The sequence below is a fragment of the Streptomyces sp. DH10 genome, from assembly GCF_029813805.1.
In the GTDB taxonomy this organism is placed as follows: Bacteria; Actinomycetota; Actinomycetes; order Streptomycetales; family Streptomycetaceae; genus Streptomyces; species Streptomyces coeruleofuscus.
This window is the reverse complement of sequence record NZ_JARVKU010000003.1, coordinates 1-226568: the sequence shown is the minus strand read 5'-3', so window position 1 is coordinate 226568 and position 226568 is coordinate 1. Positions and strand designations below refer to the sequence as shown.

At 70.5% G+C, this 226568-nt stretch carries 219 protein-coding genes, 1 rRNA gene, 2 pseudogenes and 1 riboswitch (1 of these 223 running past the window's edge); of the genes and pseudogenes, 95 read left to right on the top strand and 127 right to left on the bottom strand.

Going from position 1 to position 226568, the window contains the following annotated elements:
* A protein-coding gene (locus tag QC385_RS07900) for an APC family permease (RefSeq protein ID WP_279540559.1) crosses the window boundary here: on the top strand, window positions 1-1112 show its 3' portion. The gene continues 145 nt to the left of window position 1, outside the view; 1112 of the gene's 1257 nt are visible here — the last part of the coding sequence; its start codon lies beyond the left edge, outside the window; it ends in the stop codon at window positions 1110-1112.
* Window positions 1113-1375: 263 nt separating this feature from the next.
* On the opposite strand, the gene QC385_RS07895 is transcribed toward QC385_RS07900, so the two are convergent.
* The 12 genes from QC385_RS07895 to QC385_RS07840 all read right to left on the bottom strand — a co-directional run bounded on the left by QC385_RS07895 (window position 1376) and on the right by QC385_RS07840 (window position 13515).
* Window positions 1376-1768: a YccF domain-containing protein gene (locus tag QC385_RS07895; protein ID WP_279540558.1), complete on the bottom strand. Its 393-nt coding sequence runs from the start codon at window positions 1766-1768 to the stop codon at window positions 1376-1378.
* Window positions 1765-2628, bottom strand: coding sequence for a zinc metalloprotease HtpX (gene htpX, locus QC385_RS07890; RefSeq protein ID WP_086852918.1), 864 nt, complete (start codon window positions 2626-2628; stop codon window positions 1765-1767). Before htpX ends, QC385_RS07895 begins: the two co-directional genes overlap by 4 nt.
* Window positions 2629-2867: 239 nt before the next feature.
* Window positions 2868-4391, bottom strand: a complete 1524-nt coding sequence (locus tag QC385_RS07885) for an NADH-quinone oxidoreductase subunit N (protein ID WP_279540557.1) — start codon at window positions 4389-4391, stop codon at window positions 2868-2870.
* Window positions 4388-5962: a complex I subunit 4 family protein gene (locus QC385_RS07880; RefSeq protein ID WP_279540556.1), complete on the bottom strand. Its 1575-nt coding sequence runs from the start codon at window positions 5960-5962 to the stop codon at window positions 4388-4390. The genes QC385_RS07885 and QC385_RS07880 overlap by 4 nt, the downstream gene beginning before the upstream one ends.
* 6 nt (window positions 5963-5968) lie before the next feature.
* On the bottom strand, window positions 5969-7963 hold the full coding sequence (locus QC385_RS07875; protein ID WP_279540555.1) for an NADH-quinone oxidoreductase subunit 5 family protein: 1995 nt from the start codon (window positions 7961-7963) through the stop codon (window positions 5969-5971).
* Window positions 7960-8358: an NADH-quinone oxidoreductase subunit NuoK gene (gene nuoK / locus QC385_RS07870; protein ID WP_059424736.1), complete on the bottom strand. Its 399-nt coding sequence runs from the start codon at window positions 8356-8358 to the stop codon at window positions 7960-7962. The genes QC385_RS07875 and nuoK (QC385_RS07870) overlap by 4 nt, the downstream gene beginning before the upstream one ends.
* The gene (locus QC385_RS07865; RefSeq protein WP_279540554.1) at window positions 8358-9032 is read right to left on the bottom strand and encodes an NADH-quinone oxidoreductase subunit J family protein; all 675 of its coding nucleotides are present in this window, start codon (window positions 9030-9032) and stop codon (window positions 8358-8360) included. The genes nuoK (QC385_RS07870) and QC385_RS07865 overlap by 1 nt, the downstream gene beginning before the upstream one ends.
* Complete coding sequence (locus QC385_RS07860; protein WP_279540553.1) at window positions 9029-9739, bottom strand: NuoI/complex I 23 kDa subunit family protein; 711 nt, start codon at window positions 9737-9739, stop codon at window positions 9029-9031. The genes QC385_RS07865 and QC385_RS07860 overlap by 4 nt, the downstream gene beginning before the upstream one ends.
* Before the next feature lie 2 nt (window positions 9740-9741).
* Window positions 9742-10710 carry a complex I subunit 1/NuoH family protein gene (locus QC385_RS07855; protein WP_279540552.1) on the bottom strand — a complete coding sequence of 323 codons (969 nt, stop codon included), beginning with the start codon at window positions 10708-10710 and terminating at the stop codon, window positions 9742-9744.
* Window positions 10707-12494, bottom strand: coding sequence for an NADH-quinone oxidoreductase subunit C (locus QC385_RS07850; RefSeq protein WP_279540551.1), 1788 nt, complete (start codon window positions 12492-12494; stop codon window positions 10707-10709). Before QC385_RS07850 ends, QC385_RS07855 begins: the two co-directional genes overlap by 4 nt.
* A complete protein-coding gene (locus tag QC385_RS07845) occupies window positions 12491-13117 on the bottom strand; it encodes an NADH-quinone oxidoreductase subunit B (protein WP_279540550.1) in 627 nt (208 codons plus the stop codon). The genes QC385_RS07850 and QC385_RS07845 overlap by 4 nt, the downstream gene beginning before the upstream one ends.
* Entirely contained in the window at window positions 13108-13515 is a 408-nt protein-coding gene (locus QC385_RS07840) for an NADH-quinone oxidoreductase subunit A (protein WP_010041427.1), read from the bottom strand. Before QC385_RS07840 ends, QC385_RS07845 begins: the two co-directional genes overlap by 10 nt.
* Window positions 13516-13758: 243 nt before the next feature.
* Here QC385_RS07840 and QC385_RS07835 point away from each other — a divergent pair, with 243 nt between their 5' ends.
* The 5 genes from QC385_RS07835 to QC385_RS07815 all read left to right on the top strand — a co-directional run bounded on the left by QC385_RS07835 (window position 13759) and on the right by QC385_RS07815 (window position 21554).
* On the top strand, window positions 13759-14979 hold the full coding sequence (locus QC385_RS07835) for a sensor histidine kinase (protein WP_279540549.1): 1221 nt from the start codon (window positions 13759-13761) through the stop codon (window positions 14977-14979).
* A gap of 928 nt (window positions 14980-15907) precedes the next feature.
* Window positions 15908-17269, top strand: coding sequence for a sensor histidine kinase (locus QC385_RS07830; RefSeq protein ID WP_279540548.1), 1362 nt, complete (start codon window positions 15908-15910; stop codon window positions 17267-17269).
* Window positions 17270-17633: 364 nt separating this feature from the next.
* Complete coding sequence (locus tag QC385_RS07825) at window positions 17634-18329, top strand: response regulator transcription factor (protein ID WP_279540547.1); 696 nt, start codon at window positions 17634-17636, stop codon at window positions 18327-18329.
* A gap of 224 nt (window positions 18330-18553) precedes the next feature.
* Window positions 18554-20482 carry a 2-oxoacid:acceptor oxidoreductase subunit alpha gene (locus QC385_RS07820; protein WP_279540546.1) on the top strand — a complete coding sequence of 643 codons (1929 nt, stop codon included), beginning with the start codon at window positions 18554-18556 and terminating at the stop codon, window positions 20480-20482.
* Window positions 20475-21554 carry a 2-oxoacid:ferredoxin oxidoreductase subunit beta gene (locus QC385_RS07815; protein ID WP_150482489.1) on the top strand — a complete coding sequence of 360 codons (1080 nt, stop codon included), beginning with the start codon at window positions 20475-20477 and terminating at the stop codon, window positions 21552-21554. Before QC385_RS07820 ends, QC385_RS07815 begins: the two co-directional genes overlap by 8 nt.
* A gap of 33 nt (window positions 21555-21587) precedes the next feature.
* Here QC385_RS07815 and QC385_RS07810 read toward each other — a convergent pair whose 3' ends face one another.
* Window positions 21588-21968 carry a winged helix-turn-helix transcriptional regulator gene (locus QC385_RS07810; protein WP_279540545.1) on the bottom strand — a complete coding sequence of 127 codons (381 nt, stop codon included), beginning with the start codon at window positions 21966-21968 and terminating at the stop codon, window positions 21588-21590.
* 90 nt (window positions 21969-22058) lie between these two features.
* On the opposite strand from QC385_RS07810, the gene QC385_RS07805 reads away from it, so the two are divergent.
* Window positions 22059-22913, top strand: coding sequence for an SDR family oxidoreductase (locus tag QC385_RS07805; protein WP_279540544.1), 855 nt, complete (start codon window positions 22059-22061; stop codon window positions 22911-22913).
* Between the two features lie 192 nt (window positions 22914-23105).
* Window positions 23106-23843, top strand: a pseudogene (gene rarD / locus QC385_RS07800) (EamA family transporter RarD); the annotation flags it as partial.
* On the opposite strand, the gene QC385_RS07795 reads toward rarD, so the two are convergent.
* Window positions 23828-25291 (bottom strand): MFS transporter, encoded by a 1464-nt coding sequence (locus QC385_RS07795; protein WP_279540543.1) that lies wholly within the window; start codon window positions 25289-25291, stop codon window positions 23828-23830. The pseudogene rarD and the gene QC385_RS07795 sit on opposite strands and share 16 nt — an antisense overlap.
* Window positions 25292-25382: 91 nt before the next feature.
* Here QC385_RS07795 and QC385_RS07790 point away from each other — a divergent pair, with 91 nt between their 5' ends.
* Window positions 25383-25838: a winged helix-turn-helix transcriptional regulator gene (locus QC385_RS07790; protein ID WP_279540542.1), complete on the top strand. Its 456-nt coding sequence runs from the start codon at window positions 25383-25385 to the stop codon at window positions 25836-25838.
* Between the two features lie 69 nt (window positions 25839-25907).
* On the opposite strand, the gene QC385_RS07785 is transcribed toward QC385_RS07790, so the two are convergent.
* Window positions 25908-26531, bottom strand: coding sequence for a CGNR zinc finger domain-containing protein (locus QC385_RS07785; protein WP_279540541.1), 624 nt, complete (start codon window positions 26529-26531; stop codon window positions 25908-25910).
* Between the two features lie 21 nt (window positions 26532-26552).
* On the opposite strand from QC385_RS07785, the gene QC385_RS07780 reads away from it, so the two are divergent.
* Window positions 26553-27026, top strand: coding sequence for a VOC family protein (locus QC385_RS07780; protein WP_279540540.1), 474 nt, complete (start codon window positions 26553-26555; stop codon window positions 27024-27026).
* Between the two features lie 159 nt (window positions 27027-27185).
* Complete coding sequence (locus QC385_RS07775) at window positions 27186-28133, top strand: M28 family metallopeptidase (RefSeq protein ID WP_279540539.1); 948 nt, start codon at window positions 27186-27188, stop codon at window positions 28131-28133.
* Window positions 28134-28139: 6 nt separating this feature from the next.
* Here QC385_RS07775 and QC385_RS07770 read toward each other — a convergent pair whose 3' ends face one another.
* Complete coding sequence (locus tag QC385_RS07770) at window positions 28140-29471, bottom strand: tetratricopeptide repeat protein (protein ID WP_279540538.1); 1332 nt, start codon at window positions 29469-29471, stop codon at window positions 28140-28142.
* A gap of 160 nt (window positions 29472-29631) precedes the next feature.
* Between QC385_RS07770 and QC385_RS07765 the strand changes: the two genes are divergently transcribed.
* From QC385_RS07765 to QC385_RS07755, 3 genes are all read left to right on the top strand, one after another.
* Window positions 29632-30135, top strand: coding sequence for a DUF6668 family protein (locus QC385_RS07765; protein ID WP_279540537.1), 504 nt, complete (start codon window positions 29632-29634; stop codon window positions 30133-30135).
* A gap of 5 nt (window positions 30136-30140) precedes the next feature.
* Window positions 30141-31313, top strand: a complete 1173-nt coding sequence (locus QC385_RS07760) for an amidase (RefSeq protein ID WP_279540536.1) — start codon at window positions 30141-30143, stop codon at window positions 31311-31313.
* A gap of 122 nt (window positions 31314-31435) precedes the next feature.
* Window positions 31436-32011 carry a flavodoxin family protein gene (locus QC385_RS07755; protein WP_279540535.1) on the top strand — a complete coding sequence of 192 codons (576 nt, stop codon included), beginning with the start codon at window positions 31436-31438 and terminating at the stop codon, window positions 32009-32011.
* A gap of 39 nt (window positions 32012-32050) precedes the next feature.
* Here QC385_RS07755 and QC385_RS07750 read toward each other — a convergent pair whose 3' ends face one another.
* From QC385_RS07750 to QC385_RS07735, 4 genes are all read right to left on the bottom strand, one after another.
* Complete coding sequence (locus QC385_RS07750; protein ID WP_279540534.1) at window positions 32051-32929, bottom strand: ABC transporter permease; 879 nt, start codon at window positions 32927-32929, stop codon at window positions 32051-32053.
* Window positions 32916-33902, bottom strand: a complete 987-nt coding sequence (locus tag QC385_RS07745) for an ABC transporter ATP-binding protein (RefSeq protein ID WP_279540533.1) — start codon at window positions 33900-33902, stop codon at window positions 32916-32918. Before QC385_RS07745 ends, QC385_RS07750 begins: the two co-directional genes overlap by 14 nt.
* Window positions 33903-33928: 26 nt before the next feature.
* On the bottom strand, window positions 33929-35179 hold the full coding sequence (locus QC385_RS07740; RefSeq protein ID WP_279540532.1) for a LolA family protein: 1251 nt from the start codon (window positions 35177-35179) through the stop codon (window positions 33929-33931).
* Between the two features lie 231 nt (window positions 35180-35410).
* Entirely contained in the window at window positions 35411-36421 is a 1011-nt protein-coding gene (locus QC385_RS07735) for a polyprenyl synthetase family protein (RefSeq protein ID WP_279540531.1), read from the bottom strand.
* A 530-nt stretch (window positions 36422-36951) separates the two neighbouring features.
* Window positions 36952-37125, top strand: a riboswitch (cyclic di-AMP (ydaO/yuaA leader).
* A 3-nt stretch (window positions 37126-37128) separates the two neighbouring features.
* Here QC385_RS07735 and QC385_RS07730 point away from each other — a divergent pair.
* Window positions 37129-37908 carry a transglycosylase SLT domain-containing protein gene (locus QC385_RS07730; RefSeq protein WP_279540530.1) on the top strand — a complete coding sequence of 260 codons (780 nt, stop codon included), beginning with the start codon at window positions 37129-37131 and terminating at the stop codon, window positions 37906-37908.
* Here the strand turns inward: QC385_RS07730 and QC385_RS07725 are convergent.
* A complete protein-coding gene (locus QC385_RS07725; protein WP_279540529.1) occupies window positions 37872-38720 on the bottom strand; it encodes an HAD family hydrolase in 849 nt (282 codons plus the stop codon). The genes QC385_RS07730 and QC385_RS07725 overlap by 37 nt on opposite strands.
* A gap of 192 nt (window positions 38721-38912) precedes the next feature.
* Here QC385_RS07725 and QC385_RS07720 point away from each other — a divergent pair, with 192 nt between their 5' ends.
* The 3 genes from QC385_RS07720 (at window position 38913) to QC385_RS07710 (ending at window position 42242) form a co-directional block, all read left to right on the top strand.
* Window positions 38913-39977, top strand: a complete 1065-nt coding sequence (locus QC385_RS07720; RefSeq protein WP_279540528.1) for a GNAT family N-acetyltransferase — start codon at window positions 38913-38915, stop codon at window positions 39975-39977.
* Between the two features lie 19 nt (window positions 39978-39996).
* Complete coding sequence (locus tag QC385_RS07715) at window positions 39997-41343, top strand: glycosyltransferase (RefSeq protein ID WP_279540527.1); 1347 nt, start codon at window positions 39997-39999, stop codon at window positions 41341-41343.
* A 143-nt stretch (window positions 41344-41486) separates the two neighbouring features.
* The gene (locus tag QC385_RS07710) at window positions 41487-42242 is read left to right on the top strand and encodes a polysaccharide deacetylase family protein (protein ID WP_279540526.1); all 756 of its coding nucleotides are present in this window, start codon (window positions 41487-41489) and stop codon (window positions 42240-42242) included.
* 12 nt (window positions 42243-42254) lie between these two features.
* Here QC385_RS07710 and QC385_RS07705 read toward each other — a convergent pair whose 3' ends face one another.
* The 5 genes from QC385_RS07705 to QC385_RS07685 all read right to left on the bottom strand — a co-directional run bounded on the left by QC385_RS07705 (window position 42255) and on the right by QC385_RS07685 (window position 49633).
* A complete protein-coding gene (locus QC385_RS07705) occupies window positions 42255-43406 on the bottom strand; it encodes a glycosyl hydrolase (RefSeq protein ID WP_279540525.1) in 1152 nt (383 codons plus the stop codon).
* Window positions 43403-43843 carry a hypothetical protein gene (locus QC385_RS07700; RefSeq protein WP_279540524.1) on the bottom strand — a complete coding sequence of 147 codons (441 nt, stop codon included), beginning with the start codon at window positions 43841-43843 and terminating at the stop codon, window positions 43403-43405. The genes QC385_RS07705 and QC385_RS07700 overlap by 4 nt, the downstream gene beginning before the upstream one ends.
* Window positions 43840-45654 (bottom strand): glycosyltransferase, encoded by a 1815-nt coding sequence (locus QC385_RS07695; RefSeq protein ID WP_279540523.1) that lies wholly within the window; start codon window positions 45652-45654, stop codon window positions 43840-43842. The genes QC385_RS07700 and QC385_RS07695 overlap by 4 nt, the downstream gene beginning before the upstream one ends.
* 390 nt (window positions 45655-46044) lie before the next feature.
* Window positions 46045-48435 (bottom strand): lipopolysaccharide biosynthesis protein, encoded by a 2391-nt coding sequence (locus QC385_RS07690; protein WP_279540522.1) that lies wholly within the window; start codon window positions 48433-48435, stop codon window positions 46045-46047.
* Entirely contained in the window at window positions 48428-49633 is a 1206-nt protein-coding gene (locus QC385_RS07685) for a DegT/DnrJ/EryC1/StrS family aminotransferase (RefSeq protein ID WP_443032867.1), read from the bottom strand. Before QC385_RS07685 ends, QC385_RS07690 begins: the two co-directional genes overlap by 8 nt.
* A gap of 379 nt (window positions 49634-50012) precedes the next feature.
* Here QC385_RS07685 and fahA point away from each other — a divergent pair, with 379 nt between their 5' ends.
* The 8 genes from fahA to QC385_RS07645 all read left to right on the top strand — a co-directional run bounded on the left by fahA (window position 50013) and on the right by QC385_RS07645 (window position 59613).
* On the top strand, window positions 50013-51224 hold the full coding sequence (gene fahA / locus QC385_RS07680) for a fumarylacetoacetase (RefSeq protein WP_279540520.1): 1212 nt from the start codon (window positions 50013-50015) through the stop codon (window positions 51222-51224).
* Window positions 51225-51538: 314 nt separating this feature from the next.
* Window positions 51539-52477, top strand: coding sequence for a M56 family metallopeptidase (locus QC385_RS07675; RefSeq protein ID WP_279540519.1), 939 nt, complete (start codon window positions 51539-51541; stop codon window positions 52475-52477).
* Between the two features lie 220 nt (window positions 52478-52697).
* Window positions 52698-53486, top strand: a complete 789-nt coding sequence (locus QC385_RS07670) for a GntR family transcriptional regulator (RefSeq protein WP_193505565.1) — start codon at window positions 52698-52700, stop codon at window positions 53484-53486.
* A 33-nt stretch (window positions 53487-53519) separates the two neighbouring features.
* A complete protein-coding gene (locus QC385_RS07665; RefSeq protein WP_279540518.1) occupies window positions 53520-53747 on the top strand; it encodes a 4Fe-4S dicluster domain-containing protein in 228 nt (75 codons plus the stop codon).
* Window positions 53748-53776: 29 nt separating this feature from the next.
* Window positions 53777-55123 (top strand): ABC transporter substrate-binding protein, encoded by a 1347-nt coding sequence (locus QC385_RS07660; protein ID WP_279540517.1) that lies wholly within the window; start codon window positions 53777-53779, stop codon window positions 55121-55123.
* A complete protein-coding gene (locus tag QC385_RS07655; protein ID WP_279540516.1) occupies window positions 55120-55998 on the top strand; it encodes an ABC transporter permease in 879 nt (292 codons plus the stop codon). Before QC385_RS07660 ends, QC385_RS07655 begins: the two co-directional genes overlap by 4 nt.
* A complete protein-coding gene (locus tag QC385_RS07650) occupies window positions 55982-56779 on the top strand; it encodes an ABC transporter ATP-binding protein (protein ID WP_279540515.1) in 798 nt (265 codons plus the stop codon). Before QC385_RS07655 ends, QC385_RS07650 begins: the two co-directional genes overlap by 17 nt.
* A gap of 11 nt (window positions 56780-56790) precedes the next feature.
* Window positions 56791-59613, top strand: coding sequence for a fumarate reductase/succinate dehydrogenase flavoprotein subunit (locus QC385_RS07645; RefSeq protein WP_279540514.1), 2823 nt, complete (start codon window positions 56791-56793; stop codon window positions 59611-59613).
* A gap of 44 nt (window positions 59614-59657) precedes the next feature.
* Here QC385_RS07645 and recQ read toward each other — a convergent pair whose 3' ends face one another.
* The gene (recQ, locus tag QC385_RS07640; protein ID WP_443032854.1) at window positions 59658-61724 is read right to left on the bottom strand and encodes a DNA helicase RecQ; all 2067 of its coding nucleotides are present in this window, start codon (window positions 61722-61724) and stop codon (window positions 59658-59660) included.
* 719 nt (window positions 61725-62443) lie between these two features.
* On the opposite strand from recQ, the gene QC385_RS07635 reads away from it, so the two are divergent.
* Complete coding sequence (locus QC385_RS07635) at window positions 62444-62668, top strand: hypothetical protein (RefSeq protein ID WP_279540513.1); 225 nt, start codon at window positions 62444-62446, stop codon at window positions 62666-62668.
* Between the two features lie 84 nt (window positions 62669-62752).
* Here QC385_RS07635 and nuoN read toward each other — a convergent pair whose 3' ends face one another.
* Genes nuoN through QC385_RS07565 form a run of 14 tightly spaced genes read right to left on the bottom strand, consistent with a single transcriptional unit; the run spans window position 62753 to window position 78785 of the window.
* Window positions 62753-64402, bottom strand: a complete 1650-nt coding sequence (gene nuoN, locus QC385_RS07630) for an NADH-quinone oxidoreductase subunit NuoN (protein WP_279540512.1) — start codon at window positions 64400-64402, stop codon at window positions 62753-62755.
* Window positions 64399-65970 (bottom strand): NADH-quinone oxidoreductase subunit M, encoded by a 1572-nt coding sequence (locus QC385_RS07625; protein WP_279540511.1) that lies wholly within the window; start codon window positions 65968-65970, stop codon window positions 64399-64401. Before QC385_RS07625 ends, nuoN begins: the two co-directional genes overlap by 4 nt.
* 5 nt (window positions 65971-65975) lie before the next feature.
* The gene (gene nuoL, locus QC385_RS07620; protein ID WP_279540510.1) at window positions 65976-67940 is read right to left on the bottom strand and encodes an NADH-quinone oxidoreductase subunit L; all 1965 of its coding nucleotides are present in this window, start codon (window positions 67938-67940) and stop codon (window positions 65976-65978) included.
* Between the two features lie 15 nt (window positions 67941-67955).
* Entirely contained in the window at window positions 67956-68255 is a 300-nt protein-coding gene (gene nuoK, locus QC385_RS07615; protein WP_003992252.1) for an NADH-quinone oxidoreductase subunit NuoK, read from the bottom strand.
* The gene (locus QC385_RS07610) at window positions 68252-69094 is read right to left on the bottom strand and encodes an NADH-quinone oxidoreductase subunit J (protein ID WP_279540509.1); all 843 of its coding nucleotides are present in this window, start codon (window positions 69092-69094) and stop codon (window positions 68252-68254) included. Before QC385_RS07610 ends, nuoK (QC385_RS07615) begins: the two co-directional genes overlap by 4 nt.
* Window positions 69091-69732 (bottom strand): NADH-quinone oxidoreductase subunit NuoI, encoded by a 642-nt coding sequence (gene nuoI, locus QC385_RS07605; RefSeq protein ID WP_184986991.1) that lies wholly within the window; start codon window positions 69730-69732, stop codon window positions 69091-69093. The genes QC385_RS07610 and nuoI overlap by 4 nt, the downstream gene beginning before the upstream one ends.
* Window positions 69725-71101, bottom strand: a complete 1377-nt coding sequence (nuoH, locus tag QC385_RS07600; protein ID WP_086840026.1) for an NADH-quinone oxidoreductase subunit NuoH — start codon at window positions 71099-71101, stop codon at window positions 69725-69727. Before nuoH ends, nuoI begins: the two co-directional genes overlap by 8 nt.
* Complete coding sequence (locus QC385_RS07595) at window positions 71098-73602, bottom strand: NADH-quinone oxidoreductase subunit G (protein ID WP_279540508.1); 2505 nt, start codon at window positions 73600-73602, stop codon at window positions 71098-71100. The genes nuoH and QC385_RS07595 overlap by 4 nt, the downstream gene beginning before the upstream one ends.
* The gene (gene nuoF / locus QC385_RS07590; RefSeq protein WP_443032853.1) at window positions 73599-74945 is read right to left on the bottom strand and encodes an NADH-quinone oxidoreductase subunit NuoF; all 1347 of its coding nucleotides are present in this window, start codon (window positions 74943-74945) and stop codon (window positions 73599-73601) included. Before nuoF ends, QC385_RS07595 begins: the two co-directional genes overlap by 4 nt.
* Complete coding sequence (nuoE, locus tag QC385_RS07585) at window positions 74945-75805, bottom strand: NADH-quinone oxidoreductase subunit NuoE (RefSeq protein WP_279540506.1); 861 nt, start codon at window positions 75803-75805, stop codon at window positions 74945-74947. The genes nuoF and nuoE overlap by 1 nt, the downstream gene beginning before the upstream one ends.
* Window positions 75802-77124, bottom strand: a complete 1323-nt coding sequence (locus QC385_RS07580; protein WP_279540505.1) for an NADH-quinone oxidoreductase subunit D — start codon at window positions 77122-77124, stop codon at window positions 75802-75804. The genes nuoE and QC385_RS07580 overlap by 4 nt, the downstream gene beginning before the upstream one ends.
* The gene (locus QC385_RS07575) at window positions 77121-77861 is read right to left on the bottom strand and encodes an NADH-quinone oxidoreductase subunit C (RefSeq protein WP_279540504.1); all 741 of its coding nucleotides are present in this window, start codon (window positions 77859-77861) and stop codon (window positions 77121-77123) included. Before QC385_RS07575 ends, QC385_RS07580 begins: the two co-directional genes overlap by 4 nt.
* The gene (locus QC385_RS07570; protein WP_018528252.1) at window positions 77858-78412 is read right to left on the bottom strand and encodes a NuoB/complex I 20 kDa subunit family protein; all 555 of its coding nucleotides are present in this window, start codon (window positions 78410-78412) and stop codon (window positions 77858-77860) included. Before QC385_RS07570 ends, QC385_RS07575 begins: the two co-directional genes overlap by 4 nt.
* A gap of 13 nt (window positions 78413-78425) precedes the next feature.
* Window positions 78426-78785, bottom strand: a complete 360-nt coding sequence (locus tag QC385_RS07565; RefSeq protein WP_003974383.1) for an NADH-quinone oxidoreductase subunit A — start codon at window positions 78783-78785, stop codon at window positions 78426-78428.
* Between the two features lie 724 nt (window positions 78786-79509).
* On the opposite strand from QC385_RS07565, the gene QC385_RS07560 reads away from it, so the two are divergent.
* Window positions 79510-80358, top strand: coding sequence for a C40 family peptidase (locus QC385_RS07560; protein ID WP_279540503.1), 849 nt, complete (start codon window positions 79510-79512; stop codon window positions 80356-80358).
* Window positions 80359-80477: 119 nt separating this feature from the next.
* Here QC385_RS07560 and QC385_RS07555 read toward each other — a convergent pair whose 3' ends face one another.
* Window positions 80478-80660, bottom strand: a complete 183-nt coding sequence (locus QC385_RS07555) for a hypothetical protein (protein ID WP_279540502.1) — start codon at window positions 80658-80660, stop codon at window positions 80478-80480.
* A 108-nt stretch (window positions 80661-80768) separates the two neighbouring features.
* On the opposite strand from QC385_RS07555, the pseudogene QC385_RS07550 reads away from it, so the two are divergent.
* A pseudogene (locus tag QC385_RS07550) lies at window positions 80769-80891 on the top strand (peptide deformylase); the annotation flags it as partial.
* Window positions 80892-80904: 13 nt separating this feature from the next.
* On the opposite strand, the gene QC385_RS07545 reads toward QC385_RS07550, so the two are convergent.
* Window positions 80905-82197: a geranylgeranyl reductase family protein gene (locus QC385_RS07545; RefSeq protein WP_279540501.1), complete on the bottom strand. Its 1293-nt coding sequence runs from the start codon at window positions 82195-82197 to the stop codon at window positions 80905-80907.
* A gap of 97 nt (window positions 82198-82294) precedes the next feature.
* Here QC385_RS07545 and QC385_RS07540 point away from each other — a divergent pair, with 97 nt between their 5' ends.
* Window positions 82295-82825: a GNAT family N-acetyltransferase gene (locus QC385_RS07540; protein ID WP_279540500.1), complete on the top strand. Its 531-nt coding sequence runs from the start codon at window positions 82295-82297 to the stop codon at window positions 82823-82825.
* A gap of 110 nt (window positions 82826-82935) precedes the next feature.
* Entirely contained in the window at window positions 82936-83247 is a 312-nt protein-coding gene (locus QC385_RS07535) for a PASTA domain-containing protein (RefSeq protein WP_279540499.1), read from the top strand.
* A 10-nt stretch (window positions 83248-83257) separates the two neighbouring features.
* Here QC385_RS07535 and QC385_RS07530 read toward each other — a convergent pair whose 3' ends face one another.
* The gene (locus QC385_RS07530; protein WP_279540498.1) at window positions 83258-83953 is read right to left on the bottom strand and encodes a demethylmenaquinone methyltransferase; all 696 of its coding nucleotides are present in this window, start codon (window positions 83951-83953) and stop codon (window positions 83258-83260) included.
* A gap of 145 nt (window positions 83954-84098) precedes the next feature.
* On the opposite strand from QC385_RS07530, the gene QC385_RS07525 reads away from it, so the two are divergent.
* Window positions 84099-85124 (top strand): chitinase, encoded by a 1026-nt coding sequence (locus QC385_RS07525; protein WP_279540497.1) that lies wholly within the window; start codon window positions 84099-84101, stop codon window positions 85122-85124.
* A gap of 34 nt (window positions 85125-85158) precedes the next feature.
* Here the strand turns inward: QC385_RS07525 and QC385_RS07520 are convergent, their stop codons facing one another.
* The 4 genes from QC385_RS07520 to QC385_RS07505 form a co-directional block, all read right to left on the bottom strand.
* A complete protein-coding gene (locus QC385_RS07520) occupies window positions 85159-85605 on the bottom strand; it encodes a hypothetical protein (RefSeq protein WP_279540496.1) in 447 nt (148 codons plus the stop codon).
* A gap of 18 nt (window positions 85606-85623) precedes the next feature.
* Entirely contained in the window at window positions 85624-86823 is a 1200-nt protein-coding gene (gene mqnC, locus QC385_RS07515) for a cyclic dehypoxanthinyl futalosine synthase (RefSeq protein ID WP_279540495.1), read from the bottom strand.
* Window positions 86824-86893: 70 nt separating this feature from the next.
* On the bottom strand, window positions 86894-87628 hold the full coding sequence (locus tag QC385_RS07510) for a prepilin peptidase (protein ID WP_279540494.1): 735 nt from the start codon (window positions 87626-87628) through the stop codon (window positions 86894-86896).
* The gene (locus tag QC385_RS07505; RefSeq protein ID WP_279540493.1) at window positions 87625-90621 is read right to left on the bottom strand and encodes a BTAD domain-containing putative transcriptional regulator; all 2997 of its coding nucleotides are present in this window, start codon (window positions 90619-90621) and stop codon (window positions 87625-87627) included. Before QC385_RS07505 ends, QC385_RS07510 begins: the two co-directional genes overlap by 4 nt.
* A gap of 317 nt (window positions 90622-90938) precedes the next feature.
* Between QC385_RS07505 and QC385_RS07500 the strand changes: the two genes are divergently transcribed.
* The 4 genes from QC385_RS07500 to QC385_RS07485 all read left to right on the top strand — a co-directional run bounded on the left by QC385_RS07500 (window position 90939) and on the right by QC385_RS07485 (window position 94178).
* The gene (locus QC385_RS07500) at window positions 90939-91598 is read left to right on the top strand and encodes a hypothetical protein (protein ID WP_279540492.1); all 660 of its coding nucleotides are present in this window, start codon (window positions 90939-90941) and stop codon (window positions 91596-91598) included.
* Complete coding sequence (locus QC385_RS07495; protein WP_279540491.1) at window positions 91595-92665, top strand: hypothetical protein; 1071 nt, start codon at window positions 91595-91597, stop codon at window positions 92663-92665. The genes QC385_RS07500 and QC385_RS07495 overlap by 4 nt, the downstream gene beginning before the upstream one ends.
* Before the next feature lie 182 nt (window positions 92666-92847).
* The gene (locus tag QC385_RS07490) at window positions 92848-93723 is read left to right on the top strand and encodes a GNAT family N-acetyltransferase (protein ID WP_279540490.1); all 876 of its coding nucleotides are present in this window, start codon (window positions 92848-92850) and stop codon (window positions 93721-93723) included.
* Between the two features lie 98 nt (window positions 93724-93821).
* Window positions 93822-94178 carry a hypothetical protein gene (locus tag QC385_RS07485; protein WP_279540489.1) on the top strand — a complete coding sequence of 119 codons (357 nt, stop codon included), beginning with the start codon at window positions 93822-93824 and terminating at the stop codon, window positions 94176-94178.
* A 64-nt stretch (window positions 94179-94242) separates the two neighbouring features.
* Here the strand turns inward: QC385_RS07485 and QC385_RS07480 are convergent, their stop codons facing one another.
* The 10 genes from QC385_RS07480 to QC385_RS07435 form a co-directional block, all read right to left on the bottom strand.
* Window positions 94243-94470 carry a hypothetical protein gene (locus tag QC385_RS07480; RefSeq protein ID WP_279540488.1) on the bottom strand — a complete coding sequence of 76 codons (228 nt, stop codon included), beginning with the start codon at window positions 94468-94470 and terminating at the stop codon, window positions 94243-94245.
* Between the two features lie 498 nt (window positions 94471-94968).
* Window positions 94969-95439 (bottom strand): TadE/TadG family type IV pilus assembly protein, encoded by a 471-nt coding sequence (locus QC385_RS07475; RefSeq protein ID WP_279540487.1) that lies wholly within the window; start codon window positions 95437-95439, stop codon window positions 94969-94971.
* On the bottom strand, window positions 95436-95870 hold the full coding sequence (locus QC385_RS07470; protein ID WP_279540486.1) for a TadE/TadG family type IV pilus assembly protein: 435 nt from the start codon (window positions 95868-95870) through the stop codon (window positions 95436-95438). Before QC385_RS07470 ends, QC385_RS07475 begins: the two co-directional genes overlap by 4 nt.
* The gene (locus QC385_RS07465) at window positions 95870-96328 is read right to left on the bottom strand and encodes a TadE family protein (protein WP_279540485.1); all 459 of its coding nucleotides are present in this window, start codon (window positions 96326-96328) and stop codon (window positions 95870-95872) included. The genes QC385_RS07470 and QC385_RS07465 overlap by 1 nt, the downstream gene beginning before the upstream one ends.
* 64 nt (window positions 96329-96392) lie before the next feature.
* Window positions 96393-96644, bottom strand: a complete 252-nt coding sequence (locus tag QC385_RS07460; RefSeq protein WP_010041603.1) for a hypothetical protein — start codon at window positions 96642-96644, stop codon at window positions 96393-96395.
* A 68-nt stretch (window positions 96645-96712) separates the two neighbouring features.
* The gene (locus tag QC385_RS07455; protein ID WP_279540484.1) at window positions 96713-97636 is read right to left on the bottom strand and encodes a type II secretion system F family protein; all 924 of its coding nucleotides are present in this window, start codon (window positions 97634-97636) and stop codon (window positions 96713-96715) included.
* Window positions 97633-98583, bottom strand: coding sequence for a type II secretion system F family protein (locus QC385_RS07450; RefSeq protein WP_279540799.1), 951 nt, complete (start codon window positions 98581-98583; stop codon window positions 97633-97635). Before QC385_RS07450 ends, QC385_RS07455 begins: the two co-directional genes overlap by 4 nt.
* Window positions 98584-98629: 46 nt before the next feature.
* The gene (locus QC385_RS07445; RefSeq protein WP_279540483.1) at window positions 98630-99937 is read right to left on the bottom strand and encodes a CpaF family protein; all 1308 of its coding nucleotides are present in this window, start codon (window positions 99935-99937) and stop codon (window positions 98630-98632) included.
* A complete protein-coding gene (locus tag QC385_RS07440) occupies window positions 99934-100836 on the bottom strand; it encodes a hypothetical protein (RefSeq protein WP_279540482.1) in 903 nt (300 codons plus the stop codon). Before QC385_RS07440 ends, QC385_RS07445 begins: the two co-directional genes overlap by 4 nt.
* Before the next feature lie 17 nt (window positions 100837-100853).
* On the bottom strand, window positions 100854-101576 hold the full coding sequence (locus QC385_RS07435) for a hypothetical protein (RefSeq protein ID WP_279540481.1): 723 nt from the start codon (window positions 101574-101576) through the stop codon (window positions 100854-100856).
* Window positions 101577-102028: 452 nt separating this feature from the next.
* On the opposite strand from QC385_RS07435, the gene QC385_RS07430 reads away from it, so the two are divergent.
* The 3 genes from QC385_RS07430 to QC385_RS07420 all read left to right on the top strand — a co-directional run bounded on the left by QC385_RS07430 (window position 102029) and on the right by QC385_RS07420 (window position 105081).
* Window positions 102029-102745: a hypothetical protein gene (locus QC385_RS07430; RefSeq protein WP_279540480.1), complete on the top strand. Its 717-nt coding sequence runs from the start codon at window positions 102029-102031 to the stop codon at window positions 102743-102745.
* Window positions 102746-102896: 151 nt separating this feature from the next.
* Entirely contained in the window at window positions 102897-104927 is a 2031-nt protein-coding gene (locus QC385_RS07425; protein ID WP_279540479.1) for a hypothetical protein, read from the top strand.
* Entirely contained in the window at window positions 104917-105081 is a 165-nt protein-coding gene (locus QC385_RS07420; RefSeq protein ID WP_279540478.1) for a hypothetical protein, read from the top strand. Before QC385_RS07425 ends, QC385_RS07420 begins: the two co-directional genes overlap by 11 nt.
* Here QC385_RS07420 and QC385_RS07415 read toward each other — a convergent pair whose 3' ends face one another.
* Together QC385_RS07415 and QC385_RS07410 are read right to left on the bottom strand one after the other, a co-directional pair.
* On the bottom strand, window positions 105082-106137 hold the full coding sequence (locus tag QC385_RS07415; protein WP_279540477.1) for an LCP family protein: 1056 nt from the start codon (window positions 106135-106137) through the stop codon (window positions 105082-105084). It lies immediately after the preceding gene.
* A gap of 361 nt (window positions 106138-106498) precedes the next feature.
* Entirely contained in the window at window positions 106499-108424 is a 1926-nt protein-coding gene (locus tag QC385_RS07410; protein ID WP_279540476.1) for a glycosyltransferase, read from the bottom strand.
* A gap of 618 nt (window positions 108425-109042) precedes the next feature.
* On the opposite strand from QC385_RS07410, the gene QC385_RS07405 reads away from it, so the two are divergent.
* Entirely contained in the window at window positions 109043-109765 is a 723-nt protein-coding gene (locus QC385_RS07405; protein ID WP_279540475.1) for a hypothetical protein, read from the top strand.
* A 14-nt stretch (window positions 109766-109779) separates the two neighbouring features.
* Here QC385_RS07405 and QC385_RS07400 read toward each other — a convergent pair whose 3' ends face one another.
* Window positions 109780-110196 carry a hypothetical protein gene (locus QC385_RS07400; RefSeq protein WP_279540474.1) on the bottom strand — a complete coding sequence of 139 codons (417 nt, stop codon included), beginning with the start codon at window positions 110194-110196 and terminating at the stop codon, window positions 109780-109782.
* Between the two features lie 11 nt (window positions 110197-110207).
* Between QC385_RS07400 and QC385_RS07395 the strand changes: the two genes are divergently transcribed.
* The 9 genes from QC385_RS07395 to QC385_RS07355 all read left to right on the top strand — a co-directional run bounded on the left by QC385_RS07395 (window position 110208) and on the right by QC385_RS07355 (window position 118067).
* Window positions 110208-110492, top strand: coding sequence for a hypothetical protein (locus QC385_RS07395; RefSeq protein ID WP_279540473.1), 285 nt, complete (start codon window positions 110208-110210; stop codon window positions 110490-110492).
* 553 nt (window positions 110493-111045) lie between these two features.
* Window positions 111046-111699 carry a hypothetical protein gene (locus QC385_RS07390; protein ID WP_279540472.1) on the top strand — a complete coding sequence of 218 codons (654 nt, stop codon included), beginning with the start codon at window positions 111046-111048 and terminating at the stop codon, window positions 111697-111699.
* A gap of 511 nt (window positions 111700-112210) precedes the next feature.
* Window positions 112211-112882 carry a hypothetical protein gene (locus QC385_RS07385; protein ID WP_279540471.1) on the top strand — a complete coding sequence of 224 codons (672 nt, stop codon included), beginning with the start codon at window positions 112211-112213 and terminating at the stop codon, window positions 112880-112882.
* A gap of 47 nt (window positions 112883-112929) precedes the next feature.
* Entirely contained in the window at window positions 112930-113964 is a 1035-nt protein-coding gene (locus QC385_RS07380) for a hypothetical protein (RefSeq protein ID WP_443032866.1), read from the top strand.
* A 48-nt stretch (window positions 113965-114012) separates the two neighbouring features.
* Entirely contained in the window at window positions 114013-114318 is a 306-nt protein-coding gene (locus QC385_RS07375; protein ID WP_279540469.1) for a hypothetical protein, read from the top strand.
* The gene (locus QC385_RS07370) at window positions 114315-115646 is read left to right on the top strand and encodes a hypothetical protein (RefSeq protein ID WP_279540468.1); all 1332 of its coding nucleotides are present in this window, start codon (window positions 114315-114317) and stop codon (window positions 115644-115646) included. The genes QC385_RS07375 and QC385_RS07370 overlap by 4 nt, the downstream gene beginning before the upstream one ends.
* Before the next feature lie 189 nt (window positions 115647-115835).
* Complete coding sequence (locus tag QC385_RS07365) at window positions 115836-116345, top strand: hypothetical protein (protein ID WP_279540467.1); 510 nt, start codon at window positions 115836-115838, stop codon at window positions 116343-116345.
* Window positions 116342-116983 carry a hypothetical protein gene (locus QC385_RS07360; protein ID WP_279540466.1) on the top strand — a complete coding sequence of 214 codons (642 nt, stop codon included), beginning with the start codon at window positions 116342-116344 and terminating at the stop codon, window positions 116981-116983. Before QC385_RS07365 ends, QC385_RS07360 begins: the two co-directional genes overlap by 4 nt.
* Before the next feature lie 472 nt (window positions 116984-117455).
* A complete protein-coding gene (locus QC385_RS07355) occupies window positions 117456-118067 on the top strand; it encodes a hypothetical protein (RefSeq protein WP_279540465.1) in 612 nt (203 codons plus the stop codon).
* 192 nt (window positions 118068-118259) lie between these two features.
* On the opposite strand, the gene QC385_RS07350 is transcribed toward QC385_RS07355, so the two are convergent.
* Genes QC385_RS07350 through QC385_RS07325 form a run of 6 tightly spaced genes read right to left on the bottom strand, consistent with a single transcriptional unit; the run spans window position 118260 to window position 122187 of the window.
* Window positions 118260-118802 carry a hypothetical protein gene (locus tag QC385_RS07350; protein ID WP_279540464.1) on the bottom strand — a complete coding sequence of 181 codons (543 nt, stop codon included), beginning with the start codon at window positions 118800-118802 and terminating at the stop codon, window positions 118260-118262.
* Complete coding sequence (locus QC385_RS07345) at window positions 118799-119377, bottom strand: hypothetical protein (RefSeq protein WP_279540463.1); 579 nt, start codon at window positions 119375-119377, stop codon at window positions 118799-118801. The genes QC385_RS07350 and QC385_RS07345 overlap by 4 nt, the downstream gene beginning before the upstream one ends.
* Window positions 119374-120042: a hypothetical protein gene (locus QC385_RS07340; RefSeq protein WP_279540462.1), complete on the bottom strand. Its 669-nt coding sequence runs from the start codon at window positions 120040-120042 to the stop codon at window positions 119374-119376. The genes QC385_RS07345 and QC385_RS07340 overlap by 4 nt, the downstream gene beginning before the upstream one ends.
* Complete coding sequence (locus tag QC385_RS07335) at window positions 120023-120619, bottom strand: hypothetical protein (RefSeq protein ID WP_279540461.1); 597 nt, start codon at window positions 120617-120619, stop codon at window positions 120023-120025. Before QC385_RS07335 ends, QC385_RS07340 begins: the two co-directional genes overlap by 20 nt.
* 33 nt (window positions 120620-120652) lie before the next feature.
* Window positions 120653-121879, bottom strand: coding sequence for a putative T7SS-secreted protein (locus QC385_RS07330; protein ID WP_279540460.1), 1227 nt, complete (start codon window positions 121877-121879; stop codon window positions 120653-120655).
* On the bottom strand, window positions 121876-122187 hold the full coding sequence (locus QC385_RS07325; RefSeq protein WP_279540459.1) for a WXG100 family type VII secretion target: 312 nt from the start codon (window positions 122185-122187) through the stop codon (window positions 121876-121878). Before QC385_RS07325 ends, QC385_RS07330 begins: the two co-directional genes overlap by 4 nt.
* Before the next feature lie 164 nt (window positions 122188-122351).
* Between QC385_RS07325 and QC385_RS07320 the strand changes: the two genes are divergently transcribed.
* Entirely contained in the window at window positions 122352-123032 is a 681-nt protein-coding gene (locus QC385_RS07320; protein ID WP_279540458.1) for a hypothetical protein, read from the top strand.
* 72 nt (window positions 123033-123104) lie between these two features.
* Here the strand turns inward: QC385_RS07320 and QC385_RS07315 are convergent, their stop codons facing one another.
* Complete coding sequence (locus tag QC385_RS07315; RefSeq protein ID WP_082319687.1) at window positions 123105-123404, bottom strand: WXG100 family type VII secretion target; 300 nt, start codon at window positions 123402-123404, stop codon at window positions 123105-123107.
* A 357-nt stretch (window positions 123405-123761) separates the two neighbouring features.
* Here QC385_RS07315 and QC385_RS07310 point away from each other — a divergent pair, with 357 nt between their 5' ends.
* Both QC385_RS07310 and QC385_RS07305 read left to right on the top strand, forming a co-directional pair.
* The gene (locus tag QC385_RS07310; protein WP_279540457.1) at window positions 123762-128399 is read left to right on the top strand and encodes an FtsK/SpoIIIE domain-containing protein; all 4638 of its coding nucleotides are present in this window, start codon (window positions 123762-123764) and stop codon (window positions 128397-128399) included.
* Between the two features lie 5 nt (window positions 128400-128404).
* Window positions 128405-129073 carry a hypothetical protein gene (locus QC385_RS07305; RefSeq protein WP_279540456.1) on the top strand — a complete coding sequence of 223 codons (669 nt, stop codon included), beginning with the start codon at window positions 128405-128407 and terminating at the stop codon, window positions 129071-129073.
* On the opposite strand, the gene QC385_RS07300 is transcribed toward QC385_RS07305, so the two are convergent.
* Together QC385_RS07300 and QC385_RS07295 are read right to left on the bottom strand one after the other, a co-directional pair.
* Complete coding sequence (locus tag QC385_RS07300) at window positions 128988-130808, bottom strand: serine/threonine-protein kinase (RefSeq protein ID WP_279540455.1); 1821 nt, start codon at window positions 130806-130808, stop codon at window positions 128988-128990. The two genes, QC385_RS07305 and QC385_RS07300, sit on opposite strands and share 86 nt — an antisense overlap.
* A gap of 89 nt (window positions 130809-130897) precedes the next feature.
* Entirely contained in the window at window positions 130898-131746 is an 849-nt protein-coding gene (locus QC385_RS07295) for a menaquinone biosynthetic enzyme MqnA/MqnD family protein (RefSeq protein ID WP_279540454.1), read from the bottom strand.
* 319 nt (window positions 131747-132065) lie between these two features.
* Between QC385_RS07295 and QC385_RS07290 the strand changes: the two genes are divergently transcribed.
* The 3 genes from QC385_RS07290 to QC385_RS07280 all read left to right on the top strand — a co-directional run bounded on the left by QC385_RS07290 (window position 132066) and on the right by QC385_RS07280 (window position 133700).
* Window positions 132066-132269: a cold-shock protein gene (locus QC385_RS07290; RefSeq protein ID WP_003992177.1), complete on the top strand. Its 204-nt coding sequence runs from the start codon at window positions 132066-132068 to the stop codon at window positions 132267-132269.
* A 161-nt stretch (window positions 132270-132430) separates the two neighbouring features.
* Window positions 132431-132682 (top strand): hypothetical protein, encoded by a 252-nt coding sequence (locus tag QC385_RS07285; protein WP_279540453.1) that lies wholly within the window; start codon window positions 132431-132433, stop codon window positions 132680-132682.
* A 358-nt stretch (window positions 132683-133040) separates the two neighbouring features.
* On the top strand, window positions 133041-133700 hold the full coding sequence (locus tag QC385_RS07280; RefSeq protein WP_279540452.1) for a class I SAM-dependent methyltransferase: 660 nt from the start codon (window positions 133041-133043) through the stop codon (window positions 133698-133700).
* 14 nt (window positions 133701-133714) lie between these two features.
* Here the strand turns inward: QC385_RS07280 and kstD are convergent, their stop codons facing one another.
* The 4 genes from kstD to QC385_RS07260 form a co-directional block, all read right to left on the bottom strand.
* The gene (kstD, locus tag QC385_RS07275; protein ID WP_279540451.1) at window positions 133715-135442 is read right to left on the bottom strand and encodes a 3-oxosteroid 1-dehydrogenase; all 1728 of its coding nucleotides are present in this window, start codon (window positions 135440-135442) and stop codon (window positions 133715-133717) included.
* A gap of 199 nt (window positions 135443-135641) precedes the next feature.
* Entirely contained in the window at window positions 135642-136793 is a 1152-nt protein-coding gene (locus tag QC385_RS07270; protein ID WP_443032852.1) for a sugar ABC transporter substrate-binding protein, read from the bottom strand.
* Window positions 136794-136873: 80 nt separating this feature from the next.
* Window positions 136874-138757 (bottom strand): AMP-dependent synthetase/ligase, encoded by a 1884-nt coding sequence (locus tag QC385_RS07265; protein ID WP_279540798.1) that lies wholly within the window; start codon window positions 138755-138757, stop codon window positions 136874-136876.
* A 267-nt stretch (window positions 138758-139024) separates the two neighbouring features.
* On the bottom strand, window positions 139025-140308 hold the full coding sequence (locus QC385_RS07260; protein WP_279540449.1) for an acetyl-CoA C-acetyltransferase: 1284 nt from the start codon (window positions 140306-140308) through the stop codon (window positions 139025-139027).
* Between the two features lie 93 nt (window positions 140309-140401).
* Between QC385_RS07260 and QC385_RS07255 the strand changes: the two genes are divergently transcribed.
* Both QC385_RS07255 and QC385_RS07250 read left to right on the top strand, forming a co-directional pair.
* On the top strand, window positions 140402-141739 hold the full coding sequence (locus tag QC385_RS07255; protein WP_279540448.1) for a 3-oxoacyl-ACP reductase: 1338 nt from the start codon (window positions 140402-140404) through the stop codon (window positions 141737-141739).
* Window positions 141739-142584 carry a MaoC family dehydratase gene (locus QC385_RS07250; protein ID WP_279540447.1) on the top strand — a complete coding sequence of 282 codons (846 nt, stop codon included), beginning with the start codon at window positions 141739-141741 and terminating at the stop codon, window positions 142582-142584. Before QC385_RS07255 ends, QC385_RS07250 begins: the two co-directional genes overlap by 1 nt.
* Here the strand turns inward: QC385_RS07250 and QC385_RS07245 are convergent.
* The 9 genes from QC385_RS07245 to QC385_RS07210 form a co-directional block, all read right to left on the bottom strand.
* On the bottom strand, window positions 142572-143261 hold the full coding sequence (locus QC385_RS07245; RefSeq protein ID WP_279540446.1) for a TetR/AcrR family transcriptional regulator: 690 nt from the start codon (window positions 143259-143261) through the stop codon (window positions 142572-142574). The two genes, QC385_RS07250 and QC385_RS07245, sit on opposite strands and share 13 nt — an antisense overlap.
* Before the next feature lie 75 nt (window positions 143262-143336).
* The gene (locus tag QC385_RS07240; RefSeq protein WP_279540445.1) at window positions 143337-144638 is read right to left on the bottom strand and encodes a dicarboxylate/amino acid:cation symporter; all 1302 of its coding nucleotides are present in this window, start codon (window positions 144636-144638) and stop codon (window positions 143337-143339) included.
* A gap of 62 nt (window positions 144639-144700) precedes the next feature.
* On the bottom strand, window positions 144701-144778 hold the full coding sequence (locus tag QC385_RS43955) for a putative leader peptide (protein ID WP_330219385.1): 78 nt from the start codon (window positions 144776-144778) through the stop codon (window positions 144701-144703).
* A 164-nt stretch (window positions 144779-144942) separates the two neighbouring features.
* The gene (locus QC385_RS07235) at window positions 144943-145248 is read right to left on the bottom strand and encodes a DUF4229 domain-containing protein (protein WP_279540444.1); all 306 of its coding nucleotides are present in this window, start codon (window positions 145246-145248) and stop codon (window positions 144943-144945) included.
* A 104-nt stretch (window positions 145249-145352) separates the two neighbouring features.
* On the bottom strand, window positions 145353-145877 hold the full coding sequence (locus QC385_RS07230) for a GNAT family N-acetyltransferase (protein ID WP_279540443.1): 525 nt from the start codon (window positions 145875-145877) through the stop codon (window positions 145353-145355).
* A gap of 16 nt (window positions 145878-145893) precedes the next feature.
* Complete coding sequence (locus QC385_RS07225) at window positions 145894-146544, bottom strand: UdgX family uracil-DNA binding protein (RefSeq protein ID WP_279540442.1); 651 nt, start codon at window positions 146542-146544, stop codon at window positions 145894-145896.
* A 69-nt stretch (window positions 146545-146613) separates the two neighbouring features.
* The gene (mqnE, locus tag QC385_RS07220) at window positions 146614-147777 is read right to left on the bottom strand and encodes an aminofutalosine synthase MqnE (RefSeq protein ID WP_279540441.1); all 1164 of its coding nucleotides are present in this window, start codon (window positions 147775-147777) and stop codon (window positions 146614-146616) included.
* A 37-nt stretch (window positions 147778-147814) separates the two neighbouring features.
* Entirely contained in the window at window positions 147815-148270 is a 456-nt protein-coding gene (locus QC385_RS07215) for an Lrp/AsnC family transcriptional regulator (protein WP_020270479.1), read from the bottom strand.
* Window positions 148271-148350: 80 nt separating this feature from the next.
* Entirely contained in the window at window positions 148351-149037 is a 687-nt protein-coding gene (locus QC385_RS07210; protein WP_279540440.1) for a UbiX family flavin prenyltransferase, read from the bottom strand.
* A gap of 91 nt (window positions 149038-149128) precedes the next feature.
* Here QC385_RS07210 and QC385_RS07205 point away from each other — a divergent pair, with 91 nt between their 5' ends.
* A complete protein-coding gene (locus QC385_RS07205; protein WP_279540439.1) occupies window positions 149129-149731 on the top strand; it encodes a rhomboid family intramembrane serine protease in 603 nt (200 codons plus the stop codon).
* Here the strand turns inward: QC385_RS07205 and mqnP are convergent.
* A complete protein-coding gene (gene mqnP / locus QC385_RS07200; RefSeq protein WP_279540438.1) occupies window positions 149721-150623 on the bottom strand; it encodes a menaquinone biosynthesis prenyltransferase MqnP in 903 nt (300 codons plus the stop codon). The genes QC385_RS07205 and mqnP overlap by 11 nt on opposite strands.
* Window positions 150620-152071 (bottom strand): menaquinone biosynthesis decarboxylase, encoded by a 1452-nt coding sequence (locus tag QC385_RS07195; protein WP_086841276.1) that lies wholly within the window; start codon window positions 152069-152071, stop codon window positions 150620-150622. Before QC385_RS07195 ends, mqnP begins: the two co-directional genes overlap by 4 nt.
* A 68-nt stretch (window positions 152072-152139) precedes the next feature.
* Between QC385_RS07195 and QC385_RS07190 the strand changes: the two genes are divergently transcribed.
* Entirely contained in the window at window positions 152140-152442 is a 303-nt protein-coding gene (locus QC385_RS07190) for a PLD nuclease N-terminal domain-containing protein (protein ID WP_279540437.1), read from the top strand.
* Window positions 152443-152498: 56 nt separating this feature from the next.
* On the opposite strand, the gene QC385_RS07185 is transcribed toward QC385_RS07190, so the two are convergent.
* A complete protein-coding gene (locus QC385_RS07185) occupies window positions 152499-152960 on the bottom strand; it encodes a MarR family winged helix-turn-helix transcriptional regulator (protein WP_279540436.1) in 462 nt (153 codons plus the stop codon).
* A 128-nt stretch (window positions 152961-153088) separates the two neighbouring features.
* Between QC385_RS07185 and QC385_RS07180 the strand changes: the two genes are divergently transcribed.
* Genes QC385_RS07180 through QC385_RS07170 form a run of 3 tightly spaced genes read left to right on the top strand, consistent with a single transcriptional unit; the run spans window position 153089 to window position 155709 of the window.
* The gene (locus QC385_RS07180; RefSeq protein WP_279540435.1) at window positions 153089-153766 is read left to right on the top strand and encodes a DJ-1/PfpI family protein; all 678 of its coding nucleotides are present in this window, start codon (window positions 153089-153091) and stop codon (window positions 153764-153766) included.
* 43 nt (window positions 153767-153809) lie between these two features.
* Window positions 153810-154634: an SDR family NAD(P)-dependent oxidoreductase gene (locus QC385_RS07175; RefSeq protein ID WP_279540434.1), complete on the top strand. Its 825-nt coding sequence runs from the start codon at window positions 153810-153812 to the stop codon at window positions 154632-154634.
* A 1-nt stretch (window position 154635) separates the two neighbouring features.
* Window positions 154636-155709: an alpha/beta hydrolase gene (locus QC385_RS07170; protein ID WP_279540433.1), complete on the top strand. Its 1074-nt coding sequence runs from the start codon at window positions 154636-154638 to the stop codon at window positions 155707-155709.
* Between the two features lies 1 nt (window position 155710).
* Here QC385_RS07170 and QC385_RS07165 read toward each other — a convergent pair whose 3' ends face one another.
* Together QC385_RS07165 and QC385_RS07160 are read right to left on the bottom strand one after the other, a co-directional pair.
* Window positions 155711-155830, bottom strand: coding sequence for a DUF397 domain-containing protein (locus tag QC385_RS07165; protein WP_279540797.1), 120 nt, complete (start codon window positions 155828-155830; stop codon window positions 155711-155713).
* A complete protein-coding gene (locus tag QC385_RS07160) occupies window positions 155778-156737 on the bottom strand; it encodes a helix-turn-helix domain-containing protein (RefSeq protein ID WP_279540432.1) in 960 nt (319 codons plus the stop codon). Before QC385_RS07160 ends, QC385_RS07165 begins: the two co-directional genes overlap by 53 nt.
* 105 nt (window positions 156738-156842) lie before the next feature.
* On the opposite strand from QC385_RS07160, the gene QC385_RS43950 reads away from it, so the two are divergent.
* Window positions 156843-157448, top strand: coding sequence for a DUF7848 domain-containing protein (locus QC385_RS43950; protein WP_336621274.1), 606 nt, complete (start codon window positions 156843-156845; stop codon window positions 157446-157448).
* A gap of 51 nt (window positions 157449-157499) precedes the next feature.
* Here QC385_RS43950 and uvrA read toward each other — a convergent pair whose 3' ends face one another.
* Window positions 157500-160004, bottom strand: coding sequence for an excinuclease ABC subunit UvrA (uvrA, locus tag QC385_RS07150; protein WP_279540431.1), 2505 nt, complete (start codon window positions 160002-160004; stop codon window positions 157500-157502).
* Between the two features lie 81 nt (window positions 160005-160085).
* On the opposite strand from uvrA, the gene QC385_RS07145 reads away from it, so the two are divergent.
* Both QC385_RS07145 and QC385_RS07140 read left to right on the top strand, forming a co-directional pair.
* Window positions 160086-160811, top strand: coding sequence for a MerR family transcriptional regulator (locus QC385_RS07145; protein WP_279540430.1), 726 nt, complete (start codon window positions 160086-160088; stop codon window positions 160809-160811).
* Window positions 160812-160879: 68 nt separating this feature from the next.
* Entirely contained in the window at window positions 160880-161038 is a 159-nt protein-coding gene (locus QC385_RS07140; RefSeq protein WP_279540816.1) for a hypothetical protein, read from the top strand.
* A 7-nt stretch (window positions 161039-161045) separates the two neighbouring features.
* Here QC385_RS07140 and ccsB read toward each other — a convergent pair whose 3' ends face one another.
* From ccsB to hemL, 7 genes are all read right to left on the bottom strand, one after another.
* On the bottom strand, window positions 161046-162128 hold the full coding sequence (gene ccsB, locus QC385_RS07135) for a c-type cytochrome biogenesis protein CcsB (protein ID WP_279540429.1): 1083 nt from the start codon (window positions 162126-162128) through the stop codon (window positions 161046-161048).
* Window positions 162125-163867: a cytochrome c biogenesis protein ResB gene (gene resB, locus QC385_RS07130; RefSeq protein WP_279540428.1), complete on the bottom strand. Its 1743-nt coding sequence runs from the start codon at window positions 163865-163867 to the stop codon at window positions 162125-162127. Before resB ends, ccsB begins: the two co-directional genes overlap by 4 nt.
* Window positions 163868-163870: 3 nt before the next feature.
* Window positions 163871-164641, bottom strand: a complete 771-nt coding sequence (locus tag QC385_RS07125; protein WP_150482384.1) for a cytochrome c biogenesis CcdA family protein — start codon at window positions 164639-164641, stop codon at window positions 163871-163873.
* A 13-nt stretch (window positions 164642-164654) separates the two neighbouring features.
* Complete coding sequence (locus tag QC385_RS07120; protein ID WP_279540427.1) at window positions 164655-165302, bottom strand: TlpA family protein disulfide reductase; 648 nt, start codon at window positions 165300-165302, stop codon at window positions 164655-164657.
* Window positions 165303-165368: 66 nt separating this feature from the next.
* Window positions 165369-166658 (bottom strand): polysaccharide deacetylase family protein, encoded by a 1290-nt coding sequence (locus QC385_RS07115; protein WP_279540426.1) that lies wholly within the window; start codon window positions 166656-166658, stop codon window positions 165369-165371.
* A 136-nt stretch (window positions 166659-166794) separates the two neighbouring features.
* Entirely contained in the window at window positions 166795-167493 is a 699-nt protein-coding gene (locus QC385_RS07110; RefSeq protein WP_279540425.1) for a histidine phosphatase family protein, read from the bottom strand.
* Entirely contained in the window at window positions 167490-168806 is a 1317-nt protein-coding gene (gene hemL / locus QC385_RS07105) for a glutamate-1-semialdehyde 2,1-aminomutase (protein WP_279540424.1), read from the bottom strand. The genes QC385_RS07110 and hemL overlap by 4 nt, the downstream gene beginning before the upstream one ends.
* Before the next feature lie 491 nt (window positions 168807-169297).
* On the opposite strand from hemL, the gene QC385_RS07100 reads away from it, so the two are divergent.
* Entirely contained in the window at window positions 169298-169735 is a 438-nt protein-coding gene (locus tag QC385_RS07100) for a hypothetical protein (RefSeq protein ID WP_003974483.1), read from the top strand.
* 106 nt (window positions 169736-169841) lie between these two features.
* Here QC385_RS07100 and QC385_RS07095 read toward each other — a convergent pair whose 3' ends face one another.
* Window positions 169842-170453, bottom strand: coding sequence for a helix-turn-helix domain-containing protein (locus QC385_RS07095; RefSeq protein WP_279540423.1), 612 nt, complete (start codon window positions 170451-170453; stop codon window positions 169842-169844).
* A 115-nt stretch (window positions 170454-170568) separates the two neighbouring features.
* Between QC385_RS07095 and QC385_RS07090 the strand changes: the two genes are divergently transcribed.
* Together QC385_RS07090 and QC385_RS07085 are read left to right on the top strand one after the other, a co-directional pair.
* Window positions 170569-171204 (top strand): class I SAM-dependent methyltransferase, encoded by a 636-nt coding sequence (locus QC385_RS07090; RefSeq protein WP_279540422.1) that lies wholly within the window; start codon window positions 170569-170571, stop codon window positions 171202-171204.
* 62 nt (window positions 171205-171266) lie between these two features.
* Complete coding sequence (locus tag QC385_RS07085) at window positions 171267-171743, top strand: tautomerase family protein (RefSeq protein WP_279540421.1); 477 nt, start codon at window positions 171267-171269, stop codon at window positions 171741-171743.
* Window positions 171744-171770: 27 nt separating this feature from the next.
* Here QC385_RS07085 and QC385_RS07080 read toward each other — a convergent pair whose 3' ends face one another.
* Window positions 171771-172355, bottom strand: a complete 585-nt coding sequence (locus QC385_RS07080; protein WP_279540420.1) for a TetR/AcrR family transcriptional regulator — start codon at window positions 172353-172355, stop codon at window positions 171771-171773.
* A gap of 120 nt (window positions 172356-172475) precedes the next feature.
* Here QC385_RS07080 and QC385_RS07075 point away from each other — a divergent pair, with 120 nt between their 5' ends.
* The 5 genes from QC385_RS07075 (at window position 172476) to QC385_RS07055 (ending at window position 177210) form a co-directional block, all read left to right on the top strand.
* Window positions 172476-172907, top strand: coding sequence for a tautomerase family protein (locus QC385_RS07075; RefSeq protein ID WP_279540419.1), 432 nt, complete (start codon window positions 172476-172478; stop codon window positions 172905-172907).
* Window positions 172900-173910, top strand: a complete 1011-nt coding sequence (locus tag QC385_RS07070) for a zinc-dependent alcohol dehydrogenase (protein WP_279540418.1) — start codon at window positions 172900-172902, stop codon at window positions 173908-173910. The genes QC385_RS07075 and QC385_RS07070 overlap by 8 nt, the downstream gene beginning before the upstream one ends.
* Window positions 173903-174607, top strand: a complete 705-nt coding sequence (locus tag QC385_RS07065) for a PaaI family thioesterase (RefSeq protein WP_279540417.1) — start codon at window positions 173903-173905, stop codon at window positions 174605-174607. Before QC385_RS07070 ends, QC385_RS07065 begins: the two co-directional genes overlap by 8 nt.
* A 26-nt stretch (window positions 174608-174633) precedes the next feature.
* Complete coding sequence (locus tag QC385_RS07060; RefSeq protein ID WP_279540416.1) at window positions 174634-175287, top strand: M15 family metallopeptidase; 654 nt, start codon at window positions 174634-174636, stop codon at window positions 175285-175287.
* A gap of 432 nt (window positions 175288-175719) precedes the next feature.
* Window positions 175720-177210 carry a SulP family inorganic anion transporter gene (locus tag QC385_RS07055; RefSeq protein ID WP_443032865.1) on the top strand — a complete coding sequence of 497 codons (1491 nt, stop codon included), beginning with the start codon at window positions 175720-175722 and terminating at the stop codon, window positions 177208-177210.
* A gap of 52 nt (window positions 177211-177262) precedes the next feature.
* Here the strand turns inward: QC385_RS07055 and QC385_RS07050 are convergent, their stop codons facing one another.
* A complete protein-coding gene (locus QC385_RS07050; RefSeq protein WP_279540414.1) occupies window positions 177263-178102 on the bottom strand; it encodes an alpha/beta fold hydrolase in 840 nt (279 codons plus the stop codon).
* A gap of 78 nt (window positions 178103-178180) precedes the next feature.
* On the opposite strand from QC385_RS07050, the gene QC385_RS07045 reads away from it, so the two are divergent.
* Together QC385_RS07045 and QC385_RS07040 are read left to right on the top strand one after the other, a co-directional pair.
* Window positions 178181-178660: a helix-turn-helix domain-containing protein gene (locus QC385_RS07045; RefSeq protein ID WP_279540413.1), complete on the top strand. Its 480-nt coding sequence runs from the start codon at window positions 178181-178183 to the stop codon at window positions 178658-178660.
* A gap of 93 nt (window positions 178661-178753) precedes the next feature.
* On the top strand, window positions 178754-179560 hold the full coding sequence (locus QC385_RS07040; protein WP_279540412.1) for a GNAT family N-acetyltransferase: 807 nt from the start codon (window positions 178754-178756) through the stop codon (window positions 179558-179560).
* A 14-nt stretch (window positions 179561-179574) separates the two neighbouring features.
* Here QC385_RS07040 and QC385_RS07035 read toward each other — a convergent pair whose 3' ends face one another.
* Window positions 179575-180633 carry a LacI family DNA-binding transcriptional regulator gene (locus QC385_RS07035; RefSeq protein WP_279540796.1) on the bottom strand — a complete coding sequence of 353 codons (1059 nt, stop codon included), beginning with the start codon at window positions 180631-180633 and terminating at the stop codon, window positions 179575-179577.
* A 124-nt stretch (window positions 180634-180757) separates the two neighbouring features.
* Between QC385_RS07035 and QC385_RS07030 the strand changes: the two genes are divergently transcribed.
* Window positions 180758-181357 carry an antibiotic biosynthesis monooxygenase family protein gene (locus QC385_RS07030; RefSeq protein ID WP_279540411.1) on the top strand — a complete coding sequence of 200 codons (600 nt, stop codon included), beginning with the start codon at window positions 180758-180760 and terminating at the stop codon, window positions 181355-181357.
* A 79-nt stretch (window positions 181358-181436) separates the two neighbouring features.
* Here QC385_RS07030 and QC385_RS07025 read toward each other — a convergent pair whose 3' ends face one another.
* The 4 genes from QC385_RS07025 to QC385_RS07010 all read right to left on the bottom strand — a co-directional run bounded on the left by QC385_RS07025 (window position 181437) and on the right by QC385_RS07010 (window position 185399).
* Complete coding sequence (locus QC385_RS07025; protein ID WP_279540410.1) at window positions 181437-182855, bottom strand: sensor histidine kinase; 1419 nt, start codon at window positions 182853-182855, stop codon at window positions 181437-181439.
* The gene (locus tag QC385_RS07020) at window positions 182856-183575 is read right to left on the bottom strand and encodes a response regulator transcription factor (RefSeq protein ID WP_078945695.1); all 720 of its coding nucleotides are present in this window, start codon (window positions 183573-183575) and stop codon (window positions 182856-182858) included.
* A gap of 117 nt (window positions 183576-183692) precedes the next feature.
* The gene (locus QC385_RS07015; RefSeq protein WP_279540409.1) at window positions 183693-184769 is read right to left on the bottom strand and encodes an LLM class flavin-dependent oxidoreductase; all 1077 of its coding nucleotides are present in this window, start codon (window positions 184767-184769) and stop codon (window positions 183693-183695) included.
* Window positions 184770-184817: 48 nt separating this feature from the next.
* Entirely contained in the window at window positions 184818-185399 is a 582-nt protein-coding gene (locus QC385_RS07010; protein WP_279540408.1) for a hypothetical protein, read from the bottom strand.
* Window positions 185400-185536: 137 nt separating this feature from the next.
* Between QC385_RS07010 and QC385_RS07005 the strand changes: the two genes are divergently transcribed.
* Complete coding sequence (locus QC385_RS07005) at window positions 185537-185872, top strand: YnfA family protein (RefSeq protein ID WP_279540407.1); 336 nt, start codon at window positions 185537-185539, stop codon at window positions 185870-185872.
* A gap of 52 nt (window positions 185873-185924) precedes the next feature.
* On the opposite strand, the gene QC385_RS07000 is transcribed toward QC385_RS07005, so the two are convergent.
* A complete protein-coding gene (locus QC385_RS07000) occupies window positions 185925-186359 on the bottom strand; it encodes an ester cyclase (protein WP_279540406.1) in 435 nt (144 codons plus the stop codon).
* A gap of 121 nt (window positions 186360-186480) precedes the next feature.
* Here QC385_RS07000 and QC385_RS06995 point away from each other — a divergent pair, with 121 nt between their 5' ends.
* From QC385_RS06995 to QC385_RS06975, 5 genes are all read left to right on the top strand, one after another.
* Window positions 186481-187257: an SDR family oxidoreductase gene (locus QC385_RS06995; protein ID WP_279540405.1), complete on the top strand. Its 777-nt coding sequence runs from the start codon at window positions 186481-186483 to the stop codon at window positions 187255-187257.
* Window positions 187257-187415 carry a hypothetical protein gene (locus tag QC385_RS06990; protein ID WP_279540404.1) on the top strand — a complete coding sequence of 53 codons (159 nt, stop codon included), beginning with the start codon at window positions 187257-187259 and terminating at the stop codon, window positions 187413-187415. The genes QC385_RS06995 and QC385_RS06990 overlap by 1 nt, the downstream gene beginning before the upstream one ends.
* 278 nt (window positions 187416-187693) lie before the next feature.
* Entirely contained in the window at window positions 187694-188389 is a 696-nt protein-coding gene (locus QC385_RS06985) for an LAGLIDADG family homing endonuclease (protein ID WP_336621273.1), read from the top strand.
* A gap of 294 nt (window positions 188390-188683) precedes the next feature.
* On the top strand, window positions 188684-189388 hold the full coding sequence (locus QC385_RS06980; RefSeq protein ID WP_279540402.1) for a DUF6082 family protein: 705 nt from the start codon (window positions 188684-188686) through the stop codon (window positions 189386-189388).
* Window positions 189389-189420: 32 nt separating this feature from the next.
* Complete coding sequence (locus QC385_RS06975; protein ID WP_279540401.1) at window positions 189421-190188, top strand: transposase; 768 nt, start codon at window positions 189421-189423, stop codon at window positions 190186-190188.
* 50 nt (window positions 190189-190238) lie between these two features.
* Here the strand turns inward: QC385_RS06975 and QC385_RS06970 are convergent, their stop codons facing one another.
* Window positions 190239-191432, bottom strand: a complete 1194-nt coding sequence (locus QC385_RS06970) for an RtcB family protein (RefSeq protein ID WP_279540400.1) — start codon at window positions 191430-191432, stop codon at window positions 190239-190241.
* A gap of 171 nt (window positions 191433-191603) precedes the next feature.
* On the opposite strand from QC385_RS06970, the gene QC385_RS06965 reads away from it, so the two are divergent.
* The 3 genes from QC385_RS06965 (at window position 191604) to QC385_RS06955 (ending at window position 194851) form a co-directional block, all read left to right on the top strand.
* The gene (locus QC385_RS06965) at window positions 191604-192458 is read left to right on the top strand and encodes a DUF3558 domain-containing protein (protein ID WP_279540399.1); all 855 of its coding nucleotides are present in this window, start codon (window positions 191604-191606) and stop codon (window positions 192456-192458) included.
* A gap of 133 nt (window positions 192459-192591) precedes the next feature.
* Window positions 192592-193482: a DUF3558 family protein gene (locus QC385_RS06960; RefSeq protein WP_279540398.1), complete on the top strand. Its 891-nt coding sequence runs from the start codon at window positions 192592-192594 to the stop codon at window positions 193480-193482.
* 112 nt (window positions 193483-193594) lie between these two features.
* Window positions 193595-194851, top strand: coding sequence for a DUF2637 domain-containing protein (locus QC385_RS06955; protein ID WP_279540397.1), 1257 nt, complete (start codon window positions 193595-193597; stop codon window positions 194849-194851).
* Between the two features lie 70 nt (window positions 194852-194921).
* On the opposite strand, the gene lysS is transcribed toward QC385_RS06955, so the two are convergent.
* A complete protein-coding gene (gene lysS / locus QC385_RS06950; RefSeq protein WP_279540396.1) occupies window positions 194922-196664 on the bottom strand; it encodes a lysine--tRNA ligase in 1743 nt (580 codons plus the stop codon).
* A gap of 149 nt (window positions 196665-196813) precedes the next feature.
* Between lysS and argS the strand changes: the two genes are divergently transcribed.
* Complete coding sequence (argS, locus tag QC385_RS06945; protein ID WP_279540395.1) at window positions 196814-198577, top strand: arginine--tRNA ligase; 1764 nt, start codon at window positions 196814-196816, stop codon at window positions 198575-198577.
* Window positions 198578-198654: 77 nt separating this feature from the next.
* Here the strand turns inward: argS and QC385_RS06940 are convergent, their stop codons facing one another.
* A complete protein-coding gene (locus tag QC385_RS06940) occupies window positions 198655-199038 on the bottom strand; it encodes a peptidase inhibitor family I36 protein (RefSeq protein WP_279540394.1) in 384 nt (127 codons plus the stop codon).
* Window positions 199039-199344: 306 nt separating this feature from the next.
* Here QC385_RS06940 and QC385_RS06935 point away from each other — a divergent pair, with 306 nt between their 5' ends.
* Window positions 199345-200280, top strand: coding sequence for a peptidoglycan-binding protein (locus tag QC385_RS06935; RefSeq protein ID WP_279540393.1), 936 nt, complete (start codon window positions 199345-199347; stop codon window positions 200278-200280).
* Entirely contained in the window at window positions 200277-201176 is a 900-nt protein-coding gene (locus QC385_RS06930; protein ID WP_279540392.1) for a DUF2690 domain-containing protein, read from the top strand. The genes QC385_RS06935 and QC385_RS06930 overlap by 4 nt, the downstream gene beginning before the upstream one ends.
* 12 nt (window positions 201177-201188) lie before the next feature.
* On the opposite strand, the gene QC385_RS06925 is transcribed toward QC385_RS06930, so the two are convergent.
* On the bottom strand, window positions 201189-201689 hold the full coding sequence (locus tag QC385_RS06925; protein ID WP_279540391.1) for a DinB family protein: 501 nt from the start codon (window positions 201687-201689) through the stop codon (window positions 201189-201191).
* A gap of 86 nt (window positions 201690-201775) precedes the next feature.
* Between QC385_RS06925 and QC385_RS06920 the strand changes: the two genes are divergently transcribed.
* A complete protein-coding gene (locus QC385_RS06920) occupies window positions 201776-202576 on the top strand; it encodes a DUF4253 domain-containing protein (protein ID WP_279540390.1) in 801 nt (266 codons plus the stop codon).
* Between the two features lie 9 nt (window positions 202577-202585).
* On the opposite strand, the gene QC385_RS06915 is transcribed toward QC385_RS06920, so the two are convergent.
* Both QC385_RS06915 and QC385_RS06910 read right to left on the bottom strand, forming a co-directional pair.
* Window positions 202586-203419: an arylamine N-acetyltransferase family protein gene (locus QC385_RS06915; RefSeq protein WP_279540389.1), complete on the bottom strand. Its 834-nt coding sequence runs from the start codon at window positions 203417-203419 to the stop codon at window positions 202586-202588.
* A 261-nt stretch (window positions 203420-203680) separates the two neighbouring features.
* A complete protein-coding gene (locus QC385_RS06910) occupies window positions 203681-204583 on the bottom strand; it encodes an SAM-dependent methyltransferase (protein WP_279540388.1) in 903 nt (300 codons plus the stop codon).
* A 77-nt stretch (window positions 204584-204660) separates the two neighbouring features.
* Between QC385_RS06910 and QC385_RS06905 the strand changes: the two genes are divergently transcribed.
* Complete coding sequence (locus tag QC385_RS06905; protein ID WP_279540387.1) at window positions 204661-204864, top strand: hypothetical protein; 204 nt, start codon at window positions 204661-204663, stop codon at window positions 204862-204864.
* 2 nt (window positions 204865-204866) lie between these two features.
* Here QC385_RS06905 and QC385_RS06900 read toward each other — a convergent pair whose 3' ends face one another.
* Complete coding sequence (locus QC385_RS06900; RefSeq protein ID WP_279540386.1) at window positions 204867-206336, bottom strand: helix-turn-helix domain-containing protein; 1470 nt, start codon at window positions 206334-206336, stop codon at window positions 204867-204869.
* A gap of 240 nt (window positions 206337-206576) precedes the next feature.
* On the opposite strand from QC385_RS06900, the gene QC385_RS06895 reads away from it, so the two are divergent.
* Window positions 206577-207284 (top strand): DUF4232 domain-containing protein, encoded by a 708-nt coding sequence (locus tag QC385_RS06895; RefSeq protein WP_279540385.1) that lies wholly within the window; start codon window positions 206577-206579, stop codon window positions 207282-207284.
* Here the strand turns inward: QC385_RS06895 and hemB are convergent.
* Window positions 207278-208276: a porphobilinogen synthase gene (gene hemB, locus QC385_RS06890; RefSeq protein ID WP_279540384.1), complete on the bottom strand. Its 999-nt coding sequence runs from the start codon at window positions 208274-208276 to the stop codon at window positions 207278-207280. The genes QC385_RS06895 and hemB overlap by 7 nt on opposite strands.
* A gap of 226 nt (window positions 208277-208502) precedes the next feature.
* Here hemB and QC385_RS06885 point away from each other — a divergent pair, with 226 nt between their 5' ends.
* Window positions 208503-209891, top strand: coding sequence for an FAD-binding oxidoreductase (locus QC385_RS06885; protein WP_279540383.1), 1389 nt, complete (start codon window positions 208503-208505; stop codon window positions 209889-209891).
* 24 nt (window positions 209892-209915) lie between these two features.
* Here the strand turns inward: QC385_RS06885 and QC385_RS06880 are convergent, their stop codons facing one another.
* From QC385_RS06880 to QC385_RS06860, 5 genes are all read right to left on the bottom strand, one after another.
* Window positions 209916-211622: a bifunctional uroporphyrinogen-III C-methyltransferase/uroporphyrinogen-III synthase gene (locus tag QC385_RS06880; RefSeq protein ID WP_279540382.1), complete on the bottom strand. Its 1707-nt coding sequence runs from the start codon at window positions 211620-211622 to the stop codon at window positions 209916-209918.
* On the bottom strand, window positions 211619-212578 hold the full coding sequence (hemC, locus tag QC385_RS06875) for a hydroxymethylbilane synthase (RefSeq protein WP_086852382.1): 960 nt from the start codon (window positions 212576-212578) through the stop codon (window positions 211619-211621). Before hemC ends, QC385_RS06880 begins: the two co-directional genes overlap by 4 nt.
* Window positions 212575-214317, bottom strand: a complete 1743-nt coding sequence (locus QC385_RS06870) for a glutamyl-tRNA reductase (protein WP_279540381.1) — start codon at window positions 214315-214317, stop codon at window positions 212575-212577. The genes hemC and QC385_RS06870 overlap by 4 nt, the downstream gene beginning before the upstream one ends.
* Window positions 214314-215078 (bottom strand): redox-sensing transcriptional repressor Rex, encoded by a 765-nt coding sequence (locus tag QC385_RS06865; protein ID WP_279540380.1) that lies wholly within the window; start codon window positions 215076-215078, stop codon window positions 214314-214316. Before QC385_RS06865 ends, QC385_RS06870 begins: the two co-directional genes overlap by 4 nt.
* A gap of 313 nt (window positions 215079-215391) precedes the next feature.
* Window positions 215392-215670 carry a glutaredoxin family protein gene (locus QC385_RS06860; protein ID WP_279540379.1) on the bottom strand — a complete coding sequence of 93 codons (279 nt, stop codon included), beginning with the start codon at window positions 215668-215670 and terminating at the stop codon, window positions 215392-215394.
* Between the two features lie 163 nt (window positions 215671-215833).
* On the opposite strand from QC385_RS06860, the gene QC385_RS06855 reads away from it, so the two are divergent.
* From QC385_RS06855 to QC385_RS06845, 3 genes are all read left to right on the top strand, one after another.
* Window positions 215834-216751 (top strand): HAD family hydrolase, encoded by a 918-nt coding sequence (locus QC385_RS06855; RefSeq protein WP_279540378.1) that lies wholly within the window; start codon window positions 215834-215836, stop codon window positions 216749-216751.
* 378 nt (window positions 216752-217129) lie between these two features.
* Entirely contained in the window at window positions 217130-217900 is a 771-nt protein-coding gene (locus QC385_RS06850; RefSeq protein WP_086852376.1) for an ECF subfamily RNA polymerase sigma factor, BldN family, read from the top strand.
* Window positions 217901-218136: 236 nt separating this feature from the next.
* Entirely contained in the window at window positions 218137-219384 is a 1248-nt protein-coding gene (locus QC385_RS06845) for a DUF5667 domain-containing protein (RefSeq protein ID WP_279540377.1), read from the top strand.
* A gap of 110 nt (window positions 219385-219494) precedes the next feature.
* Here the strand turns inward: QC385_RS06845 and QC385_RS06840 are convergent, their stop codons facing one another.
* The 9 genes from QC385_RS06840 to rrf all read right to left on the bottom strand — a co-directional run bounded on the left by QC385_RS06840 (window position 219495) and on the right by rrf (window position 226562).
* Window positions 219495-220550 carry a lysophospholipid acyltransferase family protein gene (locus QC385_RS06840; RefSeq protein WP_279540376.1) on the bottom strand — a complete coding sequence of 352 codons (1056 nt, stop codon included), beginning with the start codon at window positions 220548-220550 and terminating at the stop codon, window positions 219495-219497.
* Window positions 220551-220564: 14 nt separating this feature from the next.
* Window positions 220565-221626: an NAD-dependent epimerase/dehydratase family protein gene (locus QC385_RS06835; protein ID WP_279540375.1), complete on the bottom strand. Its 1062-nt coding sequence runs from the start codon at window positions 221624-221626 to the stop codon at window positions 220565-220567.
* A gap of 203 nt (window positions 221627-221829) precedes the next feature.
* Window positions 221830-221928, bottom strand: coding sequence for a 30S ribosomal protein bS22 (locus QC385_RS06830; protein WP_003948845.1), 99 nt, complete (start codon window positions 221926-221928; stop codon window positions 221830-221832).
* A gap of 156 nt (window positions 221929-222084) precedes the next feature.
* The gene (locus QC385_RS06825; RefSeq protein WP_004984898.1) at window positions 222085-222297 is read right to left on the bottom strand and encodes a helix-turn-helix domain-containing protein; all 213 of its coding nucleotides are present in this window, start codon (window positions 222295-222297) and stop codon (window positions 222085-222087) included.
* Between the two features lie 129 nt (window positions 222298-222426).
* Window positions 222427-223242, bottom strand: a complete 816-nt coding sequence (locus QC385_RS06820; protein ID WP_279540374.1) for a phosphatase — start codon at window positions 223240-223242, stop codon at window positions 222427-222429.
* An 84-nt stretch (window positions 223243-223326) separates the two neighbouring features.
* Entirely contained in the window at window positions 223327-224499 is a 1173-nt protein-coding gene (locus QC385_RS06815; protein WP_279540373.1) for an acetoin utilization protein AcuC, read from the bottom strand.
* Window positions 224450-225664 carry an MFS transporter gene (locus QC385_RS06810; RefSeq protein ID WP_279540372.1) on the bottom strand — a complete coding sequence of 405 codons (1215 nt, stop codon included), beginning with the start codon at window positions 225662-225664 and terminating at the stop codon, window positions 224450-224452. Before QC385_RS06810 ends, QC385_RS06815 begins: the two co-directional genes overlap by 50 nt.
* A gap of 75 nt (window positions 225665-225739) precedes the next feature.
* Complete coding sequence (locus QC385_RS06805) at window positions 225740-226384, bottom strand: HAD family hydrolase (protein WP_279540371.1); 645 nt, start codon at window positions 226382-226384, stop codon at window positions 225740-225742.
* A gap of 61 nt (window positions 226385-226445) precedes the next feature.
* Window positions 226446-226562: ribosomal RNA gene (gene rrf, locus QC385_RS06800) — 5S ribosomal RNA — on the bottom strand.
* Between the last annotated feature and the right edge of the window lie 6 nt (window positions 226563-226568).

Genomic DNA, 226568 nt, shown 5'->3' with positions numbered 1-226568 from the left:
TCGCCGTCGCCGCCGTGGTCGCGTACTGCAACGCCATGTCGTCAGCTCGCCTCGCCGCCCTGTATCCGGCCTCGGGCGGTACGTACGTGTACGGGCGTGAGCGGCTCGGGGAGTTCTGGGGGTATCTCGCGGGCTGGTCGTTCGTGGTCGGGAAGACGGCCTCCTGTGCTGCGATGGCGCTCACCGTGGGCACGTACGTCTGGCCGGGGCAGGCGCACGCGGTGGCGGTCGCGGCCGTGGTGGCGCTGACGGCGGTGAACTACGGCGGTGTCCAGAAGTCCGCGTGGCTGACGCGGGTGATCGTGGCGGTGGTCCTGGCTGTCCTCGCTGCTGTGGTGGTCGTGTGTCTGGTGTCCGGCGAGGCGGATGCCGGGCGGCTGGACATCGGGGCCTCGGACGGTGCGGGCGGCGTGCTTCAGGCGGCCGGTCTACTGTTCTTCGCGTTCGCCGGGTACGCCCGGATCGCGACCCTCGGTGAGGAGGTGCGGGACCCGGCGCGCACCATTCCGCGCGCGATCCCGCTGGCGCTGGGCATCGCGCTGGTGGTGTACGCGGGTGTGGCGGTGGCTGTGCTTTCGGTGCTGGGGTCGGACGGTCTCGGGGACGCGACGGCGCCGCTGGCCGACGCTGTTCGGGCGGCCGGGATGCCCTGGCTCGTGCCGGTGGTGCGGATCGGTGCGGCCGTCGCCGCACTGGGGTCACTGCTCGCCCTGATCCTCGGCGTCTCGCGGACGACTCTGGCCATGGCCCGGGACCGGCATCTGCCGGGCGCGCTGGCGGCCGTGCATCCGCGTTTCCAGGTGCCGCACCGGGCGGAGCTGGCCGTGGGTGCGGTGGTCGCCGTCCTGGCCGCCACGGTGGACGTCCGGGGCGCGATCGGGTTCTCCTCCTTCGGGGTGCTGGCGTACTACGCCGTGGCCAACGCGTCGGCCTGGACGCTGGATTCTGCGCCCACGGCACGGGTGGTGCCGGTGGTCGGGCTGGTCGGGTGCGCAGTGCTGGCGTTCTCGCTGCCGTGGGTTTCGGTGGTCGTGGGCGCGGGTGTGCTGGTGGTGGGTGTCGTTGCGTACGGAGTGCGGCGGGTGGTGCGGGCGAGGGCCGGGAGGGCGTAGGACTGCCCTGTTTGCCGTGGCCATGGCCTCATGGCTGCTGTCTAGGCCCGCTTCGGTTGCTGCCGGTCAGAGGTCTCGGTCCGGGTCGGAGGGCTCAGGACGTGAAGTCCGACTGCGTGGGCAGGTGTTGTGGGCCTTGCCCCTCGGTCGTGTCTGCAACTGCTCGATCGCGGTCATGGGTTCATGATGCAGGCCGCTACTGACAGCCGGGCGGGCCTGTGGATAACCCCGGGCCTGTGGACACCGGGCCGCGTTGCCCTGGGTCAGCGCACCGCGAACGGCTCGTTCGTCCGCACGATGTCGCGGCCCAGCGGGAGCAGCGAGACCGGGATGAGCTTGAAGTTGGCGACGCCGAGCGGGATGCCGATGATCGTGACGCACAGCGCGATGCCGGTGACGATGTGGCCGAGGGTCAGCCACCAGCCCGCGAGTACGAGCCACAGCACGTTTCCGAGGCAGGACGGCGCGCCCGCGTCACGGCGCTCGACCGTCGTGTACCCGAAGGGCCACAGCGCGTAGACGCCGATGCGGAAGGCCGCGACGCCGAACGGGATGCCGATGATGGTGATGCAGAGGAGCAGGCCCGCGAGCATGTAGGCGAGGAACAGCCAGAAGCCGCTGAAGACGAGCCATATGACGTTCAGGATGGTCTTCATTGATTTCCACCTGCCATCTTCTCGAGCCGGGCGATGCGGTCCGCCATCGGCGGGTGTGTGGAGAACATCTTCGAAAGGCCCTGGCCGGGCCGGAACGGGTTCGCGATCATCATGTGGCTGGCGGTCTCGATGCGGGGCTCGGGGGGGAGCGGCAGCTGCTTGGTGCCGAGTTCGAGCTTGCGCAGGGCGCTGGCCAGGGCGAGCGGGTCGCCGGTGAGCTGGGCGCCGGAGGCGTCCGCCTGGTACTCCCGGGAGCGGCTGACGGCCAGTTGGATGAGGGAGGCGGCCAGCGGGCCCAGGATCATGATCAGCAACATGCCGAGCAGGCCGGGGCCGTCGTCGTCGTCCGAGCGCCCGATCGGGATCAGCCAGGCGAAGTTGACCAGGAACATGATCACGGAGGCGAGCGCGCCGGCGACTGACGAGATGAGGATGTCGCGGTTGTAGACATGGCTGAGCTCGTGGCCGATGACGCCGCGCAGCTCGCGCTCGTCCAGGAGGCGCAGGATCCCGTCGGTGCAGCACACGGCGGCGTTGCGCGGGTTGCGGCCCGTGGCGAAGGCGTTGGGCGCCTCCGTCGGGGAGATGTACAGGCGCGGCATGGGCTGGCGGGCCTGTGTGGAGAGCTCGCGGACCATGCGGTAGAGCCCCGGGGCCTCGAACTCGCTCACCGGGCGGGCGCGCATCGCGCGGAGGGCCAGCTTGTCGCTGTTCCAGTACGCGTACGCGTTGGTGGCCAGCGCTACCAGGACGGCGATGACGAGCCCCATGCGGCCGAAGAAGCTGCCGATGACGATGATGAGTGCGGACAGTCCTCCGAGGAGGACTGCTGTCCTGAGCCCGTTGTGCCGGCGGTGCACGGTACGCCCTCCAAGTGGTGCGGCAGGGGGACCCTTGCTTGCTGATCTGCGGTGCCACTGGTGCCGTGATGTCACGTCCAGTGGACCTTCCCGTACTGGTCAACGCCAGGCGGGAGGCACTAGTTCCCTTGTGCGCGCGGCGGGGGGTGTGGACCGTCCGGGTGAACGGCGCCGGGAAAGCGGCACGCGCGCGTGGAGGGCCGGGTGCCCCACGCGCGCGTACCGAATGCGCCTGATGTTCAGAAGAGGGCTGTGTCGGTGAAGCGCAGGACCAACTGGGGTGCGCCGGACAGGGCGATGCCGAGGACGCCGGTCAGCGCGATAGCGGCCGTGAGCGGGGCGGGGACGCGGTGTTTTTCGGGTTCGCCTTCGGGAGCGCGGAAGAGCAGGGCCGTCCACTGGAGGTAGTAGAACAGCGCGATGACGACGTTGACGGCCATGATCACGGCCAGCCAGCCGAGGCCGGCGTCGACGGCCGCCGAGAAGACGGTGACCTTGGCGAAGAGGCCGATGATGCCCGGCGGCAGCCCGGCGAGGCAGAGCAGGAAGAACGCCAGGAGCAGCGCGGACAGCGGGCTGGACGCGTACAGGCCGCGGTAGTCGGAGACACGGTTGAGGGACTTCGTCCGGCCGACGAGGGCGGCCACGGCGAAGGCGCCGAGGTTCACCGCGCCGTACATCAGGGCGTAGGCGACGGTGGAGCCGATCGACTTCTCGGCGTCGCCGGAGTACGCGGCGGCCGCGATCGGGACCAGGAGGTAGCCGGCCTGGCCGACGGACGACCAGGCGAGCAGGCGTACCGCGCTGTACGCGCGCGTGGCCTGCTGGCGCAGGGCGCCGACGTTGCCCACGGTCATGGTGAGCGCGGCGAGGACCGCCAGGGCCGGGCCCCAGACGTCGGCGTACGAGGGGAGGGCGACGACCGTGACGAGGATGAGGCCGCTGAAGCCGACCGCCTTGCCGATGACCGACAGGTAGGCGGCGATGGGCAGGGGCGCCCCCACGTAGGTGTCGGGCACCCAGAAGTGGAAGGGCACGGCGGCCGTCTTGAAGGCGAAGCCGACGAGGGTGAGGACGACGCCGGTCTGGGCGAGCGTGTGGAGCTGCCCGTCGACGTCCTGGATGCGGTCGGCGACCTGGGTGAGGTAAAGGGTGCCCGTGGAGGCGTACAGGAAGCTGATGCCCATGAGGCTGACCGCGGTCGCGGTGACCGAGGACAGGAAGAACTTCAGGGCCGCTTCGGAGGACTTCCGGTCGCCGTACCTGAGGCCGACCAGCGCGAAGGCGGGCAGGGAGGCGACCTCGAGGGCGACGATCAGTGTCGCGAGGTCGCGGGAGGCGGGCAGGAGGGCTGCTCCGGCCGCGGAGGACAGCAGGAGGAACCAGTACTCCCCTTCGGGAAGCTCCTTGCGGGCGTCCTTCAGGGCGGTGACCGACAGGAGGGCGGCGAGGAGGGCGCCGCCGAGGACCAGGAACTGGATGACCAGGGTGAAGCGGTCGGCCGTGTAGCTGCACACGGTGGCGTCGCCGGTCAGGCAGAAGGTGCTGCGGTCGCCGTCCAGGAGGGGCAGCAGCATCAGCGTGGCGGCGGCCAGGCCGGCCACGGACGTCCAGCCGAACAGCGTCTTCCGGTTCTCGGTGACGAACAGGTCGGCGACGAGGACGGCGAGGCCGACGACCGCCGCGATGGTGGGCGGTGCGATCGCGAGCCAGTCGACCGACTGGACCAGCGACGCGGCCAGGGGCTGGGCCGGGGAGCTCATCGGGTGCCTCCTGCGAGGAGCTGCTGGACGGCCGGGTCGCTCAGGCCCAGGAGAGCCTTGGGCCACAGGCCCGCGACGACGGTGAGGACGACGAGCGGGGTCCAGGCCGCGAACTCGTAACTGCGGACGTCGGTGAGCGTGGGGGCGTCCGGGGGCAGGGCACCCATGCAGACGCGGCGGACCACGATCAGCAGGTACGCGGCCGTCAGCAGCGTGCCGAACGCGCCGATCGCCATGAAGGTGAGGAAGGCGGGACGGCTGAGGCCTGCCGCCGGCTGGAACGCGCCGAACAGGGCCAGCATCTCGCCCCAGAACCCGGCCAGGCCCGGCAGACCGAGCGAGGCGACCGCGGCGAAGGCGAGCAGGCCGCCGAGGCGCGGGGCCTTGCCGTAGAGCGCGGCTCCGGTCTCCTTGGCGAGGGTGTCGAGGTCGGTGGTGCCGGTGCGGTCCTTGAGCGCGCCGACCAGGAAGAAGAGCAGGCCGGTGATGAGGCCGTGCGCGATGTTGGCGAACAGGGCGCCGTTCACGCCGGTCGGGGTCATGGTGGCGATGCCGAGCAGGACGAAGCCCATGTGGCCGACGGACGAGTAGGCGATGAGGCGTTTGAGGTCGCCCTTCGCGCCCTGCTTGGCGAGAGCCAGGCAGGCCAGGGATCCGTAGATGATGCCGACGACGGCGAGCGCTGCGAGGTAGGGCGCGAACGTGCGGAAGCCGTCCGGCGCGACGGGGAGGATGATCCGGACGAACCCGTACGTACCCATCTTCAGCAGGACACCGGCCAGCAGGACCGAGCCGACGGTCGGCGCGGCGGTGTGGGCGTCGGGCAGCCAGCTGTGCAGCGGCCACATCGGCGTCTTGACCGCGAGGCCGATCCCGATCGCCAGAACGGCGATGACCTGCACAGATGTGGTCAGCGACCGGCCGTTGTCAGTGGCGAGTGCCATCATGTCGAACGTGCCCGCCTTGATCCCGATCAGGAGCAGGCCGAGCAGCATGACCACGGAGCCGAGCAGTGTGTAGAGGATGAACCGCCACGCGGCCTGGCTCCGGCCCTCGCCGCCCCAGCGGGCGATGAGGAAGTACATCGGGATGAGGACCATCTCGAAGGCGAGGAAGAACAGCAGCAGGTCGAGGACGGCGAAGGTCGCGAGCGTGCCGGACTCGAGGACGAGCAGCAGCGCGACGAAGGCCTTCGGGGTCGGCCCCGCGGGCATCTTGAAGTACGAGTAGATCGCGCAGAGGAAGGTCAGCAGCGCGGTCAGGACCAGAAGGGGGAGGGAGATGCCGTCGATGCCGAGGTGGATGCGTACGTCGAGTGCGGGGATCCAGCTGATGTCCGTGCTGGCCTGCATCTTCGACGTCTGGTCGTGGTCGAAGCCGAGCGCGAGGACGATCGCCGCGATGAGGACCGCGCCGGTGACGGTGACGCCGTGCCGGAGCACGGCCTGCTCGGGTGACTTCCCCTTCAGTCCGGGCGGGGCCGGCAGGAGAGCCGCGGCGGCGCCCAGGAGCGGCCCGACGACGACGAACGCCAGAAGGAACTGCATCACGGACTCGTTGATATCGATCACGCCTGCTCACGCTCCCGTGGCGACGAGGACGACGGCGACCGCGAGGACGACGGTGCCGGCGAGCAGCGCGCTCACATAGGTCTGGACGTTGCCGGTCTGGGCGCGCCGTACGGCGGCACCGAGCCAGCGGGGCAGCGCACCCGCGCCGCGTACGTAGGTCTCGACGACCTCCCGGTCGAGGAACCGGACGAGGCTCGCCCCGGCCTGGACCGGCCGGACGAAGAGTGCCCTGTACACGGCGTCCATGTGGAAGCCGGCGGCCGCGTGGCGGTGCAGCGGGCCGAGCAGGAGCCGTCCGGGGTCGGCGGGGTCGGGCGCGTAGGCGATGTCGCCGTAGGCCGGCTTGTGGGTGGCGATGGCCTCCGCCTCGACCTGGGCGGCGTCGCCCTCGGGGTGGGCCGCGACCGCGCCCAGCGGGACGCGTGCGGTGAGAGCGGTGGTGTGCCGCCAGGCGCCGTAGGTGACGATGCCGCCGACCAGGGCCACGCCCGTGCCGAGCACGGAGGTGGTGAGGGTCGGGCTGAGGTCGCGGCCGTCGAACCAGTCGGGCAGCAGGCGGAACGCGAATCCGCCGAGGGCCAGGGACGGGGCGGCGAGCACCCACAGCACGACGGTCATCGTCAGCGGCTGCCTGCCGTGGTCGGGGGCTTCGGCGCCCCGGCCGCGGAAGGCCAGCAGCCACAGGCGCATCGCGTAGGCGGCGGTGAGCACGGCCGTGAGCAGGCCTGCGACGAGGACGATCCAGCCCGCGGCGGCGGGGGCGTGCTCGGTGTGTCCGGTGACGACGTGTTCGGCGACGCCGAGGACGGCCTCCTTGGAGAAGAAGCCGCTGAACGGCGGGATCGCGGCGAGCGCGAGGAGCGCCACAGTCATCGTCCAGTAGGCGTCGGGGATGCGGTCGCGCAGGTTGCGCATGCGGGACATCGCGGCGAGCGAGTTGGTGCCGGCGGCGTGGATGATCACGCCGGCCGCGAGGAACAGCAGCGCCTTGAAGGCGCCGTGGGACAGGAGGTGGAAGACGGCGGCTCCGCGGTCGCCGACGGCGAGGGCACCCGACATGTAGCCGAGCTGACCGATCGTCGAGTAGGCGAGGACGCGCTTGATGTCGTCCTGGGCGAGCGCGGCGAGCGCCGAGCCGGCCATCGTGACGGCGGCCATGACGGCCAGGACGACCATCGCGGCCTGGGAGGCCTCGAACAGCGGCAGGAGACGGGCGATGAAGTAGACACCGGCGGCGACCATCGTCGCGGCGTGGATCAGCGCGGAGACGGGGGTCGGGCCCGCCATCGCGTCGGGGAGCCAGGTGTGCAGCGGGAACTGCGCGGACTTGCCCGCCACGCCCGCGAGGAGGAGCAGGGCGATCAGCGTCGGGTGGTCGAGTCCGCCGTTCGCGACAGCACCCAGGACCCGGGTGATGCGGAACGAACCGACGTCGGTGGCCAGGGCGAACAGGCCGATGAGGAAGGGGACGTCGCCGAGCTTGGTGACCAGGAAGGCCTTGAGGGAGGCGGCGCGGGCCTCCGGGGTCTCCCAGTAGTGGCCGACCAGGAAGTAGGAGCAGATGCCCATGACTTCCCAGCCGACCAGCAGCACGATCAGGTCGCCGGAGTAGACGACCAGGAGCATCGCGGAGGTGAACAGGGAGACGAGGGCGGCATACGAGGCGTAGCGCGGATCGTCGCGCAGGTAGCCCGTCGAGTAGATCTGCACACAGGAGGCGACCAGGCCGACGAGGACGGCGACAAGGGCGGCGAAGCCGTCGATGTGCAGGGCGAGTTCGATCGGGACGGAGCCGGTGGGGGTGAGTTCCGTGGCCGCGTTGACGGCCGCGTCGCCGCCCTGGCGCACGGCGACCAGCGCGGCGAGCACCAGGGAGGTGAGCGTCGGCAGGACGGCGAGCGGGCGGACGAAGCCGGGTGCCGTGCGGCCCAGGAGCAGGCCGGCGACGGCACCGAGGAACGGAAGGAGGGGGACGAGGACGGCGAGGGTGGTCGTGGTCACGCGGTGGCCTCAGCCTTCTGGGCCTCGCCGGACTGCTCGGCCGTAAGGGCGTCGTGGTCGGTGCCGTCGGGGTCGTGCCGTTCGGCGGTGTCGCGGAGCTTGTCGATGTCCGCGGTGCCGCGGTTGCGGTGGACGGCGAGGACGATGGCCAGGCCGATGCCGATCTCGGCCGCGGCGATGGCGATGGTGAACAGAGTGAGGGCCTGGCCGGAGTGCAGGGTCTCCTCGGCGGTCTTGCTGAGCCAGACGTCGAAGGCGACCAGGTTGAGGTTGACGGCGTTGAGCATCAGCTCGACCGACATCAGGACCAGGATCGCGTTGCGGCGGGCGAGGACGCCGTACAGGCCCGTGCAGAAGAGGAGGGCGGAGAGGACGGCGGGGTAGGCGAGGTGCATCAGCGGGTCTCTTCCTTCTCGCTCCGGTCCGGCTCGCTCCGGTCCGGCTCGCTCGGGGCGGCCGGGATGTCCTCGGCCGCGGGCGCCGCGGCGGCCTTCGCCTTGCGGGACAGGACGATCGCGCCCACGAGGGCGGCGAGGAGGAGGACGGAGAGGGCCTCGAAGGGGAGGACCCAGTTCTGGAAGAGGCTCGCGCCGGTGGCCTCGGTGGAGCCGGCGGCGGGGCCGTCCAGGTCGATCCAAGTGGTGCGGAAGGCGTCGACGACGACCCAGACCAGGGCGGCGGCGGCGGCGACGGCGACGGTGAGGGCGGCCCAGCGGTTGCCGGAGTCGGCGTCCGGGGAGCGGCCGATGGGGGCCCTGGTGAGCATCAGACCGAACAGGAGGAGGACGACGACGGAGCCGACGTAGATGAGGACCTGCACCCAGGCGATGAACTCGGCGGTGAGCAGGAGGTACTCGACGGCCAGGCCGCCGAGGGTGACCACGAGCCACAGTGCGGCGTGCACCAGCTGCCGGGTGGTGACGGTGACGAGCGCGGCGCCGAAGGTGACCAGGCCGACGAGGAGGAAGGCGATCTCGACGCCGGTCGGGGAGAGAAAGCCGTGGGTCTCGGCGGCGGCTCTGGTGGCCGGGCCCGTCGTGAGGAGGCCTGCGGTTGCGGCGAGGGTCATTCCCGGCCCTCCTGCCCCGGCGTCGGCTGGTCTGGCTTCGGCTGATCTGGCGTCGGTTGATCTGGCGTCGGCTGATCTGGCTTCGGCTGGTCGGTCTGCTGCTTGGAGTCGCCCTGCGGGCGGGTCGGTCGCTCGGCTGCCCGGGCCTGCTCGTCGGCGTGCGGCTCGGTGGCGGGCGGGGCCTGCCGGGCGGCCAGCTTGTCGGCGGTCTTGCGGGCGGTGGCGAGTTCCTTCGGTTCCTCCGCGCCGGGGTCAAGGGCCGGCGGGGCCGGGACGGTCCACATCCACTCGCGGAGCTTGTCGCGCTCGTGGGTGAGGTCGCGGATGTCGGTCTCGGCGTACTCGAACTCCGGGGACCAGAACAGGGCGTCGAAAGGACAGACCTCGATGCAGATACCGCAGTACATGCACAGGGAGAAGTCGATGGCGAAGCGGTCGAGGACGTTGCGGCTGCGTTCGCGGCCGCCGGGGGTCGCCGCCGGGACCGTCTCCTTGTGGGAGTCGATGTAGATGCACCAGTCCGGGCACTCGCGCGCGCACAGCATGCAGACCGTGCAGTTCTCCTCGAACAGGCCGATCACGCCGCGGGTACGGGGCGGGAGGTCGGGCTGGGCGTCGGGGTACTGCGCGGTGACGGACTTCTTCGTCATCGTGCGGAGGGTGACGGCCAGGCCCTTGGCCAGGCCGCTGCCGGGGATGGGGGCCATGGTTACTGGATCACCACCTTGACGACGCCGGTGAGGGCGATCTGGGCGAGGGAGAGGGGGACGAGGAGGGTCCAGGCGAGCTTCTGGAGCTGGTCCTCGCGCAGCCGGGGGTAGGTGACGCGCAGCCAGATGACGACGAAGGCGAGGACGGCGGTCTTCAGCAGGGTCCAGACCCAGCCGAGTCCGTCGGCACCCCAGGGGCCGTGCCAGCCGCCCAGGAAGAGGACGGTGGTCAGACCGCACAGGACGACGATTCCGGCGTACTCGGCGAGGAGGAACAGGGCGAAGCGGAGGCCGGTGTACTCGGTGTACGCGCCGAAGATGATCTCCGAGTCGGCGACGGGCATGTCGAAGGGCGGGCGCTGGAGTTCGGCGAGGCCGGCCACGAAGAAGACGATCGCGCCGACGATCTGCCAGGGCAGCCACCACCACTCGAAGGCGTCCAGGATGCCGGGGATCGAGACGGTGCCGGCCGCCATCGCCACCGAGGCGGCGGTCAGGAGCATCGGCAGTTCGTAGGCGAGGAGCTGGGCGGCGGTGCGGAGGCCGCCGAGGAGGGAGAACTTGTTCGCGGACGCCCAGCCGGCCATGAGCGAGCCGAGGACGCCGACGCCCATGACGGCCAGGACGAAGAAGACGCCCGCGTCGATGACCTGGCCGACGGCTCCCTCGCCCGGGCCGATGGGGATGGCGAGCAGGACGAGGAGGTAGGGCAGGAGGGCGACGGCGGGAGCCAGCTGGAAGATTCGGCGGTCCGCGCCCGCGGGGACGACGTCCTCCTTCTGCGCGAACTTCACACCGTCGGCGATCAGCTGGGCCCAGCCGTGGAAGCCGCCGGCGTACATGGGGCCGAGGCGGCCCTGCATGTGGGCCATCACCTTGTGTTCGGTCTGACCGATGATCAGAGGGAAGGTGAGGAAGACGACGAACACGATCAGGAGTCGCAGGATGACGTCGAGCACGTCGTTCACCGCGGGCCTCCTGCCGGGTCTTCGGGGGTTTCGGGGGTTTCGGGGCTGTCGGTGGGCTGCTGGTCGTTCGCCGGTTCCGGGGTGTCGGGGGCGTCCGAGGGCTCGGGACCGTCCGCGGGGCCGGATGTGGCAGAGGGCTCGGGAGTCTCCTGAGGCTCTGAGGTTTCCGGACTGCTCGATGTCTCCGAGCTGTCGGGCGACTTGCCGCTGTCCGGTGGCTCGGGAGTCGGCAACGGTCCGGCCTCGGGCGACGGCTCGGGAGCCGGTTCCTCGAAGGCCGGGCGGGCGTGGTGCCAGGGGGCGTCCGTGCTGCGCGGGGCTCGCGAAGCCCCGCCCGGCCGGCTGTCGCCGGGTTGGGACGCGGCACGCCGGCCGACGGAGCCCTCCGATGCGCTGCGCGCCCGGCGCGGTTCCGCCGAGGTCGTCGGGGACCCGGGCTCAGTGGCCGACGGCTCCTGCTGGGTGGACGACGACTCCGCCGAGGTGGTCGGCTCCCGCTCGGTGGACGACGCCTTCGGCTCGGTGGACGACGGCTCCGCCGAGGTGGTCAGGGACCCGGGCTCGGGGGCCGGCGGCTCCGGCTCGGTGGCCGGCGGCTGGGTACCCGTCGCGGTCGCCGCTGGTTCGGCTTCGGTCGCCTGGGATTCGGTGCCGGGGGTCATGGCTTCAGGGTCGGTGGACGTCTGGCTCGCCGAGCCCTCCGCCGCTGTGCGGGTACGGCGCGGTGCGGCCGGCGGCTCGGAGGGCGTGTCACCCGTCGGGGTCTGACTGGCCGAACCCTCCGACGCCGAGCGGTCGCGACGCGGTTTCGCCGAAGCCGGAGCAGCCGACTCCCCCGGCACGGTCTGGCTCGCCGAACCCTCCGCGGCCGTCCGGGCACGGCGTGGGGCAGCCGGAGACGGAGCACCAGCGTCGCCGGAAGGGGCCGGGCCTGCCGAGCCCTCTTCCGCAGGGCGGTCGCGGTCCGGGGCGGCCGGAGACGGAGTACCCGTGTCGCCCGCAGCGGACTGGCTCGCCGAGCCCGCCGCGGCTGAGCGGTTGCGGCGCGGGGCCGTGGGGGACGGAGTACCCGCGTCACCGGCGGCGGACTGACTGGCCGAGCCCTCCGACGCCGAACGGGTCCGCCGTACCGGGCGTTCGCCTGCGGGGCGGGCGGTGCCCCGGGCCGGGCGGTCGCCTGCCGCGCGGCCGGCGCCGCGGGCCGCGGCCGGGGGGAGTTGGCCCTTCAGGGGGCCCCACTCGTTCGGGTCGGGGACGCCGGGGGGAAGCATCTGGCGGCGCTTGGGCCCGCCGTGTTCCGACTCGCCGGGTTCCTTCGCACCGGGCCAGGCCTTGGCGACGCGTGCGGCCAGGACGAAGTCCTTGCGCAGCGGATGGCCTTCGAAGTTCTCGGGCAGGAGCAGGTGGTCCAGCGCCGGGTGGCCTTCGAAGGTGATGCCGAACATCTCGTGCGTCTCGCGTTCGTGCCAGGCGGCACCAGCGTAGACGTCGACGGCCGAGGGCAGGGCGGGGGCCTCGTGCGGGACCGTCGTACGCAGGAGGAGGCGCCGGAGCGGGGACAGCGCGGCGACGTGGGCCGTGACGCGGAAGCCCGTGCCCGGTTCGTCGACCGCGCTCAGCCAGTCGAAGTACGTGCAGCCCAGCCGGTCGCGTGCGGCCTCCAAGGCGGAGATCCAGGTCGTCGGCGGTACGTCGACCGTCAGGACCTCGTACGACTCCTCGGCCGTGGCGTCCGGGCCGAAGAGTTCCTCGGCGTCGGCGGGGAGCCAGCCGACCGCGGTCATCGTCCCTCCCCCCGCGTCGCATCGGAGGCCGGGGCGGGAGCCGGCGGCTGCACCAGACCGCTCTGCAACGCCGCTGCCGAAGGACGGGCGGCGCCGCTGCCGTACCGCTCCCCCAGCGACTCGCGGGCGATCTTCTCCTGGAGCTTGAGGATGCCCTGGAGCAGCGCCTCGGGCCGGGGCGGGCAGCCGGGGACGTAGACGTCGACGGGGATGATCTGGTCGACGCCCTTGGTGACGGAGTACGAGTCCCAGTAGGGGCCGCCGCAGTTGCTGCACGCGCCGAAGGAGATGACGTACTTGGGTTCCGGCATCTGCTCGTAGAGGCGCTTCACCGCCGGCGCCATCTTGTCCGTGACCGTGCCGGACACCACCATCAGGTCGGCCTGGCGGGGGCCCGGCGCGAAGGGGATGACTCCGAGCCGGATGAAGTCGTGGCGGGCCATCGACGCGGCGATGAACTCGATCGCGCAGCAGGCGAGGCCGAAGTTGAAGACCCAGAGCGAGTAGCGGCGGCCCCAGTTGAGGATCACCTTCATCGGCTCGGGCGCGAGACGCGCGAGGGCGCCGAGCCGCTTCGGCTCCGGAAGCAGCACGGGCTCGGGGCTGGAGGGGGTCACGTCCATGCCAGCACGCCCTTCTTGTATGCGTAGAGCAGGCCCACGGCCAGGAAGCCGAGGAAGATGAACATCTCCACCAGGGTCGTCGCGCCGTAGCCGGGGGCTGCGAACACGGTCGCCCAGGGGAACAGGAAGATCGAGTCGACGGCGAAGATCACGTACAGGAAGGCGTAGACGTAGTAGCGGACCTGGGTGTGGGCCCAGCCCTCGCCGACGGGGTCGACGCCGCACTCGTACGTCAGGAGCTTCTCAGGTGTGGGGACCACGGGCCGCAGCAGACGTCCCGCCCCGAAGGCGACGGCGACGAACAGCACGCCGACGACGGCGAGCAGCCCGACGACCGAATAGGACTGGAAGTAGTCCGCCGCGACGACGGTCGTGGTGACGACGGTCGGTTCCGGCACGTCCGTCCCTCGCTCCCTGAAACTAGGACTGGATCCTGCGACGATCGATTCCGCGACTCCGGAGTACGGCCGGGAACCACGGACGCCGCCGTTCGACGATCTGTACGCACGGGAGTCTAGGCCCTGATAAAGGCAGGGTAAGCAGCCCGTCACGCCCTGGCATGCGGGGGTGGGGTTTACCTCAGTTGATCCGGGCGGTCTGCCTCATGGCGCGGCTGCCCGCCGCCGGGCACGCTAACGCATATGACCGAACGTTTTCCGTCCTCCGGCACGAGCCCGGCCACCGCGGCGGCCGGGCAGGACGACCGTCCGCCGCCGGCCCGTCTCGCCTACGACTGGCACACCTGGAAGGAGATCGCGCACCTCCTGGCGAACCTTCCGGTCGCGCTGCTCGGATTCACCTACGTCATGACGGCGCTGTTCATGAGCTTGGGGCTGACGATCACGGTGATCGGGTTCCCGCTGCTCGCGGCCGCGCTCATGGGCGCGCGGTTGCTGGGGCGGATGGAGCGGGCGAGGGCGAGGGTGCTGCTGGGGGTGCGGGTGGACGAGCCGAGCCGGCTGCCGCTGCGCGGCGCGGGCGGTCTGCTCCAGTGGCTGTGGATGTCGCTGAAGGACCCGGTGGGCTGGCGCACGGTGCTGTACGAGTCCATCCGGCTGCCGTGGGGCGTCCTCACCTTCACCATCACACTGACCTCGCTGTTCGTGCTGTGGCCCGTGCTGCCGTTCGTGGCGCGGGGCCTGGCCAATGCCGACCGGGCCATGGTGCGCGCGTTGTTGTCCCCCTCCGACGAGCTGGAGCGGCGCATCGCCGAGCTGGAGTCGGACCGGGGGGTCGTGGTCGACACGGCGGCGGCCGACCTGCGGCGCATCGAGCGGGATCTGCACGACGGGGCGCAGGCCCGACTGGTCAACCTGGCCATGGGGCTGGGCCTGGCGAAGGAGAAGGTGCTGGAAGACCCCGACGCGGCGGCGACGATGGTCGAGGAGGCGCACGGCGAGGTGAAACTGGCGCTCCAGGAGCTGCGCGACCTGGCCCGCGGCATCCACCCGGCGGTGCTGACCGACCGTGGTCTGGACGCGGCCCTGTCCGCGGTCTCCTCGCGCTGCACGGTCCCGGTCAAGGTGACGGTCGACCTGCCGGCGCGGCCGGCCGCGGCCATCGAGGGCATCGCCTACTTCACCGTCTCGGAACTGCTCCAGAACGTCAGCAAGCACAGCGCGGCGAGGTCGGCCTCGGTGGATGTGTGGCGGACGAACGACCGGCTGCTCATCCAGGTCTGGGACGACGGCCGCGGCGGCGCGAGCCTCGACGGTGGTACGGGAATGAAGGGCCTGGCCGAGCGGCTGGACGCCGTCGACGGACTCTTCGTCCTGGAGTCGCCCGAGGGCGGCCCGACGACGGTCACGGCCGAACTCCCCTGGCGCAACCGCACGGACGCCTCCGGCGCGGACAACCGCTAGGTCCGGCCACCGACCAGGTCCTGGCGCCGACCAGACCTGTCGCCGACCAGGTCCTGTCGCCGACCGGCGCGGGGCCGGTGACCGGAGACGCGGCCGAGGGCCGCAACGCGGGACCATGCCCGCAGGTACGGGGCGAAGGCCGGGCCGGTGTACAGAGGGGCGGGGCCCTGCGCTGGGTGGAAGGTCGGAGACGCGGGATCGTGGCCACACGCGCACGGGGTGAGACAGCGGCAGGCGCGGGGCCGTGGCCGCAGCGCAGGACGCAGGCGCCGGGTGGAAGCCGGGCCGGCAGCCAGAGAGGCGGGCCCGGTGGCCGGACAGGCGGACCGAGAACCGAGGACCACAGGCACGGGTCTGGTGACCACACGCGCGGGATGCAGGCCGGGAACGCGGGCCCGGCGGCCACAGACGCACGAGGTGAAGGCCTCAGGCGCGGGACTGCGGCCGCAGCGCGGGGCGCAGGCCGCATCGCAGGACGCAGCCGCAGGCGCCGGGCGAAAGCCGGGCCGGTGACCAGAGACGCGGGCCCCGTGGCCCCACACGCGAGCCGAGGGCGCCAGGCCCGGGCCTGGTGACCAACGGTGCGAAGGCCGGAGTCGCGAGCTCAGCGGCCACACACGCACGGGCCGAAGTCCCGCAGGCGCGGAACCGGTGGCCACACACGCACGGGCCCAAGTCCGCAGGCGCGGGCCCGGTGGACACACACGCACAAAGTGACAGCCGCAGGCCCGCAACCGTGGCCGCAGCGCAGGACGAAAGCCCCAGACGCCCGGGCGAAGGCCACAGCCGCCCGGCCCGTAGGCGCACGCGCGAGGTAGGGAAAACCCCCCGTCCAAGACGCCGACGGACTCCATGGTCCGCCGACCTGCGGCGGAGCAGGGTGGAGGTACGAGGGAACAGCCGCAGGACGAGGAGAAGGACGGCGCCGATGGCCACGGAGTACGGACAGGGATACGGGCTCGACGGCAGGCCCGGGTTCCCCGGGAGCACCGAGCGGCGGCACCGGCTGCCCGCCGCGCTGCGGGCGCCGGTCGAGGGCCGCACCTGGCGCGAGCTCGGCTATGTGCTGCTCAGCCTGCCGATCAGCATCCTGCTGTTCACCTACGCGGTCACGATGGTGTCGCTGGGGGCGGGCCTGCTGGTGACGTTCCTCGGCATACCGGTGCTGGCGGCGGCGCTCGCCGGGTGCCGTGGCCTCGGGGCGCTGGAGCGGCTGCGGGCGCGGGCGCTGCTGGGCATGGACGTGGCCGAGCCGGAGCCGCTGCGGATGAAGAAGCCCGGCGCCATGGCCTGGATGGGGGCCGTCCTCAAGAGCGGCGCGTCGTGGCGGGCCCTGCTGTACGCGGCGCTGCACCTGCCGTGGGCGGTGTTCTCCTTCGTCGTCGCCGTGAACGTCTGGGCGCTGGGCTGGGCGCTGCTGACGTACCCGGTGTGGTTCTGGGTGTTCCCCATGTACGGCGGGCAGGACGGGATGCAGCTGTACGGCGACGAGACGCACCGGGTCTACCTGGACAACCCCTTCGAGATCACGGTGACCGCGCTGGTGGGTCTGCTGTTCACGATCGCCACGCCGTGGATCGTACGGGCGCTGACGATGGTGGACCGGCTGCTGGTGCACGGGCTGCTCGGGCCGTCGCGGCTGGCCTCGCGGGTGGTGGAGCTGGAGTCGGACCGGGGCGTCGTGGTCGACACGGCGGCGGCCGACCTGCGGCGCATCGAGCGGGATCTGCACGACGGCGCACAGGCGCGGCTGGTGGCACTGGCCATGGATCTGGGGATGGCGAAGGAGAAGCTCCACGAGGATCCGGAGGAGGCCGCGCGGATGGTGGACGAGGCGCACGGCGAGGTGAAGACGGCTTTGCAGGAGCTGCGGGACCTGGCCCGGGGCATCCACCCGGCGGTGCTGACGGACCGGGGGCTGGACGCGGCGCTGTCAGCGGTGGCGTCGCGGTGCACCGTGCCGGTGCAGGTCGAGGTCGACCTGGCGGAGCGGCCGGCGCCGGCCATCGAGGGGATCGCGTACTTCACGGTGTCGGAGCTGCTCCAGAACGTCAGCAAGCACGCGCGGGCCACCCAGGCCGGCGTGGAGGTGTGGCGGACGGAGAACCGGCTGATGCTCCAGGTCGTGGACAACGGCGTGGGCGGGGCCGACACATCCCGGGGGTCGGGGCTGGCAGGGCTGGCGGAGCGGCTCGACGCGGTGGACGGGATCCTGGTGGTGGACTCGCCGACGGGCGGGCCGACCCGGGTGACCGCGGAGTTGCCGTGGCGGGGCGCGCACGTGGGGTGAGCCGACCTTCGGCTTGGGGCGAGGGGTGGCAGGGGCTGAGCCCTGCCACCCCCTGCCGGTTGTGCCCGGCCTGGGTCTCTCCCCCGGACTGACGGTTGTGCCCGGCCTGGGTCTCTCCCCCGGACTCACGGTTGCGCTCGGCCGGGTCTCTCCCCCCGGCCCCTCGGCCTTGGCCCGCCCCACTACCCGCGAGCCCGCACCACCACCTGCGAACCCGCCCCACCACCCGCAAGCCTCCCCAGCCCCCGAATCGCCGGATCCGCCGGACAACAAGCCTGTCCGCCCCCATCCGGCGCCCGATCCTGAAATGCTGGACCCGTCGCACGGGTGGGCGCGGGGCCGTTGTGGGCTGCGGACGGGCGACATGGGGCTGTGGGGGCCGAACATCGTGGAGGACAGGGTGCGGGTGGTCATCGCCGAGGATTCGGTGCTGCTCAGGGAGGGCCTGACCCGGTTGCTGACCGACCGGGGGCACGACGTCGTCGCCGGTGTCGGTGACGGCGAGGCTCTGATCAAGACCATCACGGAGCTGGACGCGCAGAGCGAGCTGCCGGACGTCGTGGTCGCCGATGTGCGGATGCCGCCCACGCACACCGACGAGGGGGTGCGGGCCGCGGTGCAGCTGCGCAAGGCGCACCCGGGGCTCGGCGTGCTGGTGCTGTCCCAGTACGTTGAGGAGCGCTACGCCACGGAGCTGCTCGCGGGGTCCAGCCGGGGCGTCGGCTATCTGCTGAAGGACCGCGTGGCCGAGGTGCGTGAGTTCGTGGACGCGGTGGTGCGGGTGGCCGAGGGCGGGACGGCCCTCGACCCGGAGGTCGTCGCGCAGCTGCTGGGCCGCAGCCGTAAGCAGGACGTGCTCGCGAGGCTGACCCCGCGGGAGCGTGAGGTGCTGGAGCTGATGGCCGAGGGGCGGACGAACTCGGCGATCGCCCGGCAGCTCGTGGTCAGCGACGGGGCGGTCGAGAAGCACGTCAGCAACATCTTCCTGAAGCTGGGGCTCTCCCAGAGCGAGGGGGACCACCGCCGGGTGCTGGCCGTCCTGACGTACCTGAATTCCTGACCGGCCGACCAGTCCCCGACCGAACCACCGGGCGGGTCCGGAGCGTCTTGGAGGGCAGCAGCGGGGATCGGAAAACAGGACGAATCAGGCCGCGCGATCGTCTCAAAGTCGTGTCCAACATGCGAATGACCCGAGGAAGGCGACCCTTGCGGTCGTAGTGTTGATCCTGGGAATGCCTCCGGGAAGGCCTTCCCGGACAGCCACCTCGAGGGAGGTCCAGTTCAGTGACCAGCCAGGTCAGTAGCCCAGCGGAGCAGGCCGACGAAGCAGTCGTAGGAGAGCAGCGCAAAGCGACGGACGCGAAGGACGTTCGTCGCCTCGACCGGGTGATCATCAGGTTCGCGGGGGACTCGGGTGACGGTATGCAGCTCACCGGTGACCGTTTCACCTCGGAGACCGCGTCGTTCGGCAACGACCTGTCGACGCTGCCGAACTTCCCGGCCGAGATCCGCGCGCCCGCCGGGACCCTGCCGGGTGTGTCGTCCTTCCAGCTGCACTTCGCGGACCATGACATCCTCACGCCCGGTGACGCGCCGAACGTGCTGGTGGCGATGAACCCGGCCGCGCTGAAGGCGAACATCGGCGACCTGCCGCGCGGGGCGGAGGTGATCGTCAACACGGACGAGTTCACCAAGCGGGCGATGCAGAAGGTCGGCTACGACACCAGTCCGCTGGAGGACGGGTCACTGGACGGCTACCAGGTCCACCCCGTGCCGCTGACCACGCTCACCGTCGAGGCGCTGAAGGAGTTCGACCTCACCCGCAAGGAGGCCGAGCGCAGCAAGAACATGTTCGCGCTGGGCCTTCTGAGCTGGATGTACCACCGGCCCACCGAGGGCACGGAGAGATTCCTCCGCTCGAAGTTCGCCAAGAAACCCGACATCGCTGCGGCCAACATCGCCGCATTCCGTGCCGGCTGGAACTTCGGCGAGACCACCGAGGACTTCGCCGTCTCCTACGAGGTCGCCCCGGCGGCCACCGCGTTCCCGCCCGGTATCTACCGCAACATCTCCGGCAACCTGGCGCTGTCCTACGGCCTGATCGCCGCGTCCCGGCAGGCGGATCTGCCGCTGTACCTGGGCTCGTACCCGATCACGCCGGCGTCGGACATCCTGCACGAGCTGTCCAAGCACAAGAATTTCGGGGTGCGGACCTTCCAGGCCGAGGACGAGATCGCCGGGATCGGGGCGGCTCTGGGGGCGGCCTTCGGCGGTTCGCTGGCCGTGACCACGACCTCCGGGCCGGGTGTGGCGCTGAAGTCGGAGACCATCGGTCTGGCGGTGTCGCTGGAGCTGCCGTTGCTGGTGGTGGACATCCAGCGTGGTGGCCCGTCGACCGGTCTGCCCACCAAGACCGAGCAGGCCGACCTGTTGCAAGCGATGTTCGGGCGTAACGGTGAGGCGCCGGTGCCGATCGTCGCGCCCCGTACGCCGGCGGACTGCTTCGAGGCGGCGCTGGAGGCGGCGCGGATCGCGCTGACCTACCGGACCCCGGTGTTCCTCCTCTCCGACGGTTACCTGGCCAACGGCTCCGAGCCGTGGCGCATCCCGGATCTGGAGGAGCTGCCGGATCTGCGGGTGCAGTTCGCGCAAGGCCCCAACCACACCCTCGACGACGGCACGGAGGTGTTCTGGCCGTACAAGCGGGATCCGCAGACGCTGGCGCGGCCGTGGGCGATCCCGGGCACGCCGGGTCTGGAGCACCGGATCGGGGGCATCGAGAAGGAGGACGGCACGGGCAACATCTCCTACGCCCCGGCCAACCACGACTTCATGGTGCGCACCCGGCAGGCGAAGGTGGACGGCATCGAGGTTCCCGACCTCGACGTGGACGACCCGCACGAGGCCAGGACCCTCGTCCTCGGCTGGGGATCGACGTACGGGCCGATCACGGCCGCGGTGCGGCGGCTGCGCCGGGCCGGGGAGTCGATCGCGCAGGCCCACCTGCGCCACCTCAACCCCTTCCCGAAGAACCTGGGCGCGGTCCTCGAGCGTTACGACAAGGTGGTGATCCCCGAGATGAACCTCGGGCAGCTCGCCACGCTCATCCGGGCGAAGTACCTGGTCGACGCCCACTCGTACACCCAGGTCAACGGTATGCCGTTCAAGGCGGAGCAGCTCGCCACGGCTCTGAAGGAGGCCATCGATGGCTGAGACGTCCACACAAGGCACGGGCACCATCGAGGCGCTTTCCCTCGTCCCCAAGGCCGAGGGCAGGCAGTCGATGAAGGACTTCAAGTCCGATCAGGAGGTGCGTTGGTGCCCCGGCTGCGGTGACTACGCCATCCTCGCCGCGGTGCAGGGCTTCATGCCCGAGCTGGGACTGGCGAAGGAGAACATCGTCTTCGTCTCGGGCATCGGCTGCTCCTCCCGCTTCCCGTACTACATGAACACCTACGGGATGCACTCCATCCACGGCCGCGCCCCCGCCATCGCCACCGGCCTCGCCTCCTCGCGCCGCGACCTGTCGGTGTGGGTCGTCACGGGTGACGGCGACGCGCTGTCCATCGGCGGCAACCACCTCATCCACGCCCTGCGCCGCAACGTCAACCTCAAGATCCTGCTGTTCAACAACCGGATCTACGGCCTGACCAAGGGCCAGTACTCCCCGACCTCCGAAGTCGGCAAGATCACCAAATCGACGCCGATGGGCTCGCTGGACGCGCCCTTCAACCCCGTCTCCCTGGCGATCGGCGCGGAGGCGTCGTTCGTGGCGCGGACGGTCGACTCCGACCGCAAGCACCTGACGGAGGTGCTGCGCCAGGCCTCCGCCCACCAGGGCACGGCCCTCATCGAGATCTACCAGAACTGCAACATCTTCAACGACGGCGCCTTCGACGCCCTGAAGGACAAGCAGCAGGCCGAGGAGGCCGTGATCCGGCTGGAGCACGGCAAGCCGATCCGCTTCGGCAGCGACCTGGCCAAGGGTGTCGTCCGGGACCCGGTGACCGGTGATCTGAAGGTGGTGGCGGTGACGCCGGACAACGAGGACCAAGTGCTCGTCCACGACGCGCACGCCGAGTCCCCGACCACGGCGTTCGCGCTGTCCCGCCTCGCCGACCCGGACACCCTGCACCACACCCCGATCGGTGTGCTGCGCTCCGTCGACCGGCCCGTGTACGACACGCAGATGGCCGACCAGCTGGACAACGCGATCGAACAGCACGGCAAGGGCGACCTGGCCGCGCTGCTGGCGGGCGGCGACACCTGGACGGTCGTCGGCTGATCATCCCTTGGGACAGCGAGGCCCGGGACCGTCTCAGGACGCGGCCCGGGCCTCGTCGTATGCCCGGCGGGCCTTCTCCACGTCGTCCATGCGCCGGTCCGTCCACCGCGACAGGGCCCGCACCTGCTCGGCGGCCTCGCGGCCGAGGTCGGTGAGGGAGTAGTCGACGCGGGGCGGGATCACGGGCTTGGCGTCGCGGTGGACGAGGCCGTCGCGCTCCAGGGTCTGGAGCGTCTGCGTGAGCATCTTCTCGCTGACGCCCCGGCCCCCGTAGTCGCTGATCGCCCGGCGCAGCTCGCTGAACCGGTAGGAGCGGTCCAGCAGCTCGATCAGCACGAGCACGCCCCAGCGGCTGGTGACGTGTTCCAGCACCAGCCGGTTCGGGCACAGGGCCTCATCATCACTTACTGCCATGCCAGTACCTTACTTCAAAGTGGGTACTTTCCAAGAGTTAGCGCTCCCCCTAGGGTTAGTGCCACGCACCCCACAAGGAGAGTCATCACCATGAGCATCGTCGTCACCGGAGCCACCGGAAACCTCGGCCGTCACGTCGTGGAGCAGCTGCTGGAGAAGGTCCCGGCCGAGCAGATCACCGCGGTCGTCCGCAACACGGAGAAGGCCGCCGACTTCGCGGAGCGCGGTGTGAAGATCGCGCTGGCCGACTACAACGCGCCCGCGTCCTTCGACGGCCTCTTCTCCGCCGGTGACAAGGTGCTGCTGGTCTCGGGCAACGAGTTCGACAAGGGCCGGGTGCAGCAGCACAAGGTCGTCATCGACGCCGCCAAGGCGGCCGGTGTGGCCCTGCTCGCCTACACCAGCGCCCCGGGCACGCTGACCGCCGCACTCGCCGACGACCACCGCGGGACCGAGGAGCTGCTGCTGGACTCCGGCGTGCCCTACACCCTGCTGCGCAACGGCTGGTACCACGAGAACTACACCGAGAACCTCGCCCCGGTGCTGGAGCACAACGCGGTCGTGGCCGCCGCCGGCGAGGGCAAGGTCTCCTCCGCCGCCCGCGCCGACTACGCCGCTGCCGCCGCCGCCGTGCTGACCGGCGAGGGGCACGAGAACAAGACCTACGAGCTGGGTGGCGACACCGCGTGGAGCTTCGCCGAGTACGCGGCCGAGCTGAGCCGTCAGACCGGCAAGGAGATCACCTACAACCCGGTCTCGACCGACGTGCTCACCGGAATCCTGACCGGCGCCGGCCTGCCCGAGCCGCTGGCGCAGACGCTCGCGGGCGTGGACGCCTCCATCGAGAAGGGCGAGCTGGTCGTCTCCACCGGCGATCTGTCCCGGCTGACCGGCCGTCCGACCACCCCGTTCTCCGAGGCCATCACCGCGGCGCTCAAGGGCTGAACTCCCCCGGCGGGCCCTTGAGCCGCCCCGCCCCCGGCTGTCATGACCGTATAACGATACGGGCATGACAGCCGGGGGCGCTCGGCGTTACCGTCGTGAACGCGGAACACACGTACGGAGGAGGGGCCCGTGAGCGGCAAGCCGAGAGGTGAGCGGCACATAGGACTGCTGAACGGCTTCGCGGCCTACGGGATGTGGGGCCTCGTCCCGCTGTTCTGGCCGCTGCTGAAACCCGCCGGGGCGCTGGAGATCCTGGCCCACCGGATGGTGTGGTCGCTGGTCTTCGTGGGCGCCGCCCTGCTCGTGCTGCGCCGCTGGGCCTGGGCCGGAGAGCTGCTGCGGCAGCCGCGCAGGCTGGGCCTCGTCGCGGTCGCCGCGACCTTCATCACCATCAACTGGGGCCTGTACATCTGGTCCGTGAACTCCGGGCACGTCGTCGAGGCCTCGCTCGGGTACTTCATCAACCCGCTGGTCACCATCGCGATGGGTGTGCTGCTGCTGAAGGAGCGGCTGCGGCCGGTGCAGTGGGTGGCGGTCGGGACCGGCGGCGCGGCGGTCGTCGTGCTGACCGTCGGCTACGGCCGGCCCCCGTGGATCTCGCTCGGCCTCGCCTTCTCCTTCGCCACGTACGGGCTGGTGAAGAAGAAGCTGAACCTCGGCGGCGTGGAGTCGCTGGCCGCCGAGACCGTGGTCCAGTTCCTGCCCGCGCTCGGCTTCCTGGTGTGGCTGACCGCGCGGGGCGATTCCACGTTCACCACCGAGGGCGCGGGGCACGCGGCGCTGCTCGCCTCGGCCGGGATCGTCACCGCGCTGCCCCTGGTCTGCTTCGGCGCGGCCGCCATCCGCGTGCCCCTGTCCACGATCGGCCTGTTGCAGTACCTGACGCCGGTCTTCCAGTTCCTGCTCGGCGTCTTCTACTTCGGCGAGGCGATGCCGCCGGAGCGCTGGGCCGGGTTCGCGCTGGTCTGGCTGGCACTGTCACTGCTCACCTGGGACGCCCTGCGCACCGCCCGCCGGGCCTCCCGCGCACTCACCACCGAGAGCAGCGCGCCCAGCACCACCAGCACCACCGGCACGATCAGCGCCACCCGGAACGCCGACAGCGTGGCCTCGGGGCCGGACCCGGTGGACGCCAGACCGTAGACCGCGGTCACCGCCGCGATGCCGATCGCGGAGCCGAACTGCGTGGCGGTGGTCAGCAGCCCACCGGCCAGACCCTGCTCCGACTCGGTGACCCCGTCCGTGGCCGCGATCATCAGCGGCCCGGCGGCCAGGGCGAAGGCGAGGCCCGAGAGGAACAGGGTGGGGAACATCGCGGCGTAGGACCAGTCCATGCCGACCGGCAGGAACAGCGCGTACCCGATCACGGCCAGGACGAAGCCTCCGACGATCACCTGGGCGTTGCCGAAGCGGGCGACCAGTCTCGGGGTCAGCGTCGGGGCGAGGACGGCGTCGACGCCCATGACGATCAGGGCCACCGCCGTCATGAGGGGCGACCAGCCACGCAGCTCCTGGAGGTAGAGCGTGACGACGAACTGGAAGCCGAAGAAGGCGCCGAGGAAGAGCAGCGCTCCCAGGTCGGCGCGCACGACCGGACCCTGGCGCAGGATGCCGAGGCGGACGAGCGGATCCGGGTTGCGGCGTTCGACCACGACGAAGACACCGGCCAGGGCGAGCGACGCGAGACCGGAGACCACGGTGAGCGGCCAGTCGTGCAGGCCGTGCTCGAGGCGTATGACGGTGTAGGCGGCGAGCAGCATGGCGCCGGCGGCGGTGAACACGCCGGGCAGGTCGAACCCGCGCCGGCGCGCCGGCGGGCCGTCCTGCCGGGGCACCAGGCGTACGGCCGCGACCAGCAGCGCGGCGGCCAGCAGCACCGGCGCGAAGAACACCCAACGCCAGCCGAGCTCGGTGAGCAGACCGCCGATGACCAGGCCGAGCGAGAAGCCGGCGGCGCCCGTTCCGGCGTAGACCAGCAGCGCCTTGTTGCGTTTCGGGCCTTCCTCGTACGAGGTCGTGATCAGGGAGAGCGCGGCCGGGGTCATGAACGCGGCGGCGACGCCCGTGGCGAACCGGGCGACGACCAGCATCCAGCCCTCGGTCGCGAAGCCGCCGAGTCCCGAGAAGGCGAGGAAGACGGTCAGCCAGAGGAGGAACATCCGCCGCCGGCCGAGCAGGTCGGCCGCGCGGCCGCCGAGCAGCGTGAAGCCGGCGTAACCGAGCACATAGCCGCTCATCACCCAGGCCGCGGTGTCGGTGGCCAGCCCGAGGTCGGCGCGGATGGCAGGGATCGCCACCGCCATCATCGCGACATCGATGCCTTCGAGGAAGATCGTTCCGCAGAGGACGAACAGCAGCGCCCAGGCACGGGTGCCCATGAGTCAACACTCCTCTTGTCAGAATCGGTTACGCAAGCGGGGGTCGGTTCCCTCTTGTAACCGCGACCACTCTGCGGCAGCATCGACAGACATGGAAGCAGGCACTTCGAAGTCACCGAGTAACTGCGAGAGCACCGTGGACCACGGCGACGCCGACCCCTTCCAGTGGGACACCCGCGAGGACTGCCAGGTCCGGCAGATCCTCGACCGGATCGCCGACAAGTGGTCCCTGCTCGTCATCGCGCTGCTGGAGAACCGGCGGCTGCGCTTCACCGAGCTGCGCCGGGAGATCGACGGGGTCAGCCAGCGGATGCTGACGGTGACCCTGCGGTCGCTGGAGCGGGACGGCCTGGTGAAGCGGACGGTGCACCCGGTGGTGCCGCCGCGGGTCGAGTACGAACTGACCTCCCTCGGCAGGACGCTGCACACCACCGTCCAGTCCCTGGTGACCTGGACGGAACGGCACCAGGAGGAGATCGCGGCGGCCCGCAGCGCGTACGACGCCCGCGAGGCACAGACACGGGGCGCGGAGGCCACGGCGTCCTAGCGGACCGCGGGGCTACGGCGCCCCAGCGGACCCCGGAGGCTACGCCGCCCCAGGGGATGTCCGCACGGGCTACGGCACCTCAGGAGCCCGGCGGGACCGGTGTGCCCGGGCCTTCTCGCGGTTGCCGCAGTGCTCCATCGCGCACCAGCGGCGGCGGCCCGGACGGGAGGTGTCGACGAAGAGCAGGTAGCAGTTGTGGGCGCCGCACTCGCGGACGCGGTGCGCGTAGGGGCCGGTGAACAGGTCGATCGCGTCCCGGGCGATCGTGGAGAGCAGCTGGGCTCCGGTGGCGCCCGGGGCCCAGGCGCGGGTGCCGTCCGGCTCGATGCGGGCGACGAGCGGGGGCCCGGCCGCGGCGGCGTTGACGACGTCCAGGTGGGCGGCCCGCAGCGGGCGGCCGTGGGCGCGGTCGGCGGCGAGCGGGAACAGGGCGTCGCGCAGGGTGCGGACGCGCTCCACCTCGCTCTCGGTGACGGTGATGTCCAGGCCGTCCGGGAGGCGGCTGCGTGCGGTCCAGGCGACGAGGTCGGCGGGCTCGTGCAGCACCTCGTAGCGGGCGAACTCCCCTGGGCCGCCTGTCGTCAGCAGCTCCAGGCACAGGGCTCCGGGATCGAAGCGGTAGGCCTTCCCCTGGTGCGAGACCAGTGTCAGGCCGGGTGTCCGGTCCGGCGTTTCCCCTGCGCGCCCACTCATGTAACCAGTATAACTGGTTACATGACACAGACCCCGGCATCACCCGCCCCCCTGCACTGGAAGATCGTCATCGACGCGAACGACCCGCAGGCACAGGCCGACTTCTGGGCCGCCGCCCTCCGGTACGAGGTCGAGGACAACAACGCCCTCATCGAGAAGCTGCTCGGCTTCGGCGCCCTGCCCGAAGAGGCCACGGTCGAGTTCCACGGCCGCCGCGCCTTCCGGGACCTGGTCGCCGTGCGGCACCCCGAGGACCCGTTCGAGGAGGAGAGCGGGACCGGGCTGGGGCGGCGGCTGCTGTTCCAGCGGGTGCCGGAGGCGAAGACGGTCAAGAACCGGCTCCACCTCGATCTACACCCGGGCGAGGGGCGGCGCGAGGAGGAGGTCGCGCGACTGGAGGGACTCGGTGCGCGTGCGCTGCGGCGGGTGGCCGAGCAGGGCGGCGAGTGGGTCGTGATGGCGGACCCGGAGGGGAACGAGTTCTGCGTTCAGTGACCTTCCCGTGAGCGCCGACGGCCCGGTGCGCATCAACACCGTGACTTGTTACGTCTCTTGACGGAGAGTCAGTACCAGCTTCACCATCCAGGCACCCCATTCACCGTGGGCTGCCTGTGGCCACCCCACGGGCTTCCCGAAGGAAGTCGGAGCCCCCACATGAAGCTCTCCGTTTCCGCGCGTGCCGTGGCGGCCGGTGCCGTGGCCACCGCCATGCTCCTGACCGGCGGGGCCGCGGCGGACGCCGCGTCCGCTCCCCCGAGACCGGCCGCCGCGCCCGACATACCCCTGGCGGGCGTCAAGGCCCACCTGTCCCAGCTCCAGTCCATAGCCACCGCCAACGGCGGCAACCGCGCGCACGGCCGCCCCGGCTACAAGGCCTCGCTCGACCACATCAAGGCCAAGCTGGACGCGGCCGGATACACCACCGCGGTCCAGCAGTTCACCGCCTCCGGCCGCACCGGCTACAACCTGATCGCCGACTGGCCCGGCGGCGACGCGAACCAGGTCGTGATGGCCGGCTCGCACCTCGACAGCGTCTCCTCCGGCCCCGGCATCAACGACAACGGCTCCGGCTCGGCCGCCGTCCTGGAGACCGCGCTCGCCGTGTCCCGGGCGCAGTACAAGCCCGCCAAGCACCTGCGCTTCGCCTGGTGGGGCGCGGAGGAAGTCGGCCTGGTCGGCTCCCGCCACTACGTCAACCGGCTGGCCACCGGGGACCGTTCGAGGATCAGCGCCTACCTGAACTTCGACATGATCGGCTCCCCGAACCCCGGCTACTTCGTCTACGACGACGACCCGGCGATCGAGAAGACCTTCAAGGAGTACTTCGCCGGCCTCGGCGTCCCGACCGAGATCGAGACCGAGGGCGACGGCCGCTCCGACCACGCACCCTTCAAGAGCGCGGGCGTGCCGGTGGGCGGCCTGTTCACCGGGGCGAGCCGGACGAAGACGGCGGCGCAGGCGGCCAAGTGGGGCGGCACGGCCGGGCGGGCCTTCGACCGCTGCTACCACTCCTCCTGCGACACCACCGCCAACATCGACGACACCGCCCTCGACCGCAACAGCGACGCCGTGGCGCACGCGGTGTGGGAGCTGTCGCGGTAGGGGCGCCTACTGGTTGCGGGCGCGTTCCGTCAGGCGGCCCATGCGGGCGCGGGCCGACTCCAGTTGCTCGATCTCCTCGGCGGCGGGGCCTTCCTCGGCGGCGAGTTCGGTCCACAGTCCGATCAGGTCCCGGCCCAGCTCAAGGCCCACCGCCGGGTCACGCACCGCGCGCCAGGCGGTGGCCGCGCTCAGCACGTTGCCGTAGGCGGCCTCCGCGTCGCCCGCGCGGCGGTGGGCACCGGCCAGGTCGAGGGACAGCCGGAAGGCACGGAGCGGGTCACCCGCCAAGTAGGCGACGTACGCGGTGAGTTCGCGCAGCCGGAGCACTTCGGGGTGCTCCGGCCCGAGCGTCCCCGACGCGTCCGTGACGGTCTGGTCCGCCAGCCCGGCCGCCGCGTCGATCCGGCCCTCCTTGACGGCCTCGTTGATCCGCGCGATCGGCTCCGCGAGGAGGGCGGGAGCGCCCTGGGCGCCGACGGGTTCGTCGCCGAGCATGGCCTCAGCGACGGCGTCGAAGCCCCTGACGGGAGTCGGCTTGGCGTCGGCCTCGGCCGCGAGCAGCTCCGCTTCGGACATCGGCAGGGGTTCCCGCGTGCGCTTCGGACCCGGGCCGGTTCCGGGGACGGGGAGCGGCCTGACGTCCATGAGCGGAGGCGGCCCGAACTCGCCGGTCGGGGGTGCGACGGTGCCGGGGGGCGTGGCCGGGCCCGGAGGTGCGTCCTCCGGCTCGGCGAATGGCGTCTCCGGTACGGCTCGCGACTCGAACGCCGGTGGGGGCTGATCGGCCGGCTGCCGCTCGGGGACCGCCCGCAGCGGGAACGTCGGGGCCGTGCCACGGCCGGGCTCCGGGACGGGACGAAGGACGTGCGTGGCCCTGTCGTCCTGGGGGTCCCGCCGCTCCGGCGCGGGCGGCGGCGGGGCGGGCGGCTCCGCCGCGGCGCCCGCCGCGGGCGCTTCCGGGGCGACGGCGTCCTCCGGCGGGGCCGTGCGGACCGGCTCGGCGGTGAAGCGGCTGGAGCCGTCCGGGTCGACCTGGAGCGGCACGACGTAGCCGATGCGCTCGTCGTGGACCGTGGCGAGGACGGGATGGCCGGTGGCCTGGGCGATGTGGTGAAGGCGGTTCAGGACGGCCTGCTGGATCTCTTCGCCGGGGGCCGCGAAGACGGGGACACCGCCGACCGACGCACCATCGGAGACACCCCCCGCGCCGGCGCCCGGCACCGCTCCCGCCGGGTCCGTTCCGGCCCCGGGGACACGGACGTCGATCGGCGCCGCCGGGGTCGCCGCGTGTGCGGCCTGCTTCTGTTCCCGCTTCTTCTCGCGGCTGAGTCGAGCCATCGTCCCCTCATTCGGCGTCGTACACCTAGTGTCGAGTGTGTCCGCTCGCTCCGGTTTCTCACGTCACCGCGGTGTCACAGGCTCGTCCCAAGGGTTCCCGGGCCCGGCATGGATCGTTCCGGATGGCATGAGGATCGAGAGTACGAGGGAGGAGAGGGGCATGCAGACAGGCATGCGACAGGGGCCGGAGATCTGGATCCGCGGCCCGGTGACCAGCCAGGAGCCAGGGGCGCCGGGGCCCGCTCACGCCCATGCCGCGGCACGGCGCTTCTCCTGGGTCGGCACACACGGCGGCGCGGGTGCCTCCACCCTCGCCGCGGTCTACGGCGGTCATGACAGCGGCCGCGCCTGGCCCGGGCCGGGCGACCCGGCGTCGGTGCTGCTGGTCGCGCGGACGCACGCGGCCGGGCTGGACACGGTCGCCGGGGCGGTGGAGATCTTCCGGCGCGGTCAGGCCCCGCCCGGGCTGGACCTCGACGCCGTCGTCCTCGTGGCGGACGCTCCGGGCCGGCTGCCGCGTCCGCTCGCCCAGCGGGTCAGGTCCCTGGAGTCGGTCATCGACGTGTACCGCGTGCCGTGGGTGCCGGCCTGGCGGCTGGGGGAGCTCGGGCATCCGCCGCGTGAGACCTCGGCCCTGGTCCGGCTGACGGGAGCGGCACGCTGACGGCGGTGCCCCTGTCGGCCGGGGAGATCGCGGCGGGCGTACGGGCCCGGGAGCTGCGCGCGGTCGACGTGGTCGCGGCGGCGCTGGAGCGGATCGAGCGGGCCGATCCGGAGCTGTGCGCGTTCGTCGAGGTGTGGCACGAGGAGGCGCTGCGGCGGGCGGGCGAGCTGGACGCGCGCCTCGGCCTGCGGGCCGGGGATGTCCCTCGAAAGGGGGGAGTCCCTCGAAAGGGGGAAGCGCTGCCGCTCGCCGGGGTGCCGATCGCCGTGAAGGGGCGGCACGGGCTGCGTGCGGCGGGCCCGCTGCTCGCGGCGGGTTGTGTCGCCGTGGGCGCGACCTCCGTGCCGGGGCCGGGAACGCCCTGGCAGACCTGGGGGCTCGGCGCTCGTGGCCGGACGGTCAATCCGTGGCGGGCGGACCGTACGCCGGGCGGCTCCTCGGCCGGGGCCGCGGTGGCGGTGGCGGCCGGGCTGGTGCCGCTGGCGACGGGCAGCGACGGGGCCGGTTCGGTGCGCATCCCGGCGGCGTGGTGCGGGGTGACCGGCCTGAAGACCACGGCCGGACGGCTGCCCTCCGCCGACCGGACGGGGCTCGCCGTGCAGGGGGTGCTCGCCCGCTCGGCGTCGGACGCGGCGAGCTGGTGGCGGGTGGTGTCGGAGGAACCGGTGCCGACCGGCCCGCCTCTGCCCGTCACCGCCGTCTGGTCGCCCGACCTGGGGTTCGCCGGGCCCGACCCGGAGCCCGTCGCGCTCGCCCGGGCGGCGGTCGAACGGCTCGTGGCGGCGGGTGTCGTACGGCTCGTGCGGCCTCGGGCGCCGTTGCGGCTCCTGGACCCCGGGCCCGCCTGGCTCGCCCTGCGCACACCCGGTGCCGATCCGGGCGAGGCCCACCGCGTCCGGGCGGAGAACGACCGGCGGCTGGCGGGACTGTTCGCCGAAGCGGAGCTGCTGCTGACGCCGACCACACCCACCGCACCGCATGGACACGACGGCCCGGGCGATCGCTACTCCACCTCTCTCACCTGGGCGTTCAATCTCAGTGGGCATCCGGCGCTGAGCCTTCCGGCCGGCTTCGGCGGTGACGGCTGCCCGGCCGGGCTGCACCTGGTGGCGCCGCACGGGCGGGAGGCGCTGCTGCTGGCCGTGGCACGGGAGACGGAGCTGCGTACCGGGAGCTGACGGGCGGCCTTGGCGGACGGGCCGACTCTGGGGATGACGGCAGACCCTGGCGGATCTGAATGCACACGCATATGATGCATGCGCGTGCAATTGATGTGCGCCTACCTTTTGGGGGGACACCCATGACCCGTCGCTTCCTCTTCGTCCTGGGCAGCGCCCGTGCCGACGGCAACACCGAGCTGCTCGCCCGCCGGGCCGCCGAGCAGTTGCCCCCGGACGTCGAACAGCAGTGGATCGACCTCGCCGAGCACCCGGTGCCCGACTTCGAGGACCTGCGGCACGACAGCGACCACGTCCGCCCGACCGAGGGCAACGTGGCGCTGCTGCTCGACGCCACCCTCGCGGCCACGGACATCGTGATCGCCTCGCCCCTGTACTGGTACTCGGTCTCCGCACAGACCAAGCGCTACCTGGACTACTGGTCGGGCTGGCTGCGCACCCCCGGCCTCGACTTCAAGGCGACCCTGGCCGGCCGCACCCTGTGGGGCGTCACCGCGCTCGCGCACAGTCAGCCGGAGGTGGCCGACCCGCTGGTCGGGACGCTCAACAACTCGGCCGCGTACATGGGGATGCGGTTCGGAGGGGTGCTGCTCGGTAACGGCAGCAAGCCGGGTGACGTGCTGAACGACACCGAGGCGCTGGCCCGCGCGAAGACGTTCTTCGCACAGGAGGCGCCACCGGCCCGGTTCGTGTACTAGAACTGAGTGCTCGAGGACGACTGTTACGAGGGCTGAGCGCTACGCGGTGATGTCCTTCGTCGTGAAGCGCGCCCAGGCCGCCGAGCCGAACACCACCGCGTACAGGGCCTGGAGGCCGAGGTTCTTCGTCAGGTCGTCCCAGTAGACGGGCTCGCGCATGAGGTCGGCGAAGGACAGCCAGTAGTGCGAGAAGAAGTACGGCTGGAGAGCGTGCAGTTGCGGGATCTGGTCGAGGATCTGCACCGTGATCAGCAGGCCGACCGTGGTCGCCATCGCCGCGATGCCGCTGCCCGTGAGCGTCGAGACGAACAGCCCGAGCGCGGCGACGCCGATCAGTGACGCGGCGACGGCCAGGGCGATCAGCAGGGATCTGCCCAGACCCTCGGCGAAGCTGATCTGCGTGCCGGAGATGGTCGTCAGGTCGCCGAGCGGGAACAGCAACGCGCCGACCGTCAGTGCCGAGACGGCCACGACGAGGGTGGCGGCCAGGCAGAAGATGACGACGGTCGCGTACTTGGTGAGCAGCAGACGGCTGCGGCCGGCCGGGGCGACCAGCAGATAGCGCAGCGTGCCGGCGTTCGACTCGCCGGCGATCGCGTCGCCCGCGACGACACCGATCGCCATCGGCAGGAAGAACGGGAGTGTGGCGGCCAGCGCGGTGAAGACCAGGAACAGGCCGTTGTTGGTGATCTGCGAGATGAAGGCCGGCCCCCCGCCGCCGCCACCGCCTGGCGACGAACCGTCGCTCGTCTCCAACTTGACGGCGATGCCGACCAGGACGGGAACGGCCGCCAGCACGGCGAGCAGCGCGAGGGTGCGCCAGCGCCGGAAGGTGGTGGTGAGCTCGCTGCGCAGCAGCCCGAAGGTCCACAGCGGGCTCACCGGCCGTACGGTCTGACCGACTTCAGCCCGCGACATCGAAGCCCTCCCCGGTCAGTGCCACGAACGCGTCCTCCAGCGAGGCGCGTTCGACCGTGAAGCCGCGTACGCGCACACCGGCCGTCACCAGCGCGGTGTTCACGTCGGCGAGGTCGCTCTCCGGTGGTTCGCCGGTCACCCGGTCGTCCGTGACGACGACGTCGCCGACGCCCTGTTCCTTCAGCACCCGGGCCGCCTCCGCCGGGTCCGGCGTGGTCACCACCAGCCGGCCGCGCGCCCCGGCGGACAGCTCGGCGACCGGGCCCTGGGTGATCAGACGGCCCTGCGTCATCACGGCCGCGTGCGTGCAGACCTGCTCGATCTCGTCGAGCAGGTGGGAGGAGAGGAAGACGGTCGTGCCGTCCGAGGCCAGCTCGCGTATCAGGGTGCGGATCTCGCGCATGCCCTGCGGGTCGAGGCCGTTGGTCGGCTCGTCGAGCACGAGCAGCCGGCGCGGCTGGAGCAGCGCGGCCGCCAGGCCCAGGCGCTGTTTCATGCCCAGCGAGTACGCCTTGGCCTTCTTGCCCGCGGCGGCCGTCAGGCCCACCCGGTCCAGCGCGGCGGCGACCCGGGCCCTCCGGGTGCGGGGATCGGCGGCCGGGTCGGCGGAGTCGTACCGGATCAGGTTGTCGCGGCCGGAGAGGAAGCCGTACAGGGCCGGGCCCTCGATGAGGGCGCCGACGTGCGGCAGCACGGCGCGGGTGGCCCGGGGCATGAGCTGCCCGAGCACCCGTGCCGTGCCGGAGGTGGGCTCGATGAGGCCCATCAGCATGCGGATGGTAGTGGTCTTGCCGGAGCCGTTGGGGCCGAGGAAGCCGAAGACGCTGCCCGCCGGGACGGTCAGGTCGAGGCCGTCGACGGCGAGCTGTCCGCCGCGGTAGCGCTTGGTGAGCGCGCGGGTGGCGATGACCGGTTCCCCGGCCTCGGCCCGCACGTCACTGTGCTCCGGCTCCGCGGCGGACAGTTCGCCCATCGGCTTCCTCGTTCCGTCGAAAGGACTTACTTCCCGGCGTCGGCCGCCTTCACGAGCGCGTCCTTGGTGACGGCGCCCACGTAGACCTTGCCGTCGTCGGTGATGAGGGCGTTGATCAGGCGGGTCGAGAAGACCGTGCCCGAGCCGAACTTGCCGGTGACCTTGTCGCCGAGCGAGTCGATGAAGCCGCCGAACTCGCCGCCGGCCTCGCCGGAGGGCATGCCCTCGCCGCCGGTGTCGAAGGTGGCTATGGAGCTCCAGCCCTCGCCGATGGTCTTCATGCCGTCGAGGCCCTTGCCGAAGTCCTCCCCGGCCTTGGGGGCGTGCTCACGCAGCCCGCCCTTCTCGAAGCCCTTGCCGAAGTGCTTGTCGGAGCCCTTGCCGAAGTCCTTGGCGGCGTCCTTCTCCTCGGTGACCTTCGCACCCTTGGGCGGGGTGAAGTCGAAGGTGGAGGCGGCCGGCTTGGCGAAGCTGACCTGGGTGAAGCCCGCGTCGACGACGGCGGCGCCGCCGCTCGCCGGGGTCAGCGTGAACTTCAGCGGCATGCCGGTCTCGGCGTCCACGGCCACGCTGATCGCGCCGACCGTCGAGCCCGACTGCTTCGGCTTGACGACCAGCTTGTAGGCGTCGCGGCCGGCGACCTGGGCGGTGCCGTCCACGGTCACGGAGGTCGTGTCGTCGACGGCCTTCAGGGCCTCCTCGGCGAAGTCCTTCGGCGTCGCCGGCGGCTGCTCCTTCTCGTGCTCCGGGCTCTGAGAGGCGGTGCCGTGGTAGACCTCGTTCGACTTGCTGTCGTAGCCCCAGACGTCCTTGCCGTTGTGGACGAGGCTGTACTCGGCGGCGTTCTCCAGCAGGGACAGCTTCTGCTTGTCCGGGCCGTCGGCCGCGACGCGCAGGGTGTGCGTGCCGGAGGCCAGTTCCGTGAGCTTGGCCGTCGGGTCGGCGGAGGAGCCGCCCTCGCCCTGGCCCGCGGCGCCGGACATCAGGCTGCTCTCCAGGCCGCCGAGGTCCGGCAGGCCGAGGTCCGTGCTGATCTTCACCGTGCCGGACAGCTGCTGGACGTCCGACTTGGCCATCTTCTCGATGAGCTGCTGGGCGGTGATCTTCGGGAGGTCGGGGTCACCGGAGTCGGCGAGTGCGGGGACCAGCCCGATCGTCGCGGCCGCCACCCCCATCACCGTGACCGGGACGACGTACCGCGCGGCTTTGCGCCGCCCGGAGCGCCGCTCGTCGCCCTCCCCGCCGGTCGTGCTGTCGTCGGATGCGTACGGTGCCATGTGTGCCCTACCTCCGTGGTCGGCGGCGGCTGTCCGTGTCGTCCACGCACTCGTCCCTGTGCCGCCATTCTCACCCGAACTGGTGAGGAGTGGTGTCTTCCGTGGTGTCCATCTGACCAAATCGGCCAGGCAGATACGTCAGACCCCGGGCTCAACTCCACGTACTGCTGCGGTATGACACGACAGCGCCGCTTCTCCCCCGACCCGTAGGGGTCGTACGGGAAAGAGGGGCTAGCCGGCCCGGTGCACGACCGCGTCGGACAGCTCCACCAGCGCCGTCTTCGCGGTGCACTCGGGCAGCGGCGCCAGCGCCGAGCGGGCGTCCTGGGCGTAGCGGATCGTGTCCTGCCGGGCCTGTTCCAGCGCCGGGTGGGCGCGCAGCAGGCGCAGGGCCTCGGCGTGCCGGTCGTCGTCGGTGAGGTCGGAGTCCAGCAGCTCGCACAGGGCGATGTCGTCCGCGAGTCCGAGCCGGGCGGCGCGCTCGCGCAGCCGCAGCACCGGCAGCGTGGGGATGCCCTCGCGCAGGTCGGTGCCGGGGGTCTTGCCGGACTCGTGGGAGTCGGAGGCGATGTCCAGGACGTCGTCCGCGAGCTGGAAGGCGACGCCGAGCCGCTCGCCGTACTGGGTCAGCACGTCCACGACCGTGTCGTCGGCGCCGGACATCATCGCGCCGAACCGGCACGACACCGCCACCAGGGAACCGGTCTTGCCGCCCAGCACGTCCAGGTAGTGCTCGACGGGGTCGCGGCCGTCCTGAGGGCCGGCCGTCTCCAGGATCTGCCCGGTCACCAGCCGCTCGAACGCCTCGGCCTGCACCCGCACCGCCTCCGGGCCGAGGTCGGCCAGGATGTGCGAGGCGCGGGCGAAGAGGAAGTCGCCGGTGAGGACCGCGACGGAGTTGCCCCAGCGGGCGTTCGCGCTCGCCACCCCGCGGCGCACGGCGGCCTCGTCCATCACGTCGTCGTGGTACAGCGTGGCGAGGTGGGTCAGCTCCACGACGACGGCCGACGGCACGATCCCGGGCGCGTACCGGTCGCCGAACTGGGCGGAGAGCATCACGAGCAGCGGACGGAACCGCTTGCCGCCGGCCCGGACCAGGTGCTGGGCGGCCTCCGTGATGAAGGGCACCTCACTCTTGGTGGCCTCGAGCAAGCCTTCCTCGACAGCCGCCATCCCGGCCTGGACATCGGCTTCCAGAGCCTGGTCCCGCACGCTCAGCCCGAACGGCCCGACGTCGGTCACGAGGGGTCTCCTGTCTGCTGGTGTCTGCCGGTGTGTCTGCTGGTGTCTGCCGGTGATTACGCGGTTTGTCGATAGGTCGCTGCCATCACTCGAGTCAGCGTATCCGGTCACGTTTCGATCACCGCCAGCGCCCATGGTTACAGGCCGGGCGGTATCCGATCACGACCGCGATATTTTCGATCAGCTCATAAGAGCAGACATTTATCGACTTACCGGGAAGTAGTGCGTTATATGCGATTTGCCGTATTGAGTAAGCAAATTCCCCTTGGCGTACATTGCCCCACGGACTTGTGATCAGTGAGTTGAATCACGTTATCCCCTGCGACGCCCCACTCCGGCACCGGCCCGTACCTCCTTCCGCCGAAAGCCAGTTGAGCCTTGGCTCCAGCAAAGGATCAAGCGGCTCATATCCCCCTGACCAAGGTCGACCGGCGCGACGTGTGACTCAGGTGCTTGTTCCCGACATGTGCTCTCGCATACGTTCCGGGCCTGTCCGGCGGACGCCGAATCCTGCCACCGCCCGGACTCCCCACACGAACCCACTCACTCACGCATGGCAGGAGCGGGGGACCCAGGTAAGTCGCCGGTCCGCACAGCGGAACGGCTCGGGGTGAAGCCGCCCACGGCATACAGCACCGTGGGCGGCCGGGCACCTCCCGGCCCGAACCCGACAGCTCACCTCGCAGGCGTCGGAGAGGAATATCGCCATGCCCCGAGGCAAGCACCGTCGCCCCAGAAGCAACCAGCTCACCCGCCGTGCCGTGGCCGTCGGCACCGGCGGAGCGGCACTCACCCTCCCGCTGCTCGGCGCGACGCAGGCCGCCGCCCAGCCGAGCCAGAGCGCACCCGCCGCCGCACAGTCCGTGCCGCAGGCGGCCCAGCCCGCCAAGTCCCTCACGTACACCGTGGCCAAGGGCGACTCGCTCTACCGCATCGCGGACAAGTACGACGTGTCGGGCGGCTGGAAGCAGCTCTACAAGGACAACCGCGCCACCGTCGGCGACGACCCGAAGCTGATCCACCCGGGTCTGAAGCTGAAGGTGAAGACGGCCAAGACGGACGCCGTGAAGAAGAAGACGGCGACCAAGTCCTCCGCCCCCGCCAAGCCCGCCGCGAAGCCCGCCGGCGGCGTCGCGAAGGCCACCCAGGCCTCCGCGAAGACCTACGCCGACAACCTGGACGGCTGGATCCGCGAGGCGCTGGACATCATGGCGCAGAAGGGGATCCCGGGTTCGTACGAGGGCATCCACCGCAACATCATGCGCGAGTCGTCCGGCAACCCCCAGGCGATCAACAACTGGGACTCGAACGCCGCGAAGGGCACCCCGTCCAAGGGTCTCCTCCAGACCATCGACCCGACCTTCCAGGCCTACCACGTGGACGGCACGTCGTGGGACCCGTACGACCCGGTCGCCAACATCACCGCGGCCTGCAACTACGCGGCCGACCGCTACGGCTCGATCGACAACGTCAACGGCCCGTACTGAGCCGCCCCGCCCAGCAGTCGTTCGAGGACGACGGCGATGCCGTCGTCCTCGTTCGACAGGGTGACCTCGTCGGCCACGGCCTTGAGTTCGGGATGGGCGTTGGCCATGGCGACGCCGTGGGCGGCCCAGTCGAACATCGGGATGTCGTTGGGCATGTCGCCGAAGGCGACGGTGTCCGCGGGCCGCAGCCCCAGGTGCTCGGCCGCCAGCGCCAGGCCCGTCGCCTTGGTGATCCCGCACGGCTGGAGCTCGACCGTGCCGGGCCCCGACATCGTCACCGTCGCGAGTGAACCGACCACCGAGCGGGCCGTCGCCGCCAACTCGTCGTCCGTCAGGTACGGGTGGCGCAGCAGCACCTTGCTGATGGGCTCGCCCCACAGCTCGTCGCGCCGGTCGACCCGTACCGCGGGCAGGGTCGGGTGCGGCATGAGGTAGCCCGGCTCGATGAGCGTGAGCCCGTCGACCCCGTCCTGGTCGACCGCGGCGTACACCTGCCCCACCTCGGCCTCGATCTTGCCGAGGGCGGTCTCGGCCAGCTCCCGGTCCAGGGTGATGGACCACAGCAGCCGGTCCGCGCCGGCGTCGTACACCTGCGCGCCCTGCCCGCACACCGCGAGCCCCGTACAGCCGAGGTCGTCCAGGAGCGGCCGCACTCTCGGCGCCGGCCGGCCCGTCACCACGAGGTGCTGGGCACCGGCGTCCGCCACCCGCGTGAGCGCGGCGAGGGACCGGTCTGACAGGGTGTCGTCGCCGCGCAGCAGCGTCCCGTCCAGGTCGGTGGCGATGAGTGAATATGCGATGGGTGCGGCCATGATCAGAGAATACGGACAGCGCGCCCCTTCGTTTCATCGCGCCCCGGACACCGATTGCCCGGTTGAAGGCCTCTGCACCAGTTGGCAACAACATGGTCCGCTACCTACCCGTGAGGCCGTCTCGGGCGGTACCTTCCAAGTGTCCAGGGGGGACTTGATCGGGGGGTCAGGTTGAGCAGTGGGCGCATACGTGTGGCTCGGCCCGGAGAGCTCGGCGAGGGGGAGAGGGAGCGCTGGCGTGCGCTGCGCGCTGCGTCGGAGGCACCGCGCAACCCCTTCATGGAACCGGAGTTCACCGATGCCGTCGGCCTGGTGAGGCCGCGGGCGCGGGTCGCGGTGGTGTACGACGGGCTGGAGCCGGCCGGCTTCCTGCCCCATGAACGCGGCCCGTTGGGGCAAGGCCGGGCGATCGGACTCGGCGTCTCGGACGCCCAGGGCGCGATCCTGCGGCCCGGCCTGGACCTGGACACGGGTGAACTGCTGCGGGCCTGCGCGCTGTCGAGCTTCGCCTTCGACAACCTGGAGGCCGGACAGCGGCTGTTCGTCCGGTACACGGCCGAGGAGCACGCCACCTACGTCATCGACGTGGAGAAGGGCTACGAGACGTACGAGTCGGTGCTGCGTGCCCAGTCGCCGAAGTTCCTGAAGACCACCCTGGCCAAGGAGCGCAGGCTGGGCCGGCAGGTCGGCGACCTGCGGTTCGTCTTCGACGAGCGCGACCCGGCCGCGCTGCGCACGCTCATGGAGTGGAAGTCGGCGCAGTACCGCAGGACGGGCCGCCGGGACCGGTTCGCCCGGGAGTGGATCACCCGGCTCGTGGGGCGGCTGGCCCGGACCCGGGCGCCGGAGTGCAGCGGCACGCTGTCCGTGCTGTACGCCGGGGACCGGCCGCTGGCCGCGCACTTCGGGCTGCGCTCGGCCTCGGTCCTGGCCTGCTGGTTCCCGGCCTACGACCCGGAGTTCGCGAAGTACTCGCCGGGTCTGGTGCTGCACCTGCGCATGGCCGAGGCGGCCGCCGCCGAGGGCATCGGCATGCTCGATCTGGGGCGGGGTGCGGCCGAGTACAAGGACGCGCTGAAGACGGGCGAACTGCCCGTGTACGAGGGCGCGGTGACGCTTCCGGGGGCGGGCGCGGCGCTGCACTGGCTGAGCCGCGAGCCGGCGCGCCGCGTGCACAGTTTCGTCCGCGGCAGGCCACGGCTCGCGTCGCTGGCCGCACGGACCCTGAAGGGCGCGGCTCGGCTGCGCCGTACCTGACGACGAGGGGGGTGGGCGCATGGCGCGTTCGGCACGTGCGCAGGAGGAGATTCGGCGGTTCCTGGACATCGGGGCGGTGCAGGTCGCCGAGTTGGACCTCGACGGCGACGAGGTCGCGCTCAGACCGGGCCCGGGGAGTCCTCCAGTGACGCACGGCGAGGTGTTCGTGCTGGTCAGGCAGGGCGGGCGGCCCGTGGGGACGCTGCTCGCGCGAGTGCCGGAGGGGGCGGACGCGAAGTCCGTGCTCGCGGCGCGGGCGCGGGCGGAGTGTGCGCCGGCGCCCGCGCCCGCTCGTGGACCGGGGGCAACCGGTGGCCCCGCAGAAGCCGGGGAAGCCGGTGCCCCCGGGGAAGCCGGCGAGTTGGGGGAGCCGCCGTACACGAGTGTCGTCATCGCGACCCGGGAGCGAGCCGGGCAGCTGGCCCGGGCGCTGGACTCGCTGCTGGCGCAGGACCATCCGCGGTTCGAGATCGTCGTCGTGGACAACGCTCCCGTGACGAACGAGACGCGGGAGCTGGTCGAGCGGAAGTACGCCGAGCGCGTGCGGTACGTCTGCGAGCCGGTACCCGGCCTCGCGGTCGCGCACAACACGGGGCTCGCGGCCGTACGGGGCGAGGTGGTCGCCTTCACGGACGACGACGTGGTGGCCGATCCGCGCTGGCTGACCGAGCTGACCGCGCCCTTCGCCGCCGACCCCGGACTGGGGTGCAGCACCGGGCTCATCCTGCCCGCGAGGCTGACCACCCCGGCCCAGGTGCTGCTGGAGAGCCACGGCGGCTTCGCGAAAGGCTTCACTCCAAGGACGTACGACCCGGCGCGTCCCCCGGGCGACGAGCCGCTGTTCCCGTTCACGGCGGGGCGGTTCGGCTCGGGCGCCAACATGGCGTTCCGTACGGCCGTGCTGCGTGAGGTCGGCGGTTTTGACCCGGCCACCGGTGCCGGGACGGCCGCCCGGGGCGGTGACGACCTGTACGGCTTCGTCCGCGTCCTTACGCAGGGCCACCGGCTGCGCTACACCCCGCACGCCCTGGTGTGGCACCACCACCGGGAGACCTGGCGGGACCTGGAGACCCAGGCGTACGGCTACGGCGCCGGGCTCACCGCCTATCTCACCGCGGTGCTCGTGAACCGCCCGGCGCTGCTGCCGGCGTTTCTCGCGCGGCTGCCCCGGGGTCTCGCCCACGCGCGCACGCTGACCGCCGTACGTGAGACGGAGGGCGGCGGGGCGCCGGGCGACCACGACGTGCGGACGCATCCGTGGCCGCGGCGGCTGTCGCGGTTGCAGCGCAGGGGGATGGTGTACGGGCCTGTCGGCTATCTGCGCGCGCGGCGGGCGCTGCGCGCGCGTGTTGAGGGGGCGGGATGAGGACGTCTGCACGCACGCGTGGTGAGAGGCAGGGGGGCGGCAGAGGCCGGGCGGAGCGGGGGGCGCAGGACGGTGAGGGGCCGATATCGCCACCGGGTGCGGCCCGTACCCCGGCCATCCCGGTCTTCCTGTACCACTCCGTGATGGACGACCCGCCCGACTGGATCGCCGAGTTCACGGTCACGCCGAAGCAGTTCGCCGCGCATCTCGACGCCGTGGTCCGCAGCGGCCGTACACCCGTCACGATCAGCACGATCGCCGACCACCTGGCCGGGCGCGCGCCCTTGCCGTCCCGGCCCGTGCTGCTCACCTTCGACGACGGCTTCGCCGATCTGCCCGGGCCCACCGCCGAGGCGCTGGCCGAGCGGGCGCTGCCCGCCACCGCCTATCTCACCACCGGCGCCATCGCCCCGGGCGGCCGCAGTCTGCTGCCGCCCGCGCCGATGATGACCCTGGACCGGGCGGCGGAGCTGGAACGTTACGGCATGGAGATCGGCAGCCACACGGTCACGCACGCACAGCTCGACACCCTGTCCGGCAAGGAACTGGCGTACGAACTGCGCTCGTCGAAGGCCGTGCTGGAGGACGCCCTCGGGCACGAGGTCCGCCATCTCGCCTATCCGCACGGCTACAACAGCCCGCGCGTGCGGGCGATGTCGGCCCGGGCCGGCTACGAGACGGCGACCGCCGTGCGGCACGCGCTCAGCTCCGACCGCGACGAGCGCTACCGCATCGCCCGGCTCATCGTCCGGCGCACCCACACCGTCGCCGACGTCGAGGGCTGGCTGGCGGGCGCGGGTGCCCGGGTCGCGCCGTACCGGGACGGGCCGAAGACGATCGCGTGGCGCTGGTACCGGCGGGCCCGCGCGATGGTGCGCGGGCCCGAGTTCGCGGGCTGATCCCCGCCTGGGTTACTCGAGCGGCTGGTTGAAGTACGGGTCGGCGACCGACTTGCGCAGGCTGTCCCAGGCGGCGTCGTTCGCCAGGGCCAGGTTGCAGTGCGGTCCGGGGTCGCGGTAGTTCCACTGGAGGGCGGCCTTGACGCCCTCCAGGCCCTTCAGCACCCCGGGCACCTGCGCGTACCACTCGGCCTGCCGCTGCGGGCGGGACGGGTCCGCGGCGGTGCCGAACTCCGAGAGCATCAGCGGCTTGTCGTCGGAGATGTTCTTACGGATCCACTCGTGCGCGGCGTGCTGTGTCTGCGCGAAGCTGAGCCAGCCGGTCTTGTGGCAGCGGTAGTAGTTGTACTGGTTGTAGCCGACCCAGTCGACGTACTCGTCGCCGGGATACATCGCCTTCATCTCGTCGGCGTTCTCCAGGTAGCCGGTGGTGATCCACGTCCACACGACGTTGTCGACGCCCAGCTCGCGGAAACGGTCGTGGATGTGCCGGTACGCCTTCACGTACTCGGCGGGGGTGCCGTTGTCCGGCGTGCGGGTGTCCATCTCCAGGTCGAAGGAGAGGAACACCTTCTTGCCGTAGTCCTTGACGCGCCGGGCCTGGACGTCGATGACGGTCCTGTCCAGCTCGCCGGAGGCGATCTGCTTCCAGGTCGGCTGCTGCTTCTTCGTGCCGCCCCACCACTTGCTCTCCCAGGACAGCAGCAGCAGGTGGTCCTCGCCGACGCGCTGTTCCTCCGGAGTGAGCAGCCGGCCCTCCCGGCGGGTGCCCTCGGGCAGGGACATGTCGTGGTACGTGTACACGATGTCGAGCTCACGGCCGACGCGTTTTTCGTAGGCGCGGACCTTCTCCGGCAGGTCGTCCCGCTCGTGCGGCACGAACGCCCCGAACCAGGCGCCGCAGGGTGGTTCCAGGAGCGCCGTGGGGCGGCAGTCCGCCTTGGAACCGGCGGCTCCCGGGTCCGGCCCGGAGGCGTTCCGCAGGGCGAGTACGCCGACCAGGACCGCGCTGACGATCGTGGCGGACGTGATCAGCAGACGGCGCCGGCTCGATGTGAACCGGCCGGCGGACGGCTGCTCCTCGTGCGGCTGGGGCCTCCTGCGGTGCTGTCCGGTCGTGGTCGGCTTGCGGCGAAAGGGACGGTGGGGACGGTTGAACCTCACGGAGCGGAACCCTTCGGTGTCCTCGGTGTCGTCCTCGGCGGCGGGGAGGCGCGCAGCGGCGGACAGAACGCGGCGACTGTGGTCAGCAGCGTCAGCGTCAGCAGCACCCGTTGCGCGCTGAAGGTGTGCGTGGCGATCAGCACGGTCGCGACGAGCATCACGGCGCCGATGCTCAGGAACAGCACCAGCATCAGCCGCTCCAGCTGGTCGGAGTGGCGGGCGAAGTCCGGATCCCGGCGCTCGACGGGTCCTTCGGCCGGCCTCGCCTCCAGCGCGGGGGCGCAGACTCTGACCACGGCCGCGCCCGGCCCCGCCGCCAGGAAGAGGGCGACGGCGGCGCCCCGCAGCGGTGATCCGCCGGGCAGCGCGAGCGCGGCGAGCGCGAGCCAGCCGCTGAACGGCGGCAGCATCCGGACCACGAGTTCCTGCGGTGTCATCGCTCCGCTCCCCCGTCCTGCTTCAGTACGTAGAGCCATCCGGCGCTGTTCTCCGCCACGAGCCGGAACCGTGGCGAGGCGGCGACGGACTTCTGTATCCGGTCCAGCTGCGCCTCGTCGAGCTGCCCGTTCATCTCGGAGTTGGCCAACTGCCCCTGGGTGAGCAGGAAGTAGGCCCGGGCCGGCCGCTCCACCCCGGCCATGTCACTGGCGAGGGTGCCGGCCGGGTCCTTGACGATCCGGTCGACGTGGCTGCGGGCGTCGTCGAGGAACCAGTAGTGGTCGACGCTCCAGTAGGAGGCGTACGCGAGCGGGTAGTTGCGGTTGGCGGCCACGACGAGCGAGCCGTCGGGCGCCTGGTCGAAGAGCTGCCGTACGAGGGCCACTTCCTGCGGCGGGAAGTAGTTGATCCGGTCCTTGCCCGAGTAGGCCGGGACGAACGCCAGGGTTCCGCCCAGCAGTGCGGCCAGCCCCACCCAGGTGCCGATCCCTCGTCCGCGGCTCTTCACGGGGGCGGCCTGCCGGCCGGCGGCCTCCTTCGCCGCGGCGTCGGCGGCCAGCGTACGGACCTTGGGCAGCAGCGCGGCGGCGGCGAAGAACGCGGCGCCGGGCAGCATGAACAGCAGCACCCGGAAGATCATCTCGCTGCCGTAGCTGCTCGCCGCGAACATCGGCAGCGGGGCAGCGGCGATCAGCAGCAGGGGCCGGGCCCGGTGCCGCAGCACCCGTTGGCGCAGGACGCCGAGGGCCGCGAGCAGCAGGACGGAGCCGGACAGCAGCCGGGCCGCCCATGAGGTCGCGATCGCTCCGGTGCCGGTGGGGGTGGCGCCGTACCCCGTCTCCACGTTGGCGCCGACGTCGCCGATGGAGCGGATCATGTCCGGCATCGCCGCGGACAGGAAGGGCAGCGCTGCCGTGAGACACCAGGCGAGGAAGATCACGACGGTGGTGACCACCGGGACCCAGTCGCGGTAGCGGCGGCTGAGGCACAGGGCGAGCAGACAGACGACCAGCATGCCCGGGGTGAGCTGGTGGGAGATGACGATCGCCGTGATCATGACGGTGAGCACCACCGTCCACACGGCCTGCCGGGGCCGCCCGCGCTGCCCGGCGGACCGGCCGAAGCGGCGCAGCACCACGGCCAGGACGCCCACGTGCAGCGCGTAGGCCACGGACTGGGGGGAGAAGTAGTCCTGCCCGACCCAGTTGGCGACGTAGAAGAGCCAGACCGCGGTCCAGATCAGCCGCCGGTCCTCCGTGAACGTGCGGTAGATCAGCAGCAGCGGGACCAGCAGCATCAGGCTGGAGACCAGGGGCCACCAGGCCATGAACATCGCCGCCGAGTCCACGCCCAGCAGCCGCATCAGGGCGGCCTGCGCGGCGAAGAAGCCGGGCCACTGGTCGTACACCGCCATGTCGCCGACCTGGTCGGCCGTTTGCAGGCCGCCCGCCGTCAGCAGATGGTCGATGACCGCCTCGTGCTTCCACGCCCACGCGTACAGCGGGGTCGGGTAGACCACGGCCTGCGTCACCCGCTCCATCACCAGCAGCCCGAGGACGTACGCGGCCGCCCAGGCGCCCGGCCGGCGCGGATCGCGGACCGTGAACCAGAACCCGGTCGTGAGCACGACGAGACCTGCCCAGAAGGTGGGGTGCAGCGCGGTGACCAGCCCGTAGTCGTCGAGCCGCGACACGTCGGTGTGCCGCACGGCGTACGCCCACAGGGCGAGCGCGACGAGCAGCGGAACGCCGGGCCAGGCCGGAGCGCGCCGCCCGGACCGGGCGGGGGGCAGGTCGGACAGGTCCGTCACGGGCTCATGGGCGGGGCTCGACGACTCCGAGGAGGAGGGGCTGGCGGACTGGCTGGAGGCTTCGGGGCTGCTGCCGGGGGTGCTCGCGCCGTCCCGCGCGGGTGTGGGTTCCGGCGTGGATCTCTCCCTCGGAGTTACTGGCGGACGCACGGTGGTTCCCCCCTGGCGGTTCGGCTCTGTTCGGCTCTGGAGCTTGATCAGTCGCTGGGTCGGCCGTTCGGCCTTGTGCGGTGTGGTAGGGCCCTTCTGATGGATATCCGCAGGAGAAGGGAGCGGCGTTCGGTGCGTGCGATCGGCGTGCGGTGCGGAGGGTCATGTGGCGGAGCCACCTGGCCCTGCGCACCGTGCGGCGAGCGTGCGTGCCGGGCGTCGTGACGCTGCGGAGATCCATCAGAAGGGCCCTCGCCCCATGGCCGACACGGCGCGGCGGCAGACCGGCAGGAGCAGGACGAGTACGGCGAGTACGGCGAGCAGGGGCGGCGCGACCGGTGCCAGCGCCTCACGCCACACCCAGCCGCCGACCGCGACGAGATACAGAACCCCCCAGCGCCCCGGCCACGGCAGCCGTCCGCCCGCGCTCGCGAGCAGCAGCCACAGCGGTACGAGGCACAGCAGCTGGCAGACCGGCGGCGCCCAGCGAAGCAGCGGCTCGGGCCCGTCGAGCCCGAACGCGTCCGCGAGGAAGCCGGCCGTCTTCACATACAACGCCCCGTCCACCGGCCGCGGTTCCCGCCCGAGGGCGACCGGTGCGGCGTACATGGCGAGCAGGGCGGTGTACAGCGCCGTGCCGGGCAGCGACGGGTCGCGCCGGGTGCACAGCGTGATGGCGGCGACGAACACCACGAGCAGCAGGCCTCCCGCGGTGAGCGACGGCAGCGGCAGGCCCTCCATCAGCTGACGTCCCGTCAGTGCCGCTTCGGCGGCACCGTCGAGCCAGGGCAGGTCGCGCAGCGGCGCCCAGAAGAAGACGGTGGCGACGCCGAGCAGGCCCCAGAGGGCGCCTCTCAGCCGCCGCTCCCGGGTGTCGTCCTCGGCACCGGCGGTTTCCTCGTACCCGCCGGTCTCCTCGTGGTCGGCGGTTCCCTCGCGCTGGGGTGCTCTCGGCTCCCGGAGACCGTCACGCTCCTCGCCAGCATCCGCCGTCTCGACGGCCTCGGCCTCGTCGGCGATCGCCCCCTTCTCCGCGGCGCCCGGATGATGCGGCCCGTCGGGATGATGCGGCCCGTCGGGATGGTGCCGCCCGTCCGGATGATGCGGCCGCACGATCAGCGCCAGCGTGTCCGCCTGGAGTGCCTCACGCTCGTATCCCGGGCGCCCTATAAACAACGTGACCGTGTCCTCGTCGCCCTCCTTGGGCTGGTACGCGGCCCGGCGGGCCCAGGTCGTGCCGTACCCGGCGGTGGCGTTCAGTTTCGCCCAGCGGGTGCCGTAGGAGGGGTCGGCGGGCGTACGGACCGCGGGGGCGCTGTCGTTGTGCCGCAGCGCCGCGCGCAGCCCGGCCGTGGAGATGACGGCGATGAGCGTCATGCTCAGCAGCACCGCCCAGCCGGCCCCCGCGATCCCGGCCGGGGTGAACAGCACGGCCGCGCTGCCCAGCACCAGGACGCACATGGCGCCTTGGAGCGCGGCGAGCACACCCGTGCGCCCCTGTACGCGCAGTACGCCGATGTACAGCTCCACCACCACCCGCGGCAGCGCGCCGAGGGCGAGCAGCCGCAGCACGGTCGAGCCGTGCTCGGCGTAGTCCGGGCTGAAGGGCGTGAGGATGTAGGGGGCGAAAAGGACCAGCACCAGCACGACCGGGACCAGCAGCAGCGTCATGCGCCGCAGGGCGCCCCGGACTCCGTCGGCGAGCTGTCGCGGGTCGTGGGAGGCGTGCGCGGTGAGGGACGAGGCCATGTTGATGGCCATGAACTCCATCGTGCCGCCGACGGTGTACGCCACGTAGAAGTAGCCGTTCTCCGCGGCGCTGAAGCGGACCGCGACCATCACCGGCAGCAGGTTGATCATCGCCAGGCTGAACAGCGCGCCCAGCGAGTCCCCGGCCAGGAAGCGGCCCATGTCGCGGAATTTCGGGGGCTCCTTCTCGCGCTCGAGCTCCGCCTGGCGCGGGATGAGCCGACGGAAGATCAGCCAGCCCAGCGGCAGTGTGGAGAAGGCGATCGCGACGGCCCAGGAGACGAAGATGCCGAGGACGGGCAGCGTGCCGGCGAAGACGGCCAGCAGGACCAGCTTCCCGACCGAGAACACCGCGTTCCCGGCCGGCACCCACTCCGCCTTGCGCAGCCCGGTGAGCACCCCGTCCTGGAGCGTGAGCAGCGCCCAGGCCACGCACGCCGCGACGAACACCGCGCCCGCCATGGGCGTGCCCAGAGGGGCGTACGACGCTCCCCACGCGTCGAGCGTGAGCAGGAAGACGGCGGCGGCGAGCGCCACGATCAGCGAACTGGCCGCGTACGTGCCCCACACCAGACGCCCGGTCTCCCGTCCCGCGCGCGGGACGAACCGGACCACCGCGCCGATCATCGTCGTCGCCGTGATGCTGGCGAGCAGCCGCATCGCGGCGATGGCGGCGGAACCCTGGCCGACGGCCTCCTCGGAGTAGTAGCGGGCGGCCACCAGCCAGAATCCCAGGCCCAGTACGGCGGACACGCCGGTGCTGAGCATGAGGAAGTACGCGTTCTTGAACAGCGAGTCGTGCGTGTGCTCGTCGGCGGCGGGCTTCGGTCCGCCGCCGTCGGCGCGCGTGGTGGCGGGCTCGTGCACCTGGATCTCAGCCACGGGACTGATCCAGCCTTCCCGAGGCCGGTCTGCCTGAGGCCGGCCTGTCGCGGGGTGGTTCTCCCGGTGCCTCGACCGGCCGTGCCCCGGACCGCTCCAGCACCTCGACGACCGTCCGGGCCCGCAGCGGGTCCACGGGCAGCGCGTGCCGCGCGAACCAGCGGGCCGCCTCGGGGGCCGGTGAGGGGTCGGTGAACTCCGCGCCGGCGTAGTCGTCCAGGGGCGGGTCGTAGAGGTAGCCGACGACGACGCCCTGCCGTGCCAGTGCGGCGATCGCCGCGTCCCGGTCCGCCACGAACAGCGGGACGCGGAACAACGGCTGAGTGCCGTACGCGTCACGCGGCTTGGCCCAGGGCGTGGACAGCAGCAGCTCCGTGCCCGCGCGGCAGGCGTCCAGCACGTCGTCCAGCCGGTCGAGCTTGTGCCCGATGCGCCGCAGGCGCAGGCGGCCGGACTCCTGGCGGTAGTCGTGCATGTCGACGCGTACCCAGGGGTGGTGGGCGTCGAGCCCGGGCGCCCGGCGGGCGGCGTGCGCGAGTTCGTCAGGGCGCAGCGGCATCCGGATCTCCTCCCGGTCCGCCAGCCCCAGCAGCCGGATCGCGGCCCAGGCGGCGCGCCGCAGCCGCAGCCCGCGCACCGCCGCCTCCGCGTACGGCCGGACCGCGTAGGCGAGTTCGGAGCTCGTTCGGCGCGGTGCGAGCAGTCCCGCGCAGGTCTTCTCCACCGCCTCGCGCAGCCCCGGGTCGGCGAGGGAGAGCATGCCTCCGGCCTTGGCCCCGACGTGCTTGGACAGGCTGAACGCGGAGGCCTCGCCCCACGCCCCGACCGGCCGGTCCCCCGCCCGGCTGCCGATGGCGTGCGCCGCGTCCTCGAACAGCGGGATTCCCAGCGCGTCGCACTTCTGCCTGAGGCGCGGCGCCGGGTCCGGGTTCCCGTACAGGTTCGTCGTGAGCACGGCCGACACCGATCTCCACGTCCCGTCCGGCACGGCATCGATGTCGATGGAGGCGTCGAGCGGGTTCAACGGCGCCTGCACCGGGCGCAGTCCGGCCGCGAGCACGACGAAGAAGATGACGTCGTCGTTGACCGGCGACATCAGCACCCGCCCGCCGGGCGGGCACCAGTGGCGCAGCGCCACGTACAGCCCGAAACGACATGACGGTACATACACGCATTCCCGGCCGAGCCGCACGCGCATGGTCTCTTCCAGCCCTTTGAGCTGCGAACCATGCCGTACCGAGCCCGGACCGGCCTCCCCAATGGCCATCCGCCCCCCTGGTGTGCCGTCGGAACGCCCCCTCCCCGAGGCCTTCCGGCACCCGCCCAGAGTCGCCCCGTTCGCACCGCTCCGTCAAGATTGCGTCGCGTCCTGTGGATAACTTCCGGCACGCACGAATGGGGCGTCCCGTCCGCCGCGCCGGAGTCGCACCGTCCGGTCCCACCCGGTCCCACCTGCCCCGTTCGCCCGTATCCGCCTCCTCGGACACTGCCCAGGACCGGTGTGCCACCCGTAACGTGTGGCACGACCACGAACACGTGGCGACGACATGGCACACCCGAAAGCGAGGCAGCACCCGATGCCCCCCTTCGATGTCCCCGAGGGCGACCCCTTCGGTCCGCACAACCTGCCGTACGGCGTGTTCTCCCTGCCCGGTTCCTCCGACCGGACCGTGGGCGTCCGGCTCGGCGACCATGTGCTGGACGCCGGCGCGGCGGCCCACGCCCTCGGCTCCCCGTACGCCTCCCTGCTCGCGCGGCCGACCCTCAACCCGCTGCTGGCCGCGGGCCGCACCGCCTGGTCGGACGTACGCCGGGCGCTGACGGCCTGGGTGTCCGTGCCGTCCCACCGCGAGACCGTCGAACCGATGTTCCACCCCCTGTCCTCGGTGACCCTGCACCTCCCCTTCGAGGTCGCGGACTACGTCGACTTCTACGCCTCCGAGAACCACGCCCGGAACGTCGGCCGGATCTTCCGCCCCGACGCCGAGGACTCCCTGACCCCCAACTGGAAGCACCTGCCGATCGGCTACCACGGCCGCTCCGGCACGGTCGTCGTCTCGGGCACGGACGTCGTACGCCCCTCGGGCCAGCGCAAGGCGCCCGCGGACCCGGCTCCCGTCTTCGGTCCGTCCGTCCGGCTGGACATCGAGGCGGAGGTCGGCTTCGTGGTCGGCGTGCCGTCCCGGATGGGCGAGCCGGTGTCTCTCGACGACTTCCGCGAGCACGTCTTCGGCCTCTGCCTCCTCAACGACTGGTCGGCGCGCGACATCCAGGCCTGGGAGTACGTCCCGCTCGGCCCGTTCCTCGGCAAGTCCTTCGCCACGTCGGTGTCGGCGTGGATCACCCCGCTGGACGCCCTGGAGGAGGCCCGGGTGGCCCCGCCGGCCCGGACGCACGAGCTGCTGCCCTACCTGGACGACAGCGGCGAGGAACCCGGCGGCTACGACCTGCGGATCACCGTCGCCGTGAACGGCCACGTCGTCTCCGAGCCGCCCTTCTCCACCATGTACTGGACGGCCGCCCAGCAACTGGCCCACATGACCGTCAACGGCGCCTCCCTGCGCACCGGCGACCTGTACGGCTCGGGCACGGTCAGCGGCCCGGCGGACCGTGAGCGCGGCTCCCTCCTCGAACTGACCTGGAACGGCCGCGACCCGCTCGAACTCCCCGACGGCAAGCGGACGTTCCTGGAGGACGGCGACGTGGTGACCCTGTCGGCCTGGGCCCCGGGGCCGGACGGCGTGCGGGTGGGGCTGGGCGAGGTGACGGGGCGGGTGGTACCGGCCTGACGGCGCTCCACGGTCCGGGTCCGGCCGGTAACGGCCCGGGTCCGGCCGGTAACGGCCCAGGGCTGGCCGACAACGGCCCGGGTCTGGCCGACAGTCACCCCTCCCGGCGCTTCTGATGCCGCTCGACTCCTGACTCACACCGCCCGGCACCGTCATACTGGGCGTCGGGCGGTGTGCCCGCGCGTGCGCGGCGCACGGCACGTTCGGGGCGCTCGTCGGTGTGCACTTCAGCCACGTCACCGGTGCGCCCGGCAACCGCCCTCCCCCGCACGACCCGTAGCCGCCCCTCTTCCGACCGACCGGAGCCCGTGGCCATGACCGTCTGCCTGCTCCTGCTGAGCGTTGTCGCCGTGACGGCCGCCGTACCCGTTCCCCGTGCGCTGACCCGGGCCGACTGGCCCGAGCGGGAACCGGTGGTGGCGCTGTGGGTGTGGCAGTGCCTGGTCGCCACCGTCCTGCTGTGCTGCGTGACGGCACTCGCCCTGGGCGCCGCCGCCGTCTTCGGCACGGTCCGCGCCCAGCTTTTCGCCCCGGCGCCGCCCGCGGTGACGGCGGCGTACGACCTGTCCACCGCCCCGCCCGGGGCGGCCGCCCTCACCCTGCTGCTGGCCTGCGGTGCCGCCTGGACGACCGCGATGCTCGCGCGTGAACTCGTCGAGGCGCGCCGGCGCCGCGCACAGGCCCGCGCCCACCTCCGCGAACGCGCCCCCGACCTGCCCGCCGGACTGCCCGCCGCCCGCGGCCCCCTCCTGGTCCTGGAGGACGAATACCCCGACGCCTGGTGGATGCCCGGCAGCCCGCCCCAGCTGATCGTCACCACGGGCGCCCTGCACCGCCTCACGGACCACCAGCTCGACGCCGTCCTCACCCACGAGCGCGGCCACGCCCGCGCCCGCCACGACTGGCTGCTGCACCTGTCCACCGCTCTGGCCACCGGTTTCCCCCGCATCCCGCTGTTCGCGCACTTCTGCGACCAGACGCACCGCCTGGTAGAACTGGCCGCCGACGACACGGCGTCCCGCCGCTGCGGCCACCTGACCACGGCCCTGGCCCTGATCGAGCTCAATCAGCACCGCGGCGTCCTGTCCTGCGCCTCCAGCCACCGCCTGCTGGGCGAGCGGGTCGACCGGCTCCTGGAACCGCCGCCCCGGCTGGGCCGCCGGCACCGGGCCCTGACGACCACCACGGCCGCACTGGTCCCGCTGCTGCCCCTGCTGATCGTGTTCGCGCCGGGCCTGACTGCCCTGTCGTAGCCGGACGGGACCGGCGGCCGACGGCGAGTCTCTGTCACAGCCGTACCGGACCGGCGGCCGACGGCGAGTCTCTGTCACAGCCGTACCGGACCCGTGGCCGGTGGCGGATCTCCTCACCGGCCCGCCGAAAACCCAGCTCACCGACCGAACCGGTCGCACTCCCGATGGCGCAACATTCCCGCAACACCACTTTTCCTATCGGATAGGTATGGTCCGAGCCATGCCCAGTGACCGCATCCGAGACCACGCCGGACAGGGAGCCGCGACCACCGTCGCCGCCCACCGCGCGCGGCGCCGGCTGCGCGCCGACCGGGCCCGGCAACTGGCCGACCTGCTCCGCCGGCAGTTGCTCGCCGGTGCCTTCCCCGAGGGCACCCTCCCCCACGAGTCGACCCTCGCCGCCGACTACGGCGCCAGCCGCAACACGGTCCGCGAGGCTCTCGACCTGTTGCGGGCCGAGGGCCTCGTGGAACGCCAGCCCGGCGTCGGCACCGTGGTCGTGGCCCACAAGTACCCCCACGGCCTCGACCGTCTGATGGGCCTCGCGGAAACCCTCCGTGAGCACGGCCGGGTCACCAACGAGGTCCGCACGATGGGCCCCGCCCCGGCACCCGCGCCGGTCGCCGAACGCCTTCACCTCGCGCCCGGCACCGACGTCCTCTGCATCGAGCGCCTGCGCCGCCTGAACGGCCTGCCCCTGTCCCTCGACCTCACCTACATCCCCCTCGACATCGGCACCGGACTGCTCGGCGCCGACCTGGAGAACACCGACGTCTTCCGCCTTCTGGAAGCCGTCACCGGACAAGCCCTCGGCCACGCCGAGATCACCCTGGAAGCGGTCAGCGCGGACCCCCACTCGGCAACCGTGCTCGAGGCCCCGCGCGGCGCCGCCGTCCTCATGCTGGAACGCCTCACCCACCTCGCGGACGGCCGCCCGGTCGACCTGGAGTTCATCCGCTTCCGCGGCGACCGCATCACCATGAGCGGCCTGCTGCACCGCTCCCGGTAACCACCCCGCTCGCGCACTCTCCTGGAGACAGCCATGCCCTTGTCGCCCCAGCGGGCCGACGTGCCCGTGACCATCGACGAGTCGAAGTGCATCGACGGCTGCACGCTCTGCGTGGACATGTGCCCGCTGGACTCCCTCGCCATCGACGAGCGCAACGGCAAGGCCTACATGCATGTCGACGAGTGCTGGTACTGCGGCCCGTGCGCGGCCCGCTGCCCCACCGGAGCCGTCACGGTCAACATGCCCTATCTGCTCCGGTGAGAGGCCCGAACCCCCATGTCCCGAACTCCGTGAAACGCACAGCAGTCGCCGTCTCCGCAATCGTCCTCCTGCTCCCGCTGAGCGCCTGCGGCGGTGACGCCGAGGCCGGCAGCGGCTCCACGGTCACCGTCACCGTCGGCTACCAGTCCAGGACGATCAACACCGTCACGGCGGGAACCCTCCTCCGCTCCCTGGGCTCCTTCGAGAAACAGCTGAACGCCCTGCGCGACGGCGTCCGCTACAAGGTGGACTGGCAGGACTACGCCACCGGCGCGCCCATCACCGCCCAGATGACCGCGGGAAAGATCGACATCGGCTCGATGGGCGACTTCCCGCTGCTCATCAACGCGGCCCGCGGCAAGCAGCTGAACAGCCCGACCCGGCTGGTCTCCGTCACCGGCTACAACCTGCGCGGCGGCCTCAACACCATCGTCACCGCGCCCGATTCCAAGCTGACCTCCCTGAAGGACCTGAAGGGCCAGAAGGTCTCCACCAGCGTCGGCTCGGCCGCCGACGGCACCCTTGTACGGGCTCTCCAGCGCGCCGGAATCGACCCGGACAGCGGCATCGAGAAGCTCAACCAGCAGCCTTCGGTCGGCGCGTCCGCCCTCGCGGCGGGCAGCACGGACGCGCTGTCGCAGTTCGTCGCCTGGCCCGGCCTGCTCGCCTACCAGGGCAAGGCCAAGGCGATCTACGACGGCGCCCGGCTGAACCTGCCCACCTTCCACGGCGTCACCGCCCGCGAGGACTTCGCGCACAAACGCCCGGCCGTGCTGGAGGCGTTCCTGAAGGCCCAGGCGGAGGCGACCGACTACCTGAACGAGCACCCGGTGGACGCCGCCGAGAAGGTCGCGAAGGCGACCGGCCTGCCCGCCGAGGTCGTCTACCTCTACAACGGCGCGCACGGCATCGCCACCTTCGACCCGGCGATCAAGCCGCAGCTCGTCTCCGCGCTGAAGCAGGACGTCTCGGTCCTCAAGTCGGCGAAACTCACCGGCGACGTGGACGTCGACTCCTTCGTCGACGACCAGTACGTGAAGAAGGCCCTCGGAGCGAAGGCGTACGCCGGGCGTCTCGCCACGAAGCCGGCACCGGCCGCGAGCGAGGCCTGGCCCAAGGGCGCCTCGAAGACCGTCACCTTCCCATCCCCCTCCGAACTGCTGCGCTACGTCGCCGGGCACCGCGACGGTCTCCGGGCCGCCTACGTCCCCGACACCACCACCGGCACCCTCTGGTTCGCCGACAAGGCCGTGTGGGTGGCCGACGGCGGCGAACTGCTGCCCTTCGTCGCCCCCGACACGGCGCAGGCGTACGTCGGCGGGCACGCCGGGGCGCGTGTCGTCTCCTACGCCGACGCTCTGGAGCGGGCCTCGTGAAGCGGTATGTGCTCCGGGTGATCTCGCTGGCCGCCGCCCTCGCCCTGTGGCAGGCACTGACCAGCCTGAATGTCGACCTGTGGCTGCGCTTCTCGCAGTTCCCGACGGTCACCGACGTGGCCCGGGCCTTCGCCGCCCGGCTGTCCGGGCCGGACTACTGGACGGACCTCACCGACAGCCTCGTCCGGATCCTCACCGGCTTCCTGCTGGCCGCCGTCCTGGGCGTGGCCACGGGCGTGCTCGTGGCCCGCTCGCGTCTCGCCGAGGACCTGCTCGGCCCGGTGCTGGAGGTGATCCGCCCGATCCCGGCCATCGCGCTCGTCCCCGTCGCGATCCTGCTCTTCCCCTCCAACGAACAGGGCATCGTCTTCATCACCTGCGCCGCCGCCTTCTTCCCGGTCCTGGTCTCCACCCGGCACGCGGTGCGCGTCCTGACCCCCATGTGGGAGGAGGCCGTGCGCACCATGGGCGGCGGCCGGTGGCGGATCCTCGGCTCCGTCGTCCTGCCGGGCGCGCTGCCCGGCGTGTTCGGCGGCCTGTCCGTCGGCATCGGCGTGTCCTGGATCTGTGTGATCTCCGCCGAGATGATCTCCGGCCAGTACGGGGTCGGCTACCGGACCTGGCAGGACTACACCGTCGTCGACTACCCGGGGGTGTTCGTCGGCATGGTCACCATCGGCGTGCTCGGCTGGGTCACCTCCACGGCCGTGGAACTGCTGGGCCGCCGCCTCACCCGCTGGCTGCCCCGCACGGCGTACGCCCCCGGCGCCCGGCCGTCCGGGCCCACCCGTTCCGTGAAGCCCGCGCCGACCGCCCCCGCCGCCGTACCCGGCGGACCCGCATCCGAGGAGGCACGCGATGAGCACCTCGTCTGAGACCGTCCTGAGCACCTCGCCGGAGGCCATCGCCGCCGGCGCCCCGGTCCACGGCACCCGGCTCGCCCTGTCCGGCGCCTCCCTCGGCCGCCCCGGCGCGCCCGCCCTGGACGGCGTCGACCTGGACATCGCCCCCGGTGAGATCCTCACCGTCGTCGGCCCCTCCGGCTGCGGCAAGTCGACCCTCCTGCGCACCCTGGCCGGCCTGCTGCCGCCGCTCGCCGGGGAGATCACCGAGGACGGGAGCCCGCTGACCGGTCCCTCGGCCGACCGCGCCCTGGTCTTCCAGGAGGACGCCCTGCTCCCCTGGCGCACCCTGCGCGCCAACGTCGAACTCCCCCTCGCCATCCGCGGCGTGCCCCGCGCCGAGCGCCGGGAACAGGCCCAGGCCTGGCTGGAGCGGGTCGGACTCGGCACGCGGGAACGGCAGTTGCCGCACCGGGTCTCCGGCGGCCAGCGCCAGCGCGTCCAGCTGGCGCGCGCCCTGGCCGCACGCCCCCGCGCCGTGCTGATGGACGAGCCGTTCGGCGCGCTCGACGCGCAGACCCGCGCGGGCATGCAGGGACTGCTGGTCGAGGTGCTGCACGGCACCGGCGCGACCGTCGTCTTCGTCACCCACGACGTGGACGAGGCACTCTTCCTCGGCGACCGCGTCGCCCTGCTCGGCGCGGGCGGCCTCGTCGCCGTACGGGACGTGCCCCGCCCCCGCGACCGCGGCGCGCACGACGACCCTGCGCGCCTGGCCCTGCGGCGCGACGTCCTCACCTCGCTCGGTACGTGAAAGGCACCCCGGTGACCACCTCCGTGAACCGCCCTGCGGACACCCCCCTGGCCGTCCCGCCCCTGACCGACGCCGAGGAACTGACCTGCGACGTCCTCGTCGTCGGCGGCGGCACCGCCGGCACCATGGCGGCCCTGACCGCCGCCGAGCACGGCGCGAACGTACTGCTCCTGGAGAAAGCCCACGTCCGCCACTCCGGCGCGCTCGCCATGGGCATGGACGGCGTCAACAACGCGGTCATCCCGGGCCGCGCCGAACCCGACGACTACGTCGCCGAGATCACCCGCGCCAACGACGGCATCGTCGACCAGTCCACCGTCCGCCAGACCGCCACCCGCGGCTTCGCCATGGTGCAGCGGCTGGAGTCGTACGGCGTGAAGTTCGAGAAGGACGAGCACGGTGACTACGCGGTCCGCCAGGTCCACCGCTCCGGCTCCTACGTCCTGCCGATGCCGGAGGGCAAAGACGTCAAGAAGGTCCTGTACCGGCAGCTGCGGCGGCGCGAGATGCGGGAGAGGATCCGCATCGAGAACCGGGTGATGCCGGTGCGTGTGCTCACGTCCGGGGGCCGGGCCGTGGGCGCGGCCGGCTTCAACACGCGTACAGGGCGGTTCGTCCAGGTCCGCGCCGGTGCGGTGATCCTCGCGACGGGCGCCTGCGGCCGCCTCGGCCTGCCCGCCTCCGGCTACCTCTACGGCACCTACGAGAACCCCACCAACGCGGGCGACGGCTACGCCATGGCCTACCACGCGGGTGCCGAGCTCACCGGCATCGAGTGCTTCCAGATCAACCCGCTGATCAAGGACTACAACGGCCCGGCCTGCGCCTATGTCGCCAACCCCTTCGGCGGCTACCAGGTCAACCGGCACGGCGAACGCTTCGTCGACTCCGACTACTGGTCCGGCCAGATGATGGCCGAGTTCGCGGCGGAGGTGGCGTCCGACCGGGGTCCGGTCTACCTGAAGCTGAGCCATCTCCCCGAGGAATCGGTCTCCGCCCTGGAGACGATCCTCCACTCGACCGAACGCCCGACCCGCGGCACCTTCCACTCCGGCCGCGGCCACGACTACCGCACCCACGACGTCGAGATGCACATCTCCGAGATCGGCCTGTGCGGCGGCCACTCCGCTTCCGGCGTCCGAGTGGACGACCATGCCCGCACGACCGTCCCCCGCCTGTACGCGGCGGGCGACCTGGCCTGCGTGCCGCACAACTACATGATCGGCGCGTTCGTCTTCGGCGACCTGGCCGGCGCGGACGCGTCCCAGTACCCGGCGTATGAAGGGGAGTTGCCCGGCGAGCAGCTCCGGGAGGCGCACGAGCTGATCTACCGTCCGCTGCGCAACCCCGACGGCCCGCCGCAGCCCCAGGTCGAGTACAAGCTGCGCCGCTTCGTGAACGACTACGTGGCTCCGCCGAAGTCCGGTGCCCGCCTGTCGCTGGCCCTGGAGGCGTTCGAGCGGATGCGCGCCGACATCGCCGCGATGGGCGCCCGCACCGCGCACGAGCTGATGCGCTGCGCGGAGGTGACCTTCATCCGCGACTGCGCGGAGATGGCCGCGCGGTCCTCCCTGGCCAGGACGGAGTCCCGCTGGGGCCTCTACCACGACCGTCTCGACCATCCCGCTCGCGACGACGCGTCCTGGTTCCACCATCTCGATCTGCACAAGTCCCCCTCTGGTGCGATGGAGTTCACGGCCCGTCCCGTGGCTCCCTATCTCGTTCCGGTCGAGGGCTTCACGCCCGTCGGCGGCCTGTCCCGTTCCCTCGGCGAGGTCCACGCCGAGGACGTGGCGACGGCGGGGTCGCGGGATGTGGCGCCGGTGGCGGCCCTGTCCGAAGCGGAAGACTCCGGGCAGGGGCGAACTCCGAGTGAGCGGTACGAGCCCTCCGCTCCCGCCCCGGAGCAGTCCTCCGCCCGCCTGCTCGAACTCGTCGCGCTCGCCGATGAGGAGCCCGAACTCGCCGCCCTCCAGCCGTACCTGAGCGATCCCGTGCCCGCGGTCCGGCGCGAGGCGGTCGCCGTGCTCACCGAGACGCTGCCGCCGGGAACCGGCTCCGCCCTCGCCGCCGCCCTGCGCGACACCACCGCCGAGGTCCGTGCCACCGCGGCCGCCTCACTGCGCGAGCTCGTCGAGACGCTCCCGCCGGAGCCCGAGCTGCGCGACGGCCTCGCCGCCGCCCTGACCGAGCCCGACCCGGTGGTCCGCGCCGCCGCGCTGGACGTCCTGCGTGCCCTGCGCCTCGGCGACGTCGACCTGTTCGCGGACGCCCTGGCGGACTCCGACACAGCCGTCCGTATCGAGGCCGTGCGGGCGCTGGTGTCGGTCGACGCCGCCGGCGAACTGGCCCGAGCGGCGGACACCGACCCGTCCCGCGAGGTCCGGGTGGCGATCGCCAAGGGGCTGGCCACGGTGGGTGCGGAGCGGCTCGCGGATGACCTCCCGTCGGACACCGACCCTGCCGCCGACCTGATCGCCGCGGCCCTCACCGCCCTCCTCGACGACCCCGACGCCCTGGTACGCGCGGCGGCCTACGGGGCACTGGGCACCACCGGCTGCCCGGCATCCCTCACCGAGCGTGCCGTGGCCGCCCTGTCCGAGCAGGCCTGGCAGGTGCGCGCGGGAGCCGCCACGGCCCTGTCCGTCATCGACCCCGAGGTGGCCGTCCCCGCCCTCGCCAAGGCACTCGCGGACGCCAACGCCGATGTCCGCAAGGCCGCCGTCCTGGCACTGACCCGGCACCGCGCCACCGAGGAGGCCCGTGCGGCCCTCGCGACGGCGACGTCGGACGCCGACGCGGATGTCAGGGCGTACGCGGCACGGGCGTTGTGACCGGCCCGGCTCGCCACTCCCCGTGACGTGGCCGGAGCCCGTCGCTACATCCAGTCGTCGGGCTCCGGCTCCATGTCCATCTCGGGCCAGTGGTCCGGCTCCCCCGCCTCCTGACCGGCGGCGGCGTGAGCCGGAGCCCGGCCGGACACCTGGGCCGAGGGTGAGTCGCCCGCAGGAGCAGAGCCTGCCGGTCCGCCCAGTGAGGCGAGCACTTCCAGCACGCCCTCTCCGTACGTGGTGAGCTTCTTCTCCCCCACCCCGCTGATCCCGCCGAGCTCGGCCACGGAGCCGGGCCACACCGTGGCGATCTCCCGCAGCGTGGCGTCGTGGAAGATGACGTACGCCGGGACGCCCTGCTCGCGTGCCTGCTCGGCCCGCCAGGCGCGCAGTGCCTCGAAGGCCGGCAGCAGTTCCTCGGGCAACTCGGCGGCTGCCGTCTTGCTCTTGCGCTCGCCCCGTCCGGAGCCCGAGGACCCCGACGCTCCCGACCGGGAGGTCACCGGCTTCTTCGGCTCCTTCCGCAGCGGCACCTCCCGCTCCCGCCGCAGCACCTCCCCGCTCGCCTCGGTCAGCACCAGCGTGCCGTACTCGCCCTCCACCGCGAGCAGCCCCTGGGCCAGCAGCTGCCGTATCACACCGCGCCATTCGCCCTCGGTCAGCTCGTCGCCGATGCCGAACACCGACAGCTGGTCGTGGTCGAACTGGATCACCTTGGCGGTCCGCTTGCCCAGCAGGATGTCGACGATCTGCACCGCGCCGAACTTCTGCCCGCGCTCCCGCTGGAGCCGCACCACCGTCGAGAGCACCTTCTGCGCCGCGACCGTGCCGTCCCAGGTCTCCGGCGGGGTCAGGCAGGTGTCGCAGTTGCCGCAGGCAGGCTGGTCCGGGTCCTGGCCGAAGTAGGCGAGCAGCTGGCCCCGGCGGCACTGGGCCGTCTCGCACAGCGCCAGCATCGAGTCCAGGTGGGCCTGGGCCCGCCGCCGGAACGCCTCGTCGCCCTCGCCCGACTGGATCAGCTTGCGCTGCTGTATGACGTCGTTCAGCCCGTACGTCATCCAGGCCGTCGACGGCAGCCCGTCACGTCCCGCCCGGCCCGTCTCCTGGTAGTAGCCCTCGACCGACTTGGGCAGGTCGAGGTGGGCGACGAAGCGTACGTCCGGTTTGTCGATGCCCATTCCGAAGGCGATGGTCGCCACCACGACCAGGCCGTCCTCCCGCAGGAAGCGGGACTGGTGGGCCGCGCGCGTACCCGCGTCCAGCCCGGCGTGGTACGGCACCGCCTCGATGCCGTTGCGGCTGAGGAACTCGGCGGTCTTCTCGACCGAGTTGCGCGACAGGCAGTAGACGATGCCCGCGTCGCCCGCGTGCTCCTCGCGCAGGAAGCTCAGCAGCTGCTTCTTCGGGTCGGCCTTCGGCACGATCCGGTACTGGATGTTGGGCCGGTCGAAGCTCGCCACGAAGTGCCGGGCCGACGGCATGTTCAGCCGCTCGGTGATCTCCTGGTGCGTCGCGTGCGTGGCCGTCGCCGTGAGCGCGATCCGCGGTACGTCCGGCCAGCGCTCGCCGAGCAGCGACAGCGACAGGTAGTCCGGCCGGAAGTCGTGTCCCCACTGGGAGACGCAGTGCGCCTCGTCGATCGCGAAGACGGAGATCTTGCCGCGTGAGAGCAGGTCGAGCGTGTTCTCCAGCCGCAGCCGCTCCGGCGCCAGGTAGACCAGGTCGAGCTCACCGGCGAGGAACTCCGCCTCCACCACCCTGCGCTCGTCGAAGTCCTGCGTGGAGTTCATGAACCCGGCCCGCACGCCCAGCGCCCGCAGTGCGTTCACCTGGTCCTGCATCAGGGCGATGAGCGGGGAGACGACCACACCCGTACCGGGTCTGACCAGGGCCGGGACCTGATAGCAGAGGGACTTGCCGGCGCCGGTCGGCATGAGCACCACCGCGTCGCCGCCCGCGACCACGTGCTCGATGACCGCTTCCTGCTCGCCGCGGAAGGCCTCGTATCCGAAGACCCGGTGCAGCGTGGCCAGCGCCGCGCTGTCGCCGGCACCGCCTGGCATGCCGGTCCCGGTCACCGCGTCCACGTCCGTCATCACTTCCGTCCCGCCCATCGCGCCCATCGTCCTGTCCCCCGTGCGTCGCCCCTCGACCACTGCGTCCACCATAGGGGCCCGCACCGACACTCCCGGAGTTATCCACAGGCCCCGCTCGACGGATCGCGTCGCTTCCGTCCCCGGCCCGAACAGACGCCCGGTATCCGGCCCGGATGGGCGGCCCGTATCCAACGCGGATGGACTGCCCGTGCCCATCCCGAACAGACGGCCCGTGCCCATCCCGAACGGTCGGCCCATACCCATCCCGAACGGTCGCCCCGCCTGGCACGCCCCCACCGGCCGGGCGATGCTGCTGACGCGGGACGGGGGAGGCCCGCCGATCCCTCACCGGGCGCGACCGCGCCCCCATGACGGACGCCCGCCTCCGGGCGCCCCTCCGGCAAGGAGCGACACGACATGTCCTTCCTCAAGGCCGCCTGTGCCCTCACGCTGACCACCGCGCTCGCATGCGCCGCGGCCCCCGCCCACGCCACCGGACACGACGACGGAGGCGAGCCCGAACTCGTCCAGACCTACGCCGCCACGCGCCACTACCAGCACGTGAAGCGCGCGATCAAGGACGGCTACCTCCCCGCGGGCCCGTGCACCGCCCTGCCGGGCGAGGGCGGCATGGGCTACCACTACGTCAAGCAGCGGCTCATCAACTCCACCGACCCCACCAAGCCCGCCGGGCTCGCCTACCACAAGGCAAGCACGGCAAGCTTCGTCTCGGAGCCGTGGAGTGGATCGTCCGTGACGCCGACCAGAACGTGGAGACGGACGACGACCGTCCGGTCATGTTCGGCGACCGGCACTTCGACGGGCCGGAGGAGATCCCCGGTCTGGGCATCGTCTACACGCTGCACGCCTGGATCTTCAAGGACAACCCCAGGGGTGTCTTCTACCCCTGGAACCCCAGGGGTGTCTTCTACCCCTGGAACCCCAGGGTGACGTGCCCGTGACCGACCGCCGCCCCTGACACACGTGAGCGGGACCCGGCCCCCAAGGAGACCGGGTCCCGCTCACGTGTACCGCCAGGCCGGGTGTCAGCGCACGAACACGCCTGCCTGTCCCGCCAGATCCAGGAAGTACTGCGGCGCCACACCGAGCACCAGCGTGACCGCCACGCCCACCCCGATCGCCGTGATCGTCAGCGGCGACGGCACGGCCACCGTCGGGCCCTCGGGCCGCGGCTCGCTGAAGAACATCAGCACGATGACGCGGATGTAGAAGAACGCCGCGATCGCCGACGAGATCACACCGATGACGACGAGCGGGGCGGCCCCGCCCTCCGCCGCCGCCTTGAACACGGCGAACTTCCCGGCGAAGCCGGAGGTCAGCGGAATGCCAGCGAAGGCCAGCAGGAACACCGCGAACACGGCCGCCACCAGCGGCGAACGCCGGCCGAGCCCCGCCCACTTGGACAGGTGCGTCGCCTCGCCGCCCGCGTCGCGCACGAGCGTGACCACCGCGAAGGCGCCGATCGTCACGAACGAGTACGCGGCCAGGTAGAACAGCACCGACGAGACACCGTCGGGCGTGGTCGCGATGACACCCGCGAGGATGAACCCGGCGTGCGCGATCGACGAGTACGCCAGCAGCCGCTTGATGTCGGTCTGCGTGATCGCGACGATGGCGCCGCCCAGCATGGTGACGATGGCCACGGCCCACATGACCGGCCGCCAGTCCCAGCGCAGACCGGGCAGGACGACGTACAGCAGCCGCAGCAGCGCGCCGAAGGCCGCCACCTTGGTCGCCGCCGCCATGAAGCCGGTCACCGGCGTCGGCGCGCCCTGGTACACGTCCGGCGTCCACATGTGGAACGGCACCGCGCCCACCTTGAACAGCAGGCCCATCACCACCAGCGCGGCACCGATCAGCAGCAGCGCGTCGTTGCCCATGGTGTCCGCGAGCGCCGGGTTGACGTCCGCGACCGTGCCGTCGACGACCTGCGCGATCGTCGCGTACGACATCGAGCCCGCGTAGCCGTACAGCAGGGCGATGCCGAACAGGGTGAACGCGGAGGCGAACGCGCCGAGCAGGAAGTACTTGACCGCCGCCTCCTGCGACATCAGCCGCTTGCGGCGGGCCAGCGCGCACAGCAGGTACAGCGGGAGGGAGAAGACCTCCAGGGCCACGAAGAGCGTCAGCAGGTCGTTGGCCGCCGGGAAGATCAGCATGCCGGCGACGGCGAACAGCAGCAGCGGGAACACCTCGGTGGTGGTGAACCCGGCTTTGACCGCCGCCTTCTCGCTCTCGCTGCCCGGCACGGACGCGGCCTGCGCGGCGAAGGAGTCGACGCGGTTGCCGTGCGCCACCGGGTCGAGCCGCCGCTCGGCGAAGGTGAACAGGCCGACCAGTGCCGCCAGCAGGATCGTGCCCTGGAGGAAGAGGGCCGGTCCGTCGACGGCGATCGCGCCCATCGCCGCGATGCGCGCCTTGGTCGTGCCGTATCCGTCGGCCGCGAGGGCGACGACCGCGGCGAAGGCGGCCGCGAGGGCGACGACGGACACGAACATCTGGACGTAATAACGCGATTTGCGCGGTACGAACGCCTCGACGAGGATCCCGACGATCGCCGCTCCGACGACGATCAGGGTGGGCGCCAACTGTCCGTACTCGAACTTCGGCGCGTCGATCTTGGTGATCGGTTCGGCCGCGGTTGTCCACAGGCTGTGGACGGCTGTTGCGCTCACTTGGCCGCCTCCACCTCGGGCTGGGGGTCCTTCTTCTGTACGTCGGACATGGTCTGTTTGACCGCCGGGTCGACGATGTCCGTGACGGGCTTCGGGTAGACGCCCAGGAAGATCAGCAGTACGACCAGCGGGGCGACGACCACGACTTCACGCACCCTGAGGTCCGGCATCGCGCTGACCTCGGGTTTCACCGGCCCGGTCATCGTCCGCTGGTAGAGGACGAGGGTGTAGAGCGCGGCGAGGACGATGCCGAAGGTGGCGATGATGCCGATCACCGGGTAGCGCGTGAACGTGCCGACCAGGACCAGGAACTCACTGACGAACGGCGCGAGCCCCGGCAGGGAGAGGGTCGCGAGGCTGCCGATCAGGAACGTGCCGGCGAGCACCGGGGCGACCTTCTGCACTCCGCCGTAGTCGGCGATGAGCCGCGAGCCGCGCCGGGAGATCAGGAAGCCCGCCACCAGCATCAGCGCGGCGGTCGAGATGCCGTGGTTGACCATGTAGAGCGTCGCCCCGGACTGGCCCTGGCTGGTCATCGCGAAGATGCCCATGATGATGAAGCCGAAGTGGGAGATCGACGCGTAGGCGATCAGCCGCTTGATGTCCCGCTGGCCGACCGCGAGCAGCGCCCCGTAGATGATGCTGATCAGGGCCAGGACCAGGATGGCGGGCGTCGCCCACTTGCTGGCCTCCGGGAACAGCTGGAGGCAGAAGCGGAGCATCGCGAAGGTGCCCACCTTGTCGACGACCGCCGTGATCAGTACGGCGACCGGGGCGGTGGACTCCTGCATCGCGTTGGGCAGCCAGGTGTGCAGCGGCCACAGCGGTGCCTTCACCGCGAAGGCGAAGAAGAAACCGAGGAACAGCCAGCGCTCGGTGCTGGTCGCCATGTCGAGCGAGCCGTTGGCGCGGGCCTCGGCGATCTCCGTGAGCGAGAAGTTTCCGGCGACCACGTACAGGCCGATCACCGCGGCCAGCATGATCAGACCGCCGGCCAGGTTGTAGAGGAGGAACTTCACCGCCGCGTATGAGCGTTGCGTCGCCGCCGTCTTCTCGCCGTGCTCGTGGGCACGGTCCCCGAAGCCGCCGATGAGGAAGTACATCGGGATCAGCATGGCTTCGAAGAAGATGTAGAAGAGGAAGACGTCGGTGGCCTCGAAGGAGAGGATCACCATCGCCTCGACGGCCAGGATCAGGGCGAAGAAGCCCTGCGTGGGCCGCCACCGGGTGCTGCCGGTCTCCAGCGGGTCGGCGTCGTGCCAGCCCGCGAGGATGATGAACGGGATCAGCAGCGCGGTCAGCGCGATCAGCGCCACCGCGATGCCGTCCACGCCCAGTTCGTAACGGACGCCGAAGTCCGCGATCCAGGCGTGGGACTCGGTGAGCTGGTAACGCTCGCCGTCCGGGTCGAAGCGCACCAGGACGGTGATCGCCAGGACGAGCGTGGCGAGCGAGAAGAGCAGCGCCAGCCACTTGGCGGCGGTGCGCTTCGCGGCCGGTACGGCGGCCGTGGCGATCGCCCCGACGGCCGGGAGCGCCGCTGTCACTGTCAGCAGAGGAAAGGACATCGGTATCAGACCGCCCTCATCAGCAGGGTCGCGGCGACGATGACCGCCGCGCCGCCGAACATCGAGACCGCGTAGGAGCGGGCGAAGCCGTTCTGCAGCCTGCGCATCCGCCCGGAGAGGCCGCCGACCGAGGCCGCCGTGCCGTTGACGACGCCGTCGACCAGGGTGTGGTCGACGTAGACCAGGGACCGCGTGAGGTGCTCGCCGCCGCGGACCAGAACGACGTGGTTGAAGTCGTCCTGGAGCAGGTCGCGCCGGGCGGCCCGGGTGAGCAGCGAGCCGCGCGGGGCGACGGCCGGGACCGGGCGGCGGCCGTACTGCGCCCAGGCGACGGCGACGCCGAGGACCATCACGGCGACCGTGGCCAGTGTGACCGTGAGGGCGCTGATGGGCGGGTTGCCGTGGCTGTGCCCGGTGATCGGCTCCAGCCAGTGCATGAAGCGGTCGCCGATGCTGAAGAACGCACCGCCTCCCACCGACCCGACGGCCAGCACGATCATCGGGATCGTCATGACCTTGGGCGACTCGTGGGGGTGCGGCGGGGTGTACTCGCCGCGGGTCTCGGCGGCGGGCTCCACGTCCGGTTCGGCCGGGGACGGCGTCGGGGCGTTGCGCCAGCGCTCCTCGCCGAAGAACGTCATCAGCATCACGCGCGTCATGTAGTACGCCGTGATGGCCGCGCCGAGCAGGGCACAGGCGCCGAGGATCCAGCCCTCGGTGCCGCCCTTGGCGAACGCCGCCTCGATGATCTTGTCCTTGGAGAAGAAGCCGGACAGGCCCGGGAAGCCGATGATGGCCAGATAGCCGAGGCCGAAGGTGACGAAGGTGACCGGCATGTACTTCCTCAGGCCGCCGTACCTCCTCATGTCCACCTCGTCGTTCATGCCGTGCATGACCGAACCGGCGCCGAGGAACAGCCCCGCCTTGAAGAAGCCGTGCGTCACCAGGTGCATGATCGCGAAGACGTAGCCGATGGGGCCGAGGCCCGCGGCGAGGATCATGTAGCCGATCTGCGACATGGTCGAGCCGGCCAGGGCCTTCTTGATGTCGTCCTTCGCGCAACCGACGATCGCACCGAACAGAAGCGTGACCGCGCCGACGATCGTGACGACCAGCTGCGCGTCCGGCGCGCCGTTGAAGACGGCCCCGGAGCGGACGATCAGGTAGACGCCCGCCGTCACCATGGTCGCGGCGTGGATGAGGGCCGAGACCGGGGTCGGGCCCTCCATCGCGTCCCCGAGCCAGGACTGGAGTGGCACCTGGGCTGACTTGCCGCAGGCGGCGAGCAGCAGCATCAGCGCGATCGCGGTGAGCTTGTCCTCACCGGCGGCTCCGGCGAGCCCGGCCTCCTCGTGGCTGCCGAGCACCGGCCCGAAGGCGAAGGTGCCGAACCACAGGAACATCAGCATGATCGCGATGGAAAGGCCCATGTCGCCGACGCGGTTGACCAGGAAGGCCTTCTTCGCGGCCGTGGCGGCGCTGGGCTTGTGCTGCCAGAAGCCGATCAGCAGGTAGGAGGCGAGACCGACGCCCTCCCAGCCGACGTACAGCAGCAGGTAGTTGTCGGCGAGGACGAGGATCAGCATCGCCGCGAGGAACAGGTTCAGGTAGCCGAAGAAGCGGCGGCGCCGCTCGTCGTGCTCCATGTACCCGACGGAGTAGAGGTGGATCAGCGATCCGACGCCCGTGATCAGCAGCACGAACGTCATGGACAGCTGGTCGAGCTGGAAGGCGACGTCCGCCTGGAAGCCCTCCACCGGGATCCAGCTGAACAGGTGCTGGGCCATGACCCGGTGTTCGGGGTCCTGGCCGAGCATGTCGGTGAACAGCACCAGGCCGAGCACGAAGGAGGCGGCCGCGAGCAGCGTGCCGATCCAGTGGCCCACGGCGTCCAGCCTGCGTCCGCCGCACAGCAGGACCGCCGCTCCGAGCAGGGGCGCCGCCACCAGCAGCGCAATGAGGTTCTCCACGATTCTTCCGACCCCTTACAGCTTCATCAGGCTGGCGTCGTCGACCGAGGCCGAGTGGCGGGCGCGGAACAGGGACACGATGATCGCGAGCCCGACCACGACCTCCGCGGCGGCGACGACCATCGTGAAGAAGGCGATGATCTGGCCGTCGAGGTTGCCGTGCATCCGGGAGAAGGCGACGAACGCGAGGTTGCAGGCGTTGAGCATGAGCTCGATGCACATGAACACGACGATCGCGTTGCGCCTGATCAGCACGCCGGTGGCACCGATCGTGAACAGCAGGGCCGCGAGATAGAGGTAGTTGACCGGGTTCACTTCGACGCCTCCTCGGGCCGCTTGAGGTTCGCCGGCCCGACCGCCCTGCGCTCCAGGCGCTCCTCGGACCGCTGTTCCAGGGCCTTGAGGTCGTTGAGCGCCTCCTGCGACACGTCCCGGATCTGGCCGCGCTCCCGCAGGGTCTTGCTGACGGTGAGGTCGGACGGTGTGCCGTCGGGCAGCAGGCCCGCGATGTCGACCGCGTTGTGCCGGGCGTACACACCAGGGGCCGGCAGGGGCGGCAGTTGCCTGCCTTCGCGGACCCGCTCCTCGGAGAGTTCGCGCTGGGTCTTGGCACGCTCGGTGCGCTCGCGGTGCGTGAGCACCATCGCGCCGACGGCGGCCGTGATGAGCAGGGCGCCGGTGATCTCGAACGCGAAGACGTACCGGGTGAACAGGAGGGCGGCGATGCCCTCCACGTTGCCGCCGGCGTTCGCCTGGCCGATGCCGTTGAACTCGCTGAGGGAGGCGTTGCCGATGCCGGCGATCAGCAGGACGCCGAAGCCGAGGCCGCACAGCAGGGCCAGCCAGCGCTGGCCCTTGATGGTCTCCTTCAGGGAGTCCGCCGCGGTGACGCCGACGAGCATCACCACGAACAGGAACAGCATCATGATCGCGCCGGTGTAGACGACGATCTGTACGACGCCCAGGAAGTAGGCGCCGTTGGCGAGGTAGAACACCGCCAGGATGATCATGGTCCCGGCGAGGCAGAGCGCGCTGTGCACGGCCCTCTTCATGAGGATGGTGCACAGGGCGCCGATCACCGCGATGGTGCCGAGGATCCAGAACTGGACGGCCTCTCCGGTGGAGGTGGAGTAGGCGGCGAGCTGGGCGGTCATCGGTCGATCACCTTCTCCGACGCCGGTTCCGTCCCGCCGAAGGTCGAGTCGGCCTCCTGGACGACCTCGCCCTTGGAGTGGGCGACCTGCCGCTCCGTCCCGGGTGCGGCTTCGGTGACCAGGCCCCGGTAGTAGTCCTGTTCGTCCGTCCCCGGATAGATGGCGTGAGGGCTGTCGACCATGCCCTCCTCCAGACCGGCGAGCAGCTGCTCCTTGGTGTAGATGAGGTTGGCCCGGCTGGAGTCGGCCAGCTCGAACTCGTTCGTCATCGTGAGTGCGCGCGTGGGGCACGCCTCGATGCACAGGCCGCACAGGATGCAGCGGGCGTAGTTGATCTGGTAGACGCGGCCGTACCGCTCGCCCGGCGAGTAGCGCTCCTCGTCGGTGTTGTCCGCGCCCTCCACGTAGATGGCGTCGGCGGGGCAGGCCCACGCGCACAGTTCGCAGCCGACGCACTTCTCCAGGCCGTCGGGATGGCGGTTGAGCTGGTGCCGTCCGTGGAAGCGCGGAGCCGTGGTCTTCTGCTGCTCCGGGTACTGCTCGGTCAGCCGCTTCTTGAACATGGCCTTGAAGGTCACGCCGAAGCCGGCCACCGGGTTCTGGAACCCGGGCTTGGTGTCCTTCGGTTCCTCAGCCATCGGACGCCTCCTTTCCATCCGTAGTTCCGCCCAGAGATCCGTCACTCTGAGTATCGGGCCCACCACTGACAATCAGCTCCCGCTCACTGCGCGAGCGGCGTCGCGGGACCGGTGGAAGTTCCTGTCCCGGCAGGGGCGGTACGGGGAATCCGCCCGCCATCGGGTCGAAGGCAGCCGGGGTCTCGGCCGGCGGCTCGGCCTGCTTCGCCTTCTCGCGGAACATGTCGACGACGAAGGAGAGCACCAGCAGGGCCAGTACGCCGCCGCCGACGTAGAGGGCGATGTCGGCGAAGTCGTAGCCCTCGTTCCGGAAGGCCCGCACGGTCGCGACGAGCATCAGCCAGACCAGCGAGACCGGGATGAGGACCTTCCAGCCGAGCTTCATCAGCTGGTCGTAGCGGACGCGCGGGAGCGTGCCGCGGATCCAGATGAACATGAACAGCAGCAACTGGACCTTGACCGTGAACCAGAGCATCGGCCACCAGCCGTGGTTCGCGCCCTCCCAGAAGGTGCTGATCGGCCAGGGGGCCCGCCAGCCGCCGAGGAACAGCGTCGTGGCGACGGCCGAGACGGTCACCATGTTGACGTACTCGGCGAGCATGAACATCGCGAACTTGATCGACGAGTACTCGGTGTTGAAGCCGCCGACCAGGTCACCCTCGGACTCCGGCATGTCGAAGGGGGCGCGGTTGGTCTCGCCGACCATCGTCACGATGTAGAGGACGAAGGAGAGCGGCAGCAGCAGGATGTACCAGCGGTCGGTCTGCTGCTCCACGATCGTCGAGGTCGACATCGACCCGGAGTAGAGGAACACGGAGGCGAAGGCGGCGCCCATCGCGATCTCGTACGAGATCATCTGCGCGCACGAGCGCAGACCACCCAGCAGCGGGTACGTCGATCCGGAGCTCCAACCCGCCAGCACGATGCCGTAGATGCCGACGGACGCGACCGCGAGGATGTAGAGCATCGCGATCGGCAGGTCGGTGAGCTGCATCGTGGTGCGCTGGCCGAAGATCGAGACCTCGTTGCCGGCCGGGCCGAAGGGGATCACCGCGATCGCCATGAAGGCGGGGATGGCCGCGATGATCGGCGCGAGGACGTACACCGCCTTGTCCGCGCGCTTGACGATGACGTCTTCCTTGAGCATCAGCTTGATGCCGTCGGCGAGCGACTGGAGCATGCCCCAGGGGCCGTGCCGGTTGGGGCCGATGCGCAGCTGCATCCAGGCGACGACCTTGCGCTCCATGACGATGGAGATCAGCACGGTCACCATCAGGAAGGCGAAGCAGAACACCGCCTTGATGACGACCAGCCACCAGGGGTCGTGGCCGAACATCGAGAGGTCTTCAGCGGCGAGGTACGGGCTCATGCCTCCACCTCCTTGGGGGCCTCGCCGGCGAGGGTCGCCGGGCCGATGCGGACGAGGGAGCCGGGCCGCGCCCCGGTGTCGGAGGCGACGCCGCCGCCGGTGGAGTTCAGCGGGAGCCACACCACCCGGTCGGGCACCTCACTGATCTGGAGCGGGAGTTCGACGACTCCCTGGGGGCCGGTCACCGCGAGGAGGTCGCCCTCCTTGACGCCCGCCTCGGCGGCCGTCGCGGGCGACACACGCGCGCGTGCGGCGTGCCGGGTGCCGGCGAGTGCCTCGTCGCCCTGCTGGAGGACGCCCTGGTCGAGCAGCAGCCGGTGACCGGCGAGCACCGCCTCACCGGCGGCCGGACGGGGCAGGACGCCCGCCGTCTCCAGGGGTTCGGTGGCCCGCGGGCCGTCCCAGGCGCCGAGCCGGTCGATCTCCGCGCGTACGGTGCGCAGATCGGGCAGTCCGAGGTGGACGTCCATGGCGTCGGCCACCATCTGGAGGACGCGCGCGTCGGTGGGCGCGAGGCGACGGGTCATGTGGTCGGGCTTGAGCGCGGCCTCGAAGAAGCGGACCCGGCCTTCCCAGTTGAGGAAGGTGCCGGCCTTCTCGGCGACCGCGGCGACAGGCAGGACCACGTCGGCCTTGCGGGTGATCTCGCTGGGCCGCAGTTCGAGCGAGACCAGGAAGCCGACCTCGTCGAGTGCCGCACGGGCGCGTGCCGGGTCGGGCAGGTCGGCGATCTCCACACCCGCCACCAGCAGCGCCTGGAGTTCGCCGGTCGCGGCGGCCTCCACGATCTGCCCGGTGTCGCGGCCGTAGCGGTGCGGGAGACCGGCGACGCCCCAGACGCCGGCGACCTCGTCACGCGCGCGTGGGTCGGTGGCCGGACGCCCGCCCGGCAGCAGCGACGGCAGCGCGCCCGCCTCGACGGCGCCACGCTCCCCGGCCCGGCGCGGGATCCACGCGAGCCGCGCTCCGGTCGCCGAAGCGGTGCGTACGGCGGCGGTCAGGCCGCCGGCCACCGCGGCCAGCCGCTCACCGACGACGATCACGGCCCCCTCGGCGCGCAGCGCCTCGGCGGCGAGAGCGCCGTCGTCCTCCAGGCCGACGTTGCTCGCGAGCGCGTCCAGCCACTCGGTCTCGGTGCCGGGGGCCGCCGGCAGCAGCGTCCCGCCGGCCTTCTCCAGACCGCGCGTGGAGTGCGTGGCCAGGGAGAACACCTTCTGCCCGTGCTTGCGCCAGGCCTTGCGCAGCCGCAGGAAGACGCCGGGCGCCTCCTCCTCCGCCTCGAAACCGACCAGCAGGACGGCGGGTGCCTTCTCCAGTGCGGTGTACGTGACGCCCGTACCGTCGAGGTCCCGGCCGCGCCCGGCGACCTGGGCGGCGAGGAAGTCGGCCTCCTCACCGCTGTGCACGCGCGCGCGGAAGTCGATGTCGTTGGTGTCGAGCGCCACGCGCGCGAACTTGCTGTACGCGTAGGCGTCCTCGATGGTGAGCCGGCCGCCGGTCAGGACACCGGTGCGGCCCCGGGAGGCCAGCAGCCCCTGGGCCGCGATCTGGAGGGCCTCCGGCCAGGAGGCCGGTTCCAGCTCGCCCTCGGCGTTGCGCACGAGCGGCGTCTCCAGCCGGTCCCGCTGCTGCGCGTACCGGAAGGCGAACCGCCCCTTGTCGCAGATCCACTCCTCGTTGACCTCGGGGTCGTGGGCCGCGAGCCGCCGCATGACCTTGCCGCGCCGGTGGTCGGTGCGCGTGGCGCAGCCGCCGGAGCAGTGCTCGCAGACCGACGGGGACGAGACGAGGTCGAAGGGGCGGGAGCGGAATCGGTACGCCGCCGAGGTCAGCGCGCCGACCGGGCAGATCTGGATCGTGTTGCCGGAGAAGTACGACTCGAACGGGTCGCCCTCGCCGGTGCCGACCTGCTGGAGCGCGCCCCGCTCGATCAGCTCGATCATCGGGTCGCCCGCGACCTGGTTGGAGAACCGGGTGCAGCGGGCGCACAGCACGCACCGCTCGCGGTCGAGCAGCACCTGCGTGGAGATCGGGACGGGCTTCTCGTAGGTCCTCTTGCGGCCGTCGAAGCGGGACTCGGCGTCGCCGTGCGACATCGCCTGGTTCTGCAACGGGCACTCGCCGCCCTTGTCGCAGACCGGGCAGTCCAGCGGGTGGTTGATGAGCAGGAGCTCCATCACACCCTTCTGGGCCTTCTCGGCGACCGGTGAGGTGAGGTGGGTCTTGACCACCATCCCGTCGGTGCAGGTGATGGTGCAGGACGCCATGGGCTTGCGCTGGCCCTCGACTTCGACGATGCACTGGCGGCAGGCGCCGGCCGGGTCGAGGAGGGGGTGGTCGCAGAACCGGGGGATCTCGATGCCGAGCTGCTCGGCGGCCCGGATGACCAGGGTGCCCTTGGGCACGCTGATCTCGATGCCGTCGATCGTCAGCGACACGAGGTCCTCCGGCGGGACCGCCGCCTCTCCCCCGCCTGAGGGAGAGCTGGTGGTCACGGTCATGCGTTCACCTCCGTGCGGTCGGCCCAGGCCGTCGACTTGGCCGGGTCGAAGGGGCAGCCCCGGCCCGTGATGTGCTGCTCGTACTCCTCGCGGAAGTACTTGAGCGAGGAGAAGATCGGCGAGGCGGCGCCGTCGCCGAGGGCGCAGAAGGACTTGCCGTTGATGTTGTCGGCGATGTCGTTCAGCTTGTCGAGATCGGACATCTGTCCCTTGCCGGCCTCGATGTCGCGCAGCAGCTGCACGAGCCAGTACGTGCCTTCGCGGCAGGGCGTGCACTTGCCGCAGGACTCGTGGGCGTAGAACTCGGTCCAGCGCGTCACGGCCCGCACCACGCAGGTCGTCTCGTCGAAGCACTGGAGGGCTTTTGTGCCGAGCATGGAACCCGCGGCGCCCACTCCTTCGTAATCAAGAGGGACGTCGAGGTGCTCGTCGGTGAACATCGGGGTCGAGGAGCCGCCCGGCGTCCAGAACTTGAGGCGGTGCCCGGGGCGCATCCCGCCGCTCATGTCGAGGAGCTGGCGGAGCGTGATCCCGAGCGGCGCCTCGTACTGGCCGGGGTTGGCGACGTGGCCGGACAGGGAGTAGAGCGTGAAGCCGGGCGACTTCTCACTCCCCATCGACCGGAACCATTCCTTGCCCCGGTTCATGATCGCGGGAACCGACGCGATCGATTCGACGTTGTTCACCACAGTCGGGCACGCGTAGAGGCCCGCGACGGCAGGGAAGGGGGGACGAAGCCGCGGTTGACCCCGGCGGCCTTCGAGCGAGTCCAGCAGTGCGGTCTCCTCACCGCAGATGTACGCGCCCGCCCCCGCGTGCACGGTGATGTCGAGGTCGAGTCCGCTGCCCAGGATGTTCTCGCCGAGGAAGCCCGCCTCGTAGGCCTCGCGTACTGCCGAGTGCAACCGCCGCAGCACCGGGACGACTTCACCACGCAGATAGATGAAGGCGTGCGAAGACCTGATGGCGTAGCACGCGATGATCATGCCCTCGATGAGGCTGTGCGGGTTCGCGAAGAGGAGCGGGATGTCCTTGCACGTCCCGGGCTCCGACTCGTCGGCGTTGACAACTAGATAGTGCGGCTTTCCATCCCCCTGGGGAATGAACTGCCACTTCATGCCCGTGGGGAATCCCGCGCCGCCGCGCCCGCGCAGACCGGAGTCCTTGACGTACGCGATCACGTCGTCCGGCGACATGGCGAGCGCCTTGCGCAGCCCTTCGTAGCCGTCGTGCCGCCGGTAGACGTCCAGCGTCCAGGACCTGTCCTCGTCCCAGAAGGCCGACAGCACCGGTGCGAGCAGCTTCTCGGGGCTCATGTCTTTCAGCTCGGGTGCCAAGGTCATCACTCCCCCTCCTCGGCGGCAGGCCCGGCCGGGTGGGCCGGGTCGGAGGCCGACGTGTCCTGCGGCGCGTCGTGCGAGCTCAAGTGCTCCGTCGGTGACGGCTCGTGCGGCTTGTCGTCCCGGGGCGCCTCGCCGCGCGGGTGCACCACGCGCGCGGCGGCGGACTCGCCCTTGGCGAGCTTCAGGCCGACCAGGGAGGCGGGTCCCGCGCTGCCCCCGGACTCGACGGCCCCGTCCCGCTCGTCGGGGAAACCGGCCAGGACCCGGGCGGTCTCCTTGAAGGTGCACATCGGTGCCCCGCGCGTGGGGGTGACCGGCCGTCCCGCGCGCAGGTCGTCGACGAGGCGTTTGGCGCTCGCCGGGGTCTGGTTGTCGAAGAACTCCCAGTTGACCATCACGACCGGCGCGAAGTCGCAGGCCGCGTTGCACTCGATGTGCTCCAGGGTGACCTTGCCGTCGCCGGTGGTCTCGCCGTTGCCGACGCCCAGGTGCTCCTGGAGCTCCTCGAAGATCGCGTCCCCGCCCATGACGGCGCACAGGGTGTTGGTGCACACCCCGACCTGGTAGTCACCGCTCGGCCGGCGGCGGTACATGGTGTAGAAGGTGGCGACCGCGGTGACCTCGGCCGTGGTCAGGCCGAGCATGTCCGCGCAGAACCGCATCCCGGTGCGCGTGACGTGGCCTTCCTCGGACTGCACGAGGTGCAGCAGCGGCAGGAGGGCGGACCGGGAGTCCGGGTAGCGGGCGATGATCTCGCGCGCGTCGGTCTCCAGCCGGGCCCGGACGTCGTCCGGGTAGGCGGGTGCGGGCAGTTCGGGCATGCCCAGGCTGACGCCCCGCTCGGAAGAAGAGGTGGTCACCGGTCGACGCCTCCCATCACGGGGTCGATGGACGCGACGGCGACGATGACGTCGGCGACCTGGCCGCCCTCGCACATCGCCGCCATGGCCTGAAGGTTGGTGAAGGACGGGTCGCGGAAGTGGACCCGGTAGGGGCGGGTGCCGCCGTCGGACACGACGTGCACCCCGAGTTCGCCCTTGGGCGACTCGACCGCCGCGTACGTCTGTCCCGGCGGGACGCGGAAGCCCTCGGTGACCAGCTTGAAGTGGTGGATCAGGGCCTCCATGGAGGTGCCCATGATCTTCTTGATGTGGTCGAGGGAGTTGCCGAGGCCGTCGGGCCCCAGGGCGAGCTGGGCCGGCCAGGCGATCTTCTTGTCGGCGACCATGACCGGGCCGGGCTGGAGCCGGTCCAGGCACTGCTCGATGATCCTGAGCGACTGGCGCATCTCCTCCAGCCGGATCAGGAAGCGGCCGTAGGAGTCGCAGGTGTCGGCGGTCGGGATCTCGAAGTCGTACGTCTCGTAGCCGCAGTACGGCTGGGCCTTGCGCAGGTCGTGCGGCAGGCCGGTGGAGCGCAGGATCGGTCCCGTCGCGCCGAGGGCCATGCAGCCGGCCAGGTCGAGGTAGCCGACGTCCTGCATACGGGCCTTGAAGATGGGGTTCCCGGTGGCGAGCTTGTCGTACTCCGGGAGGTTCTTCTTCATCTTCTTCACGAACTCGCGGATCTGGTCCACGGCGCCGGGCGGCAGGTCCTGGGCGAGTCCGCCGGGGCGGATGTACGCGTGGTTCATCCGCAGGCCGGTGATCAGCTCGTAGATATCGAGAATGAGTTCACGATCACGGAATCCGTAGATCATGATCGTGGTGGCGCCGAGCTCCATGCCGCCGGTGGCGATGCACACCAGGTGCGACGACAGCCGGTTCAGCTCCATCAGGAGCACGCGGATGATCGAGGCGCGGTCCGGGATCTGGTCCTCGATGCCGAGGAGCTTCTCGACCCCGAGGCAGTACGCCGTCTCGTTGAAGAACGGCGTCAGGTAGTCCATGCGCGTCACGAACGTGGTGCCCTGCGTCCACGTCCGGTACTCGAGGTTCTTCTCGATGCCGGTGTGCAGGTAGCCGATGCCGCAGCGGGCCTCGGTGACGGTCTCGCCGTCGATCTCCAGGATCAGCCGGAGCACGCCGTGCGTGGACGGATGCTGCGGGCCCATGTTGACGACGATGCGCTCGTCGTCGGTGCGGGCCGCGGACTGGACGACCTCGTCCCAGTCGCCGCCGGTGACCGTGTAGACGGTGCCCTCTGTGGTCTCCCGAGGGGAGGCGTGCGAAGTGCTCATGAGTACGACCTCCGCTGGTCCGGAGCCGGGATCTGGGCGCCCTTGTACTCGACGGGGATGCCGCCGAGGGGATAGTCCTTGCGCTGCGGAAAGCCCTGCCAGTCGTCCGGCATCATGATCCGCGTCAGGGCGGGGTGGCCGTCGAAGACGATGCCGAAGAAGTCGTACGTCTCGCGCTCGTGCCAGTCGTTCGTCGGATAGACGGAGAACAGCGACGGGATGTGCGGGTCGCTGTCGGGGCAGCTGACCTCCAGGCGGATCACCCGGTTGTGGGTGATCGAGCGCAGGTGGTAGATGGCGTGCAGCTCGCGGCCCTTGTCGTTCGGGTAGTGGACGCCGCTGACGCCGGTGCACAGTTCGAAGCGCAGGGCCGGGTCGTCGCGCAGGGTCCTGGCGACTTTCACCAGGTGCTCGCGCTCGATGTGGAAGGTCAGCTCGTCGCGGTCGACGACCGTCTTCTCGATGGCGTTGGCGGGGAGCAGCCCCTGCTCCTCCAGCGCGCCCTCCAGCTCGTCGGCGACCTCGTCGAACCAGCCGCCGTAGGGGCGGGCCGCCGGTCCCGGGAGCCGGACCGAGCGGACCAGGCCGCCATAGCCGGAGGTGTCGCCGCCGTTGTTCGCGCCGAACATACCGCGCTGGACGCGGATCTCCTCACCGCCCTGGCCGCGCTGGCCCGGGAGGTTCGAGGCGCTGAGGTCCTTCTCGGGGTTGACCCCGTTGTCGTTCGCGTCGCTCACCGCAGCAGCCCCTTCATCTCGATCGTGGGCAGGGCCTTGAGCGCCGCCTCCTCCGCCTCGCGGGCCGCCTCCTCGGCGTTCACGCCGAGCTTGGAGCTCTGGATCTTCTGGTGGAGCTTGAGGATGGCGTCCATCAGCATCTCCGGCCGTGGCGGGCAGCCGGGGAGATAGATGTCGACCGGCACGATGTGGTCGACGCCCTGGACGATGGCGTAGTTGTTGAACATGCCGCCGGAGGAGGCGCAGACCCCCATGGAGATCACCCACTTGGGGTTCGGCATCTGGTCGTAGACCTGCCGCAGCACCGGCGCCATCTTCTGGCTCACCCGGCCGGCGACGATCATCAGGTCCGCCTGGCGCGGCGAGCCCCGGAAGACCTCCATGCCGAAGCGCGCCAGGTCGTAGCGGCCGGCGCCGGTGGTCATCATCTCGATGGCACAGCAGGCGAGGCCGAACGTGGCGGGGAAGACGGACGACTTGCGCACCCAGCCCGCGGCCTGCTCGACGGTGGTCAGCAGGAAGCCGCTCGGCAGCTTTTCTTCGAGTCCCATGACTTGTGGCCCCTCAGTCCCATTCCAGGCCGCCGCGCCGCCATACGTACGCGTACGCGACGAAGACGGTGAGCACGAAGAGCAGCATCTCCACGAGCCCGAAGATCCCCAGGGCGTCGAACGTGACGGCCCAGGGGTAGAGGAAGACGATCTCGATATCGAAAATGATGAAGAGCATCGCCGTCAGGTAGTACTTGATCGGGAAGCGCCCGCCGCCGGCCGGCGTGGGGGTCGGCTCGATACCGCACTCGTAGGCCTCGAGCTTGGCGCGGTTGTACCGCTTCGGCCCGATCAACGTGGCCATGACCACGGAGAAGATCGCAAAGCCTGCCCCGAGGGCTCCCAGTACGAGGATGGGCGCATAAGCGTTCACCGCTCCTCGCTCCTCTCAGTCGGCACTGACTGCTGGCGGTTTGCGTCGGGCTCACGTCCGCCCCACCTGCCCCTCGAACCCCGCCCGCCCCGGCGAAGATCGGGAACATGTGAAGCAGGTCACAAGCCCAACCGCGTGCATCTTATGCCCGACCCTCTGTGATCTGCGACACGGGGTATTGCACAAGCTTTGTGATCTCCACCACCTGACGATCGATCATGAAGTCGGATGAGCGGTGATCTTCACACCTGAAGCGTCCGAGTGATCACCAGAGGTGACATATTGCCTCGTCGGCGCAGGCCGGAGGGGGCGTCTCAATATCAAGAGGGTTCCCTTGCATGCAAATTGGCGATGTACTGGATCTCTTGATAGAGGCGCGTTCACACATCGGAGGGCGCACGGAGCGGGGTGTGGACGCGTGCATTCGTTCACGATCTTCGCGAGGCCGTGATCCGGTCGTGATCTACGGCGCCGGACGCGCCCGCCTGGGCAACCGTTCCGTGACCTCCGTCACACGCATGAGAGATCCATGAGAACGGGGCTTGGCCAATCAACCCAACCGATGGTAGGTGCGGGGCAATTCGGGCGTATTGATCAAAGACCGTGATCACAGGCCGGTCACGGGGAGTCCGCAATGTCCGTTACGGCGTCAATAAAGGGCCTCGTGCGGGGTTTTTGAGGGTCCGATTGAACAACTGTGGCGCAGCACACGTTTCTTGAAGATATGAAGGAGCCCCTGGTACCGGTTGTTCCCATGTCCCACACCGCTCACATACGCAGCCACCGGAAGCCCCGCCGCAGCGCGACCTCTTCGATCGCCCTGCGTGCCGGAGTTGCCGGTGGCGTTCTCAGCATGGCAGCGGCGGGTGCGTCGGCCTCGGCGAACGCCGCCGAGCCGGTCACCCAGACCATCGAACTGCCCACCCTGACGGCCGACATGTCCGCCCAGGTCGCCCAGTCCGCCGCCGCCACCCAGCAGGCGGCCGCGAACTACGAACTGCGCGCCGAGCGTGACGCCGCCGCCGCCAAGGCCGCCGCCGAGGCCAAGAAGGACCTCGCCGAGGCGAAGAAGAAGGCGGAGGCCAAGAAGAAGGCCGCCGAGGCCGCCCGCAAGGCAGCCGCCGAGCGCGCCGCGCGCAGCGCCGAGCGCGCCACGCTCTCCACCGCTTCCGCGTCCACCTCCGCCTCCGCCTCCACGTCGGTGTCGGCGCCCTCCAGCGGCAGCGTCGCGACCGTCATCGCCTTCCTGAAGGCCCAGGTGGGCGACGCCTACGTCATGGGCGCCACCGGTCCCAACGCCTGGGACTGCTCCTCCCTCGTGCAGGCCGCGTACAAGCAGGTTGGTGTGGACCTGCCGCGCGTCTCGCAGGACCAGTCGATGGCCGGCACGGACGTCTCGCTGTCCAACCTCCAGGTCGGCGACATCCTCTACTGGGGTGGCAAGGGCTCCGCGTACCACGTGGGTGTCTACATCGGAGACGGCCAGTACCTGGACGCGGCCAACCCGTCCAAGGGCGTCGTCATCCAGGACCTGTCGGGTTACCCGGCGGATGGCGCGGTGCGCGTCCTCTGAGGCCGCGCCCGCACCGAATTCACGCATAACGGGTCAGAGGGCCGTTGCCGAACGAGGCAACGGCCCTCCCGGACTGTCCGGAACACCCCCCATGGGCCGTCAAGGCCTTCCAGGGCCCCTCAGGCCGCCTGGCCGAGGTCGAAGGTGTTCGGCCGCCCCAGCCGGTACCGCAGTGCGTCCACGCGCTTCAGGGGCTCCAGCTCCGGCGTCCGGTACAGCTCCCAGGCCCGGCAGCGCTCGGCGTCCGAATTGTCCGCCTCCAGCGGGGCGTTGACGGCGTGCCGCGCTGACACTTGTCCCACTCCGAGATGATCGCGGAGAGACAGTCGCGGGCGCGGCCGTCGCCGTGGTCGCACGAGAAGTCCCGTACGTCCCAGAACCGGGCCGGTTCGCGAAGCACGCGGCCTCGTGGGCAGGCGTACCTGGACCGGCTCTCCCGGCGGGAGCGGAAGGACGCGCTGCGGCAGATGGCGGACCGGCGCGAGGCGGTGTTCGCGCGCCGAGCCGCCAACGTCGCGGCCCTGAGCAGCTGACGGGCCTGCCTGGTCAGGCCTTCGGTGCCACCTTGCTCAGGCCGTTGATGATGCGGTCCATCGCGTCGCCCCCGGTCGGGTCGGTGAGGTTCGCGAGGAGCTTCAGCGTGAACTTCATCAGCAGCGGGTGCGTGAGGCCGCGCTGGGCGGCGATCTGCATGACCTTCGGGTTGCCGATGAGCTTCACGAAGGCCCGGCCGAGCGTGTAGTAGCCGCCGTAGGTGTCCTTCAGGACGCGCGGGTAGCGCTGGAGTGCCAGTTCACGCCCCGCGGGGGTGGAGCGCGCGTGGGCCTGGACGATGACGTCGGCGGCGATCTGGCCGGACTCCATGGCGTAGGCGATGCCCTCGCCGTTGAAGGGGTTCACCAGGCCGCCGGCGTCGCCCACCAGCAGCAGCCCCTTGGTGTAGTGGGGCTGGCGGTTGAAGGCCATGGGGAGCGCGGCGCCCCGGATGGGCCCGGTCATGTTGTCGGGGGTGTAGCCCCAGTCCTCCGGCATGGACGCGCACCATGCCTTCAGGACCTCGCGCCAGTCCAGCTCCTTGAAGGAGTCGGAGGTGTTCAGCACGCCCAGGCCGACGTTCGAGGTGCCGTCGCCCATGCCGAAGATCCAGCCGTAGCCGGGCAGGAGACGGTCCTGCGGGCCGCGGCGGTCCCACAGCTCCAGCCAGGACTCCAGGTAGTCGTCCTCGTGGCGGGGGCTGGTGAAGTACGTCCGCACGGCCACGCCCATCGGGCGGTCCTCGCGGCGGTGCAGGCCCATCGCGAGGGACAGCCGCGTGGAGTTGCCGTCGGCGGCCACGACGAGCGGCGCGCGGAAAGTGACCTCGCGCTTCTCCTCGCCGAGCTTGGCGTGCACGCCGGTGATACGGCCCGTGCGGTCGTCGATGATCGGCGCGCCGACGTTGCAGCGCTCGAACAGCCGGGCGCCCGCCTTCTGGGCCTGCCGGGCGAGCTGCTCGTCGAAGTCGTCACGCTTGCGGACGAGGCCGTAGTCGGGGAAGGAGGCGAGATCCGGCCAGTCGAGCTGGAGCCGCACCCCGCCGCCGATGATCCTCAGGCCCTTGTTGCGCAGCCAGCCGGCCCCTTCCGAGATGTCGATGCCCATGGCCACCAGCTGTTTGACGGCGCGTGGGGTGAGGCCGTCGCCGCAGACCTTCTCGCGTGGGAACTCGGTCTTCTCCAGCAGAAGGACGTCGAGTCCCGCCTTGGCGAGGTGGTAGGCGGTCGTGGAGCCGGCCGGCCCCGCGCCCACGACGATCACATCGGCGGTGTTCTCGGAGAGCGGCTCGGTCACGACGGTCACGGCGGGATCTCCCCAAGTTCGAAATCTGCGTGCCGACCGGCACAGGACATGGGCAGTCTATGCAGCGGCGATCGTCACCTGCTGAAGGGCTGCCTCCATGAACCGAGCTCTCCCCGCCGTGCGGCTGCGCGTCCCCACCCACGAGGACGCGTTCGTCTGGCACCGGCTCTTCGACGACCCGGACGTCATGGAGTTCCACGGCGGCAGGGCCGCCGAGCTGTCGGTCTACGAGGAGCTCACTGCCCGCCAGCGCCGGCACGACGCCGAGCTCGGCTTCTGTCTGTGGAGCATGCTCGACGAGTCCGGGCACGTCATCGGCTTCACCGGTGCCCAGCCCTGGGAGCGGGGCTGGGGGCCGACGGGCCAGATCGAGATCGGCTGGCGGCTGGGCCGGGAGCACTGGGGCAAGGGCTATGTCACCGCGGCCGCCCGGCAGACGCTGGAGCGGACGCGGGCGGCCGGCGTCCCGGGCGTGGTGGCGATGGTCGACGCCCGCAACACCCGGTCCATCGCGGTCGCACGTCGGCTGGGAATGCGCCTCGCGCAGACGTTCACGACACCGGCCTCGGAGCGGTCGGGACACTGCTACCGGCTCGACCTCCGGCCACCGTCCGTTGACGCTGCGTAGTCGACTGTCACAGAAAGACATCTGTCGCTTCCGGCCGGTGTGGAGCGGGAGTTACCCTGCCTGTACCGCTGGGGGTGACATCTGTGCACATGTCCCGCAAAACACCCGAAGTGTGTGTTCCGCGTCTGGTGGGCCTGATGGCCGTGGACGCGCGGGAGACGGCCCGGGCGCAGGGCCTGCTCCTCAACGCACCGGACCGGCCCGACTTCCATCTCGCCGTCGTCGACTACGTCGTACGCCAGTATCCGCAGCCCGGTGCGGCGGTGCCGCGGGAGTCGATGGTCTACGTGTGGTTCGACTTCGGGCCCGGCGAGGGCGGCGGGGGCGTGCACGAGCCGCGGATCCCGAGGCCGCCCAGGGGTGGTCTCCAGCGGGAACTGGACGAGCCCGGCGACCCGTACATGGCCCTCAGCTCCCCTTAGGGCCTGTCGGTCAGCTGTCCTTGAAGCCCCGGTGCAGGGCGACGATCCCGCCGCTCAGGTTGCGCCAGGCCACCCGCGACCAGCCGGCCTTGCCCAGCCGCCCGGCCAGAGCGGGCTGGTCGGGCCAGGCCCGGATGGACTCGGCGAGGTAGACGTAGGCGTCGGGGCTGGAGGAAACGGCCCGCGCCACCGGCGGCAGGGCGCGCATCAGGTACTCGGTGTAGACCGTGCGGAACGGCGCCCAGGTGGGGTGCGAGAACTCGCAGATCACGACCCGTCCGCCGGGCCGGGTCACCCGGTACAGCTCCCGCAGGGCGGCGTCCGTGTCCTGCACGTTGCGCAGCCCGAAGGAGATGGTGACGGCGTCGAAGGTGTCGTCCTTGAAGGGGAGCCGCGTCGCGTCACCGGCGGTGTAGGGCAGCCAGGGCTGCCGCTGCTTGCCGACCCGGAGCATGCCCTGGGAGAAGTCGCAGGGGACGACGTACGCGCCGGTCCGGGCGAAGGGAAGCGAGGACGTGCCCGTGCCCGCCGCCAGGTCGAGGACCTTCTGCGCCGGGCGCGCGTCGACCGCCTTGGCGACCTCCTTGCGCCATCGCCGGTCCTGGCCCAGGGACAGCACGTCGTTGGTCAGGTCGTACCGTTCCGCCACGTCGTCGAACATCGAGGCGACTTCGTGCGGCTGCTTGTCCAGGGATGCGCGGGTCACGGGCCCATTGTTGCAGTACGCCCGCCAGGGAGAAGCCGCGGCTTGCGCCGTGACACGGCGTTCCCTGCCCCGGGAGACGATCGCCGCCGGGAAACGTACTTGGTGGGCGTACCCCTTTGGTCTCACGAGAACGGGAGCGCGTGCCATGAGGAGTTACCGGAAGCCGGCGGCGGTCGCACTGGGCTGCCTGGTCGCCCTGGTCACCACGGCATGCTCCGGACAGGGCGAGGCGGCCCGCCCGGCGCCCGCACCCACCATCTCACCCCCTGCGTCCTCCTCGCCCCCTGCCGAGGACGGCACCGAGTACGCCCCGTACGTGAGCGCCACGGAGGCCGCCGGCACCGAGTCCGCCGGCTCCCCGGCGACGTACAACCTCGCCTTCGTCCTGGCCGACGGCGACGACTGCACCCCGCGCTGGGACGGTGCCCGCGCCATCGGCGACCCGGCGGTGAAGTCCCGCATCGCCCGGCTGGAGAAGAACGGCGGCCAGGTCCGGGTCTCCTTCGGCGGCGCGTCCGGCAAGGAGCTCGCCGCGGCCTGCGGCAGCGCGACTGAACTGGCGGCGGCGTACGGCAAGGCCCTCGACGCGGCCGGTGCCACCCGGGCCGACTTCGACGTCGAGGGCGACGAACTGGCCGACTCCGCCTCCGTCGCCCTGCGTTCGAAGGCGATCGCGCTGCTCCAGAAGGAGCGTACGGACCTGGAGGTCTCCTTCACGCTCCCGGTCATGCCCTCCGGCCTCGGCAGGGACAGCCTGGCGCTGCTCGGCTCCGCCGACGACAACGGCGTCCAGGTCGCCACGGTCAACCTGATGACGATGAACTACGGCACGTCGTACGACGGTGACATGGGCGGCTACGCGCTCACGGCCGCCAAGGCCGCGCACACCCAGCTGAAGAAGGTCTTCGGCACATCGGACGCGGCCGCCTGGCAGGGCATGGCGCTCACCTCGATGATCGGCGTCAACGACGTCGACGGCGAGACCTTCACGCTCGCCGACGCGGCCGAGGTCCGGGCCTTCGCCGAGGAGAAGGGCATCGGGTGGGTGTCGATGTGGTCGGCCGCGCGGGACCGGCAGTGCGCGAACGGCTCCGCCCCGGACCGGCCGGCGACCGATTGCAGTGGGGTGAGGCAGAGTTCGGGGGCGTTCGGGGAAGCCTTCGCGGGCTGACGGACCGAAGGGGCTGATCGGCAAGGGGCGCTGATCAGCGCCGCCGGTGCACCAGCCGCCCCGCGCACACCGTCGCGACGCACTCCCCCGCCTCGTCGAAGACGGCGAGGTCGGCGCGGCCGGTCGGGACGATCGCGGTGCGGCGCCCGCTCGGCAGGACGACGATGTCGTTGCGCTCGGCGGCGGACCGGAGTTCCGCCGAGTCGACGTACTCCTCCAGGACCGCGACCGCGCCGAGCTTCAGCACCTCGTGGACGCGTTCGCGCGGGCTCGGGGCGTCCGGGAGCGGCCCTTCGTGGACGCGGGCGGGACCGAGGGTCCCGGGCCACCTGCGGACCCTGGCCCGGGGGAACGCCTCGCGGACGTCGTCGAGCTTGCCGACGGCACCGATCCGGTCCCGTCCGACGGCCACGGCACCGCCCTTGACGGGCTCGGAGTCCCAGGTGACGCGGACGGCCTCGGCCGTGTGAATGGTTTCCAACTGCCTCTCCGCGCCGGCTCAGTTGGAGGCGAGCAGCTTCAGCTCGGGATGAGCCGTGCCGCCCTCGATGGCCGTGGAGGAGATGTGCGAGACCACGCGGTCGTCGACGGGGTCGTTCGCCGGGTCGTCGTGCACGACGAGGTGCTCGTACGTGGTCGACCGCTGCGCGGGCACCCGCCCGGCCTTCCGGATGAGGTCGATGATCTCCATCCGGTTGGAGCGGTGCTTGGCGCCCGCGGAGGAGACGACGTTCTCCTCCAGCATGATCGAGCCGAGGTCGTCGGCGCCGTAGTGCAGGGAGAGCTGCCCGACCTCCTTGCCCGTGGTCAGCCACGAGCCCTGGATGTGGGCGATGTTGTCCATGAACAGCCGGGCGACCGCGATCATCCGCAGGTACTCGAAGAGGGTCGCCTGCGTCCGGCCCTTCAGGTGGTTGTTCTCGGGCTGGTAGGTGTAGGGGATGAAGGCGCGGAAGCCGCCCGTGCGGTCCTGGACGTCCCGGATCATCCGCAGGTGCTCGATGCGCTCGGCGTTGGTCTCGCCGGTGCCCATGAGCATGGTCGAGGTGGACTCCACGCCCAGCCCGTGCGCGATCTCCATGATCTCCAGCCAGCGCTCGCCGGACTCCTTCAGCGGGGCGATGGCCTTGCGGGGCCGCTCGGGCAGCAGCTCGGCACCCGCACCGGCGAAGGAGTCGAGCCCGGCGGCGTGGATGCGCTGGATCGCCTCCTCGACGCTGACCTTGGAGATCCGGGCCATGTGCTCGACCTCGGACGCCCCCAGGCTGTGGATGACCAGCTGCGGGAAGGCCTGCTTGATGGCGGAGAAGTGCTTCTCGTAGTACTCGACGCCGTAGTCCGGGTGGTGTCCGCCCTGGAACATGATCTGGGTGCCGCCCAGCTCGACCGTCTCGGCGCACCGGCGCAGGATGTCGTCCAGGTCGCGGGTCCAGCCCTTGGCGGTGTCCTTGGGGGCGGCGTAGAAGGCGCAGAAGCGGCACGCCGTGACGCAGACGTTCGTGTAGTTGATGTTGCGCTCGATGATGTACGTCGCGATGTGCTCGGTGCCGGCGTACCTGCGGCGGCGTACGGCGTCGGCGGCGGCGCCCAGCGCGTGCAGCGGGGCGTCCCGGTACAGCAGGAGCGCCTCGTCGGGGGTGATCCGCCCACCGGCGGCAGCACGGTCGAGGATGGGCTGAAGGTCGGCCTTCTCGGTCACCGGGCGTCCCTTTCGTAAGGGTTGTGGACGGACCAGCCCAGCGTACGCCAGCCGTTCGGGCCGCTGGACGTCAGGCCGCGTAGGCCCCGAGCAGGAGCCCGAGGAAGGCGCCGGAGATCAGGAACGGCCCGAAGGGGATGGCCGTCTTGCGTCCGGCCCGGCGCGCGACGACGAGGGCACCGCCGTACAGCGCGCCCAGCAGGAACCCGGCGAACGTGCCGAGCATCACCGTCGGCCAGCCGTACCAGCCGAGTACCGCCCCCGCGCCCAGGGCGAGCTTGACGTCGCCGAAGCCCATACCCGCGGGGTTGATGAGGAACAGCACGAAATAGCCGCCGCCCAGCGCGAGCGAGCCGAGCAGGGCGGTCGTCCACTCCCCCGCGTGCTCGGGCACGAGCGCGGTGAGCCCGAGCAGGACGAGCGCGGCCGCGGCGAACGGGAGCGTGAGCGGGTCGGGCAGCCTCCGCACCCGGAAGTCGACGGCTGTCAGCAGTACCCCGACGGGCGCGAGCAGCAGCCAGACGCCGAGTTCGGGCCGGGTGCCGGTGGCGGCGGCGAGGGCGGCGCAGACGAGGGCGGTGGTGAGGGAGAGGAGTGCCGGAGCGGAGCCGTACCGCGCCTCGGCCTCCGCGCAGTCCCCGCACCGCGCCCGCCCGAGCCAACCCCGTACGGGATGCCCGCCCGGGCACTGCTCCCGCCACGGCTCCCCGGACGGTGCGGAGAACCGATAGACCGCACGCGGCAGAAACGCACCCGCCGCCGCGCCCCACAGCGCGGCGGCGATGACCAGGACCCCGGTGTTCATCCCACCGCGGCGATCGCGTCGCGCCACGTCGGCAGCAGCTCGTCGAGCAGTGCCTCGGTACGCGGCGGAAGCCCGCGGGCCCCGCTGCGGCCGATGAGATCGGTGGCGAGCGCGGTCAGCCGGGACGTGTCGCCGGTGGCGTGGGTGGCGCGCAGCAGCTCGTGCCACAGGCGCTCGTCGGCCGGGGCGGTGCGCAGGGCCGCGTTGAGGGCCTCGATGGCCTTCTCGGCGCGGTTCTTCTCCATGTGGAACTCGCACAGCGCGAGACCCGTGTCCGCGACGAGCAGCGGCAGCTGGGCGTCGACGATCTCGTGGGTGAGCCACCGGTAGCGGCCCTCGGGCCGGTCGGCGAGCAGCGGCCCGCGCACCAGCACGAGCGCGTCGGTGAGCAGCCGCCCGCGCACGGCCCGGCTGTCGACGCCCTTGCCCTGCGTGGCCTCGTGGTAGAGGGACCGCAGGACGTCCAGGTCGGAGACGACGGACTTGGCGAGCGTGAGCCGGCCGCTGCCGTCGGTGCCGAGGCGAGGGGTGCCGTCCGGGTCGGCGCCGAGCCAGTCGCGCAGCCGGTCCAGCAGCGCGTTGCGTACGTCGTCGGTGACGCCGCGCGGCCACAGCGCCGAGGACAGCACGCGCGGGTGCACGCCCTCGCGATGCAGGAGCAGCAGGGCGAGCGCCTCGTGGAGGAGGGCGCTGCGGTCCCCGTCCGGGGTGTCGAGGCCGATGATCTCGTACGGCCCGACGAGCCGGGCGTAGACGGCCGGCCGCCCCTGCTCGCTGATGTCGACGAGGAACGGCGGCCTGTTGGCCGGGCCGCCCTCGGGCCCGTTCTCGGGATCGGCGTCCACGAACAGTTCGACCACGGCCCGCTGCTGGGCGGCGGGCAGCAGCTGGGCGTCCAGTTCGAGCCCGAGGAGGGGCGCGAGCAGCTTGCCCTGGCCGGTGATCTCCATCTCCCAGGCTGCGCCCGGCAGGTCGCCGGTCTCGGTGCCGACGAGGTAGCCGATGCCGAGACGGCCGGCGTCCGCGGCGAGTTCGGCGAGCTTGACGGCGTCCTCGGCGGACGGCTGGGCGGCGAGCAGGACCAGGTGCGGGGCCCAGCGGGTGTGCTGGGCGGGCCCGGTACGCCCGGTGAGGACGGAGTCGTGCCCGGCCGCGCCCAGGGCGCCCCGCCGCTGCCGCGTCTCGGCCTCCATGGTCTCGACGAGCGCCTCGATGTCCTCCAGATGCCGGATCCGGTTGGGGGCGAGAGGCGTCAGGTCCTGCCCGAAGCCGACGAGCGTGATGGTCATGCGGTCGGACCACCCGTTGGTCGCCAACTCGGCGGCGACGGACGCGAAGACGGCGGCCCGGTCGGCCTCCCGGCCGCTCAGCGACACGATGCCGGGCACGGCCTCCAGGTTGAGCAGCAGCCGCGAGTCGTCCATGGTGCCGAGGCTGACGAGCCCCGGGTAGGGCGCGGCCGTGTCGACGTCCTCGTAGCGCTCGGCGTCCGTCCGGGCCAGCATCCAGAACGTCTGGTCCTGCCCCTGCTGCCAGGGGGCGGGCGGCTTCCCGGCGGGCTGGGCGAGCTGGAGGTGCAGGTCGCCGTTGCTGAGCCAGGCGGCGTACACGACCGGCAGCGGCCGCGACTCCTCGGCGAGGGAAGCGGCGAGACCGCGCAGGCTCCGGTCGAGCAGCCGCACGCCCTCGGGGTCGGCACCGACGAGCAGGGCGTCCTGGACGTCCTGCGCGTCCCCGCTCGGCGTGGGCGGCTCCATACCGCGCCGCCCGCCGACGGCCCCGAACGCCGACTGCCACAGCGCCTGCCGGCGCCGCCGCCCCAGGGCACCGAGGAGACCGGCGGCGAGGAGGGGTGCGGCGAGGAGGGCCTCGGGCAGGCCGAAGGAGCTGCCGGACTCGGCGCCGACACCGGTGGCCTGCTGGTGACCTGTGTCGGGAGCGGGCCGCTGCTCGGGCAGGGAGACCTGGGAGGTGGAGGGACCACCACCGGCGTGCTCGTGCCCGCCGCCCTGGGCACCGCTGCCCCCGCCTTGGGCGTGGTCCCCTGTCTGGGCGTAGTCGGCGATCTGCTGCTGCACGTCCGGCGACACGTTGGGAGCCTCGTCGGGCATCTCGACGAGCTCGCCGCCGCGCGCGTCGCCCGGCATCTCCATGATCCATCCGGGCCGGATGAGACTGGCCTCGGAGAGCTTGGACCCGTCCGGCTGGACGCGGTCCTTGTTGAGCTCGAAGATCTCCTTGTAGCGACGCCCGTCACCGAGGTGCCGTTCCGCTATCTCCCACAGGGAGTCGTGGTGACGCCCCTCGGGCGGCTGGATCCGGTAGTACTTCGTGTCGCCCTGCTTGGCGGTGCTGCCACCGGCGTCGGCGTGCGAGGCGGCGTGCGAGGCCTGCTCGGCGAGGGCGGCCGCGGTGTCGGCGGCCTGCTCCTGCTGCTGGGCGAAGAGACCCGGGGTCTGCTGGGCCGCGGCGGCGGCGGGCTTGTGATTGGCGTCGTAGCCGCTCTGCCCGAGCTGCGACAGCCCGGGCGCGAAGCTGGCCGCGGTGGCGCCGACGAGCAGCAGCGCGGCGACGAGCTGCCGGGCGAGCATCTGACTGGGCCCGGCCCCCGGCACCCGCCCCGGCACACCGACACCGGACAGCGCGGCCTTCATCTCCACCAGCACGCAGGCGGTGAACTGGGCCCACGCCAGCCACACCACGACGGTGAGGATGTTCAGGAACGTGTCGACGGTGATCTCTTGCTGGAGCCAGTCGAGGCTCGGCATGCCGCTCGGCAGCGGCCACCCGATCTGCGTGGCCAGCGCGCCGGGCACACCGACGAGGAGAACGGCCAGGGCGACGAACGCGAGGAACGCCTTGACGAAGTCCCCGAACGACCGCCGCCGGATCCTCACCGGCTGCGGCGTCCGATTCCTCGGAGCCGTCGTTCCCGTCGTTCCCGACGTACTTCCCGTCGAGCTTGACGAGCTTGAGGTGCGGCGTCGCGGCATGGCGGGTGTCCTGGGGTCGTGTGCGGAGTGCCGTGAGGCGAACTGTGGGCCGAGAGGTGTGCTGAGCCTACAGAGATCTTATGGACTCTTATTGAGGTCGTCGAAGTGCGTAGAGGGCGAAGGCCGTTGACGCCCGATTTGCCCCCCGACCGCATGCGGTTGACCCGGCGGCCGAGCGGACGGAAGCCCCCTCTTCGCGACTGCTACGCATACTCATCACGCATCCCACACAATCCGCCATGGCCTCCCACGAGGGCATGAGCAGCCCCTGATAGCTTCGTTCCCTGTCGCACACGTCGAACCTCGGGGGAGAAACCGTGGCCCGCCGCGCTCTGACCACCACAGCTGCCGCGTTCACCGCAACAGCGGCGCTTCTGCTCACCGCATGCGGCGGAGGCGGAGACGACAAATCGCCGGACGACATCAAGGGGGCTGACTCGGGCACCAAGAGCCCGTCGGCATCCGCGTCCGACTCGGCGGGGGTCGACCGCCCGGACGTCAGCGTGCCGAAGGACCTCAAGCTCGTCTTCGACTTCGACGAGCCGTCGGACGCGAAGCACGCGGCGGCGCTTGCCGATGCGGAGAACTACGTCAAGGCGATGTACCACGGCATCGCCGCGCAGGACCCGAACGACCCGGCGTACCGGTTCTACTCGGACGGCCAAGCCGAAAAGTACGTCAAGTCGCAGATCCAGACCTGGGTGAAGGGTGGCTGGGCACCCACCGGGACGGACCAGTATTACGACGCCGAGACGACCACTCTGACCGGCGGTAAACGCGTCCTCGTCACGTTCTGCGAGAACCAAGGCAAGGCCTACAGCAAGGACGTCAAGACCGACAAGGTTCTCCGTGGTGAGGAGAATCTCGACAGTTACCTGAAACATCGGCTGCTCATGGTCCCCTCGTCCGGCTCTCCCCAGGTGTGGAAGGTCCAGGTCATCGAGGTCATCGGCAAGGCGAAGGAGTGCCGGGCATGAGGACCCCAGCTCCCGCTCGGTGCTGGGCTTCGATCGCTGCCGTCACCCTTGTGCTCTGCAGCGGCGGCAACGCATACGCCAACTACACCCCTGGCAAGACAACTACGCCGCCCGCCACTTCCGGCGGAAGCGACGGCAAGGACATCTACGCCTCCGCCGGCACATCCCGGATCAGGGTCACTCAAGCCGGTGGTCCCACCGGCGGCAAGCGCGGCACCCTCTCCTCCGCGGACGTCAATTGGAAGCCCCCGGCCTGCTGGTACGAGCCCGTCTTCACGCCCGAGCAGTTGAAGAAGTTCTCGGAGACCGTCGGCGGGGGTGACGTCAGCGTCCACGAGTCGTGGTGGGGCAAGGAACTCTGGACCGACCACTACCGGGACAAGGAGGACTCCGAGAACTGGGACGACACCCTGTCGACCGCGCCGGGTTACAAGAACTACAACATCGGCAAGGACGGCTACTTCTGGCGCAGCGTCGCTCCGGACAAGACCGACCCCGAATCCTGGGACTGCGGCCGCATCATGTTCTGGCAGGACGCCGCAGAGATACCCAAGGTCCCGAACGCCCCCACGTCCAAGACGCTTGCGGACTACGCGTACAACAAGATCGAGGTTCCCGGCACCCAGGTCGAACTCAGGCCGCAGGCCAAGTCGACCGTGAACCTCCCCACCTGGGTCTGGCTGGACAAGGGCACCTTCAAGGAGGTCAAGGTCCGCGCCGAGCTCCCGAACACGGGGCTGTGGGCGGAGACGACCGCCAAACCGATCGCCCTCCACCTGGAGCCGGGCACTGAGGACGCCGAGGTCTTCCCCGCTTCCGGTGACTGCGAGATCAACGAGGACGGTTCGATCGGTACCCCGTACACAGAGGGCGACGCCGAAAAGACCCCGCCCTGCGGCATCCGCTATCTCCGTGCCACCAACGGCACTCCGTACCAGCTCTCGGCCAGCGTCACCTGGCAGATCACCTGGGAAGGCTCCGACGGCACCGGCGGCGACCTCCCCGACGGCACCTTCGAGACGACCCAGGACATGAACGTCCAGGAGATCCAGTCCATCAACCGCTGACGCGCCGCCGCACCGCACGCCTCTGAAACGCTCGAACACCGGGGAAGACGAACCGTGGCACGCCGCGCTCTGACCACCACCGCCGCCATGCCGACCGTGACGGCGGCGATAGCTCCAGGTGACCACACCCGCCGGCCGAAACCCGGATGCGGACGGTCGGTGCGGTGCTGTGTGATCAGGGCATGGCGACTGTGTTGGGCAAGCCGGGAGTTGACGGCCTGAGCGAGGCCGTGGGCGTGCTGCGCGACTGGCAGTACGAGGGGGCGCCGATGCAACTGCATCCGGGGGACCTGGGCTGGTTCTGGCGGTCCGGTGCGGAAGCGACCGCCGCCGCGGTGCGGACGTGGAGCCGGGACGGACGGATCCTCGCCGTGGGACTGCTGGACGGTCCCGGGCTGTTGCGGCTGACGATCGCGCCGGACGCCCACCAGGACCGGGAACTGGCGCGGCAGTTGGTCCAAGACGTGACCGAACCGGAGCGCGGCGTACTGCCCGAGGGGAAAGTGAACATCGAGGCGCCGATGGGTGCGCTGCTCCAGGATCTGCTGTCCGAGGACGGCTGGAAAACCGACGAGCCCTGGACGCCGCTGCGCCGTGACCTCACGGAGCCGATGCGGGACCCAGGCGTGCGGATCGTGGCGGTCGGGCCGGAGCAGGCGCACGAGTTCGTGGCCGTCCATCGGGCAGCGTGGGACGGGTCGAGGTTCACGGACGAGCGCTGGCAAGCGATGGCGGCCGGACTGCCGTACGCCGACGCACGGTGTCTGGTCGCGTACGACGGCCGGGGCAACGCGGTGGCGGCGGTGACGGTGTGGTCCGCCGGCCCGGGTAAGCCCGGGCTGCTCGAACCGATGGGCGTGCACCGGAAGCATCGCGGTCACGGCTACGGCAAGGCCATCAGCGTCGCCGCGGCGGCCACGCTCCAGGAGCTGGGCTCCTCCAGCGCGATCGTCTGCACCCCGAGCTCCAATGCCGGCGCCGTCGCCACGTACAAGTCAGCCGGCTTCCAGCAACTCCCCGAGGTCCGGGACCGCTACCGGTGCTGTTCGACTGGCTGATGAGCACCGAAGACGACGCCATGACACCTTCGACGGTGTGACGAGTACGGAGTACGTTACGTTTCATTGCACCGTCTGAACCTGCCGGGGGACTCCACATGGGCAAGGGCAAGAGCGACCTCGCGCTCCCGCTGAGCGAGCTGGAGGGCTACGGTCGCCGGCTGCGTTCCATCAAGACCCGTCTGAATCACACGAAGAAGCTCTTCGAGTCCTACAGGGACGACATCGGCGACGGCGGTGTCAATGACGCGCTCGGGGATTTCGAGTCCAACTGGGAGGACGGACGCGAGGACATCACGCAGCAGCTCGATGCGCTGGCGAGTATGTCCGATGCAGTTGTCCGTGAGTTCAAGAAGCTTGACGACGAACTCGCCAAGCAGGTCAACGATGCCATGAAGACCGAGGACAAGCGGGGCGAAAAGGGCGGCAAGGGGAACGGTGGCGGCGGCGAGTAAGGCCGTGCCTCTGACGTGAAAAGGCCCCGGATCCAGAGATCCGGGGCCTTTCGCGCGCCTGGGGTCAGGAAGCGACCGCGGCGTTGAGGTGCAGGTCCGCCGCGATGCCCGCGGGCGAGACGGCGAGGCCCACGCCGCCGCCGACACCGGCGTTGACGCCGGCGGCCGACGTCTCGACGTAGAGACCGGCCGCGGCGCCGGCACCCGCGGTGCCGCCCGCCTGGCCGCCGGCGATGGTGTCCAGCTCGGCGTCGGACATGTGGGCGGTCTGGATCTGCGGGGTGAAGGCCATGGAAGGCGGTTCCCTTCGTTCAATAATTCGAAGTGCTCGAGCGCGACCGATCAAAGCACGTCGGGAGAAGGGTCGGCCAGTCAGTGGTTATCGGGGTGCGAAGGAATTCGGTGACCGAAGTCATGAGTGTGACCCTTCGGTCACCGAAATACCCGTGGCCTTCACATATTCCGCCACTGCGCGGTATCGGAGTGCAATGCGGGGTGGGGTGAGCGAGCGGTGCTCGGCCCCCGCTGTGCTTTCTCACGACCTCACGGTGAATGGTGTGCAGATCCGTCGAATGTTCGGGATCAGCGGTTCACCGACTCTTGTCCGAGTCCTTCGGGTCCGACGAGTCCGAGCCGCCACAGCCCGTCAGCAGCAGCGCCACCGCCGCGGTCAGGGCGGTCGCGGCCGCCGTGGTCGTGCGTGTGCGCATGGGGTTGTACCTCCAGTGGGGGGGAATCGTGCTCAGTGCTCAGCGAAGCCGAGAGGGTCGGGAAACGGGCGCGGCGGGCATCAGCCGACCTCGTTCTCCGCCACCGCCTGCCCGTGGACGACCACGTCACCGCCGTAGAACATCCCCGTGAAGACCGGGGAGTAGGTGAGCTGCACCTCGACCTGGACCTGCTGGGCGTCCGCCGCCACGCAGTGGGTCGCCGCGATGTCCGCGCCCGTCATGTCCATCTCGCGGGCGAAGGTCTTCACGCGGGCGTTGCAGTTCTCGAAGTTGATCGGAGCCGGGCCGCCCTCGTTCTCGTAGAGGGCGTCGCGGTCGATGTCCTGGGCGGCGAACCGGGCCGCCTGTTCCGCGATGTCGGCCGCCCGTTCCCGCTTGGAGATGGACAGGCCGCCGTCGATCACGAACGCGGAGAGGGAGAGGAAGACCAGCGCGAAGATGATGACCGCGCCGGCGCCGGAGCCACGGTCGTCCAGGCGGGCGCGACGGACCGCCCACCACGACCGCCGGAAGGGCGGAAGGTGTTTCACGCCGACCTCCGGAACGGGTCGAGCGGGGAGCTGAAGCTCGCCGACAGCGTCGTCGGGACGTCGAGGCCGATCGTGGCGAGACCCCGCACCTGGCAGCTCACCTCGACCGTGAAGATGGTGTCGGGCTCGAAGCCCTCGCTCGTCTGGACGACCGACACGGGGCCGGAGCAGACGTCCGCCAGGTTCGCCTCGGCGGCCTTCTCGGCCTCGGCCATGGCGGTGGCGCGGTCCTTCTGGATCGAGCCCGCGCGGGCCGCGTCCCGAGCCGCTCCGTCGAGCGCTCCGCGGCCGTCGACGAGCTGGCCGAAGGCCACCAGGACGAGGATGAACAGGATCATCACCGGTGCGAGGATCACGACCTCGATCGTGGACAGGCCCCGGTCGTCCGTCCGGCCGCTGTCCTTCCGGAGAGCCGGAGGGAACGGAGTCATCAGTTCTCCTCCTGTACGAACCGCTCCACCGGGCCGGCCGACTGCGCGTGCACCGTCAGGTCCAGCCCCGGGAACACCGTCGGCACCCGGGCCGCGATCTCCACCCCGACCGTGTTCTGATCCGGCTGGAGCATCTTCACGTCCGGCGCCAGCACCAGCTGCGGGCCCAGCTGGCTGATGTAGCTGTCCACCACGTCCCGGGCCTCGCCCCGCCACGCGCCCGGTCGTTCGTCGGCCGTGGCACGCGCCTTGCGCGCTCCCGCCTGGGCCGCCGCCTGGGCGACGTGGTCCGCGAAGAAGTACAGGGCGAACTGCACGGTCGCGAAGATCATGAAGAACAGTACGGGAGTGAGCAGCACGAACTCGATCGCGGTCATGCCGGAGTCACCGCGGGCGTCCGCCGCTCTCCGCGCGGCCCGCACCCTGCGGCGTATCCGTCTGCTCACGTCTGCCGGCATCCCCGTGAACCCCGTTGTCCGTACGACTGTCCTGTGACTGTCCCTGCGTCTGCTCTCGCGGCGATCAGCAGGTCTTGCCCGCGTCCGCGCCCTTGATGCAGTCGCCGACCTTGTTGGCGCCCTCGCTCAGCGCGGCGTTGATGATGGCGGCCACGACACCGACGATCGCCACGACGACCGCCGAGATGATGACCCACTCGACCGCGGAGGCACCGCGGTCCAGCTCGCCGGAGCGGGCGCGCTCGGTGCGGGCCTGGAGGAAGGTGACCAGGAAGTCCACGGCCGGGATGCCCGTGTGGAAGTTGCGTCCGTTCATGACGTCTTGTCCTTTCGAAATCGGTTCCGGGAAGTTCTGGAGTTGTGAAGGTCGGCTCACTGCACGGCTCACTGCACCTGGAACACCCGCATCGCCGCCGGAAAGATCAGGAACACCAGGAACCCGGCGCACAGCAGCAGCTGCGCCACGAGCATCGACTGGGACTTCTCACCCGCGCTGCCCTCGATCTCCGCGAGCTCCCGGTGCCGCATGGTCTCGGCCCGGGACGCGAGGGACTCGCGCACCTTCGCACCGTCGTCCGCGACCAGGGCCAGGGAGGCGGAGAGGTCCTTGAGCTCCTCCACACCGATCTCCTCACCGAGCGCGCCGAGCGCCTGCCACTGGCTGACGCCGGTGATGCGGGCGTCGGACAGGGCGTTGCGGATGCGCTGGTTGGCCCAGCCTTCGGAGATCTCGGCCGCCGCCATCAGCGCCTCGGGCAGACCGCGTCCGCCGGCGAGGCTCATCGACACCAGGTCGAGGTAGGCCCCGATCACGCGCCTGAGGTCGCGCCGCTTCCGGGCCGCGTCACGCCGTACCTCGAGGTCGGGCAGGAAGAAGAAGATCACCGCGAAGAGCAGCGCCAGCCACACCGGGATGATCGGGCTCCGGCCGACACCGAGCGTGTAGACGATGGCGAACAGGAACGGGCCGAAGAACAGGCCCGCCACACCCAGCAGCACCTTCGTCGCCAGGAACTTCTCCCAGCTGCGGTCCAGGACCGCCAGGTCCGCGCGCAGCGAGCGCTGCTCCCAGCCCTGCTGGAGGTAGAACTCGGACACCCGCAGGCCGACTTCGGCCCGCAGGGAGCCGAGGCGCCCCTTGTCCCGCTCGGCGCGGGCCGACTCGTACGCCGCGCCGCGCGCCCGCATCGCGTCGATCCGCGCGACCTGCGAGATCGCGCTCCGCTTGCTGGGCATGAGGGCGCGTACGAGGGCGTAGATGCCCAGGCCGATGACGGCGCCGACGACGAGCGGCATCGTGAGGTTCACCGGCGTGCCCCCTCTTCCTGCGGCAATTGCTGCTGGGACTGCTGCGACGGCGTCCTGGGACGGACGAACTGGACGGCTGCCTCGTCCCGGACCAGGAAGCGTTCGGGCGTCTCGATGGTGGACAGCTTGCGCAGCCACCAGAAGCCGAGCGCGAACAGGCCGCAGACACAGGCCAGGACGAGCTGGCCGACGGCGGTGCCGTACGGCTCCACGAAGTCACGGTTGAAGATCGACAGGCCGAGGACGAAGGCGATCGAGACCGCCACGACGATCTGCACGGACCGGCGGGTCGAGGCGCGCTGCGCCATCACCCGCTGCCGCATGTCCACTTCCTCGCGCGCCGACTTCGCCAGCGCGCCCAGCACCTGGCGCAGACCGGGTCCGCGCAGGCGGGCGTTGAGGATCAGGGCCGCGACGATGATGTCGGCGGAGGCGTCGTCGATCTCGTCGGCGAGGTGCTGGAGCGCCTCCGGCAGCGGGGTGCGGGCGCGCAGGCGGTCGACGAGGGCGTCGAGGTGGGGACGCAGGACCGGGGCGGCGGCGCGGGCGGAGGCCGGGATGGCCTGCTCCAGGCCCACCGCGCCGGCGATGGTGTCGCGCAGCGACTCGGTCCAGGAGGCCAGGGCCTCCACGCGCCGCATGGCGGCGCGCTCCTCGCCCGCGCCGCCGAACAGGCGGTCCCAGAAGAAGACGAGGACGCCGGCCGCGATGCCCGCGACCGCCCAGCGGGTGAGGACGAGGACGACCAGGCCGACGATGGCGGCGAGCGAGCCGCGCTGGCCGGCGAAGCGGATGAGTTCGCTCGCCCGCTCGGCGGCCTTCTGCTTCTCGTGGTCGGGCTTGGCGGGAAGTCCGCGTACGGCGACGAGGAGGAGGGCGAGGCCGCCGCCGACGGCGACGCCGCTTCCTATCGAGTACAGGACGGTCGTGGAGAACAGGCCGCCCATGGAGCCGAGCGAGCCGATTGCTGCGAGAGTCGTGTTCATCCCCGGCTCACCCCCAGGTCCCGGACGGCCGGTAGCCATGTGCCATCAGTTCCTCCAGGCAGGCCAGTGGGGCGTGGGGCACGATCCGGCCGTCGGGGGCCTCCGCGAACACCTCGCTGGACAGGACGCGTCCGTCGACGCCGTTGACCTCGCGGACGGAGGTGACCATGCGCTGGAGGCGGCCGCCGTTGCCGAAGTCGTTGCGCCGCTGGATGAAGACCACGAAGTTCACCGCGCCCGCGATCAGCAACTGGCTGGCCTCGATGGGCAGCCGCTCGGAGGCCTGCAACGCGTAGGTGGAAATACGGTTGAAGACCTCGCTGGAGCTGTTGGCGTGGATCGTGGACAGCGAGCCGTCGTTGCCCTGCGACATCGCGTTGAGCATGGTGACGATCTCGTCGCCGAGGACCTCGCCGACGATGACGCGAGAGGGGTTCATACGCAGCGAGCGTCGCACCAGTTCCGCCATCGAGATGGCGCCCTGGCCCTCGGAGTTGGGCAGGCGCTCCTCGAAGGCGACGACGTTGGGGTGCAGGTCGGGGAAGGTGTCGAGTCCGAGCTCCAGGGCCCGCTCGACGGTGATGAGGCGCTCGTGCGGCGGGATCTCGTTGGCGAGGGCGCGCAGGAGCGTCGTCTTACCGGCGTTGGTGGCGCCGGCGATCATGATGTTCTTGCGGGCGCGGACCGCGCAGGCCAGGAAGTGGGCGACCTCGGGAGTCAGCGTGCCGTTGCCGACGAGGTCCGAGATGAACACCTTGCCCATGCGCGCGCGGCGGATGGACAGCGCGGGGCGCCGGGCGACGTCCATGACGGCGGACAGACGCGAACCGTCCGGAAGCCTCAGGTCGAGCTGCGGGTTGGCCGAGTCGAAGGGGCGGGAGGACAGCCCCGAGTAGGCGCCGAGGACCTGGATGAGCTCGATGAGCTCCTCGTCGGTCTCGGCGACGGGGTCGCCCTTCACCTCGCGCCCGTCGGCGTAGCCGACGAAGACCTGGTCGCACCCGTTGATGTCGATGTTCTCGACCTCGGGGTTGTCCAGCAGCGGCTGGAGCCGGCCCACACCGAACAGCGCCGCGTGCACGGCGGCCGCGTACTGCTCCTCGGTCTCGGCGTCCAGCGGCGTACGGCCCGCGTTGATCTCGGCGCGGGCGTACTCCTCCAGGATCTGGGCTATGACGGCACGGGCGTACTGCCGTTCGTCCTCCGTGGACATCGGAGTGACGTTGCTGATCTGGTCCTGTCGGCGCTGCTCGGCGATGCGGTCGCCGGCGTCCTGGCGGAACCGCTTGACCAACTGGTGGTCGACAGCGGTCATGTGCCGGCCCCCGCGTGGCCCTGCATCTGGCCCGGGTGGTTGTGCTGGACGTGCTGGGCCTGCTGAACCTGGTGGGCCTGGTTCGCCTGGGCGGAGGCGGCCCAGGCGGCGCCGTACTGCTGGTACAGGTCGGCGGCGACCTTGCGGGCCGAGCGGATCAGCAGCGACTTGTCGAGACGGCCGCGCCTGCGGCCGGCCAACTGGTCGGCACCGGCCGGGTCGTCGGCGATAGTGCCGACCACGCGGGCGCCGGTCTGGGCGTGCACGAGCATGTCGTTGACCTGCGAGGCGAGCTTGGCGGCGTTGCCCGTGTCGGCGATCAGGACGACGCCGATCACCGGGTTGGCCAGGCTCGCGGCGCCGCGCGGGCCGCCGTGCAGCTTGCCGGCCAGGGTGGCGGCACGGTCACGCACCCGCGCGATCGCCTCGGGCTCGGTGCGGGAGAGCAGCAGCACGAGCGAGGCGTGCGGGAACAGCTCGACGGCGGGGGTGTCCCCGCTGATGCGTCCGCAGTCGGCGATGACGTCGGCGGCGGCGTTCGGAGAGTCGGCGAGGGAGGCGAAGGCGTGCCCGAGGGTGGGCCACAGCCCGGCGAGCCCGGCGGCCTGCTCGGCGATACCGAGCCCGACGAGCACCTCCAGTCCCCCGCTCAACGGCTGTACGTGGTCCCAGAGCTGGTCCGGCACCAGGCCGCGGCGCGCGGTCGCGGCGATGGACAGCATGCCGGTGTTGGGGTTGAGCGGTCCGCCGTGCGCGGCGGCACTGCGGTAGACGAGGTCACCGCCCGCCGGGTCCGTCTCGGCGAGCAGGACGCGCCGCGGCCAGACCGCCGCGAGGGCGACGGCCGCGGTGGTGACGCCGGGGGAACCCTTGTCGGCGGCGAGAGCGATGAGCGCCATGGGTCGGGTGCCGCCTTCTAGTTGCCGGGGACGTGCACGATGGCGACCTCGCCCGCGGCCGCCGCGGAGGCGAGCGCGGCCGCGTCGGCCTGGTCGACGAGGAGGGTGAGCGAGAGGTTGCCCGTGCTCACGGTGGCGTCGTTGTCGTCGTTGACGGCGTTCACGCGCGCGTTGTCGACGATGCCGCCGCCGGAGGACGAGGTGCCGCTCGAACCGGTGTTGTCGTCGGAGCTGTTCGAGCTGGAGCCGCTGGTGCCGACGCGGTAGGCGGAGACGACGTCACCGGCCTTGATGTCGGACGGGTACTGGCCCTCCTTGAGGGCGAGGCCGACGGCGGCCTTGCCGGCGGGAAGGCTGGCCTTCTTGGCGAACATCTGGCCCATCACGACCGTGTCCTTGTAGATCGTGGACTTGGCCTTGAGGGTCTTCAGCGTGCCGAGCTGCGACCACTTGATGTAGTTGATGTTGTCGTCGGCCGCGACCATCACCGAGGTCACGTTGTCACCGACGGACTCCCCGGCCTGGATCTCGTCCGTCACCTTGACGACCTCGATCCGGTCCCCGGCCTGGAGCACGAGCATCGTCGCCCCCAGCGCCCCCACCAGAATGAGCAGCACGGCGAGCGCGGCCAGTGCCGGTTTGCGCTCGCGAGGTGGTGTGGGAAGCCGGTCTCCGACCGACGGCTGAGCCGGAGCGGCGGAACGACCGGCGCCCGCCCCCGTACGCTCTTGGATCTTCACGCAACCGCTCCCCGTACACCCAAGATTATGTCTGTCAATTTGCCTGCAAAAGTGGACACTTCACCCGCACCCTCCCGCACGAAGGAATGCAGGATGGGCCGAACGTACCCGCCCCACCTGGGCGAATAGCCAGCACTGGGGGTGAGTGTCAAGCCATCGCACCGTATCAGCCGCACATAAGCCCCTCAAGGCGCACCCGGCGTCACGCATCTCGCCACGCGCACCGTTACTCATCTGCAACTTCAGGGCTGCACAAACCCGTTGATGGCGGCGCGCGGACAGGCACTTTGCTGTGCGCGAGCGAATTCGGCACGGGGGGACGCCTGGTGGGCGGGCGTCCGGCCGCCGGGGTCCTCGTCACATCCCGGCCATGAGGCCCACACCATTCACTCACGTGGCACCGGCGTGGCCGTGCCATGATCTTCGCTTTGTCCCCCCACGAGGAGAGTCCCATGAAGCGAGCCGCGCTCGCCGTCTCGACCCTGTCCCTGCTGTCCCTCACGGCGTGCGGCGCAAGCGCCGACTCGGACGCCGCGGCCGGGGAGCCCCGGCCCTCCGCGCCCCGGGCGAAGCAGGCGACCCCGGCCGAGCGGCTCGCGAAGCTCATGATCACGAAGGCCGACGTGCCGGGACTGGACGTGAAGGCCACCTCCAGGGACAAGGGGGACGACAAGTACGTCTTCGCCAAGTCCGCGGACGACGTCACGGTCGACAAGCCGGGCTGCGCCGAGCCCGCTTACGCGATGAACCAGCTGCCCGTCGGCGAGCCGCAGGGCGACCTGACCCACTATGTCCCGCAGGGCAGCGAGTTCACGTACATCACGCTCACCACGTACGCGCCCGGCAAGGCCGAGTCCGCGTTCGCCGGGCTGGCCAAGGGCGTCGAGTCATGCGGCGGCGGCTTCACGGCGAAGGCGAACGGCACGGTGACGTACGACTCCGTCACCGCCGAGGAGCCGGTGGCGAAGGCCGGTGACGAGTCACTCGCCTTCCGCGCCACGATGCCCTTCAAGGGCATCACCCACACCCTGCACGCCCAGGCCGTCCGCAAGGGCGATGTCATGGCCGTCTACGTCTCCGTGGACGGCATGGCCATGGTCCAGGACAGGCCGGGCGACGCGAAGCTCCCGGCGACGGTGGTGAAGGCCCAGAACGCGAAGCTGGGCTGACCGCGGGGATGCCGGATTCGCAGTGGGCGGCGATCTGTAGCACTCGCGAAGCCCCGAGTAAAGTGCGGCCCGGACAGCGATCGGACCGTCGGGGGGCACACCGGTGAGAACAGTCAGGGCGACGGAGGAACACGCAGTATGGACAGGTGCGTTGGGGGCATCGAGCCCCCACCGGACCCGCGCCCTCCCCCTGCTCCTCCTCGCCCTCTGCTCGCTGACGGCTCTGTTCGCGACCGCCACCCCGGCCCGAGCGGCGGACACCGCTCCCGTCACCCAGGCCGCGTACTTCGCCGACCGCCTCCGCGAGGACCCGGTCTACGTCACCGACCAACTCCCCCGCGAGATCCCTCGTTCCACGGCCCCCGCCTTCGCGAGGCTCGCGAAGAAGACCGGCGTCCCGACCTACGTCCTGGTCCTGCCCGGCCTGAGCGGCGTCGACGGCAAGCAGTTGCTCGGCGCGGTGCACGACCGGCTCGGGCGGGACGGGTTGTACGTACTGGTCGATGACACCCAGGTCGCGGAGGCCACGGCCTACGGGGTGCGCGCGCCGGCCGACGCCGCCTCGACCGTCGCGCTGTACGAACTGCCCTTCGACGCGGGGCCGCTGCTCAGCTTCGAGCGCTTCGTCGACGTCGTCGCCCTGGGCGGGGAGAAGGCCACGGCCCGTGCCGAGGCGGCACGTGAGAATTACGGGGACGACGGACCCGCCGACATGTACATCGGCCCGTCCGACCGCCGCAACCAGTCGTTCCTCACCGGGATCCTGCTCACCGGCGTACCCCTGCTGATCCTGCTGACGGCCGGGTACGCCAGGCGCCGCCGCGGGCCTGCCGGGGCCGAGTGGCGCGTCCCCCGCTGGGTCGTCCCCGGCGCGGCCGTCCTCAGCGCCGCCGCCATCGTCCTCACCGCCCCCGCCGTCTTCGACCAGACCAGGTCGAGCGCGGCGCCCCCGCCCACCCCCGGCGACCTGTCCGCCCGCGTCGAACGGGTGGCGGCGGGTCTCGAGAAGGACCCCGTGTACGCCGATCCGGAGAGCCCGCGGGTGCTCGACGCCCGTCAACTGGACCGGCTGCACGACCGGATCCGGGACTTCCGGCGCTCCGAAGGAGGCGGCCCCGTGTTCGTCTCGGTGGTGCCGCAGACCCCCGAGAGCGAGTCGGCCGGTGACCCGATGCTGTTCGCCGCGGCGGTGCACGCCAAGGTGCGCGAGGACGGGCTGTACGTGATCGCCGACCCCGGCGACGGCACGATCGACTTCTACAACCACGGCCTGCGCCTGGACACCAACCACCTGTCCTTCAATCTGCCGGACTCCGTCACGTTCGGCGACAGCAAGGCGGACGAGGCCGACGACCACCTCCTCGGCCAACGTCTCGACCAGCTGATGGACTTCCTCGACGAGACCCCGCGCACGGACCGGCCCGGGTCGGAACCCGCGCCGGCACCCGCCCCGAGGGCCGCCGACGAGGACGCCCTCCCGCCCCTCTTCGCCACCGACTTCTGGCCCGGCCTGCTCATGGGCGCCTTCCTGGCACTCCTGCTGTCCGGGGTCATGGCCGGGGCGGTGTGGATCGTGACCGGGCTGCGGCGGTGGCGCTCACCCGAACCCGAGCCGGCCGGCCTCCTGCCCGCCACCTCCCCGACCGAGCCGTCGGCGTCCTACCTGCGCCGCACCGCTCACGCCGAACTCAGCGCACTGACAAGTGAGTTCATTAACGCCGAGGGGAACGCCCGCGCCTGGGACTGCCTCGACGCGGCGATGCTCCTCCTGGACGGTGACTTGGACCGCGCCCGGCGGCCGGGCACGGATCCCGCGACGCTCACCGCCGTCGTCGTACTCGCCCGGGCGGGCCGGGCCGCGCTCACCGGCGACACCAACGACCTGTGCTGCGGCGTCAACCCCCTGCACGGGCCCGCCGTCAGCCGCCACCACGTACGCGTTTCGGCGGAGGCGGCGGAGGGCAACCGCAGGCGCCTGCTCCCCGTCTGCGCGCCCTGCCGCGACACGGCCATCGCCCAACCGAGCGGCATCCCGGGCAGATTGCTCAGACTGCCCGGCTCCACGTCCGGTGACGGCGGCCGACCGCCCTACTACGACGCGACCGACGGCCCGCTGACCGCCGTACCCGGCGGCATCGCCCGGCTCATCGGCAAGGTGAGGGAGACCGCAGGTGTCCAATGACGTCAAGCGCCTTGTCACCGTCCTCGCGGCGCTGCTGCTGGCCGCGCTCACCTTCGAGCTCCCGGCCGGGCGGAGCGTGTGGTCGGCGACGGGGTACGGGTCACTGGCGTCACTGCTGGAGGGTTTCAACTCCCGTAGTGCCAAGGCTGGTTGATCAACCGGGCGGCCGGTCCTCGCGCAGCGCCGTGAACAGGGCGCGGGCCCGCCGGTCGTCCCACTTCACCGCGCTGCCCTGGGGCGTACGCAGGTCCGGGTCGGCCACGGGCACGTTGAGCTGTCTGCCCCCGCCCGACGCGGCCTTCCGCATGGCCTCGAACAGCGACATGAGGTCGGGCAGTTCCGTGCTCTCGTCGACGATGAGCGTGTCGAGGCCGGCGCGCAGGGTGGGGAAGGTCTTGGACGGGTCGGCGAGGGTGGACGGGGTGACGGCCTTGCGGGCGAGGGCGGCGAGGAACTTCTGCTGGTTGCGGGTGCGGCCCAGGTCCCCCTGCGCCTCCTGCTTGCGCTGCCGTACGAAGGCCAGCGCCTCGGCGCCGTCGAGGGTCTGGCAGCCGGCGGGCAGGTCGGCGCCGGAGTCCTCGTCCCGTACGGGCTTGTCCAGGCACAGGTTCACGCCGCCGACCGCGTCCACCACCCCCACGAAACCGGCGAAGCCGATCTCCGCGTAGTGGTCGATGTGCACGCCGGTGTTGCGTTCCACGGTCCGCACGAGCAGGTCCGGGCCGCCCAGGGAGAACGCCGCGTTCAGTTTGTTCGGCGTGGCCCGGTAGCTCCGGCCGGTGTCGGGATCGATGTACGGCGGCAGGGTCACCCAGGAGTCGCGCGGCAGGCTGAGCATCGTGGTGCCGTTCGCCCCGGTGTGCAGCAGGATCACCGAGTCGGTGCGGCGTCCCTCGGTCGATCCGGTGTTCAGCTCCTTCCGGTCCTGCCGCGACAGTCCCTCGCGGCTGTCGGAGCCCACGACCAGGTAGTTGGTGCCCTCGCCGCGCGGCACCCGGCCGGAGAGCGTGCCGAGGTCGACCTGCTGGTTGAGCCGGGTGTCGGCCCAGACGTACGTACCGGCACCGGCGAGCAGCAAGGCGGACGACAGCACGGCCGCGCTCCGCAGGAACCGGCGGCGCCGGCTGGGGCGGCGCCGGTTCCTGCTGCCGCGGCCGTCGCGTCCGTGAGGCCCGCTGTCGTAGCGTCCGGGGGCGGCGAGCGAGGGCATGCCCGGCAGGGGGGCGGTGCGGGTCGAGGGCGGTGGCGCCAGGGCGTGTCCGTGAAGTCCCGTCGTCGGCCCGGAGGGCGGGCCCTGCAGCGTCCGGTGCGTGCTCTCGGCGTGCCGGGCGGACGCCCGCGTACTGGTTGTACGAGGGTGTTCGTCCGGTGCGGCGAGTGGGGGCACCTCCCACGCCCCTGAGGCAGTGGGGGAGCGTGCCGGGCGTCGCGGGGCAGGCGGGACTTTGCGGACACGCCCTACGGAGGGCGCGGGAGGTTCCCGCCGTGGGGTCCACTCCGGAGGGGGTTGTCCCGGACGGTCGGTCCAGTCGCTCATCGACGCCTCGAAGGTGCTGTGGGGGGCTCTCGGGTCAGCGCATTGGCACGCTCCTATACGGAACCGGCCCGCCGATCTGTTCAGCGGCCGTCCCGGAGCGCTTCATCCGCTGCCACCTCAGCCGGCTGCCGAGCAGCAGCGCGACGAGCGACTGGATGACGACGAGATACATCAACTGCCGGTAGACGACGATCTGGAACGGCATCGACCACAGGGCCCGGACCGGCTCGCCGTCGAGTCTCAGCGCGTAACCGGAGCAGACGATCTGCACGCCGAGGAACGCGAACCACACCGCGGCCGACTCCCACGGGTCGCGGAACAGCACCCCGTACAGGGCGTAGACGTCGATGACGGGCGCGAGCAGCGGCAGCGCGACCTGGAAGAGCGCGAGGTAGGTCAGCCCGCGCCGCCCGAACCGCCCGGCGGGCCCCATGCCGAGGAGAGCCCTGCGATGCTTCCACGTCGCCTGCAAGGTGCCGTAACACCACCGGTACCGCTGCCGCCACAACTGCCGCAGTGTGGTGGGCACTTCGGTCCAGGCGACGGCGGACTCCTCGTACAGCACCCGCCAGCCGGCCCGCCACAGGGCCATCGTCAGGTCGGTGTCCTCGGCGAGCGTGTCCTCGCTGACCCCGCCGACGCCGATCACCGCGTCCCGGCGGAACGCCCCGATGGCACCCGGCACGGTCGGCATGCACTCCAGCACCTCGAACATGCGGCGGTCGAGATTGAACCCGAAGACGTACTCCAGGTGCTGCCAACGGGCCAGCAGACTGCGCCGGTTGCCGACCTTGGTGTTGCCGCTGACGGCCCCCACGGCGGGATGCGCGAGCGGCTGGACGATCCGCTCGATGGCATCGGGCTCGAAGACGGTGTCGGCGTCGACCATCACGACGATGTCGTACCGCGCGTGGGCGAGCCCGGTGTTGAGGGCGGCGGCCTTGCCGGAGTTGGGCTGGCGGACGACCTCCACCCTCGCGTCCCCCGTGTTCTCGGCGATGTCGGCGGTCCGGTCGCCCGACCCGTCGTCGATCACGATGACCTGGAGCTCCCGGTGGGTGGAATCGAGCAGCGACCGCAGGGTCGACCCGATTCCGGCCTCCTCGTTGTACGCCGGGACGAGCACGGTCACCGGCCCGGACCCCTCACGCATCCAGGGCGCCCCGGTCCGGAACCGCTCCAGCCGGCGCACATGGGCGCGGGCGAACAGGGCGAGCAGCAACAGCCGCAGTACGCCGAGCCCGCCGGCGACACCGAGGATCCAGATCATGGCGGTGGAGAAGACCTGCCCGGCGCGCGTGACCTGGATCAGCCCGGCCCCCAGCCACTTCTCGACGACGGACGGGGCCGCGTACGGAACCAGCCCGAGCCCTTGGGACACGGTGGTGAACCGGTCGACACTCCGGTCCCTCAGCAGCCTGCGCGCCTCCAGATAGGCGCTCTCCGTCTGGCTGAGCTGCCGCACGATCCCCTGCGCCGGCTTGCGCGACCCCTTGTCGGCGGCGACGAGCACGTACCCGTACCCGGTGGCCCGCCGCGCCGCCCGCCACTCACGGCCGCACAGGGTGTCGGGGGTGGTGGTCCGCGGCATGCGCAGCAGATTGGTACGCACTCCGGTGGCTCCGGCCAGCGCGCTCTGGGTCAGTTCGAGCTCGGACCGGAAGCGGGGCGCGGACGACTCGCCCAGGACGGCTCCGGTGTAGGTGTTGGACCCGATCTCGTGCCCCTCGGCACGGATACGCCGGATCAGCTCGGGGTGGCGGGCGGCCTGGGCGCCGTGCACGAAGAAGGTCGCGCGTGCCCGGTTGCGGCGCAGCAGATCCAGCAGCCGCGGGGTCCATACGGGGTCGGGCCCCCCGTCGAAGGTGAGCGCGACGGTCCGGGCGGGCATCGAACCGGACCGGATCCCGTCCCGGTTGATCCCGATCACGGGCCCGCCCCTGGCGACGGCGTCCGGCACGGGCGAGGCACAGGGCGTCCGCGCCTTCGCGGCGTCGACCTCGTGCTGGGTCCAGCCCTCGAAGAGCAGGAGGGCGAAGACGAGGGGAAGGGTGAGGGCGAGTAACAGCCAGTGGGCGCGGGGGTCTCGGGACTGTTTGTGACGGGCCCGGGCCTTGGATTTTGCCTTGGGTTTGGCCTTGGCTTTGGCGGGGGTCAGGGTGCGTCACCGCCCCAGGGCTCGGATCGGGCACCGACTCCCGCGGGCCGTCTTCTCCACGCGCTTCCGTAGAACTCACCGGGTGAAGCGGACGTCTTCATGCTGCGGGAGTTACGCATGGGGCGCGAGTGTAGTTTCGGAGGCCTGGCTGTAGGGGCGGAACGGTGAGCTTCACAGGGACGGGAACCGGGGAGGGAACGGATGACTGCGGCGACGGGCGGAGGGGAAAGCCAGACACCGACGCGGTGGGGCAAGGCCGCGCGGATCACTGCGGGCGTCACAGCGGGAGTAGCCGCCCTGGTCATGGCAGTTCTGCTCAGTTCGTCCCCGGAAAGATTCGGCCTCCCGCCCTTCCCTGCACTGTGCGAGAGAGTCCGCGCCGAGGGACGCTCCTCAGAAGCCTTCATCTTCGTGTGGGCCTTGATCGCCATCCCTGTGGCAGGCCTCCTCCACACCCCACTGGCACTCGCACGACGTGCCAAGATCGGCACGGGCTGGGCGCTGATCGCCGGGTACTGGTTGTACGTCGCGGTGACCGCGGGTGTGGCGTGGCACGTACAAGACTTCTTCCCCGCTACCGACGCGCCCGGCAAGAATGGGGGCTGGTTCGGCGCGGCGATCATGATGGTGATCGGCACGCCGTTGTTCGTGGTGGGCTCGGGCGGGGTGTTCCGTCAGGTGCGGGAGGGCGACAGCACGGCAGCGGCCCAGATCCGGGACCAACTGGCTGCCGTCACCGTGCTCTGCTGCACGCTCATCGGCGCGGTCACGGGCCTCACGGTGGGCTTCGCCTTCGACTTCCCTCAGGACGGCTTCCCGGCCATGTTCCTGCCCGGCGGCATCCTCTGGGGCGCGCTGGCGGGCGCGGCGCTGGGCATGCGGGCCGGCGCCCTGATCACGAACTCGCCGGACAGCCACCGCAGGATGACCGCCGACGCGAAGTCATTCGCCCGCACGGCAGCGTCGATCCTGACTTGCTGCCTGTGCGTGTCCCAACTGGGCTGGTTCCTGCCGGTGTGGGCGGTGGCCCTGATCGGGCTTCCGGCGCCGTTCGTGCTGTTCGTCGTGGCGGGGCGGTTTGAACGGCTGGGGCGGTGGGTGGAGTACCGGCAGATCGAGGTGCCGAAGGAAGCCATGTACTGAGTACGGGCGTCCGCTCAGGCCGGGACGTACTCCCTGTCCCACCGACTCTGCCGCACGCCGCCCCATGTGCCCATCACGACCGCGAGGCCGAAAAGAACCGCGAGGAACCCGGCGTCCGAGCTGCGCTCCAGGTCGGTGGTCGGGCTGGCGACGCCTGCGGGGTCGTACCGAACCCGCAGCTTGTACCCGGCCCCCACCCAGTCCCTGCACCCTCCGCCTTCCGAGAGCGCGGGAGAGATCTCGCGACCGCCGACCAGCCGCAGGTCACAGTAGTTGGTCTTGGTGTCGTCCTTGCGAACGACCACGGCGTCGGCCCACTCGCCCCGCTCCGCGAGGGCGACCCGATCGCCTTCCCCGGTCCCGAAGATGCCCAGCGCCACTCCCGCGACGACGGGAACGACCGCCGTCCCGGGGCATGGCCAACGCTGCAAGGAGCGTCGACATGCTGGACCTTATCGTCCGCACCCTCTCGTGGGCACTGAGCCTGTGCACCCCACGGCCTCGCGGTCGTCACCGCCTCGGCGCACTACGCCGCCTACGGTTCAACCCCGTCCCACCACCCCCTCCCCGCTTCACCGAACTCCTCGACGGCAACGCGTCCCGCCTCGTACGCCCCTACGTCCTGGATCCCGTCGAACACCACCGACCCGCTCACCTGGCCGCTTCCGACATCGACACGGGCCCGAAGCGCATCCACGTCGTACGAGTCCCGGCGGCCACCCGATGACCCGCCCGACCCTCCGGATGTGCGCCCGCTGCCAGCGCAACACGGACGAACCAGTCCTGGTCCACCGGGTCCACGCCCCCACAGGCCTCGGCTTCAACGTGTACGCCTGCCCGAACTGCTCCACCCACTACCCGCCTCCGACAGACCCCATCGAAATCCCGAACCCGCCCCATCGCCGCTCCCGCTCACCCTCCGCGTATACAAGATCGACGCAGGAGGCAAGGTGACCGACGACCGTGGCGAAGTCGAGATCCTGGCCGGCGGACGCAACGACCCGGTCCCCTTCATGTCGACGTATCCGCCCTGCGCTTGCCCGAGGTGCAGGACACCGCACTAGCGAATCGAGGTACCTGAGCACCACGGCCCCGGACGCCGCACACTGCGGGATCCGGGGCTACCCCCGTTTGTGCGCGATCAGGACACAACCAGCCTCCCGCGAGCCCCATACAACCCGAATTGCCCATGTTCTCGTGGAAGTCGCTCTGGTGAAACCGGGAACCTCACCGATACCGTCGGTGCTCTTGACTGAACTTCTGTCTCACGGGGAGCCACTGTGAAGCGCCGCCCATTGCCCGTCGCTGCCGCACTGGTGGCGACGGCGGCACTGCTGTTGACGGCCTGCGGCAGCGGGGACGACAAGTCCAGCGACAACGATAAGATCGCCGACGCCGACTCTGCAGAGTCCGCATCACCAACTCCGCCTAACGCATCCGATGGCGACGCGAAGCGTCCGAGAATAAATCTTCCCAAGGACGTCAAGGAGACGTTCGAGGGCTGGTCCACCGGAGACGCCACCAAGGACGAAATCCTGGCGGACGCAGGACTAGCGCAATCAGCGGTGACCTATGCGGTCACGCAGGGCGATCCGGAGTCCCCCGCCCTGAGCTTCTATCAGGCGGACAACGCCCTCGCAGGTAGCCGGGACTGGGTCAAGGGAATCGTGGACTCCGGGTTCACCTACCACGGGACGGTCCGTTACTACGCACCCGATATCAGCGTGTTCGACAAGAAGTCCGCAGGCGTCTCGTACTGCGCAGATGAAAGTAAGGCGTTCAACAAGAATCGCAAGACCAACAAGATCGACAAGACACCCGCATCCGACGACTCCTTCGTGCTGTACAGCACACGTCTGGAAAAGAACAGCAGCGGCGTGTGGCAGACGACGAAGCTTGAGTCGGAACGGGGACAGAAGACGTGCCTGCGATAAGAGGTCAGCGTCGATGGATCGTTGCCACGACGATTGCCGGCGTTCTCTCTCACACCGGCCACTGCGTTCGCATGGGGCACGCCGGGTGAGTCCAACGGCCAGAAGGCCGCCCCTAGTACTCCAGCAGCACCCTTGCCCGCCGGGCGATGCAACCGGCGAAGGCTGGCGTTCCCGGGCCTGGGGCGTTCCGTGACGGATCTTGGTTGCGCGTCGAGACGGGAGAGCTCCGCAGCGAACTCCACATGTGCGTGCGGCGGGGCCCCCTCCCCCATAACTAACGTGCCTCGGCCTAGCGAACCGTCCCCCGGGAACACCAGGGCGCCGGACGCCGGACACGGCGGCACCTGGCGCCGTCCCTGCTTGAGCACAATCAAGACACAGCCAGTCCCGCGAGAGGCCCTTACATCCCGGATTGCCCCTGTCCACGCGGAAGTTCGCTCTGGTGAAACCGGAAACCTCACCGGTAGCGTCAGAGCCCTAACTGAACTTCTGTTTCTCACGGGGAGCCACTGTGAAGCGCCGCCCATCGCCCGTTGCTGCCGCGCTGGCGGCAACGGCGGCCCTGCTGTTGACGGCCTGCGGTAGCGGGGACGACAAGTCAAGCGGAAACGACAAGATCGCCGGAGCCGACCAGGGATCGGAGACGCCGAAGGAGTCGGCATCGCCCTCGGGGGCACCGGCCGGCGACAAGCCGGACGGCGTGGACGTGTCCCTGCCCAAGGACATGAACCTGGCCTTCGACTGGGACAAGCCGAAGGACAAGAACGAAGCGGCTGCGATGCAGGACGCCGCGAACTTCGTCCGGGCCATCTACCGAGGCGTCGACAAGCGCACGACCAAGGATGCCGCCCTGGTCGCTTACTCGACAGGCGATGGGACGAGGTACGCCAAAACGCAGATCAACGCCAGGCTGGACGGCGGCTGGACAGCAACCGGCACACGGCGCCACTACCAGGCCACCACCCGGTCCGCGCCGAACGGCAACTCGGTGGAGGTTGCGTTCTGCGTGGATTCAACCAAGTTCCACTCCAAAGAGATCAAGACTGGAAAGGTCCTGAAGGGCGCCCCCAGCATCACGGACTTCGACTACTTCAAGATCGTCATGGTCAAGCTCCCCACCGGAGACGGTCTGTGGCAGGCGTCCAAGGTGTTCGTCGAAGCGAAGGCGGCGAAGTGCCAGTGAACGGGGCACGGCATAAAACCCTCAGTACGGGCGCAGTCGCCCTGGCGCTGACCTTGGGCATTCTCGTCCTCGCAGAACCGGGCTACGCGGGAGAAGAACCGGCCAACACCCAGGGGTCCAACACAGAACAGTCGGGTGGCGGCGACGGCAACGGCATCTACGCCGCCGCCCGCATCCAATACTCCGGATCGGTCGCCAAGAACGGCGGCACCGGCAACGTGACTTCCTCGGACGTCAACTGGACGCCCCCGCCCTGCTGGTACGCCCCCTACCTCGGCGCCAAGGACTTCAAGAAGAAGATGTCCGAGGACCTCGAGCGCCAGCTGAACACACCCGGCATGGGCGGCACCGCCGGTTCGGCCCTGGGCCAGACCAAGCGGCACTACGAGGACGAGTACGGCTGGGACGGAAGCCCCGGCTACAAGGACTACAACGCCGAGAACGACGGCAAGGGCATGTTCTGGGCCGGCGTCGAGAACCCCAACGAGCCGGACTACCTCAAGCGGACCTCGTGCACCGACCTGCCCTTCTGGGTGGAGAACGGCGAGGCCCCGCCGGCCCGTTACGAAGAGGCCATCAAGCCGGAGATGCTCGCCGCGCTCGCCTACCAGCACATGCAGCTGCCCGCCACGAAGGTCACCCTCGCGCCCGAGGCGGAGACCAAGGTGAACCTGCCGACCTGGGCCTGGCTCGACAAGGCCGTCTTCGACGAGGTCCAGGCCACAGCGGCCCTCAACGTCCCCGGCTTCAATATCCAGGCAACCACCACCGCCAAGCCGGTGTCCCTCAAGTTGGAGCCGGGCGCCGAGGACGCCGAGACCTACCCGGCCACCGGCGAGTGCACCATCAACGCCGACGACTCCATCGGCGAGCCCTACGCCAAGGGCAAGGCCGACGAGACACCGCCGTGCGGAGTCAAATACCTCCGCTCCTCCGGCGACGACACTTTCAAGCTCCAGGCCACCATCACGTGGGAGATCACCTGGACCGGTACCGGCGGCGCCGGCGGCAACCTCCCGAACGGCACCTTCGGCAACGACCAGGACATCACCGTCCAGGAGATCCAAGCCGTCAACCGCTGAGCGCAATGACCATCGCAAACCCGACTCCAGAAAACCCGGCGGACAGTCATGGCAAACGACTCCGACCTCGTCGTCAATATCAAACTGCTGGTCGATTCAGAATCCCGACTCAACCGAATCAAGAAGGAACTCAACGATCTCGACAACCGCAAAGATGACATGAATCCCTATTGGGGCAGTAGCCAAATAGCGGAAGTTATGGGCGACTTCGTTGACAACTGGGAAAAGTATCGCGAGAAGATGCTCGAGACCGTCGAGAATGTAGGAAAGCTGGTCACCTCTACCATCGACGGTTTCACTGGACTCGATTCCGACCTCGCTAAAGAACTCAGGAAAGCCGGAAAGAAGAAGTGACCGCGTCCTCTAAGTCCCGCCCCAAGGACTGGCACCCTCTAGCCGATTCGGACCCCGTGCCTGGTGATCCGGAGGAGATTCGTGCCGAAGTAAAGCACATGATCAGCGTTGCGAAATCACTGCGGGCACAGGCAAAAGATCTGACTAGAATCAGAGACGACGACGAACTCAAGGGAAAATACGCAGGCAAGCTACGCGAAGAGTCGGGCGACCTCGAAAAGCATCTTCGCGAAGTGGCCAGCCGCTATGAACGTGTCCATGGATTCTTGAGTAAATGGGCCACCGAATTGGAGGATTTCCAAACAAGTGCCGACAACATTCTCACTAACGCGAAACGGGAGCAAGAAGAAGTCGACGCCGCCAAGAAGAAGGCGGAGTCAAGCGGTGATAGCCCTCCGAAGTCTTCAAGCGAAGATCCGCTGAAAGACTACCGCACACAACTCGAAAGAGTTAAGGGGCATCGCGACGAACGTGCCGGTTATTACGCAAAGGAAATTGGCACTGAGATCAAAGATATCATCAAGGACTCCTGGTGGGAAGGTGTGGTTGATTACGTAAAGATCGCCATTGATGTCTTGAGTTGGACCGCCACGATTATTGGCATCGTAGCTCTCTTCATCACTCCTGTCGGCTGGGTTGCCATGGTCGCCACTGTGGCAACCGCCTTGGTGATGGGCGGTCACGTGCTATTGGCCATCACCGGGGATGGGTCATGGATGGACGTGGCCACGGATGCATTTTCGCTTGTCACCATGGGAATGGGGGCCAAAGCCTTGAAGGGCCTCAAGGCTGTACAGACAGTTATGCGCAAAGCCTCTGCAAAAGAGGCAGGAAAAGCTGCCAGAGCCGCGAAGGGCGCCGAGAACAACAACAAGATCAATAACGCTATCAGGAGCGCAGACAGGCAGGCTCGGAAGAGGACTACCAGTAAAAGGAAGAGAAGAGGAGCCGAGCGAGCTCTTCACGCTGCCCAAAAGCAGAAGAATTCAGCGAGAAACGAGGCCCGAGCCGCTGAACGCAACAGAGAGTTGCCGGAGGCGAACCGGCGCGATTTGGCTGCGTCGGGCGGCGACAAGGAATTCGCCCGATCATATAAAGACATCCAACACATGCGCGCGAGCCACCCCAATTCTCCTGAGGTTTTGAAAGCCGGCCAGAATGCGGAGGTGTACCGCGATAGGTTCCGCACGGCATTCGGAGCTGCACTTACAGCTGACCTGGCAGACAAAGGCTTGGGAACCAGCGATATTTGGCCGGACAAGCCTTATGTCGAGGGTTACAACGAAACTAAAGAGCAATTTACTGTAGAGCGCGGGTCCGGCTGGTAAGTAACTGACCCCACACCCGACCAGTCTCATTAATCTTCGAGGTACAGAGTGGAACCAGACCATCCTGCCGAAACTGCGAAGGCTTCACCAGAACCACTGAAGAAAGGAGTAGCAAATGGGTACTCCTTGATTCTTCCACCAAATTGGAAACGAATCCCTTTGCGCCGAAAGAGCGAGCGGGAGACGACAGTGCGGGAGATTATCGAGTCTGCATGCAAGCAGCTTCCTAAGAATTTTCCCAAAGATCTAGTCACCCGCTACAGGTTGGAGGTCGAGCGCCGCCTATCGGCTGGAATCAAGAATGCCCGTAAAAGTGGTGGGCTGGATTTCTACCTACCGATAGCGGACCCCGGGGAAAGCCCAATTGCTGCCTCATTCGTCGTGGGTGAAATCAGTACCGAAGGCGATCCCGGCCGCTTTCTCGGAGCAATGACCTCAACTGGTGGTTACGAACCCGTCGATGTAGATCAGGCGCCCGGCGCCAGACGGGAGGTAGTGATTGATGCCGACACGCAGGAAGGCATCGAGCTGGCGTCACGGCGTGTCGATTACGTGGTAGCTGTTCCCGGTGACCGTGGAAAATGGCTGACGATCTCCTTCTCAACCATGGGCGGCGGAGATCCCTGTGATGAGTTGTCTGACGCTACGGTCTCCCTCTTTGACGCCATCGTGACCACATTTCGTTGGAGCAGTGAATGAGCTGGCTGGATATCGAATACGACCTGGATCTTTGGCTTGAACTTCCTCCCCGCTGGACGATTGGCGCAACGGAGCCGTGGGAAGACGACGACAAGCGAACACCGCAAGAGTGGGCAATCGAAACCGCGGCGCTCTGGTGGGAGGAGTACGAAGAAGACCCTGGAACAGGCGGGGTCGAATTCCTGGCAGACACCTTGGCAGCATGCGTCGAGCAGTATCCGAAGATGTTTCCCGGGTTCGAGGTGCTTTTGTATCTGCCCAGTCCCACAGCGCTCCCACTACCTGTGTTCGTGAGCAACTTCCCCTCCGAAGGCGAGAAGATCTCGGAACTGCGTCGGGTCACACTTGCAGACGACGATGGTGCGGTCGAGCCACCGATTGTCGAAGAATTCACGACAGAGTCGCTCGGAACGGGGCTACGCGTACTGCGCTACTCAGTGGACAGTGAAAGCAACGCCGTTATCTCAAGTCTTCGTTACGCATGGCGCAATGAAGAGCACGGACGGGACGTGATCGTCATCACAGGGTCACCCGTACCGACGCAAGTGCTGCGCTCACTGGATGACATGGACGAACTGGCCCACTCCATCGTGCTACGCCATAATGACTACGTGGCACCCGACGATGCCGACGAGTGAGCCACAAACCGGGGTGCTCTCACTCTAGCTACCTGGAGATAACCATGCCTTGGATTCCGCCTGGAAGTATTCCTGATGGCGCCTACAATTTCTTGATGTGCACCGGCGGAATCATCTTCTCGTTCGGTGGCGTGTGGCTTCTGTTCACGACCCCAGTAGGACGATTCAGCGTGCTGGCGATCCTGCTGACTGCAGCAGGAGGGATGACCCTGCGCCACTGGTGGCGATATCGATAGTTCCCTCTCCAGCAGGTACGGCGGCGTCGCCTTACTGGCCTTACCGCCGTCATTCCGCCGGCACTCCTTGTCTCCCGCAGGCTACGAAAATTCGAGATCGTGATGGTCAAGTTCCCCACAAGTACGGACCTGTGGCAGGCATCCAAGGTGTTCGTCGAGACGGCGGCGGAGAATTGCCGGTGAGTAGATCACGACTGTCCGCCAACAGGTGACCGGGCGAGAAGGAGACGGAAAGCGTGGGAGGCACGGCCAAACCCCGACGCCGCAAAGCAGCTGCCCCTTCGCTGCAGTACGAGCGACATGCGGGCAAGCGGCGTACCGGCGGCAAGGACACGAGGGAGAAGGGCGAGTTCGTCTTCGGCTGCCTCGTCTTTCTCTGCATCACAGGCGGCATCGTCCTCCTGGCAGTCGTCGACATGCTGTGGGGCGACGACACCTGGCAGTGGGCAGCAGAGGCGTGGCCGGGCGGGGCCTACGCCTTCGCCGCATGCCTGGGGGTCCTGGCCCCGTGCCTGGTGTTTCTCTCGGTATGGTCGCTGAGCAGCATGAAATGGAAGTCCTGGAAGGCCCACCCCGCCCGCACGCTGGTCCGCACGGGCCTCGGTGTCACATCCGCAGCCGCGCTCGTGCCCTACGTGAGCCTCGTATTCAACGCCCAGGACACCGGCAAGTGGGGCCGCGGCCGCGACACCGCACCAAGCTGGGTGTTCAGCACCTATCCGTGGCTCTGGGCAGTGGGACTGCTCTCCACGATCGTCACGATCACAGCACTCGTCCGCGCGGCCTTCGTCATCAACGACCGCCGACGCCCGGAGGCCGAAGAGGCCACTCAGCCGACGGAGCCCTGACGGTCTACTGAGGCACACGATGAGCCGGCTCGACTCAGGCCCCCGCTCAGTGATCCCTGAGGTAAGTCTCGTCGCCCAGCCGCGCGGCACGGCACCCGTGAACAGGCACCGCGCGGCGTCAGCAGTTTACGGGGGGGGGCCGGTCTGGCCGATACGACCCGTACAGCTCGCCCCCACAATCGCCGCGGCCACCTATCCCTGACCCGCCGCCCGACTCTTCCCCTTGCCCTTCTTCCTAAGCCTCCGTACCCGTTCCCGCTCCCGCGCCGCCCGCTCCGCGGCCCGCGCGCTGGTCCAGCGGTGGACGGACCAGCCCACCAGACCGGCACTGAGGGCATAGGCCAGGAACGCGCTGCCGGTCCCGGGGATGTACGCACAGCTCTCCGACCGGCAGTTCCTGCCGGGCAGTCCGCTCAGCAGCAGGAAGAACGGCCCGAACGCCGCCGCGCAGCAGACCGCCGTGCCGACGGCGTGCAGGCCTCGCGCCAGGCGGGTCCGGTCCGAGAGCCCGGAGGCAGACCGCAGCCAGCCGGCCACCCCGAGCACGGTGACCACACCGAGGCCACCACCGACCGTCCAGGCGCCCCCGGGCAGGTCCACGAACACCGGAACGGCCTCACGGGCGAATCGCTTCCCCAGGCCCATGACCAGCAGGATCAGGCCCGTGCCGACGACCAGCCCGAGGATCACCCCGACCATCCCCAGGCCGCCTCGCAGAGCTCCCGCCCGCGTCATACGACCCACCGCAGAGAACCCGCGATGGCGTCGCACAACTGCTCCATCGGGCCGGACATCCCGGTGAGCGGGGCCGAGAAGGAGAGCGTCAGGTAACCCACCCCGCCGGGCATCAGGGCATGTACGTCCAACGTCGTGGCATCGTGAACGCGCACTGCAGCACCCGTGGGGAGATCCACCACCGACACGTGCCGCCGTCCTGGGCCTTCCGACTCCCGAAGCTCGAGCCAGGCCGCGTACTTCTCGGGGTCAACGGGGGTGGTGCCCAGCGGGATCAAGGACACGAGGAGCGAGGCCGGGAGGCCGCCGTTGCGTGTGGTCGTGAGGAGGAAGAACTCCATGGCACCGCGCGCACGGCCAGCTTCGGCGGTGTTGCGCAGTGTGGCCCACACGTGTTGTTGCAGCTCCGCGGGCACGCGTCGGCCCTCTGCCTGCCGGTCCACATACGTCTTCAGTTGAGCGCGCCAGCGATCCTGCATGAGGTCGATGCGGAACCACTCCCGCGGAACCAGCAGCCGGTAGTCCCTGGGCACCCCCACCGTCGGTGACGCATCGCCTGGTGCCGCCTCCTTCATCCCGGCATCACCAACGGGGCTCCGTCGCTGTCGAAGAAGCGGACGCTCTTGACGATGCCGGCGAACATGGAGGAGAAGACGTCCCACCCTTCGACCGTCGGCGTGCCCATTTCCAGCAGGAGCACGGTCCCGTTGGTCAGCGGAATCTGGACCTGTATGAACGACGTCCAGATCGACTCATCCTGCCCCGACTGCGTCAGGCTCCCGTCGACGCTGGACGGCCGGTTGCCGACGCACGTCACCGCCGGGCCGCAGGGCAGCTGCACTTCGCCGATCTGTCCGAGCTCCAGGTGCCGCATCGTGGTGGCGATGAAGCCCACCGGATTGCTGCCGGCTCGCTCATCGAGGTCCAGCAGGCTGACGTTCACCGTCGCTGTGCAGCGGACACCGTCGACCTCCGTGGTGACGAAGCCCGCGTACTGCACGCCCGCCTCGATGAACTCGTCGTAGTGCGCCACGCACATCGCGGCGTACTGCACCTGCACTTCCTCGTCGGCACCGGGCAGCGCCTGCTTGGCCAGCTCGACCAGTTGCTCACCCAGCTCTTCCAAGTCATCAGCCTCGAAAGGCAGCTCGAGGAAGCCCTCCGGCATGATCCAGCGAACCTCTATGCCGCCGCTTTCTGTGAGGCTGCGCTGGGCTTCGTCAACGGTGTCCGTGGTCATCTGCGCCTTTGCTCTCGGACTGTTCGCGATCAGCCACTTCGGGACGGAATCTCGCGGCGAAGGGGTAGGGCCCGTAGTGCGGGTAGTGAGCGGGGATGTCAGCTCCTCCCCGACGAGCGATGTGGGCGATCTGCCGGTACTTCGCCGCCCGGGCCCGCAGGTTCTGCCGGACCGGATCGCCCCATTGTGTAATCGCACTTCGCACGAAGAAGAAGATCTCAAGCGCCAGGACGGCTCCGGCGACCGCCAGATAGGCGTTGCGGGCTGCTGCGGTCTCCCAGTACTGAGCCACACCGGCCCAATAGGTCACGGCCCCGAAGCCCACGAGCGCCAGCGGCACTCCGTGCTTGAACCCCGCGTTGAACATGTCCTCTTCGTCGACATGACGCCGGCGCAGCATTTCGAGCACCGCTCGGTCGTCCAGGAAGTCGAACCGAAGCTCTCGTCGAGCTTCCTCCGCGGCCCGCTTCGCCTCGGGCACGGCAGCGATCACCGAGCTCTCGACCAATGTAGCCACGTCACCGCCCCGTCGGCCGATGAACTCCTGCGGCCCGAGATGCCGCTTGTCCTCGCTCATGCTTCCTGTCCTCCTTGAACGGATTGCCAAGCCTTAGGCCGCCAGGGCCGCATTGAACGGCTTCGGCGAAACGCTCGGAGCGGGACCGGGCGAAGGCGACGGCGCAGGTGTGGGCGTAGGTGTGGACGTACTGGCGGCAGGCTCTTGGTAACCGGTCCTCTCGCCGTTCTCGCCGCTGAGCATCCTGTGCAGGGCGCTGCCGAGACCGGCCCCCTTGATCACTCCGGTGATCTTCCTGCCTTCTATCGCGCCGCGGCCTGCCTTGCCCAGAACCCAGTTGACGCCCTTGACGGCGATCCCGTTCATGAAGTTGTCTCCCACACCGCGGAGTGCGGCGGAGCCGCCCACCTTGAGCTTCGCCAGTCCCTTGACACCCTTGAGAGCCTTGATCCCCTTCAGGGCGCCCAGTCCGGGGAACACTCCCAGCGCATCGGCTCCCAGCTTCATCCAATCGACCTTCCCGCCACGCACCGTCATGTCGTATGCATGGCCGGCGAGCGCAGCCGCGCTGGTCACCACGGCAAGGGCCGCGAATATGGGAGCCAGGAACTGAAGGGGTGGGACGAATGCGCAGATCACCGCAAGCACGGACAGGACGGCCGAGATGTTCGACAACATATCCGCCCAGTCCGCCAGCAGGTTCATGAAACCGCCCGGATCCCGGACCGCATCATGGTGCACGACGTTCCTGATATGGCGGGCCGCCTTGTCCCCCGCGTCGTCGTAGATTTCCCTGGCGTCCTTCACCGCCCTGCGTGCATCGCCGATGCGATGCAGGGCCTCGTCACGCTTCTTGACCCAGCGCTCGTACTCTTCCTTGTCCGCGGCGGGGATGGTCTGCGCGGGATACTTTTCGGTGAACTTCTTCACCTCGTCGTCCGCGAGGTCATGGTCGGCCTTGGCCTCACGGTAATCAGCGAGCGCCTTGTCCGCCTTCCGCTGCGCGCGGCGCATTTCACTGGCGAACTGGTCCGAGCTGCCTTCGCGCACGTCCTCCCCGATGGCCTTGGCCGCCTCGTCATAGCGCTCGAAGGACTTCTTCAGCTTGTCTGCCGTGCCACCGGCGAGTTCGTGGAAGCCCTTTCCGGCCTCACTGTCCCAACCCTCCACCGAAGCAAGCGCCTTGATGACCCGGGACTGTTCCTCGATCATGTCGGCCATCTTGCGCAACTTGCGTCCCAGTTTGGCGACTTCCTCCGGGTCACCCGGTGTCGGGTCGTCGTGCCACAGAGGCGGCCAGTCGGCGTCGGTCCTGCTCACTTCTTCCCCTTGCTCTGCGCCTTGGCATCACGTATGGCCTTGGCCAGTTCCTGGTCGATCTCGTCGTACGCCTTGGCGGCGGTACGCGTGAATTCGGCCAGCTGCTCAAGTTCCTTCATCAGTTTCTTGCGCGTTTTCTTCCAGGTGTCCCCGAATTCACCGAAGGCATCCTTGAGCCCACCGTGGCCTACCGCCTGACCGTACTCGCCCGCAGGATTGCCGTTCCGCTCGAACTCGCCATGAATCTTTGTCAGGTCTCGTGAGCACTGTTTGATGGCGGCGAGATCCGCCTTTATGTGGTCCCCCATCAGCGATGCCTCTCTATGGCTCTAAAACTTTTCTCGGTGCGAACTCGGTGCGAATCTGACGAGCGCGGGCACGATTGCGGACTCCCTCACTCCTCCTGGCGCCCCGTACGAGATACGCTCTCGATACAACAATCCTGTTCCGCGTCGGCGAGGAGAGTCTTGACGTGACATCTACGGACAAGCAGCGCGTGGCAATGGACCGCCTGGGCATCCACGCCGAAGCCGGCGACTGGTGCTGGATCGGCAAGATCCCGCAGCCACCCGCCGACGTACTCCAGGCCGCAGGCAACCCCCGTCTCCGCCCTGCCAGACTGCCTCCGCTGAGCATGATCGGCGTGGTGCTCGGCGCACCGTTCATACCGCTCCTCATGCTGTTGCGCCTTCTGTCCGCTGCGGAAGAAGCCGTCAAGCGATCCCTCGACAGGGAGGAAGAGAAGGAACAGCGGCGTGCCAAGGAGGAAGAGGACAAGCGCCGAGACGCCGCCATCGCCCAACAAGACCTCGACAACGTCTTCGACGGAAACTGGCACGGCAACGCCGGGCAGTTCCTGCTGCGTTGGTACAGCCACTCCACCCACCACGAGCGCATGGTGCTCGCGACCCGGGAGGGGATCGTCCTGGCGGCTCCGCCGCGGCGCGTCAGCGTGGGGCGGGAGAAGCACATGCAGGTCGTCGCCCGCCTGCCTGCCTCCGAAGCAACCCTCGTCGACCCCTTCTCCGGCGAATTCGAGTCGAGCATCCTGCTTATACGTTTCCGTGACGGATCCTGGCTGCGCGTCGACACGGAAGAGCCCCGCAGCGATCTTCACATGTACGTGCTCCGGCAGCCCCTCGCCGACAGCTGACGGGCCTCGGCCGGCCGGGCGCCTGCCCGGCGCGTTCAGCATCCGCTGCCGCACCGGGCGGGCGTCGTCCGGCTACTTGCGAGCCTGCTTCGCCAGCTCCTCGTCGATCTGCTCGAACTTGTCGGCAGCCATGGTCAGGTAGTCACCCATGCCGTCAAGGCCGTCCAGCGTGGTCTTCGTGCCCTGCACGAACTCGTCGAAGTTCTCGTCGAACGCCTTCGACGACGACTTCGTGACGTAGCCGGACTGCACGAGGTTGTTGATGTACTTGCGGAGGCCCTCGAGCTTCTCCTGGAGCTTTTCCTTCTCCTTCACGACATGCTTGGCAGCTTCCCGCATGTCCTGATATGTGATGTCAAGGTCCTTGGCCATGAAGCCGCTTCCTCTCACAACGCCGCAGGGCCAACCCCCGTGGCTCCCTGTTTGCGGACTCATCGGCCTCCCGGCCGAGTTGCCGATCGCACGTGGCAACCGGTGTGATCGTCCGCTCTTGCGTCAGCAGCTTACGGGTGTGGTCTGCGGTGCCACATCCCTGGCCTGTGAACGAGCCGTCACGAAGTCGTGTACGTCGTTGCCATCGGGAACGTCACGGCGCCTCCCCATTGCCTCGCCGCCGCACCGAACGGATATCGTCCCTTACGGCTGTGACCCGTGTGACTGACGCGGACGGGGCAGCCGCCACACAACCACCGCGGCCACACCGGCCCAGTGGCACGGGGAGGACTAGTCGTGCGCTTGACTCTGACCGTCGTCGACCCGTACGGCGGTGGTACCGCCGACGTCGTGCTCGATGCCGATCCTGAGTCCACCGTGGGGGACATCGCCCAGGAGCTCGCCAAGCAGGTCGGGCACAGCGGCGCGCAGGTCATCCCGCTGGGACAGCACCGCCAGGTGCCGGCCAACAACGCGCCCCTTGTGTACGTGGACGGGTACGCCGTCGACCCGAACGCCACCGTCGTCGGATCGCCCCTGCGCGACGGCGCCGTCGTCAGCCTCCAGGACCCTTCCGGGTGTCTGCCCGGTGAGCCCACCGGGCTCGTGGAACTCCGGGTCGTGGGCGGGCCCGCGGCCGGGTTCGTGCACCGGCTCGGCGTCGGGCGCTACGACATCGGCAGCGGGGCCGCCTCCTACGTCCGTGTCGACGATCCCGAGGTCGACGGCCGGGCCCTCACTCTCTCCGTCGCCACCGACGGCACCTGCCAGGTCGCCGTGCACATGGACAAGGAACACGTCACTCTCGACGGCAAGTCCCTCGCCGAGGACGAGAAAGAGGAACAGGGCGAGAAGAAGAAGAGCGGCAAGAAGAAGGACCAGGGCAAGAAGGACGAGAAGAAGGGCGGGCCCACCGAGTGGCCCCTCGGTGCTCAGATCGGCATCGGTAACACCCTCCTCGAACTCACCCGTTACACACCCCCCAACGCCGCCCTGAAGTGGTCCGACGACGGCATCGGGCTCGACTACAACCGGCCCCCGCGGCTGCGTCCGCCCGAGCGGCAGACCAAATTCCGGCTGCCGTCGGCGCCCCGTGAGTACGAGGCCCGCCCGCTGCCCTGGCTGATGGCGCTGACGCCGCTCGTCGGTGCCGTCGTGTCGGTCATGATCTTCCAGCGCTGGTACTACCTGATCATGGCCGCGCTGAGCCCGTTCCTGCTCTTCGCGAACTACTACAACGACAAGAAGCACGGGCGTAAGTCGCACGCCAAGCAGGTCCAGGAGTACGAGGAGCAGAAGGAGCGGATCGAGAAGGATGCCCAGGACGCGCTCGTCGTCGAGCGGAACGACCGGCGGCATGCGATACCCGATCCGGCGACCGTGCTCGCCCTCGGGACCGGGCCCCGGACCCGTCTCTGGGAGCGGCGGCGCACGGACCGGGATCATCTCCTTCTCCGCGTCGGAACGGGGCAGTTGCCCTCCGAGGTCGTGCTCGACGACCCCGAGCAGGACGATCACCGTCGCCAGGTGACCTGGAAGATCGAGGACGCCCCGGTCGCGCTGCACCTGCGCACCCTCGGCGTCATCGGCATGGCCGGGCCCGGGGATTCCGCCCGTGCTCTCGGGCGGTGGGCCGTCGCCCAGGCCGCGGCGCTGCACAGCCCCATGGACGTGCAGTTCTACGTGCTGAGCGAGAACGCCGCGCAGGAGTCCTGGGACTGGGTGCGCTGGCTGCCGCACGCCCGGCCGTCCGGCGGGCAGGACGTCAACGTGCTCATCGGGACCGACGCCGAGACCGTCGGCGCCCGCATCGGCGAGCTGACGCAGATCCTCGACGCGCGCAAGAAGGCCGCCGAGCAGAACAAGTCACAGGGCGGTTCGAGCTTCAGCGACCCCGACATCGTCGTCGTGTGGGACGGGTCGCGGCGGCTGCGGTCGCTCCCCGGTGTGGTGCGGCTGCTGCGCGAGGGCCCCTCCGTGTCCATGTTCGCCCTCTGCCTCGACGCCGAGGAGCGGTTCCTGCCCGGCGAGTGCCAGGCATACGTCGTCGCCGAACCGAAGGCCGAGGAGTACGAGCACGACCAGCAGGTCCAGCAGCAGTCCCAGCAGGTCGCCGGCGCCTTCCCCTCCTTCCAGGCCTGGCACACCACCGACCCGCAGCCCGAACAGGGGGGCCGCGTCGAGAAGTTGCGCCTGCGTGTGGAGGAGGCCGGTGCGGAGCGGCTGAAGGACGTACGGCCCGACTTCGTCTCCCCCGCCTGGTGTCTGCGGCTCGCCCGGTCACTGTCGCCGCTGCGGGACATCAGCGGTGAGACCGAGGACTCGGCCCTCCCGGGCTCGAGCCGGCTGCTCGACGTGCTCCAGCTGGAACCGCCGACGAGCGACGCGATCGTGGCGCGGTGGCGGATGGGCGGGCAGTCGACGCTGGCCGTCATCGGTGAGTCGTACGACGGGCCGTTCGGGATCGACATCCGCAAGGACGGCCCGCACGGTCTCATCGCCGGTACGACCGGTTCTGGTAAGTCGGAGCTGCTCCAGACCATCGTGGCGGCGCTGGCCGTGGCGAACACGCCCGAGAACATGACGTTCGTGCTGGTCGACTACAAGGGTGGCGCGGCCTTCAAGGACTGTGTGCATCTGCCGCACACCGTGGGCATGGTGACCGACCTCGACGCCCACCTGGTGGAACGGGCCCTGGAGTCGCTGGGTGCCGAGCTGCACCGGCGCGAGCACATCCTGGCGGCCGCCGACGCCAAGGACATCGAGGACTACCAGGACCTGGTGCGCCGGGACCCTTCGCACCAGCCGGTGCCCCGGCTGCTCATCGTCATCGACGAGTTCGCGTCGATGGTGCGTGACCTGCCCGACTTCGTGACAGGGCTCGTGAACATCGCCCAGCGAGGGCGTTCCCTCGGTATTCATCTGCTGCTGGCCACGCAGCGGCCGAGTGGTGTCGTGTCGCCCGAGATCCGTGCCAACACCAACCTCCGTATCGCGCTGCGCGTGACGGACGGCGGCGAGTCGACCGACGTCATCGACTCGCCGGAGGCCGGGCATATCTCCAAGAACACCCCGGGCCGCGCCTACGCCCGACTCGGGCACGCCTCGCTGGTCCCCTTCCAGTCCGGACGCGTGGGAGGACGGCGGCCCGGTGCCGCCGACCCGGCCGTACTCATGCCCTGGGTGGGCCCGCTGACCTGGGAGGACCTCGGGCGGACGGCGCTGGCCAAGCCGAAGGCCGAGGCCCGTGAGGACGAGGAGATCACGGACCTGAAGGTCCTCGTGGACACCATCCGCGACGCCAACCGCTCGCTCGGCATCCCGCCCCAGCACAGCCCGTGGCTGCCCGCCCTCGACGAGACGCTGCTGCTGGACGAGATCGAGGTGCCCGCGTTCGCCGGCGGCCCCGGCAAGCTGCCGCCCGCCCCGTACGGCATCGAGGACCTGCCCGCCAGCCAGTCCCGCCGCCCGGTCGTCGTGGACTTCTCGTCCTTCGGCCATCTGATGATCGGCGGCGCCCCGCGCAGCGGCCGTTCCCAGGTGCTGCGCACCCTGGCGGGCTCCATCGCCCGCACCCACTCCGTGGCCGACGTGCACCTCTACGGCATCGACTGCGGCAACGGCGCGCTCAACGCGCTGACCCGGCTGCCGCACTGCGGCGCGGTCGTCGGCCGTAACCAGACCGAGCGGGTCGTGCGGCTCGTCAACCGGCTCAAGGGCGAGATGGGCCGCCGCCAGGACCTGCTGTCGGACAAGGGCTTCGCGGACATCGGGGAGCAGCGGGCCTCGGTGTCCGAGGATGAGCGGCTGCCGCACATCGTGGTGCTGCTGGACCGCTGGGAGGGCTGGGTTCCCACCCTCGGCGAGATCGACCACGGTTCGCTCACCGACGAGTTGCAGACGATGATGCGCGAGGGCGCGAGCGTCGGCATCCACCTGGTCCTGACGGGTGACCGGACCCTGCTGGTGGGCCGTATCGCGACCCTCACCGAGGACAAGTACGGTCTGCGTCTGGCCGACCGCAGCGACTTCTCGGCGCTCGGCATCCCGGTCCGCAAGGTGCCGGAGGAGATCCCGCCGGGCCGTGCGTTCCGCAACGAGTTCGGTACGGAGACGCAGTTCGCGCTGCTCGCCGAGGACACCAGTGGCCAGGGCCAGGCCGCGGCGCTGGCGGCGATCGGCGAGGCGGCCACCGCCCGCTACGCCGAAGTGCCGCGCTCGCGCCGCCCGTTCCGCGTCGACAGCCTGCCCAGCCGTATCTCCTTCCCGGAGGCCTGGGAACTGCGCGACCCGGAGGCGTCCCGCTCGCGTCTGTGGGGTCTGGTCGGCATCGGCGGCGACGAGATCGTCGGCTTCGGCCCCGATCTGGCGCAGGGCGTACCGGCGTTCGTCGTCGCGGGCCCGGCCAAGTCGGGCCGCTCGACGGTGCTGCTGAACTTCGCGCACTCGTTCCTGGCCCAGGGCACGCGCCTGGTCATCGCGGCACCCCGCCAGTCGCCGCTGCGCCAGCTCGACGGCACGGAGGGCGTGCTGAAGGTCTTCACCGGCGACGACATCGACGAGGACGAGTTCGAGGAGCTCGTCGACCAGGCGTCCTTGGAGGAGCCGATCGCGGTCCTGATCGACGACGGCGAGATCCTGGAGGACTGCGACGCCGAGAGCCAGCTCAAGAAGCTCGTCTCGCGCGGCGCCGAACGCGGTCTCGCCCTCGTCATCGCCGGTGACGAGGAGGACGTGTGCAGCGGCTTCTCCGGCTGGCAGGTCGACGCGAAGAAGGCCCGCCGCGGCATCCTCCTCTCCCCCCAGGAGTCCTCCAGCGGCGACCTCGTCGGCGTCCGCCTGTCTCGCAGCATGGTCGGTGGCCAGGTCGCGCCCGGCAAGGGCATGCTGCACCTCGGGGACGGGGAGCTGCGTACGGTCGTGGTTCCGGGCTGACGGCGTTGTCCAGGGGGTCGGCGAAGCCGAAGCGGAGGAAGGCGGCGGGGGCCGCGCTGCGGTACGAGCACCGGCCGGGGCGGGCCGCCGCCGAACAGCCCGAGAAGCGGGACTGGAGTTGTCTGGGGGGGGGCTGTGCGATTCTCGTCGGTTTCGCCGCTCTGATCACGCCGCTGGTGCTCTTCGAAACGTACTGGGGCCATGACCTCTGGGGCGGCCTCGCGCCCGCGTGGCCCGGCGGCGCGTACGCCTTCGCCGCCACTGTGGGGGCCCTGGTACCGCTGGTCTTCCTCGCCTGGGTCGGGCCCCTGACCCGGATGGACTGGAAGAAGAGCAAGTCACGTTCGCTGGCCTGGGCTGCCGCCTCGCTGCCCGGGCTGGCGGCGGGGTACCTCGTCGCCGGGGTGATCATGACGACCACACGGCCCAAGCGGCGCCGCAACTGGGACTACGACTGCTACCGCGAGGGCGGGCCCTGCTGGGTGCACGTGCACTATCCGTACCTGTGGGTCGTCGGTCTCGTCGCCACCCTCGCCGCGGCCGCGCTGCTGATCACCCTGTTCTTCAAGTACGGCGGCCGGTCCTCCGCTACCGCACCTTCGACATCCGAGCCCGAGGACGACCCGAGTCCTCGCTCTCCGACCGGTACTGGAGATCGTCACCCACCGGCGTGAGGCGCACGGTCGTGGGGGCCGGGTTGCAGCCGCCGTGGTTGGTCTTCGCGCCGACCGACGTCGCGACGAGCTCCTTCTTCGTCACCTGCTTCAGGGTCAGTACGTCGACGCAGACGCCGCCGATCTGGTCGGTCTGGCGCAGGCGGCCCAACTCCTGGCCGACGGCGGCCCGTTCGACGGTGATCCGGAACGTGCCGAGGGGCAGCCTGCCGTCGAGGGCGCTGCCCTGGCCCTCCCAGGTGCCGAGGTAGGCGGCGGGTACCGCACCGGAAGGGGACAAGGAAGGAGAAGGGGCGGAGCTCGCGGTCGCCGCGGGTGGGGAGCCGGGGCCCGCGCCGGAGTCGCTCGTGTCGTCGTCGGAGGTCCGGTCCGGCAGCAGGTCGAAGACGAACACCGAGCCGATCGTCACGGCCGCCATCGCCCCGGCGACCGCCAGCGCCACGGTGCAGCTCAGCCTCCGCACCCGCCCGCCGTCCTCCGGCGCGGACGTGGCCGCCACGGAGACGGAGATCTTGCCGGGGCGGCGGTCGGCGGGCGCGGTGGTGTTCTGCGGGTCGCCGTCCCGGGGTGCGGGTACGGCGGCGGAGGGGCCCGTGGGCGGGGGCATCACCGGGGGTGGCCCGAACACGCCGGCGCTCGCGGCTCCGGCCGTGCCCGTACCCGTACCCGGTGGCCCTGCTGTTTGCGCCGTACCCGTACCCGGTGGCTCTGCTGCCTGCGCCGGACCCGTACCCCTACCCGGTGTCCCTACTGCCGGCGCCTGGTCCTCCGCCTCGGCCGCGGCCACCGACGGGCTGCTGAAACCGACCGGCCCCGACAGCCCCACGCCCTGCGAACCCGTCGCCTCCAGGTTCAGCAACTGCACGGCGCTCCGGCTGACCTGCTCCACCAGTGCCCCCGGCAGCCACCCGCCCGCCACCAGCCGGGCCGCGCCGTCGGGAGCCAGTTGCCGGGCCACCTCGGCGGGTACGGGCCGTGCGCCTGGGTCCTTCGTCAGGCAGGCCGCCGTGAGCTCGCGCAACTGCCCGTCCAGGCCGCCGAGTTCCGGCTCCTCGTGGACGACCTTGTAGAGCAGGGACGCCGATGAGTCGCCGGGGAACGGCGGCTCGCCGGTCGCCGCGTACGCCAGGACCGCCCCGAGCGAGAAGACGTCCGCGGCGCCCGTGACGCCCTTGCCGAGGATCTGCTCGGGCGACATGTAGCCGGGCGAGCCGATCGACACGCCCGTGGACGTCAGGGACGCCGTACCGTCCGTGGCCCGCGCGATGCCGAAGTCGATCAGCAGCGGCCCGTCGAGCGTGAGCAGTACGTTCGACGGCTTCACGTCCCGGTGGACCAGGCCCAGCTCGTGCACCGCCGTCAGCGCCTCGGCCAGCCCCGCCCCCAGCACCCGTACGGTGTGGGCCGGCAGCGCGCCGCCCTCGGCGACCGCGGCCGACAGCGAGGGGCCCGCCGCGTACGCCGTCGCCACCCAGGGCACCCGCGCGTCCGGGTCGGCGTCCAGGACGGGTGCCGTCCAGGCGCCGCCGACGCGTCGGGCGGCGTCGACCTCGCGGCGGAAGCGGGCCCGGAACTCCTCGTCCAGGGCGAAGTGCGGGTGGACGATCTTCACCGCGACCGTGCGGCCGCCGGCGCTGCGGCCCAGGTAGACCCGGCCCATGCCGCCGGAGCCCAGCCGGCCGAGCAGCCGGTAGTGCCCCACGACGGTGGGTTCGTCGACTTCGAGCGGCCGCATGGCGTCACCCCTCCCCCGTAGGCGCCCGCAGGCCTCGCCGGCCCCCGTACGCGCTCCCACAGCAGAGTAGTGCGGGAGCGCCGGCCCGCTCATGGCTGGAGCAGGTCCACCTTCACGTCCGCGGGGAAGCCGGTCGTCGGGCCGACGCGCCGGGCGAACTCGGCGACCGCCTCCAGCTGCGGGCCGCCGAAGCGGAAGTCGAGCGTCGTGAAGTACTGGGCGAGGGTCTTCTCGTCGAAGTCCTCCCAGCGGGCGGCCTGCTCGGCGACCTTGTCGACCTCTTCCAGGGAGAGGTTGCGGGAGGCGAGGAAGGCCTCGTGCACCTTGCGCGTGAGGACCGGCTCGCGCTCCAGGTAGTCGCGGCGTGCCGCCCAGACGGCGAAGACGAACGGCAGCCCGGTCCACTCCTTCCACAGCTGGCCCAGGTCGTGCACGTCCAGGCCGAAGCGCGGGCCGTCGAGCATGTTCGCGCGCAGCGCCGCGTCACCGATGAGGACGGCCGCCTCGGCCTCCCGCATCATCAGGCTGAGGTCGGGCGGGCACGTGTAGTACTCGGGCCGTACGCCGTAGCGCTCGGCGAGGAGCAGCTGGGCGAGGCGGACGGAGGTGCGGGAGGTCGAGCCGAGGGCCACGCGGGCGCCGTCCAGCCGGTCCAGCGGGACCTGCGAGACGATCACGCAGGACATGACCGGGCCGTCGCAGCCGACGGCGATGTCGGGGAAGGCGACCAGTTGGTCGGCGTGCTTGAGGAACTCGACCAGGGTGATCGGGGCGATGTCGAGCTCGCCCTGCACCAGCTTCTCGCTGAGCTTCTCCGGGGTGTCCTTCGTGAGCTCGAAGTCGAGGAGCGTGCCCGTTCTGGCGAGCCCCCAGTACAGGGGCAGGCAGTTCAGGAACTGGATGTGGCCGACGCGCGGCCGGGTGCGAGGATTGTCCACATCGTGAGGCTAGCCCTCTTGGCCTACGGGCCCGCGCCCGGCCCCGCGGTGGGCTCGTGACCGGCGGGCGGCGCCTTCACCGCCAGTCGGCGGAGGCGGTTCAAACATTCGGGTGACGTGATCTTGACCCCTATTGCATTCCGGGGACTGCGTGCTAGGCTCATCGCAAGTTGCAGTTTGGTTTCCCTTGCAGTACAGAGCCTGCGGAGCATGTGACCGCGGGCTCTCGTCATTCTCAGACGTATGCAGTTGTGCAGAATTCATCTTCACACTTGCTGGTTCTGGAGCAGGGCAACCCTTTTGGGCCCAAGGAGGGCTTATGGCTACCGGAACCGTGAAGTGGTTCAACGCCGAAAAGGGCTTTGGTTTCATCGCCCAGGAGGGCGGCGGCCCCGACGTCTTCGTCCACTACTCCGCGATCAACGCGAGCGGCTTCCGCTCTCTCGAGGAGAACCAGCAGGTGTCTTTCGACGTCACGCAGGGCCCGAAGGGCCCGCAGGCTGAGAACGTCACGCCGGTCTGATCAGTAGTACCCAAGGAGCCCCGCGCCGTCAGGCGGCGGGGCTCCTGCCTTTTCTCCTCTTGCGGCCCTCTTGCGCCCCTCTCCTTACCTCCTTACGCCCTCCCTTACGCCCCGGTGAATTTCCGGCGAATTCTGCCCGTGGGGCATGGGAGGATGCCCGGATGCAGACAGACCCGGAGAACGACGGGGAAACCGGCGACACCCCCGCCCCCGCGGACAAGCGCCTGGCATCGGGCCTGTCCCTCGGCCTGTCCATCGGCACGGCGGTGGGAGTCGTCCTCGCTCTGACCGTCTTCGACAACATCGGCCTGGGCCTGGCCCTGGGCCTCGGCCTGGGCACGGCGATCGGCGCGGGGGCCGGGCTCGGGGGACGACGGGCGGACGAGGACCGCGGGGACGGGCCTGCGCAGTAGGACTGGGGGACGCGCCTGCGCAGCAGGACCGCGGGAACGGCCTACGCAGAAGGACCGGGGCGACGAGCCTGCGCAGCAGCACCGCGGGAACGGCCTACGCAGAAGGACCGGGGCGACGAGCCTACGCAGCAGCACCGCGGGAACGGCCTACGCAGAAGGACCGGGGCGACGAGCCTACGCAGCAGCACCGCGGGAACGGCCTACGCAGAAGGACCGGGGCGACGAGCCTGCGCAGCAGCACCGCGGGAACGGCCTACGCAGAAGGACCGGGGCGACGGGCCTACGCAGCAGCACCGCGGGAACGGCCTACGCGGCACGCGCGCCGGCGGTGTCAGTCCCTCGCAATATGGTCGGGGCCATGACCGAAGCCGACTTCCTGACCGAGACCCGTGTCTTCTACGACGCCGTGGCGGAGGACTACGCCGCCCACTTCAGTGACCCGCCCGTTGCCATGCCGTTGGACCTTGGACTGCTGTACGGCTTCACGGAGCTCGTGGGTGAGGGGGGCGAGGTCGCCGACCTCGGGTGCGGGCCCGGGCGGGTGACGGGGTACCTGGCGTCACGGGGGCTGTCCGTGTTCGGGCTGGACCTGTCGGAGTCGATGCTCGCGATCGCCCGGCGGGAGAATCCCGGTCTGCGGTTCGAGCAGGGCTCGATGCTGGAGCTGGACCTGCCCGACGGCTCGCTCGACGGCGTCGTCTCCTGGTACTCGACCATCCACACCCCGCTCGACCGGCTGCCGGACGTCTTCGCCGAGTTCGGCCGCGTCCTGCGGCCCGGAGGGCATCTGCTCCTCGGCTTCCAGGTCGGCGACGAACCCCGCCGCCACGAGGAGCCGTTCGGGCACCAGGTGGCGCTGGACTTCCGGCGGCGGCAGCCGGAGCGGATCGCCGCCCTGCTGGAAGCCGCCGGTTTCATCCTGCGCTCCCGTACCGTCCGGGAGCCCGACGAGGCACTCGGGGAGCCGGTCCGCCAGGCGTGCCTGGTGGCCCGCAAGCCGCCGGAGCCGATTTCCTAGCTGCCCCCGGCCCCCTACAACACCCCCGCGGCATCCCTCGCCGCGATGTACCCGAACGTCATGGCCGGCCCGATGGTCGAGCCCGCGCCCGCGTAACTGCGGCCCATCACCGCCGCGCTGGCGTTGCCCGCCGCGTACAGGCCCGGGATCACCGAGCCGTCGGGGCGCAGGACGCGGGCCCGGGCGTCCGTGCGCATGCCGCCCTTCGTGCCGAGGTCGCCGGGGACGATGCGGAAGGCGTGGAACGGGGGGAGCCGGAGGGGGGCCAGGCAGGGGTTCGGGAGGACCGACGGGTCCGTGTAGTAGTGGTCGTAGGCGCTGTCGCCGCGGTGGAAGTCGGGGTCCTCGCCCCGCCGTGCCTGGGAGTTGAAGCGGTCGACCGTGGTACGCAGGGCCGCCGGCGGGACGCCGATCGACGTGGCCAGGGCGTCCAGGGTCCAGGCCTTGTGCGCGGCGCCCGAGTCGTACCAGTCGTCGGGGAAGGGCAGGGTCGGCAGGACGTCCTTGAAGAGGTACCGGTTGCGGTAGTTCTGGTCGACGATCAGCCAGGACGGGATGGCCGGGTCCGTGTCGTGGACGTCGTACATGGTGTGGACGACGTCGCTGTACGGCGCGGCCTCGTTGACGAAGCGCCTGCCCGACCCGTTGACCAGCAGGCCGCCGGGCAGGGTGCGTTCGGCGAGGCAGAAGTACGGCTGGCCCGGGACCGGGATCGCCGGGCCCCACCAGGCGTCGTCCATCAGGTCGAGCGCCGCGCCGAGCCGCTCCCCCGCCCGGATCCCGTCGCCGGTGTTCTCCTTGGCGCCGACCGTCCAGTCCGTGCCGATGGGCTGTCGCTGGTAGCGGTCGCGCATCGCCGCGTTGTGCTCGAAGCCGCCGGAGCCTACGATCACGCCCCGGCGGGCGCGGATCAGGCCGGGGGCGCCGTCGCGGGCGACCACGGCTCCGGTGACCGTGCCGTTCTCGACGTGCAGGTCCGTCAAGGGCGTGTTCAGCCACACCGGCACCCCGGCCGACCGCAGTCCCGCGCGCAGGCCGGCCGCCAGCGACTGGCCCATGGTCAGCGGCTTCTCGCCGCGCAGGGCCGCCGCCGTCCCGCGCGCCAGGCACTGTGCCGCCACGGCCGCCCCCTTGGCGTTCACCGCGGCCAGAGCCAGCCACTTGTAGTCCGCGCTGAAGACCACCATGCCGGCGGGAACGTCCATGTACGGCGGGTTCAGGCGGGCCAGCTCGGCGCCGAGGATCCTGCCGTCGAGCTGGTCGGGCTCGATGGAGCGGCCGTTCGCCAGGCCGCCGGGCAGTTCGGGGTAGTAGTCGCTGTAGCCCTCCATCCAGCGGAAGCGCAGGGGGCTGTGGGCCATGACGTAGGAGATCGCCGCCGGGCCGTGGGTGAGGAAGGCCCGCTGCCGGTCGGCGGGGACCTCCGGGCCGACGACGGCGGCGAGGTAGGCGGCGGCCTCGGCCGGGGTGTCGGGGACGCCGGCCGCGAGGATCACCGGGTTGTTCGGGATCCAGATCCCGGCACCGGAGCGGGCGGTGGAGCCGCCGAAGGTCGGGGCCTTCTCCACGACGACGCAGCTCAGCCCCTGCCCGGCGGCGGTCAGCGCGGCGGTCATCCCGGCCGCGCCGGAGCCGATGACGACGACGTCGTACGTGCCGAGCGGGGGTAAGTCGGCGGCGTGGGCGCCCCGTTGCACTCCGGCGGCGACGGCGAGGCCGGCCCCCGCGGCGCCGGCCAGCACTCGTCTCCGGGAAGGAGCGCCGGAAGGGGAAGCAGAAGGGGAAGCGGGAGGGGAACCAGGACCGGAAGCAGCGGGCGGTGCGGCGTTCATGTCAGTGGTCATGACGTCTCCAGCGCGACGGGACACCTCAAGGGGTGGGGAATGTCGCGCGGGCACCTCGCGAAGTCAAGAGCCAGGCCGTGATGCCCCGTTGGACGTTCTAGTCGAGGCCGATCGCCGCGCAGTCCGCCTTGTACTTCGCTGTGCAGATGTCCTTGACGGTGTAGACCCCGTCCGTGATCACCGTCTCCTTGATGTTGTCCTTGGTGAGGGCGACCACCGGCACCAGCATCGCCGGGATGTCCTTCGCCGTGGGGCTGTCGACCGTCTCCCGGGTCAGCGCGGCGAACTCGATCGAGCGGCCCTGGACCTTGGCCACCGCGATCTTCGCGGCGTTCGTCGCCTCCAGCAGGAACGACTTGTACACAGTCATGTACTGCTCCCCCGACACGATGCGCTGCACCGCGTCCAGGTTGGCGTCCTGTCCGGTCACCGGCGGGATCCTGGAGGCGCCCGCCTCCTCCAGCGCCTCGATGACGGCGCCCGCCATGCCGTCGTTGGCGGAGTAGACGGCGGCGATGTTGTTCAGTCCGACGGTCTGGATCGCCTTCTTCATGTTCGCCTTGGCGATCGAGGGCTTCCACTCCTTGGTGTCGTACTGCTGGACGATGTCGACCGCGCCTTGGAGCTCGCTGAGCGCGCCGGTCTTGAACCGTGCCGTGTTGGGGTCGGCGGGGTCGCCGTTCATCATGACGACCTTGCTCTTCTCGGCCTTGTCGCCGAGCTCCCCGACGATGGCGCGGCCCTGCACCTGCCCGACGAGTTCGTTGTCGTGGGAGACGTACGCGTCGATCGGGCCCTCGGCGAGCCGGTCGTAGGCGATGACCGGGATGCCGGCGGCCTTGGCCTTCTTCACGTCCGAGGCGATCGTCTTGGAGTTCAGCGCGTCCACCAGGATGACGTCGACCTTGTCGTCGATCATCTGCTGGAACTGCTCGCTCTGTCTGGACACGCTCGCCTCGGCGTTGGCGTACTTGACCTTGCCCTGGTCATCGGTGAGGGAGGCGACCTCCTCCTTGATCAGGGGGTAGTCGAACTTCTCGAAGCGTGCCGTGTCCCGGTCGGGCAGCAGCAGGCCCACCGTGATGTCGTTGCCCTTCTTCACGCCCGCGGAGTCGTCGCTCCCGCCGCCTCCGCAGGCGGTGAGGGACAGGGCCGACACGGTGACCGCCAGGGCTATGGAGAGGTGACGCACAGCGGGCCGACGGGTGGTACGCGCTTTCACTGGTGGTGCCTTCCGATGGGGGAGCATCGCGACGAGGTGGCTAGAAAGCCAACGTGCAGACGCCTTGTGGCGTCAAGAACCCCGTGTGAAGAGATCGCAAAGGTGCCTCACCGTGTGTACAGAGCCTCCACTTCCGCCGCGAAGGAGCGCATCACCGCCTCGCGGCGGAGCTTCATCGACGGGGTGAGGTGGCCCGCCTCCTCGGTGAAGTCCTCGGGCAGGATCGCGAAGCGGCGGATGGATTCCGGGCGGGAGACCATCTTGTTGGCCTCGTCGACGGCGCGCTGGATGACGGAGCGGAGTTCCTCGTCGTCGACGAGGAGTTTGGGCGGTACCGGGTGTTTGCCGTTCATCTGGCGCCAGTGGGTGATGCCGTCCGGGTCGAGGGTGATCAGCGCCGAGACGAAGGGACGGCCGTCGCCCAGGACCATGCACTGGGAGATCAGCGGGTGCGAGCGCAGCCAGTTCTCCAGGGGTGCCGGGGCGACGCTCTTGCCGCCCGCGGTGATCAGCAGTTCCTTCTTGCGGCCGGTGATCGTCAGGTAGCCCTCGTCGTCCAGTTCGCCGATGTCGCCGGTGGCGAGCCAGCCGTCGGGGGCGGCGGGTACGACACCGCCGGCCTGGGGGTCCCAGTAGCCGCGCAGGACGTGGTCGCCGGCGAGGAGGATCTCGCCGTCGGCGGCGATGCGGACCCGGGTGCCGGGCAGGGGCCAGCCGACCGTGCCCAGGCGGGGTTTCAGGGGCGGGGTGACGGTCGACGCGCCGGTGGTCTCCGTCAGGCCGTAGCCCTCGAAGATCTCGATGCCGGCTCCGGCGTAGAACGCGGCGAGACGGCGGCCCAGCGGGGAGCCACCGCAGATGGCGTAGCGGACCCTGCCGCCCATGGCGTTGCGGATACGGCGGTAGACCAGGGGGTCGTAGAAGACCCGGGCGGTCTTCAGCGCGCGGGAGGGGCCGGGGCCGGTGCCCGTCTGCTGGGCCTCCATGGCCTCGCCGTAGCGCTGTGCCACCGCCGCCGCGCGGTCGAAGGACGTCACCCGGCCGGCCGCCTCGGCCTTGGCGCGGGCCGAGTTGAAGACCTTCTCCAGCATGTACGGGATGGCGAGCAGACAGGTCGGCCGGAAGCTCGCCAGGTCCGGGAGCAGGTTCTCCGCCTTGATGCTCGGCGCGTGGCCCAGCCGTACGCGGGCGCGGACGCAGGCGATCGCCACCATGCGCCCGAAGACGTGGGACATGGGCAGGAACAGCAGGACCGAGGCCTCTTCGCTGGTCTTGGCCCGGAAGACGGGGTAGAGGAGCTCGATCGCGTTGTCGACCTCGGCGAAGAAGTTGCCGTGGGTGAGCGCGCAGCCCTTGGGGCGGCCCGTGGTGCCCGAGGTGTATATGAGGGTGGCGAGGGTGTCGGGGCCCAGCATGCCGCGCCGCACCTCCACCTCCTGGTCGGAGAGGTGGGCGCCGGCTTCGGCGAGCCGGTCCACGTGGCCCTTCTCCACGACCCACATGTGCTTCAGGTCGGGCAGGCGTTCGCGCTCCGGGCCGAGTGCGGCGGCCTGACCGGCGAATTCGGTGACGAGGGCGACCGCGCCGGAGTCCTGGAGGATCCAGCGGGCCTGGAAGACGGAGGAGGTGGGATAGACGGGGACGGTGACCAGACCGGCCGCCCAGGCCGCGAAGTCCAGGACCGTCCACTCGTAGATGGTGCGGGCCATCACGGCGATCCGGTCGCCGGGCATCAGCCCTTCGGCTATCAGCCCTTTCGCGACGGCCAGCACCTGGCCGGCGAAGTGCGCCGCCGTGACGTCGCTCCAGTGCCCCTCGGCGTCCTTGCGGCTGAGCGCCACGCCGTCCGGGTTGGCGCTCGCGTTGTCGAACGGCAGGTCGGCGAGCGACCCGTGGGTCCACGGCGGCGCCAGCGGCGGCACGGACGCCTCTCGCACCGCCCCGTCGAGCCGCCGTGTCTCGGGCTCGACCAGGACCGGTCCGCCGTACATGTCACCGTAGGCGGAGGAGGGATGGACAGTGGACACGGGCGGCTCCTGGGGCGCGCAGCGAAGGAACTGCTTGCTGCGATACGTACGTGCCTCGCACGCCGAGGCGCTCAACCGGTTGAATCCCCAGAAAGGGGTTACTGCCGGTAGGAACGGGATCGTACGGGCCTTGCGTGGCGGGTTTGTGCGGGTTCGGGGATGGTCCGGAGCCAGGCCTGTGCATTCTCGGGGGTTACTTGAGCGTCCTTCAGGTTCGGCTCGCCACCGCTGTCAGGCCCGCTCCAGGATGGCCGTCACCCCCTGTCCGCCCGCCGCGCAGATGGAGATCAACCCGCGGGCGGGTGCGTCGCGTTCGGCGAGCAGCTTGGCCAGGGTCGCCACGATCCGGGCGCCGGTGGCGGCGAAGGGGTGGCCGGTGGCGAGGGACGAGCCGGCGACGTTCAGCCGGGCGCGGTCCACCGTGCCCAGGCCCCGCTTCTCCCAGGCCGCGAGCGTCGCGAGCACCTGGGAGGCGAAGGCCTCGTGGATCTCCACCAGGTCGAAGTCGGCCAGGCCGAGTCCGGCACGCTCCAGCATGCGCGGGACCGCGTACGCGGGCGCCATGAGCAGCCCGTCCTCGCCTCCGGTGACGTCTCCGCCGACGAAGTCGACGGCCGCCGTCTCGTACGCGGTGAGATACGCCAGCGGCTCCAGGCCGCGCTCGCGGGCCCACTCCTCGCTCGCCAGCAGCACGGTCGCCGCCCCGTCCGTCAGCGGTGTGGAGTTGCCCGCCGTCATGGTCGGGTCGGGGTGGTCGAGGCCGAACACCGGCTTCAGGGAGGCGAGTTTCTCCGTGGTCGACCCGGGGCGCAGGTTCTGGTCGCGGGCCAGGCCGCGGAAGGGGATCACCAGGTCCTGGAAGAAGCCTCGTTCGTACGCCGCCGCCAGCCGCTGGTGGCTGACCGCCGCCAGCTCGTCCTGCGCCGCGCGGCCGATGCCCCGGGCGCGGGCGGTGACGGCGGCGTGTTCGCCCATGGACAGGCCGGTGCGCGGCTCGGCGTTGCGCGGGATGTCGGGGACGAGGTGGCCCGGGCGCACCTTCGCCAGGGCCTTCACGCGGCCGCCCAGAGACTTCGCCCGGCGGGCCTGAAGCAGGATGCGGCGCAGGGAGTCGTTGACGCCCAGGGGCGCGTCGCTCGCCGTGTCGGCGCCGCCCGCGACCGCCGACTCGGTCTGGCCGAGGGTGATCTTGTTGGCGGCGGCGATGACGGCCTGGAGTCCGGTGCCGCAGGCCTGCTGGATGTCGTAGGCGGGGGTGGCCGGGTGCAGCTTCGAGCCGAGGACCGTCTCGCGGGCCAGGTTGAAGTCGCGGCTGTGCTTGAGGACCGCGCCGGCGACGAACTCGCCGACCGCGCCCGGCTCCTGGAGCCCGTACCGCTCCACCAGACCGTCGAGGGCGGCGGTGAGCATCTGCTGGTTGGAGGCGGTGGCGTACGGGCCGTCGGAGCGGGCGAACGGGATGCGCGCTCCGCCGACGACCGCCACGCGCCGCACCGACATCTTCTGGGGGCTCATCTCGACCGCTCCTCGCCTGTGACGTAGCCTTACCTCCGGTAACCTTACTCCAGAGTAAGCAAGTGTGAGCAGTCATCCGAGCTGGGAGTCGCCATGGCCGACCGCTATCTGAGCTTCACCGCCACCGGGCCCGGCCGCTTCCTCACCCGCCGGCTCGGCCTGCCCCAGCCCGCGGCGCTGACCCGCTGGTCCCCCGAGCGGCCCGCCCTCGACGGCGGCCTGCGCCACCTCACCGCAGGCAGGTCCGGCCTCGACCTGGCGCCGGTACTCGCCCGCACGGGGATCGGCCCGGCCGGCTCCGGCCGGGCGGCGGCCGTCGTGCTGGACGCGAGCGGGGTGCGGGACGTCGAGGGGCTCGCCGAGGTGCACGCTGCCCTGCACCCGGTCGTGCGGTCGGTCACGGCGAGCGGGCGCGTGGTCGTGCTCGGCGCGCCGCTCGACCCCGCCGACCATCACCAGGCCGCAGCCCAGCAGGCCCTGGAGGGCTTCACGCGCTCCCTGGGCAAGGAGATCGGCCGGGGCAGGACCGCGAACCTGGTCCGGCTCACGGACGCACCAGCCGCGGAATCCACCCTCCGTTTCCTGCTGTCGCCCAAGTCGGCATATGTGAGCGGCCAGGTGATCGAGGTCGGGGCGGATGAGACGGGGTCGGGCGAGACCGCCCCGAACGACGAGCCCGCCGCCCCCGTCGACCGGGGCCGCCCCCTGGCCGGCCGCACCGCCCTGGTCACCGGTGCCGCGCGCGGCATCGGCGAGGCCGTCGCCGAGACGCTCGCCCGGGACGGGGCGCGGGTCGTCGTCCTCGACGTGCCGCAGGCCGAGCAGGACGCCCGGCGCGTCGCCGACCGGCTCGGCGGCACCGCGCTGCTCCTCGACATCACGGCAGCCGACGCGGGCGCGCGGATCGCCGAGGCCCTGCCGGACGGCCTGGACCTGCTGATCCACAACGCGGGCATCACGCGCGACCGGCGTCTGGTGAACATGCCCGCCGAGCGCTGGATGCCGGTGCTGGAGGTGAACCTGGCGAGCGTGCTGCGCACGACGGACGCGCTGCTGAAGGCCGGGACGCTGAACCGGGGTGGCCGGATCGTGGCGACCGCCTCGATCGCGGGCATCGCCGGCAACGCGGGCCAGACCAACTACGGGGCGAGCAAGGCGGGCATCGTCGGCCTGGTCCGCTCCCTCGCGCCGCGTGCGCTCGCCGAGCACGGGGTGACGGTCAACGCGGTCGCGCCGGGCTTCATCGAGACGAAGATGACGGCCGCCGTCCCGCTGTTCATCCGCGAGGCGGGCCGCCGCATGAACTCCCTCGCGCAGGGCGGTCTGCCGGTCGATGTGGCCGAGACCACCGCCTGGCTCGCGCACCCCGCCTCGGGCGCGGTCAACGGGCAGGTCGTCCGCGTATGCGGCCAGAGCCTGCTGGGGGCGTGATGGCCGACGCCGCTCTCGTCCTCACCGGGTCCCCCTCCCTCGCGCCGCTCCTCGCACGCGGTGCCCTGCTGTCCCCCTTCAAACGCCCGGCCCCCGACGCGCGGTTCCCGCGCACCCGGCTCGTCCTGCCCGCTCTGCGCGTCGACCTCGCACGGCTGGCGGCGTACGAGCGGGTCTGCGGGTTCCCGACCGGGGACGACGCGCTGCCGCCGACGTATCCGCACGTGCTGGGATTCCCGCTGGCCATGCGGCTGATGAGCGGCCGGGACTTTCCGCTGCCGCTGCTGGGGCTCGTCCACACGTCGATCACGATCACCCGGCACCGGGTGATGCCGGCCACCGGGGCGTACGAACTCACGGTGGGCGTCGAGGGGCTGGCGGCCCACCGGCGGGGCACTGAGGCGACCGTCGTCACCGAGGTGCGGGAGGGCGGGGCCGTCGTATGGGAGTCGAGGAGCACGTACCTCGCCCGGCACCGCACGCGACGGCCCGCCGAAGCTGTCCCGGAGGAGGTGCGCAAGCCGCTGCCGGCCGTGGCCGAGTGGCGGCTCGCCGAGGACGTCGGACGGCGGTACGCGGCGTCGTCCGGCGACCGCAACCCGATCCACCTCCACCCGCTCACCGCCCGCCTGTTCGGCTTCCCCCGGGCCATCGCCCACGGGATGTGGACCGTCGCCCGCTGCCTCGCCGCACACGGCACGCCGGACTCCTGCCACGTACGCGCGCGGTTCCGGGCACCGGTCCTGCTGCCCGGGACGGTGACGTACGCGGCGCGGGACGGCCGGTTCGAACTGCGGGGCCGGGAGGACCGGATACACCTGACGGGGGACGTCTACCCCACCTGAGTGCCCGCCTGCTCCTCCGCCTGAGTCCCTGCCCGCTCCTCCGGCGGTGACCAAGGCCGCCCCGCCATGAGGTCGCCCAGCCCCGCCCAGGCGAAGTTCATCATCGTGGCCGCGGCCTGGCGGGCCGTGACACCCGGGGTGGCGTTGGCCCAGGCGGCGAGCGACTCGGCGGCGCCGACCAGGGCCTCGGCGAGACCGGCGACCTCGCGCTCGGGCAGGTCGGGGTCGCGGTGTGCCTCACGTGCGGCGGCGAGGATCAGCTGTGTCACGAACGCGACGATCTCCTCGCGCATCGCGGCGACTTCGGAGGCGAAGGGCTCGCCGTGCGTACGGGCCTGGAGGTGCAGGACCGACCAGGCGTCCGGGTTGCGCGCGGTGTGCGCGAAGAACGCGCCGAGTCCTTCCCAGAGTTGCCGGTCGGCGGGCAGATCGGGCCGGACACCGGCCCGCACGGCCTCGACGAGTGCCTTGGCCTCGCGGCGGATGCAGGCGGTGAAGAGGTCTTCCTTGGAGTTCAGGTACAGGTAGACCAACGGCTTGGACACACCCGCGAGTTCGGCTATCTCGTCCATCGACGCGGCCATGTACCCCCGTTGTCCGAAGATCTGCACGGCGGCGTCCAGCATCTGCTGTTCACGGACCGCACGCGGCATCCGCTTGGTCTTCACGGCACCCATACCGCTTAGCGTACGGTCCCCCCGGCCGGCCCCCGGACGGGAAACCGGAGGAGGGGGCCGGGGGGCGTCGGCGTGTCAGGCCGCGGCGGGGACCTGCTCGGGCCGCGCCTCGCGCGGCTCGTCCAGGGAGGAGCCGTCGGCCGTGGCGTAGGCCTCGCGGTCGAGCAGGTTCTCGCGGGCGGAGACCAGGACCGGGATGAGGGCCTGACCGGCGACGTTGGTCGCGGTGCGGATCATGTCGAGGATCGGGTCGATCGCGAGGAGCAGGCCCACGCCCTCCATCGGCAGGCCGAGGGTGGAGAGGGTGAGGGTCAGCATGACCGTCGCGCCGGTGAGACCGGCCGTGGCGGCGGAGCCGACCACCGAGACGAACGCGATCAGCAGGTAGTCGCCGACACCGAGCTGGATGTCGAAGATCTGGGCGACGAAGATCGCGGCGATGGCCGGGTAGATCGCGGCGCAGCCGTCCATCTTGGTCGTCGCGCCGAACGGCACCGCGAAGGACGCGTACTCCCTCGGCACGCCGAGCCGCTCGGTGACCTTCTGGGTGAGCGGCATCGTGCCCACGGACGAGCGGGAGACGAAGGCGAGCTGGATCGCGGGCCAGGCGCCCCTGAAGAACTGGACCGGGTTGGCCTTGGCGACGGTCGCGAGCAGCGCCGGGTAGACGCCGAACAGCACGATCAGGCAGCCGACGTAGATGTCGGCGGTGAACGTCGCGTACTTGCCGATCAGGTCCCAGCCGTAGGTGGCGATGGCGTTGCCGATGAGGCCGACGGTGCCGAGCGGGGCGAGCCGGATGACCCACCACAGCGCCTTCTGGAGCAGTTCGAGGACGGACTCGCTGAGGGCGAGGATCGGCTGGGCCCTCTCACCGAGCTGGAGGGCGGCGATACCGGCGACGGCGGCCATGAAGACGATCTGCAACACGTTCAGCTCGGTGAACGGCGTGATGACGTCGGTCGGCACGATGCCGGTCAGGAAGTCGATCCAGGAGCCGGTGTCCTCGGGCTTGGCACCGTCCTTGGGGGTGAGACCGGTGCCGGCGCCCGGGTTGGTGAGCAGGCCGATGACCAGGCCGATGCTCACCGCGATCAGCGAGGTGGCCATGAACCACAGGAGGGTGCGCGAGGCCAGACGGGCCGCGTTGTTGACCTTCCGCAGGTTGGTGATCGAGACCAGGATCGCGAAGAAGACGAGCGGGGCGACGGCGAGCTTCAGCAGGCCGATGAAGGTGTCGCCGACCTTCTCCAGGGCGGTGACGAGCCAGGACAGGTCCTGGCTGCGGGCGAGCCAGCCGAGCAGCACACCCAGGACGAGACCGGCGATGATCTGGGCCCAGAAGGGCACCTTGAAGGATTTCGTGTGTGAGGACACGGAATGGCTCCGTTGAGGGACGCGTAGGGACTGACGTGGGAGACGACGGGGGTTGCGTTACGTCAGGGACGACAGGTAGCGGACGCGCACCGACAGAGATCCACGTGCAGGCGCGCCACGAGCGGAACGCTCAGGGGCATGGGGGGCGCGGCTGCTGACTTCATGACAACGACCTTAACACCTGAACTTTGAGGACCTCAAAGCCTGGCTTTGGCAGGCTGAAATGCGACCCAACCCACACATGACAAAGCGCCCCGTTTCCGAGCAAGTACGGAAACGGGGCGCTGTACGCCGGTGAGGGACCTTACGAGGTCTGGGTCTGGCCCTGCGCCCGGGAGGTGTCGTCGGCGGCGTCCTCCTGGCTGCGGTTGGCCTCCATGCCGGCCTTCAACTTGTCCACCCGCTGCACGATCTGCACGGACGCCCGGTCCCGCTCCTTGCGCAGCACGACGAAACTGATCGGCGCGGAGAGCAGCAGGGCGAGCATGACGATCCACAGGCCGTTGCTGGAGCCGAGGCCGCGCGGGGCGAGGCCGGAGTAGACGAGGCCCCAGACGACCACGAGGCAGCCTGCGAAGATCCCGAGGCGCATCAGCGTGTAGCGGAGCATCTCAATCCACTCTTCCGGTTCGAACGGCCAGAACGCCCCCAAAGGGGCACCGTCCAGTGAAGCACGCCGGGGCGCCGATCTTGCAGGGGGGTACGAGGCGGGGTTCAGGCGAGCGACAGCAGCATGATGACGTCGTCCCGGTCGTCACCGGGCTCCACGCGGATCGCGGCGGGGATGCGGCCGACCTCCTTGTAGCCGCAGGACTCGTAGAAGCGCTCCAGGCCGATACCGCCCCGGCAGGAGAGGCGGATCGCCTCGATGCCGTCGAGGCCACGGGCCGCGTCCGCGGCGGCGGCCAGCAGATCACGCCCGTAGCCCTGGCCCTGGTGACGCGGGTGCACCATCACCGTGTACAGCCACAGCCAGTGCGTCATCAGGTGGTGCGTGTTGAGGGTGAGGAACGCGGTCGCCGCGACGCGCCCCTCCTCGTCGTGCCCGACGAGCAGCCTGACCCGCCCCTCCGCCATCAGCGCGAAGTGCTGCACCAGCGAGGGACGGATGTCGTCCCGCGTCACCGGCGGTACGAAGCCGACGGCCCCGCCGGCGTTGGAGACGTCGGCCCACAGGTCGAGGATGCCGTCGCGCAGCTCGGGCGTGACGGCAGGATCGAGAGTGAAAGTAAGGGGCATGGCGCGATTGTAGCTATTACGCCAGTACTCGCGCCGCCACTTTCAGGTCCGACAGCAGCCCCCGGTACGCCGCCTCCCGGTCGTCCGCCCGCAGCACCGACGACGGGTGCACCGTCGGCACCAGCCGTTCCGGCCGGCCGTGGATCTCCTCCTCCAGCACCGTGCCGCGCACCTGCGTGACCCGGAAGGAGGACCCGAGCAGCGCCTTCCCGGCGGTGGCACCCAGGACGACGATCAGCTCCGGCTCCACGACCGCGAGCTCCGCGGCCAGCCAGGGCCCGCACGCGGTCATCTCCCGCAGGGTCGGCGCCTTGTGGATCCGGCGCTTGCGCGGCTCGGCCTGGGTGAACTTGAAGTGCTTGACCGCGTTGGTGACGTAGGCCTCGGAGGGATCTATCCCCGCCTCCTCCAGCGCACGGTCCAGGAGCCGCCCGGCGGGCCCGACGAACGGCTTGCCCTGCCGGTCCTCCTGATCCCCGGGCTGCTCCCCCACGAGCATGACGCGAGCGTCCTTGTCCCCGTCCCCGAAAACGGTCTGGGTGGCGTTTCGGTGCAGGGGGCAGCCCCGGCACTCGGCGGCGGCCCGCCGCAGAGCGGGCAACCCGCCGCGACCAGGAACGAACGGTTCGGCGGTGTAGGCGTCCTCAGGCGCCCTGGTGCTCACCATGCCAGCCGAGTACCCACCTCAGGGGCGCGGGGAACTGCGCGACCAGCCCCCGCGCACCCGCACCCGAAATCACACGCGCATAGGCTGCGGCGACTCCCGACGCTCAGGGTCGGGCCCCTCATACTCCCGAATGATCTCGTACCGCGTATTCCGCTCCACCGGCCGGAACCCGGCATCGCGAATGAGGTCCAGCAGGTCCTCACGGGTCAGCTTGTTCGGCGTACCGAAGTTGTCCGCGTCATGCGTGATCTTGTACTCGACGACGGACCCGTCCATGTCGTCCGCCCCGTGCTGCAAGGCCAGCTGCGCGGTCTGGACACCGTGCATGACCCAGAAGACCTTCACGTGCGGCACGTTGTCGAACAGCAGCCGCGACACGGCGAAGGTCTTCAGCGCCTCCGCCCCCGTCGCCATCTGCGTCCGCGCCTGAAGGCGGTTGCGCACCTTGCCGTCCTGCACGTCGACGAAGTCGTGCTGGTACCGCAGCGGGATGAAGACCTGGAAACCCCCGGTCTCGTCCTGGAGCTCACGCAGCCGCAGCACATGGTCCACCCGGTGCCGCGGCTCCTCGATGTGGCCGTACAGCATCGTGCACGGGGTCTTCAGACCCTTCTCGTGCGCGAGCCGGTGGATGCGCGACCAGTCCTCCCAGTGGGTGCGGTGGTCCACGATGTGCTGCCGGACCTCCCAGTCGAAGATCTCCGCGCCACCGCCGGTCAGCGACTCCAGCCCCGCGTCGATCAGCTCGTCCAGGATCTCGGACGCGCTCATCCCGGAGATGGTCTCGAAGTGGTGGATCTCCGTCGCCGTGAAGGCCTTCAGCGAGACGTGCGGCAGCGCGGCCTTCAACTCCCGCAGCGAGCGCGGGTAGTAGCGCCACGGCAGGTTCGGGTGCAGCCCGTTGACGATGTGCAGCTCGGTGAGGTTCTCGCCCTCCATCGCCTTCGCGAGCTTGACGGCCTCCTCGATGCGCATCGTGTACGCGTCCTTCTCCCCCGGCTTGCGCTGGAAGGAGCAGTACGCGCACGAGGCCGTGCACACGTTGGTCATGTTGAGGTGACGGTTGACGTTGAAGTGCACGACGTCGCCGTTCTTGCGCGTGCGGACCTCGTGTGCGAGTCCGCCGAGCCAGGCCAGGTCGTCCGACTCGTACAGCGCGATGCCGTCCTCACGGGTCAGGCGTACACCCGCCCTGACCTTCTCCTCCAGCTCGCGCTTGAGCCCGAGATCCATGCCCACACCTTTCTACGACGACTTCCCAACCGTACGACTACACCTCTTCGGGCAGTTCCCCGACCCGGTTCTCCCACTTGGTGGACAGCACGATGGTCGTACGCGTCCGGGACACACCCTTCGTGCCGCTGAGCCGCCGGATGATCTTCTCCAGGCCGTCCACGTTCTCCGCGCGCACCTTGAGCATGTAGGAGTCGTCGCCCGCGATGAACCAGCAGTCCTCGATCTCCGAGAGGTCCCGCAGCCGCTGCGCCACGTCCTCGTGGTCGGTGGCGTCGGAGAGCGAGATGCCGATCAGGGCGGTGACACCGAGGCCGAGCGAGGCGGCGTCGACGGTGGCCCGGTAGCCGGTGATGACACCGGCCGCCTCCAGCCGGTTGATGCGGTCGGTGACGCTCGGTCCCGACAGTCCGACGAGGCGTCCCAGCTCCGCGTAGGAGGCCCGGCCGTTCTCCCTCAGGGCCTGGATGAGCTGCCTGTCCACCGCGTCCATTGCGATCGAAGCCTTCCGCTGAAGTTGTCTGAAAAGTCTGTGGTTGTGATGACGTACAGGTGCCGTGCGGGGGGTGTGGCTCAGCCGGCGCGGTGTGATCCGCCGCCGAGCTCACCTTGCCAACGGCGGTACAGCCGGTGCGGCACGCCCGCCGAGTCGAGTACGCGTCCGGCGACGAAGTCCACCAGGTCCTGGATGTGCGTCGCGCCCGCGTAGAAGGCGGGTGAGGCGGGTACGACGGTCGCGCCCGCGTCGTCGAGGGTGACCAGGTGCCGCAGGGTCTGGCCGTTCAGCGGGGTCTCGCGCACGGCCACGATCAGCTTGCGTCCCTCCTTCAGGGTCACGCTCGCCGCCCGTTGCAACAGGTCCTTCGACAGCCCGAGCGCGACCCCGGCCACGCTCGCGGTCGAGGCGGGCACGATCAGCATGCCCTTGGTGGGGTACGACCCCGAGGAGGGCCCGGCGGCCAGGTCGCCGGCGCTCCAGTGCCGTACGGCGTCGATGTCGACGGAGAAGGTGTCCGGCTTGCCGTCGGCGCCCCGGGACAGCCATTCCCGCAGGTCGTCCCGCCAGTGGGCGTCCCGGAAGGAGATCCCGGTCTCGTCGAGCAGGGTGAGCCGGGAGGCCCGGGACACCACGAGGTCGACGCTCTCGCCGGCGGCGAGGAGCGCCCGCAGCACGGCAGCGGCATACGGGGTGCCGGAGGCACCGGACACCCCTACGATCCAAGGCGTACGCGGTGTCTCGCCTGGCTTGACTGGGTTCACAACACCGAGCCTATCCGGCGTCACAGGGTGGGAACCGGCCAAGGGGGGCCGGGCGTTCCCCGGAGGGGACGAGCGAGCGCTGGGGGTCGCCATGTCGGGTGTCGGAGCCGGTTGGTCACGCGGCGGCCGTGCGATGGCCGCGGGCCAGCTGATGCTGGCCTGGATCGCGGTGCTGTGGCTGCTGGAAGTGGTGGACGTGCTGAGCGGCCACGCGCTGGACGGCCTCGGCGTCACCCCGCGCACCCCGTCCGAGCTGGTCGACGTCGTCCCGTCGGCCTTCATCCACTTCGGCTTCGCCCATCTGGCCGCCAACACGGTGCCGCTGCTGGTCCTCGGCTTCCTCGCCGCGCTGGCGGGGCTGCGCCGTTTCCTGCTGGTCTGCGCGCTGATCGTGCTCGTCGACGGCGTGGGCGTCTGGCTCATAGCCCCGGCCCACACCAACACCGCGGGCGCCTCCGGCCTGATCTTCGGCCTCTTCGGCTTCCTGCTGGTCAGCGGTTTCGTCGAGCGCCGTCCCTGGGGAGTCCTGGTCGGCATCCTGATCGCCGCGATCTGGGGCGGCTCCATCCTGGCGGGCCTCGCCCCCACCCAGACGGGCGTGAGCTGGCAGGGCCACCTGCTGGGCCTGCTTGCGGGCGTGGCGGCGGCGTTCGTGTTCCGCCGCCGGGCCACGCCGCCCGCGCTCACACCGTGAGGCCGCGCACCAGCAGGTCCAGCAGCGCACACACGAACAGGGCAATGCCGATGAAGCCGTTGACGCTGAAGAACGCCCTGTTGACCCGGGACAGGTCGTGGGGGCGGACGATGGTGTGCTCGTAGAGGAACGCGGCGGCGATGATCAGCAGGCCCAGCCAGAAGAAGGCGCCGGCGTCGGTGGCCAGGGCGTACCAGACGAACAGGGCCGTCGTGAGGGTGTGGCAGACCCGGGCGCCCCAGATCGCCGCCGGGATGCCGAAGCGCGCCGGGACGGACATGACGCCGATCTCGCGGTCGGTCTCGACGTCCTGGCAGGCGTAGATGAGGTCGAAGCCGCCGATCCAGATGCCGACGGCGAGGCCGAGGAGCACCGCGTCCCAGGACCAGGAACCCGTGACCGCCAGCCAGCCGCCGACCGGGCCCATCGCCTGCGCGAGGCCCAGGATGGCCTGCGGGAAGTTCGTGAACCGCTTGCCGTACGGATAGACGACCATCGGGATCACCGCGATGGGCGCCAGCGCCAGGCACAGCGGGTTGAGCAGGGCCGCCGCGCCGAGGAAGACGACGAGGGCGATCAGGGCCCCCGTCCACGCGTGCTTCACTGACATCGCGCCGGTCACCAGCTCGCGGTGCGCCGTGCGCGGGTTCCGCGCGTCGATCTCGCGGTCGATGATCCGGTTGACCGCCATCGCGAAGGTGCGCAGGCCGACCATGCAGACGGTGACCAGCAGCAGCCGGCCCCAGTGGATGTTCCTGTCCCACTGGAACATGGCCGTCAGCGTGGCGATGTACGCGAAGGGCAGCGCGAAGACCGAGTGCTCGATCATCACCAGCCGGAGGAACGCCTTGGTGCGTCCCGGCTGGGGGATCGCGGCGGAAGCGGAAGTCACAGGCCGTACTCCTTCCAGCGGCGGTCCACCTTCGCCGCGGTCTCCGGATCGGACTCCACCATGTCGGGCCAGCCGCCGTCGCGCGTGTAGCCCTCCTCGGGCCACTTCTTCGTCGCGTCGATACCGGCCTTGCCGCCCCAGAACTGCTGGTAGGAGGCGTGGTCGAGGTGGTCGACGGGTCCCTCGACGACGCTGAGGTCGCGGGCGTAGTCCGTGTTGCCGAGCGCCCGCCAGGCGACCTCGTGCAGGTCGTGGACGTCGCAGTCGGAGTCGACGACCACGATGAGCTTGGTCAGCGACATCATGTGCGCGCCCCAGACGGCGTGCATGACCTTCTGCGCGTGCTTGGGGTACTTCTTGTCGATCGAGACGATCGCGCAGTTGTGGAAACCGCCCGCCTCCGGCAGGTGGTAGTCCACGATGTCCGGAACGATGATCTTCAGCAGCGGCAGGAAGAAGCGTTCCGTCGCACGACCGAGCGGTCCGTCCTCCGTCGGAGGCCTGCCTACGACGATCGACTGAAGCAGCGGCCGCTTCCGCATCGTCACGCAGTCGATCTTCAGGGCGGGGAAGGGCTCCTGCGGGGTGTAGAAGCCGGTGTGGTCGCCGAAGGGGCCCTCCGGCAGCATCTCGCCCGGCTCCAGCCAGCCCTCGATGACGACCTCCGCCTGCGCGGGCACCTGGAGCGGCACGGTCTTGCAGTCGACCATCTCGATCCGCTTGCCCGCGAGGAACCCGGCGAACAGGTACTCGTCGATGTCCCCGGGCAGCGGGGCGGTGGAGGCGTACGTCACGGCGGGCGGACACCCGAAGGCGATGGCGACGGGCAGCCGTTCCCCGCGCCTGGCCGCCACCTGGTAGTGGTTGCGGCTGTCCTTGTGGATCTGCCAGTGCATGCCGATCGTGCGCTTGTCGTGGCGCTGGAGGCGGTACAGCCCGAGGTTGCGGATGCCCGTCTCCGGGTCCTTGGTGTGCGTGAGCCCCAGGTTGAAGAAGGAGCCGCCGTCCTTCGGCCACGTGAACAGGGCGGGCAGCTGCTCCAGGTCCACGTCGTCCCCGGTCAGGACGACCTCCTGCACCGGCCCGTCCTTGACCTTCTTCGGCGGCACGTGCGTCATCGCGCCGAGCTTCCCGAAGGCCTCGCGCACGCCGACGAACCCGTGCGGCAGCTCGGGCTTCAGCAGCCCGCCGATCCGCTCCGAGATCTCGGCGTACGACTTCAGGCCCAGCGCCTTCAGCAGGCGCCGGTCCGTGCCGTACACGTTCATCGCCAGCGGCATGCCCGACCCGCGTACGTTCTCGAAGAGCAGCGCGGGACCGCCGGCCTTCTGCACCCGGTCGACGATCTCCCCGACCTCCAGATACGGGTCCACCTCGGCCTTGATGCGCTTGAGGTCGCCCTCGCGCTCCAGGGCCCTGAGCAGGGAGCGAAGATCGTCGTAAGCCATGCGGTCCAGTATCCCCGAGCGGCTACCCTGGCCCTGAACCGCCCACCCGCTTTGCTGAGAGGCCGCGCATGCTCCGGGTACTGATGTTCCTCGTGCCGCTGGCGCTGAGCGTGTACGCGTTCATCGACTGCATCAGCACGAAGGACGACGACATCCGTCACATGCCCAAGCCGCTGTGGGCGATCCTCGTGCTGCTGTTTCCGCTCGTCGGCTCGATCTCCTGGCTGATCGCCGGCAAGAAGCGGAGCGCGGTCGCCGGCGGCGGCCGTCCCCGCCCCCGGCAGTGGGTCGCGCCCGACGACAACCCCGACTTCCTGAAGTCCCTCGACGAGGAGAAGCGGGACGAAGACCCCAAGCGGGACGAGCCCTGAGGGTCGCCGACGCGCAGCGGGTTGTGGACGAGGCCGTCGCTCCAGCCGCGTGTGGGCTATGAGCCTGGCCGGCGCGAGGAGAGCGCGGTCAACAAGAGGCCGGTCAGAGCGGTGAGTTGCTCGCTGTCGAGGGCGAGGCTCAGGGCTTCGTCCGCTGCCGCGTAGGCGCGTTTGCCGGCCTCGAGCAGGTCATGTCCCTTGTCGGTGATGTGAAGTTCTGCCGTGTGGCCGCGGCCGGGGAGGCTTCTGCGTTCGACGGCTCCGCGCTGTTCGAGCTGGCGGACGGTGGCCTGTGCGCTTTGCGCGGTCACTCCGGCTCGGCGGGCTAGTTCACTGTAGGAGATCCCCGGCTCGCGGTGGAGGTGCCCCAGAGCTGACAGGTGGCGCAGCGTGAATCCGGTCGGCCTCAGTGATTCCTCGACGTCGTCGCGGATGTGGCGTCCCAGCGCCGCCATGAGGAAGGCAGGGCTGGCCGGCGGCATGGGGCCGGCGTCCGGCCTCGGGGTTCGGTTCGTCATCGTCAGGCGCCTTGGGTCCACCAGGACAGAAGTTTCAGTTTGACTGTAACCCATGCGCGGGCTCACGATGAGCGGCACAGGTTTCAGGCAGACTGAAACTGCCTCGCAGCGGAAGGAAGGCCAAGCCGATGCTCGCCCAATTCGTACTGTTCGACGGATTCGACCCCCTGGATGTCATCGCGCCCTACGAGGTCCTGATGTCGGCAGGCGCCCTCACCGGCGGCGCGCTTCAGGTGGAGCTGGCCAGCGCCGAGGGCGCACGGGAAGTGCCCAGCGGACTGACGGGTATATCGCTGAACGCGACCGCCGCACTGGACCCGGCACGGGCAGACATCGTCATCGTCCCGGGGGCCGCCGGTGACCTGCGCCCTCCGGAGCTGCTGTCCCCGGCCGAGCGGGAACAGCTCATCCCCGCCATCCTCCAGCGCGCGGCGCGGACCAGCCTGCCGGGCCTCGTCGGCGAGGCCCTCGACGACGGACAGACGCTGGTGGTGGCGGTGTGCGGCGGCTCGGTGATCCTCGCCATGGCCGGTCTCACCAAGGGGCGCCACATCACCGGTCACCGGCTCGGACTGGCCGACATGAAGGCCGAGTTCACGGATACGCACGTGATCGACGCACGCGTGGTCGTGGACGACCGGCTCATCACCGCCGGCGGTGTCACCTCCGGTCTCGATCTCGCGCTGTATCTCGTGGAGCGTGAGATCGGCCCCCGGATCGCCGCCGAGCTCGAAAAGCTCTTCGAGCACGAACGACGCGGGACCGTCTGGGCACCGACTGGCGCCGCCCCCGCCTTCGGCCTGTGACAGGAATCCAGGACGGGAGCGGCGCGCGGACGGGATGTGCGGCATGAACCTGCGAGGCAAGACCGTTGTCCTGACCGGCGCCAGTTCGGGGATCGGCGCGCAAGCCGCCGTCCTCCTGCGCGCACAGGGCGCCGATGTCCATCTGGTGGGGCGCGACGAACGGCGCACCCGGCAGGTGGCCGAGGCCCTCGACGCCGCCTGGTACACAGCCGACTTCGAGGCATTGGCGGACGTGCACCGCCTAGCCGACGAGCTCAAGCGCGCCACGCGCCACATCGACGTGCTGGCCGCCAACGCCGGTGCGGTCATGCCGGAGCGGCACACTGCCGACGGCATCGACGCCACCTTCCAGGTCAACGTGGTCAGCCCGTGGCTGCTGACGCTGCTGCTCGCCGAACACCTGCGGGGCGGGCGCGTCCTGGCCACCAACTCCCGCTCCCACAAGAACGCCGTCGTCGGACTGCACTCTCTCGAGGACCTGGCCCGCGGCCGCCCGGGAGTGTCCGAACACCGCGCGTATGCCCGCTCCAAGCTGGCAGCCGGAATCCTCCTGCGCGAATACGGCCGCCGCCACCCCACCATCGACGTCGGCGACTTCCACCCCGGCACCATCGCCTCCGGCTTCGGCCGCTCCAAGGGCAAGCGCGGTGCCGTCATGAAGGCGTTGGGACGCCCCTTCACCGGCACCCCGGACCAGGGTGCCGCCCGCCTGGTGCACCTCGCCTCGCTCACCGGCCCCCTGGCGGGCACCTACTACAACCGCACACGGCCCGCCAAGGCGTCCCCCCAGCTGCGCTCGCGTGAACTCGGCGCCGCGCTGTGGGACTTCGCCACGGACCTCACCACTGTCAGAACCCGAGGTTGCTGAGATGCCCCGACCCCGAACCGATTCGAGCGGTCCCACGCTTTCGGCGCGGATCCAGAAGGCCGTCATGCGGCTCATGTTCCGGCTTCCCGAGACCGCCAAGAGACGCATAGCGGGCCCTGCTGTCCGCCTCGACGGTCAGACACTCGCCCTCGACGCCCAGCTGATGGCCGAGATGTCCCGGCGTGGCGGCGTCTCACTCGTCGTCGACGACTCGCCGGAGGAGTCCCGCGCGGCCCTGGAGAGCGGCCGGCACGCGCTGGAAGGGCCTCGCTTCCAGGACGTCATCAGCGAAGACCTCGCCATCGACACCACCGGTGGCGACCTCCCCGCGACGCTCTACACGCCGAGCGGCCTCAGTACGCCGTCCCCTCTGCTGGTGTTCCTCCACGGCGGAGGATGGGTCATCGGCAGCCGGACCTCCTACGACTCCCTGGTGTCCTTCCTCGCACACCACGCGCAGGTGAAGATCATGTCCGTCGGCTACCGTCTGGCCCCGGAACATCCCTTCCCGGCCGCCCTCGACGACGCACTGGCCGCGTTCGAGCACGCTCACCGGCACGCCGATGCCCTGGGTGTCGACCGGGCGCGCATCGCCGTCGGGGGCGACAGCGCGGGCGCTCACCTCTCGGCCGCACTCGCCCAGCTCGCCGCCCGGCGGGCAGGCCCGCGGCCCTCACACCAGTTCCTCTTCTATCCCGCCACCGACTTCACCAGGCGCCATCCTTCGCGGGATCTGTTCGGTGAGGGATTCCTGCTCACCGACCGAGAGATCGACTGGTTCGAGGACCAGTACGCCCAAGCAGCCGACCGGTCCGATCCGCGCCTCTCCCCCCTTCTGGGCGAGGTGGACGCGTCGATCGCACCCGCCTACATCGCCACCGGCGGCTTCGACCCGCTCCGCGACGAGGGCGAGCGTTACGCGGAGAAGCTGCGGCAGGCGGGCGCGGAGGTGGTCCTGCACCGCGAAGCGGACCTCGTCCACGGCTATCTCAGCTTCTTCGCGCTCTCAACCCGGTTCCGTGCGGCGGCGCTTGAGGCCGCGGAGGCGATCCGCAGCCGTCTGAGCGGGCAGTAGTTCAGCGTCCCCGCACATCGGAGAGGAACGCCGACCAAGCGGATCGGGTGACGAGCAGGACCGGACCGTCAGGGGTTTTGCTGTCGCGGACGGGGACGGTGTCGGGGAAACCGGGGGCTATTTCTATGCAGTTGCCGCCGTTTTCGCCGCTGTAGCTGCTCTTGATCCAGGTCGCCGCGCAGAGTTCGTGCGTGTTCATGCTGCTCGTACCCCTTCATCGCGTCGCTGATCAGGGCGACGGACTCGCGGACTGACAGAGCGTCCGCCCTGAGCACATCATAGGTGTGGCTATGACGTGTGTAGACAGTCGGATCGTCGCTGAAATGGCCACGCTCCAGTGACTCGGAGTACACCCACCGGTGCCCGTCCGGCAGCTCGATCAGCGACATGGACACATTGGGCCGCAGAAGTTCCGAGAAGCTCGCCGGAGCGACCTGGAGGCGGATGTTGGGACGCCGTCCGACGTGCAGCAAATGGGCGCACTGGTCCCTCATGGTTTCCGGGCTACCGACCACGTTGCGCAGGCAGCTCTCATCCAGGACGACGATGTACAGCGGACCGCCCTCGGCAAGAAACCGTCGCTGCCGACTCAGTCGGGCGTGCGCGCGCTCCTCGACCTCGTCGCCACTGGCGACGCGTCGGAACAGCGCACGGGCGTATTCCGGGGTCTGCAACAACCCCGGAATCACTCGCTCCTGGTACTCCCGCAGGGCGACGGCCACCTCATCCATCTCAGCCCGCCGCCGAAACCAGTCAGGATGCTCCACCTGCGGATACCAGTCGATCCGCCCCCACAACCGCAGCAAGACCCCACCCGTGCCAAGAAGTTCGTCGCACTTCTTCGCGAAACTCTCCTGCGGAACCCTCGTGCCCGCCTCCACCCGCGCCACGTGCGAGCGGTCGCACGGGATCTGCCGTGCCAAGCCCTCCTGCGTGAGCAGCGCCGCCTCGCGGAAATGCCGCAGCACCTCCCCGAACACGGCCGCCGTGCTCGCCCCCGACTCCGCCCCGCCGTTCCGTCGGCTCACGGCCTCCCCCTCCGTGACAGTGCACCGGTGTCACACGCCAAGCATTGAACCGGACTGTTCCCCTGCGCAACGCTCGATACACCCAGAGTTACGGAGGTGCACGGGATGGAACCGGGAACGCTCGTCTACGACCCCGAGACGGGCAAGGTCGGCGAGTACCAGGACAGGACCGGCCCGTATGTGATGCTGCGCCCGGTCGGCGGCGGCCGGGAGTGGCAGGCGGACCCGGTGCGGATCCGGGTGGCGACCCTGGAGGAACGGCTCAGGGCGGGCGTACGCGCGGCCAACGACCGTTCCAGGGAAGGGTTGTCGGCGGACCCGAACCGGCCCCCCGTGCCCGTGCCCGGGTGCGTGGCGTGCGAGGAACTGGCCGCCCGCCGGGACACGGCGCGGGCCGTGTTCGACGGGAGCGCCGTGACGGACGCGAACGTGCTGCTGCGCCAGCACCAGCGCGAGGAGCACGGTGGGGAACCGGCGGGGCGCCGGATCTTCCGGTACGTCCCGTACTCGATCGTGCAGGACGTGTCGGCGCTCCCGGAGTACCAGGCGTACTGCGTCTCGGGAGAGGACGAGGACTGCGGGGCGAGTTCCGGCCCGCACGCGTCCCCGGCCGAGGTGGAGGAGTGGCAGCGCAGGCACACCCAGGAGACCCGGCACCTGCGCTACCGCCGCAGCTTCGCCGACTACGCGGTGCTGGAGAGGCAGGGCTGACGAGGCACGACGCCGCCGAGGAAGCGGGCGAACCCGAGAGCCCGGCGCAGGTCACCCTGCCAGAAAGCCGCCTGTCCGGGACGCCCGCCCGGCCGCCACCTCCTGCGGGGTCCCCTCGGCCACCACCCGGCCCCCGCCGGCCCCGCCGACCGGCCCGAGGTCGATCAGCCAGTCCGACGCCCGCATGACATCGACGTTGTGCTCGATGGTGATGACGGAGTGCCCCGCGTCCACCAGCCGCTGGAGCACGTCCAGCAGCCGCGCCGAGTCCGCCGCGTGCAGGCCGGTCGTCGGCTCGTCGAGGACGTAGAGCGTCCGGTCGGCCGCCCGGCGGCCCAGCTCCTTCGCCAGCTTGAGGCGCTGCGCCTCACCCCCGGACAGCGTGGGCGCGGGCTGGCCCAGCGGGAGGTAGCCGAGGCCGACGTCCGCCATGCGCCGCAACCGGCCGGCCACGGCGGGCACGTCCCGGAACACCCCGAGCGCCTCGTCCACCGTCGCCTCCAGCACCTCCGCGATGTCGTGCCCCTGGTACCGCACCGCCAGCACCTCCGGCCGGAAGCGGCGGCCCCGGCACCCCGGGCAGCGCACCTCCACGGCCGGGAGGAAGTGCATGCGTACGGTGAGCACGCCCGCGCCCTCACAGCGTTCACAGCGTCCGCCCGGCACGTTGAAGGAGAACCGGCCCGCCGTCAGGCGTCCTTCGCTGCTCACGGCGAAGACCTCGCGGATCGGCGTGAAGACGTCCGAGTAGGTCGCGGCGTTGGAGCGCGGGACGCGGCTGATCGGCTCCTGGTCGATGAGGACCGCCTTGGACAGGTGCTCCCAGCCGTCGATGCCGTCGTGCTCGGCGGGGAGTTCCCCCGCCCCGTGGAAGTGGCGGCGGGCGGCGCGGCCCAGGATGTCCAGCAGCAGCGTCGACTTGCCCGAGCCGGACGGGCCCGTGACCGTCACCAGGCGGTTCAGCGGGATCCGTACGGTCACGTCCTTGAGGTTGTGGGCCCGGGCCCCGCGGATCACGACCGCCGTGCCGCTGCCGCCGCGGCCACGGGACTCGGGGGCGGGCAGCCGGCCCGACAGATACGCGCCGGTCACCGAGCCCTCGGCCCGGGCGACCTCCTGCGGTGTCCCGGCCGCCACGATCCGTCCGCCGTCCCGGCCCGCCCCCGGGCCGACGTCCACCACATGGTCCGCCGCCCGCAGCACGTCCAGGTCGTGCTCGACGACCAGCACCGTGTTGCCCAGATCGCGCAGGCGGCGCAGGACGCCGATCAGGCGGGCGGTGTCCGAGGGGTGCAGGCCGATGGTCGGCTCGTCGAGGACGTAGAGCACACCGGTCAGGCCGGAGCCGAGCAGGGCGGCCAGCCGCAGCCGCTGGGTCTCCCCGGCGGACAGGCTCGGCGTGGACTGCTCCAGGCTGAGGTAGCCGACCCCGACGTCCACCAGACGCCGTACCCGTTCCTCCAGGTCGGCGACGACCGGTTCCACGAGCAGCCACTCGTCCCCGGCCGACCGCTCCTTCAAGGCGGCCAGCCAGCCGTCGAGTTCGGTCAGCGGCAGCCGTGCCGCCTCGACGATCGTCAGTCCGTGCACGGTCACCGCCCGGCTCTCCGGCCGCAGCCGGGTGCCCTCGCACTCCCCGCAGGGCTGCTTCACCAGGCCCTGCTTCTCGGCCCGTTCGCGGTACTCGGGGTCGTCGGCGCGCTCGGTGTAGCGCCGCAGCAGCGCCGTCGCGACCCCTTCGAAGCGGCCCGCCGCCACGGTCGTCGGCGCCTCGACGGCCGGGAAGTGCCGCCGGAACTCGGGGCTTTCGACGCCGTACACCAGCAGGTCCCGCTGCGGCTCGCCCAGTTCGCCGACCGGGAGGTCCGGGTCGAAGGTGAAGCCGTAGTGGCGGGCGGCGGCCCGCAGCGCGGTGAGGTTCCACTCGGTGAGCTTCGGGTTCCAGCCCCGTACCGCGCCCTGGGCCAGTGAGCGGGAGCCGTCCACCAGTCGCCGTACGTCGGGCCGGATCACCTCGCCCAGGCCGGTGCAGGACGGACAGGCGCCCGCGGGCTTGTTGAAGGAGAAGGAGCCCATCACCAGCTCGGGCACGAGGGTGCCGCAGTGCGGGCAGGGGGTCTGCTCCCCCTCGGCGTCGTCGTCGGCCGTGGTGTCGGCCTCCGCCTCGCTCGCGTACGACGGCGGGATGCTCTTGCCGCAGCCGGGGCAGGGGCGGGTCCCGATCCGCGACCACAGCAGCCGCAGGTACGTGAACACCTCGGTGACCGTGCCGACCGTGGAGCGCGGGCTGCGGTTGGTGAGGTGCTGGTCGACGCTGATGGACGGGGACAGGCCGCTGATCGAGTCGACGGCGGGTTTGCTGACGAAGCCGGTGACCATGCCCAGCGACTCCAGGTACTGCCGCTGGCCCTCCCGGTGGAGGGTGTCGAAGGCGAGCGTGGACTTGCCGGAGCCGGACAGACCGGTCAGGACGACCAGCTTGTTCTTCGGGAGGGAGAGGGAGACGTTCCTGAGGTTGTGGAGGCGGGCGCCGGTGACCCGGATGCTGTTGTCCATTCCTTCAAGTCTTCCATTGAAGTGCGGTGTTGAGACTTTTCAGGCATCAGCGGTGGTCCTCTTGCCGTAACCTTCAAATCGATGACCGACGAACGCCGTCTCCGCCCCGTCGACCTCGCCCGGCTGGCCGGTGTCTCGACGCAGCAGATCCGCAACTACGAGGACGCCGGTGTGCTGCCGCCCGCCGCGCGGACCGCGTCCGGCTACCGCGTCTTCGGGGAGGTGCACCGCGCCGCGCTGCTGGCGTACCGGACCCTGATGCGGGGGTACGGGCCGGTGAAGGCGACGGAGATCATGCGGTCCCTGCACGACGGGGACGTCCCGGGCGCGCTCGCGCTGGTCGACGCCGCGCACGCCGCCCTGCACGAGGAACGGGTCTCCCTGCGGGCCGCGAGCGAGGCCCTGGAACTGCTGGCGGCCGAGCCGCCCGCCCCGCTCCCGCGCTCCGGCGGGCTGCGCATCGGGGAGGTGGCCGTACTGCTGGGCGTACGGACCTCCGCGCTGCGGGTGTGGGAGGGGGCCGGGCTGCTCACACCAGGGCGCGAGCGCGGCACGGGGTACCGGATCTACGAACCCGCCGATGTGCGCGACGCCCGGCTCGTGCACACCCTGCGCCGCAGCCACTACCTCTTCGACCAGATCCGCCCGGTGCTTCAGGGGCTGCGCCGGGAGGGCAGCAGCGACGCGCTGCGGGCGGCGATCACCGCGCGCGGGCATGCCCTGACAACGCGCACGAGGGTCATGGTCGAGGGCGCGGGCGCTCTCCACGCCTACCTGGACCGGCTCACCGCGGCCGCCGTCAACTGAGCACACCGTCCAGGCCGCGTATCGCCGTTCGAGAGGTCATCCGTTCCGTTGAAATCCGGCGACACCCCATGTGGTCGGTAACCGGCTCGCCATTCACCCGGATCCACGAGGGCCTGTGGTTCGCCGGCCGCCGCCCGGACACCGACATCGCGCACAAGAACCTGCGGCTGTACGCCGAGCGGCTGCGCGACGTGATGACGGAGACGGCCGCCCGGTCCTTGTCCTAGGCCGGGGTCACACGCCCGCGTAGGAGTGCTTGCCGGAGACGAAGATGTTCACGCCGTAGTAGTTGAACAGCCAGCAGCCGAAGGCGACGAGGGCCAGGTAGGCGGCCTTGCGGCCCTTCCAGCCGGCGGTGGCGCGGGCGTGCAGGTAGCAGGCGTAGGCGACCCAGGTGATGAAGGACCAGGTCTCCTTCGGGTCCCAGCCCCAGTAGCGGCCCCAGGCGTCACCGGCCCAGATGGCGCCCGCGATGATCGTGAACGTCCACAGCGGGAAGACGGCCGCGTTGACGCGGTAGGAGAACTTGTCGAGGGAGGCGGAGGAGGGCAGCCGCTCCAGGACGGACGTCGCGAACGTGCCGGGCGTGCCGCCGCTCGCGAGCTTGTTCTCGTAGGAGTCCTTGAAGAGGTACAGGATCGTGCCGACCGCGCCGACGTAGAAGACCGCGCCGCAGAAGATCGCCGTGGAGACGTGGATGTACAGCCAGTACGAGTGCAGGGCCGGGACCAGCTGGTCGCTGGCGGTGTAGAGGACCGTGACCGCGAGGCCCAGGTCCAGCAGGACCGAGGTGATCAGGAACAGGCCGAGCCAGCGCACGTTCTTCTTCAGCGCCAGCAGTCCGAGGTACACGCTGACGGCGACCGTGGAGAACGTGATGTTGAACTCGTACATGTTGCCCCACGGCGCCCGCTCCACCGAGGCCGCGCGGGCGACGACGCCGCCCAGCTCGATCAGGAAGGCGAGCACGGTGAGGGAGATCGCGATGCGGCCGTACAGGTCGCCCTGTTCGTCACCGCCGTGCGCCCCGGGCCCGTCCGGCACGTCCCGCTGACCGGTCGCGGCCCGCACGGTGACCTTCGGCCGCTCCAGGACGGCGGTGCCGCCCGCCTTGTTCACGGTGACGGCGGGCGCCTTCTTCGCCTCGGCCTTGTCGGCGGTGAGCGCGGCGGCGGTGCGGGCGACCTTGCTGCGGCTGCCGAAGAGCCATTCGGCGATGTACGCGAAGAACGCCAGGGTGTAGACGGCCATCGCGGAGTAGATCAGCACATTGCTGATGTTCGCGAGGTTTTCGTTGGTGGCGGCGGCGAGAGTCACTTCTCAGCCCCTTCGGCAGGTACGGGGGTTTCGGTACCCGGCTCCTGGTCGGTGTCGGGGGAATCTGCGGGGTCGTCGGGGCCGGGCGCGGCCGGCGTCTGGTCGTAGAGGATCCCGGCGAGGTCGCCGAGCTCCTCGGGGACCTTGGCGGACTCGCTGCGGCCGAGGCCGGCCATCTCCACGACGGTGACGCCGTCGGCACCCTTGACGGCGCGCACCCAGACGCGGCGGCGCTGGATGAACAGGGAGGCGGCGAGGCCGCCGATGGCCGCGAGGGCCCCGGCGAGGGCCCAGCCGCCGCCGGGCTCCTGGACGACCTGGAAGCCGGCCCACTCCTTGACGTCCTTGCCGAAGGTGACCGAACCGGCGCCGTTCGGGAGCTTCATGGTCTCGCCGGGCTTCAGCAGCTTCTTGAACAGCTTGCCCTGGGAGTCCTTGAACTCCTTCATGTTGGTCTTGTCCATCTGGTACACGCTCTGCGGGATGCCGGAGTCGGCCCCCAGGTCGCCGTGGTAGGCGGACAGCGCGAGCACCGGGGAGTCCAGCGCGGGGAACTGCGACAGCATCGTGCCGCTGGCGGCGCCGCCGAAGGTCGGCACGAAGAACGCGTTGAAGCCGAGCTGTTCCTTCTTGCCCTCGGGGTTGCGGTAGCCGTCGAGGACCTTGATGGCGCCGGAGGAGGTGACGTTGGCGTCGAGCGGCAGCAGCGGTACGGCGTCGTCGTAGACGACGTTGCCCTTGGCGTCGCGGACGGTGATGACCGGGGCGTAGCCGTGGCTGACGAGGTAGACCTTGGAGTCGCCGATCTCCAGCGGGTGGTTGACCTTGACGGTGGTCTTCTCGTCCTTGCCGTAGGGACCGTCGCTGTAGGTGAGGTCGGCCTGGTAGACGCGCGGGGTGCCCTTGTTGGGGCCGCTGCGCTCGTAGGTGCCGGTGAACTTCTTCAGGTTGAAGCTGAACGGCACCAGGTCGTCGGAGGTGAAGAGGCTGCCGGACTTGAAGTCGTCGTACTGGGTGAGGGTGTTGGAGAAGCCGTCGCCCTCGACGACCAGCTTGTTGCCCTCGGACTTGTACAGCTGGCCCCAGGCGAAGGCGACCAGCAGCACGATGAGGGCGATGTGGAAGACGAGGTTGCCCAGTTCGCGCAGGTAGCCCTTCTCGGCGGCGACGGCGTCACCGGCGAGGTGGGCGCGGAAGCGGCGCTTCTTCAGCAGGGCCAGGGCGGCGCTGTGGATCTGCTCGGGTTCGGCCGTGGTGCGCCAGGTGGTGTGGGCGGGCAGCCGGTTCAGCCGGCTGGGCGCGCGCGGCGGGCGGCCGCGCAGCTGGCCCACGAACTGCCAGGTGCGGGGGACGATGCAGCCGATGAGGGAGATGAACAGCAGGATGTAGATCGCGGAGAACCACACCGAGCTGTAGACGTGGAACAGGCCGAGCTTGTCGTAGACGTCCCCGAGCGTCGGGTTGGCCTTGCGGAAGTCGGCGACCTTCGTCTCGTCCTGGCCGGACTGCGGGATGAGCGAGCCGGGGATCGCGCCGAGGGAGAGCAGCAGGAGCAACAGCAGCGCGACCCGCATGGAGGTCAGCTGCCGCCAGAACCAGCGGGCCCAGCCGATGACGCCCAGGGAGGGCAGGTTGGGCGCGTCCTCCGTGGGGGCGGTGGACAGCTGGGAGCCGGCGTCGCCGAGCTCCTGGGTTTCGGCGGCGGTCGGGGCCGGGTCGGAGGCGGTGGTCTTGCTCATCGATCAGATCCCCACAGTGAAGCCGTCGGACCAGACCTGCATCTCCTGCACGATGCGGTCCCACGCGCCGGTCAGCAGCAGCAGACCGGTCACGATCATCATGGTGCCGCCGATCCGCATCACCCAGACGTAGTGGCGCTTGATCCAGCCGAAGGCGCCGAGGGCCTTGCGGAAGGCGACCGCGGCGAGCACGAAGGGCACGCCCAGGCCCAGACAGTACGCGACGGTGAGGGCGGCACCGCGTCCGGCGCTTCCCTGGTCGGAGGAGAGGGCCAGCACGGAGGCGAGGGTGGGGCCGATGCAGGGCGTCCAGCCGATCCCGAACAGCGCTCCGAGCAGGGGCGCGCCGACCAGCCCGGCCACCGGCTTGCGGTGGAGCCGGAACTCGCGCTGGGTGAACCAGGGCATCAGGCCCATGAAGAAGACGCCCATGAGGATCATGAGCACGCCGAGCACCTTGGACAGGACGTCCTTGTGCTCCTGGAGCGTGTCGCCGAAGTAACCGAACAGCGCGCCGGAGGAGACGAACACGGCGGTGAAGCCGAGCACGAACAGGGAGGCGCCCGCGACCATCCGGCCGCGCCGCGCCTCGGCGAGATCGGTGCCGGCGACCCCGGTCACGTAGGACAGATAGCCGGGCACGAGCGGCAGCACGCAGGGCGAGAAGAAGGAGACGAGTCCGCCGAGCAGGGCGATGGGCAGGGCCACCAGCAGGGCGCCGTTGAGCACCGTGCCGTTGGGGTCCGCGACCGCGGCGAGGGTGAGCGCGCTCACGTGACTACTCCGCTCACTTCTCTGCGACGACCGGCTTGAGCATCTTCAGCAGCCGTTCCTCGCTGAGCGCGGACAGCGAGCGGGCCGCGATCTTCCCGTCCCGGTCGAGGATCAGGGTGGAGGGGATCGCCTGCGGGTTGAGGGTGCCCCTGCCGAAGCGCAGCAGCAGCTTGCCGGTGGGGTCGTAGAGGCTGGGGTAGGTGATGTCCCAGTCCTTCTCGAAGGCGAGCGCGGCGCCGGTGGAGGTGTCGCGGGTGTTGATGCCGACGAACTGCACGCCCTTGCCGGCGTACTCCTTGGAGACCTTCGCGAAGTACTTGGCCTCGGCGCGGCAGGGGTTGCACCAGGAACCCCACACGTTGAGGACGACGACCTTGCCCTTGTAGTCGGCGACGTCGAGGGTCTTGCCGGCGATGGTCTTGCCGGACAGGTCGGGTGCCGGGGCGCGCTCACCCTTGGCGGCCGTCGCGATGCCGTCGGTGCCGGTGACGAAGTTGGTGTTGCCGCCCCCGCCGGAGGTGCCGCCGGAGCCGCACGCGGTGACGACCAGCGCGGCCACGGCGGCACCGGCGGTCAGGGCGGCGCGGCGACGGACCCGGGTCGAGCGGGTCGTGCGGATTGAGCGGTTCGAGCGCAGGGGGGCGCGGCTGGCGGCACTCATGTGAAAAGTTTCGCATGTCCGTTCCGGGGTTCTCGCCCACCCCCCTTGCGGGTGGAAAACCGCATTTCAGGCGGCGTCCCGGGAGGGTGTACCGGCACCTCCCGGGGTCTTGTCGGCGAACCCCTTCCAGCCACCGGCCGGTTGCTGTCCGACGTCGAGCGTGCGGAGCTTGTCGAGCACCTCGGGCTTCTGCACGTCCAGCCAGTCGACGAACTGCCGGAAGGAGACGAGGCGCACATCCGCGCCCTTCTCCTTCTCGCGTGCGATGTGCTTGAAGGCCTCCTCCACGGCGTCCATGTAGATGCCGCCGTTCCACTGCTCGAAGTGGTTGCCGATGAAGAGAGGTGCCCGATTTGTCTCGTACGCCCGCTTGAATCCCTGGATGTACGCCTGTGCCGACTGCTCCCGCCAGCCCGGGTAGTTGTGCGCCGGGGCCTTCGTGGTGCTGATGGACTGGTTCGCCAGCATGTTGTAGTCCATGGAGAGGACCTCGAAGCCACGGCCGGGGAAAGGTATCTGCTGCAACGGCAGGTCCCAGAGACCCTGCCGCTTCACCGGCCACACCTGACGGCCGCCGGGCGAGGAGGCGTCGTAGCGCCAGCCCAGCTCGCGGGCGGTGGGCAGCAGGTTGTCCTGGCCGAGCAGACACGGCGTACGGCCGCCGACGAGCTCCTTGTCGTAGTCGAACGGCAGCGGGGGCAGATCGGTCCAGCCGGTGTTGGTGCGCCACTGCTTCACGAAGGACTTCGCCTGGTCGATCTCGCTGCGCCACTGCCGCGGCGTCCAGTTCTTGACCGAGCCGTGGGCCTCACCGCAGAAGTGCCCGTTGAAGTGGGTGCCGATCTCGTGGCCCTCCAGCCACGCCCGGCGGACGTTCTTCAGCGTGTCCTTGACGTGCGCGTCGGTGAGGTAGCCGATGTCGGAGGCGCCGCGCGGGTTGTTCGGCGGGTCGTAGAGGCGCTTTTTCGACTCGGGCAGCAGATACAGCCCGGACAGGAAGAAGGTCATGCTCGCGCCGTGCTCCTTGGCCAGGTCCAAAAAGCGCGGGAAGAGCCCGTTGCCGACCTCGCCGGCACCGTCCCAGGAGAACACGACGAACTGCGGCGGGGTCTGACCCGGCTCCAGTGGCTCGGGCTTCGCGGGCTGGTGGGGCTGCTTGCCGGTGTAGGCGGTGGAGCCGTCGCCGATGGGCCGGGCGGTCGGCTTCGGCTTCGACCCTCCTTGTGCGGAGTCTCCGGAACCGTCGGCATGGCTGGAGTCATCTGACCCGGTGAGTCCGCCGCACCCGGCGAGCGAGACGGCGGCCGCGGCCCCCGCGCCGATTCCGAGCATTCCCCTGCGGGAGTAAGGGCGCATTGCATCCCCGTTCATCACGTTCTCTGGTGGTCACCCAGTCAGAGGACGTGACGAACGGGGAGGTTCCGCCGATATTTGCAGATTCCGTAACGAGGCCGTCAGAAGCGAACAGAAAGGGCCTACGCGCAGGAAGGGGCTACGCGCCGAACGCCTTGTCCTTCCCCTTCACCGGCTTGGCGCCGGCGAGGAGATGGGCCGGGACGAGATCGCGGGCCGGCTCGGTGTAGCCGACAGAAACGATCCGGTCGCCCCGGTACGTGAAGCTCGTCAGCGAGGCGAGCGTGCACTGCCGCTTGCGCGGGTCGTGCCAGAGCCGCCGCCGCTCGACGTACGACCGCACGATCCAGATCGGCAGCTGATGGCTGACCACGACGGCCTCGTGCCCCCGGGCCCGGTCCTTCGCGGTGCTCAGCGCGTTCATCATCCGCACGACCTGGTCGACGTACGGCTCACCCCAGGACGGCCGGAACGGGTTGAGCAGGTGCTTCCAGTTGCCGGGCTTGCGCAGCGCCCCGTCCCCGACGCCGAACGTCTTGCCCTGGAAGATGTTGCCGGCCTCGATCAGCCGCTCGTCGGTGGCGAGGTCGAGACCGTGCGCCTTGGCGATCGGCTCCGCCGTCTCCTGCGCCCGCTCCAGCGGGGAGGCGACGACGTACGTCACATCGCGGGACGCGAGGTGCTCGGCGACCCGGTCGGCCATGCGCCGGCCCAGCTCGGACAGGTGGTAGCCGGGCAGCCGCCCGTAGAGGATGCCGTCCGGGTTGGCGACCTCGCCGTGCCGCATGACGTGGACGACGGTGATGTCGTCGTTCGACTCATCGGTCTCGCTGCTCATGCCGTGGCCTCCGCGGCGGCTCGGGCCGCCGCCGGCAGGGCGTCGGCGATCCGCTGCACGGCCCGCTCGTCGTGCGCGGTGGAGACGAACCAGGACTCGAAGGACGACGGCGGCAGGTAGACGCCGCTCGCGAGCAGCGAGTGGAAGAACGCGGTGAAGCGGAAGGACTCCTGCGCCTTGGCGTCCTCGTAGTTCCGCACGGGCCGGTCGGTGAAGAACACGGAGAACATGTTGGAGGCGTTCTGGAGCCGGTGCGCGACGCCCTCCTTGGTCAGCGCCTCGCTGACGAGCTCCTGGATCTGCTTCGACACCGCGTCGACCTTGTCGTAGGCGGCGTCGTCGAGGAGGCGCAGCTGGGCGAGCCCGGCCGCGGTGGCGACGGGGTTCCCGGAGAGGGTGCCGGCCTGGTAGACGGGCCCGGCCGGGGCGAGATGAGCCATCACATCCGCACGCCCGCCGAAGGCCGCGGCCGGGAAGCCGCCGCCCATGACCTTGCCGAAGGTCATGAGGTCGGGCCGGACCCCGTCGACCCCGTACCAACCGGCCCGGCTGGTCCGGAACCCGGTCATGACCTCGTCGGAGATGTAGAGGGCGCCGTTCTCGGCGCAGAGGTCCTTGAGGCCCTGGTTGTAGCCGTCCGCGGGCGGTACGACGCCCATGTTGCCCGGGGATGCCTCGGTGATCACGCAGGCGATCTCGCCGGGGTGGGCGGCGAAGGCGGCGCGCACGGCGTCGAGGTCGTTGTAGGGCAGGACGATGGTGTCGCCGGCCTGGGCACCGGTGACGCCCGGGGTGTCGGGAAGCGCGAACGTCGCGACGCCGCTGCCGGCGGCGGCGAGCAGCGAGTCGACGTGCCCGTGGTAGCACCCGGCGAACTTGATCACCTTGCTGCGCTGCGTGAACCCGCGCGCGAGCCGGATCGCGGACATGGTCGCCTCGGTCCCGCTGGACACGAGCCGCACCTGCTCGACCGGCTCCACCCGGGCGACGATCTCCTCGGCGAGCGCGACCTCGCCCTCACCGGGCGTGCCGAAGGACGTACCGCGGGCGACGGCGTCCTGCACGGCGGCGATGACCTCGGGGTGCGAGTGCCCGAGGATCATGGGCCCCCAGGAGCACACGAGGTCGACGTACTCCCGCCCGTCGGCATCGGTCAGATACGGCCCCTTGCCGGACACCATGAACCGCGGTGTGCCGCCGACGGCGCGGAAGGCCCGCACCGGTGAGTTCACGCCACCGGGTGTGACGGCCGCCGCACGGTCGAACAGAGCCTGCGAGGCCGGTGCTTCATACGGATATGCCAGTTCGCTCATGACCTGCGACTTCTCCGACCTTCTCCGACGACGTCGGGATCCGGGTGTGAGTGACCTGTTCAGGGTAGGACAGTGCCCGGCAACCGGTCCCCGAACCTCCGTCGTCTGCGAGACTGGGACGTGATACACACAGCTCAAACGGCCGAGGGTGGTCGGAGGCTGCGTAGATCCCGCGGGCAGATGTTTCAGCGCACGTTTCGGCGAGCGGCCGCGGGGGAGGTCACTGACACGATGATCGGGTTGCGCGGCGGGGGCGACGCGTCCTAGAAAAGCAGTCGGGTGGAGATATGCATCGCGGTGGCGGACTGGGCGAGGGGACTGATGACCTGGGTCCTCGACGTGCCCGGCGGGGAAGGCACCGGCGCGAAGCGGAGGAAACGCAGGAAGCACGTCGGACTCAGGATCTGCCGAGTGAACCGGAGCGGCTCGACGGACGTACAGAACGCCGAGTGGACGATCTTCGGGCCGGGAGCAGCAGGAATGGTGGTCGGGTGGGGGTGACGTACAAGTACTTCGGCGCGCCGGACGGCGCGACCGCGGCCCGCGTCCCGATCTCGATGCGCCCCGAGGAACTCGGCGGCGACGAACTCGGCATGAACGGCATGTTCACGAAGATCAAGCCGGAGACCATGGCGGCGATGGTCCTCACGGGCATCGAGGGGGTCCCCCTGCACAAGGTGCCGCCCCTGGAACTGGTCGTCCTGCACCCCGACTACGCGGTCGTGAAACTCCCGATGACCGTCGTCGACCCCCTGCGGGGCATCGGCGAGGAGGCGGTGGGCGCGGCGGCCTTCATCTGGTCGACGGTCCCGGACCGGGGCGGGCCCCGGGACGCGTTCAACGTGTACCAACTGCTGCACGAGTGGCAGGACTTCTCGCATCGGCTGCATGAGGCGGGGCATCAGCCGTATTGCCTTGTCTGGCCCTGAGCTGGGCTTTCATGGTGTTCGGGCGGGGCTTTCGGGCTCCGCCCTTGTCATGTGCCGGTGATGCGGGGATCGACTGGGTGATCGTCGGTGGCGCGAGCGGCTCGGCTCACCGGCCGTCTTCTTGCTCGGCCCGGCCTTGTCTCGGTGCCGCGCGGACGTGCGCGCGTTCGCCTTGTTTGCCGATGAGACTCAGGTACTCGACGGGGCCGGCGCCGGTGGCCCCGAACCAGTGCGGGGTGCGCGTGTCGAACTCCGCGGCCTCCCCGGATCTGAGGACGAGGTCGTGTTCCCCGAGGACGAGGCGGAGCGTTCCGTTGAGGACGTAGACCCAGTCGTAGCCCTCGTGTGTGCGCAGGTCGGGTTCGGCGTCGTCCTTTCCGGTCGGGAGGACGAACTTGTAGGCCTGGATCCCCCCGGGCCTACGGGTCAGCGGCAGGATGACCGAGCCGTCGCCGCAGGGGATGGGACGCAGGTTGATACGGGGGTCGCCCGTCGGCGGCGCGTCGACGAGTTCGTCGAGCGTGACCCCGTAGGCGCGAGCGAGCGGAAGCAACTGCTCGAGCGAGGGACGCCGCAGGCCCGCCTCGAGCCGGGACAAGGTGCTGGTGGAGATGCCGGTCTCCGCCGCCAGGGCGGCGAGCGTGACCTCCCGTTGCAGCCGGAGGCGCTTCAGCCTCGGTCCGACGGCGTCGAGAGTGCGGTCGATCGCTTCGCCCATCCCACCATTTTTCCATTTGGCAACAAGGTTTGCTCATTCGCCCTGTTCCTCGGCACCGTGACGAACGGACCGAGGAACGCACCCGCGGAGTGGCCGCGAACAAGGAGGGCGATCTGTGACGCACGGATTCGACAAGGACTTCTGGGAGCGGCACTGGCGACAGGGACAAGCCGGGCGCCCCGGCTCCATGGGCGGCAACCCGCCGAACCCGTACCTCGCTCGTGAGACCGGCGGCCTGACACCTGGCACGGCATTGGACGCGGGATGCGGCGGCGGTGCCGAGGCGATCTGGCTCGCCTCCCGCGGCTGGCACGTCACCGCAGCCGACATCTCCTCCGAGGCCCTTGCTCTCGCTGCCGAGCGGGCGACGACGGCCGGGGCTCCCGAGCGCCTGAAGTGGGTCGAGGCGGACCTGGGCGTCTGGAGCCCGGGCACGCGGTTCGACCTGGTCATGACCCACTACGCCCATCCGGCGATGCCCCAGCTGGAGTTCTACGACCGCATCGCCGGGTGGGTGGCCCCCGGCGGCACGCTCCTCATCGTGGGCCACCTGCGCACCTCGGGCTCTGCCGGCCACGGGCACCACCCTCCTGCCGAAGCGTCGGTCACGTCCGCCGCCATCACCGCCCGCCTGGACGGCAGGGAGTGGGAGATCGTCACCGCCGAAGAGCGCCTCCGCACGCTCACCGGCCGCGGGGGCCGAGCGGCCCCCCTCCACGACGTCGTCGTGCGCGCCACGCGCCACCTATGACAGTCGTTATAGACGGGGTGTAGCCTGACCGCCGTCTATAACGACTGTCATAGGAGGATGCCATGACGATCATCACGGTGAACGCCCCGAAGGGCCGTCTCGGTCAGGAGCAGCGCCGGAAGCTGGCCGAGACGCTGACGGACGCGGTGCTCGTGCCGGAGGTCGGGCAGGTCGCGCCGGCTGCGCGGGTCGGGTTCCAGGTGCACTTCACCGAGCGCGAGGCCGACATGATGGCCATCGGCGGACGGCTCCTCGCGGACACCGGACCGGACGCCGACGTCATGGTGATCGACGTGACGGTGATGGACGGGGACTGGCGGGAGGACGTCCGGGCCGAGGTCATCGAGCGCGTCCTGGCCGCGATGGCCGACGCCTGCGGCCTCCCCGAGCCGTCGCCGGCCTGGTGGGTGACCTTCCGGGTGATCGACGAGGGCGGCTGGGGGTCGCGCGGCGGCGTGCTGTCCGTCCTCTCCCTCCTGGACAGCGGCGTGTTCACCGAGGAGAAGGCCAAAGCCGTGCGGGCCGCGCTCGGCGCGTGACGCGTATCCGTGCGCCGCGGCGGGGCGTCAGCGCTTGATCACGCCGACGACGAGCGCTTGCAACTGCTCGGCGGTGTCGTCGAGCGGCTGAGCGCTGCGCTTGGCGCGGCACATGGCGACCGTGCCCTCGACGGCCGCCACGACGAGCGTCGCGAGTTGCGCGGCCTGTTCGGCCTCGGCGCCGTGCTCCCGCAGCGAGGCGGCCAGCAGGGTCTCCCACTGGGCGAACACGTCTGCCGCGGCGGCAAGAGCGGGCGGGACCTCGTCAGCCGGAGGCTCCTCGACGGCCACGGCCAGCACAGGGCAGCCGGCGTGGAAGTCGCTCTCGACGACGATCTTGCGCCACAGGGCGAGGAACGCCCGCAGTCCTTCGACCGGCCCCGACTCCAGCTCCTTGCGCAGGCTGCGGGCGACCCACTCGCCCGTGTACCGGACGGCTTCGGTGGCCAGCTGCTGCTTGCCCTCGGGAAAGTAGTGGTACGTCGAGCCGAGCGGCGCCTTGGCGTGCTTGGCCATCTCCCGGATGCTCGTGGCGCTCAGACCGCGCCGACTGATCATGTCGGCGGCCCCGGCCACGATCCGCTCGCGCGACGGCGTTCTGCGCTCGGCCACCTGTGCACATCCCCTCTGGCTATAACGGCCGTCATAGTCTACCGTGACCTCTCGTTATAACGACTGTCATAGAAGCTGGCTGTCGAGGAACAGTGGCTGTCGACGATTCGAGGAGCTGCCATGCCGATGATCAGGCTGACCGTCCCGACCGGTGCGCTCACCGCTCAGGGGCGCACGACCGTCCAGCGCGACCTGGCCGCCGTGCTGCTGCGCTGGGAGGGCGCGCCCGACACCGCCTTCTTCCGCGCTCAGGCGTGGAGTTACCTCGTCGAACTGCCCGAGGGTGCCCAGACCACCGCCGGGGACGACGAACCGCGCTTCCTGGTGGAGGTCACCGTTCCGCAGGGCGCCCTGTCCGAGCGCCGCAAGGCGGGCCTGGTCGAGGAGGCCACGAGGACCGTCCTGGGCGCCGCCGGCCTCGGCCCGGACGACACGCTGCGGGTGTGGGTGCTGGTGCACGAGCAGCCCGACGGCACCTGGGGCGCGGGGGGCTCCGTCGTCCGGTACGCCGATCTCGTGGCACTGGCGAAGGGGCAGCACACCGATGCGTGAACTGACCTACGTCGCCAAGCGCACCGTCGAATGGCGGGAAGCACCCGACCCCAGGATCCAGTCGGACGGTGAGGCGATCGTCGCGCCGGTGGCCGCCACCCCGTGTGACGTCGACTCCTCGATCCTCGCCGGTCACGGCTTCATCGAGCCGCCCTTCGCCCTCGGCCACGAGTGCGTCGCCCGGGTCGTGGAGACCGGCGACGCCGTCACCACCGTCTCCTCCGGCGATCTCGTGGTCGTCCCGTGGTCCGTCAACTGCGGCGGCTGCGACCGCTGTCGGGCCGGGCTGACCGCCCACTGCACCGCCGTGCCCTCCATGGCGATGTACGGCGCACCGATCGGCGGCAACTGGGGCGGGCTCTTCTCCGACCTGGTCCGCGTGCCCTACGCCGACGCCATGCTGGTCCCACTGCCCACCGGCCTCGACCCGGTCGCCATGGCCTCCGCCAGCGACAACTGGTCCCTGGCCTGGCGCCTGGTCGCACCCCACCTCAAGGCCCGGCCCGGAGCACGGGTACTCGTCGTCGCCCGCGGCAGCATCGGCCTGTACGTGTGCGACATCTCCCGCGCGCTCGGCGCCTCCGACGTGCTCTACGTCGACCCCGACCCCGAACACCGCGAGCTGGCCCGCGCGTTCGGCGCCGCCACCACCGAGACACTGGAGCCCCTCCCGCAGGGCTACGACATCGCCGTCGAGGCCACCGGCCGCGTCGACCAGCTCGGCCTGGCCGTCAAGTGCCTCACCCCGGAGGGGATCTGCGAGAGCGCGGGCAACCACTTCCGCCCCGGCGAGCTGCCCCTGCTCGACATGTACCTCAACGGCGTCACCCTGCGTATCGCCCGCGACAACGTGCGCGCCCACATCCCCGACGCCCTGCGACTCGCCGCCTCCGGCAAGGTCGCCCCCCAACGGGTCGTCTCCCACGTCATCGACTGGGAGGACCTGCCGGCCGCGCTGCCGGAGAAACACCTCAAGCCGGTCTTCGTCCGGGCAGATGTCTGACCGCCCCCGGCTTCCGCGCACCGGCACCGGCACCGGCACCGGCACCGAGGAACTGGAGCGCCGGAAGGCGGCCATCACCCGCCTCGGTCACGAACTGCGTGCTCTGGTGGAAGCCACCGTCCGCACCGACGCCTCCCCGGACACTCTCCACCGCGTGGCGGACGGCGTCCGCACCGTCACCGGCCGGCTCACGGGGCGACGTCGCGCACGAGGCGAGATCCCCGAGGTGGACGAATTCCCGGCGGGACCGCGCTTCTACAGCCCCGTCACGGGAGCCGGCAGCCCGCTCGCCCCACCGATGCGGATCACGGCCGCCGACGACGGCCTGATCGGCGAGTGCACCCTCGCCGGCACCCACGAAGGCCCGCCCGGCTACGGGCACGGCGGGGTGAGCGCCATGCTCCTGGACGAACTGATGGGCCGCGCCTGCGCGGCAGCCGGGACGCCCGGCCTGACCGTCTCCCTCCAGATGCGCTACCACCGCCCGGTCCTACTGGAAACACCCCTGCGGATCATCGCGCGCGTCACCGGCACGGACGACCGCAAGATCTTCGTGAAGGGTTCGATCACCAGCCGGACAGCCCCGGACGCCGACCTCGTCACGGCCGAGGGAGTCTTCGTCACGCCCGACCCCGACAGCACCCGTGCTCTGTTCCCGGGGCTGCAACGGGTGATGGCCGAAGAGCTGCGCGGCTGAGTCGGTCCCTGCGTCATGATCGGCGCATGACCGAGATCGTGCTGATGTCAGATCCTAGGGTCGCGGCGATCCCCGTGGTCGAGTGCGGGGAAAAGCTGCTCGACGTCCGGGTGCGGGAGTCCATCGCCGTCGACCCGCGCAAGGAAGACGGGGCGGGCGATTTCGCGCACCTGCGGGAAGGGGTCCTGGCCCGCCTGCTGAAGGCCCAGGAGCTGCTGCCGGACGGCGTTCGCCTGCTGTTCGTCGAGGGGTACCGGCCGCCCGCCCTCCAGCGTTCCTATTTCGAGCAGTACTCCGACGCCCTGCGGGCGGACCATCCGGGCTGGTCGGCGGAGCAGGTGCGGCAGGCCGCGAGCCGCTACGTGTCACCCCCGGAGATCGCTCCCCACAGTGCCGGCGCGGCAGTCGATCTCACCCTCCTGTCCGCCGACGGGCAGGAGCTCGACATGGGGACGCCGATGAACGCCAGTCCGGAGGAGAGCGACGGCGCCTGCTACACGGACGCCCCCGGCATCCCGCCCCGGGCGCGCGACAACCGGCGGCTGCTCGGCGACGTACTGACGGCCGCCGGCCTGGTCAACTACCCGACCGAGTGGTGGCACTGGTCGTACGGTGACCGGTACTGGGCCCTTGCCACGGGCGCGGAGCACGCGGTCTACGGGGCGCGGGAGCGGGCTTGAGTGTCACGTCGTCATCGGAGGCGGGGCGGTCCGGCGTGGCGGGCAGGTCGCTCGTGCCGGATGGTGCGTCCGCACGCGCTTGTAGAGTTGTTCGTGAATTCGAGCTTGTATTCGATCTTGCAGGAGAGAAGCGTGCGTGAGTCCGTGGTGCCCGGCGCCGCTGTCTGTCCGCCGTGATTCCGCGCCGCCGACCCGACTCCCGACCCGAGTCCTCACGCGAGCCCTGACGCGCATCCGATCGCGCATGTCGGCTCCGTCCTGAATCCTCCGGCCCGCGAGCGGGTCGATCGCGGGAAGCCGGACCGGCCTTCCGCCCCGTGTTCCGCACCTTGATTCCGCACTCCCCATGCCGCATGCCCCATTCCGCACGCCTCGTCCTGCCCGGGGATGTGCCCGAGCACGACAGGTAGCTGTTCCTTGTCTTCCTCCGTACTGTCCCCCGCCGCCCGGCTGCGTGGTCTCAAGCCCGACTGGCTGCGTGATCCGAAGGTCTGGCGCACCGAGGTGCTGGCCGGCCTGGTGGTCGCGCTCGCGCTGATCCCCGAGGCGATCTCGTTCTCGATCATCGCGGGTGTCGACCCGGCGATCGGCCTGTTCGCCTCCTTCACCATGGCCGTCACCATCGCGGTCGTCGGCGGCCGCCGGGCGATGATCTCCGCCGCCACCGGCGCCGTCGCTCTCGTGATCGCGCCCCTGAACCGCGACCACGGCTTCGGCTACCTCGTCGCCGCCGTGATCCTGGCGGGTGTGTTCCAGATCGTCCTCGGCGCGCTCGGGGTGGCCAAGCTGATGCGGTTCGTGCCGCGCTCGGTGATGGTCGGCTTCGTGAACTCCCTCGCCATCCTCATCTTCATGGCGCAGGTGCCGGAGATGACCGGCGTGCCATGGCCGGTGTATCCGCTGATCGCCGCCGGGCTGGCGCTGACGGTGTTCTTCCCGAAGGTCACCACCATGGTCCCGGCGCCGCTGGTGTCCATCGTCATCCTGACAGTGATCACCCTGGCGGCCGGGATCGCCGTGCCGACCGTGGGCGACCAGGGCGAGCTGCCGTCCTCCCTGCCCGTGCCGGGGCTGCCGGACGTGCCGTTCACCCTCGACACGCTGACGACCATCGCGCCGTACGCGCTGGCCATGGCGCTGGTCGGGCTGATGGAGTCCCTGATGACGGCCAAGCTGGTCGACGACATCACCGACACCCACTCCTCCAAGACCCGCGAGTCCGTCGGGCAGGGCGTCGCCAACATCGTCACCGGGTTCTTCGGCGGCATGGGCGGCTGCGCCATGATCGGCCAGACGATGATCAACGTCCGGGTGTCCGGCGCCCGTACCCGCCTGTCGACGTTCCTGGCCGGGGCGTTCCTGATGGTGCTGTGCGTCGTCTTCGGGCCGGTCGTCTCCGACATCCCCATGGCGGCGCTGGTCGCGGTGATGGTCATGGTGTCGGTCGCCACCTTCGACTGGCACTCCATCGCGCCGAAGACGCTGCGGCGGATGCCGGCCGGGGAGATCACCGTCATGGTGGTCACCGTCGCGTGCGTGGTCGCCACGCACAACCTCGCCGTCGGTGTGGTCGTCGGCTCGATCACCGCGATGGTCGTCTTCGCCAAGCGCGTCGCCCATCTCGCCGACGTCACCGCCGTCACCGACCCCGACGGCACGAAGGTCGTCTACCGGGTGACGGGCGAGCTGTTCTTCGCCTCCTCCAATGACCTTGTCGGCCGGTTCGACTACGCCACCGGCCCCGACGAGGTCGTCATCGACCTGTCCGCCGCGCACATCTGGGACGCCTCGTCCGTCGCCGCCCTGGACGCCATCGAGACCAAGTACGCCCAGCGCGGCAAGGCGGTCGAGATCATCGGCCTGAACGAGCCCAGTGCCCGGATTCACGAGACGCTCAGCGGCGAACTCACCGGCGGCCACTGACCGGCGCGGGCAACCGCGCGTGTCGGGCCGGTCGCCAAGGCGGCCGCGATGCTCAGGCCAGGAATTCTGCCAGCAGGCGGTTGAGTTCGGCGGGTCGCTCGGTGGGCAGGGAGTGGTGGGAGGCGTCCGGCAGGGTGACGACGCTCGCTCTGGGCAGGAGCCGGCGTGCGGCGGCCGCTGTGCGCGGCACGTCGTGAACCCGGCTGTGTTCGGCCAGGACCACCAGGGCCGGGACGGTGCAGGCCCTCAACTGCTGTGCCCTGGGGCGTCGCATCGCGACGACCTTCGACCGCCGGGCGGTGGCGGTACTGTCCAGGAACGCCCGCCACAACGGATCTTCAGGAGTGCGGCCGGTCTCCCACCGGTGGAAGGCCCGCACGCGCTCCGCGGTGGGCTTCAGCAACACGGGCAGCCCGTGCATGAGGTAGCGCGGGCTCATGCCGGCGAAGCAGTTGGTCGGGTCGAGCAGCGCGAGTCTGCCGAGCCGGTGGGGCGCGTGCAGCGCGTGGTTCAGGGCGATCCAGGCGCCGTAGGAGTGGCCGCACAGGTGTGCCCCGTCCAGGTCCAGTGCGTCGAAGAGCGCGTCGAGCCATGCCACCAGGTCGCCTGCGCCGCGCAGTGGCGCCCCGTCGTGCACGCTGCGGCCGATGTCACCCATCAGGTCGACGGCGTACACCCGATGAGTGGAGGCCAGGGCTTCGATGTTGGCGAACCAGACCACCGACGTTGATCCACCGCCGGGCAGCAGCACGACCGGAACGCCGTCCTGCGGGCCGCAGATGTGGACCCGCGTGCTGCCGTAGGGGGACGGGACGTCGACGCTGTGGACCTCGACGGGCCACTGCCGCAGGACGGCGTCGTACGCCGCGAAGAAGACTGCCTCGTCACCCATGACCCCCGCCTTATGATTACCCGGATATTACTCGGACATCGATAATCTCGATTATCGAGATACTACGGGAGTGGGAGCGTGGACGACCAGGATCCCGGCCTTCGGCTGGTCCACCTGCTGCGAGCCGTCACGGTGGAACTGGACCTTCTCGCTGCCGAGTTCGCCGGCCGTGAAGGGCTTCATTCCACGGATGTGCGCGCACTGATCCACCTGCTGGACGCCGGCCGGGAGGGCGTGCGGGCCACCCCTGGATGGCTCGGAGCGCAGCTGGGTGTGAACTCGGCATCCACCACTGCCCTGGTCGACCGTCTGGAGCGGCTGGGGCTCGTGCGCCGGGAACGGGACACGCGCGACCGCCGGCGGGTGCTGCTGGTCGTCCAGGACGAGGCCGTCACCCTGGGCTGGTCGTTCTTCGGGCCGCTGATCCACGAGATGGTCGCCGAGATGCGGTCCTTCGACGAGACGGAGCTGGCCACGGTGCGGCGTTTCCTGCTGGCCATGCGCGATGTCGCCGCCGCACGGCGACGGGCCCAGCAGGACAGCTCTGCCCGCCGGTGACCACACGAGCGGGATGAGGCAGCCCCGCGAAGGGCAGTACGTGTACGGGGCACGGCCGACGCCCGTGACCCGTCGCCGACCTGGGGGGATGTCATGCGCGATCTCACGGACTCGATCGAGTCGATGGAGCAGCTCGCCGCGGTGTGGCGGGTCATGGTGCTCGACCGGGATCCGCGGGCGGACGTCCGCGATCTGCCGGGCATCGCCGTCCGCTGGGCCGACTGCCGGTTCGCCTTCTGGAACTGCGTCACGCTGACCGAGCACGGCGCCACCGCCGGGCTGCTGAAGCAGCGGCTGAACGAGGCCGCGGAGATCATGCGGTCGAAGAAGTGCCCCGGTTTTCTGTGGGTCTTCGAGGATCTCCTCGACGACGAGGCGCGCGCGGGGCTCGCGAACGCCGCCGAGCGGGCCGGGCTCGTCCACGCCTTTCCCGGTACGGGCATGGCGGCGGACTTACTGCCCCTTCCCGAACCCGCCCACCCCGACCTGACGTTCGTCCGCGTGACCACCGATGAGCAACTGCGCGCCTTCGCCGACATCAACTCGCGTGCCTACGGGTTCCCGCTGGAGGACGGCCGTGACGGGCTCGGCCGCTCCTCACTGTGGAAGAGCGAGGTGTACGCCTACCTGGGCGTGCGCGACGACGGCACTCCCGTGACCTGCGCCGCCACCGTCGAGGCCGACGGCCGCCTCTTCGTGCTGCTCGTCGCCACCGACCCGGCGTGGGAGCGCCGGGGATACGGGGAGGCGGTGACGCGCAAGGCCCTGTACGAGGGCGGCCGGGCCACCGGCCTGACCCGGGCGACCCTGCACGCCACCGCGGCCGGAGCGCCCGTCTATCCGCGCATCGGGTTCGAGGCGAACTCACCGATGCGGTTCTTCGCCCTCGCCGACCAGTGACGCGGGCTCGAGCCTCAGGAAGGTGCCCTGCCCGACGTCCCCTCACCCTCCACGTGCCGCTCACGCTCGTCCCGGGTCCGGGCCACCGGCGCGGTCGTGGCACGCGGGAGCACACGCGTCGGCAGCACGACATGCCGCTGGTGGCCGGCCCCGGGGTCGTCGATGAGCTTCAGCGCGAGCTCGCCGGCCTCGCGGCCCATGTCCGACGGTGACTGGGCGACCGTGGACAGGTCGAACCAGTCGGCCAGCGGCTGGTCGTCGAAGCCGAGGACGGAGATGCGTTCGGGTACGGCGATCCGCGTCCTGCGCAGGTTCCAGACGAGGGCGACGGCGACCTCGTCCTGCTCGGCGAAGACGGCGGTGGGCGGCTCGCGCAGGCTCAGCAGCATGCCGAGCACCTCGGCGGCGGCGCGCTTGTCGCCGACCGGCGTGGACGCCACCAGGTCGTCGTCGAGCGGGACCCCCGCCTCGGTGAGCGCCTGCTGGTAGCCCAGCAGCCGTTCGTTGGAGCTGAAGGAGAAGCCGCTCGTGCCCGCGGTCTGGACGAAGGCGATCCGGCGGTGTCCGAGGTTGAGCAGGTGCCGGGTGCCGTGCAGGGCGCCGGCCACGTCGTCGACGTAGACGCTGGGCCGTCCGGCGACTTGCCGGCTGACGTAGATCACCGGCATGCCGAGGTCGTCCAGCCGCGCGGTCTCCTCGTCGGTGAGGTCGAAGGAGAACACCAGGAGCGCGTCGGCGTTGCGGCGTGCCGGGAGGTGCTCGAAGAACGCGGTGCGCTCGGCCAGGTCGGGGATCTCGTAGACGTTCAGCTGCATGCCCGCCGCCCGCAGCAGCGGGGCCAGGCCGGACAGGGCGGATCCCATGAACCAGGAGTCGAGCGTCGGGACCAGCACCGCCACCGTCCCGGTCCTGCCCGTGACCAGGCTCGCGGCCTGCCGGGACACGGCGAAGTTCAGCTCGCGCGCGGCCTCCTCGACCCGGGCCCGCACCTCCGGCGAGACCGTGGACAGGCCGCGCAGCGTGCGCGAGACGGTGGACGTGGAGACCCCGGCCCGTTCGGCGACGTCGGCCATCGTGGGGTGCCGTTGAGCTGGAGGCATGAGCGGACGGTAGCACCGCGTCGAAAAGCGGTTGACCGCTCCCGGCAGCCCTCGGGCACGATCACGGTTCCGCTCCCTTCACGAAGGAGTTCCGTCCGTGCCCTCAGCCCCCTTCCCGGACCTGACCGTGCCCGGCACGTTGGTGATCGGCACGCGGTACGCCGACGGCCTGGAGCAGCAACAGGCGGTCGCACAAGCCGAGTTCGACGCACTGGCGACCCCGCCCGTCGGGCTCGCCGCCGTCAGCTGGTTCCTCAGCACGGACGGGGAGACGGTGCTGACGCTCGCCCAGTGGACCGACGACACCGCGGTCCCGCCGGCCGGCCCGCCCCGCTACCGGCTGTACCGCAGCCTCGCCGAGGAGCAGGAGACGCGCGTCCCGGGATGCCTCATCACCGCCGCCTTCGACGTCGACGGGCCGGAGCGGCAGCGCGCCTTCACCGACGCGGTGATCGAGGCCCAGCCACGCGAAGGCGGCCACCCCGGGGCGATCTCCGCCCACTTCCTGCACAGCGTCGACGGCAGCCGGGTGCTGCTGTACACCGAGTGGACCAGCGTGGAAGCCCATCAGGAGGCCGCCGAGGCCGGAGACCACGACAAGGGGCACGAGTTGTTCTCGGGGACGCCTGGGGTGCGGCTCACGCACGGTGGGCGGTTTCATCTGCACCGCACCCTGCGGCGGGATCCCGCGAGATGAGCCCCACGCGAAGGCAGGTGGTGTCAGTCGAGCCCGCGAAGGCAGGCGGTGTCAGTCGAGCCCGCGAAGGCAGGCGGTGTCAGTCGAACCCCCCGCCCACCGTGAACCCGATCACCGTCCCGCCCCCCTCCCGCCGGAACGCGAACGGCGCTCCCCCGTGCGCGAGTGCCACCTCGCGCACGATGGACAGGCCCAGGCCTGAACCCGGCAGGGAACGGGCGTCGGCGGCGCGGTAGAAGCGGTCGAAGACGCGGTCGAGGTCCTTGTCCGATATGCCGGGGCCGCGGTCGAGGACCTCGACGCGGATCGTGCCGGGCCGGGCGGGCCCGGCGACGACGATCTCGACGGGGCCCGAGCCGCCCTGGTCGAACTTCACCGCGTTCTCGACGAGGTTGGACAGCGCCCGGGTCAGCATCCCGGGCCGCCCGTCGGTCGTGGTGTCGCCGCTCGCGCGGAGCAGGATCCGCCGGCCGCTGCGGCGCCGGGCGAGGCCCGCCACCTCCTCCGCGATGTCGGCGACGTTCACCCGCCGTGGCGGCTCGGTGTCGGACTGCCCGGCCGCGAGATCGACGAGCTCGTTGACCAGGTCGGTCAGCTCGCGGGCCTCCTGCCCCAGGTCGGCGACCAGTTCCTCGCGGGTCTCGGGCGGGAGCTCGTCGATCCGGCGGAGCAGGGAGATGTTCGTACGCAGGGAGGTCAGCGGCGTACGGAGCTCGTGGCCCGCGTCCTGGACCAGGCGGCGCTGGTCCTCCTCGGACTGGGCGAGCCGCCCCAGCATGCGGTCGAAGGCCCGGCCGAGCCGGCCCACCTCGTCGTGCCCGGCGACGGGCACCTGAATGCCGAGCCGGCGGGTACGGGCGACGTCCTCGGCCGCGTCGGTGAGGACGACCAGGCGGCGTGTGATCCGCCGGGCCAGCCACCAGCCGAACAGGCCGGCGGCGATCACGACGGCGGCCATCAGCAGCAGCGTCCGCCGCTGGAGTGCCCGCAGCAGGTCCTCGACGTCGCTGAACTCCTGCGCGACCTGGACCGCGCCCCGGCCGTCGCCGAGGGAGACGGTGGCGACACGGTAGACGTCGTCGCCGACGTCGACGTCCTTGTGCTCGGCCACCCGCCCGGACGTCACCGCCGCGGCGATCCGCACATCGGCGCCCGTGACCGGCAGTCCGGGGCTGCCCGGGTCGACGACATGGCCGTCCGGGCCGAGCACCTGCACATCGGTACGGGCGGGCCGGACCAGGTCGTGGCCCGGCGCGGCGGACGAGAAGTCGCCGGGCGTCATGCGGTTCTCCCGCACCTCGTCACGCAGGTCCTGGACGACCTCGTCGAACACGGTCTGCTGGTCCACCCGCACCAGCCGGGCCGCCGCGCTGTACGACAGGATGCCGACCAGGATCGTCACGGCCGCCGTCACCGCCGCGAACGACACCGCGAAGGTGGTGCGCAGCGAGACCAGCTTCGGCCGCCGCCCGTCCAGCAGCCGGCCGAGGCGGCCCACTCAGTCCTCCCGCAGCACGTAACCCACGCCACGCACCGTGTGGATGAGCTGCGGCGCGTCCGGCTCGTCGAGCTTGCGGCGCAGATAGCCGACGTAGACGGCGAGGTTCTTCGAGCCGGGGCCGAAGTCGTAGCCCCAGATGCGGTCGTAGATCGTCGAGTGGTCGAGGACGATGCCCGCGTTGCGGACCAGCAGCTCCAGCAGTTCGAACTCGGTGCGGGTCAGCTCCAGCTCGCGGGCGCCGCGCCAGGCCCGGCGCGCCTGAGGGTCCATGCGGATGCCGGCCGCCTCGATGAACCGCTCGGGCACCGGCCGGGGCGCCTCGGCCACGGGCGCGCCGCCGACTCCCACCGGGCTGGTGCGGCGCAGCAGCGCGCGCAGCCGGGCGAAGACCTCCTCCACGTCGAAGGGCTTCACCACGTAGTCGTCGGCGCCCGCGTCCAGGCCGGCGATCCGGTCGGCGGTCTCCACGAGGGCGGTCAGCATCAGGATCGGCGTCCGGTCGCCCTCGGCGCGCAGCACGCGGCACACCTGAAGCCCGTCGATGCCGGGCATCATCACGTCCAGGACGAGGACGTCCGGACGGTTGCGGTGGGCCTGCGCCAGTGCCTCGACACCGTCGGCGACCGCCATGACCTGGTAACCCTCCAGGGTCAGGGCACGCTCCAGGGCGTTGCGGATGGCGCGGTCGTCTTCGGCGAGCAGCACTGTTTGGGACACGCGTCCAGTGTGCCCCGCCACCGGGGCTCCGGGACCGGACGAGCCGCGCCGGAGCGTCCTTCTTACTGCCCTCTCACCAGGGAACACGCAACCGCAGGCCGGGTGCCTACCGTCCTCTCACCCTCGGGCCCGCGCGAGCCGGGCCGCATGCGTCGGGGCTTCCGGCACGTCCGCCGGGCGGCCCACGGCGAACTCCTTGCGCAGCACCGGCACGACCTCCTCGCCCAGCAGGTCGATCTGCTCCAGCACGGTCTTCAGCGGCAGCCCGGCGTGGTCGACCAGGAACAGCTGGCGCTGGTAGTCACCGGCGTACTCGCGGAAGGCCAGCGTCTTCTCGATGACCTGCTGCGGCGAGCCGACGGTCAGCGGCGTCTGCGCCATGAAGTCCTCCAGCGACGGCCCGTGCCCGTACACCGGGGCGACGTCGAAGTACGGCCGGAACTCGCGCACGGCGTCCTGCGAGTTCGGCCGTATGAACACATGCCCGCCGAGCCCGACGATCGCCTGCTCGGGCGTGCCGTGCCCGTGGTGCGCGTACCGCGTCCGGTACAGCTCGACCATCCTCTTGGTGTGGTCGGCCGGCCAGAAGATGTTGTTGTGGAAGAAGCCGTCGCCGTAGTACGCGGCCTGCTCGGCGATCTCCGGCGAGCGGATCGACCCGTGCCAGACGAACGGCGGTACGCCGTCCAGCGGGCGGGGCGTGGCGGTGAAGCCCTGCAACGGCGTACGGAACTTCCCCTCCCAGTCGACGGCCTCCTCGCGCCACAGCCGGTGCAGGAGGGCGTAGTTCTCGATCGCGAGCGGGATGCCCTGGCGGATGTCCTGCCCGAACCAGGGGTAGACGGGGGCGGTGTTGCCGCGCCCCAGCATGAGATCCACCCGGCCGTCGGCCAGGTGCTGGAGCATCGCGAAGTCCTCGGCGATCTTCACCGGGTCGTTGGTGGTGATGAGGGTGGTGGCCGTGGAGAGGATCAGCCGCTCGGTGCGGGCGGCGACGTAGCCGAGCATCGTGGTCGGGGACGACGGCACGAACGGCGGGTTGTGGTGCTCGCCGGTGGCGAAGACGTCGAGCCCGGCCTCCTCGGCCTTCAGCGCGATGGCGACCATGGCCTTGATGCGCTCGCGTTCGGTCGGCGTCCGGCCGGTGGTCGGGTCGGGCGTGACGTCGCCGACGCTGAAGATCCCGAACTGCATGGTCGCTCACCCTCCAGGTTGTTTACACTTCAAACATACCTCCGGGTGTCAGAAGTGGTACGGGTCCCCCGTGTCCAGGACGAGCACCCGCTGCCGCTCCTCGCGCCGAGCACGGTCCACCGCCCCGCCGACCCACACCGTGTCGAGGTCCAGCACGACCTCCGGCGGCGCCCCCGGCAACCGCACCCGCAGGGCGATCCGCTCCCCCACGCCGTCCGCCGCCAGCGCCCCCGTCCGGCACAGCACCGCCTGCCGCCCCGACCGCGCACACCCCACCGGCAGCTCCTGCCGGTCGGCCAACGGCTCCGACCACCGCAACCGAACCGTCGCGTCCGCGACGGCGGCGGTCCCGTGGTTGCGCGGGGTGAACGCCAGGTCGACGTGACCGGCGGAGAGGGAGGCGGACCCGTGGTAGGCGAGACCGGCCTCGGAGCCGTGCCGGCCGACGGCAGGAGCCGCCCCGGAGACAGGAGTCCCGGACGCGGGAGCCCCGGCGGCCGGAGCCCCGGTGGCCGGAGCCCCGAACGCCGGCGCGGCCACCCCCGTCACCAACCCGGCCACGGCGGCGACCCACACCGCGTAGCCCCGCACGGCGAAAGACTGCCCGGCGAAAAACCGCACTCTCCCCATACCACCCGCTCCTCGCACCACCGGAACAACCACCACTGGGACACCCCGATGTATCCCCAGCGGAGCGCCCCGCAGGCGCCGTCCATCAGGTGACACCACGCCCCTTCGGTCCCACCCCGACGTGCCAAGCTGCCCGCATGCAGATCCTGCGTTCCGCCGCCCTCTTCGTCCTCGCCGCCCTGCTGGAGATCGGCGGCGCATGGCTGGTCTGGCAGGGCGTGCGCGAGAACAAGGGCTGGCTGTGGGCGGCCGGCGGCGTCCTCGCGCTCGGCGCCTACGGCTTCGTCGCGACGTTCCAGCCCGACGCGCACTTCGGCCGCGTCCTCGCCGCGTACGGCGGGATCTTCGTCGCCGGTTCGATCCTGTGGGGCGTGGTCGCGGACGGCTACCGCCCGGACCGCTGGGACATCACGGGCGCACTGATCTGCCTCGCGGGCATGGCAGTGATCATGTACGCCCCGCGAGGACACTGACTGACCGGCCTCCCGGGCCGGGACCCAGGGCCGAGGGCTCAGGGCCGGGGACTCAGAACGGCTCGTCGGGCAGCAGCCCCAGTTGCCCCAGGAAGTCCATCTCGTCGAAGTACAGGCGGTAGTCGACGATCCGGCCGTCCTTCACGGTGGCGATGTCCACCCCGCGGATCCTGATCTCCTTCTGGGTCGGGGGCAGCGTCTCGCCATTGGGCAGTTGCAGCGGCCCGGTGTTCCGTCCGCTGAAGATCCCTTCGTCGATGGCGGTGTCGCCGACCTCGTAGGAGTGCAACGTCTGGAACGTCGCCTCGGGGAGCGCCTCCGTCATCGTCCGCCAGTAATCGACGATGTTGTCGCGCCCGTGCAGCTCGCCCTCGTCGGAGGTGAAGGCGACCGCGTCCTCGGCGTACAGCTCGCTGACGACGTTCAGATCGGCGTGCGTGGTGACCGCGTCCGTGAGCCGGTCCATGACCTGGCGTGCCTCTCCCATGACCAACCTCCAGAGGAACAGGAGGATCACCCGCCCCCATTCTCCCACCGCGGAGCCCACCTATCCTGGCCGGAGGCCTTCGCACAGAAGTCGGCCCGTCCGCCACGCCCGAGGAGCTCCCATGGCCACCGCCGCCCCGTCCGCAGCCTCCCGCATCGCCGTCGTCACCGGTGCGAGCAGCGGAATCGGCGCCGCCACGGCCCGGCAGCTCGCCGCCGCGGGCTACCGCGTCGTCCTCACCGCCCGCCGCAAGGACCGCATCGAGGCGCTGGCGGAGGAGATCACCAAGGCCGGCCACCAGGCCACGGCGTACGCCCTCGACGTCACCGACCGCGCGGCGGTCGACGAGTTCGCCACGGCCTTCAAGACGATCGGCGTGCTGGTCAACAACGCGGGCGGCGCGCTCGGCGCCGACCCGGTCGCGACCGGTGACCCGGCCGACTGGCGCCAGATGTACGAGACGAACGTCATCGGCACGCTCAACCTCACCCAGGCCCTGCTGCCCAAGCTGGTCGCGAGCGGCGACGGCACGGTCGTGGTCGTCTCCTCCACCGCGGGCCACGGCACCTACGAGGGCGGCGGGGGCTACGTCGCCGCCAAGCACGGCGCGCACGTCCTCGCCGAGACCCTGCGCCTGGAGATCGTCGGCCAGCCGGTCCGCGTCATCGAGATCGCCCCCGGCATGGTCAAGACGGACGAGTTCGCCCTCACCCGTTTCTCCGGCGACAAGGAGAAGGCGGAGAAGGTCTACGAAGGCGTCGCCGAACCGCTCACCGCCGACGACGTCGCCGACACCATCACCTGGGCGATCACCCGCCCCAGCCACGTCAACGTCGACCTCCTGGTCCTGCGCCCCCGCGCCCAGGCCTCCAACACGAAGGTCCACCGGGACCTGTGATGCCGGACGCGGAACGCGAACGCGAACGCGAACAGCGGCGCCTCGTCCAGGAGACGCAGAACGAACGCCGGATGTGGTGGTGGCTCGCCTACTTCCTCTTCGGCATCCACATCGTGGCGTTCGTCATGATCTACGCGGTGCTGCACGCCCCGAAGTAGCTCTCACTCACAGGAGTGAACATCCTCGATCACCCGAACGGCAGTTGAACTGCCGCTCTAGGCTCACGCCACACCGTCAACACGACGGCCCTCGACCGGGATGCCGGTCCCGACCGAGGGCCTGACCGACAGGAAGTAGAGGCTTCCCTGTGGCTGACTACGAGCCTAGCGCTCACCAGTTCATGGACCTCACGGTCCCCGAGTACGCGTACATGTTCGGGTTCTTGCAGGCGGATGGGCATCTCTCTCAGCAGTCGAGGCAGCGAGGACACCTGACCGTGGAACTCAGCGTGCGGGACATCGATCTCCTGCAGAGGTTCCAGCAACTGACGCCGTACAACACGAGCATCAGCGAACGCGTCCGGAGGACGAATTTCGCCGAGAGCCATCGATCAGCCGTCTGGCGCCTGTATGCCCTCGAAGCCAGGACCAAGCTTAATGAACTCGGCCTGCCCTACGGCCGCAAATCGAAGAACGTTGCTCCACCCCGCGTCGAGTTCTCAGAGCGCGACTATCTACGAGGCCTCTTCGACGCTGATGGCTCTCTGGGACACAGCCAGGGCTGCCCCTTCATCTCCCTTGCTACGGCCAGCACCCACGTCATGGCCTACTTGTGCTCCTACGCGGAGAAAATCACAGGCACCAAGCGTAATTTGCGGCGCAACCAGCGTGACGGCGTCTACAACGTCATGTACGTCACCGAGGCGGCGCAGACCCTGGTTGCGCACCTTTACTATCCGGGTTGCCTGGCCCTGAAGCGCAAGCAGACAACGGCAGCCTCCATCGCTGAATGGGCTCGCCCGGTCGGCTCCAAGCCGCGGCCGCCGCGCATCCAATGGACCCGCGCAATGGACCAGGTCCTGCTCGCCGCACCCACCGTCGCCCACGCAGCGACTGAGCTCGGCTACTCCTTCAGCGCCTGCCAAGGTCGCCGTTGGAAGCTGCTGCACGGCGTCGTGACCACGCCGGACTGACCGGATCGTGCTGGGCGCGGCTCACATTTTGCCGCGCCCCAGCGTGCTGCTAAGGGTTGTCCCGTAAATGATCTTTAGCTGGTGCGGCTGTGGTCCGTCCGGCAGCGAGCTGTCCGTCTATCCGGTGCGGATGAGGTTGTGCGGGCGGGCGATGTTGAGCACGGCAGCTGGAAGTAGGCTGCCTCAGGCTCGACCTGGTCACGGGGACCAGCGCGCCTGGGGGTGATTGACCTGATAGTTAGTCATGGGTCCGCGGCTGCAGCATCGGTGGCTCGCCGAGCAGGCAGAGTTCTGGTGCTCGTTGGCGCCGTTGCGGTTGCGCTGACGGTGGTGCTGTTGTCGCCTTTCGTGCTGGAGGCACTATCCGGCTCCAAGGGCGTGGACTGGAACAGGCTCAGTCAGATCGGCGCGGCGTACGGCTTCACGTCGGCGATCGTCTCGGCGCTGGCGTTGGCCGGCGTCGCTGTTTCTCTGGTCGTGCAGAACCGGCAGGCGAGGGCGGAGCAGGTCCAGGGGATTCGCAGCTACTACCTGGAGCTCGTCCGCCTGGAACTCGACGACATGCCGCTCTTCCAGCCCGTGTGGGGCGACACTGACATCGTCGATCCGCATGAGCAGAAGCGGCATGTCTACGCCGACCTCATGATGAACTACGCGTGGATGGGCTTCGAGATCGGGACCATTCGCGAAGGTCTGCTGCGGGACATGCTCGCCGGGATGTTCGCCGGAGAGGCTGGCCGACATTACTGGAGCAGGGCTCACACCTCGTGGATCCCCAGCACGTCCGCAAGCCGGGTCGGTCGTCGCTTCCTGGCCATCGTGGGCGAGGAGCACGCTCGGGCTGTCGCTTCCGGACCGCCGACTCGCTCGACCTTTGGGTCCCGTCCGCCTGCCGTGCCGCCTGCGGGGGCGTCGCCTGCGCTGCGGACATCGGTCGGCGCCCTGATCGGTCTGGGCGCCGGCCTAGCGCTCGGGTCGCTGCTGCGCAGCCGACGTTAGGTGTTGCCTGCCACAAACTAGATGATCACGGTGTGGCTGGTGTGATTACGGCGTCGGAGCCGTCTTGGATAACGCCGTTCTCCGGACTGAGCCCGCGCCAGTTCGGCAAGTTGGTGGCCGCCCTGCTGCGTGAGGGCGCCGACACGGTTCGCCGGGGACGACCTTGGGGTCTGACCCTGGAGGACCGGGTGCTATTGGTCGCGGCCTACTGGCGTACGAACTTGACGATGCGCCAGCTGGCCCCGCTGTTCGGCGTCTCGAAGTCGGCGGCGGACCGGATTATCGTTCAGCTCGGCCCGCTGATGTCCCTGCAGCCGAGGCGTCGCTTCGCCAAGGACACCGTGCTGATCGTGGACGGCACCCTGGTGCCTACCCGCGACCACGACGTAGCTGAGCAGTCGAAGAACTACCGGTACTCCACCAACCACCAGGTTGTGATCGACGCCGACACCCGCTTGGTGGTTGTCGTGGGCCGACCACTGCCGGGCAACCGCAACGACTGCAAGGCGTGGGAAGAATCCGGCGCCAGGGCCGCAGTCGGCGGCACCCTCACAATTGCTGACGGCGGTTATCCGGGCACCGGACTCGTCATGTCCCACCGGCGCCGTAAGGGCGAAGACCTGCCCGACTGGAGAGTGGCGCACAACAAGTCGCACAAGCAGGTCCGAGCACGCGTGGAACACGTCTTCGCCCGCATGAAGACATGGAAGATTCTCCGCGACTGCCGCCTCAAAGGCGACGGCGTCCACCACGCCATGCTCGGCATCGCCCGCTTGCACAACCTCACCCTCGGCGGATAGCCGGACGGGCCTTCATTCCCACCACCCGAAGATCATTTACGGGACAACCCTTAGCCCTTCACGCAAACGACCTGCTTCAGCTTCGCCACGACCTCCACCAGGTCCCGCTGCTGGTCGATGACCTGCTCGATCGGCTTGTAGGCGCCCGGGATCTCGTCCACGACGCCGGAGTCCTTACGGCACTCCACGCCCCGCGTCTGCTCCTCCAGGTCCTTCGTGGAGAACCGGCGCTTCGCCGCGTTGCGGCTCATGCGCCGACCCGCGCCGTGCGAGGCCGAGTTGAACGACTTGTCGTTGCCGAGGCCCTTAACGATGTACGAACCCGTGCCCATGGAGCCGGGGATGATCCCGTAATCGCCCGAGCCGGCCCGGATCGCGCCCTTGCGGGTCACGAGCAGGTCCATCCCGTCGTAGCGCTCCTCGGCCACGTAGTTGTGGTGCGCGCTGATCTCCGGCTCGAAGGTCGGCTTCGCCTTCTTGAACTCCTTGCGGATCACGTCCTTCAGGAGCGCCATCATGATCGAGCGGTTGTACTTCGCGTACTCCTGCGCCCAGAACAGGTCGTTGCGGTACGCCGCCATCTGCGGGGTGTCCGCGACGAAGACGGCGAGGTCACGGTCGACCAGGCCCTGGTTGTGCGGGAGCTTCTGGGCCACGCCGATGTGGTGCTCGGCCAGTTCCTTGCCGATGTTGCGGGAACCGGAGTGGAGCATGAGCCACATAGACCCATGCGTATCTATGCACACTTCGACAAAATGATTCCCGGATCCGAGCGTTCCCATCTGCCTCGTGGCACGTTCCTGACGGAATTTGACCGCCTCCGCCACTCCCTCGAACCGCCCCCAGAAGTCCTCCCACCCGGAAGTGGCCATCCCATGGAACCGCCCGGGGTCGACGGGATCGTCATGCATCCCACGCCCCACGGGAATCACCTGCTCGACCCGCGACCGCAGCCGTGACAGATCCCCGGGCAGGTCGTTCGCCGTCAGGGACGTCTTCACGGCCGACATTCCGCAGCCGATGTCGACGCCCACCGCCGCCGGGCACACCGCACCCTGCATGGCGATGACCGAGCCGACCGTCGCACCCTTGCCGTAGTGCACGTCGGGCATGACGGCCAGGCCCTTGATCCAGGGCAGCGTGGCGACGTTCTGGAGCTGCTGGAGCGCGGAGCCCTCGACCGTGGACGGGTCGGTCCACATCCGGATCGGTACTTTCGCACCAGGTATCTCTACATACGACATAGCGTCCTCAATCCCCCGTAAACGAACAGAAGTCCTCAACAGCAAATACCGGAGCCAAGGTCGACGAAAGGGATTCCGGACCGGCGTCCACGGCAGTGCGTGCGATAGACATTGTGTTCATCGGCCGCCCCGCGGCGGCAAGCCGATTTCCGCGTCGAGAGGGGCCACCACGTGCAACGGAAGGCGTACGCACCCGGTATCGCCGCGCTCCTCGCGGCCCTGCTGGCCGGCTGCACCGGCAGCTCGGGCGACGGCAGCCCGCCGGACGACTCCAACCCGGGCGACACGGGCACGGCCTCGGCCGCCGCCGAGCCGGGCCGGTACCGCACGCTGCCCGAGCCCTGCGGCGCCGTCGGCCAGAGCTCCCTCGACGAACTCCTGCCCGGTATCCGGCAGATCACCGACGAGGAGCAGCGCGAGAAGGCGTACGAGGGCGAGGCGACGGTCACGTACGACACCGACCGCAAGGTGGGCTGCCAGTGGAAGGTCGATTCGCAGCAGGCCACCGACCATCTGCTCGTCGACTTCGAACGGGTCGTCTCCTACGACAACGCGGTCAGTGACGACAGCCAGGCCGAGCAGCTCTTCGCGGAGAAGGAGGAGGCGGCCCACCTGCCGGAGCCGACCGCCACCGAGTCGGTGACCGTCGGCAGCACCCCGGCCGGCGGTTCCTCCGCCGCTCCGAGCGGCTCCCCGTCGCCGTCGGACAGTACGTCACCGTCGGGCAGCGCGTCCCCGTCGGGCAGCCCGTCACCGTCGACGTCCGCCTCCGCCGCCCCGACCGATCTCCAGCCCCGCGTCCTGGAGGAGGTCGGCGACGAGGCCTTCCTCGACGACGAGCTGAGCAGCTCCGGTTCGACGGCCAAGCAGCGGACGGTGACTGTGGCATTCCGCACGTCCAACGTCATCGTGACCATCGAGTACGCCGAGCAGCCGGCCACCATCGGCGTCGTCCCGGACAGCAAGGAAATGCAGGACAGGGCCCAAAAACTGGCCTCGCAGCTGGCCGATTCGCTGAGCGACTGAGGACTCTTCACGCCCCCTCCACGCGCACCCGCAAAGCAGCCGAAGGAAGAACACACGGCGGCCTCACCGCGTACCGTGACCACTCGGACCCGTTCCGACCGCAGGAACCACGAGCGTCATGAGTGAAGGAACCATGCAGCGACGAGCACAGCGTGAACAGCGAGACCAGCGAGCGAAGCGACTCAACCGCGTCCTTGTCTGCGCGGCCGCCGTCCCCGTGATGCTGGTCGCCGCCGGCTGCTCCTCGGACTCCGGCTCCGGCGACAGCACGGACAAGGCCGCGAAGGCCGCCGCCTCGGCGTCCGCGAGCCCGTCGCCGACCGTGGCGGCGGCGGCGTACGACAAGCTTCCGGAGCCCTGCAAGGTGCTGTCGAAGAAGACGCTGAAGGACCTCGTCCCGGAGGGCAAGTCCGGCAAGGAGGGTAAGTCGGACGACATCTCGACCCGCGGCAACTGCTCCTGGAACAGCCTCGACAACAACGGCGTCAAGGGCTCGCAGTTCCGCTGGCTGAACGTGTCGATGCTGCGCTTCGAGTCGGACGTCGCCCGCGGCCCGGCCGACAAGCTGGCCCAGGAGTACTTCGAGAAGCAGGTCCAGGACGCCCAGGCCACGGAGGGTGCCAAGAGCACCAAGTCGGAGCCGGTGCCCGGGACGGGCGACGAGGCTACGGCCGTGCGCTACGAGCTGAAGAAGAAGGAAGGCACCTTCAAGCAGCAGACGGTGGTGGCACGCGTCGAGAACGTCGTCGTCACCATCGACTACAACGGCGCGGGTCTGGCCGGCGACAAGAGCCCGAGCGCCGACGACCTGACGAAGGACGCGAAGAAGGCTGCCAAGGAGGCGGTGGCTGCGGTGTCCGAGGCGAACGGCGCGGGTGGCGGCAAGGCGAGCGGCGCCCCGTCCAAGTCCGCGTCCAAGTCCCCGTCGAAGTCGCCCTCGGACGCGGCCTCCAAGGACGCGTCGGACGAGCCGTCGGGCGGTGCGTCGAAGTCGCCGTCCAAGAAGCCCGCTTCGAAGAGCTGAACAAGCCCGACGGGAACCGGCCACCCGTCCTCCGCACACATGTGCCACCCTGTTGCGCGCAAGAACACGCAAGGGGAGGGGAGTACGGGTGGCCGCGCCACAGCTGACTCGGATGCACCGCGTTCTCATCGGTGTGGTCGTGGCCGGTGCCGTGATCATCGCCGGCATCGGCTTCGCCGGTTCGTACGCGGCGGTCCGCGAACTGGCCCTGCAGAAGGGCTTCGGGAACTTCTCCTACGTCTTCCCGATCGGCATCGACGCGGGCATCTGCGTCCTGCTGGCCCTGGACCTGCTCCTCACCTGGATCAGGATCCCCTTCCCGCTCCTGCGCCAGACGGCCTGGCTCCTGACTGCGGCGACGATCGCCTTCAACGGCGCGGCCGCGTGGCCGGATCCGCTCGGTGTCGGCATGCACGCGGTGATCCCGATCCTGTTCGTGGTCGCGGTCGAGGCGGCCCGCCACGCGATCGGCCGGATCGCCGACATCACGGCCGACAAGCACATGGAGGGCGTCCGCCTCACCCGCTGGCTGCTCTCCCCCGGGCCGACGTTCCTCCTGTGGCGCCGTATGAAGCTCTGGGAGCTCCGCTCCTACGACCAGGTCATCAAGCTGGAGCAGGAACGTCTCGTCTACCAGGCCCGGCTGCGTTCCCGTTTCGGACGGGCGTGGCGCCGGAAGGCCCCGGTGGAGTCGTTGATGCCGCTGCGGCTGGCGCGCTACGGCGTGCCCCTGGCGGAAACGGCCCCGGCGGGGCTGGCGGCGGCCGGCATAGAGCCGGCGCTGATCCCCCCGCCGCCGCGAACGGACCAGGCTGCGGGCAGTCGTGCCCCTGGGGAGGCACCGGTGCGTCAGAAAGCGGCACCTCCCGGCGAGCAGCGCCCGCAGCTCGAGAGTCACCGCAACGCCGAGCAGCCGGACGACATCCCGGGGCCGGACCAGAGCCCCTGGTTCAACGCCCCGCGCGAGGTCGAGTACCAGGGCGGCTACGACCCGGCCTACGATCCCGCGGAGCAGTACGCCCAGTGGATCGCGGAGCAGCAAGAAGCCGAGCAGTACCAGACCCAGTACGAGCAGGAGCCCACCCCGGAGGACACCGGCGGTTTCCCCATCCCGGTGGGCCCCAACCGCACGCGGGAACTGGGCGAAGGCGGTGGGACACCGACACCGTCCTCTCCCGAGCCGGACGAGGAGTCCTACTACCAGGTCTTCAAGCAGTCGATCAACGGCAGCTACCCGACCCCGAACCAGCTCGTCGACAACCTGGAAGCGGAATACGGCATCCGCATCGACACCACGGAAGCCAAGCGCATGGTCGACCGCTTCAGCAGCCGCCACTACCAGGAGCTGGAAGAAGAGCACATCGCCTGACGCATGAAGGGGGGGCCCTGCGCACAGGGCCCCTCCCCTCACATGAAGGCTGCTCCCTTCACACCGACGGCTACTCCCCGAGCAGGGCCCGCACGCGCTCCTGCCCCACCGCCAGCAGCAGCGTGGGCAGCCGCGGCCCGGTGTCCCGCCCCACCAGCAGGTGGTACAGCAGGGCGAAGAAGGACCGCTGAGCGGTCTTGATCTCCGGCGGCAGCTCCTTCGGCGTGGCGTCGGCCGGGAACCCGGCCTGCACCTTGGGCACGCCGTACACCAGGTGGGTCAGCCCGTCGAGGGACCAGTGCTCGGCGAGTCCGTCGAGCAGGAGCCGCAGCGACTGCAGGGACGCCTCGTCCAGCGACTTCAGCAGCTCCGCGTCGGGCTCGTCCCGCACGATGGTCCGCTGTTCGGCCGGCACATGCGTGTTGATCCAGGCCTCGGCCTTGTCGTACCGCGGCCGCACCTCGTCGAGCGAGGTCAGCGGCTGCTCCGGGTCCAGCTCGCTGAGGATCCGCAGCGCCTGGTCCTCGTGCCCGGCGGTGATGTCCGCGACGGACGCGAGCGTCCGGTACGGCAGCGGCCGGGCCGTCCGCGGCAGCTCACCGGCGGCCGTGCGCACCGCACGCGAGTGCGCGGCGGCGTCGGCGGGCAGGACGCTGCCGTCGGCGACCTTGGCGTCCAGCCGGTCCCATTCGTCGTAGAGCCGCTGGATCTCCTGGTCGAAGGCGACCTTGAAGGACTGGTTGGGCCGGCGGCGGGCGTAGAGCCAGCGCAGGAGCTGCGGCTCCATGATCTTCAAGGCGTCGGCCGGGGTGGGCACGCCGCCCTTCGAGGAGGACATCTTCGCCATGCCGGAGATGCCGACGAAGGCGTACATGGGGCCGATCGGCTGCTTGCCGCCGAAGATCCCGACGATCTGCCCGCCCACCTGGAAGGAGGACCCCGGGGAGGAGTGGTCGACGCCGGAGGGCTCGAACACGACGCCCTCGTACGCCCACCGCATCGGCCAGTCGACCTTCCAGACCAGCTTGCCGCGGTTGAACTCGCTGAGCCGGACCGTCTCGGAGAAGCCGCACGCGGTGCAGGCGTACGTCAGCTCGGTGGAGCCGTCGTCGTAGGACGTGACGGTTGTGAGGTCCTTCTCGCAGTTGCCGCAGTACGGCTTGTACGGGAAGTACCCGGCGGAGGCGGAGCTGCCGTCGTCCTCGCCGGCCGCGCCGGAGCCCTCCGCGGCTTCCAGCTCGGCCTCGTCGAGGGGCTTCTGCTGCTGCTTCTTGGCCGGGGCCTTCTTCGTCCGGTACTGGTCGAGGATCGCGTCGATGTCGCCGCGGTGCTTGATGGCGTGCAGGATCTGCTCGCGGTACACGCCGGAGGTGTACTGCGCGGTCTGGCTGATCCCGTCGAACTCCACGCCCAGCTCGGCCAGCGACTCGATCATCGCGGCCTTGAAGTGCTCGGCCCAGTTGGCGTGCGGGGAGCCCTTGGGCGCCGGGACGGACGTCAGCGGCTTGCCGATGTGCTCGGCCCATGACTCGTCGACGCCCGGGACACCGGCCGGCACCTTGCGGTAGCGGTCGTAGTCGTCCCAGGAGATCAGGTGCCGCACCTGGTGTCCCCGGCGGCGGATCTCGTCGGCGACGAGATGCGGGGTCATGACCTCGCGCAGGTTCCCGAGGTGGATGGGGCCGGACGGTGAGAGGCCGGACGCGACGACGACGGGTTTGCCCGGGGCCCGACGCTCCGACTCCTCGATGACCTCATCCGCGAAACGGGAGACCCAGTCGGTGGTCTCGGTGCTCTGAGCCACGATCGGCACGTCCTTCTTTCTGCATCGGGCAGCCGGTACGGTCGCACGGCTGACCGCACCATTGTCCCAGACCTGCGTGCGCCCGGAAAAACGGCTCTACCTCCGTGGGATACTGGCCGGGTCTATCCATCCCCACGAGGAGAACGGCACCCTTACCTATGGCCTCGGTCACGTCCCTCAGCGACTCCGTCCATCAGCGCCTCGCGGCGGCCCTGTCGGCGGCTCTGCCGCAGGCCGGCTCCGCGGACCCGCTGCTGCGACGAAGCGACCGGGCCGACTTCCAGGCCAACGGGATCCTGGCCCTCGCGAAGAAGGAGAAGGCGAACCCGCGGGAGCTGGCGACGCAGGTCGTCTCCCGGGTCGAGTCGGGTGACGTGATCAAGGACGTCGAGGTCTCCGGCCCCGGCTTCCTGAACATCACGATCACGGACCGGGCGATCACTCAGACCCTCGCCGCGCGCTACGCGGACGACACCGGCCGCCTCGGCGTGCCGCACGCCGAGCAGCCCGGCACCACGGTCATCGACTACGCCCAGCCGAACGTGGCGAAGGAGATGCACGTCGGTCACCTGCGCTCGGCGGTGATCGGCGACTCGGTGGCACAGCTGCTGGAGTTCACCGGCGAGAGCGTGGTCCGGCGTCACCACATCGGCGACTGGGGCACCCAGTTCGGCATGCTCATCCAGTACCTGGAGGAGCACCCGCACGAGCTGGACCACAAGGCCGACGAGGTCTCCGGCGAGGAGGCGATGTCGAATCTCGACCGCCTCTACAAGGCCGCGCGCAAGCTCTTCGACGCGGACGAGGAGTTCAAGACGCGGGCCCGCCGCCGGGTGGTCGACCTCCAGGCGGGCGACCCGCAGACCCTCGCCATGTGGCAGAAGTTCGTGGACGAGTCGAAGATCTACTTCTTCTCCGTCTTCGAGAAGCTGGACATGGAGATCCGGGACCCGGACATCGTGGGCGAGTCCGGCTACAACGACATGCTCGCGGAGACCTGCCGCCTGCTGGAGGAGTCGGGCGTCGCGGTCCGCTCCGAGGGCGCGCTGTGTGTCTTCTTCGACGACATCAAGGGCCCGGACGGCAAGCCGGTCCCGCTGATCGTGCAGAAGTCGGACGGCGGCTACGGCTACGCGGCGACCGACCTCTCGGCGATCCGCGACCGCGTCTTCGGCATCAAGGCGAACACGCTGCTGTACGTGGTGGACGCCCGCCAGTCGCTGCACTTCAAGATGGTCTTCGAGACGGCCCGCCGGGCGGGCTGGCTGAACGAGGACGTCAAGGCGGTGCAGCTCGCCTTCGGCACGGTCCTCGGCAAGGACGGCAAGCCGTTCAAGACCCGTGAGGGCGAGACGGTCCGCCTGGTCGACCTGCTGGACGAGGCGATCGACCGTGCCTCGGCGGTGGTCCGGGAGAAGGCGCTGGACCTCTCCGAGGAGGAGATCGCCGAGCGGGGCACCCAGGTCGGCATCGGCGCGGTGAAGTACGCGGACCTGTCGACGTCGGCGAACCGCGACTACAAGTTCGACCTGGACCAGATGGTCTCGCTGAACGGCGACACGTCCGTCTACCTCCAGTACGCCTACGCCCGTATCCAGTCGATCCTGCGCAAGGCCGGCGAGGCCCGCCCCGTCGCGCACCCCGAGCTGGATCTGCACGAGGCGGAGCGTGCGCTCGGCCTGCACGCGGACTCCTTCGCGGCGACGGTGGCGGAGGCGGCGGCGGAGTACGCCCCGCACAAGATGACGGCGTACCTGTACCAGCTGGCGTCCCTCTACACGACGTTCTACGACAAGTGCCCGGTCCTGAAGGCCGAGTCGCCCGAGCAGATCGAGAACCGCCTGTTCCTCTGCGACATCACGGCCCGCACCCTCCACCAGGGCATGGCCCTGCTGGGCATCCGGACGCCCGAGCGGCTCTGAGCCCGGCTCCTTTCAGTGACAGGCCGAGGGCGGCACTCCCCCGTGAGTGCCGCCTTCGGCGTATCAGGAGCCGTGGATCACTTGCAGTTGACCCACGTGTTGGACTTCATGTAGCGGCTCACGCTGCCGGTCTCCTTGTAGCCCCTCGGGACGACGCCGCTGGACCCGCCGTGGTTCTTCTCCGAGAACCACTTGAAGTCGCAGGACGCGCCGTGGTTGTACCAGGACTTGAAGCTCTGGAACACGGCGTACTGGGTCAGGTCCTTGTTGGTCCCGGCGACCTTCTGCATGCGGCCGGTGTAGTTCTGCCCGGCCCAGACGCAGAACCAGCCGGACGGACAGTCCGAGGCGGCCTGCGGCGCGGCCTCGGCCGCACCGGCCGTTCCCGCGCCGCCGGCCAGCAGCCCCCCGGTCAGCGCGAGGCCCCCGGTCATGACGGCGAGCTTCCTGGTCATACGCATGCTGTTTCCCCCTTCGTGGGCGGGCCGACCGCACCGGCCGGCTCGGAAACGAGACTGCGGCCCGGGGACCCGGCTGCGCCACAGTCGCCTCCGAAGTGACGTACTCGCGGGACGTCCCACACGCTGACCTGCGGTGACACCGCCCGCCGGGACGGTGCGGCGGGACGGTCGCGGCGGGCGTGGCCGAATCGGTGGGGGGCGGCGCGGGGAAGGGAACCGATGTATGGGGCACCGCGTGGATGCTGATGCAGAATGCGGCGGTGACGGGACCGCTGACCACGGTCCAGGAACGCGAGTGGGGGGAACATGTCGCGTTGGAAAGGGCTGCCCGAAGAACTGGATCCGCGCGTCAGACAGTTGGTGGTGCGCTTACGCCGGGTGAAGGACCACAGCGGACTGAGCCTGCGCCGGCTCGCGGCCAAGACGGGGTACAGCACGTCGTCCTGGGAGCGCTACCTGGCCGGCAGGTCGCTGCCACCCAGGGAGGCCGTGGAGGCGATGGCCGGGCTGGGCGGTGACGACCCGGTCCGCCTGCTCGCGCTGCACGAGGTCGCCGCGGAGGCGTGGGGCAAGGGGGCGGACCGGCAGAGCGAACCGGCCGGGGACGGGACGGGCGCAGGGCGGGACCCGCAGAGCCCGCCGCTCGGAGCGGAGACCGGAGCGGAGACCGGTGCGAAGACCGGTCCGAAGACCGGTCCGAAGACCGGGGCCGCGCCACGAACCGAGCCCGGAAACGAGCCCGGAAACGAGCCCGTGACCGACCTCGGAACCGAGCTGGGGACCGGCGCGTTCCGGCCCCACGGCCGGGCGCTGCGCATCACGCTCATCGCCGGGTCCGTGGCCCTGGTGCTGGCCGTCGCCGCCACGGTCCTGCTGGCCGTACGGCTCACGGACGGCGAGGGCGGAGCGTCCGCGGCCGACCTCACCGCCTCCGCCACGACGGCACCGGATCCGCCCAAGACGTCGGAGCCGCCCAGGTACACCTGCCGGGCGGAGCGGATCGACGGCCGCTGGTACGCGGGCAACAGCCGCACGCAGAAGGCCATCCTGGCGAACGGCCACGCCGGACCGGAGGTGGCCGAGGCACAGTGCCTGCTGCGCGAGGCGGGCCTCGCCCCGGGCGCCGTGGACGGCATCTTCGGCCCGCACACGGAACGCGCGGTCAGGGCCCTTCAGAAGCGGGCGAACCTGGTCGTCGACGGCATCATCGGCCCGCACACCTGGAAGGCCCTGCGGGAATGACGCGGACCCCGCCGAGCCCGCTGCCGCCGGAACGCGCCCGCCTCGCCTCCGTGCTGACGGAGTTGAAGGCGGGCACGGGCCTGAGCCTGGCGGCCCTCGCGGCGAAGACGACCTATAGCAAGTCGTCCTGGGAGCGCTACCTCAACGGCAAGACGCTCCCGCCGCGCCAGGCGGTACAGGAGCTGTGCCGCCTCGCGGGCGAACCGGAGGGCCGGTGTCTCGCGCTGTGGGAGCTCGCGGAGACGGAGTGGAGCGGCCGGGCGGCGCCGACCACGCCCACGCAGAGGCTTACGCCTACGCAGACGCCCGCGCCCACTCAGATGCCACCGCCCGCGGAGACGCACGCGCCGCCCCCGCAGACGCAGGCGCCCAAGGATGCGGACGTCAGACCCGCCATCGGCGGCAGGGGCGCGGTCATGGCGATCCTCGCGTCGGTGTGCGCGATCGCGGCCGGCGGACTGTCCGTGGCCCTGGTCCTCCTCGCGGGCCAGTCCGCCGACCCCCGGCCGTCCCCGCCGCCGTCCCCTTCCGCGCCGGCACCCCGCTGCCGTGCGGCCGCCTGCGAGGGCCGGAGCCCGATGCACATGAGATGCGGTACGGCCCCGCTCACCCTTGCCTCGCACCGCACGTCCACCGGAGCCCGCCTCGAACTGCGCTACAGCGACAAGTGCGAGGCCGGCTGGGCCCGGATGTGGAGCACGCGGATCGGCGACCGTCTGGAGCTGAACCGGGCCGACGGAGGCCGACGTCCGCACTCCGCCGAGGTCACGGACGGCATCGCCGCGCAGTCCTACGTCTTCACACCCATGACCGAAGCCCGCCCCGGGACGACCGTCCGGGCCTGTTTCCGCCCGGCGGCGGGAGGCAGCCGCGAGTGCTTCGACGGCCGCGTCTGACGGGCCGCCGGGTCAGCGCCGGGCCGTGGTGTTCGCGCCGTCCAGGGCCTCCCGGACAATGTCGGCGTGCCCGGCGTGCTGGGCCGTCTCCCTGATCAGGTGCAGCAGGATCCGGCGCGCCGACCAGTACTCGGGCTCCGGCGGCGACCACGGAGTCGTCGGCAGGGGCACGCTCCGCCCCAGGTCCGGCAAGCCGGCCACGGCCTCGTCGGTCGCCCGGGCGGCCGCCGCGTACCGCTCCAGCAGCGCGGGGAGCGTCTCCTCCTCGGCCATGCGGTACTGGTTCATGTCGAGCATGCCGTCGGGGAGTTCACCGTCGCCCTTGGTCATGATCCGCGTCCACGCCTCTTCTCCCTGGGCGAGATGCTTCACGATCCCGCCCAGGGTCAGCTCACTGACGGTCGTACGCCGCGCGGCCTGCGCGTCGGTCAGTCCGCGCACGGTGAGCAGCAGCAACTCCCGCTGCTCCGCGAGCGCCTGCGACAGGTCCGTCTTCTCCGGGGAAGTGGTCATGGGAAGACGGTAGGGAGCAACTAGGTCAGTCTCTGTCCTCTAAGGGGCCGGTCCGGTTGTCAGTGGTCGCCTCTAGAGTCACGACCATGGCGACTCTTCCCAATCCCCTGCCGAAGCTGGCGGCAGACCCGAGCGGCAGCGCACTCGGACTCCGGCTCCCCGCCGGGTCACTCGTCGACACCACGGACGAGGGGCGCTGGCACGAGCCGCTGCTGTGGTACGCGGACGAGCAGGCCCTCCCGGGTGGCTGGGCAGCGCTGGAGCCGGCCCGTCGTACGGGACTGCTGCCGGTCGTGCTCGACGTGGGGGACGGGCATGACGGGCCGGACCGCTGGGAGTTGACGCCCGGCGAGATGTCGTACCCCGGGGACCACGACGCCGAAGAGGTCCTGGCGGAGTACTGGGAGGAGTACGCCGCGGAGGGCGACGCATGGCCCGGGCCGGCCGGTCCGTTCCCCGACGCGCAGGACCCCTGCGCGCAGGACCCCGACGCGGTCGCCGCCGGGGCCGCGGACGTGCTGCTCGACGGCGGAGGCCCCCTCAAGGACCCCCGCCTCGCCCTCGTCCCGGCCCGCCGCAGCGCCGACATCCCCACGGCGATCGGCTGGACGGGCCCGGCGAACCACGAGGGCGACACCGCCCGGCTCAGCGCGGTGCTGCGCTCCTGGGAGGACCGCTTCGGCATACGGGTCGTGGCGCTCGGCTTCGATCACCTGCTGGTGTCGGTCGCCGCCCCGCCCGTCACCATGGCCGACGCGGAGGCGGTGGCCGCCGAGCACTTCGCGTTCTGCCCGGACAACATCCGGCAGGGCACCGACCCGACGCTGCGGGCCTACGCGGAGCACCATGTGCTCGACCAGCGGGTCTGGCACTTCTGGTGGGACTGACGCGGCCGGTCAGCCGGGCAGCAGCGTCATCCCCTCCGGCGCGGTGATGCCGAACTCCTCGTCCAGGAGCCGTCGCGCCTCCGCCTCGCCGGTCACCTCCCGCTCGGTGACCGTCCCGTCGGACCGGGTCTGCGTGAGGAGCCGACCGTCGAGGAGGAGGTGCCGCGTGGCGCTGATGTGCTGGGCGTAGAGGCGCTGCGCGAACGGCGAGCGCGGGTTGGTGGCGATGTGCCAGTTGATGACGTCGTAGTCGGGCTTCTCGAAGGGCTCCAGGGTGAAGGCGTACTGCCCGGTCCAGTCGTCCTTCTCCTGGTCGTGGGCCTGGAGCAGCCACATCTCCAGCGGACCGTCGTGCGGCACGTGCACCAGGCGGTGCCGCCGCCCGGCCCCGGTGAATTCGACGTCCGCGATCAGCGGCACCGGCTCCAGGATCGAGCCGATCGCCCCGAAGCCGACGTCCGCGAGGTACGGCCGTGGTTCGCCGGGGACGTGGGCCAGCAGCGCCATGTGGGTGCGCGGTCGGCTCGCGATGGTGTCGGCGCCGACGACGACCCGCGCGGCCAGCCGGGTCACCCGGAAGCCCAGTGTCTCCAGGGCGCAGGCGAACAGCGTGTTGTGCTCGTAGCAGTAGCCGCCGCGCCGGCTGTGGACCAGCTTGGTCATGAGGTCGGCCGGATCGAGGGAGGGGGCGTTGCCACGCAGTGCGTCGAGGTTCTCGAACGGGATGGCCCGCATGTGCGCCAGGTGCACACCACGCAGGGTGGCCGCGTCGGCCCGCCGCTCCCCCTCCCATCCGATCCGCCGGAAATACGCGTCGAGGTCGAACTGTGTGGAGTCCAGCATGGCGTCACCGTAACGACACCCGTCCCACCCCGTCCGCGGTCCACAGCAGGAACCTCCGCTCCGCCGTTGGTCCTAGGGCCTGTCGTTTGGATCAGGTCGCAGACGCGGGGCCTGGCACGCGCATCTGCGGCGTTGACGAGATGCCGTCGATTCCGACCTGATCCAAACGACAGACCCAAGGCCGGCAGTAGTACTCAGGGGGTGTCCGCCCGCAGTCCCTCCCCCAGCCTCCGCAGCCCTTCCCCGATCCGGACACCCTGCTCAGCCCTTGGCGGCCATCCCCGCGTAGACGTTGATGTCCGCGTCCGTGACGTCGTTGATGTCGCGGTAGCGGACCTTCTCGATCTCGTCGAGGCCGGCGAAGTACGACTCGTCCGGCCGCTCGGGCACGGGAGCGGCGTGGTCGGGCCGCCAGCGGTGGGCGGGGACGATCCCCGGGTCGGCGATCTCCAGGGAGTTCTCCGTGAAGAACCGCTCGACCTCCGCCCGGGACCGCAGCACGAAGGTGAACCCCCGCTCGGTGTACGTCCGCTGGACCGCGCGGATCTTCTCGGGGTTGAGGTCCTCGGTGAGGTGGCTGAGCACGAGCCGGCTGCCGACGGGAAGGGCGTCGAGCAGCTCGCGCACCAGCGGGTACGCCTCCTCGTCCGCGACGAAGTGCAGGATGGCGACCAGGCAGAGCGCGACCGGCCGGTCGAAGTCCAGGGTCTTGGCGGCCTGTTCCAGGATGCGGGCGGGATCCCTCAGATCGGCGTCGATGTAGTCCGTACGCCCCTCGGGCCCGCTCGTCAGCAGGGCACGCGCGTGCGCGAGCACGACCGGGTCGTTGTCGACGTACACCACCCGCGAGTCGGGCGCGATGCGCTGCGCGATCTGGTGCACGTTCTCGGCGGTCGGCAGTCCCGTGCCGATGTCGAGGAACTGCCGGATACCGTCCTGCTCCACCAGCGCGGTCACCGCGCGGCGCAGGAAGTCGCGGTTGTGCCGTACGTCGAGGTACCCGCGCGGGTTGGCGGCGAGCGCGGCGGCGGCCGCGTCCCGGTCGGCCGGGTAGTGGTCCTTGCCACCGAGGAAGACGTCGTAGACGCGGGCCGGATGTGCCTTGCTGCTGTCGATCCTCCCCTGCAACTCGGCGGGATCCTGGCTGAGGGCGTCACCGGTCATGGACGTCTCCCTGAAGAGTAGGTGGTTCAATCAGCAACCACTTCGGCGGTCAACAACCTAACGGTTCAAGTGATTTGATGGTGCCCACGCAGCCCGACCAGCCGCCGACGACGACCCTGTGGCGCCCCACCGGCCCCAAGGAGCTGGACCTGGTACGGGAGCTCGACTGGCGCGGCTGGCCGCCCCGGCTTCCGGAGCAGCCGTGGGTACCGGCCGAGGAGCTCGACGAGTTCAACGCCCACATCGTCGGCAGGATCGAGCTGGTTCACGAGTTCCGCTGAGTTCAGTCGGTGGTCCCGGCCTTGACCCACTTGTCGCCGCCCAGCGGGAACTCGTACGCCGGCCGCCCGTTGTTGCCGCTCGTGCGGAAGGGCCGGCCCCGGTCGTCCACCCTCAGCGTGCCGCTCCGGTCGCCGCTGGACCAGCTCAGCTCCAGGTACCAGCTGACGTCGTACGCGGAGGCGTCGGCCCGGATGTAGTAGACCTCCGGGTCGGACTCGCTCACCGAGAACGGGAAGTCGTCGTGCCCCGCCTCCGGGACGACGGCGGGACGCGCGGCGTCGAGAGCGACCGTGAAGGAGCGGGTCGGGACGTTGCCGCCGCAGCCGACGCCCGGATAGCCCATGGCGTAGTCGTTCCAGGCGAGCGGCGCGCGCTTGCCGGCCATACGGACCTTCAGGCCGTCGACGACCACCGTCTCCTTCCCGGTGCCCTGCACGGTGATCCTCAGATACTGCTCCCCCGACGGCACGGCGCCCATCGCCCCCACCCAGGCGGGCGCGTCCTGCTCCGGTGGCGGCGGCCCCACCTGACCCGGAGGCCGGTTCACCAGGTAGCGCTGGGAACAGGGGCTCTCCCAGACGTTCGGGTCGGTGTTCACGGTGAGGGGGGCGGGGCCGGCCGGGGCGGCGGCGTCCCGGCCGGGGCGGTCGGCGCCCGCGCCGGTGCCGGAACCGTTGCCGGTGCCGCTGCCGGTGCCGGTGGCAGAGGCGGAGGATCTGGGTGCCGCGGAGGCCGCGTCCTTTCCGCCGCCCTTCTTCTTGCCGCCGCCGGGGGACGAACTGCCCGAGGGCGACACCGATGCGGCCGAGCCGCCGTCCGGCTGCTGCCGCTGCCCGCCGGAGACCGCCGCCGAACCACGGTTCCCGTCGTCGTCCGCCCCGCCGTAGGGAATCGCCACGGCGAGCCCGACCCCGGCCAGGACGACGGCTACGGCGGCAGCGGCGAGCAGGGCGGGACGTGGACGGCGCGGGCGCCGGACCACCGGCCCCCCTGAGACCACCTCACCCGCCTCCTCACGGACGCCCTCGCCCGACTCCTCCGCAAGGCCCGCTTCCGAAGAAGCCTCCACCGCGGACGCCGTCTCCGCGGACGCCGTCTCCGGGAACGCCGTCTCCGCGGTCACGGCCTCCGGAGTCTCGACCTCCGGGGTCACGACCTCCGGGGTCACGACCTCCGGAGTTTCGGCCTCCGCGGCCGGAGCGGCAGCGGCCCCTTTACGCCCTCGGTCGGCGTCCGCCAGCACCCACCGCCGGTGCAGCTCGACAAGCTCCCCGGGCGATGCCTTGCACAGCCGGGCGAGTCTCTCCACAGGCGCGTAGTCGGCGGGTACGGCATCCCCGTTGCAGTACCGGTGCAGCGTCGACGTACTCATGTGGAGCCGCTTGGCGAGCACCCCGTAGCTCAGCCCGGACCGCTCCTTCAACTCCCCCAGCAACGCGGCGAAGTCCGCCGCGGCCGTGCCTTCCGACACCGTTCCTCCATCCCCCATGTCCCGTTCCCCGTTCCCCGTTCCCCGTTCCAGGGGATGGTCATTTCCCCTGGTCAAGGCCTGTGCGGGCGTTCCAGCGTCCCGGATCGTCCGCCGGCTGTGGCGGCCGGGACGGGTCACCGCACAAGCTCTGGTCATCCAAGCACGCCGCTCCCGGCCGACCGGTAGAGCGGCTCGCTCAGGCGTTCTCGTCAACAACGTTTGTCCGAAAGGGAACCACCCATGCGCAAGTACCACGCTCTCCCCGTCGCCCTCCTGGCCGCCCTCGCTCTCACCGCGTGCCAGAACGGCACGGGCACGCAGGACGAGGGCGCAGCCAAGCCGCAGCTGACGGCGACGGCGAGCACCGCGCCCACCGACGCGGCCTCCGACAAGGCGGACGACACGGCTGCCGACACGGCCGCGGTCGCGAAGGCGACGAAGGCCGCGAAGGCGAAGGCCACGAGCGCGAAGGACACGAGCGCGAAGGGCACGAAGCCCGGAACGGCCGCCGCCCCCGCCGCCCGTGTCTCCTGCAACGGCTCCAACACCACCGTCACGGCCAAGCCGGTCCGCCGCCCCGTCAACCACATGCTGATCACGGTCAAGAACACCGGCTCGAAGGCGTGCGACCTCACCTACTACCCGGTGCTGCGCTTCGACGAGATGCAGTGGGTCCCGCAGCCGATCGCGGAGTCCAAGCCGCAGGCCGTGACGACCCTGGCGCCCGGCGAGTCCGGCTACGCGGGCGTGGTGCTGTCGGCGGCCGACGGCAGCGGCTCCGGCGGCACCACCGGCCGCAAGCTCACGGTCGGCTTCCAGGGCCGCACGCCGCACAGCAGCGGCGGCCCCTCGGCGATCCCGCAGCTGCCCTCCGAGGGCGTGTACTACGACAGCTCGCTGACCGTCACGTACTGGCTGCACGACATGGAGCAGGCCCTGTCCTATTGATCCTTGAGCCGCTGGGCCACTTCGGTGGCCCAGTAGGTGAGGACGTTCCGGGCGCCCGCCCGCCGGATACCGGTCAGGCTCTCCATGATCGCGCGGTCCCGGTCGATCCAGCCCTTCTCGGCGGCGGCCTCGATCATCGAGTACTCACCGGAGATCTGGTAGGCGGCGACGGGCACGTCCACGGCGTCCGCGACCCGGGCGACGATGTCCAGGTAGGGCCCCGCGGGCTTGACCATGACCATGTCGGCGCCCTCCTCGAGATCGAGGGCGAGTTCCCGCATGGAGTCCCGTGCGTTCGCGGGATCCTGCTGGTAGGTCTTCCGGTCCCCCTTCAGGGACGAGCCGACGGCCTCCCGGAACGGCCCGTAGAAGGCGGAGGCGTACTTGGCGGTGTAGGCGAGGATGGCGACATCCTCCCGCCCGATCTGATCGAGCGCGTCACGGATGACGCCGATCTGCCCGTCCATCATCCCGCTGGGGCCGACCACATGGGCTCCGGCGTCGGCCTGCACCTGGGCCATCTCGGCGTACCGCTCCAGGGTCGCGTCGTTGTCGACCCGCCCCTGGTCGTCCAGCACTCCGCAGTGCCCGTGATCGGTGGTCTCGTCGAGACAGAGATCGGACATGACGAGCAGGTCGTCACCGACTTCCGATCGCACGTCCCGGATGGCGACCTGGAGAATCCCGTCCGGGTCGGTCCCTGGCGTCCCGAGGGCGTCCTTCTTCGACTCCTCCGGCACGCCGAACAGCATGATCCCGGAGATCCCCGCCGCGACGGCCTCCGCGGCCGCCTTCTTCAGACTGTCCCGGGTGTGCTGCACGACCCCCGGCATGGCCGAGATCGGCACCGGTTCGCTGACGCCCTCCCGCACGAAGGCCGGAAGAATGAGATCGGCAGGGTGCAACCGGGTCTCGGCGACCATCCGACGCATGACGGGATTGCTCCGCAACCGCCGCGGCCGCGTACCGGGAAAAGATCCGTACATCGTCATGCCACCTACGCTACGCCCGCCCAAAACCTCCCGATGCCGACGCGATGTCGGCGCGCTTCAGTGACGCAGCTGCGGGCAGTCGTGCCTCCCCCGGCCCCGCCCCCTGGCCCTCACGATGCGCCCGCCACCCCCCAGGTCCATCCTGAAACAACAAGGACAAGGACCCCGACGGCCCGACACCAACCCGCCGCCGCCGTCCCTCCGTACGCCACCCACGGAGGACGCGATGACCACCCGCCACGACACCCCCGACATCTTCGCCCTCTCGGAAATCCACGGCCCCGTCCTGCGCCCCGGCGACCCCGCCTACGCCGACGAGGTCACCGGCTTCAACCTGGCAGCCCTCCACACCCCCGACGTGGTCGTCGGAGCGACAGCCCCCGACGACATCGTCACCGCCATGCGCTGGGCCAAGGCCACCGGCACCCCCGTCGCCGTCCAGGCCACCGGCCACGGCGCCAACTTCCCCATCGAGAAGGGCCTCCTGATCAACACGGCCCGCATGACCGACGTACGGATAGACCCCACCACCCGCACGGCCACCATCGCCGCGGGCGCGAAGTGGAGCCACGTCATGGCCGCGGCCGCACCGCACGGCCTCGCCGGCCTCAGCGGCACCTCCACGGACGCGGGCGTCATCGGCTACACCCTCGGCGGCGGACTCCCCGTCCTCGGCCGTGCCTACGGCTACGCCGCCGACCTGGTCCGCTCCTTCCAGGTCGTCACCCCGGACGGCCGGCTGCGCGAAGCGGACCCCCAGCACGAGCCGGAACTGTTCTGGGCCCTGCGCGGCGGCAAGGGCAACGTGGGCGTCGTCACCTCACTCGTGACCGAACTGCTCCCGCTCCCCCGCCTCTACGGCGGCGGCATCTACTGCCCGGGCGAGCACACCGAGGCCCTGCTCCGGGCCTGGGCGGACTGGACCCGCACGATCCCGGACGAGATGTGCAGCGCGTTCACGATCCTGCGCCTGCCGCCCATCCCGCAGATCCCGGAGCCCCTGCGCGGCGGCTTCTGGGCCCGCGTGGCGATCGCCTGGCCCGGCCTCCCGGCCGAGGGCGAGGCCCTGATCGCGCCTCTCCGCGCAGCCGCCCCCGTGGCCGTCGACACGGTCGAGGTGATGGACCACGCGGCCCTGGACCGCATCCACATGGAACCGCAGGACCCGCTCCCCGGGAGGGAGTCGTGCCTGCTCCTGCGCGACCTGACGCCCGACGCCATCGGCACGTTCCTGGACCAGGCCGGCCCCGCGGCCGGCGCCGACTTCCCGCTGCTGATGGCCGAGATACGCCACATGGGCGGCGCGATGTCCCGCCCGCCCGCCGTCGAGGACGCCGTCTGCGCCCGCGACGCCCGGTACTTCATCGACTCGGTCGGCATCATGGCCGCGCCCCCCGCCGCCGAGGCCATCGAACAGGCGACGCAGCGGCTCTACACGGCCATGGCCCCCTACGGCACGGGCCGCACCATGGTCAACATCCACGGCACCCCGGGCGACGAACAGGACCGCGCCCGCGCCTGGACCCCGGAGGTCTACGAACGCCTACGCCACGACAAGGCCACCTACGACCCGTCCAACCTGCTCCGCTACGGCCACGCGGTGACCCCCGCGTAGCCGCAGCCGGCACAGTCGGTCCACTTACGTCGTCGAACGCCGCCGCCGAGCCCCCGGCCGCCTCTCGCTCGGCCGCGTCACCGGATCCCCGGCCTCGAGAGCGGCAGCTCTGCGCTTCGCGCCGAAGTCGGCCAGCGCCTCCGCCAGCTTGAGCACGGACGGCTCCGGAGCCATCACGTCCACCCGGAGCCCGTGCTCCTCGGCGGTCTTCGCCGTGGCCGGGCCGATACAGGCGATGACGGTGACGTTGTGCGGCTTGCCGGCGATACCGACCAGGTTCCGCACGGTCGACGACGACGTGAACAGCACGGCGTCGAACCCGCCGCCCTTGATCGCCTCCCGCGTCTCCGCCGGCGGCGGCGAGGCCCGCACGGTCCGGTAGGCCGTGACGTCGTCGACCTCCCAGCCCAGCTCGATCAGCCCGGCGACCAGCGTCTCCGTGGCGATGTCGGCACGCGGCAGGAACACCCGGTCGATGGGGTCGAAGACCGGGTCGTAGGGGGGCCAGTCCTCCAGCAGACCGGCTGCCGACTGTTCCCCGCTCGGCACCAGGTCCGGCTTCACGCCGAAGGCGATCAGCGCCTTGGCCGTCTGCTCGCCCACGGCCGCGACCTTGATGCCCGCGAAGGCACGAGCGTCGAGGCCGTACTCCTCGAACTTCTCCCGCACGGCCTTGACCGCGTTCACCGAGGTGAAGGCGATCCACTCGTAGCGGCCCGTCACCAGGCCCTTGACCGCCCGCTCCATCTGCTGGGGCGTGCGCGGCGGCTCGACGGCGATGGTCGGCACCTCGTGCGGCACGGCCCCGTACGACCGCAGCTGGTCGGAGAGCGACACCGCCTGCTCCTTGGTGCGCGGCACGAGCACCTTCCAGCCGAACAGCGGCTTGGACTCGAACCACGCGAGCTGGTCGCGCTGGGCGGCGGAGGAACGCTCCCCGACCACGGCTATCACCGGTCGGCCGCCCTCGGGCGAGGGCAGCACCTTGGCCTGCTTCAGCGTCTGCGCGATCGTGCCGAGCGTGGCGGTCCAGGTGCGCTGCCGGGTGGTCGTACCGGCGACGGTGACCGTCATCGGGGTGTCCGGCTTGCGGCCCGCGGAGACGAGCTCGCCGGCCGCCGCGGAGACGGAGTCCAGGGTGGTGGACACGACGACCGTGCCGTCCGACGCCCCGACCTCCGTCCAGCACCGGTCCGACGCCGTCCGCGCGTCCACGAACCGCACGTCCGCGCCCTGCGCGTCCCGCAGCGGCACACCGGCGTACGCGGGAACACCGACGGCGCTCGCGATACCGGGGACGACCTCGAAGGGCACCCCGGCGGCGGCGCACGCCAGCATCTCTTCGGCGGCGTACGTGTCGAGCCCGGGGTCCCCGGACACCGCACGCACGACCCGCCTGCCGCCCCGTGCGGCCTCCATGACAAGATGTGCGGCATCCCGCACCGCGGGGGCGGCGACGGCGGTTGACGTGCCGTCAACTACCGTCAGCTGGGGCGCTCCTGTGCCCGGACCCGGCTCCTGGGAAGGATCCGAGTCCGTGTTCACTTCGGAGACCCCCTGCCTGGCGTGCTGACGTACGACGTCGAGCACTTCGTGCTCGGCGACGAGGACGTCCGCGTTCGCCAGCGCCTCGACGGCGCGCAGAGTAAGCAGTCCCGGATCTCCGGGTCCGGCACCCAGGAAGGTGACGTGCCCGTGTTCAGGACCGGCGGAAAGGGTGGTGGGGCTCAATGTGCTCGCTCCCCCATCAGACCGGCCGCGCCCTGGGCGAGCATCTCGGCCGCGAGTTCGCGACCGAGCGCCATTGCCCCGTCGTGCGTCTCGGGCACGGGACCGGTGGTGGACAGCTGCACCATCCGCGTGCCGTCGGTGGTCCCGACGACGCCGCGCAGGCGCATTTCCTTGACAATCTGCCCGTCGGCCAAAAGGTCGGCCAGCGCGCCCACAGGGGCGCTGCACCCGGCCTCCAGGGCGGCGAGCAGTGACCGCTCGGCCGTTACGGCGACCCGCGTGAACGGGTCGTCGAGTTCGGCGAGCGCGGCGACGAGGTCCGCGTTGCCCGCGGCACACTCGATCGCCAGTGCCCCCTGGCCGGGGGCGGGCAAAACCGTGTCGACCGACAGGAAGTCGGTCACTTCGTCACCCCGGCCGATCCGGTTCAGTCCGGCGGCGGCCAGCACGACGGCGTCGAGCTCACCGGACCGTACGTATCCGATCCGGGTGTCGACGTTGCCGCGGATCGGGACCGTCGCTATGTCCAGGCCGTGGCTGCGCGCGTACGCGTTGAGCTGGGCCATGCGGCGCGGCGAACCGGTACCGATGCGGGCCCCGCTCGGCAGGTCGGTGAACTTCAGCGCGTCCCGGGCGACGATCACGTCCCGCGGGTCCTCCCGCGCGGGAACGGCGGCCACCACCAGCTCATCGGGCTGCGTGGTCGGCAGGTCCTTCAGCGAGTGCACCGCGAAGTCGACCTCGCCCTTGAGCAGCGCGTCGCGCAGGGCGGTCACGAACACACCCGTGCCGCCGATCTGGGCGAGCGCCTCGCGCGAGACGTCGCCGTACGTGGTGATCTCGACGAGCTCCACGGGCCGCCCGGTCACCCGGCTCACGGCCTCGGCCACCTGCCCGGACTGGGCCATGGCGAGCCTGCTCCGCCGGGTACCGAGCCTCAGCGCCTTGTCGTTCATGCCGGCCCTCGGTCTTTCTCTGTGCTGTCCTCGGCCCGGGAGACGGCGGCAACCGTCTCCGGATCGAGGTCGAACAGGGTCCGCAGCGCGTCCGCGTACCCGGCGCCGCCGGGCTCGGCCGCGAGTTGCTTGACCCGTACGGTCGGCGCGTGCAGCAGCTTGTCCACCACGCGCCGCACGGTCTGGGTGATCTCCGCGCGGTGCTTGTCGTCGAGGCCGGGAAGCCGTCCGTCCAGGCGGGCGATCTCGCTGGCCACGACATCGGCGGCCATGGTGCGCAGGGCGACCACGGTCGGCGTGATGTGCGCGGCCCGCAGTGCTGCCCCGAAGGCCGCGACCTCGTCGGAGACGATACGCCGGACCTGGTCCACATCGGCAGCCATCGGAGCGCCCGCGGAGGCCTCCGCCAGCGACTCGATGTCCACCAGCCGCACACCGGCCAGCCGGTGCGCGGCCGCGTCTATGTCGCGCGGCATCGCCAGGTCGAGCAGGAAGAGCACGGGCTGGGGCCGCGGCGGCTCGTCGGCCGGCTCGGGCCTGCGCCGCTCGGGGATGCGGCCGACGGTGGCCACAGTCGCGGCGAGCGCGGCGATGGCGTCGGCGTCCGTCGTGGGGTCGAGCGGGCCGGCCGTTCCCGGCCTGGCCGCGCGCTGGGCGCCGCCCACCGTGCCGTTGTCCACCCATGCCGCGTGCTGCTCCAGGTCGGCGGCGGCCATACCGGCCACGGCCGCCTCGCCGAGTACGGAGAACCCGGCGGTGCCCTGCACCGCGGGCAGGTCCAGCGGGCAGCCGTCCTCGCCGCCGAGGCCGGTGGCGGGCAGGTTGCCCCGCTCGGTGCCCGTGGCCGCCGTCGGGCCATCGTCCGGGGCGGGGGTTCCGTCGGCCGACGGTGCGGCCGTACGGCCCTCCACCGCGGCGGCGACCGACTCGGCCGTCATGACCAGGCCCGTCGCGCCGGTGCAGGAGACGGCGACGTCGGCACGTGTCAGCTCGAACGGCACCGACTCCATCGGGACCGCGCGGGCCAGCACGTCCGTGTCGTCGCCCTCGGCGAGGATCTGCGCGAGGCGCTCGGCGCGGTCGAAGGTGCGGTTGGCGACGACGACCTCGGCGACCCCGGCACGCGCGAGCGTCGCGGCGGCCAGGGAGGACATCGAGCCGGCGCCGATGACCAGGGCCTTCTTGCCGCGGGCCCAGGTCTCCACATCCCCGCCCGCGGCCAGCTGCTCCAGGCCGAAGGTGACCAGGGACTGGCCGGCGCGGTCGATGCCGGTCTCGGAGTGGGCGCGCTTGCCGACCCTCAGGGCCTGCTGGAAGAGGTCGTTCAGCAGCCGGCCGGCGGAGTTCAGCTCCTGCGCGCGGGCCAGGGAGTCCTTGATCTGGCCGAGGATCTGCCCCTCGCCGACGACCATCGAGTCCAGCCCGCAGGCCACCGAGAACAGGTGGTGGACGGCCCGGTCCTCGTAGTGCACGTAGAGATAGGGAGTGAGCTCCTCCAGGCCGACCCCGCTGTGCTGGGCGAGCAGCGTGGACAGCTCGGCGACACCGGCGTGGAACTTGTCCACGTCGGCGTAGAGCTCGATGCGGTTGCAGGTGGCGAGCACCGCGGCCTCGGCGGCCGGTTCGGCGGCGACGGTGTCCTGGAGCAGCTTGACCTGCGCGTCCGTGGTGAGCGAGGCCCGCTCCAGCACGCTGACCGGGGCGCTGCGGTGGCTGAGTCCGACGACGAGGAGGCTCATGCCGGCATCACGGCGGGCATGTCCCCGTCGGGCCCCTGGTCGGCGGAGTCACGGCGCGCGGCGGCGGCCGGAACGCCGCCGTCGGAGGCGGCGGCCTCCTCACCGGCCTTGCGCTGCTCGTGGAAGGCGAGGATCTGCAACTCGATGGAGAGGTCGACCTTGCGCACGTCGACGCCGTCGGGGACGGACAGCACGGTCGGCGCGAAGTTCAGGATGGAGGTGACACCGGCGGCCACGAGCCGGTCGCAGACCTGCTGGGCGGCACCGGCGGGGGTGGCGATGACACCGATCGACACGCCGTTGTCCTGGATGATCTTCTCCAGGTCGTCGGAGTGCTGCACGGGGATCCCGGCGACGGGCTTGCCCGCCATGGCCGGGTCGGCGTCGATCAGCGCGGCGACCCGGAAGCCGCGGGAGGCGAACCCGCCGTAGTTGGCGAGGGCGGCGCCGAGGTTACCGATACCGACGATCACGACGGGCCAGTCCTGGGTGAGGCCCAGCTCGCGGGAGATCTGGTAGACGAGATACTCGACGTCGTAGCCGACGCCCCGGGTCCCGTAGGAGCCGAGGTAGGAGAAGTCCTTGCGCAGCTTCGCGGAGTTGACTCCCGCCGCGGCCGCGAGCTCCTCGGAGGAGACCGTGGGCACCGAGCGTTCCGACAGCGCGGTCAGAGCGCGGAGGTACAGCGGAAGCCGGGCGACGGTGGCCTCGGGAATCCCTCGGCTGCGGGTCGCCGGTCGGTGAGTTCGGCCAGTTGCCACGGTGCTCCTGCGGGTAGAGCGGGGCTGTAGGCGGTCATACGTCCCTACATGACCGCCCCGTCGAAAGCAGGCTATGTCTTTGTGAACGCGTGCACAAAGATGGTGTCCGATTTGCCCGGCCAACGTGACCGGGGTCACGCGCCCCCGGCGCACTCGTGGGGAACCGGCGCGCTCGCACCACTGTTCCTCTACTTCTGGGGGCAAAACCGCACACACTCCTCTGTGTATCCCGCCCCCGAGACCAGCCGCCGTCGATCCTAAGCGACGTTCCGGCCTCTTTGGACTGCTCGGTCAGTTGCGGGACCGGCCGGGATCAGTCGGTCAGCGCCTTGCGCAGGCGGTCCTCGTTCACCCGCCAGAACGTGTGCTGCCTGCCGTCCACCAGCACGACCGGGATCTGTTCCCAGTACTGGTCGTGCAGTTCCCGGTTCTCGGTGATGTCCTTCTGCTCCCAGGGGACTCCCAGATCACCGCACACCTTCTCCACAACGACCTGTGCGTCATCACACAGATGACAGCCGGGCTTGCGGATCAGGGTGACGAGCCGGTCCCGAGGGGGCCTGCGACGGAAGAGGGGACTCATGCCGGCCATTGTCGCGCGCCGGCGAACAAGGGGAACCCCCGCGAACGCGCCCAACGGACACGCCGGCCATGCCCGTCCCGGGCGACCTCTGTAACGACACACTCGCCGAGAGTTCACACGCTCCAAACCTCTCGACTCCGGAACCCCCGAACAAACTGGCTATGCTCACGCCATGGCCGCTCTCGGATGGCTCACTCCCCGTAGGCGCTCCGCCACGGCGAGGAGCGTTTTGGCAGGCGAGGCCTCGGCGGAGGCTGCCCGCAAGTCCTCACAGGAGGCCGCCGGCACGACCGAGGAACCGCAGTTCCCGGTCCACGGCGACGACCAGGCCGCCGCCTTCTTCGACCTGGACAACACCGTCATGCAGGGCGCCGCCCTCTTCCACTTCGGACGGGGCCTGTACAAGCGGAAGTTCTTCGAGACGCGTGAGCTGGCCCGGTTCGCCTGGCAGCAGGCGTGGTTCCGGCTGGCCGGGGTCGAGGACCCCGAGCACATGCAGGAGGCCCGCGACTCGGCCCTGTCGATCGTCAAGGGCCACCGCGTCGCCGAGCTCCAGACCATCGGCGAGGAGATCTACGACGAGTACATGGCCGAGCGCATCTGGCCCGGCACCCGCGCCCTGGCCCAGGCCCACCTGGACGCGGGCCAGAAGGTCTGGCTCGTCACGGCGGCCCCCGTCGAGATCGCCCAGGTCATCGCCCGCCGCCTGGGCCTGACCGGCGCCCTGGGCACGGTCGCCGAGTCGGTCGACGGCGTCTACACGGGCAAGCTGGTCGGCGAACCGCTGCACGGCCCCGCGAAGGCCGAGGCGGTCCGCGCGCTGGCCGCGGCCGAGGGCCTGGACCTGACCCGCTGCGCCGCCTACAGCGACTCGCACAACGACATCCCGATGCTGTCCCTGGTCGGCCACCCCTACGCCATCAACCCGGACTCCAAGCTGCGCAAGCACGCCCGTCGGCTGGACTGGCGCCTGCGCGACTACCGCACCGGCCGCAAGGCGGCCAAGGTCGGCATCCCGGCCGCGGCCGGCGTGGGCGCGGTGGCCGGCGGCACGGCGGCGGCGATCGCCCTGCACCGCCGTCGCCGCTGACGGCTGATCACCCGACGGCCGATCAGCCAAAGACCGATCAATCCGTGGCACCTTCGTTTACCGGATGACAAACGCCGTAAATCCAACTGGCGTACCCCCACAACCTCGTATCCAGTCCTCTTGGCTGCACACGGCCACAACACGCCCTGGACTCAGCCTCAATCCGAACCGATTCGATCAACAACCGTGCATTCTCCGGCACTTGATGCGGCGTCAATCGGTTACCGAAGCGACGTAATCGATGATTTGAGCAACTCGGTGTAGCAGGGCCTACACGAAGCGTTATTCTCCTCAGACGCAAACCGGTGCCCCTCCGTCGCTACGACGGGTGAAAGGTCCCGCACTGCACGTGATGGAAGCTCTGCCTCTGGGAGTCCCGTGTACCCACACGTCGGGGTTGACGCCTCGGGCCTGGCTACGCTGCGCGCAACGGTCCTCGACCTGTTGCGCGGCTTCGTCCCCACCGCGTACGCCGGCCCCGCATTCGCCACCGCCGCGCCCGTAGGCCCGTGCTATGCACTGGCCGACGGCAGCGCCGCGGTCGGCAGACGAGGGCGCCCGTCCGGCGCGGCCACCGCCCGACGGCCGGCGGCGGACAGCGACAGCGCCCGCATGATGGACCTCGTGGAGCGCGCCCAGGCCGGCGAGTCCGACGCCTTCGGCCGCCTCTACGACCAATACAGCGACACCGTCTACCGGTACATCTACTACCGGGTCGGAGGAAAGGCGACTGCCGAGGACCTCACGAGTGAGACCTTTCTGCGCGCCCTGCGGCGCATCGGGACCTTCACCTGGCAGGGGCGCGACTTCGGCGCCTGGCTGGTGACGATCGCCCGGAACCTCGTGGCGGACCACTTCAAGTCCAGCCGCTTCCGCCTCGAGGTCACCACCGGCGAGATGCTCGACGCCAACGAGGTCGAGCGCTCCCCCGAGGACTCCGTCCTGGAGTCCCTCTCCAACGCCGCCCTGCTCGACGCGGTGCGGCGACTCAACCCCCAGCAGCAGGAGTGCGTGACACTCCGCTTCCTCCAGGGCCTCTCCGTCGCCGAGACCGCCCGCGTCATGGGCAAGAACGAGGGCGCCATCAAGACCCTCCAGTACCGGGCCGTCCGCACCCTCGCCCGGCTCCTCCCGGAAGACGCCCGCTGACCGGGCCGTACGCTCGGCGACGGTCAACTCACTTTCCGTGAAAGTCCGTTGACTTCGGCATCCGGTCATCCGGCGTCCGTAACCCAAGTGCCGCGCCACTCGTTGTGCGGGATGCAGGCTCCCTGTGGTCACCCCCTGACCGGCTCCGATCACCCGATCGTGTGGTCGTGGTCAGGGTGTGCAACCCTCAGGACCCCCTGGGGAGTCGACCGTCATGACGAGAGGAGGTGCCGCCAGTGATCGCGAACGTATCGGCGCACCGGCGGGCGAACGCCTTCGCCCAGGCCCTTCAGGAGCAGTCCGAGCAGGGCACGGCGGCCGAGCAGACCGAAGGATCGGCACCGACCCCGGCCGCCGCGGAGCGGACCGAACAGGCACGCCTGCTGGCGCTCGCCTCCGGTCTCGACGCGCTGCCCAAGCCGGAGCTCGACCCGGAGGTCAAGGTCGTCCAGCGGGCCCAGCTGGTGGCCGCGTTCGAGGCCATGCTCCAGGAGGGCACCGCGGGAGGCGGGGCGACGGACAGCGCAGTCCCCGAACAGCGCTCCACCCGGGCCCGTGGCGCCCACCGCGCGAGCCCGCTGAAGAAGCTCCGGCCGCGGTCCCGCCTCGCCAAGGGCCTCACCGCGGGCGGGCTCAGCGTCGGCGTGGCCGCGAGCGCCTTCGGCGGAGTCGCCGCAGCCAGTTCCGACGCCCTGCCCGGCGATTCGCTCTACGGCCTCAAGCGCGGCATCGAGGACGTGAAACTCGGCCTCGCCGACGGAGTCGACGAGCGCGGCCGGGTCTATCTCGACCACGCCTCCACCCGGCTCAGCGAAGCCCGCCGCCTGATGGAGCGGGGCCGCAGCGGCCCGCTGGACCACGAATCCCTGGGCGAGATCCGCCGTGCCCTGTCCGGCATGCGGCACGACGCGTCGGAAGGCCACCGGCTGCTGAGCGAGGCGTACGAGCGCGATCCGGACTCCCTGGAGCCCATCCAGGCCCTGTCCGCGTTCTCCCGCTCCCACCGTGAGGCCTGGGGCGAACTGCGCGAGAGGCTCCCCGTGCAGCTCGGGGACGTCAGCGAGCAGGTGTCGTCGGTGTTCGACGCCATAGAGGAGGACGTCGCGCCGCTGCGGTCCCTGCTGCCCGAGCCCCCGGCCCACAGCGGCGGTGAAGGCAACCGGCAGGGCGCCTCCGAGTCGGCCTCCAGCGGCTCCTCGGCCACCGACCGGTCGGCCCGGCCCAGCGACAGCGGCCGCGGGCCCTCCGACAAGGGCAGCGCCGGCTCCGGCAGCCCCAGCCGCTCGGCCGGCTCCGGCAGCGACAGCGACGGCCTGCTCGGCGGCAACACCGGCGGCCTGCTCGACCCGCCGCAGGACAGCGACGCGAGCACCTCGCCGTCGGCGGAAGGCGACACGCCCGTCCCCGAGCCGGACGTGACACTCCCGCCGCTCCTGCCCGACCTGCTGCCCGGGCTGGGCATCGACGGCGAGGACGCCGACTAGCCGGCGGTACGACAGTGGGGGCGCTCCCCGGAAGGAGCGCCCCCATCGTCGTAGGCACGACCGCATTCGTACGCACCGCAGTCGTACGCGCTGCCTCAGAAGAAGACCGATCAGAAGAAGACCGACCGGCGCTGCACCAGCAGCTTGTACAGGGTGTGCTGGATCTGCTCCCTGACCTGGTCGGTCAGGTTGAACATCAGCATCGGGTCCTCGGCGGCCTCCGGCGGATAACCGTCCGTGGGGATCGGCTCGCCGAACTGGATCGTCCACTTGGTCGGCAGCGGAACCGCCCCGAGCGGGCCGAGCCACGGGAACGTGGGCGTGATCGGGAAGTACGGGAAACCCAGCAGCCGGGCGACCGTCTTGGCGTTGCCGATCATCGGGTAGATCTCCTCTGCCCCGACGATCGAGCAGGGCACGATCGGCGTCCCCGCGCGCAGGGCGGTCGAGACGAAACCGCCGCGGCCGAAGCGCTGGAGCTTGTAGCGGTCCGCGAAGGGCTTCCCGAGGCCCTTGAAGCCTTCCGGCATCACCCCGACCAGTTCACCCTGCTCCAGCAGCCGGGACGCGTCCTCGGCACAGGCCAGGGTGTGACCGAGCTTGCGGGCCAGCTCGTTGACCACCGGCAGCATGAAGACCAGGTCCGCCGCGAGCAGCCGCAGATGCCGGCCCGCCGGGTGGTTGTCGTGCACGGCGACCTGCAACATCAGGCCGTCCATCGGCAGCGTCCCGGAGTGGTTGGCGACGATCAGGGCGCCACCCTCGGACGGGATGTTCTCGACGCCCTTCACCTCCACCCGGAAGTACTTCTCGTACAGCGGGCGCAGCAGGGACATCAGGACCTGGTCGGTCAGTTCCTCGTCGTAGCCGAAGTCGTCGACCTCGTAGTCCCCGGTGAGGCGGCGGCGCAGGAAGGCCAGGCCGCCCGCGATACGCCGCTCCAGGCTACCCTCGCCGCCCTGGGGGCCCTCCGGCGCTTGTTCCTCAGACGTCACAGGAACATCATCCTGCGGAACAGCCCTGGTGGGCAGGGGCTGCACCTCACGGACCGGCACGGACTCCGTGCTCGGGCGCCGGTTCCCCGTGCTCCGGCGCCGCTGCGGACGCTGCACGGCGCCCCCGCGGGACCGGTCGTCGTCGAACGGAATGACCTTGGCATCCGCCATCGTTGATGCGCTCCTCAGTTGGCGCTCTGCGTCGGGGAGTGGCCGCCGCCCGCGAGGGGCAGCGCGGCGACCCGGTCCACGGCCCCCGCCACGGCCTCCGGCGGTAGAAGTCCGGGACCCTGGCTGCGTGCGAAGTCCGCGAACGTCTCCGCGGTCGTGTACTTGGGCTGGAATCCCAGCGTCTCGCGCATCTGGCCCGTGGCCACGACCCGGCCGTGGGTGAGAAGCCGGATCTGCTCGGGCGAGAAGTCCGACATGCCCAGCGTACGCACCAGCGAGCCCGCCCAGGTGACGGCCGGGAGCAGCAGGGGCACGGTGGGGCGTCCGAGGCGCCGGGAGCACTGCGAGAGCAGCAGCACGCCGTCGCCGGCGATGTTGAAGGTGCCGCTGTTGAGCGTGCCCCGCCGCGGCTCGTGCGAGGCGATCCGCAGCACCTCAATCACGTCGTCCTCGTGGACGAACTGAAGCCGCGGGTCGTAGCCGAACACGGTCGGCAGGACCGGCAGCGAGAAGTACGAGGCGAGCGGCGTGTCCGCGGTCGGGCCGAGGATGTTGGCGAACCGCAGCACGCAGACCGCCACGTCGGGCCGGCGGCGCGCGAAGCCTCGCACGTAACCCTCGACCTCCACCGTGTCCTTGGCGAAGCCACCGCTGGGCAGGGACTTGGGCGGGGTCGTCTCGGTGAAGACGGCCGGGTCGCGGGGCGCGGAGCCGTAGACGTTCGTGCTGGACTTCACGACCAGCCGCCGCACGTTCGGGGACTTCTGGCAGGCACCGAGCAGCTGCATGGTGCCGATGACGTTGGTCTCCTTCAGGGAGGCCCGGTTGCCGCTGCCCAGCGGCGTGCCCGTCACGTCCAGGTGGACGATCGTGTCGGCGCCCGTCTCGGCGAGCACCCGCGCGATCCCGGGCTGCCGGATGTCGGCCTGGACGAAGTCCGCGCCGCCCAGATGGTGCTCGGGCGGCACCGCGTCCACGGCGACGACCCGGTCCACCTCGGGGTCACGCTGGATCCGCCGTACGAACCGGCCCCCCAGCGGGCGGGCCACTCCGGTCACGAGCACGACCTTGCCCAAGATCAGCGCCTTCCTTCCAGAAAACCTCTTGCCCCGCCGCGTTCCCCCGTGGGGCCAACTTAGCGGGTCGGCGTTGCGCTGTGATGACCGCCCGATGCGCGAAGTGACGACAAGCAGCCGGACGTACGAGCCGGAACACATGTGGCCCCCCACCAGTGGGTGGGGGGCCACAGCAACGCTCTCGCGGCGTCCGCGTCGCGAACTTACTTCTTGTTGCGACGCTGAACGCGCGTGCGCTTGAGCAGCTTGCGGTGCTTCTTCTTGGCCATCCGCTTGCGCCGCTTCTTGATAACAGAGCCCACGACTACCCTCGCTCACTTCTCATCACTCGGTTGTTTGGGCGCCATGGGCCCACACGACCTACGAGGGGCTAGCCTACCCGCCCGAGCGCTGAGGTCGTAATCGAGGAGGCCAGGGTGATCCCGAGTGCCCTGTGAGGGACCACCCCGCCTCAGTCGTCAGGCGGTTTCCACCCCCACATAACTCTCGCGGAGGTACTCGTGAACCGCTTGCTCCGGGACGCGGAAGGACCGCCCCACACGGATCGCGGGCAGATGACCGCTGTGCACCAGCCGGTACACGGTCATCTTCGACACTCGCATCACCGAGGCGACTTCCGCCACGGTAAGGAACTGAACCTCGTTCAGAGGCCTCTCGCCAGCTGCAGCCATGACACACCTGAACCTTCCGCACTCGACGGCCACCGGCTTCCCCTTCCGGTGACTCTTCGTCGCTGCGTGCTCACTCCCCAATGTAGGGGCGGGTGATGCGAGTGGGGAAGAGGTGCACCCATCGGCGGCCTACTGTGACAGACACGCCCGATTGAGTACGTAGCGGGTAAGCGGCAGGTAGTAATCAGACCGCACTCCGTCATCAAGTGGAACGACGACGGAGACGGACCCCTCGGCCTCACCGACGAACAGGGCGGGGTCGTCCGTATCCGCCGGCCCGATGGCCTCGAACCCCAGCTGACCTGCTCCGCAGACCCACCCGTGATCCCCGATGACCAGCTCCGGAAGGGGCCCGCCGGCCTCCGCGGCAGCGGCCAACACGGTACGAACCGGGAGAGGTGAGTGCGTATGTGCGCCGGGCTCACAACCGGGGCGTTCCCCGTCGGATCCCCGCACCAGCGCGACTCCTCGTACGTAGTCGAGGTTGTACGTGCGTAGGCCGAACCGGGTCGTTATGTCGACACAGCGACCCTGCGCGGGGGTGAGAACCTCACACCCCGCCGCCGACAGCGCGTCTGCCAGAGCGGCGTAGAAACCGAGCAGCCGGTGGGGGTGCCCGGTGCAGAGGAGCACGGGTGCGCTCCGCCGGGCGGCCTCGGCGAGGCGCTCCGCGAAGGCGTCCAGCGCGGCCAGGGTGCGCCCCGGATCGATCACGTCCTGGCCGGAAGTCCGACGGGAATCGGCCGAAATCCCGCACCTGTCCGCCATCAGCTCGACCAAATCCCGCTGGCTCCACGCCCCTTCGGGATCGAGACCGAGGAGCACCCGGGGGTCCCGGGCGGCGAACAGCCGGTAACTCCGCAGGCTCTCCTCACGAGGCGTGGCCACGGTCCCGGCGAGGCGCGCGCCCACCAGGTGCGCACGAAGGGCTTCGGGGGTCAGCACGAGGAGATCGTGCGCGACAGGCGCCCCACGTGTCCCGGGAACCGGCGAACACCGCACGGTCGGCCTACGAGGAGGCCCACCCGGTCAGGCCAGCAGCCCCCGCAGCGGGAACACCGCCCGCCGAGCCGCCAGCACCGCCTGGTCCAGCCGGTCGGCGGGGTCGTAGCCCTCCTCCCAGCCGGGGAAGGCCACGGGCCAGCGTCCGTCCGTCATCCGCGCCGGGGCCAACTGCCGGGTCCGGGCGAACGCTTCCTGCCGCCAGCCCTCGGGGATCACCGCCTCGGGCTCCACGGCCCGGCCCGCCGCGATCCCGACCAGATGCGTCCACGACCGCGGCACGACGTCCACCACGGCGTAGCCTCCCCCGCCCAGCGCCACCCACCGCCCGTCGGCGTAGTCGTGCGCCAGGTCGTGACAGGCCACCTGCACCGCCCGCTGCGCGTCCAGCGACACCGCCAGGTGCGCCAGCGGATCCTCGAAGTGCGTGTCGGCCCCGTGCTGCGTCACCAGCACCTGCGGCCGGAAGTCCGCGATCAGCTCCGGCACGACCGCGTGGAACGCCCTCAGCCACCCGGCGTCCCCGGTCCCGGCCGGCAGCGCGACGTTCACCGCCGAGCCCTCCGCCGAGTCCGCCCCGGTCTCCTCCGGCCAGCCGGTCTGCGGGAACAGCGTCCGGGGATGCTCGTGCAGCGAGATCGTCAGCACCCGCGGGTCCTCCCAGAACGCCGCCTGCACCCCGTCCCCGTGATGCACGTCGACGTCGATGTACGCCACCCGCTCGGCCCCGAGCTCCAGCAGCCGGGCGATCGCCAGCGACGCGTCGTTGTAGATGCAGAACCCCGACGCCCCGCCCGGCATCGCGTGGTGCAGCCCGCCCGCGAAGTTCACCGCATGCAGCGCGTCACCGCGCCACACGGCCTCCGCCGCCCCCACCGACTGCCCGGCGATCAGCGCCGACACCTCGTGCATCCCGGCGAACGCCGGATCGTCCATGGTCCCCAGCCCGTACGACTGGTCCGCCGCCCCCGGCTCCGCCGACGCGGCCTTCACCGCCTCGATGTAGTCCTCCCGGTGGACGAGCCGCAGCGTCGACTCCCCGGCCGCCTTCGCGGCGACCACCTCCACCTCCCGGTCCAGCCCGAAGGCACCGACCAGTCCCCGGGTCAGGGCGAGCCGGACCGGGTCCATCGGATGCCCGGGACCAAAGTCATAGCCCGTTACTGCCTCGTCCCACATCAGCTGTGCGCGGCCGCTCATGTCCGCCACCGTATCGGTCCGGTTGAGGCGCGAACGACCGGGCGTACACCAGCGTCACCAGCACCAACACCATCGGCACAACCATGGCCCCGCGGTAGCTCCACGCGTCCCCGAGCGCCCCGACCAACGGCGAACCGATCAAAAACCCCACATAGTTGAAGACATTCAGCCGTGCCACGGCCGCATCCGAAGCCCCGGGGAACAACCTGCCGGCCGCCGCGAACGTCTGCGGCACCAGCACACACAGCCCGAGCCCCAGCAGCGTGAACCCCAGCATCCCCACCCACGCCCCGGGCGCCACCGCCACCACGGCGAACCCACCCGCCGCCACCAGCGCCCCGCCCCGCACGACCGAGACGGCCCCGAACCGCCGCACCCCGAGGTCCCCGATCGCCCGCCCCAGCAGCGTGGTGACCATGTACACGTTGTACGGCACGGTCGCCATCTGCTCCGACGACCCGAGCACGTCCTTCAGATACTTCGCGCTCCAGTTGGAGACCGTGGAGTCCCCGATGTACGCCACGGTCATCACCAGACACAACGGCAACAGCCACTTGAAGACGACGACCTGGCCCTCGCCCGCCTTCCCCTCCACCGCCTGCGCCGCCTCGTCGTCGACGTACCACCGGCTCCCCACCAGCACCGCCGGCAGCAGTACCGCCACGACCGGCAAGTACGACACCCACAAGGCCAGATCCCAGCGCGCCCCCACCCACGCCAGCGAGGCCCCCGCGATCCCGCCCAGGCTGTAGGCCGCGTGGAAACCGAGCATGATGCTGCGCCCGTACGACCGCTGAAGGCTCACCCCGAGCATGTTCATCGACGCGTCCAGCACCCCGACGGCGAGCCCGAACGCCGCGAGCGCGACGCCCAGTTCCACCATCCGCTCCCCGGCCCCGACCCCGAGCAGCGCCAGCAGCACCACGGGCTGCGACCACCGCAGCAGCATGCTCGGCCGCACCCGCTTCACCAGCCGCTCGGTGGTCACGCTCCCGACCCCGGCGAGGATCGGCACGGCGGCCAAGAAGGCGGGCAGCAGCGCGTCGGAAACCCCGTACCGGTCCTGGATGGCAGGAATCCGCGTCACGAGCAGAGCGAAGGCGACCCCCTGCACCAAGAAGCTGAACGCCAACGAGGCCCTGCCGCGCCGCAGCACATCAGTCATGGCGGCGAGCGTAGGGCCCCGGCTTACCCGTGGGTAGATCCAGCCAAAGATGAATTTGACTCAGCTTCTACGTCCTCACAGGAGCAGCTCGGTCAGTTCCCGCATGTCGGAGAAGTACCGCCCGGCCCCGGCCAGCCTCTCCGCCGGCGTCATGGCGGTGAACCCGTACACGTCCATCCCCGCAGCAACCGCCGCCCGCACCCCCAGCGGACTGTCCTCGACGACGACACAGCGCTCCGGAGCGACCCCCATCCGCTCGGCCGCGTACAGGAACAGATCGGGAGCCGGCTTTCCCCTCCCCACATCCTGCGAGCTGAAGATCCGCCCCTCGTCGAACCACCGATCGAGCCCGGTGGTCCGATGCCCCACCCGGATCCGCTCATGACTCCCGGACGACGCCACGCAGTACGGCACGGAGTCGGCGGCAAGCTTCTGAAGGACCTCCTCGACGCCGGCCACCGCCTTCAAGTCCCGCTCGAAGGCCGCGAAGACCCGGGCGTGGAACACGTCGTCGAAGTCCACGGGCAACCGCCGCCCGGTCCGCTCCTCCACCAGATCGTGCACCCGGTGCATGGCGGAACCCATGTAATCCCGGACGGAGTCCTCGTACGACGTGGGGTGCCCCAACTCGGTGAGGTAGGCGGCCAGGAGCCGGTTGGAGATGGGCTCGCTGTCGACGAGGACACCGTCATTATCGAAGATCACGAGGTCATAGCGCATGACTCGACCCTAAACGCAGAAAACCCCCGCATCCGAAGATGCGGGGGTTTTCCAAAGAATTGTTCGGCGGCGTCCTACTCTCCCACAGGGTCCCCCCTGCAGTACCATCGGCGCTGTAAGGCTTAGCTTCCGGGTTCGGAATGTAACCGGGCGTTTCCCCTACGCTATAACCACCGAAACACTA

Coding starts and splice junctions, on each gene's coding strand:
- QC385_RS07895 (WP_279540558.1), bottom strand. CDS start 1,768: ATGAAGACCATCCTGAACGTCATATGGCTCGTCTTCAGCGGCTTCTGG.
- QC385_RS07885 (WP_279540557.1), bottom strand. CDS start 4,391: ATGAGCTCCCCGGCCCAGCCCCTGGCCGCGTCGCTGGTCCAGTCGGTC.
- nuoK (WP_059424736.1), bottom strand. CDS start 8,358: ATGCACCTCGCCTACCCCGCCGTCCTCTCCGCCCTCCTCTTCTGCACG.
- QC385_RS07865 (WP_279540554.1), bottom strand. CDS start 9,032: ATGACCCTCGCCGCAACCGCAGGCCTCCTCACGACGGGCCCGGCCACC.
- QC385_RS07860 (WP_279540553.1), bottom strand. CDS start 9,739: ATGGCCCCCATCCCCGGCAGCGGCCTGGCCAAGGGCCTGGCCGTCACC.
- QC385_RS07850 (WP_279540551.1), bottom strand. CDS start 12,494: ATGACCGCGGTCGGCTGGCTCCCCGCCGACGCCGAGGAACTCTTCGGC.
- QC385_RS07845 (WP_279540550.1), bottom strand. CDS start 13,117: ATGGACGTGACCCCCTCCAGCCCCGAGCCCGTGCTGCTTCCGGAGCCG.
- QC385_RS07835 (WP_279540549.1), top strand. CDS start 13,759: ATGACCGAACGTTTTCCGTCCTCCGGCACGAGCCCGGCCACCGCGGCG.
- QC385_RS07830 (WP_279540548.1), top strand. CDS start 15,908: ATGGCCACGGAGTACGGACAGGGATACGGGCTCGACGGCAGGCCCGGG.
- QC385_RS07825 (WP_279540547.1), top strand. CDS start 17,634: ATGGGGCTGTGGGGGCCGAACATCGTGGAGGACAGGGTGCGGGTGGTC.
- QC385_RS07815 (WP_150482489.1), top strand. CDS start 20,475: ATGGCTGAGACGTCCACACAAGGCACGGGCACCATCGAGGCGCTTTCC.
- QC385_RS07810 (WP_279540545.1), bottom strand. CDS start 21,968: ATGGCAGTAAGTGATGATGAGGCCCTGTGCCCGAACCGGCTGGTGCTG.
- QC385_RS07805 (WP_279540544.1), top strand. CDS start 22,059: ATGAGCATCGTCGTCACCGGAGCCACCGGAAACCTCGGCCGTCACGTC.
- QC385_RS07795 (WP_279540543.1), bottom strand. CDS start 25,291: ATGGGCACCCGTGCCTGGGCGCTGCTGTTCGTCCTCTGCGGAACGATC.
- QC385_RS07790 (WP_279540542.1), top strand. CDS start 25,383: ATGGAAGCAGGCACTTCGAAGTCACCGAGTAACTGCGAGAGCACCGTG.
- QC385_RS07785 (WP_279540541.1), bottom strand. CDS start 26,531: ATGAGTGGGCGCGCAGGGGAAACGCCGGACCGGACACCCGGCCTGACA.
- QC385_RS07780 (WP_279540540.1), top strand. CDS start 26,553: ATGACACAGACCCCGGCATCACCCGCCCCCCTGCACTGGAAGATCGTC.
- QC385_RS07775 (WP_279540539.1), top strand. CDS start 27,186: ATGAAGCTCTCCGTTTCCGCGCGTGCCGTGGCGGCCGGTGCCGTGGCC.
- QC385_RS07770 (WP_279540538.1), bottom strand. CDS start 29,471: ATGGCTCGACTCAGCCGCGAGAAGAAGCGGGAACAGAAGCAGGCCGCA.
- QC385_RS07765 (WP_279540537.1), top strand. CDS start 29,632: ATGCAGACAGGCATGCGACAGGGGCCGGAGATCTGGATCCGCGGCCCG.
- QC385_RS07755 (WP_279540535.1), top strand. CDS start 31,436: ATGACCCGTCGCTTCCTCTTCGTCCTGGGCAGCGCCCGTGCCGACGGC.
- QC385_RS07750 (WP_279540534.1), bottom strand. CDS start 32,929: ATGTCGCGGGCTGAAGTCGGTCAGACCGTACGGCCGGTGAGCCCGCTG.
- QC385_RS07745 (WP_279540533.1), bottom strand. CDS start 33,902: ATGGGCGAACTGTCCGCCGCGGAGCCGGAGCACAGTGACGTGCGGGCC.
- QC385_RS07740 (WP_279540532.1), bottom strand. CDS start 35,179: ATGGCACCGTACGCATCCGACGACAGCACGACCGGCGGGGAGGGCGAC.
- QC385_RS07730 (WP_279540530.1), top strand. CDS start 37,129: ATGCCCCGAGGCAAGCACCGTCGCCCCAGAAGCAACCAGCTCACCCGC.
- QC385_RS07725 (WP_279540529.1), bottom strand. CDS start 38,720: ATGGCCGCACCCATCGCATATTCACTCATCGCCACCGACCTGGACGGG.
- QC385_RS07715 (WP_279540527.1), top strand. CDS start 39,997: ATGGCGCGTTCGGCACGTGCGCAGGAGGAGATTCGGCGGTTCCTGGAC.
- QC385_RS07710 (WP_279540526.1), top strand. CDS start 41,487: ATGGACGACCCGCCCGACTGGATCGCCGAGTTCACGGTCACGCCGAAG.
- QC385_RS07700 (WP_279540524.1), bottom strand. CDS start 43,843: ATGACACCGCAGGAACTCGTGGTCCGGATGCTGCCGCCGTTCAGCGGC.
- QC385_RS07685 (WP_443032867.1), bottom strand. CDS start 49,633: ATGCGCGTGCGGCTCGGCCGGGAATGCGTGTATGTACCGTCATGTCGT.
- fahA (WP_279540520.1), top strand. CDS start 50,013: ATGCCCCCCTTCGATGTCCCCGAGGGCGACCCCTTCGGTCCGCACAAC.
- QC385_RS07675 (WP_279540519.1), top strand. CDS start 51,539: ATGACCGTCTGCCTGCTCCTGCTGAGCGTTGTCGCCGTGACGGCCGCC.
- QC385_RS07670 (WP_193505565.1), top strand. CDS start 52,698: ATGCCCAGTGACCGCATCCGAGACCACGCCGGACAGGGAGCCGCGACC.
- QC385_RS07665 (WP_279540518.1), top strand. CDS start 53,520: ATGCCCTTGTCGCCCCAGCGGGCCGACGTGCCCGTGACCATCGACGAG.
- QC385_RS07650 (WP_279540515.1), top strand. CDS start 55,982: ATGAGCACCTCGTCTGAGACCGTCCTGAGCACCTCGCCGGAGGCCATC.
- recQ (WP_443032854.1), bottom strand. CDS start 61,724: ATGGGCGGGACGGAAGTGATGACGGACGTGGACGCGGTGACCGGGACC.
- QC385_RS07625 (WP_279540511.1), bottom strand. CDS start 65,970: ATGTCCTTTCCTCTGCTGACAGTGACAGCGGCGCTCCCGGCCGTCGGG.
- QC385_RS07610 (WP_279540509.1), bottom strand. CDS start 69,094: ATGACCGCCCAGCTCGCCGCCTACTCCACCTCCACCGGAGAGGCCGTC.
- nuoI (WP_184986991.1), bottom strand. CDS start 69,732: ATGGCTGAGGAACCGAAGGACACCAAGCCCGGGTTCCAGAACCCGGTG.
- nuoH (WP_086840026.1), bottom strand. CDS start 71,101: ATGAGCCCGTACCTCGCCGCTGAAGACCTCTCGATGTTCGGCCACGAC.
- QC385_RS07595 (WP_279540508.1), bottom strand. CDS start 73,602: ATGACCGTGACCACCAGCTCTCCCTCAGGCGGGGGAGAGGCGGCGGTC.
- nuoF (WP_443032853.1), bottom strand. CDS start 74,945: ATGACCTTGGCACCCGAGCTGAAAGACATGAGCCCCGAGAAGCTGCTC.
- QC385_RS07580 (WP_279540505.1), bottom strand. CDS start 77,124: ATGAGCACTTCGCACGCCTCCCCTCGGGAGACCACAGAGGGCACCGTC.
- QC385_RS07570 (WP_018528252.1), bottom strand. CDS start 78,412: ATGGGACTCGAAGAAAAGCTGCCGAGCGGCTTCCTGCTGACCACCGTC.
- QC385_RS07560 (WP_279540503.1), top strand. CDS start 79,510: ATGAAGGAGCCCCTGGTACCGGTTGTTCCCATGTCCCACACCGCTCAC.
- QC385_RS07540 (WP_279540500.1), top strand. CDS start 82,295: ATGAACCGAGCTCTCCCCGCCGTGCGGCTGCGCGTCCCCACCCACGAG.
- QC385_RS07525 (WP_279540497.1), top strand. CDS start 84,099: ATGAGGAGTTACCGGAAGCCGGCGGCGGTCGCACTGGGCTGCCTGGTC.
- QC385_RS07510 (WP_279540494.1), bottom strand. CDS start 87,628: ATGAACACCGGGGTCCTGGTCATCGCCGCCGCGCTGTGGGGCGCGGCG.
- QC385_RS07505 (WP_279540493.1), bottom strand. CDS start 90,621: ATGCCGCGACGCCGCACCTCAAGCTCGTCAAGCTCGACGGGAAGTACG.
- QC385_RS07495 (WP_279540491.1), top strand. CDS start 91,595: ATGAGGACCCCAGCTCCCGCTCGGTGCTGGGCTTCGATCGCTGCCGTC.
- QC385_RS07490 (WP_279540490.1), top strand. CDS start 92,848: ATGGCGACTGTGTTGGGCAAGCCGGGAGTTGACGGCCTGAGCGAGGCC.
- QC385_RS07485 (WP_279540489.1), top strand. CDS start 93,822: ATGGGCAAGGGCAAGAGCGACCTCGCGCTCCCGCTGAGCGAGCTGGAG.
- QC385_RS07480 (WP_279540488.1), bottom strand. CDS start 94,470: ATGGCCTTCACCCCGCAGATCCAGACCGCCCACATGTCCGACGCCGAG.
- QC385_RS07470 (WP_279540486.1), bottom strand. CDS start 95,870: ATGACTCCGTTCCCTCCGGCTCTCCGGAAGGACAGCGGCCGGACGGAC.
- QC385_RS07465 (WP_279540485.1), bottom strand. CDS start 96,328: ATGCCGGCAGACGTGAGCAGACGGATACGCCGCAGGGTGCGGGCCGCG.
- QC385_RS07460 (WP_010041603.1), bottom strand. CDS start 96,644: ATGAACGGACGCAACTTCCACACGGGCATCCCGGCCGTGGACTTCCTG.
- QC385_RS07450 (WP_279540799.1), bottom strand. CDS start 98,583: ATGGGCGGCCTGTTCTCCACGACCGTCCTGTACTCGATAGGAAGCGGC.
- QC385_RS07445 (WP_279540483.1), bottom strand. CDS start 99,937: ATGACCGCTGTCGACCACCAGTTGGTCAAGCGGTTCCGCCAGGACGCC.
- QC385_RS07440 (WP_279540482.1), bottom strand. CDS start 100,836: ATGGCGCTCATCGCTCTCGCCGCCGACAAGGGTTCCCCCGGCGTCACC.
- QC385_RS07430 (WP_279540480.1), top strand. CDS start 102,029: ATGAAGCGAGCCGCGCTCGCCGTCTCGACCCTGTCCCTGCTGTCCCTC.
- QC385_RS07415 (WP_279540477.1), bottom strand. CDS start 106,137: ATGCCCTCGCTCGCCGCCCCCGGACGCTACGACAGCGGGCCTCACGGA.
- QC385_RS07395 (WP_279540473.1), top strand. CDS start 110,208: ATGCTGGACCTTATCGTCCGCACCCTCTCGTGGGCACTGAGCCTGTGC.
- QC385_RS07375 (WP_279540469.1), top strand. CDS start 114,013: ATGGCAAACGACTCCGACCTCGTCGTCAATATCAAACTGCTGGTCGAT.
- QC385_RS07360 (WP_279540466.1), top strand. CDS start 116,342: ATGAGCTGGCTGGATATCGAATACGACCTGGATCTTTGGCTTGAACTT.
- QC385_RS07350 (WP_279540464.1), bottom strand. CDS start 118,802: ATGACGCGGGCGGGAGCTCTGCGAGGCGGCCTGGGGATGGTCGGGGTG.
- QC385_RS07345 (WP_279540463.1), bottom strand. CDS start 119,377: ATGAAGGAGGCGGCACCAGGCGATGCGTCACCGACGGTGGGGGTGCCC.
- QC385_RS07340 (WP_279540462.1), bottom strand. CDS start 120,042: ATGACCACGGACACCGTTGACGAAGCCCAGCGCAGCCTCACAGAAAGC.
- QC385_RS07335 (WP_279540461.1), bottom strand. CDS start 120,619: ATGAGCGAGGACAAGCGGCATCTCGGGCCGCAGGAGTTCATCGGCCGA.
- QC385_RS07325 (WP_279540459.1), bottom strand. CDS start 122,187: ATGGGGGACCACATAAAGGCGGATCTCGCCGCCATCAAACAGTGCTCA.
- QC385_RS07315 (WP_082319687.1), bottom strand. CDS start 123,404: ATGGCCAAGGACCTTGACATCACATATCAGGACATGCGGGAAGCTGCC.
- QC385_RS07300 (WP_279540455.1), bottom strand. CDS start 130,808: ATGCGGCCGCTCGAAGTCGACGAACCCACCGTCGTGGGGCACTACCGG.
- QC385_RS07290 (WP_003992177.1), top strand. CDS start 132,066: ATGGCTACCGGAACCGTGAAGTGGTTCAACGCCGAAAAGGGCTTTGGT.
- QC385_RS07285 (WP_279540453.1), top strand. CDS start 132,431: ATGCAGACAGACCCGGAGAACGACGGGGAAACCGGCGACACCCCCGCC.
- QC385_RS07280 (WP_279540452.1), top strand. CDS start 133,041: ATGACCGAAGCCGACTTCCTGACCGAGACCCGTGTCTTCTACGACGCC.
- QC385_RS07270 (WP_443032852.1), bottom strand. CDS start 136,793: ATGCTCCCCCATCGGAAGGCACCACCAGTGAAAGCGCGTACCACCCGT.
- QC385_RS07265 (WP_279540798.1), bottom strand. CDS start 138,757: ATGTACGGCGGACCGGTCCTGGTCGAGCCCGAGACACGGCGGCTCGAC.
- QC385_RS07260 (WP_279540449.1), bottom strand. CDS start 140,308: ATGAGCCCCCAGAAGATGTCGGTGCGGCGCGTGGCGGTCGTCGGCGGA.
- QC385_RS07255 (WP_279540448.1), top strand. CDS start 140,402: ATGGCCGACCGCTATCTGAGCTTCACCGCCACCGGGCCCGGCCGCTTC.
- QC385_RS07250 (WP_279540447.1), top strand. CDS start 141,739: ATGGCCGACGCCGCTCTCGTCCTCACCGGGTCCCCCTCCCTCGCGCCG.
- QC385_RS07245 (WP_279540446.1), bottom strand. CDS start 143,261: ATGGGTGCCGTGAAGACCAAGCGGATGCCGCGTGCGGTCCGTGAACAG.
- QC385_RS43955 (WP_330219385.1), bottom strand. CDS start 144,778: ATGCCCCTGAGCGTTCCGCTCGTGGCGCGCCTGCACGTGGATCTCTGT.
- QC385_RS07235 (WP_279540444.1), bottom strand. CDS start 145,248: ATGCTCCGCTACACGCTGATGCGCCTCGGGATCTTCGCAGGCTGCCTC.
- QC385_RS07230 (WP_279540443.1), bottom strand. CDS start 145,877: ATGCCCCTTACTTTCACTCTCGATCCTGCCGTCACGCCCGAGCTGCGC.
- QC385_RS07225 (WP_279540442.1), bottom strand. CDS start 146,544: ATGGTGAGCACCAGGGCGCCTGAGGACGCCTACACCGCCGAACCGTTC.
- mqnE (WP_279540441.1), bottom strand. CDS start 147,777: ATGGATCTCGGGCTCAAGCGCGAGCTGGAGGAGAAGGTCAGGGCGGGT.
- QC385_RS07215 (WP_020270479.1), bottom strand. CDS start 148,270: ATGGACGCGGTGGACAGGCAGCTCATCCAGGCCCTGAGGGAGAACGGC.
- QC385_RS07205 (WP_279540439.1), top strand. CDS start 149,129: ATGTCGGGTGTCGGAGCCGGTTGGTCACGCGGCGGCCGTGCGATGGCC.
- QC385_RS07195 (WP_086841276.1), bottom strand. CDS start 152,071: ATGGCTTACGACGATCTTCGCTCCCTGCTCAGGGCCCTGGAGCGCGAG.
- QC385_RS07190 (WP_279540437.1), top strand. CDS start 152,140: ATGCTCCGGGTACTGATGTTCCTCGTGCCGCTGGCGCTGAGCGTGTAC.
- QC385_RS07185 (WP_279540436.1), bottom strand. CDS start 152,960: ATGACGAACCGAACCCCGAGGCCGGACGCCGGCCCCATGCCGCCGGCC.
- QC385_RS07180 (WP_279540435.1), top strand. CDS start 153,089: ATGCTCGCCCAATTCGTACTGTTCGACGGATTCGACCCCCTGGATGTC.
- QC385_RS07175 (WP_279540434.1), top strand. CDS start 153,810: ATGAACCTGCGAGGCAAGACCGTTGTCCTGACCGGCGCCAGTTCGGGG.
- QC385_RS07170 (WP_279540433.1), top strand. CDS start 154,636: ATGCCCCGACCCCGAACCGATTCGAGCGGTCCCACGCTTTCGGCGCGG.
- QC385_RS43950 (WP_336621274.1), top strand. CDS start 156,843: ATGGAACCGGGAACGCTCGTCTACGACCCCGAGACGGGCAAGGTCGGC.
- uvrA (WP_279540431.1), bottom strand. CDS start 160,004: ATGGACAACAGCATCCGGGTCACCGGCGCCCGCCTCCACAACCTCAGG.
- QC385_RS07145 (WP_279540430.1), top strand. CDS start 160,086: ATGACCGACGAACGCCGTCTCCGCCCCGTCGACCTCGCCCGGCTGGCC.
- QC385_RS07140 (WP_279540816.1), top strand. CDS start 160,880: ATGTGGTCGGTAACCGGCTCGCCATTCACCCGGATCCACGAGGGCCTG.
- resB (WP_279540428.1), bottom strand. CDS start 163,867: ATGAGCAAGACCACCGCCTCCGACCCGGCCCCGACCGCCGCCGAAACC.
- QC385_RS07120 (WP_279540427.1), bottom strand. CDS start 165,302: ATGAGTGCCGCCAGCCGCGCCCCCCTGCGCTCGAACCGCTCAATCCGC.
- QC385_RS07115 (WP_279540426.1), bottom strand. CDS start 166,658: ATGCGCCCTTACTCCCGCAGGGGAATGCTCGGAATCGGCGCGGGGGCC.
- QC385_RS07110 (WP_279540425.1), bottom strand. CDS start 167,493: ATGAGCAGCGAGACCGATGAGTCGAACGACGACATCACCGTCGTCCAC.
- hemL (WP_279540424.1), bottom strand. CDS start 168,806: ATGAGCGAACTGGCATATCCGTATGAAGCACCGGCCTCGCAGGCTCTG.
- QC385_RS07095 (WP_279540423.1), bottom strand. CDS start 170,453: ATGGGCGAAGCGATCGACCGCACTCTCGACGCCGTCGGACCGAGGCTG.
- QC385_RS07085 (WP_279540421.1), top strand. CDS start 171,267: ATGACGATCATCACGGTGAACGCCCCGAAGGGCCGTCTCGGTCAGGAG.
- QC385_RS07075 (WP_279540419.1), top strand. CDS start 172,476: ATGCCGATGATCAGGCTGACCGTCCCGACCGGTGCGCTCACCGCTCAG.
- QC385_RS07070 (WP_279540418.1), top strand. CDS start 172,900: ATGCGTGAACTGACCTACGTCGCCAAGCGCACCGTCGAATGGCGGGAA.
- QC385_RS07065 (WP_279540417.1), top strand. CDS start 173,903: ATGTCTGACCGCCCCCGGCTTCCGCGCACCGGCACCGGCACCGGCACC.
- QC385_RS07060 (WP_279540416.1), top strand. CDS start 174,634: ATGACCGAGATCGTGCTGATGTCAGATCCTAGGGTCGCGGCGATCCCC.
- QC385_RS07050 (WP_279540414.1), bottom strand. CDS start 178,102: ATGGGTGACGAGGCAGTCTTCTTCGCGGCGTACGACGCCGTCCTGCGG.
- QC385_RS07040 (WP_279540412.1), top strand. CDS start 178,754: ATGCGCGATCTCACGGACTCGATCGAGTCGATGGAGCAGCTCGCCGCG.
- QC385_RS07035 (WP_279540796.1), bottom strand. CDS start 180,633: ATGGCCGACGTCGCCGAACGGGCCGGGGTCTCCACGTCCACCGTCTCG.
- QC385_RS07015 (WP_279540409.1), bottom strand. CDS start 184,769: ATGCAGTTCGGGATCTTCAGCGTCGGCGACGTCACGCCCGACCCGACC.
- QC385_RS07010 (WP_279540408.1), bottom strand. CDS start 185,399: ATGGGGAGAGTGCGGTTTTTCGCCGGGCAGTCTTTCGCCGTGCGGGGC.
- QC385_RS07005 (WP_279540407.1), top strand. CDS start 185,537: ATGCAGATCCTGCGTTCCGCCGCCCTCTTCGTCCTCGCCGCCCTGCTG.
- QC385_RS07000 (WP_279540406.1), bottom strand. CDS start 186,359: ATGGGAGAGGCACGCCAGGTCATGGACCGGCTCACGGACGCGGTCACC.
- QC385_RS06995 (WP_279540405.1), top strand. CDS start 186,481: ATGGCCACCGCCGCCCCGTCCGCAGCCTCCCGCATCGCCGTCGTCACC.
- QC385_RS06990 (WP_279540404.1), top strand. CDS start 187,257: ATGCCGGACGCGGAACGCGAACGCGAACGCGAACAGCGGCGCCTCGTC.
- QC385_RS06970 (WP_279540400.1), bottom strand. CDS start 191,432: ATGTCGTATGTAGAGATACCTGGTGCGAAAGTACCGATCCGGATGTGG.
- QC385_RS06960 (WP_279540398.1), top strand. CDS start 192,592: ATGCAGCGACGAGCACAGCGTGAACAGCGAGACCAGCGAGCGAAGCGA.
- QC385_RS06955 (WP_279540397.1), top strand. CDS start 193,595: ATGCACCGCGTTCTCATCGGTGTGGTCGTGGCCGGTGCCGTGATCATC.
- argS (WP_279540395.1), top strand. CDS start 196,814: ATGGCCTCGGTCACGTCCCTCAGCGACTCCGTCCATCAGCGCCTCGCG.
- QC385_RS06940 (WP_279540394.1), bottom strand. CDS start 199,038: ATGCGTATGACCAGGAAGCTCGCCGTCATGACCGGGGGCCTCGCGCTG.
- QC385_RS06935 (WP_279540393.1), top strand. CDS start 199,345: ATGTCGCGTTGGAAAGGGCTGCCCGAAGAACTGGATCCGCGCGTCAGA.
- QC385_RS06930 (WP_279540392.1), top strand. CDS start 200,277: ATGACGCGGACCCCGCCGAGCCCGCTGCCGCCGGAACGCGCCCGCCTC.
- QC385_RS06925 (WP_279540391.1), bottom strand. CDS start 201,689: ATGACCACTTCCCCGGAGAAGACGGACCTGTCGCAGGCGCTCGCGGAG.
- QC385_RS06920 (WP_279540390.1), top strand. CDS start 201,776: ATGGCGACTCTTCCCAATCCCCTGCCGAAGCTGGCGGCAGACCCGAGC.
- QC385_RS06915 (WP_279540389.1), bottom strand. CDS start 203,419: ATGCTGGACTCCACACAGTTCGACCTCGACGCGTATTTCCGGCGGATC.
- QC385_RS06910 (WP_279540388.1), bottom strand. CDS start 204,583: ATGACCGGTGACGCCCTCAGCCAGGATCCCGCCGAGTTGCAGGGGAGG.
- QC385_RS06905 (WP_279540387.1), top strand. CDS start 204,661: ATGGTGCCCACGCAGCCCGACCAGCCGCCGACGACGACCCTGTGGCGC.
- QC385_RS06895 (WP_279540385.1), top strand. CDS start 206,577: ATGCGCAAGTACCACGCTCTCCCCGTCGCCCTCCTGGCCGCCCTCGCT.
- hemB (WP_279540384.1), bottom strand. CDS start 208,276: ATGACGATGTACGGATCTTTTCCCGGTACGCGGCCGCGGCGGTTGCGG.
- QC385_RS06885 (WP_279540383.1), top strand. CDS start 208,503: ATGACCACCCGCCACGACACCCCCGACATCTTCGCCCTCTCGGAAATC.
- hemC (WP_086852382.1), bottom strand. CDS start 212,578: ATGAACGACAAGGCGCTGAGGCTCGGTACCCGGCGGAGCAGGCTCGCC.
- QC385_RS06870 (WP_279540381.1), bottom strand. CDS start 214,317: ATGAGCCTCCTCGTCGTCGGACTCAGCCACCGCAGCGCCCCGGTCAGC.
- QC385_RS06860 (WP_279540379.1), bottom strand. CDS start 215,670: ATGGCCGGCATGAGTCCCCTCTTCCGTCGCAGGCCCCCTCGGGACCGG.
- QC385_RS06855 (WP_279540378.1), top strand. CDS start 215,834: ATGGCCGCTCTCGGATGGCTCACTCCCCGTAGGCGCTCCGCCACGGCG.
- QC385_RS06840 (WP_279540376.1), bottom strand. CDS start 220,550: ATGGCGGATGCCAAGGTCATTCCGTTCGACGACGACCGGTCCCGCGGG.
- QC385_RS06825 (WP_004984898.1), bottom strand. CDS start 222,297: ATGGCTGCAGCTGGCGAGAGGCCTCTGAACGAGGTTCAGTTCCTTACC.
- QC385_RS06815 (WP_279540373.1), bottom strand. CDS start 224,499: ATGAGCGGCCGCGCACAGCTGATGTGGGACGAGGCAGTAACGGGCTAT.
- QC385_RS06810 (WP_279540372.1), bottom strand. CDS start 225,664: ATGACTGATGTGCTGCGGCGCGGCAGGGCCTCGTTGGCGTTCAGCTTC.
- QC385_RS06805 (WP_279540371.1), bottom strand. CDS start 226,384: ATGCGCTATGACCTCGTGATCTTCGATAATGACGGTGTCCTCGTCGAC.